Origin of the sequence: Nonomuraea rubra (genome assembly GCF_014207985.1) — a bacterium.
GTDB lineage: Bacteria > Actinomycetota > Actinomycetes > Streptosporangiales > Streptosporangiaceae > Nonomuraea > Nonomuraea rubra.
Genome location: NZ_JACHMI010000001.1, coordinates 6038417 through 6259714, shown reverse-complemented (window position 1 = coordinate 6259714; position 221298 = coordinate 6038417). Strand labels below are relative to the sequence as shown.

Here is a 221298-nt window from a genome sequence, read left to right as displayed (position 1 = left end):
CCAGCTCCGCCCGCTCCTCCTGCGAGAACGCCGTGCCCTTGTTCAGCAGAGGCTCGCGCAGCACCGCCTCCCCGCGCAGAGACGTCACATAGCTTCCGTCCGGCTGCTCGGCGAACATGAAGCTCACGAGATCCGGCTTCTTCTTCCCCGGCGACATCGTCGTCATCCCCTCCATCACATCACCGGTCACCCGGCCCTTCGCTGCTGCTGCCCCCGCCACGACCAACCGATACTGGGCCCGACCTCACGACTACCCCAAACCTTGCCTGTGCCAGGAGGGGCGGGTCCCACGCTGTGTTCGGTCATGGCAGGGGCAGAGCCAGGGGCCTGTAGACCGCGCCGACCGCCGTCCAGCACCAGCACCCCGCCGTCGAGCCCGCCCACAACGCCGCGCATCGCCACGTACGCCGGCGCACGCCCCCCGGCCAGATTCGGGGCGACGGTGCCACCCGGCCAGCGATCGGCGCTCCTCATCGGCACCAAGCGCATGAGGCCATCCTGGCGAGGGGGGCCGACGGATCAAGGCGCACGCCGCATGAGTGTGCTGTCCCCGTACGCCGCAGTGGCCTTGCGCATTGCCTGCTATGAAATCTACATTGTAAAGGCGGGCGGTTGATTCAACAATCTCTTTCGTCCCAGACAAAGGAACGGGCTACGCCCGTACCCCTCATCAACCCCATAGACAACGACGGCTCTCCGCGTCTGATCCCGGCATGTGCCTTCTCACAATCTGCGGCCAGCACGGTCAACGCGCTGGTGGCGATGTCGACCGCGTCGCGCAGTTGCCCGGCGTCGGGCGACCCGGGAGGGGTCGGCGCGGCGGTGGCGGTCGTAGGCTGTCATGGGCAGCCGCAGGCCCGGTCTTGTGTCACCGTTGGCAGTGGACCTTCTTCGTGTACTTGCTCAGATCGGTCAACGGCGCACCCGATAGCGCAGGTGAAGCACCCGGTTGCCCTGAATCACCACGTCAGGGTCCTCCAGCAGGTGCTGCGCGTGGACCGACCCGAAGTAGCGCTTGCCGGACCCCATCACGACGGGTACGACGTCCATGCGCACCTCGTCGACCAGGCCCGCGGCAAGCGCCTGGCCGCCGACGTCGCCGGCGGCGACCTCGACCAGGCGGTCGCCCGCAAGCTCCTGCGCCTTGGCCACGGCTGTCTCGATGCCGTCGACGAAGTGGAACGGCGCCTCGGGGTCCCAGCCCTCGGGTGCCGGCCGGTGGGTCACGACGATCACGTGGTCGACCCCGCTCGGGGGCTTGCCGTCCCAGCCGTCGGTCAGGTCGAAGACGTGGCGGCCGGCGATCGTGACTCCGACCTGGTCCCAGTACGGCCGGGTGTAGTCGTAGGACGTCTGCGACACCTTCACCTCGCCGCTCTCGTCCAGCGGGACGTCACCGCCGGTCAACCAGTCGAACAGCGGTCCGGGCTGGTCATTCTCGTCCGCGATGAAGCCGTCCACCGACACCGAGCTGTACATGACCACCTTGCCCACGGGGCTCTCCTCTGCTTTGGGGTGGCCCCCAAATTAGCGTGTCGTGAGCTGCCGCTCTTGTAAGAAATCAATCGGCCGGTAGTGGCCAGCCGTCCAGCACGTGGCCGGGATGTTCGCGCAGGAACCGCCGCCGGACCTCGATGTACCGGGTCGGTGTGAGCCCGGTGAAGGCTCGGAACTCGTGGCCGAAGTGGGCCTGGTCGAAGTAGCCGGCGCCGCCGGCGAGGTCGCCCCAGTCGATCGGTTCGGCGGGGTTGATCGGGAACACGGTGGCGGTGAAGCGGTGGGTGCGGGCCAGCCGCTTCGGCGTGACGCCGATGAGCTCCTTGAACCGTTGTGCCAGATGCGTGCTGCTGACGCCGGCTGCCTCGCTCAGGTCGCCGATCGCCACCGCTCCGCTGGTCGCCGCGATGACGTTGCTCGTATGGCGGACCAGTGCCAGGCCGGGGGTCTCGCACAGCCGTCGCATGAGCTCCTCTTCGAGCAGCGTCAGCATCTCGTGCGGCCCGGCCGCCGTGGCCAGCCGGTCTCGCAGCTCGGCAATGGCGGGCCGGCCCCAGACCTGCTCTATCGTGACCGGCCGGTCACACAGCTCGGTCGCGGGCGTCGGCAGGAACGGTGCCAGCCCCCAGGGCTTGAAGTGTCCGCCGACTGACCGGGTCCCCGGCGGATAGCCGAACTCGTAGGCGCGGGTGGGCATGGTGACCACGCAGCCGTCGGCGTACTCGGCCGTCTCGATGTCGGTGCCGGCGCGGATGCGGAACGGCGCCTCGAGGTTGACGATGAGCAGCGCCGACGGCGACGGCGGCAGCGTCAGCCGGGCGTACGGCGGCTCGCCCTCCAGGTAGTAGAGGTCGTCGATCAGTCCGTCCAGCGGCGGTCGCGGCACTCTGGACACGTACTCCACGCCCACAGTATCGCCGACGCCCATGCCTGCGCGGCGCGGGACAACGCGCCGTTCTCCACCTGGTGGTCGGAATCGGTAAGTTAGCATTCCTGGAGCCCGGAGTACTTGCGAGACGACGGTGCAGCTCGACGGCGTCGTCCAGGGTCTCGGCCGCCCGGACGAGGACACTCGTGCCGGCCTGATCGACCGTTACACGTTGCTGATTCACCCGCTGACCCTGGGGAGCGGCGCGCGGTTGTTCGAGGGGCCCGCCCCGCTGACCGAGTTCGAGCTCACCGGTAGCGTCACGACCGGCAGGGGTGTGATCATCGCGGACTACATCCGCCGGTGAGGAGGAGCCGTGCCGGCACCTGAGCGTTGACGGCGGCGTGCTCGGCACTGGTTGCCGAGGCCACCTGACGATTGTTCCGGCCGGCTCGGATGGCGGCGTGCGTCACTTCCGGTTCCGGTGGACGATCTCCTTGTTGCCCTTGCCCGGGTACGCCATGATCAGCAGCCGCTGCCCGCTCTGCGCCTCGCCCTTCCAGGGGAACCAGGCGTGGTGCACGCGGATGCGGTAGTGCCCCTTGCGCCCGTTGAGGGCGAGGTTGGGCAGCTCGGTGCCGCTGAGGCTGTCGTAGAGCACGATCTGGCCGCCTGGGCTGTAGTAGCCGACTTCGACCACCTGGTCCCAGCCTTTGGTCTCGACGGGCGGCCGGCGGGTGTAGGTCTCCAGGGTGACGCAGAGTACGGGATGCGGGACACGTACTGGCCGGCCAAGGGAGACGAGGGCATCCGCGGCCCGCACGCCCACACCTACGGTGTGCACCCCGCCCGTCCGCAGGGCGGCGAGGTGGATCTGACCGACCAGCTGCCGACCTACGCGTTCGGGGCCAGTGGCGGCCTGGTCTCCACTCCCGAGGACCTCAACAGGTTCTGGAGTAAGGCTCCGCTGAGCACGATGATGGCCAGGACGGTGAAGGTCGAGCAGGATGGCTAGCCCACCGGCGCCCGCTACGGCTACGGCGTGGCCCGGATGAAGACGAGCTGCGGCAATGCCTACTTCGCCGCGATGTGCGATCGCTGAGCCGGGGCGGCAGCCGCAGGCGGCCAGGCTACTGACCGTGACCTCGTACCTGCTTGGCCACCTGGAGATCAGCGCGTGATGGGGGTGAGGAGCGTCTCGCTCGCCCGGGACAACATCACCTCACCGGTGAAGGTGTGAGTCTCCTCCACCTGGAACTCGGCCAGGCTCAGGCGGATGTCTCTCGCTCCTTGCTCCGCGCGCCGGCACGCCTCTTCTGTCTCGAAGATCGTCACGGTGACGATCGTGTCGTCTCCTGTGGCGATCGCCTGGTAGCTGACAATGCCGGCGGGTACCTGCACCGAGGCTTCGGAGGTGCCGCCGCCTCCAGCTGAGAGTTGGTTCGCGAACTGCCGGTTGACCGTGCGCATCAGGTCGTCGATCGAACCGGTCCCCATGCGATAACGGCGGATGAACGCGTGCATGTTCGTTCCCTTCCCTGGGTTCCTGCTGATACTAGAATTTGTCTTTCATTAAAGACAAGTGTAAGTTTCAGATATGGAGAGCAGCGCCTATGTCGAGGAAGTGGCCACGACCGTGCGAGGCCATCTCGCTGCGACGGGGGCAGAGGCGAGCGAGTTGACCCTGGAGGACATCGCCGCCGTGATGGGAGTTTCACGCAGCACGCTCATCCGCCGCATCGGTCATCGCTCCCATCTTGATGAAGTTTTGGCCAGGCACGGCGCGAGGGTGGTCCGCCTGTCCGCGCGGGACCGGGCGGTCGAGGCCGCGGCCGGCCTCTACGGGGCGTTCGGGGTCGGCGAGGTGACGCTGGACATGATCGCCGCTGACGCGGGATGCACGGTGCAGGCGATCCAAGGGCAGCTGGGCGGCCGCGACGGCCTGCTCACGGCGGTCTTCGACCGCTACAGCCCGATGCCGCGCGTGGCCGAGGTGCTGGCCGATCCACCGGCGGATCTCGAGCCGGCCGCGCGGCTGCTTTACGAGCAGGTGCTCGGCGCGATGATGGGGGAGGCGCGGGTGATGGCCGCGATGTTCGCCGAGATCGCCTCCCGGCCCGGAGGCGCCCTGGCCGTTCACGTACGGGAGAACTACGCGCCCCGGTTCGTCGGCCTGATGATGGGCTGGCTGACGGCGCACGTCGATGCTGGAGTGGTGCGTGAGCTGCCGGAGAAAACGCTGCTCAGCCTGTTCGCGGGGCCGGTGCTGGCCAGGAGCGTGACCGCGCTGGCCACGGGCGAGCACCTCACTCCGACGGCGCGCGCCGAACTGGCGGCCGATCTGGCGGCGGCGTTCTGCCGAGCCGTACGGGCCTGAGAGGACGCCGGGCTCGAACCGTCGGCGGTGGTGATGCAGGCGAAACGACCCTTGGCCTCAGCACCAGTGTCCGCACCCTTCTCTTCCGCTGGGTTCGACGCCAATGGCATAGTCCTGAGCGTGCCGCTGGACGAGTTACCGGACTGGTTGCCGGCTTGGTGTCTTGACCATCTGGGCGGCGAGCCCGCCGACGTGCTGTTCCGGTCCCAACAGGTCTCGATGGTGTTCGGGCTGCGGTTGGCCGATGGCAGGAACGTGGTGGTCAAGGCGCGTGCCGACGACGGCCGGGCGGCGTCGTGTGTTGCTGCGCAGGCCCGGCTGGCCGAGCGCGGGTTTCCGTGTGCCCGGCCGCTGACGCCGGTGGCCGGTGTCGGTGCGCTGGCCGTGCACGCTGAGGAATTCCGGCCAGGCGGCGAGGTGCTGCACGGGGACTCGCCGGACATGGCCGTGCGTTGCGCGGAGCTGTTCGCTCGGCTGATGGCCGAACTCGCCGGCGTGATCGTCGCGCCGCCGTTGCCGAATCCGCCCTGGGTGCGCTGGGACGAGACCGGTGCCGGGACGTGGCCGGCGATCGACTTCCTCGATGCCCTGGACCAGAGCGTCGTGTCCGGGCACATTGTCGAGGCGGCCGAGCGGGCCCGGGCGCGGCTGCTGGCCGGCGGTCTGCCGTGCGTGCTCGGCCATGCCGATTTCGAGGCGCAGAACCTGCGGTGGCAGGGGCGGCAGGTGCGGACGGTCCACGACTGGGACAGTCTGGCGTGGCAGCCGGAGGCGGCGCTGGTGGGAGCGGCGAGCGGGTCGTTCGCCAGTGCCGGGCCGCCGACGCTGGCGCCGATCGAAAGCTCCGAAGCGTTCCTGGCGGCTTATCAGGACTTTCGGGGGCGCTTGTTCACGCCCGCGGAGCTGGAGGTCGCGTGGGCGGCCGGCGTGTGGATGGCTGCGTACAATGCCCGGGAAATGGCACTGTGTGCTGGCCCTCCGGCGGGCGGCGATGCGCTGCGGGCACAGGCAGCCGAACGCCTGCGCCGGGCGAATGCCTAGCCCCGCAGGCGAGCCCGGAGAGCGTCCATCCCAGACCCGCACCGCTCGGGCGTTCGTCGTTCAGGGGTCAGCGGGTCGCGTCGGGCATGCGGACCGTCACGTAGGGATGCGCCTGATCCAGCCACTCGCCGGTCAGCCGCGCCCCGGTGGTGCGGTCGATGACCGCGAGGCAGGCCGCCCTCCAGTCATGGTCGGCGCGGCCATCGAGGTCGTCCTCGTCCTCGTTGTCGTTGTCGTCGGAGTCCTCGGGCGCGGGCGCGGCGAAGAAGTCCGTCGTCGCCTGCAGCTCGGGCCATCGGGCCAGGCCGGCATGGTGTTCCTGCCGCCCGGGGAGTCGCGTTCGGGTGGCCCGACGGCGTCGAGCGTCGCCGGCTCGTGCAGCTGATGGGGCGTGTTCCCGGCGAGCCGGGCGGCGACCTGATCCAACGTGAGCGCCCGCCCATCGCCGGGCACCACCGCCGTCCAGCACATGCCTACGCCGAGCCACCGCGTGCTGTTCATCAGTCGCCGGTAGTGCGCGCGCAGGTCGGCGGTCGCCGGTTGTACGGTGTTCAAGCAGGGCCCCTTTGCTCGGCGGGAACGGATCGTCGAGATCATCCCAGAGGCGCGGCGGAACCTGCCAGACCATCCGCGCCCAGAGGACTCTGCGACCGCCGCCGGTATGGCCGAGCTGGTGGCGGCCGGGAAGGTCCGCTGCCTCGGGCTGTCCGAGGCCGGCGCACCGACCATCCGGCGGGCGCACGCCGTGCACCCGATCGGCGCGCTGCAGAGCGAGTGGGTCGCTATGGACCCGCGACCTGGAGGCGGAGATCATGCCGGTCTGCCGCGAGCTCGCCACCGGCCTGGTCCCGTTCGCCCCACCGGCTGGCAGCGGCCAAGGACGTCACCGCCCGCCGGCCCGCCCTGGCCTGGGTGCAGCACCAGGGCAAGGACGTGGTGCCGATCCCCGGCACCCTGCGGCAGCGCTACCTGCGGGAACGATCAGCTAGGCGGGCGGTGCCAGGGTGCGCAGGACGCAGAACTCGTTGCCCTCGGGGTCGGCCATGACCACCCAGCGCCGGTCCGGCCCTTGGCCCACGTCCCTCCTGGTGGCGCCGAGGCCGAGCAGCCTGGTCACCTCGTCGTCGGTGCTGCCGTCGATCGGGCTGACGTCGAGGTGCAGCCGGTTCTTCACGGTCTTGCCCTCGGGCACCTGGACGAACAGCAGGGTGGGCGGCATCTGCCGGGCCAGGACCTCCTCGACGGTCGGCTCCCAGGAGCCGATCTCGACCGTGCGCTCGTTCCGGTCGATCACCTTGAAGTCCAGGACCTCGCACCAGAAGGCCGCGAGTCTCTCCGGATCGTGGCAGTCGACGGCCAGCTCGGTGAATCTACTTGTCATGTCTTCCTCCCGGACGTCTCACGGCGTTCCGAACCATGCGGAGAGTGCCTCGCGCAGCGGGGGCGTGGCGCTGTCCGCGGGTTCGTCGAGGGCGGCGGCCCAGGCGACGTGGCCGTCCGGGCGGATCAGCAGCGCGTCGGCCGGCCGATCGTCGGTCTTGGCGGTGTGGACGTCGACGAGAGGCCGCCAGTCCGAGGCGGTCTGGCGGAGCTCTGGACGGCCGGCCAGGTCGAGCAGGACGGGCCGGGCGGGGTGCATGAGCTCGGCGACGCTGGTGATGCCCCGGTCGGTGTGCAGGGTGAGGTCGGGGGCGAAGGTGCCGGCCAGCGGGTGGAGGCGGGTGCCGGGCATCGGGTAGCGGATGTCGGTGCCGGCGACGAGGGCTCCCATGCGGCGCAGCGGCTGCTCGTCGGCGAGCAGTTCGGTGAAGACCTCCCGGAGCGCTTCGGCGGCCGCGTCGTGCCCGCGCCGCAGGGCCACCTGGGCGCGGGTGTGCAGCAGGGTGCGGGCGCCGGCCATATGGCGTTCGGCGTGGTAGGTGTCGAGCAGGCCGGCCGGGGCCGTGCCCCGGAGGTCGGCGGCCAGCTTCCAGGCCAGGTTGACCGCGTCCAGCATGCCGGCGTTGAGCGCCACGCCGGTGGCGGGGAACAGGTGCGCCGCGTCGCCGGCGATCAGGATCCGCCCTTCGCGGTAGCGTTCGGCCTGGCGGGCCTTGAAGGTGAACCGGGACAGCCGCGTCGATCCGGCCAGGGGAAGGTGCGCGCCGAGCACGCGGTGGACGCTGTCCTGCAGTTCGGCCAGGGTCATCGGGACGTCGTCGTCGTACTCGGTGGTCTCGTCCTCGATGGTGTAGAGGGAGACGGACCGGGCGCCGGGGGAGGAGCCGACGCCGAGTAGGCCGTGATCCGTGCGGGTGAAGCCGGCGCGGATCGCGCCGAAGCCGGGCACGTCCAGATCGCCGTTGCCCAGAACGGTGACCGTGTCGGGCAAGGTGACCTGGGCCAGCCGGTTGACCTCCGGATAGGTCGTGCCGGGGAACGGAATGCCGGCCCAGTCACGGATGCGGCTGCGCGCGCCGTCGCACCCCACGAGGTACCGGGTGCTCGTCCGGTACGGGCCGTCCGGGCCTCGCACGTCCACGGTCACCGCGTCGTCGTCCTGGCTCACCCCGGTCACCTCGTGTCCGCGGCGCAGGTCGACGCCGAGCTCGCCCGCGCGTTCGCCGAGCAGCCGCTCGAGCAGTTGCTGCGGCAGCGGCAGGGCGTGCATCGGAGGGTCCGGCAGCTGGGTGAAGTCCAGGTGCACGCCGCCGAACGGGAACCGGGGAGCCGGCACAGGGCCGGTGCAGGCCGCTTCGAAACGTTCCAGCAGGCCCCGGTAGCGCAGCAGCTGCAGGATCTGCCCGCCCAGGCCGCCGGCCTTGGGGGTGTCCCGGGGTTGCGGCTGCCGTTCCAGGACGAGCGGCCGCACCCCGGCCAGGCGCAGTTCGGCGGCCAGCATGAGACCGGTCGGGCCGGCCCCCACAATGATCACATCGGCGTCTCCTCCCGGGTTCTCTTCTGCGAGGCGGGTGGCGTTCATCATCGATGGCCTCTCGATCGTGTCGTTTGTCGCGATTGTGACGGGCGATGCGCAGGTCCGGCTGTCAGCCCCGGAGCCTGGCGGCCGAGGTCCTCCAGGGCGGGGCGCGCAGGCGGGGAGCACGGCCGGACACGCATGGGCAAATCACCCCTCGCCAGGACGGAATACGGGACGGGACGTCCCGTATTGCTGCTTAGCGTGAGGGATGCGCCTTCCTGATGTCAAACGGGTCGTCCCGTCCCGGTATGGTGAGGCCATGAACGCCCGCCGCCGCTCGGACGACCGCACCGAAACGATCATGCAGGCCGTACTCGATCTGGCCCTTGAGAGCGGCTACGCCAAGCTCAGCATGGAGGCGGTCGCCGCCCGCGCCGGGGTCGGCAAGGACACCATCTACCGCCGGTGGCCCTCGAAGGGGCCGCTGTTCCTCGACTCGCTGCTGTCGCTGAACCAGGACGTCCTCGACTATCCCGACACCGGCGACGTCCTGGCCGACCTGCGGCAGCAGATCCACGCCGCGGTGGACCTGCTCGCGAACCCGCCGTGGGGCCCGCTCTACCGGGCTCTGATCGGCGAGGCCCAGCACAATCCCGCGGTCGCCACCGGGCTGAACGACCGCTTCATCCGGCCGCAGGCGGGCAGGACCGTCGCCCGGATCAAGGCGGCCCAGGAGCAGGGGCAGGTCTCCCCCGACTTCGATCTCGACCTGGCCATGGCGATCCTGTCCGGGCCTCTGTACTTCCAGTTGCTGATCACTCATGAACCCCTGACCCACGAGTACGTCGACCGCGTCCTCGACGCCCTCTTCGCCGGCATGGGCCCTCGATCACGACCCTGAGCGCCCGAGCACGGGCGGCGGCGCCCCGGCCGGGAGATCACGCCGCGTTCACACGAGGGGATGAGCCGCGTCGAGCAGATGGCGCAGGCGCAGCGTGTCCGGGGCCAGGGCGGTGATCAGCACGGCGGGCCCGGCGAGCGGGGTCAGCACGGCCTGCCCGTGGGCCGGGTCGTCGCCGAGCAGCCGGACGCCGGGCGGCTGCTGGTCGTAGGCGGGGTCGACGATGAGGATCTGGCCGGTGGCGCGGTGGCCGGCCATGATGGCGGGTCCGTCCCAGGCGGGCGCGTCCGGGCCGTAGCTGGTCTGCTGGTCCAGGAGCAGGTGTCCGTCGTAGCGGAGGGTGAGGCGGGTGCTCAGCCGGCCGGGTGGTTCGCCGGTGCGGCCGAGGACCTGTTCTTCGCGCAGGACCAGGCGTGCGGTGGGGGCCAGGTCGATGGTGCAGCTCTGGCGGAGGTTGCTGCGCGCGGCGGAGATCAGCGGTTCGGGCAGCCAGTGCAGGCTGGCCTGCTCGGCCACGGTCAGGTGCACGTCGTAGGTGGCGTGGTCGGGGGTGGGGCCGCGCAGGGCGATGGTGGCGGTGGCGGTGGTGATGTGCAGGTGGGCGCCGCGTCCGGCGGTGGCCTCTATGCGCAGCCGGTCGCCGCCGAGGGGGGCGCTCATGGCGCCGATGATGCACACCCGTGCCTGGTTCCCGCACGGGTGGTTCCAGCGCACGTCGAAGGGGCCGTCGCCGGCCAGCACGGGAACGGCGGTGGCCTCTCCCACGCTGGTCGCCGTGATGCGGGCGGTGGCGTGTACGCCGGTGGGCCGGGCCGAAGTGGTCTGCGGCGGGAGCGTCATGCGGGGCCGGTGGCCCAGTCGGCCAGGCGCCGGCGGACCCAGTGCGCGACGGGTGTGACGCCGCCCTCGCTCTTCAGGGCGGTGAAGGCGACGGGCAGGTCGCCGCGCTGGGTTTTCGCGTCGCGGGCCATGCCCTCCAGGTCCACCCCGACGTACGGGGCGAGGTCGGTCTTGTTGATGACGAGCAGGTCGGAAGCGGTGACGCCGGGGCCGCCCTTGCGCGGGATGTCGTCGCCGCCGGCGACGTCGATGACGAAGATCTGCGCGTCGACCAGGCCCTTGGAGAAGGTCGCGGTGAGGTTGTCGCCGCCGGACTCGATGAGGATCAGATCCAGCGGGCCGAGCTGTTCCTCCAGGTCCTCGACGGCTTCGAGGTTGGCGGAGATGTCGTCGCGGATGGCGGTGTGCGGGCAGGCCCCGGTCTCGACCGCCCGGATGCGCTCGGCGGGCAGGACGGCCTCGCGCAGCAGGAACTCGGCGTCCTCGCGGGTGTAGATGTCGTTGGTGACGACGGCGATGGACAGTTCCTCGCGCAGCGTCCGGCACAGGGCGGCGACGGTGGCGGTCTTGCCGGTGCCGACCGGCCCGCCCAGCCCGATGCGCAGGGCGCGGCGGCGGCCGCCGGGACGCTGCGTGGCGGAGCCGGCGGGTCCGAGGGCGTGGCCCTCGGGGGAGGCATGGTCGTGGTGCAGGTGCAGGTGCATGGCTTGCTCCGCGGTTGAAGACAGGGTTGAACGACAGGTGCGACGGTCAGGAGGCGAACAGGCGCACCGGGCGAGCGGCGTGTTGTTCGGCGGTGATGTCGAGCAGCGGCGCCGAGGCGGCGGGCAACGCGCCGACGCCCTCGGCGGGCACGCGCCGCGCGGCTTGGTCGGCCCGCGTCGCGACGTGGTCGATGCCGGCAGCCAGGCGCGCCAGGACGGCGGTGGCGTCGAAGGGGTCGAGGCTCAGCAGGCGGACGGTGGCGGTGGCCGGGCCGCTGACGCTCTCATACGCGGCCGCGTACGCGGCGTCCAGCGGGCTCAGTCCTGCGGAGCGGGCGGCCAGGCCGAGCACGACGCTCTGGTGAGCGCCGTGCGGCCGGGCCGCCGCGAGCGCGTCGAGCTCGGCCGAAGGCCAGGCGGCACGCACGGCCCGCAGCAGCTGGCGGCCGAGCCGGCGCGCGACGTGGCGCAGGGCGGGTGCGGGGGTGCGGGCGTCGGCGGCCTCATCGAGCAGGAGCGGGTCATGGCCGGCGGCGGTCGCGGCGGCCAGGCCCGCCGCGACCAGGCCGCTGGTGTGCAGCCGGCCGCGGCAGAACTCCCGCAGGCTCGCCACGTCACGCACCCGCCCGGCGATGACAGCCGCTTCGGCGCCGCCGGAGTGGGCGTGCCCGCCGGCGGGGAAGCGGCCGTCGGCCAGGACGAGCAGGGCGGCGCGATTCATCGTGCGCGGTTCACCTTTCGTGTCCCTCCTTGCGGGTCGTGTGCCCTGCGGAACGGTGCGCGACGGCGTGGGGACGGTCAGAACAGGAAGTAGCGCTGCGCCATCGGCAGTTCGGTGGCGTACTCGCTGCTGCCGACAGGCCGGCCGTCGATCTTCACCTCGCAGGCGCGGCCGTCGACCTCGATGAGCGGGCAGGCGTTGTTCTCCCGCATGTCGGCCTTGAACACCTTGCGGGTGTCGCGGATGGCCGCGAACGGCTTGCTCACCTCGACCCGGCCGGCCAGGCCGGCGTTGATGGCCTCTGCTGTGACGAAGTTGACCGAGTTGGCGCCGGGTGCCCGGCCGGTCGCGCCCCACACGGGGCGGGGCAGCACCGGCTGCGGGGTGACGATGGAGGCGTTGGCGTCGCCGACCTGCGCGTAGGCGATCTGGCCCCCCTTGATCACCCGATACGGCTTGACTCCGAAGAACGCCGGCTCCCACAGCACCAGATCGGCGAGCCTGCCCACCGCGACCGAGCCGACCTCGTGCTCGATGCCGTGCGCGAGGGCCGGGTTGATGGTGTATTTCGCGATGTAACGGCGGGCGCGCCGGTTGTCGGCCCCGCCGGGCCCGCCGGTGTCGCCCTCCAGGGGACCGAACCGGTCCCTCATCACGTGCGCGGTCTGCCACGTCCGCATGATCATTTCACCGATGCGGCCCATCGCCAGGGAGTCCGACGACATGATCGAAATGGCGCCGAGGTCGTGCAGCAGGTCCTCGGCGGCCATCGTGGCGGGCCGGATCCGCGACTCGGCGAACGCCCGATCCTCCTCCACCAGCGGGTTCAGGTGATGGGCGACCATCACCATGTCCATGTGCTCGGGGACCGTGTTGACGGTGAAGGGCCGGGTGGGGTTGGTGGAGGCGGGCAGCACGTTCGGCAGGCCCGCCATGGTGAGCATGTCCGGAGCATGGCCGCCGCCGGCGCCCTCGACGTGGAAGACGTGGATCGGGTGGCCACCGATGGCTTTGATGGTGTCCTCGACCGTGCCCGCCTCGTTCAGGGTGTCGGCGTGCAGGGCCAGCTGCACCCCGGTCGTTTTGCACACCTCCAGACTGCGGCGCAGGACGGCGGGGGTGGCTCCCCAGTCCTCGTGGATCTTCAGGCCGAGCGCACCGGCCTTGACCTGGTTGTAGAGCGACTCGTACGACATGGTGTTGCCCTTGCCGAGCAGCCCGATGTTGACCGGGAAGCCGTCCAGCGCCTTGAACAGCCGGGCCAGGTGCCAGGAGCCGGGCGTGACGGTGGTGGCGGTGCTGCCCTCGGCGGGGCCGGTGCCGCCGCCGATCAGGGTGGTGACGCCGGAGACGAGTGCCTCGTGGATCTGCTCGGGGCAGATGAAGTGCACGTGGGTGTCGACGGCGCCGGCGGTGAGGATCTTGCCGTTGCCGGAGATGACCTCGGTCTCCGGGCCGATCACGAAGTCGGTGGCCGTCGGATGCCGGTCGTGCAGCCGGTTCATGGTCTCGTTGTTGTAGGCCTTGCCCAGGGCGACGATCCGGCCGTCGCGGATGGCGACGTCGGCCTTGACCACGCCCCAGTGGTCCAGGATGACCGCGCCGGTGATGACCGTGTCGGGCGGCTGCGGGGCGCCGAACCTCCTGGAGTCGCGCGGCGCGCAGGCCTGGCCCATCGACTCCCGGACGACCTTGCCGCCGCCGAAGACGACCTCGCTGCCGCTGTGGCCGGGGCCGCCGCACCAGTCCTCGGTGACCTCGATCCGCAGGTTGGTGTCGGCCAGCCGGATGCGGTCGCCGGCCGTGGGGCCGAACCGGTCGGCGTAGTCGAGGCGGGTCAGCGGCTGATGGCCCTTGTGCATCGGTGGACTGGACACTACAGCTTGCCTCCGACCTCGCCGCGCAGGCCCTCGACGACGCGATCGCCCTCGATGGGCACCAGCTCGACCTGCACCGGCATGTTGGGTTCGAACCGCACGGAGTTGCCGGCGGGAATGTTCAGGCGCTTGCCGTAGGCGTCGGCACGCTCGAACTTCAGGCCGGGGTTGGCCTCGAAGAAGTGGTAGTGGGAGCCGACCTGGATGGGGCGGTCGTCATCGTTGGTGACGGTCACGATCGTGACCGGGAGGCCCTTGTTGTGGACGATCCGTCCGGCGTCGGCGGGGTGTTCGATCTTTCCGGGATGAACCACGGACGATGTCGGCTGCGGGGTTTCCGGGGGCAGGGGGTGGCGGATGCTGACCATCTTGGTGCCGTCGGGGAAGGTGGCCTCGATCTGGATGCCGGAGAGCATCTCCGCCACACCCGGCATCAGGTCGTCGCGATCGAGCACCGACGGGTCCACGGGGTTCATGAGCTGGGCGACGGTCTTGTTGCCGTCCCGAGCCTCTTCAAGCACGTAGGCGGTGATCAGCGCGACCGCCTCCGGATGGTTGAGCTTCGTCCTGCGATCTTTGCGCTTGCGGGCCACCTCCGCGGCCACATAGATCATCAGACGTTCCTGTTCATGCGGAGTCAGGCGCACTCCACCACCTCGCCTTCGCTCTCTGCCCCGGCTTCTTCCCGGGCGTCGCCAACAGTGCGGGAGAGCGCGCCGGCCAGAAACCTTGACGTGGCCATCCGCTCCCTGCAGGTAGGGAATCGACGTCCCCCCATGCGCCCACGGGAGCGCCAGTTCAGCCTGGTGACCCGCAAGGCGGCCAAGGGCAGATCAAAACCCGCAGCGCACTGAAGGTAACGCCACGAGCACAAGCGGTGACATAGCGTAACGGTGAGGTGTCCATCACCGGCCACAGGACCGGCACGACCCGTGCCGGCGACGCCGGCACCCTGGGTCGATTGGCCGCCCTCACCGGTCGCCGCGCTGACCCTCGAGGACTACGCCGAGGTGAGGACCCGATGAAGTGGCGCGGCCGGAACGACCTGGAACCGGGACCTGTCCGCGCTGACCTCCTTCACCTGGGCCCAGCGCCAGGACCTGCTGGCCGTCGACCCCGCCGCCGACCGCTGCGGCGCGAGACCGTCCGGCACGATGACCGCGCCATCCCGGCCGTCCCGGCTGGAGACCTTTCACCGGCAACCGGCGAGCCTGCGCGAACGCCTGTTCTGGAGCATGATCTACGAGATCGCTCCTCGTGCCGGCGCACCGGGCGTGGCCTGGCCGCCGGCCTGCCCCGCGCCGGACCTGCCACCTCGCTCGTGTCCGCCACTCAGCCGAGGCAGAATTCGTTGCCCTCGACGTCCTGCATGACCAGGACCGACTCGTTCTCCTCATCGGCGGGCAGGAGCCGCACGCGTACCGCGCCGAGCGGGATCAGTCGCGCGCATTCGGCCTCAAGGGCCGCCAGGCGCTCTTCACCCACCAGCCCGGTACCGACCCGCACGTCGAGGTGCAGCCGATTCTTGACGGTCTTGCCTTCGGGAACGCGCTGGAAGTACAGCCGCGGCCCCACACCCGAGGGGTCACTGCATGCGAACCACGCATCGCGCCGTTCCGGCGGCAGCGACTGATTGAAGTCGTCCCAACTGGCGAACCCCTCCGGTGGCGGTGGTGCGACGTATCCCAGCACCTCACACCAGAAACGAGCGACGCGCTCAGGTGATGCGCAGTCGAAGGCGACTTGAACCTGTCTTACTGATGCCGTCATGGATCAATGCTCCCATGACTGGCCAAATCCCCCTGCAGCCACACGCTCACGACGTTGAACGGGCCATGCGGTCGTCGGGGGACGATCGCAGCGACCGATCGCCGCTCTCGCCGTGCGCACGGAGTGGGGGCCGCGGGCCCCCTTCCGCGGAAGGGCCACCGGCATCAGTGAGGGCCGCTGGCGCCGGCTGCAGGAGTTTGGTGAGGAGTGCGCTCAACTGGCCGCGTTCGGCGGGGGTGAGGGCCTGGAAGGTGTCCTCGAGGAAGGCCGGGATCAAGGCTTGGGCCTGGGCGTACCGCCGGCGGCCTGAGTCGGTGATGGTGACGGCGTAGGAGCGCCGGTCGCGGGGGTTGCGTTCCCTGCGGACGTGGCCCGCTCGTTCCAGGTCGTCGCAGATGCCGACCATCACGCTGCGGTCGATCCGCAGTTCCTCGCTGAGCGTCTGCTGGGAGCAGGGGCCGACGGCGTCGAGCATCTGGAGCACGAGGTGTTGCCCGACTCCGAGCCCTTCCCCGGCGGCATGCGCGTCGGCGGCGCGGGCAACGGCGGCCGACGCGCGGCACAGCGCGATGTCGAGCCGCTCGGCGGCGAGCCGGGGAAAGTACGCCGTCCCGCGGTCCGTCGTTCTGGTCGTGGTCGCCATCACTCTCCCTCGTGCGCTCAGCTCCAAGCCTACCGCAATCCGTCTCCAAGGAGACTGTTTGACAGTAGATGATTTGCAGGCATACGGTTCGAATCGTCTGTCCGTCAATTGTTTGTATACAGATGGAGAGTGATGGTGATCCGAGCCCATGGCCGCCGGCAGGTGCCCCTGGTGATCAAGGGGGTGGCGGCCGCGCTCACCGCCCCGGCGGCCCTGTCGCTCATCATTACCACCTTCGCCGAGGGGCCACAGCGCAACCGGGCGCTGGGGCCGCGGTCACCGACGGCGTGTTGCCGCTGGTGTTCGCGCTGACCGAGAAGAGCCGGCCGGCCGGTGTCGTGGCCGCCCTGCTGCTGGGCGCCTTCGTCGTCATCGAGCGCCGGCGACGCGCGCCGCTCGTCCCGCTGGAGGTGTTCAGGTCCGGCACCGTGGGCGCCGCCAACCTCGCCGCTCCGCACCCGTGCCCGCCCCCACCGCCTGAAGGAGACGTACCTCATGACGCTGGATCTCACCCCGGACGAACTGCTGAGCACGACCCGTGCCGTACGCAAGCGCCTTGACCTCACCCGCCCGGTGCCCGGCCGTCTCCCGCACGCCAGGACATGCTCGGTGAACCGAGCGAACTGCCAGCACGGCCGGGCCCCGGTGGCCGGCACGGCCGCGCCCGCACCGTGGTGGTTGCGGTGCGGGCCCGCTCGGCGGACCGGCCAGGCCGTGCCGGATCGGCGGTGCCGGCTCGAAGTGATTCACGCGTTCCACGGCTGGACGGGCTCCGGCCCATGACTCCGAGGGAGAAACGACCCCGTGTTCACCCCCTCCTCATGGCCAGGAGTTCGCGTCCGCGCTCCGGCGTGATCAGCCGGGCGGCCCGGGGATCGGCCAGCAGGGCGATCGGTGCGAGGTGGTCCTCATGCAGCGGCCGCCAGTGGACGAGGGCGTCACGCAGGCGCGGCCAGGCCTCGTCACCGGCGTCCAGGGCGGCGTGCGCGGCCTCGTCGAACTCCGGGTTGCCGAAGCAGAGCCGGAAACCCGGCTCGTTCTGCCGCGCCTGATAACGGCCGAGCAGGTGCTTGACCTGCTGCGGGCCGCGGTCCCACAAGAACTTGACGGTGGAGCCGGAGCCGAACCGGCGGGCGCGTTCGTGCGCGGCGAACAGCAGCGGCAGAACCTGTGCGGCGAACAGATCCTCGTCGAGGACCCACGACTGGGTGTCGCCGTGGGTGAGCAGCCGGTGGAAGGGGTCGTCGTCCTCCGCCTCCCTCAGCAAGGTCCGCATCTGGAAGCTCAGGAACGAGGCACGGTCACGGCCGAAACGCGCGGCCTGCGCCAGGACGGCCAGCGGGCGCTCCACCTCGCCGCGCAGGCTCGCCAGCCGGGCGTCCTCGACCTTGGCGTCCCACTCGCGCTGGGTGTCGCATCGGGGCCGGTCGAGGGCGTGGAATCCGGCGTAGAAGTCGTACATCTTCTCGTAGAAGGAGCCGTGCCGGTCAGGGCCCATGGCCGTCCAGGAGAACACGTCGTAAGCCGCCCACTCGCCGTGCTCATCGACGTCACCCGGATCGAGGTAGACCACGCCGGCGTCCGCCTCCAGGGAGATCAGCAACGATCGTGCCGCCGCGGGCTCCGTGTCCTCCTCGTCCCAGTCGGCGTAGGCGTCGGCCCACATCGGCTCCAGATCGGCCAGCCAGCCGATCTCCTCGGTGCCGCGCAGGCTCCGTACGAAATTGCCCGCGTGCCGCCAGCCGTTGGTGACCAGTAGGAACTCCCGGAACGACGGGGGCAGCACGCACCCCAGCCGCGACTCCAGGGCGCGTACCTCGTCCTCGGTGGCGGGCGTGCATCCGAGCCAGGGGTCGCCGTCCGGCTCCTCGTCGGGGTTGGCGAGGTGCCACTCCTCGCTCCAGCGCTGAAGGAACGGCTTCCATGCGTGACGGTCCACGGCGGGCTCCTGCGACGTCGCACGATTCGGTCCCGCGAATTCCATCAGGTGCCACCGACATCTTCAGCTCCCTGCTGTCACCCGGTGCGTTGTCCGCGACCCTGCTCACGGCCACGTGTTCATCACGACGGCGACCGCGTTCCACGACAAGGCCGCCATCAGCATCAGTTCGCTCACCTTGATCTTCCGCCGGATTCGGAGAAGACCGGCTGCTGCACGAAGCCAACGTCACGACCCGACCTCATCCACCGTTCCGTCGCAAAGCCTCTGACCTGCCACTCCGTCTGCCGCCTCAGTACTGTGACTTCACATGACCGGCACCGAGATTGAGATCACCGCAGACCTGGTCCGCGACCTGCTGCAGGAGCAACATCCAGACCTTGCGGGGCTGGCCATCCGCGAGGTGGCGGGCGGTTGGGGCAACCAGATGTGGCGCCTCGGGGACGAGCTGGCCGTGCGCATGCAGCGCATGGACCCCACCCCGGAGCTTCAGCTCAAGGAGCGGCGGTGGCTACCCGTACTGGCCCCGCGCCTGCCGCTCCCGGTGCCGATCCCGGTGCGGTTCGGCGAACCGTCCGAGCGCTTCCCCAAGCACTGGACCGTGATGACGTGGGTTCCCGGCGAGCCGCTGGACCACGGCTCGATCAGCCGCGGCGCCCACGCGGCCGACACGCTGGCGAGCTTCCTCCAGGCGCTCCATGCGGAGGCGCCCGCCGAGGCCCCGGCCAGTTCGGACCTCGGCGCTCACCCCAAGAGGTGCACGGGTGGCTTCGAGCAGTTCTTGCAGGCCATTGACCCCGATACCGTCGGCGATGTCCGCGCCGTCCGGTCTGTCTGGGACGACGCCGTCGCGGCCCCCGAGTGGGAGGGCCCGCCGGTGTGGGTGCACGGCGACCTCCATCCCGCGAATGTCGTCGTCTCGGGCGGAACGCTCTCGGGCGTGATCGATTTCGGCTCCTTGTTCGCCGGCGATCCCGCGTGGGACCTCGCCGCCGCGTGGTTGCTGCTCCCCGCGGGCACGGCCGCACGGTTCTTCGACGCGTACGCGCATGCGGACGAGGCGGCGATCCGGCGCGCCCGCGGGCTGGCCGCCATGAAGAGCCTCTTCCTGATGCTCATGGGGCAGAACGGAGATCGGGGCCTTCCCGGCGGCAAGCCTCACTGGGGACCTGCGGGCCGGGCGGCACTTGATCGTGTCCTGATTGGAGCCAGATCGGCTGGCGCCGGCATCACCGCGCCCGCGGATGTAGTCCGTCGGCCCGCATGATCTACGGTGTTTGGCGGGATAGATCTTCTGTGGTGGATTGGTGGGCGAACCTACTTCAGGGCGCGCTGAGTGCTGTCGTCGGTGGCGGGGTCGCCCCGGTCACGGGGCTGTCGTGATCAGCAGGTGATCATGCTGTGGAGGCGGACCGGAAGAATCAAGCGCCAGCAGTGGCTGATGGAATTGGACCACGCCACCACAGGGTTCTTTTCAGCTTCATGATGCATGAGGCGACGATCACAGCCGTCGATCCGGCCTTCGCCCAGCGGCTTGCGGAGATCCGGGAAGGACTCTCGCAGTGGCGGATGTCGGTGCGTGGCCCGTGGTCGTATACGCGGGAGGAACGCCGTGAGCATCGGCGGCTCATCAAGCAGGCACCCCTCGATACGCGATGATCGGGCAGAACGGCAGCGCCGCTACGACCAAGACCGCGACCGGCTCCGGACCCGGCGGTACTGCTGTGCGGTCAGCGGAGCATGCGGAAGAAGGTTCGTAGTTCCTCGGCGAACAGGCAGGGCTGCTCGAACGCGGCGAAGTGACCGCCCCTGTCCGGTTCATTCCAGTGCAGGATGGTGGTGAAGCGCTTCTCGGCCCACCGGCGGGATGGCCGCGGGTTCTCCTTGGGGAAGATCGAGCACCCTGCCGGGACGGTGACCATGTCCGTGGTCTCGGCGGTGAAGAGCCGCTGGACCTGTTTGAAGCTCTCCCAGTAGAGCCGGGCGGCGGAGGCGCCGGTTCCGGGCAGCCAGTAGAACATGAGGTTGTCGAGGAGTTCGTCGCGGGTGAGGGCGTTCTCGGGGCGGCCGTCGCAGTCGGTCCAGGACCGGAACTTCTCGATGATCCAGGCGCACAGCAGTGCCGGTGAGTCGACGAGCCCGTAGCCGATGGTCTGCGGGCGGGTGGACTGCTCCAGCGAGTAGCCGTCCTCGTCCTCCTGGCCTCGTTCCAGGTCGGCGAGAGCGGCCCGTTCGGCGGCGGTGAGGTCGCCGAACGTGGCCGGATCCGGGGCCGCCAGCGGCGGGACGAGGTGGATGCCCGCCACGTGGGCGGGATCCCGCAGGCCGATGAGCGTGGTGACGGTCGTGCCCCAGTCGGAGCCTGCCGCGCCGTAGCGGTCGTAGCCGAGGCGGGCCATCAGCGTGATCCAGGCGCCGGCGATCCGCTCGACGCCCCAGCCCCGGCGGTCCGGTTTGTCGCTGAAGCCGTATCCGGGCAGGGATGGGCAGACGACGTGGAAGGCGTCGCGGGCGTCGCCGCCGTAGGCGGCCGGGTCGGTGAGCGGTCCGATCACTTTGAGGAACTCCACGATCGAGCCCGGCCATCCGTGGGTCAGGACGAGCGGCAGCGCGTTCTCGTGGGGCGAGCGGACGTGCAGGAAGTGGATCCCGAGGCCGTCGATGGAGGTGCGGAACTGTGGCAGCGAGTTCAGGCGCCGTTCGGTGGCCCGCCAGTCGTACTCATCGGCCCAGTACCGGCACAACTCGCGCAGGTAGTCCAGCGGGACACCCTGCGACCAGTCCCCGGCCGTCTCCTTCTCGGGCCAGCGCGTGCGCCGCAGCCGTTCGCGCAGGTCGGCCAGTACGGGCTCGGGCACGTCAAGACGGAACGGGGTCACGCGGTCGGACATGTCGCCTTCCTCGTCGGGTCGTTCGATGATGAGCGGTCATTCCGCGGCCAGCAGGAGCGCCTGCTGCGGCGCGAGGCCGACATAGCCGGTCCTGGGCCGGTGGGGGGTGACGGTGGGATCGTCGGTGTCGAACACCGCTGGGGCGGGCAGGCGCAGGCCGGCGGCAGGGGTGTCCCGCAGGTTCGCCACCGCCCAGAGCGCTCCCCGGCGGTAGGCGGTCACCGGTGCGGCGAGCCTGACTCTGCTCACGTCGTCGATGGAGGCCAGCACGTGCGCCAGATGGCGTCTGGCGGTCAGGAGCCGGACGAGGGTGTGCAGGTGGGATGCGGGGTCGTCCTGCTGTGCCGCCACGGTCTCGCCGAGCTCCTCGCCCGGGTAGAGCCAGAAGGTTCCCGGCAGTAACGCCATCAGCACGTGCAGCGCGAGCGAGCGGCGCCGTCCCCGCGGCCCGCCGCCGAACCGGGTGACGGCGCGGGAACGATCGTGGTTGCCCTGCACCCAGGACAGCCGCGGCGAGGCCATCACGGCGGCCTCGATCATGGTGTCGATCCGGTCGGCGTCCCAGTCGGTCTCCACCAGCCCGAACCAGAACGACGAGTGCAGCCGTTCGCCCTGCACGAAGCGAGCCAGGGCCCGGGGGTCGAGCTCGTAGACCTCGCCGACCAGGAAGGCGTCGTGCCGGTCGGCGATCCGCCGCCACCGCTCGTGCACCTGGTGCACATCAGGCTGGTGGATGTCGTGGCGATGCTCCTGGCGGCGCCAGTCCATGGTCACTCCGCGTGCCGGCAGGATGCGGCCGGCGGGCAGCGGCGGGTTGTCCCGCAGGTCCGCGTCCTTGACGAGGTAGCCGGCGGTGTCGATGCGGAAGCCGTCCAGGCCGGCCCGCCGAAATGGGACAGCCAGGTGTTGGGCGGGCCGCCGTCCGGGGCCGGGTCGCGCCAGATGTAGTAGTCGCGGTACGGGTCGGTCCGCGAGGAGGAGGCGGCGACGAACCACGGGTGGAGGTCGCTGGTGTGGTTGACGACCAGGTCGCCGATCACCCGCATACCGCGCCGGTGCGCCTGCGCCAGCAGCCCGTCGAGGGCCGCCTGCCCGCCGAACGACGGATCCACGGCCCGGTGGTCGGCGACGTCGTAACCGTGGTCGCGCATCGGCGACCGGAAGAACGGGCTCAGCCACACCACCTCCACCCCGAGCCGCTCCAGATGATTCAGCCGCCCGCTCACCCCGGCCAGGTCGCCCCAGCCGTCACCGGTGCTGTCCGCGAACGACGGAAGGTACACCTGGTAGCCCACCGCGTCGCGCCACCACGGCCGCACCCGCGACCGCTCCAGCAACTGGGCCAGCCGGCCGAGGCCGGACAGGGACAGGTCGCCGTCCAGCCCCCGCAGCGCCACGGCCGGCATGCCCGCCGCCCGCCCCGCAGCCAGCCCCGGCTCGGAGTCCTCCACCACCAGGCAGGCGGACGGCGCGATGCGAAGGCGGCGTGCGGCCTCCAGGTAGCCCTCGGGATCGGGTTTGCCCGCCCGTACGTCGTCGATCGTCAGCAGGACGGGCGGGTCGATGCCCGCCGCGTGCAGGCGTGCCTTGGCCAGCCGTCCGTCGGCGCTGGTCACCACGGCCCACGGCAGGTCGAGCCGGTCCAGCGTGGCGAGCAGGAGGTGCGCGCCGGGTGCCGCGGTGACGTCCGCCAGGTCCTCGTACTGCAGGGCGTGCTGCCGCTGCGCCGCCGCCCTGACGGCCTCGTCGTCCAGGCCGGGGAACAGCCGCCGGACGGTACGCGCGGCCGGGCTCCCGTGCGCGATGGCGAGGACCGCGCCGGGGTCGACGCCGTACTCCTCGGCCCAGGTCGCCCAGGCACGCTCGACCGCGGCGTCGGAGTCCACGAGAGTGCCGTCCATGTCCAGCAGGACCGCTTCGACCGCCGCGAGATCCGTTCGTCGTGGCACGGCGTTCCTCCTTCGAATAAACTCGTGCATCGAGCATAAACGAAGGGCGACGACACATGGCAACCCCACGCAACCGGGCCGGGTCCGTGCGCGCCGCGGATCTCCGCTGGCGCAGCGCCCTGGCCGTGCTGGACGAGATGCGCCGCGAACCGGGCGTGACCAGGGCGGCCGTGGCGCGGCGGCTCGGTCTCAGCACCGGCTCGGCCACGGAGATCACCTCCCGGTTGCGCGACCTTGCCCTGCTCGCCGAGACCCCTGCCGCCGCGACCTCGCGGGGCCGTCCGACGAGTGTGCTCACCCCTCACCCGGACGGGCCCGTCGTGATCGCTGTGGACCTCCGCCAGGAGGACTGGCGATGCGCGGTCGCCCCGCTCGACGGAAAGCCCGACGTCGCGGAGGCGGGCACTCACCGCAGCCGTGACCCCGAGCAGGTGGTCGACACGGTCGCGCAGGCGGTGAGGCGCCTGCACCGCCGCTATGGCGACCGCGTCCGGGCGATCTGCGTGGCGATCGCCGCGACCGTGCAACACGGCAGGGTCGTCCAGTCCGCCGTGCTCGGCTGGGACGCGGTGGACCTGGCGGCACTGACGGCCGATCCGCGCGTGCCGCTGCTGATCGGCAACGACGCAACGCTCGCGGGCCTTGCCGAGGCCCGGCAGGGCGCCGCGGCGGGAGCGGCGACCGTCCTGCACCTCACTGTGGAAGTGGGCGTCGGCGGCACCCTGGTCGTCGACGGCCGGCCCATGCACGGAGCCACAGGCGCCGGCGGGGAGTTCGGGCACCTTCCGTTCGGCGATCCCCGCCTGCGCTGCCCCTGCGGCGCCCGGGGCTGCTGGGATCTGGCGGTCGACGGCCGCGCCATCGCCCGCCGGCTGGGTGAGCCCGCGCCCCGAGACCCCCGCACGTACGCCGAGCAGGCCCTTGCCCGCACCCCGGCGGACCCGGCCGTCCGCGCCGCCGTCGCCCACGCCGCCCGCGCACTGGCCCGCGGTCTCGCCGGGTTGATCAACGCCCTGGATCCCGCCGTCGTCACCCTGGGCAGCCTGGCGGAGTCACTGCGGGCCGCGGCCGAGCCCGAGTTCACCGCCGCCCTCGCCGACGGCCTCATGCGCTTCCGCCGCCCGAACCCGCCCCCTGTGCTCGCCGCCGCCCTCGGTCGCGACGGGGCACTCCACGGGGCGGTGGTGACCGCTCTCGACCACGTCCTCACCGAAGAAGGCCTTGCTGCCTGGGCGGCACAGTGCTCCTCCCACCCCCCGGCATAGCACATCCGCCGCCTCATGACGCCCGGTGAACTCGGCCGTCGACCGTGGCGGGCACGACGTACTCAGCGATGGCACTTCGGCACCATGCGGTCACTTCGGGGGCGTCACCCGCAGGCCGGGATCGAGCGGCCCGCCGGACGGCAGCGACGTGACCTGACGAAGGGCCCGCTGCTCAGTCGTCCTCATCGTGACGCCTCGAAGGCGTGCAACAGGAAGGCCAGCACATCAGCGAGCAGGGCATGCTCCTGCTCTCGGGTCGAGCCGGCGCCGTGACCGCCGTGCTCCTCAACACGCAGCAGCACCGGCCGGCCGGAGGCGCCGGCCGCCTGCAGGCGGGCGGCCAGCTTCGCCGGCTGCCACGGCGGCACCCGCGCGTCGCGCCGTCCGGTGGTCAGCAGCACCGCCGGGTACGGCACGCTGTCCTCGACCCGCAGGTAGGCATCGGCGATCAGCAGACCGCGCAGGCCATCCTCAGTGGTGACGCTGCCGAACTCCGGCACGTTGATCGGCCCGTTCTCGCTGAACTCGATCCGTGTGGCGTTGACCGTCGGCACCTGCATCGCCATGGCAGCCCACAGCTCCGGCCGGCGCACCAGCGCGCCGCCGGCGGGGATGCCGCCGGCGCTGACGCCCTCGCCCGCCAGCCGTCCCGGCCGGGTGTAGCCCAGGGCGATGAGGTGCTCGGCGCAGTCGATGAAGTCCGTGATGGTGGTCTCCTTGCGCAGGCCACGCCCGGCCTCGTGCCACTCCCGGCCATAGGCGCCGCCACCGCGCAGGTGCGCAACGGCGTAGACGCCGCCGCGCTCGTACCAGGCGAGCATCTCCGGACGGAACTCGGGCAGCTCGGACATGCCATGAGAGCCATAGCCGGTGAGCAGGACCGGGTTGTCGCCGTCCAGCACCAGGCCCTTGTGGTGGATGACGGTGAGCGGGATCCGCGTTCCGTCCCTCGCGGGCACATGCAGGATGCGGGCGTGCACGTCGCCGAAGTCGACCGGTGAGCGGGGCGCCAGCCCGGTGTCCTCCAGGGTTTCGCCGTCGTAGCGGTAGAGCCGCGGCGCGTCTGTCCAGCCGGCCGCCAGCAGCAGGGCCTCGGGCCGTTCCGGGTGGGTGGTCACCTCCCAGATGGCGCCCTCCACCGGCAGCGGGAGGTCGGCGGGCTCGCCGCCGGACAGGGGCGCATGCCGTACCCGATGGACGCCACCGTCGAGATCGCGCACCAGCAGCCGGTCGCCGACGACCCGCACCGCCTCCACCACGCGCTCACCCGCGGGCACGACCACCCGGGCTCGAGACAGATCCGGGACGGCAAACGGAACGGCCAGCACGCGGGAGCGGGGCGCGTCCCGATGGGAGACCAGATAGAGGGTGTCGTGGCTGGTGGCGAAGGCGGTAACACCGTCCGCCACGCCCGCCACCTTCCGCCACGGGCAGGTGGCCGGATCGGCGAGCGCGGCTCGTGGCGCCACGTACAGCGAGCAATCGCTCAACTGCTCGCTGGTCCAGGGGCCGAGTGCGCCGTGGGAGACGATCGCCAGCATCCACTCACCGCGCGGCGGCACCACGAGGAAGGGCCGATCCTGCGGGGTCAGCTCGACGTGGGGGTTGAGCCCGCGCGCCAGCACCACCTCATCCCGCGCCGGGTCGGTGCCCAGCCGGTGCAGGAAGGAACGGCTGTCCAGGCGGCGCTGCTCCGGCGGAGCGCCCGCCGGAGGAGCCACGAAGCGGTGGAAGACGAACGACCGGCCGTCCTCCAGCCAGCTCAGGAAGGCAAAGCGCGTCGTGGGCGGGATCGTCTCCAGGATGGCACCGGAGCCGACGTCAATGACCTGGATCGTGCTCTCCTCCGACCCGGACGGGAAGACGGCGCAGGCGATGTGGCGGCCGTCGGGGGAGGGCACGTACCAGGCGATGGCGTGGGGCGCCTCGCCGGGCACGGTGTCCGGGTCGAACAGGACCCTGCTCGCTCCGTCGGGCTCACGCACCATCAGCACGAGTACGCCGGCGCCCGGTTCGCGCGCCAGGTAGAAGATCCTGTCGCCCGCCGGCGTGAAGTCCGAGTACTGCGGGAGCGTGCCGCCCAGCTCGCGGATCCGGGTCAGCAGCTCCTCCCGGCGTGGCAGGGCGTCCAGCTGCTCGCGGGCATGGCCGGCCTGGCCGTCGAGCCAGCGGTGGAACTCCTCGCCGTCCGCCTCCATCCACCGGTAGGCGTCCTCGAGCGTGATGCCGTGGTGAACGTCGCGCACCACGTCCACTCGGGCGATCGGGGGGCTGCTGATGTCGCTCATCCGCATGATCATAGGCGGCGCTCGCGCCGAGCAGGGATTGCGCAACAGGTGCGCGATCTCGCGCCAGAGGGCTCGATCGCATGCCGTTCCGGTGGGACAGGTGTTTGCATACGTGGTTGAGCTGCGGGTATGCCACAGGATGTGCGTTGGGGAGCAGATGGGGCGACGGCGTTGCCTCGGTGCGGGAGGGTCCCTGCGACGGCTGTTGCTCTGACCATCACCGCGTAGCCGTCAAGAACGATCGCCCCCGGCTCGAGCTCGCAGCAGGGCGGCAGCTTCCGCCTGTGAACGAAGGCCACTGCATGTCGCACCCACAGCGGTGCGTACAGGCAGCCCATGGCGGCTGAGGGGTTGGCGGGAAAGAAGGCGCATGTCACCGAAGACCAATGGGCGGCGCTGGCCCTACCCCTGCTCCATCCGCGTGCGTTATGCCCTCGTCGTAGGGGCGCTGTTCCTGGTCATTCTCACGGTACTCGGCGCCGTGACCATCTCCGGCATCCGCCACAAGATCGCCACGGAGCTTGCGGAGGACATGCACTTGGCCGTCGTCGACTGGGTCAGCAGGATGCGGCCCGGTTACATCCCGCCGCCGAATCCAGTCGAGCCGGCCGCGCGTGCCAGGTATCTCCAACTCGTTGACTCCCGGGGGCGCGTGGTGGTGGCCAATGCCGATGCTGCCGGAAAGCCGCCGCTGAGCGCGCTCAGGCCTGCCCCCGGCGACGGCATGCAGGACTTCACCGCGTGCCCGTCCTGGAGTAAGGGCAGATGCCTGCTGGTCACGGCCCTGCGACTCGAGCCCCACATGCCCGATGCGCCCTTGAGGGATGGACCGCACTACATCTACGCCGGTACGGTGCAGCCTCCCGCCCTGTCCATGCACTACCTGGAGGCCGGCTTCGGGGCCGCGGTCCTGGTCGCGTCCGTGATGGCCGGCTGGGTCACCTGGGTGGTGGTGGGCCGGACCTTGCGCCCGGTTCGGGCGATCAGCGCGAAGATGGGCGAGGCCACGGCGAAGGACCTGACCATGCGGGTCCCGGCACCACCGGGCGACGACGAGATCGCCCAGCTCGCCCGTGCCTCCAACGCCTACCTCGATCGGTTGGAGGAGGCGGTGAACGCCTACCGCCGGTTCGCCTCCATGGCCTCTCACGAGCTGAGGTCCCCGGTGACCGCGTTGCGCACCCAGGTGGAGGAGGCGCTGATGTACCCCGGCGAGGTGGACGCCCACGCGGCCTTGCGGCGCACGCTGGACAGCACGGATCGGCTCGAAGCGATCATCGACGACCTGCTGGCCTACACCCGGGTCAAGGACGCCCCACCGGAGGCGTACCGGCCGCTCGACCTGGCCGCCCTGGTCAGGGATGAGCTGGCCGGCCTGCCCCCTGGCGGGGTCCGGATCCGGTTGCGGGCGACCGGTCAGCCGACGGTATGGGGTTCGCGGGTGCAATTGAGCCGCGTGCTGAACAACCTTCTGGTCAACGCGCGGCGGCACGCCCGGTCACGGGTCGACGTTTCGGTCGAGCAAGCCGGCGACCAGGCCGTGGTGATCGTGCAGGATGACGGCGCCGGCATCGCCCTCGAGGATCGCGAGCGCGTCTTCACCGCCTTCGTCCGGCTACCGGAGGGGCAGCGCCTCGATCCGGGAGGCAGCGGGCTCGGGCTGGCCATCAGCCGGGAGACCTGCCGGGCCCATGGCGGGTCCCTCACCGTGGAGGACTGCACGGGCGGAGCCCGGTTCGCCGTCCGCCTGCCGCTGTCAGAACCGGCCGCCGGGCGCCCGTCGGGCAACTGACAGCCTTGTACGACGTCAAGCCAGCGCGATCGTACGGGCTTACCTGCTGGACTTCCTGACGCCGATCGAGCGTGAGAACGGCCGGTCCCGGAAGTCCTCGAGCGCAACCGTGAGCTGCTCGCTGAGTTCCGGCGCCGCGGCTTGCCTGTTGTACTCGTCAACGTCGCCGGCGGTCCGGCTGGACGCAACGACCTCGGCGCTGCATTCCCCGCCCGTGACGCCCATGAGCAGGGCTTCCATGTCACGCTGCCGGTGGATGCCATGACCGACACCGACGGGGCGAGCCAGGATCACAGCATTGCTCGGATCTTCCCTCGCATCGCTGAGACCGGCACCACGCAGGACGTCCTGGCCGCTCTTCCCGCCTCGCCTTGAGGGGGCCGTACCGTGCCGTCCTCCTGATTGACGTGGCCGGCGCCGGGGTCGTCCCGGGGGCGGTCTCGACCGCGGACGCCGGCGGACGAGGTCCTGGCGCTGATCGACGGCGCGCAGAGGGTGCGCGGCCTTGACCGGCCGAGCAGGCATGCCGGAGTCGCCGACCGGTTCTCGACCCGCCGCAGCACACGTAGGTGCGGCACGAGGAGGTGGGAGCGTTCGCGGCGGGGGCGGAGGCGCGGATCACCGGACGGCTCTGCGTGTGCGCGGGCAGTTGCGGACCTGGCCATGTGCACCTGATCAGCGGACCTGGCCATGTGCACCTGATCAACGGCCTGTACGACGCGCACCGGAGCATGGCGCCCGTGCTGGCCGCGGCCGCCCACATCCCGAGTGCGGAGATCGGCACCTCCTGCTTCCAGGAAACCCATGTCAGGCCGAGATCGCTGAGCCGGCCCGGCTGGTCGACGAGGCCGACTCTGTCACGCTGTTCTGCGGGGGCGGCAGCGCCGGTGCCCACGACGAGGTGATGGCCTTCGCCGAGAGGGTCAAAGCACCGGTCGGGCACGCGCTGCGCGGCAAGGAGTGGATCCAGTACGACAACCCGTACGACGTGGGCATGTCCGGGCTGCTCGGCTATGGCGCCGCCTATGAGGCGATGCACGAGGCCGCCCTGCTCGTCCTGCTCGGCACCGACTTCCCCTACACCGCCTTCCTGCCCGAGCACGTACGCACCGTGCAGGTCGACAGCCCGAGTGCCTGGGCCGCCGCTCCAAGCTGGACCTGGCGGTGTGGGGCGACGCCGTCTTCACCGTCGACACCGGCATGTGCACCGTCTGGGCGGCCCGCTACCTGACACCCAACGGCTGGCGACGGGTCGAAGATCCCAGGGACGTGCGCGACGCGCTGCGCGCCATGCTGGAGCACGACGGCCCGGCCCTGCCGGACGTGGTCACCGACCCCAACGCGCTGGCCGTGCCGCCACACCTCACCGGCCGCCAACTGGCCGGCTTCGCCACGACGACGAGCAAGCTCGTGCTGAACGGCGGCGTGGGCCGCATGATCGGCTTCGCCCGGTCCAACCTGCGCAACATCCCGCGTCCGTGAGCCGTGAGCCGGCCGGGCCGGACACCGGTGGGAGGGCCGCGGCCCTCCCACCGGGTGCGTCACTTCAGACCGAACGCTCGCGTGATGGTCTGGGCGACGGTGTTGCCCCGGCTGTCGCGGGCGGCGGCCCTGAGCGTGACGAACGACGCTGCGGCGGGAGCGTCGAGACGGGTCCGCCAGCCGTCCCTGCCCCGGTCGAGGCGGGCCTTGCGCCAGGTGGCCCCGTCGTCGTAGGAGATCTCCAGGGTGACCGCTCGCAGGTCGCCGGCCCCGGCCACTCCGTCCAGGTGGGAGGGGGTGACGGTGAGGTCGGCGCGGCGGCGCGCCTTGCCGGCGACGTCAGTGTTCACCGCGTAGTCGAGCTGGATGAACGGCAGCCGCTCGATCGCGCCCGCGGCGCCTGCCTCGGAGGTGAAGCCCCATTCGGTGCGGGTGCTGGTGGAGTAGGGGTTTGCCCACGTGCCGCGGGAGTTTTCCGACACCACCCGGTACGGCAGTCGTTCCGGCCGCAGGCCGGTGACGAGCAGCTGGTCGTAGGGCGCCTCGCCCAGCAGGGTGTCTCCCTGGTACAGCTTCAGGGAGTTGGACACCATGCTGTTGAGGAAGGTGCCCCCGACGTGGCCGGCTCCCGAGTCGCCCCAACCGGGCAGGACCACCTGCAGCAGGTCGTCCTGGCGCAGCGGCGACGTCCCGGGTGCCGAGCGCGGCCGGTGAATGGGGCCGAACCAGTGCAGGTCCGTGCTCGTACCCGCCCGGTACGCGACGGGTCGGATGCTCTCCTGGCCGACCTCGCGGACGATTGTCGCCGCCTCGTGCCAGGACACCCCGGCCGTGACGTAGTCGGTGCGCTCGCCGATGGCCGGCGCCTCCGAGGCACCGATGGCCGTCGCGGTGCTGTATCCGAACCGCCAGTAGTCGTCGCGCGACTCGACCACCCTGGACTGCCGATAATTACGGAACGAGACGTTCACCCGGGCCAGATCCTTGCTGCCTGGCCGGTAGGCCGGGTCCGCGGGCACGGCGCCCTGGAAGCGGTGGACCAGGTCGTAGACGTACTCGGTGGCCGGATTCGACGTGACGTGGAGGAGGGTGCGCCGCCCGCGCTGGATCTGCGCGATCAGTTTCTCGCCCTCGTCGATGCCCAGCGAGGCCACCGTCAGCGGCGCCAGGTTCGGCGCTCCGTAGATCGGGTCGTTCCAGGGGACGATGCGTCCGGGGCCGTCGTTGACGACGAGCAGCAGTTTCGCGCCCGCCGCTGCTGCTGCGGCGGCCTGGTCCTCGCGGCTGACCGTGTCGTTGTTCCGGACGATCACGGCCTTGCCCTCGGCACCCTTGCCCCGGTAGCCGGCGGCGTCCCCGTCACCGGCGAAGACGGCCTCCAGCGTGTGGTGGCCCTTGGGCAGCGGAGCCGCGCCGCGGTGCACGATGGCGTCGTCGAAGTCGTGGCCGGAGGTGGAGATGGTTATGGCCGGCTGGTTCAGCCGCCAGTGCCCGCCGAGCTCGAACGCGCCCACGCCCACCTTGCCGCCCGTCGGCAACGTCCAGACGCTGTCGTAGGAGGCGTCCGGCCACCGGCTGGTGGCGGTGTAGTCGTCGTCGGCGACGCCCCGGTAGACGTCGATCCGGACGCCGTCGAGGGAGCTGGCCCTGGGGGTGACCGCGGTCAGGCGCCGCGCCTTGCGCGCGTCGATGACGACGGTCCGGTCCCGGTCGAGCACGATGTCGGTCACCGCGAGCTCGCCGTAGCCGCGGGAGCGGGGGCCGTTCGCGCCCTCGAGGTCGGCGTGCAGCCAGGCGGTGTAGGTGCCCTCGGGGATGCGTATGGTGCCGGTGCCGGAGGGGTCCAGGATGAGCGGGGCGAAGAACTTCTTGCCCGTCAGGATGAGGTCGCCGCCCAGCGGTTCGCCGGAGCGGTCCTTGGCGTTGATGGCGAGGACGTGTCGCGCCCCCTCCTGCGCGGCGCCGATGAGGGTGCGGGCGCGCGGGGCGCCCGAGGCGTCCGTGGCCTCGACCGTGCCGGTGACCGTGGTGTCGGCGGGAACCTCGTCGTAGTGCGCGACGACCTGCACGGTGGCCGTGCCGTGCGCCGGGACGGTGACCTGCGGCTGCGACAGCGTGAACGCGTCCTGCGGCGCGCCGTTCACGCGGGTGGCCAGGTCGAGGGTGACCGGAGCCTCCCCGAGGTTGGTGTAGGTCACGTCCTTGGTGCTCGTCGTGCCCGCTTCGACGGGGTACGACCGGTAGCCGGCGAACGCGCTCGCCGTGGCGAACACGGTGGCGGTGCTGGTGGCGGCGATGTCCAGACGCCCGCTGCCGGCCTCGGCGGGGGAGTGGTCCGGGGTGGGCTTGGCAGTGCTGACCAGGGCGTCCTTCAACTGGGCGCCGGTCCAGTCCGGATGTTGCGCGGCCAGCAGCGCCGCCGCGCCCGCGACGTGCGGCGTGGCCATCGAGGTGCCGCTCATCGTCTGGTAGAAGCCGTCGCCCTCGGCGGCGTACTGCGAGCGTGCCGCGAGGATGTCGACGCCGGGAGCCGTGATCTCCGGCTTGAGCCCGCGGTCACCCGCGCGCGGGCCCCTGCTGGAGAAGTCGGCCGGCTGGTCGGCGCCGTCCACCGCGCCGACGGCCAGGGCCGCGTCGGCCGCGGCCGGCGTGCCGACCGTGAAGGCGGTGGGGCCGGAGTTTCCCGCGGCGACCACGAACAGCGCGCCCGTCTCGGCGCTGAGCTGGTTGACGGCCGCGCTGAGCGGGTCCGTGCCGTCGGTGGCCTGCGCGCCGAGGCTCATGCTGATGATCTTGGCGCGTTCGGTGCGGGCGGCCCATTCCATGCCGGCCAGCACCCAGGACTCCTGGCCTTCGCCGGCGTTGTCCAGCACCTTGCCGACGTGCAGGCGGGCGCCGGGGGCGACGCCGCGCTCCTTGCCGCCGGAGGCGGCGCCGGTGCCGGCGATGGTGGAGGCGACGTGGGTGCCGTGCCCCTGGCCGTCCTCGACGGTCTGGTCGGGTACGAACGTCTCGGCCTGCGCCACGCGCCCGGCCAGGTCGGGGTGGGCGGTGTCGATGCCCGAGTCGAGGACGGCGACGTCCACGCCTTCGCCGGTGTTGCCGAACTCCCACACCTGGGGGGCGCCGATCTGGGCGGTGCTCTCGGCGAGGTCGGCCTTCACCTTTCCGTCGAGCCAGACCTTGGCGATGCCGCCCGAGAGGGCCGCCTCGCCGCTCGCGCGGCCGGAGGAGCCGGGGAGGCGGGCGTCCTTGGTGAGCGAGGCCCAGAACGCGGCCGACCGGTCGGCGTCCACGGCGGCGCCCTGGATGCTGGACAGGGCGCGCACCTGCCGGGCGCCCTGGGGCACGGCGGCGGTCCTGGAGCGGGCGGCGGCGTCGGTGTAGGAGACGATGAGCGGCAGGCGGTCACGCCGCGCGTCGTCGTATCCGCTGGCCAGCAGCCGGGTCACGTTGAACAGGTTCCGGTCCAACAGGCCGGCGGCCAGGTACTTCAGGGTGGACCGGGGGAAGACGTACCTCTCGCCGGCCTCCGTGTGCGTGACGGCGTCCACGGGCCGCTGCCCGTCCGGGCTCAGCAGCATGGACGTCACGCCGCCGTCGGGGCCGGTCGTGACCTTCACCTTGTCGCCGGTGATGAGGGTGATCGTGCGTGCGGACGCGGCGGATGACTCGGATAACGCCGGGACGGCGGCCGTGGCCGCGCCGGCGGGTGGAACGGCCGCCGACGCGGCCAGAACGATGCTCGATACCGCCAGCACGCGTACGTGCCGGAATGCGAGTGACAAAAGGGCCCCTATGGGACAGAAGTGATTGAATCGCAGGAATTGTAGAAAAAGGCAGCACTGTCGACCATGTGCGTACATCGCGATGCCATATCACATAGGCAACGAAAAGGATCTTGCTCGTGGCGGCAGGAGCACGTCATGGGTCCACAGGTTCACTCCGGCTCGTTGCCGGCCCGCCCTCCGACAGTGAACGGCGTGGTGTACCCCTCGTACATCAGGTGAGCCGTCAGCCCTTCGCCGGCATGGGGCAGGTTGTGGCAGTGGTCCATCCAGAGGCCGGGGTTGTCGGCGACGAAGGCGATCTCGTACGTCTCGCCGACGCCGACCTCCAGGGAGTCCACCCACCAGGGACTCCCGGTGGCGGGGACGCCGTCTCGGCTGAGCACCACCGCGTGATGGCCGTGCAGGTGCATGGGATGGGCCTCGCCGCTGTCGTTGGAGATCCTCATCCGCACCACCTCGCCCTCCGTTACGTGGAACATCGGCACGCCGGGGTAGAGCCCGCCGTTGACGGTCCACCACAGCCCGGGCACTCCATCGAGGAACCCGGGACGGCGCCCGATGGCATAGTCGAACCGCCGGTCCGGCTTGCCGGGGTCGAAGGTGAGTGGCGCCCGCGCGCCATAGGTGAGCAGGTCGAGTGTCGCCGCCGGCCGGGGTACCGGTGGTGCGTGATACGAGGTGGAGCCGAGCACGATGCCGCTCGGGCCGCCGAGGTGGACCCGGATCGGCGAGCCGTCCTCGGGCATGGTGACCTCGAGGTCGGCGCGCCCTCCGGCCGCCACCGCCACCGCCTCGTCCCGGACCTGTGCGGGGCCGTTGACGTCGGTGCCGTCGACGGCGATCAGCCGGTACGGGGCACCGCTCACCCAGGCGGGCATGAGTCCGTACTCGGTGTTGATCACCCGTACCCGGGCCCGCGATCCGGGTGGAGCCGCGATGCGGAGGTCACCCTCGTGCCCGTTGACGGTGCGCACCCCCTGGTACAGGTGCACCAGCGCCTCGACGTCCACAATGGGGCCCGCGCCGGCGTCCTCGCGTCGCGCCGGTGCGACGACCAGCGCCCCGAGCAGCCCCCCGCGGACCTGTTCGTGCGACATCTGGTGGGAGTGATACCAGAAGGTGCCGGCCTGGTCGGCGACGAACCGGTAGGTGAACTCGCCGCCGACGCCGACCGCGTCCTGGGTGACGCCGGCGACCCCGTCCGCGGCATTGGGCACGTCGACGCCGTGCCAGTGCAGGGTGACGCCTCCCGGCACCGACTCGTTGATCAGCCGAACCTGGACCAGTTGTCCTTTCACAGCCCTGATGGCGGGGCCGGGGGAGGTGCCGTTGAGCGTGTAGCCGTCGAAGGCCCGGCCGGAGGGCAGGCGGAACCGCTGCCGGCGGGCGACGATGGTCATGGCGACGTCGGCCGGGCGATCCGGATCGGCGATCAGCCGGCTGACGTCCCGCCCGCTCTCCGCCTGCGGCACGTGCTCGTGGTGGGCGACCGTCTCCGCTCCCGGCGCCGTCGGCGACGAGGAGGCGTGCGGTCCGCCGCCGTAGTCCGCGTACCCCATGGTCATGACCGAGTACGAGTCCGGCAGCAGGCTGCCTTGCCAGAGCCAGATGAGCGGTCCCAGGATCGCTGCGGTCGCGGCATACGCGACGGCGAGCCGGGGGCGGCGCCCGCGTGGGCGCTTGCTGCGCATGGCGCGCCGTCAGCCGCGAGCGACCGGGTGGGGCTCCGGTGCGGCCACTGCGGCCGCGGGTCGTCGTGCCGCATGCAGCGCCACGACGAACAGCAGCAGCGCGTTGACTCCATGTACGGCGCCGACCAGCGGAAGCGAACCGCTGAACGTGCCGAAGCCGATCTGCAGCACGACGAGCAGGAGCACCAGCGCGGCCGCCCGCACGGCTCCATCGACCTTCGCCCAGAAGGAGGACATCAGCAGAAGCAGGGCCACGATCGGAATGACGATCTTCCCGTTCAAGCCGTGCACGACGAGGCCGAGGACCTCGGGGAAGGGCGCCTCACCGCTCTCGGAGACCGACTTGTCGAGTACGCCGCCCTCGGCGATCCACTTGTTGAGCCCGGAGTCGCCCCAGACGGCCATCGCCGACTGCACTGCCACCAGGATCGCCACCAGATAGGCCAGGACCTTGTAAACGTTTCTCATTACGCCTCCATATATAGAACGGCTCTCTGGAGCCGTGATCGCTGCACGGCACAATAACGCGGCCGGGTGATATTCCGGGTCAAGGGAAGTCGTCATGGGTGCCCCGACCATCAGGAGCAGGAAAAGTATCCGGGAGCGACTCCAGGAAGCGGTCGCCGCTTCGGAAGAATCGCAGACGAGTGATCCGCGTAGCCGGTTCGCGCTGCTTCGACTTTCCTTTCCGGCTCTTCCGAAATGCTCGATGAGTGGCCAGGTAGTCGAATACCGAAAGATAGTGTTGAGCAGCTCGCCGCATTCGGGACTCCGTCCGGAGCGGCCACGCTCACTATTCTTGTCCAGCCTTAGGGAATTCCTCAATGCGTACTCCCGCACCGGCCACGTCCGTCTGGTGACCAGCACGCTGAACGTGTTGTGGCAGCGGCCGGTCCGTCTTGCGGGCCTCACCCCGGCGGCGCTCGCCCGAGTTGGCCGACGCGCCGACGGCCGGCTGCGGGTGGCGTTGCCCACCGCAGACCTGCGCGCCGTGTGGAGTGTGGTGACACAGGCGGCCGAGCGGGCCGGCCGCGACTCGTCGGAACTGCGGCTGGTCGTGCGCGTCAACCCGGCCCTCGTGGATCTGCCGGCACCGGCCGCACAGGTGACTCACGTCGGCACGGTCAGCCAGGTCGTGGAGTTCCTGCACGAGGTCGCAGGCGCCGGCGCCGGCGAGGCGTTCGCCGATGTGCAGGCGTCGGCCCGGTCGCATGGGGAGTTCCTGGAGATCGCCGAAGCTCTCGTCACTTGCCTGGACCGCTGACGGAGACGCACAAAGCGAGCGGACGGAAGGCCGGCGCCCGGACGGCGGCGCCTGCCCTCTGCGTGCCCGCGGGCGCGAGCCGAAGGGGCGAGGGACGGGCATGACGACGACTTCAAGCTCATTTCCATGGTCGTGCTCTCTCCCCCTGTTCGGTGCAATCGGGCGGTCTGGTCGATACACGCTGGCCACGGTCTTCGGGCCGGTCCGACACGGGTCGTCGTGTCACCGCGTGCGGACGTCCGGAAGCGTCCGGTGGCTCGTGGGGGTATCGGGCGGCTCGACATGGCCCACGACCATAGCCGCCGCCATGACGCCGAACGTTGACGACGCGTATACGCCGTGACTGGCAGGCCGTACACGAAGCCCGTCAAGCGCCGCGTCCGGGTGGCCTTCTTGACCCTCCCCGCAGACAGCGCGGACCAGGGGTGGTGCGGAGACCACAGACAGGGAGGAGATCGTGCAGGCGTCGGCGGCGGGCACCGGGCGGCGGGTCTCCAGCCATCTCCTCCTCAGAGCCCTGGCAACGGTGGAAGGGACAGCGCGCAGGTGAGAGGGCAACGAATCGCACGGCACCACCGGCTGGAGCGCCTGATCCGCACCGCGGGTCGCTACCGGCTGCTGCCGGGCGGGATCGCCTCCTCCGCGCTGACCGGCCCAGTCATCGGCTCTGTCATCGGCTCTGTCATCGGCTCTGTCATCGCCCCAGCCATCGGCCCGGACGCGGTCGCGGCAGTGCGTCGTGCCCTGGGCGCCAGCCGGGTTCGGCGTCGCCGTGGGGCTGTGCCCGGTGCCGGCCTGCCTGCTGCTCGGCCCGCCGACGTGCTCCGCGCCGCGTTCCTCGCCCCTGGGGCCGACGCTGCTGATCGCGCTCGACATTCCCACCCTGGCCTGGGGGACGGACGCCTGGCCGGCGCCGTAAGTGCGCTGTCCGTTCCAGGTGAAGCGTTCAAGGCCCTCGTGTTGTGATCTGCGGGTGGCAACGTAGGGCGGGTGACCGAGATCAGCAGAGCCGAACGAGCGTCGAGCGTCATCAGGGCAGCTCGATTCATCATGATCCTCCAAGCCGCGTTACTCATCGTGAACCTGGCCTACGTGGTCGCCTACACGCGCTCGTTCGCGAACCCGGTGGCCTGGCTGTTTCTCGCGTACAGCGTGGTCCTCCCGGCTCTTGTGGCCTGGTCGCTGTGGCGCTGGTCTACTCGCGGAAAAAGGGTGCGTTGGGCGACGGTCGCCCTTCAGGGGGTCATGCTGGCCTTCAGCAGCAGTTACAGCTGGGTCTGGCTGTGGCTCCCGCTGGTCGTCATCGTTGCGTTGCTGCTGCCGGCAGCGAGCCGCTGGTTCGACCGCTGACTTGAGGTAGGCGTCGATCGTCGGCTCCCGCGGCGTGACTGCCGGGCGACGTTGATTGGTAGGCGCCTTCTCCCACAGGCGAGGCGACCGGCGGCCGTACGACGGCTGCCCTGTCCGTCACCGGCGCAGACCGGCCCGCCCAACAGCCCGGCCTGCAGCCCACCCGGCACTACCCGCTGCGACCCGGCCCGACCTCACCCGACGCATAACCGGCAATAAACCACAAGCTTCGCTCTTCAGGCGCCCTCTCGGAACTGCCTAGCACAACATGCCGGTTTTCGAGAGGACCGTTGCGTTTCTCCATGGTGGCTGTGAAATCGCTGTTCGATTGTTGGAAGGCGGCGACGGAGAGTCCGGGGTGACAATGCTTCTCTGTATCCCATGGAAGTGACTTTACATATTTATTCTATCACTCATAGTCACTCTAAGAGCCTGCTGACAAAGGGGTTTGGTGTCGGGGCTCGGGTCTGAAGAGTGCCGGGGTGTGGTCATGATTGGGCTGTTGACCGGTGAACAGGAGCGGGCTCCCAGTAGCTGAGATGGTGTCTAAGCAGCGCCGGAGCGCCCTGGCGAAGATCGTTTCCTGGCCGGATGTTCAGGGGTGCAGCTTGTTTCGTTGGGCATGCGTTCGTCATGTACGAATGTGGCTGCTTCAGCTACCGGCCGGCCTTGCCCCCCGTGGTCTGGTCCATGACCGAGCATGACGGCTTGCCGGGCGTAACCTCATTACATCGAGTCGGCGCGCCTGATGTGACTGCGGCTGCACATCAGCGACCGTCGCCACTGCCGCCGATCACTCCTCGTCGCTGCCGGTCGGCGAGCTTAGCAATATTGAGTTGGGCAACTTCCTCAAGCGCGATATCAAAATGATCGGCTATCACGGCGATGTACCACAGCGAGTCGCCGAGTTCCTTCTTGAGGTCTTCTAAATCCCACTGCGAGAAATCACTATCGTGATCACGAACGATTTTCTTGGCTTTTTCGGCGATCTCGCCCGTCTCGCCAACGAGCCCCAGGAGCAGGTGAAAGAGCTCGTTGTGCTTGTTCTTGGGAGCGGCCGTTCGGAGCGCCGCCTGCTGATATTCATTGAAGTTCAGGTGCTCGCCTATCCGGTCATGCTGTGCGGTTCGGCCGCGTCCGCAGAGGGGCAGCGATGGTTTGACGCCGTAATTCGGTAAGGGCGTTACGGGGCCGTGGGTTCGCATTCCCGGTGATCCCGCTCAGAGGTGAGGGCTGAGGCGCTTGGCAATCTCGTCGGTTGCGTCGAGGTCGAGAGGAGGAATCTCGCCCGACTGCGTGCCGCCGTCGGGCAGGGTGCCGGCGACATGGAAGTGGACATGGGGGACGGTCTGGTGCGCGGGCGTCCCGTTGTTCTGCCAGATGGCGATGCCTCCGGGGTCGTAGGCGGCGGCGATGGCCCGCGCGGCCCGCCGCACGGCGTTCATCAAGTGCCGCTCTTCCGCGGAGGCCACGTCCATGATCGTCGGACGGTGAGCGACCGGGATCACCAGCACGTGCCCTTGCCCCCGCTGCCAGCGGGTGACCAGGATGGCGACGTGTTCCCCCTGTTCCAGGATGGAGGCGGGGCTCAGCCCGGCAAGGTAGTCACAGAAGGGACACCGGTCCGCGGAGGGCATGGATATCGGCATGTTCCCGATCTTCCCGCACTCGGCAGGTGTCACGAGCATCCGGCGGTCTGCAGTCGCGAAGGTGGAGCTGTGCTCGGCTGTAAGGGGCCTGTTACAGATGTGTCTCTTCACGATCTACAGTTACGGGTTGCAGGCCCTGTGTGACTCTGTGTAGTCGTACAATCTCTGCGGGTTACGCACGGCGCCAGGTACGCGGAGGTCGGGCATAACGTTGGGCGAAGCATCGCTACTTGAACAGCTGGCTGCGGACGAGGAGTCCGTCCGCGGGCAACTTGAGTCGCTGCGTGAGCAGGTGGCGGCCCTGGAAGAGCGACTGAGGGGCCTGGCGACCGCCCGGAGGATCGTCGCCCCGATGCTGGCCGGGCATTCCCTGACCGGGCAAGCGCCTTCTGGCGGCACGCCTTACGCCCCGACGCGCCCCTCGTCTGAGGAAGCCGCACCGGCGCCGAAACCGGTCGCCGGGCTCGACAAGCAGTGAACCGATCCGGGTTTCTTGGAGGCCCTGGTATGCCCCGAGTTGGGTGGAGTCGCGTTTTTGGAGGTCATGTCCCGCGGAGTGGTGTAGTTCGGTTCTCGCGTGAGGCTCTGCTGGTTCGACTATGCCGTCATGAGTTCGGTGTGCGCCACCTCCTGTGGATTGGTGGTGGGTGGGGTGAGCAGGGCCATGGAGCTTTCGGACAAGTAGCGACGGTCGGCGACTTGCCATTCGTCGTGGGCTTCGACCAGCACCGCACCGGCCAGGCGGAGCAGCGCTTCTGGGTTGGGGAAGACGCCGACGACGTCGGTGCGGCGTTTGATCTCTTTATTCAGCCGTTCGAGAGGGTTGGTCGACCAGATCTTCTTCCAGTGCCCGGGCGGGAACGCGGCGAAGGCCAGAATGTCGTCGGCGGCCTCGTGCAGCATCGCCTGCACCTTGGGGAACTGGCGGCCGAGCATGCCCGCGATCACGCCGAGTTGGTCGCGCACCATGTCCGGGGTGGGCTGGGCGAAGATGGTGCGGATGGCGGCGGCGACCATCTCGGCCGACCCCTTCGGGACGGTCGCCAGGACATTTCGCAGGAAGTGGAGCCGTCAAGAAATAAGGCGTTGCTTTTCGATCTTGAACTCGTTGGCCTGGTATGGGCATACCGGACGAAGTCCGCGATCAGCTTTCCTTGCGGTTCAGGGTGCTGTTTCCGCATTTGAACGAGCGGCAGCGGCGTCTGGTGATGGGCCAGGAGGCTCGGCTGCTCGGACATGGTGGGGTGCGGGCGGTGGCGGCAGTGGCCAGAGTGTCCGAAACGACGGTCCGTGCCGGCGTGTTCGAGCTGGAGGCCGGTGAGGATCCGCTGCCGGATGGCCGTGTCCGTCGTCGTGGTGGCGGTCGCAAGACGGCTGAAGCTCAGGACCCGGATCTGGTGCTGGCACTGCTGGCGCTGGTGGAGCCGGATGAGCGCGGGGATCCGGCCTCGCCGCTGCGCTGGACTACCAGGTCGCTGCGTGATCTGGCCCAGGAACTGACCCGGCAGGGCCGTCCGGTCTCGGCTCCGACGGTGGGCCGGCTGTTGAAGGACCAAGGCTTCAGTTTGCAGGCCAATGCCAAGACGCTGGAAGGCAAGCAGCATCCGGACCGGGACGCGCAATTTCGTTACATCAACGAGCAGGTCAAGGCTCATCAGGCGGACGGTGAGCCGGTGATCAGCGTGGACACGAAGAAGAAGGAGTATCTGGGCGATCTGCCGAACCCCGGCCGACAATGGAGGCCCAAGGGCGACCCGGTCCGGGTTGAGGACCACAGCTTCTTCTTCACCGGTCCGCACGTGCCGCACGCGATCCCGTACGGAATCTACGACATGGCCCGCAACACGGGCTGGGTGAACGTCGGGATCGACCACGACACCTCGGCGTTCGCGGTGGAATCGATCCGGCGCTGGTGGCGCGGCCGCGGCAGCCTGGACTACCCGAACGCGAACCGGCTGCTCATCACGGCGGACTGCGGAGGCTCCAACAGCTATCGCTTCCGGTTATGGAAGGCCGAGCTGGCTGGCTTCGCCGCCGAGACCGGGCTGACGGTGACCGTCTGCCACTTCCCGCCGAGCACCAGCAAGTGGAACAAGATAGAGCACCGGCTGTTCTCGCACATCACCATGAACTGGCGCGGCAGGCCGCTGACCAGCCACGAGGTCGTGGTCAACAGCATCGCCGCGACCCGCACCCACACCGGGCTGACCGTCACGGCCGAACTGGACACCAACGCCTACCCGCTGGGCGTGTCGGTGTCGGCCGAGCGGATGAGCATGCTGCCCATCGTCCCGCATACCGAGCGCGGCGCCTGGAACTACACAATCAGCCCGGCAGACGGCCACCCGCCCCTGTCCCCATGCGATGACCAGGCGCGCATCCGGTCCGAAAGCCTGCATGCTCTGGCCGATCCCCGGCTGACTGGGATGAGCCGCCAGGAGCTGAACGAGCTGGCCGCATGCCTGGCTCCGGGTCAGGCGGCCCTGGCCGAGCAGCGCAACTTCGAAATCCGTGGTGGCCCACGCCGGCAGGCCAAGGCTAACCACGGACGCCCCCTGCTCACCGACGCCGACAAGACCCTGATCGCCATTGTCTATCTCCGCCAGATCTGCTCCCAGCGCGTCCTGTCGGAGATGCTCGAGATCAGCCAGCCGCCGATCGGTCAGGCGATCACCGAGACCGGCAAGCTCCTGGCCGCCCGCAAACTCACGATCAAGCCCACCGTGCTGCGCTTCACCAGCGCCGGTGCGCTGCGCGACTTCCTGGACAGCAACACCGTCCCGGCACGGCCGAACCGGCTGGCGCTGCTCGCCGATCCGGCACTGACCGGGATGAGCCGCCCGGAACTGGCCGCGCTGACCGAGCGCCTGTCGCTGCGGCAGGCCGCCGAGGCCGAGCAGCGCAAGCATCGCCAGCGCGGCGGTGACCGGCAGGCCAGCGCTCGTGGAGGCATCTTCCAGGAGAAGATCACCGACGCCGAGCGCGTCCTGGCGGTCATCCTTGGCATGCGCAAGGTCTGCACCTGGCAAGTCGTGGCCGAGCTGTTTCAGGTGAGCCGGCGAACCATCGGAAACGCGCAGATCTGGGTCCGCCCGCTGCTGGAGGAGACCGACTACACCGTCACCCGAGCCGCAACCCGCTACTCCAGCGCCGACGCGCTCCTGAACGCCCTCACACCACACGACGACAACCCAGCAGTCACAGAATCGACACCTTGATTTTTTACGGCTCCAGTGCACGCGACACCTCTGCCAGGCCGCGCCGAGCAGCACTGCGCCGATGGAGGCGACCAGGCCGGCGTGCGCGTCGGAGATGACCAGCTGCACTCCGGCCAGGCCGCGCGCCTTGAGCGAGCGCAGGAACGCGGTCCAGAAGGCGCCGTCTTCGCTGTCACCCACGGCGAAGCCGATGACTTCGCGGCGGCCGTCGGCGCTGACGCCGGTGGCCACGATGACGGCCTGGGAGACCACCCGCCGGTTCACTCGCGCCTTGCAGTAGGTGGCGTCCAGGAACAGGTAGGGGAACCTCTGCTTGGCGAGCGAGCGGTCGCGGAAGGCGGATACTTCCTCGTCCAGGTCGGCGCAGATCCGTGAGACCTCGCTCTTGGAGATGCCGGTGTCGGCGCCGAGGGCTTTGACCAGGTCGTCGACCTTGCGGGTGGACACGCCGTGCAGGTAGGCCTCCATCACCACGGCGAACAAGGCCTGGTCCACGCGGCGGCGGCGTTCCAGCAGCGAGGGGAAGAACGAGCCGGTGCGCAGCTTGGGAACCTGCAGCTCCAGATCACCCGCGGTGGTGGTCAGCGTGCGGGGGCGGTGCCCGTTGCGCTGCGCCACCCGGGTCGGGGTGCGCTCGTTCGGGGCGGCGCCGATCACCGCGGTCAGCTCGGCCTCGATGAGGGCTTGGTAGATGGTCTCGGCGGCGTGCCGGATACGTTCGCTCGCCTCGGAGTTCTTCAGTACCGAAAGGACTTCTAACAGGGCAGACTGGTCCAGGGCCATCGTGTGCTTCTCCTCTGCGTGTCACTTGGCGGTTTCACACAGAGACTCACGCGATGGCCCTCTGTCGTTAAAGGCGACGCGCCGATGAGGGCCGGTTCTACACCACTCGACGGGACGTGACCCAGGACCGGACCCCCTGACGCACCACAGGTAACTCCATCGCAATATCACAATCGCACGCCGCTCCACAGCACACATGCACCTCACGCACTTGCCCGTCCAGTCCCAGGAAGGGGAAGACCTTGAGAGAGCACGTCAGAAGCGTGCTGAGGATCGTTTTCACCGCAGAGGATCTTGCGCTCACCCGCCTTGCGACCCGGACCGACCTGCTTTGGGAGATGGTCGGCAGCTTGCACCGCCTGCAATCCCGTGACAGCGACCGTGCGCTTGCCGCCTGGCGGCGACAAGCGCACCTCCGGCTGACCGAACGCGGCCTGCTGCCGTCTTCCCGCGCTGTGCTGCTTCCCCTCGCTCCTCGCGGGCCCTATTTTCCTGATTTCCTTACGCCGATCCAAGCGCAACTGGGAGACGAGGCTGCCTTCCAGGCATTGGTGGACACTCCGCGAAAACGCGTCCGAAGCGAGATGGAGGTCCTGCGCCGCAGCAGCGGCTTACCCTCGGCCGACCTGGAGGAGCTCGCGCGCGGCGATCAGGGGTCCATGCGACGGCTCGGACGTGTCGTGGCCGGCTACTGCCGAGCCGTGCTCACCCCCCACTGGTCTGAGATCGATCGCGCGCTGGCCACAGAGCGCGCCATCATGCAACGTCACCTCTTCACTGGCGGCGCCGAGCAGATGCTGGCCAACCTGACGTCGGCAATACGCTGGCGTCCTCCGGTGTTGGAGGTCGACTATCCGGCGGGAGCCGGCCGGGAGATCCAGCTCCGCGGACGCGGTCTGACCCTGATCCCCTCCTACCTCGGCCGAGGGAACCCTGTCGCGCTGGTGGACCCGGCCCTGCCTCCTGTGCTGACCTATCCGATTCCCCGCCGGACCACTTCGAACGCCCAAGCGGGCAATGCCCTGGAGGCCCTGCTGGGCCGCACCCGAGCGGAAATCCTCAACCGCATATCACATACCCCAGGCTGCAGCACCAGCGAACTGGCCCGCGACGCCGGCATCTCAGTCTCCACGGCGAGTGAGCACGCCCACGTCCTCCGTCAGGCCAATCTCATCGCCAGTGTCCGCCAGGCCAATCTGATGCTCCACCACCCGACCGAACTCGGCACAGCCCTCCTCACTAGATCGCCTCATGTACGCTAACGACCCTCGCGGGCTCTCCTTCGGCACCCATTCTGGCCTGCGGGAAGGCGCGGCTCAGCTCTCCTGGAGTGGCGGCCCCGGAGGGGGCGAAGAGCTACGCCGTGACGGTCTTCGACCCGGACGCGCCGACCGGCTCAGGGTTCTGGCACTGGGCCGTCGTCGGCATCCCCGCCACCGTCACGGAGCTGCCCGAGGGAGCGGGTTACAAGGCCGGCTCGGGTCTGCCCGAGGGCGCCTACTGGCTGCGCAACGACACCGGCGCGGCGCGTTTCATGGGCTCGGCCTCGATGGCGGGCAGCGGCCCGGACTGCCACGTGGAGCCCGCCACCAGCAGGGCGGCCGTGGCCAGCGTACACAGGATGCGTTTCCGGCTTGCCATGGCAGCCTGTGCCGCACGTGATTGAACCGGCCCTGGAACAACCAGGTCCTGCCGGCGAATCACCCGCTTCCAGCGGGCTGATGCTCCGTCCGGATTTGCGCGGGGGTTGCGCCGTGCGCGCGGGCGATGTCGAGCACGTCCTCATCTGGTGAGGAGCTTTCCTCGTCTTGTATGCCGGGGTTTTCCTGCGGCTGCGGCGGTTGCGGACCTCGTCGGGGACCGTCCATCGCTCGGCGATGATGGCCCTGGCCTGTTCGGGGGGTGATGGGCCGGTCGTCGACGTCGCGCAGCTGGTAGGGGTGCCGCGGCGCATCACGGTGGGCTGGCCTGGACGCTGGGGCAAGGGCCACGCGTGCTGGCCATTCCGGCCACCGGGAATCCGGGCCACCTCGCCGCAAACGTGTCCGCCGGAACACTGAGGCTCCGACGAGGAGATGGATCGCCTGCAGTCCCTCGGCTGATTCCCTAGAGGAGTTGATGTGTCAAGACCGTCGTGGAAGAGGTCGTGGTTGTGGTTTCGGCCTCGCGACGGTCTTGACGCGTGGCCTGGTCGAGGCAGCTGTACAGGGCGCTGCTGGACGTCGTCGTCGCGCTCGGGAACCCCTACCCCGGAGGCATCGGCCGGCTGAAGCCACGCCACCGACCCCCAAGGGCTGCACGCACCTGGGTGAGGGCTGCGCGCTGGACGCGTGGGTGAAGGCGGGCAACGCCGGCCCGGCGCGTCTGGAGTCGCTGCGCCGTCTGCCGGCCAGCCGCGAGGGCACCCCGGACAACCGCGAAACCATCACGGACGACCCGTCGGCGCCCCGCCGCGAGCCGGTCACGAACGACGCCCCCTGAGCCGTCACCGCAAGGCTGGTCACGGACAACGCCCGATGACCGTCACGGTCACCTGACGACGCCCTTGCGCCGTCACCGCGCCTCGCCGTGACTCGCCGTGACTCGCGCGGGACGCCCCGGACGCCTCACTCCGCGACGATCATCTCCTGGTCGTGGGAGCTGTCCTTCAGCGCCAGCCAGGCCAGCTCCCACGCGTTCATCGGGCGCATGTCCCGCAGCATCGCGAGCAGGTCGTCCTTTGTCGCCAGTTCGCCTGTCACCTCCGTGAGCGCGTTCTCCCGTACGGTGACCAGCGTTGAGCCCAGGTCCACGTGGTCGCCCCAGATCCCCGGGGCCACTTCCTTGCACGCGCCCCGCACCCCGGAGCCGCAAGCCTGCTCGGCCGTCAGCCCATATTGTGCCTGGACGGTGACGGCCACCTCCAGACCGTCGCGTCGGCGCTCGTAGTGGAGGAAGAGGATCCCTTCCTCCTCGTCGACGGAGTCGAGACGGTATTCCGGCTGGTCGGTGGCGATGACGGGCACGTGTTCGCGCGCCATCGTCTGTGCGGCGACCAGCGCCGTGAGGGGTCTTTCTCCCAGGACGGCGGCGATGCCGAGGGTGAGGACCGTCCCGATGGTGGTCAGGCGCGTCGGCATGCGCAGCGGCAGCGCCGTGGCCCCGGCGAGCAGGTAGCCGACCGCTCCTATCCCCATGAAGGCCAGAAGGCTGCCCCACCCGCCCATCTCCGCGATCTCGGCGGGCGGGAGCGGAGCCGCGATGAAGCCCATGACGACGAAGACCGGTCCCAGGATCGAGATCAGCCACCACAAGGGCAGCCTGCCCCAGAGGGTCAGCAGCGTGCCCGCGGGCACGGGCATGGCCAGCATCGCCAGGAACACGAGGATGTTGTCATCCACTTGTTGCGCCAGGGCGGCTTCCGCGATCCCGATCACGGCCCCCACCAGGGCCGCCCGGATTAAGGCGTTCATGCCTGATCATGGACCATGATCGGGCCAGGACGTCAAGCCCTGGGCTTCAGCGTCCACGTCACGGTCAGCGCCGCGACCACGGCACCATCCGCGTTCGTGAGGTCCACGGCCACGTCGAACACCGGACGGCGGTCGTGACCATCACCCCGGCGTCCCTGCGCATGAGCCGCGACAATCAACACGCCATCGTGCAGTCGATCGCCACTGCGCTGGGCTGGCCCTGCCGCCGAGGCCGCGGCGTGACGCGATGGGTTGGACGCAGGCCGAGCTCGACGTCGCGGACGTGATGATCTGGCTGCGCAGCAACCACGGGAGCGAGGTCGGCTACGCCGACATCGCCGCCGGCGTCGGCCTCCCCAACGGTCACCGGCTGCGGCGGGCCATCCCGGTCGTCCGCCAGATCGCGGCCAACCGGGGCGACCGCCTGGAAAGGTTCATGCCCTCGACCGACCCGGCCCGGCGCCGGGTCTTCGTCACCCGCTACATGCGCCACGGAAACGGCGATGAGCTCAGCGCCCCGCGACGCGATGGCCGCCGCACGAGCGGCGATGGCATCGGTCAAGGACATGCACCGCGCCACCGGTTTCGAGGCCGGCAACCTCCACTCGATCGCGCGCACGGAGTTCGAATCGATGTGGCTCAAGCCGCCGACGAGTGCATCACCAAGGTCGCCGGCCTCGACAAGGTCGGCCCACAGGTGGTCCGGCAGGAGAACACCAGCCTGCTGGCCCAGGTGATCGCCCTCCTGCAGGCCCTCTCCAGGCAGGATCGGCAAGCGCCCTCGCCGAGCTGATCAACCAGTTTGCACACCAGGAAACCGACCCCGATCGGCAGCTGACGGCCTGGGAAACGCCGGAAACCCTGGGTCTCCTGGCCTGAGGCATCACTCGATCCGGACGACGCAGGACATACGCACCTGAGAGGCAGCCCCGAGGAGCATCGAGCATGATGATCGAATGCCGGACTGCCCCTTTTGTCTTCCGAAGATCGAGCCGGAAATCGTAGTCGCCAATGATCATTGCCATCTAGTCCCTCGCTACGAGGGAGAGCCGCTGGCGGGACGCGGTCTTCGGTTCTGGATCAAAGCCCCTTCGAATCGCCCGCCCCATCACTTGCGGCCCCACAGGCCCGGCCTGCTTGACCGAGGCATCTGCCGATCAAGATGGCGGCGCGCCCGGCGGCTTCCCGCCGGGCGGAGTGGCCAGGCCGTGACGGACCATCTGCTCCAGCACTCGCTGCGCGTCTTCGACGCTCACTCCAGCGAGGGCCGCCAGGTCCTCAGCCGGGTATGGCCCGCCGCCATGACGCTCGATCACCGCACGAATGGCCCCGAAGATCACGAGATCGTGAGTGGCGGCAGCTAGTGGTTTCGTCTCGTGAAGCATCCGATCCAGCCAGGCCGTGTTCTCCCCGGCCGCCCGGAGCCGGTCCCGTTCACGCTGCAGGTTGGTAACCAGGCCCGCGGTCCTGGCAGCCAGCTCGGCAAGGAGCTGCCGCTCGGCCTCGTCCACATTTCCAGGCGATGAGAGGGCGCAAGCGTCCTGCGAGCAACCGCGCGGTCCCATCAGGGATTGAGAGCCCGGAGTCTATACCTTGCTCGCGAACACCATGTAGTTCTCGGCCTCAAGATCGAACGTGCTCACTTCCGTCCGGAGTCCGACCCGGTGCAGCTCGACTTCGAGTTCCTCGTACCGGTAGGGCCAGCAGGACAGCAGTTCCGAGCGGACAAGAACCAGCCCAGTGGCATCAACTTGGGCGATCGCAATCTCGATGTGGTGCTCATCCTCCCAACGCGGTGCAATCTCCCAGCGGTAGACCACGACGGCATCGCGACCGTTTCGTCGGACAAGTCGGTCCCTGATGTCCAGCCGGGAACCTCTGGCCCTCACGAGTTCCCAAGTGCGGGATGTGAGCACCAAGCGCCCGCCAGGGCGCAGAAGCCGTGACATCGACTCCAGAGCAGCAGCCCTGCCTGTCGCGCCCGCGGCATGGTGAAGCGAGTTGCCAACGCAGAACACCATGTCGAACGTGTCGTCCTCGAAATGATCGGGCAACTCTTCCCAGTTCGCCCGCACGGCCCGGACGGAGGCCCCGAACTCCTCAGACAGCTCTGCAGTCCGGCGAACCATCGCTTCGCTGGCGTCAGTTGCGACAACCTGCATGCCACGACCGGCCAGGCCAACCGCCAACTGTCCGGTTCCGCACGAACAGTCGAGAACGTGAGCGTTCGACGGCAGGAGACTGAGGACGTCATCGAACGACGCGGCGAACTCGGCGGGAGGCAACTTTGCATCCGAGATGAGCCATTCGTACACCTCGGCAAGCACGTCATATTCCGTCACAACCACTACCTCCGTCACAGCAGACTCACGGCGGGACGTCAGTCCATCAGAGGAGCAAGCCGGGCACCAATGGTTTTCGCAAGGACAGCCCGTCCGCTCATGCCGCGGATAGCGCGAGCTGATCCGCTCGGTCATTCGCCGTGTTCGGCGCTTCGGAACTATCAATACGTCCGAACTCGATACGCAGCGTGTCCAGTACGCGGATGAGGATGTCCGTCCTGCCGGTGTTGTTGAAGACCTCCTGCGCCAGCCACTCAGCCCCTGTCCAGGGGCCAGCCGCCAGCCGCTGAGCGGGAACAGCCAGCCTGCTTGCCTTACATGGCTGACAAGATCATATAGCTATGGCCTGTGGGAAGAGGCTAACTACCCCAGATGACCATCGACGTGCTGACCAGCGTTCGTGGCTTCTACCTCGATATCGCCCAGTGGGCCGTCGAAGACCCTGACCGTTGGGGGCAGTGGGCCGCCCCCTGCCCAATAACTGCAGCTGAGCTCTCCATCAAGAAGCGGGGACGCGAGCCGCAGGGCACGTATGGACCAGCGGACTCGCGAACGACTGCCGACCATCGCGGCCCTGGCGCAAATCGCTCGCCACCGGCACGTGGATGCGCAGACGCGCTTAGCCGCATTACGCAAGGCGGCACCTGGCGAAGCTTTCACTGTCCTAGGCGAGGCATATGTCAAGGTTGTCCAAAACCCTGGCCTGGCGGATGGCAGCAACTGGGCCTACGACTCCACTGGGACACGTCGACAGTTCTTGATGGCCGAACATCGGTCTTTCTGGGCCTGGGTGGCCGTCGAACTCGCTGATGTGCTCGCTACGATAGTCTCTCGGGTTTGCGGAGACACGGGTGCAGTCCCGCTGGTTGCCGCATACAACGTCCATGAGAAAATCTGGAACGACCCGATGCCTCGCCTATTTCAATATCGAGCGGGAGGGCGCAATCACGCGATTACGCACAAACGATTCGATCTGTCCTGAACGCTGCTGGTGTTCGCCAACTTCAAAGACGCCTCAGGGTAGCCATTAAAATTCTCGCCTCACGACTTCCGGCGGATATTTACGACCGAGGCAATCTTGAGCGGGATGCCGCCCCACATCGTCCAGGTGCTCTTGGGGCAGCGGAGACGAATCATTTCTCGCGACCGTGGCTACCGTCCCACGCTCAGCATCAGGTGGCCCAATCCCCGGCGCGGTCGTTCACGCCGGGGAGAGCAGGGTTGTGTCCCGCGCAGTGGTGAAGCGTGGTTCTCCTGCAGGCGCTGCTCATCGTGCAGGCCCATACCTTCCACCGCGTGACCATCCCCGGCCTGGACGAGATCAGCCCCGAGCAGATCGGCGATTTCATCCAGCTCGCGCGGCTCCTGGACGGTGAGAAAGTCCGCACCACCTGGTCGGAGATCACCATGACGCCACCGATCCTCACGAGCTCGCCTCAGCTCAGCCGGGCGACTCCATCCGTCTCGTGCCCGGATCCTCCGCCGAGGCGACGATCGCCGTGGTGCCCATCAGCGCTCAGCCCGGATGATCGCCGCCCGAGATGGGGCCATCAGCTTCCCGGCTGGGTGCCGCCCTCATCGGCCAAGGCCCGGGTAGACGCTGGACATCGGTCGTAGTGGTCGGTCCAGAAGTAGGGCACCGGCGTGTACGGCAGGCCTTCGCCGAGGATGTTCGCCGCGATGATCTGGGCCTGGTCGACGGCGTTGGTCCGGTTCTCCAGCCGCAGGCGGCGGCCGAGCCACTCGTCGTACCAGGAGGCGAGGTCGCCGGCGGCGTAGACGCCGGGAGCGGCGCGGCACTGCGCGTCGCAGTGCACGCCGTCGCCGAGAGGCAGGCCGCCGCCGGTCCTGACCTGCAGGAAACGTGCGGTCGCCGGAGAAGGCCCGGCAGCCCACGGGGTGGATGCCGGGGCGACGGCCTGGAGGAAGTGCCGCGCGTAGGGGTCGTCGAACAGCCGGTTCGGTCGGCTGCTCTCTCGGGCGCGCAGGAGAGCCACGCCAGGGCGGTCGCGCCGATTCCGGCCAGGCTTTTGGGGGCGGTCGGTTCTTGTGTCACGGGGTTGTCCAGTTCCTCTTCTTCACATGCGGTGTCACGGGCGGACGCCCAGGGCACGGAAGTAGTCGCTCACGGGTGCGAAGTCGACGCTGTCGCCGCGGTACCCGACGTACTTGTCCGGGCGGATCAGGTACAGGCTGGGGCGGCGCACGCCGTAGCGGTTGTGCGCCTCGCTGCGCAGGTCGGCGAAGACTCCGTCCAGGGGGTCGTGCGGCAGGTGGCCGCGGGTGATGACATGGACCTCGCCGTGCCCGGCCATTGCCTTGCGCGCGGAGGACTGCCAGGCGGCCAGCGTGGCGGAGTCCGTCGTGTCCGCCGCGAACAGGACGAGGTGGTGGCCCGGCGTCCGGAGGAGGTGCCGGAGTGCCACCGGCCCCTCACGGTTCTCGACGTAGACGTCCCGAACCAGCTCGCCGGCTTCCGGTCCGGTACAGGCGACGTCGCTCCACGCCCTGGCCTGTGACTCGTGCCAGCGTTCAAAGACGAGGTCACTGTCGCGGTAGTGGACGAGGTGTTCGCCGAAGGCGTTCGACAGCCGCTGCTGCACGGGATTGAGCCTGCCGAGCAGGCGCAGCGCGTGCCGCCTGGCCCTGCGGGCGACCAGGGTGGTGCCGGTGGCGACCTTCGTGGTGGTCGAGGTCGCGTCGACCACGGCCTTGACCACGGGCCAGCGTTCGGCCTCGTAGCTGTTCAGGAGGGACTCCTCGGCCTGCCCGGTGACGACGAGCGCGAGTTTCCAGCCCAGGTTGTAGGCGTCCTGCATGCCCGTGTTCATGCCCTGACCGCCCACCGGGCTGTGGCTGTGCGCGGCATCGCCGGCCAGGAGGACCCGGCCCTGGCGAAGCCGGTCGGCCAGGCTCTCACGGGCCACGAAGGACGAACTCCACTGCAGATCGCGTACGCGAGAGTCCAGAGGCGTGCGTTCGGCGACGTAGGCGGCGAAGTCGTCCAGCCCCGGGTTCTGCGGCGGCCGATCGTCCGGCGTGCTGGCCAGGATGCGCCAGTAGCCCCCGGTCATGGGGAAGACGGCCACCAGGCCAGAGGTGTCGAAGTAGACGTGGAAGCGGTCCCGCGTGAGCGGCCAGTCCACCGCGACGTCGCCCAGGATGAAGCCCCGCTTCAGGTCTGATCTCTCCCGGGTGATTCCCGCCGTTTCACGCACGGTGCTGTGTGCACCGTCGGCGCCGATCAGCCACGCGGTTTCGCACCGCTCGCCGGGGCCGTCCCCATGCCGGAGTTCCACGCTGACGCCGTGCTCGCCGGCCTGATGCCCGACCAGGCGGGTGTCCCACTCGATGACGACTCCGAGCTCCTCGGCGCGCTCGCGCAGCAGCGCGACCGTCTGCCACTGCGGGATGCACAGGTCAAGCGGGAACGGGGAGTCCACGGCTGTCACGTCCATCTCGGCCAGCGTCGTCGTGCCCTGGTAGAAGTTCAGCGTGTGCAGCGGGACGCCTCGTTCGATGGCGGCTTGGGCCAGCCCGAGATCGTCCAGCATCTCCAGCGATCTGGCCACGATCGACACCGCCCGGCTCTCCCGGTGGTCCGCGCGCCCGGCGTCGATGATCCGGGGGATCACTCCCCGCCGTGCCAGGTCGATGGCCAGCACCAGGCCGGTCGGCCCCGCGCCGACGATGAGAACGTTCGCTTTCGTAGTCACAAACCCGCCCTCTTAGAACGAATGATCGTTCTTTTAGAAGAGCACGGTTGAGCCGCGACAGTCAAGAGCGAATGTTCGTTCTCTATCGGGTGACCTGCGCAGGCGCCGACATCAGGGCTCGCATGCCGTTCCTGAAGGCCGCCGAATCCGCGTGGCCGTATACCGCGCGGCGCACCAAGAACCCGTCGACCAGAGCCATCAGGACATCGGCCACGTGCTCGGCAGGGACGTCGGCGGGAAGCAGCCCGCGCTGCTGATGCCGCGCCACGAGGCTGCCGACCACGCCGCGGGCCTCCGCCATGACCTCCTTCAGTTTTGTCCTCAGCGACGACGATCGCAGCGCCTCCGACCAGACCTGGACCAGCAACTGGGCGGACTCCTGCGATCCGGACAGCGGCGGGCGCTCGACCCCCAGTACGAGGTCGACGATGTTGTCCAGATCCGGCGGCCGCGCGCCGTCGTCCGCCTCGAACGCCGACGCGACCTCGGCGAGAGCCTCGGCGGCGGTCGCCGCGATGATGTCGTCCTTGCTCTTGAAGTAGCGGTAGACGGCCCCGGCCGACAACTCGGCCTCGGTCAGCACGTCCTGCATGGACGTGGCATGGAAGCCGTTGCGGATGAAGCAGTGCCGGGCGGCGTCCAGGATCTGGCGGCGGCGGGCTTCGAGGTGCTCCTTGGGCATGCGTGCCATGGGATCACAACGTAGAACGAACATTCGTACTTGACAAGTTTGCCACCTCTCTCTAAAAAAAGGAATGTTCGTTCTCTCTTCTGTGGAAGGTCGTCCCATGGCGTATGTCGCCAACGCACTGAGCGCTCTGGTCGCTCTCGTCTTCCTGCTCGCCGGTGCCCAGAAGGTCCTGCTACGGGATCCCGTGACGGCCAACCTGCTCAGGCTCGGCGTCGGCTCGACGATGACCCGATCGATCGGCACCCTGGAGATCGCCGGCGCGCTCGGGCTCGCGGCCGGCCTCTGGCTCAAGCCGCTCGCTGTCGCGGCCGCGGCCGGCCTCACGCTGCTGTTGATCGGTGCAGTCGGATTCCACCTCCGCGCCCGCGACTTCGCGCACCGGCGCCACCGCTCCCACGCCGTGGCGCCCGTGGTGCTGGCCGTGGTCACCGGAACAACCATGGCCTTGTTGCTCGCGACTTCCTGAGCGAAGAGCGCGGTGACAGCACCGCTTGATCGCTTGGGCCGCATGGAACTACCCGCCGCCGAATCCGCCGACGGCGGGCCCGAGGAGCGACCAGATAGAACTCGCCGCCCTCGCCCTCGCCCCTGCACCGCCACCGCCCCGGCCGCCCACCGCCGTGGGCGGCAAGCTCGTCGCTGACGACCGGCCCGCGCTGCTGAACGCGCTGACCTACATCCGCGACGGCGACCTGCTCACCGTCCAGGAGGTCGACCGCCTCGGCCGCAACCTCCTGGAAGGACTGATCGTCCTCAACGACCTGTTCCAGCGCGGCGTCGAATCCATCCGCACTATCGCCACCGGCGTCAAGGTCTCCATCGGCGTCGTCCACAAGACCCTCACCGACGCCAAGGCTGAGGACACGTAAGCCACCCCGGCGAACACCAGCCCTCAGCCGACCCCGCCCGGCGCGACGCTGCCCGGCGCCGGGTCTGGCCCACCCGCTCCATGCGTTCCGGTCACGGCGACGAGTTCAGCTTCCGCGATGCCGTGTCGGCCGCGCGAGCGGCGATGACCTCGGTCAAGGACATGCACCGCGCCACCACCTTCGAGGCGTCAACCGCCACTCCATCGCCCGCACGGAGTTCGCCGCCATGGCCCAGGCCGCCGACGGGTGCATCGCCAAGGTCGCCGACCTCGACACGGTCGGCCATCGCCATCAGTTCTCGGCGCCTGTGAGAGCCCGGCGGCACCGTTTCAGCTCGCTCAGCGCCTGCTTCAGCGCCGGCCGGTACTCCTGCGCGCCGCGATCCACGTGAGCGCGGAGGATGTCGATCGCTTCCTCGACGTAGGGCAGGGCGTGCCCGAACCAGCCCAGCGCGGTGAGCTGTGCGCCCAGCTCGGATACCAGCGCGAGGCGATCGGGCATCAGGGAGCCCATGGCCGCCTCGTACGGCACGCGTTCGTGGATGACCATCGCCTCCTCCAGCGCGCCCACCCCCTCCAGCGGACGGCCGAGCAGGCCCAACGCTCTGGCTTGATCGAACATGGCCCTGACCAGGAGCGGTTCGGCGATCTCCGGGGCGGACAGGGAGAGATGCCGCAGGATGCCGGCGGCCTCCGCGCAGCGTGCCGCGCCCTCCTCGTGCCGTCCGACGTTGATCAGGCACCAGCCGAGATGGCGCAGCCCCCACGCGACCTCGCGCGAATACGTGGCTGGGTCGTGCTCGGCGAGCCGTCGGTACAGCTCGACGGCCTCCTCCATCGCCGCGAGGGCGTCGTCGAGACGCCCCAGCGACACGGCGAGCACATTGGTGATCTTGTACAGGGCCTGCACCAGCGCGACGCTCGTGGCAGGGTCGGCGGGCGTAAGCAGGTCCCGGCGTATCCGCACGGCCTCCTCGCACGCAGCCAGCGCCTCCTGCTCCTGTCGGAGAGCCTCCAAGCAGTCGGACAGCATCTCCAGGATCTCCGCCAGCGTGGCGGCCTCCACGGGGTGGAGCTCGCGGAAGGCCTCGGCCGCGGCACGCAATGGCGCGACGGCCCGCTCCGGCTGTCCCGACCGTGACAGCGTCTGGCCCAGCGAACGCCAGGCCCACGCCACGTCGACGGGGTACCCGCCGCGATCGCGGAGCAGCTGGACCGCCTCCTCACGTGCGCTCACGGCCTCGGGCCATGCCTCCAGGTCGGTGAGCACGTCGCCCAGACAGCCGAGCGAGGCCGCGAGGGCCGCGGTCCTGGTCGTGGTGGAGCGCCACCACTCCACCGCCTCCCGCGCGGCGGCCCGCGCACCCGTGAGGTCACCGAACACTCTCAGGGACTGAGCTTCCACCTCCAGAGCCGCCGCGAGCGACGGGACGACGAACTGCTCCATGTCGTCCGTCGACGGGCCGCCGAGCAGTTCCCTGCAAAGGGTGACGCAGGATCGCGCAGTGGGCAGCGCCTCCTCGTGGCGTCCCTGGAAGGTGAGCAGCCGGGCCGACTCAGACCAGGCCAGGGCGAGCATGGGGGAGCAGGCCGCCGCATCGGATCGCAGGCCTTCCCGCGCGAGCGCGACGGCCTCGCGCAGCGCGTTCTCCGCCTCGGCGAAGCGCCCGGCGAGGTGCAGCCGGTTGGCCAGCGCGGCCAGCGCGGTGATCAGCTTGGCTACCGACTCTTCGCCCTCCCTCCTCAGCGCCAGGCACTCCTGTGCCGCTGTCAGGGCCTCCTCCACCCGGCCCGCCGTCGCCAGCCGGTTGCCGAGGTTGTGCAGCGCGGCGGCCAGATCGGCGCGATGGGCGTCCGGATCTTCGGCGGCGAGCCGCCGGTACGCGCCGACGGCTTCCACCGTCGAGATCAAGGCGTCCGCCCGGGAGCCGGCGACCGCCTGGCTGTCCGCCAGCAGGGCCACCGCCCGCGCCCGCTGCCGCCGAGCCAGGTCGCCACGCTCGGAGATCAGGAGGGCGAAGCGCTCTGCTGCCTCGGCGAGCGGGGGCACGGCCTCGGCGTGCCGCTTCAGCATGGTCAGGCATCGGCCGTAGCGCAGTGACTCCTCCGCGATGGTCCACGGGTCGGCGCCGCCGCGGCTGAGCGCCAGGGACTCCTCGAAACAACCGACGGCCTCGCTGTGCCGGCCGCGCTCGGTGCGCACCGCTCCGAGGCCTGCCAGGGCGAACCGCAACCCCGGCCGGAACGCCTCGGCGTCGCGTCCGTCCTGGCCGGTGAGCGAGCGATACAGCGTCACGGCGTCGAGCATCGCCATCTCGGCCTCGTCGGATCGGCGCAGCGCCATCAGGTCCTCGGTCAGGTCGGTGAGGCGGGCGGCGTACTCGAGCTCGTAGGTGTGCGGGTCCGTGGCAGTCAGGCCAGCCAGCAGGACCACCGCCTCCTCCTGTCTGAGCACGGCCTCCTCGGGGCGCCCCCGGTCGAGCAGCGTCTGCCGCAGCTCGGCCAGGGCCTGGGAGAGCAGGTAAGGCGAGCCCCGCAGGCGTGCGTGTCGCACCTGCGCGCGCGCCCTCTCGACCGGATCGTCCGGGTCGCGCCGGACGGGGGCGACGCTTTCCTGCTCCTTTTCTTCCTGCTCCTCCTCGTCCGCGCCGAGTGCGGCGGCCTCCGCCTGTGCTCGCGCGGCCGCTTCCGGCTCTCCTGCCGCCGCCAGACTGGTGCCGAGATCGGCGAGCACGCTCGCCAGCTTCTCGCTGTAGGCGTCAGGGTCCCGCGCGACCAGGACGCGGAGCCGCCGTTCCGCCTCCGTGGCGGTGCCCACCGCCTCCTCGTGGCGCCCGGCCTTGCCCAGGGACCAGGCCAGCGAGTGCAGAGCCCAGGCGAGCTCGGCGCCATCCGCGTCGGCCGCGCCGGCCGCGCCGCGCAGCAGGTTTACCGCCTGCCTGGCGGCATCGACCGCCTCATCGGGCCGCCCTGCCCACGTCAGCTCCTCCGACCAGCCGAGCAGTGAGTCGGCGAGCCGTTCCGGAGGCAGCGAGGCGTCCCCTCTGGTCAGCTCCACCAGTTCCATGGCCACCGGCAGCGCCTCCTCGTGCCGCCCCGCCTCGGACAGCCGGTCACGGTAGGCGCCGAGCCGCCACGCGAGTTTCGGGCCGTACCCATCGAGGTCCTCCCGCGCCAGGATCCGTGACAGTTCGACGGACTCCGCCATCGCTTCCAGGGCCTGGGGCAACGCGTCCAACTCCGCGTGCACGTCGGCGAGCACGCTCAGGCCGTGCGCCAGTTCCGGCCGGTGCTCGTCAGGACGCGCCGTCGCGACCTCCCTGAGCAGGGCCGTCGCCTCCAGCGCGGCCGTGCGGGCATCCGCGGGCTCGCCCGCGTCCAGCAGGACCATCGCGAGCTCGGCGAGCGCCCCGCCGAGCATGTCCGCGCCATCGACGTCCCGCCAGATCACCACGCTCTCCCGCAGCAGGGGCACGCCATCGTTGGCACGCCCCGCGTCCAGCGCGGCGACACCCGCGTCCTGCAGGAGTCCGGCGAGGTAAGGCAGGTGTGCCGCGGGATCGGTCTCGGCCAGGGGCCGCTGCGACGCGACGGCCTCCTGGTAACGGCCGGCGGCCTCCTCCCACCGCCGGCCCTCGGTCAACAGGCGGGCGAGCTGGGCCGTCTCGTCCACGTACGCGGGCCGCCACCGGGCAGGGTCGTCCGCGGCCAGGTCACCGTAGAGATCGGCACATTCCACCCCGACCTGGATCGCCTCGAAGAGCCGTCCAGCACCGTGCAGGCAGCGGCTCAGCGTCCGCAAACCGTCCGCGAGCTTCTCCCTGTGGCGAGTGGGCTCCAGGGCGGCCAGCCGGCGGTAGGCCGCCACCGCCTCCTCGCAGGCCACCGCCCCTTCCTCGAAGCGGCCGGCCCTCCGCAGGATGGTGGCGAGGTCGAAGAGCGCGCTCGCCAGCGCGGGCGCATGCACCTCCTGGTCGAGCGCGACGAGCTTCCGGTCGACCGAGACCGCCTCGCGGGCGTCGGCCACGGCCTCGTCGTGCTGCCCCAGCTCGGCCCGGGCGAAGGCGGCGGCCAGGAACGCGTGGGAGGCGTCGAGGTCGGACGGCGTCAGGCCGCCCGCGAGAAGGACGCGGGCCACCTCGGCGGCCTCCGCCGCCGCGTCGAGGCACTCCCGGGGTCTGCCTGATCTGCGCCAGAGCTCGCTCAGACCGCACAGGAGCCGGGCGAGCAACGGCCCGTGGCTGAGCAACTCGGCGCCGGCCTGCCTGCGAGCGGCCTCCACCGCCTCCGCCAGGCAGCCGATCGCCTCCTCCACCCGCTGTAAGGCGACGAGAACGGTCGCGAGATCGGACAGGGACTCGGCCAGACCGTGGTCGAAGCGGCGGGGCAGGGCTGCCGCGAGCGTCCGGAACAGCCCGACGGCCTCCTGACCCGCCGCCAGCGCCTCGTCCATCCTGCCGACGCTCGACAGGTGCATGGTGTGGTTCGCCATTGCGAGCGCCAGATCGGAGCGCGGGACCCGCCCGGCGTCCACCAGTCGGCGGTGGAGCTCGACCGACTGGCTGCTGAGCTCCAGAGCCTCCTCGTGCCGGCGCAGCCCGGAAAGGCCTCCAGAGACGTTGTTGAGGGACATCGCCAAGTGGATGAGCTGCTCGTCGTTCTCCGGATCGACATGCCCGCGACGGATGGCCAGCGATTCTTCGGCGAGCGCGAGCGCCTCGGCGCTGCGGCCCATGTTGCCCAGCACCATGGCCAGAGTGTGCAGGGCGTCCCCCAGGCTCCTTTCGTAGGCCGCGGGGTCGACCTTGGCCAGGCGGCGCAGGATGCCCACGGACTGCTGGGCCGCCGCCAGCGCGTCGCCCGCCTGCCCGGAGCCGAGCGGATCCGTGGCCGCGCCGAGACGGCGCAGGGTTTCGGCCAGAGCCGGCTCGTGGGTGTCCGGGTCGGCGGCGACCAGGTCGCGCAGCAGCTCGGCGGCCTGACGGAGGGCCGAGCGGGCGTCCGCGAACAGCCCCGCCTGCTCGAAGCGGGTGCCTTGCACGAAGTAGAGGTCGGCCCGCTCCATGGCGTCCTGCGTACGGGCGAGGTGATATCCCGCCAGGCGCTGGGTGACGGCGGCGATCCCGGCGGCGAGAACCACGTCTTCCTCGGGGAAGCCGTCAGCGACCGCCTCCAGCACGGCGATGTCGACGTCCAGCTCGGCCAGGCGGGCCAGCATGGCTCCACCGGCCGAGAGGGCCAGCCGCGGCCGAGCCAGGAGCAGCGGCGCGAGCACGCCGGTCGCGACGTGCGGCCAGCGTCTGGACGTCTCGATGAGCACGGATACGACGACGCCCACGTACCCGGGATCCTTCTCGTCCTCCGTGATCAGGAGCCGCTCTACGGCGCCGGCCGCCCACGGGTCGCTGGGATACCCGGCGTCGTGACCGGGCGTGGACAGCGCGACGAAGTCCTCGCCGAGCCGGTCCGGGTAGAGCGGCTCCAGGACCGAGTCCGGACGGCCGCAGGGATAGCACAGCGCGTGGTCGCCCAGGACCTGCCCCGCCGACTCGGCGGAGCTGGCGACACCGGCCCTGATCAGGGCATCCCTACCCGTCCCGTAGCCAACCGGCCCAACGAGCGTGGCGGTGTACACGGCCCGCGCCATGACGTCCTCCACCATCGTGAGCCGGCCGCCCTCGCGCAGGGCCCGCCAGTGCGCCCGCTCCCTGGCCAGGAGGTAGACGGCCAGGCCCGTTGGATCCCTCGGCGCCTCCTCGCCGGTCCTCAGCGTGTCCACCTCCGCCAGCGCGGCCATCTGGACGGCGAGAGCCTGCCGGAACCCCTCCCCGCCGAGATACCCCGGCGGGGCGATCGAACCGGCGTCAGGCACCTCGAGAATCCGAGCGAAGCAGTCGCGCGCCGTCACGAAGATCGCCGCAGCCTCCGCCGCGTCCGCGGCCAGCGGGGGGAGCGCGGTAGCACTGGTGTCCTGCGTACCCGCCCCGACGAGGTGGTATTCGAGCGAGTGCCACCAGTGCCCGGCAGGCCGGGCGAGCAGCAGCAGGCGGGCGGGCCCGCCAGAGCGCAGCCAGCCGTCCTCGAACAGCGCGTGGAGCTCGGTCACCGGCCATCGCTCGGCGTAGTCCACGATCAGCAGGCGCCCCTGGGCGTCGGCCGCAGACGCCCCAGGCTCAGGTGGCGGCCAGGGACCTCGCGCGCGAGACGCATGGAGGTCCGCCTGAGCCACTGTCCAGCCCCGAGCCGCGCTGGCGGCCGCGAACTCCGCTGCCAGCCGGGTCTTGCCCTGGCCGCCGGGCCCGTGCAGCAGGCGCACCGCCAGGCCGTGGTCAGGCGCGTCGCGCCAGGCGGCGAGCGCGTCGAGTTCCTGCTTCCTGCCCACGAAGGTGACGGCGCGGCTGGCGGCGGCCAGCAGCCAGCTCGGCTGCCGCCGGGCCCTGCCGGGCATGGCTGCGGGCGCAGGCGTCCAGGGGCGGAGGGTGTAGGCGGGCGCCCCTTGATGGACGTGAAGGTCGCCGTGCTGGGCAACGTTGACCACGCCACCCGGCTGCGCCTGGTTGATCTGCTGGTAGGACGAGGTCACGGCGCCCACGTCAGGCCGGTTCGCGGGGCGGATACCGGTGAACGTGCTGGGAGCCGTACTGCACGGCGTTCACCGTCCCGTGATCGGAGGCGGTGTTGCGCTGGATCCAGACCTGTCCCGCGGCCGCCGGGACGAGCTCCTCGATGCGGGCCACCAGGTCGCGCAGTTCCGCCTCGGCCTCCGGCCTCTCCTCCAGCAGGTCCGCCAAGCGCACCTGCCAGGCGGTGAGCGCCTGGGCCCGCACCTCCGCCCGGGTCTCCGGGCCGGCGCTCTCCACGCGCACCGCGAGCTCGTCCAGCCGGGACTCGGCCAGCCTCGTGCGGTCCTCGTCGCCGTTGCCGAACAAGCGGGCGTACCCGTCACGTGCCATCTTCCAGGCGTCCGTGGCCGCCGCCTCCACCAGAGCGGTACCGCCCGCGGCGGCCAGAGCCGCTAGCCATTCAAGGCTCATCGCGATCCTCACGAAAGGTGACCGGTCATGGAGATGGTCGCAAAATTTCCGGCCGCGGCACAGATGCTCACCTCATTGTCCGCCCCGCTAGGGCTCCAGGAAGCTCGTGGCCCAGGCGACCGAATGACGCTGATGGCGATGACCAAGCCTCTGATCACGGCGGATGAGGCGCCGAAGCCGCCGGCAGCCGAGCCGACCGGTGATGAGCATCCGCCATCCTGGCGGTCGCGGTGGTCGGCGGGGGGCCACCGGCCACGGCGGGGACGCAAGCCACAACTGACCGACGCCGAACTGCTCACCCTGGCCGTGGCCCAGGTGCTGCTCGGCATCCACTCTGAGACCCGCTGGCTGCGCTACGTCCCCGAACACCTGCCCGGCGCCTTCGCCTACCTGCCCGGCCAATCCGGATACAACAAGCGCCTGGACAAGACTTTGCCGCTGTTCAAACGGGTGATCTGGGCGCTGGCGCAAGACACCGACCTGTGGACCGGCCCGGTCTGGAGCGCCGACAGCACCCCGGTCGAGTGCGGCCGCTCCCGGCCCCACCAGCCAGCGCTCGAACCTGGCCGGCTGGGCCGGCTACGGCTACTGCCGCTCCCACTCATGCTGGTTCTGGGGCCTGCGCCTGCATCTGATCTGCACCCCCGGCCGACCTGCCGATCACCTGGGCCTGGCGACCCCGAACATCGACGAACGCCAAGTCCTGATGGCCCTGTGCGAGAACGACCTGCACCTGCTCGCCGACCGGCCCGTGCGCTCCCACGCCATCGTCTGGTGCGCGCGGGCCACCATCTTGATGGCTTGGGCGGGTTCCATGCCGCTCCTTGAACCGGCTGGCCTGCAACGGGTTGATCGCACACACCTGATAGCCCCCGACTGCTGAACAAACGCGATCAGCTGATCCAACCGGCAGCATCGTCCTACGCGTCAACCCGCTGATCATTTCCGGTCCCAGCATGTGGCGCCTCCGTGCGCGCGCGTCGGTTGATCTCGGCACGCCGGAAAGAGGCAAGCACAGATCAGGGAATGAGCAGCAGCTTTCCGGTGGTCGTGCGTGACTCAAGGTCCGCATGGGCTCGCGCCGCCTCTCTCAAGGGATAACGACCTCCAATGACTGGTGTGAGCTGTCCCGCGAGGATCAAGTCGAAGATTTCGCCAGTCCGTCGGACCAGGGCCTCACGCGTGGGCACGTGATCATGCAGCACCGGGTACGACAGGAGGATGCTGTGCGGCAGGTCGGTCGGCCTGAAGGACGGCACGCCCATGATGGGGCCGTAGTATGCGTGCACCCCGTGCGGGCGCAGGGCGAGTTGGGACGATCGGAACGTTGGAGTGCCGCCGCCGTCGTAGACGACGTGGGCACCCTCGCCGCGGGTCAACTCCCTGATCCGCCCCTCGAAGCCGCCGCCGGACCACACGAGGACGTGGTCAGCACCGGCATTCCGCGCTATCGCGACCTTCTCATGGCGAGATACGAGACCGATCACCGTGGCACCACGGGTCTTGATCATCTGTGTCAGCAGGAGGCCTACACCACCTGCCGCAGCATGCACCACGGCCGTATCGCCGGGCTTGACCTGGTACGTCTCGGTGATGAAGTGGTGGGCCGTGATCCCCTGCAGCATGACCGCCGCGGCGGTTTCGTCCTCGATGCCCTCAGGGACTTTGACGAGCGAGTCGGCGGGAATGGCGAGCAGTTCGGCATAGCTGCCGGGGTGGTAATACCAGGCCACCCGGTCGCCGACGGCCACTCCATCGACATCCTCACCGAGCGCGACGACCCGGCCCACTCCTTCTGCGCCAAGGACCAGCGGTGCGGTCCAGCCGGGGGCGCCTTGCCGGCGTATGCCCGTGTCCATGTAGTTCACCCCTGCGGCGCCAAGCTGCACGAGCGCTTCGCCGGGTCCTGGGACCGGTTCCGGCAGTTCCCTCCACATCATGACCTCGGGGCCACCGTGCCTGTCGATCTGGATCGCGTGCATGGGAAACTCCTTCGAGCAGATATTTGGATGGCGGCTTACGCTCGCGAAGGCTATGCACCACAAATTGGACTCACAAGTCCAAAATTTGTGCCGGGACACCTCGCCCTCCGTGCCGGGTGCGCCGAACTGACCGAGATCACGGAACGCGCCAGGAGATAGGGCGCGGAGCGTGGCCGTGCCCCTACCTCTGCTGATCACGGGACCATGGCAAGCTCATCAATCGAGATGGGCAGCCCCTTCCAGGCGACCCAAGCCGGTGAGCATCGGGCCAGCCATCGGCCACCACGTGGCTAGTCACGACCGATGATTCCTCCAACTTCTACTCTGGCTGCGGGACTGTCGCCGAGTCGGTTCGGCGGTGGCGCGATGATCGGGTCAATCGATGCGGGTGCTCTCGGTGGCGGGGAGGCGCAGGACGAAGCGGGTGCCGCAGGTGGAGTCCTCGATTCCCAGGGTGCCGCCGTGGGCCTCGGCGGTCTGCCGGGCGATCGGCAGGCCCAGCCCGGTGCCTCCGGCGCCCCGGTCGCGGGCGGTGTCCAGGCGGGCGAATCGCTGGAAGACCAGCTCGCGCTTGCCCGGGTCGATGCCCTTTCCGTCGTCGATCACCTCCAGCATCGCGATGCCGTTCGGGAAGCGGTGGGCGTCACGCTTGGAGCCGGCCACGTGACTGACGCGGAGGGTGATGGTGGAGGCGGCGTACCGTTCGGCGTTGTCGATCAGGTTGGAGAGCAGGCGTGACAGCCGGGCCCGGTCGCCGATCACCACCACGCCGGGCTCCAGCGCGTAGTCGAAGCGCTTGGCCGGGTGGGGCCTCCTGCCGCTTTCCGTGGTGACGAGCTCGGACAGGTCGATGGGCTCGCGTTCGACCTGCCGGTCGTGGTCCTGCCGGGCGATGGTCAGCAGGTCGCCGACGATGGCCTCCAGCCTGTCCACACTCCTCAGGACGGTGTTGCCCACCGTGGGCACGCTGGTCTCCTCGGGGGCGAGCAGCGCGTCCTCGACCTCGGCGCGGATCGCGGCGATGGGGCTGCGCAGTTCGTGGGAGGCATCCGAGGTGAAGGCCCGTTGCTGCTCCATCGCGGCCTGCAGGCGGGCCAGGGTGTGGTTGACGCTGTCGGCCAGGTCGTGGATCTCGTCCTTGGCCTGCGGATAGGGCACGTGCCGGCGATCTCGAGGAGGCGGGCGAGCTCGCGTTCCTTCATCTTGTCCGCGGTCAGCTCGCCGGCGAAGATCCGGGCGATCTCGTACTGGTACCTCCTGCGCACCGCGCCACCGGCCTGCTTGGCCGCCAGCGCGTCTCCTACGGCCGCCGACGGTTTCGACGTCAGATGGCGTACCGCTTCGTCCAGCGCGTCGATGCCCGCGATCACCTGGTCGAGCAGCGGGGTGAAGCAGGTCTGCCGGGGTAACCGGTAAAGGTGGGTCGCCCTGACGAAGTCGCGCAGCGCGTCGAGCACGTCGTCGATGGCGCTCGAGAGCCGGAGCAGGTCCTCCCGGTGGATCGGGGTGATCAGGACGGACTCCAGTTCCACCACCAGCCGGGCCCGCTGGGTGTCGCCGAGGTGCTCGATCGTCCGCATCCGTTCGTGCGCGCCTGCGTTGTCGATCTCGCCCGCCACCATGGCCATGGCGAGCCGGGCGCCGTCCTTGGTCGCCCGTAGCTGTCCTGTCAGAGCCTCGGTCAGCGTGGTGTCCATGCGCCCGGCCAGCAGATCGCGAACCCCTGCTCATCCGCCTCATACGGCCTTCCCTCATGCGAGCGCGGTCAGCCCCGCCAACAGGGCGCTCGTCGGCAACGTCAGCAACCCTGCTCGGCCAATGCGCCTGCGGTGACGGCTTGCTCACGCCGCTGCTGTTCGGCGGTGAGCGCCCGGCGCAGCCGGTCGGCCTCCGCGGCGTGCGCCCCGGCCATGCCGCGAGCCTGGTCGCGTTCCTGCTCGGCTGTGCGGGTCCGGGTTTCCCTGGCGCGACTGGCTGCACGTCCTTGACCAGGCCGGACACACCACAGGGCGGCTGCTGCGCCGCATCAACCGGCACGGCACCATCGGCCCTTCACTCGGCGCCGACGCCGTCAACACCATCGTCCGTGACCTCGCCACCCGTGCTCGCGTGCCCAGCGCCGAGACCTTCACCGCGCACAGCCTGCGCGCCGGCGGGGCCACCGTGGCCTACGCCGCCGGCGTCCGGTCGCGGTCATCGCCAAGCACGGCCGCTGGGCCCCGGCCTCACCCGTCGTGCTGCGGTACATCAGGGCCGTTGATCGATGGCGTGACAACGCCATGCGCAACGTAGGCCTCTGACCAGTCAAAACAAGCGCGGCAGCGGCACATCCCGGAGGGCGCCTGCCACCTTAGACAACTTGTGCTACATCAGAGCCGCCGACCACCGGAGAGACAAATGCCATGCGCACAGGGAGGGCTCCAACAGCCCGGACCCACAGAAGCAGCCAGGCAGTAAGACATGAGCCGTCGCAGGCTCAGCACGGAACCGCGACGCATTTCCAGGGGTTCCTATCGTGGCCGCCCTGGTACGCAAGCCCGATCATGCGTGAGGCGGCAGCGACCAAAGCCCTGTTCACGAACCAGACTCACTGCAACGGAGCTGACCAAACCGCTGCAATCGCCTGACGTATCCGCTGGTGGGGCCATCATTGGTCACGAGGCTTGCAGTGCTGATACGTCACACTGCTGCGACCCATCGTCCGCAAGAGGATGGGAAATTGTCCGACTTCGTCGGTTCGTATCCCTTGCAGTGGGGGCCGGACGCGCGGCCTTCGCTGAACGACGCAGATCCCACCCGGCGAGTGGGCCACTGTCGTGGGCGGCCAACTGTCAAGCCGCCATCGCCACTCAGGCCGCGCAGGAGAGGAAGCAACCACTTCGAGAGGATTTGTCCTTCTCTGAGTGCTGCAATGAGGTGAGCAACCCACTGTAAGGGTGTGGCGAACGCCCATGAAATTTTAGTGGTTGGTCCCACAACCCCCTCCTCCCGCCGACCTGTGCCGCCCTACCCCCGCTTCGAGGGTTACTTGCGGGAATTCTGCCTTCTCGCAAGTTGCTCGCGTCCCAGCAGGCGCAACGGATCTGATTTATCGATTTTCATTTTCTAGAAAATCAAAAATGCTACACTATCGTCGTGACAGCAGAGACCACCCTGGTGACGCCTTGTAAGCACTGCGGTGCGCAGATCGAGCAGCGGCGGGGAAGGGGGCGGCCCAAGGCGTACTGTCCTGAGAAGGACTGCCAGGCTGCTGCCAAGCGGGAGCGGGAGTTGCGGCGGGCCACCCCCGGGCTGGAAGGGGCGTTGGCCAGGGCGGAGCAGCTGTACGACCGGATGGAGAGCGGGCTGGCCGCGGCGATCGAGCCGCTGGCGCGGGCGCTGGCCGAGGAGCTGAGTCCTGCCGGTGTCGAGGCCAAGCTGAGTGCGGTGCAGGCTGAGGCGCACACGCGGGTGGCGATCGCGCGTACAGAGCGGGAGCAGGCCTTCGAGCAGGTACGGATCGCGCGCGAGGCCACCGAGCACGCCCGCAGGCAGACGGCCGAGATGCGGGTGCGGCTCGATGAGGCCGAGCAGGAGCGCGAGACCGCGCTGGGTGACGCCGAGCGGGCGCGCGAGCAGGCGCTGGCCGCGTTGCGGGAGGCCGCGAGCACCGAACGGCAGGCGTTGCAGGCGGCCGAGGAGGCCAAGCGGCGCGCTGAGCTGGCCGAGCGCCGAGCCGAGGAGGCCAAGCGGCGGGTCGAGCTGACCGAGCAGGCCAGGGATCAGGCCGTGCAGGAGCTGGCCGAGCGGGTCGAGCTGGCCGGCAGGCAGGTGGAGGAGGCGCGGGCCGGGGCCGTACAGGCTCGGGAGGAAGCGGCGCTGGCGCGCGAGGAGCTTGAGCGCGCCCGGGAGGAGACGGCGGCGGCCGTGCGGGCGCGTGAGCAGGCCGAACGTGACGTGATCGGGGCCCGGGCGCGTGGGGAGGCGGCGGCGCAGGAGCGGGAGCGGGCCGTGGAACGGGCCGTCAAGGCCGAGCGGGCCGCGGCTGAAGCCGAGCGGGAGCGCGCGGTGGCGCTCAAGGAGGCTGAGCGGGACCGCGAGGTGGCGCGCAAGGAGGCCGCGCAGGCGGCGGAGGAAGCGGGACGGCTGGCCGAGAGGGTGGCGGCGCTGGAAGAGGAGAGGGCCGCGGCCGTGGCTCGGGAGCGCAAGGCGGTCTCACGGGAGAAGTCGCGGGCCGATGCCGCGGTCAAGGAGCGTGATCGGGTTCAGGGGGAGTTGCGGCTGGAGCGGATCCGGCTGGAGGATCTGCGGGCGGAGCTGGAGTCCGTACGGGCGGAGGCGGCGCAACTTCGGGAACGTGCGGTGGCGGCTGAGATGCGTTCGTCGTGAGGGGTACATCCCGCTACGTCCGGCGCCGCTCCTGACCCTCGCAGGTCGCCACCGCGATCGTGGGCGCGACCCTTACCGCCCTGGACGTGGAGCCATGGGGCGAGGGGTGACCACCGTCGCCTCCGACTCCACGCATGTGCGCGCCTACGATCTGAACATCATCACCGAATGGCACTCCAGGTACGGCGGCCGCGGCATCCTCATCTACTGGCACGTCGAGCGCCGGTCGAGAGTAGTGCGCTCCCGGACCCTGCGCGCCTCGGCCTCAGAGTGCACGCGATGAAGGCCGGACGTTCTCGCCCGTCCGGCGTGGGCCAAGCTGCTCAAGCCCGCCGACCGGCGCGGGCTCACACCCCTGTTCTGGCGGCGCGTCCAGCCCTGCGGCGAAGCACGGCTCGACGTCGCCATGCGTCTGCCGCTGGGTGGGTGGCGGGTAGGGCGACATCACGGTGATCGCGATCGCGCCGTCCCAGCGTGACTTGCACGAAGGTGGCGAGAGCGGCGACGGACACACCACCGCGTTGATCGCGGCCGGCACGAGACCTGGATGTAGCAACGGGAATTTCAACGGATTTGCCTGACCTGCACACACTGCGGGGGTGAAGCTTCTTGAGCAATGCTGGTGCAGCTCGCCAGGACGTGCATCCCAGTCCCACCTGACCCAAGCGGCGCCCGTTCTCACACCGCTTCGAGCACCTGTTGATCAAGTGAAAGTTTCTGGGGATCACACCTCACTGACCTGTCTGCATGATCGGCTGGACCGGAATCTCCGCCACCGATCACCTTCGTAGCCTCCCGCGGTCGCGCCCGTGCCCTGGAGCAGCGCCTTCTGGCTTGACAGTCAGGCCACAAGGCCGGCAGGCGGAAGCCGAAACGCCGGCTGGCGGGGGCCGGATGCCGCGGCACTGAGGCCTCCCGTGCACGCATGGCGACTCTCACACTCCTTGACGGCCGCGGTGTTCGCGCTAACAATCACTCACAACTCTTCAACGCCCGCTTCGGCGCACCACGCCCGTCAAGAAATGTTAGCGCTAACAATCAGGAGGCGACCCGTGATCCGACCAGCCATCCCTGCCTTACGCCGCCCCGGCCTCCACCTCGTGTCCGCTGCCCTGGCGGCCCTGTCCGCGCTGCTCCTGCTGTGCTCCTCGCTCGTGTCCGCCGCTCCCGCCGCCGCCGCGACGATCGACGTCAACGCCTGGTACGTGCTGGTCAACCGGCACAGCGGCAAGGTCGCCGACGTCTACGAGCGGGCCACCGGCGACGGCGCCGCCATCGTCCAGTGGGCGCGCAACGACGGCGCCTGGCAGCAGTGGCAGTTCGTCGACTCCGGAGGCGGCTACTACCGGCTGCGCTCCCGCCACAGCGGCAAGGTCCTCGACGTCTACAACCACTCCACCGCCGACGGCGCGAACATCGTCCAGTGGAGCGACCTCAACGGCGCCAACCAGCAGTTCCGCGTCGCCGACACCGACAACGGCCACGTCAAGCTGATCAACCGCAACAGCGGCAAGGCCCTGGAGGCGTGGGAATGGTCCACCGCCGACGGCGCGCGGCTGTCCCAGTACACCGACCTGAACGGCGCCAACCAGCAGTGGCGGCTCGTGAAGCTCGGTGACACCACCACGCCGCCGCCCACCTACCCCAACCCGGGCCTGGTCACCGGTGACATCAACGTGCACGACCCCGAGGTGACCAAGACCCCCAGCGGCGGCTATCTGCTGGCCCACACCGGCAATGGCGTCTCGCTCAAGACCTCCTCCGACCGCACCGCCTGGCGGAACGCGGGAGCCGCCTTCCCCGGCGGCGTGCCGTGGGCGCACCCGTACACAGACGGCGGCAACCACGTCTGGGCGCCGGATATCACGCACGTCAACGGCCGGTACTACATGTACTACTCGGCCTCCACCTTCGGCTCGAACCGGTCAGCGATCTTCCTGGCCACCAGCACGTCCGGTGCGTCCGGGTCGTGGACCAACGAGGGCCTGGTCATCGAGTCGCGGACCTCCGACAACTTCAACGCCATCGACCCCAACCTGGTCATCGACGACGAGGGCCGCTGGTGGCTGGCCTTCGGGTCGTTCTGGTCGGGCATCAAGATGGTCCAGCTCAACCCCTCATCCGGCAAGCGGCTGGACAGCACGATCCGCAGCATCGCCGGGCGCAACGGCGGCGCGATCGAGGCGCCGACCATCTACAAGCGCGGCAGCTACTACTACCAGCTGGTCTCCTTCGACACCTGCTGCCAGGGCGCGGCCAGCACCTACCGCATCATGGTCGGCCGGTCCACCTCCGTCACCGGCCCGTACGTGGACCGCAACGGAGTGGCGCTGACCTCCGGAGGTGGCACGCAACTGCTGGCCGGCCACGGTGACATCCACGGCCCCGGCCACCAGGCCGTCCTCGCCGACACCGACGGCGACATCCTCTTCTACCACTGGTACGCCGGCGACAACTCCTCCCGCCTCGGCATCAACAAGATCGGTTATGACACGGCCGGCTGGCCCTACGTCTACTGAGCCGCCTGTGCATCCGCCCCCCCACCAGGAGTATCCGTGTCCTCACTCTCCTTGGCCGACACAGCAAGGCGGCTGCTGACGCTCGCCGTCACCGCCGTCGTCGCGCTCGCCATGTGCGTGGTCACCTCCGGCCGCGCCGAGGCGGCGCCCGGACCGTCCTTCACCAACCCCGTCGTCCCGGTGCCGAACAGCGCCGACCCGACGCTGGTCTTCCACAACGGCTTCTACTACTACGTCGCCACCACCTGGACCTCTGACGTGGTGATGCGCCGCTCGGCGACGATCGCCGGCCTGCGCTCCGCTCCGGAGCAGCTCGTCCTGCGCACCGGCGGCAACACGATGTGGGCCCCGCACCTGGAGCAGATCAACAACCGCTGGTACCTGTACTACTCGGTGGAGCAGGCCGGCGCGCCCCGCCGTACCCACGTCGCGGAAAGTGCGGGCTCCGACCCGCTGGGCCCCTACACCTACCGCGGCGTGCTCAACCTGATGCCGAACAACGGCTGGGCCATCGACGCCGCCGTGGTGCGGCTCAACGGCGCCCTCTACATGACGTTCTCGGCGTTCGCGCCCGAGGACAACCTGCAGTCGCTCTACCTCGCGCCGCTGTCCAACCCGTGGACCGCGAGCGCGTTCGGCCGCCGCATCTCCGCGCCCACCTTGGCGTGGGAGCGTCAGGACGGCGCGGTCAACGAGGGCGGCTTCCTGCTGCAACGAGGCGGCCGCACCTTCATGACCTACTCGGCCAGCCACTGCAACGGCCCCAACTACAAGCTCGGCATGCTCGAGTACCGCGGCGGCGACCCGCTGGCCGCCTCGTCCTGGACCAAGTTCCCCAACCCGATCTTCCAGCGCAACGACGCCGCCGGCGTCTACGGCCCCGGGCACCACTCGTTCTTCACCTCGCCCGACGGCACCGAGACGTGGATCGCGTACCACGCCAACTCCTCGCCGAGCCAGGGCTGCGGCACCACCCGCACCACCCGGGTGCAGAAGATCTCCTGGAACGCCGACGGCACCCCGAACCTCGGCACCCCGGTCTCGACCTCGACCGTTCTCCAGGGCCCTTCGGGCGAGGTCGTGCCCGCGTACTCCAGGATCCGCAACCGGCACAGCGGCCTGTGCCTGGACGACTACAACTGGGGCACCACGCCCGGCGCGGAGGTGCGCCAGTGGACCTGCAACGGCGCCGCCGTCCAGGACTGGCAGGTGGTGCCCGCGGCCGACGGCTATTCCACCCTGGTCAACCGGCACAGCGGCCTGTGCCTCGACAACCGCGACTGGGCCACCGCACCCGGCTCGCCCGTCCAGCAGTGGACCTGCAACGGCCTGGCCGTCCAGCAGTGGCGGATCACCTCCGCCGGGGACGGCTACTCCACGCTGACCAACCGGCACAGCGGTCTTTGCCTGGACAACTACAACTGGGGCACCCAGCCGGGCGCCGAAGTACGCCAGTGGACCTGCAACAACACCGCGGCCCAGCACTGGAACGTCGCCTGACGTGACACCACCGGCCCGGCGTGTCCACGCCGGGCCGCACCCCCTCGCTGACGGCACGACGAGTCCGCGGCGCGCAGCCGCCCGCCGAGAACGGGCCGCCACACCGGGATTGTGGGCGTCCGACGCTGTCTTCGGTGGCCAGATCGGCCAGGGACATCCCGCGGCCGGTGCGGTTGTGACGAGTGCTGCCGGAGAAGCCGTGATCGATGTAGATCCGGTCTTCGGGGATGCCAAAGGCCAGGAACTGCTCGGTCTGGATGGTGACGACTGTGGCGATCAGAGCGCCCACCGTCACGCGCGGAGGGTCCCGGCTTGCGCTTCAGCTATTCCGTGTTGCTAAGTACTGGTAGTCAGTGCTACTTTCTACCAGTAGTCGGCACCGCTAAGTAGCTGGAAGGGGTGTTTCCTGGGCAAACCTGGCTGACCTCTTCGAGCAGGCGGCCGCAAGGATGGGAAACGCCCCGGTCCGGGAGCGCAAGCGCCTGATCAACGACATCGCGCGCCGCCGACGAAGCCGCCGCAGCCGACGGCAAGGCTCTCTGGCAACGACACAGCACATCGCGCCATGCCGAGACGGGGCTCGCAAGATTGACCACTGTGAATCGACCACTGTAGGTGAGGACACTCGTGATGGAACAAGGCAACGTGATGGGGACGATGCGCCGTGACGGTGGCGCGCCGAGGCGCCGGCACACCGTCTTCCGGCCGGTGGCGGTCACAGCGCTGGCGGCCGGGCTGGCGGCCGGGCTGCTGGCCGGGACGATGGCACCCGCTGTGGCCACGGCGCGCGCGGACAGCAGCGCGGTCGTGTCGAAGGATGCTGCCGGGCAGGACCGCCCGGAGTTGCAGAAGGCCGTCCAGGCGTTCGTCGATGCCGGTTTCCTCGGTGTGCAGGTGCGCGTGAACGATGAGCGGGGGGAGTGGGCCGGCAGCGCCGGACGGCGCAAGCTAGGCGCGAGCGCGAAGCCGCCGGCGAACGGGCATTTCTGGGTGGGCAGCGTTACCAAGGCCTTCGTCGCGACCGTGGTGCTGCAACTGGTGGCCGAGGGCGAGATCAGGCTGGACGCCCCGGCGGCCGGTTACCTGCCCGAGTTCGGGCTGGACCGCCGGATCACGGTGCGAATGCTGCTGCAGCACACCAGCGGCTTGTTCAACTACACCGGCGACCTCGACCCCGACGGGACATGGGTGCCCGGTCTTCCCTCGACGGGCAAGGAGTGGCTGGACAACCGGTTCCACTCCTACCGGCCGCAGGAGCTGGTGCGGTTCGCGCTGTCCAAGCCGGTGAAGTTCGCGCCGGGGAAGGACTGGAGCTACTCCAACACCAACTACACGCTGGCCAGGCTGCTGATCGAGAAGGTCACCGGCCATTCGTTCGACGCGGAGCTGAAGCGGCGGATCGTGAGGCCGCTCGGGCTGAAGGGCACCGTGGTGCCGGGCAACCGGGCACAGCTGCCCAACCCGTACGCCCACGGCTACTTCCGCTACCAGGACGCCGGTGAGTGGAAGGTGGCCGACGTCTCCCGCCAGAACCCCTCCCTGCTGGCAGGTGCCGGTGACATGATTTCGACCACCAAGGATCTCCAGACGTTCTTCGCCGCGCTGAACGGCGGCAAGCTCCTGCCGGCCAAGCTGCTGGCCGAGATGCGCGAGCCGCACCCGACGAGCGACCCCCTCTACGGCCGCTACGGCCTGGGAATGTTCGTGAAGGATCTGGGTCCGGCCTGCGGCACCGTTCTCAACCACAACGGCAGCCCTCCGGCGGGCTACGCGGCGCTGATGTACAGCTCGCCCGACGGCGGCAAGACCCTGACCGCCTCGGTGACCGCCGGCGACGCCGCGTTCGACCTCGCCGCTTATCCGAACCTGCTGGACGGGCTCGTCAAGGCGGCGTTCTGCGGCGAGCAGCCCGCAAGCTGACCAGGCCATGCCGGCGGCAGCGGCCGTCGGCATGATGCCGGTGACAGTTCCGACGCGCGCATGGCCACCGGCGGGTGGCAGAGTCCCGGCTCCCGAATCTGTCTCGAACCCCCACGGCAACTGTGGTCCAGATCACAGTTGAGGTTGACCTTGGGTCAGGGTGGAAGCTCAGCGCAGCCGGCGCGAAGCCGGCCCGGACAGAACAACTTCGAAGGGCCGACCACCATGACGATCACCCTCTCCGACCAGGACAAGAACACCCTGCGGATTGCCGCGTACGGCGCCGTAGCGCTGATGGCCGCCGCCGGTGCCGCCGGCCGGCCTGGCAAGATCGCCGCCAACGGCAGCATCGCGCTGGGCTCGGCCACCGGCCCGATCGGGCATGTGCTCGCCGACCACCCCCAGGGCAAGGACCTGACCGGCAAGTCCGTGGCCGAGATCGCCGACCGCGTGCTGCCGGCCCTGACCGCGGCCATGAACCTGCTGCAGCAGCAGGATCCGGCCGAGGCCGACAACTTCCGCGGCACCGTCCTCGCCGCTGTCGAGACCGCCCAGCTGCACCAGGGCCAGCCGAGCCCCGCAGCGGCCGAGATGGCCCGCAAGATCACCGAAGCGATCGATGCCGCCAGGATGGCCGTCGTGGACGGGCAGGATCGCCCGGAGCTGCAGAAGGCGATCGAGGAGATCGTCGAGTCCGGTTTCGTGGCGGTGTCGCTGCGCGTGCGCGATGAGCGGGGCGAGTGGGCCGGCAGCGCAGGGGTGGCCGAGCTGGGCGGGACCGCGAAGCCGCCGGTCAACGGGCATGCCCGGATCGGCAGCAACAGCAAGACCTTCACCGCGACCCTGGTGCTGCAGCTGGTGGCCGAGGGCACGATCGAGCTGGACACCCCGGCGGCCGCATACCTGCCCGAGTTCGGGCTGGACCGGCGGATCACGGTGCGGATGCTGTTGCAGCACACCAGCGGGCTGTTCAACTACACCGGCGAGGTCTACGACGACGGGTCCATCGTGTACGGGATCCCCGTGCCCTTCGGCGCCACGGGCAAGGAGTGGGTGGACAACCGGTTCCACACCTACAGGCCCGAGGAGCTGGTACGGCTGGCGCTGTCCAAGCCGGCCCGGTTCGAGCCGGGGACGGGCTGGAGCTATTCCAACACCAACTACGTGCTGGCCCGGCTGCTGATCGAGAAGGTCACCGGCCGCCCGCTGGCCGAGGAGATGCAGCGGCGGATCCTGGGGCCGCTCGGGCTGTCGGGCACGGTGGTGCCCGACGCCTCGCCGGAGATGCCGGAGCCGCACGCCCACGTCTACTACCGCTACGAGGAAGACGGCCGGCAGCGGACGATCGACATCACCCGCCTCAACCCCTCCTGGGGCTCCATCGGCAGTGACATGATCTCGACCAGCCAGGACCTGGCCACGTTCATCTCCGCGCTGCTGGGTGGCAAGCTCCTGCCGGCCCCACTGCTGGCCGAGATGTGCACCGCGCGCGCCACGGGCATCCCGAACATGGACTACGGGCTGGGAGTGTTCGTCCAGAAGACGGACTGCGGCGGCACCGTCATCACCCACAACGGCGGCCTGGTCGGCTCCGCATCGCTGATGTTCAGCACGCCCGACGGCGGCAAGACCATGACCGCCGTGTTGAACTGGGTGGACGACGCCGACATGTCCCTCACGACAGCGTTCCGGGACGCCCAGCAAAGGCTCGTCAACGAGGTGTTCTGCGGCGAGCAGGCCGATCCGGCTCAGCCGGCGGGCTGAACACCTGTGACCCGTACGCTCACATGCTCTGTGGTATGCCTGGTCCCCGAGCTCGAACACAAGGCAGGATATCGCCGATGAACGGAGTCACGATCGGGCAGGCGGCGGCGTTCGTCGGCGTCACGGTGAAGACGGTGCGGCACTACCACAAGCTCGGCCTGGTGAAGGAGCCGGAACGCGACAGTTCCGGCTACCGCAGGTACGGATCGGCCGAGCTGTTGCGGCTGGTGCAGGTCCGGACACTGGCCGCCGCCGGAGTGCCGCTGGCCGACATCGGGCCCCTGCTCGACGCCGACACCGCGCTGTTCGCCGCCGCGCTCACCGACGTCGAGCGGCAGCTCACCGAACGGATCGAGGAACTGACCGCGCGCCGTGACATGCTGCACCGGCTCGCCGACGGAGACCGGGCCCTGCTGCCCGACCGCGCCGTGGCGCTGCTGGAGCGGATGTCCGGCCTCGGCCTCCCCGCGGACCAGGTTGCCGCCACCAGGGAGGGCTGGGTGCTGGCCAGGGCCCTGGTCCCCGAGGGCTTCGACGACTACCTCGCTCATGTCGAGCACGCCCTCGACGATCCCGGCTTCGTCGCGTTGACCAAGCAGGCAACCGAGGCCACGACGTGGGAGCCGGACGACCCGCGCCTGGCCGAACTCGCCACCGCCGTTGCCGACCACTTCCTCGCCAACCCCGCACACCTGAAGATCGTGACCGGCCTGCAGGCCCGCACCGACGCCGCGGCCCGATACCACCTGATCGCCCACTACGGCGAAGAGCAGGAATCGGCCGCGGCCCGGGGGGTCGCGCTCGTCGAGGCCAAGCTCCGCGCCGCGGGCATCCGTATCCCCAGGCCAGACACCCACTGACCGCGCCGGGGCGGCTCGTCCCGCGCTGGGTGCGTCTCCTCACGAGCAACGTCCTTGGGGTCTTGACCTGAGGGAATCCGCCTACGAAGCGCATCCGTCCGGCTGCGCTGGCGCGCGCTTCAACGCGGCTGACTGGTGGGGTGTGCCGGCTGGGTGGCTGCCAGGCTGGCCAGGAGCTTGAGCCGCTCTTCCGAGGTGCTGCCCGGTTCGGCGGTGTAGATGGTGAGGCCGTACACCGTCCGGTTGGAGATGGGCAGGTCGAGCGACTGGTAGGTCAGCTCCAGGTCGCCGACCTGCGGGTGCCACAGCCGCTTGGTGCCGTCGTGGCGGATGCGCACGTCGTGGACGGCCCACTGGCTGCGGAACTCGGTGCTGAGCGTGGACAGCTCACCGACGAGGTCGCGCAGGGCCCGGTCGTGGGGTTCGCGTCCGGCCTCGGCGCGCAGCAGGGCGGCGCTGATGACGGCGGCCTCGTCCCAGTCGACGTAGAACTGCTGGGAGCCGGGGTCGAGGAAGACGTAGCGGGCGATGTTGGCGTGGCCGTGCCGTGGGGTGGCAGGGCTGTCGAAGACCGGCGCGAGCAGGGCCCGGGCCAGCGCGTTGTAGGTGACGAGGTCCTGGCGGCCGTTGCGTACGAACGCCGCCGACATCGTCATGGAGTCCAGCAGCCACTGGACCCGCGGCGGGACCTGGACGTCCTTGCGGCGCGAGGGCGTGCGGCGGGCGGGCCGGGCGGCGTGGGCCAGGTCGAACAGGTAGGTGCGTTCGTCCTGGGTCAGGCGCAGGGCCTGGGAGACCGCGTCGAGCACCTCTTCGGACACGCCGCTGATGTGGCCCTTCTCCAGCCGGGTGTACCACTCGGTGCTCACGCCCGCCAGCACGGCGACCTCTTCGCGGCGCAGCCCGGGAACCCGGCGCCGGCCGCTGGTGGGCAGCCCGACCTGCTCAGGGGTGAGCCTGGCGCGCCGGGTGGCGAGGAAGTCCCGGATCTGGGCGCGGTGGTCGGGCCGGTGCTGGTCCATGCCCTCCACGGTAGTCGCAGGGTTCGCGCAGGTGGCGGCGGCAGGGGGGTTGAGCTTGTCCCCCCCAAAAAAAAGAGGCGTTCCGTCTCGGGGCTGGACACGGCCCGGGGTCGTCAGGGACGCAGGAGGGTCTTGATGGCGCGGCGTTCGTCCATCGCCCGGTAGCCCTCGGCGGCCTCCTCCAGCGGGAGTTCGAGGTCGAAGACCTTGCCCGGGTCGATCGTGCGATCCCAGATCAGGCCGATGAGCTCGGGCAGGAAGCGGCGTACGGGAGCCGGCCCGCCGTGCAGGTGCACGCCGGAGAAGAACAGTTCCTCCCCCGGCAGCGCGACGCCGTGGGCGACCCCGACATACCCGACGTGCCCGCCGGGACGGGTGGAGCGGATGGCCTGCATCATCGACTGCTGGGTGCCGACGGCCTCGATGACCGAGTGCGCGCCCAGCCCGCCGGTGAGCTCCTTGAGCTGGGTGACGCCCTGGTCGCCGCGTTCGGTGAGGATGTCGGTGGCGCCGAACTCGGTGGCGAGTTCCTGCCGGTCGGCGTGGCGGCTGAAGACGACGATGCGTTCGGCGCCGAGCTGCCTGGCGGCCAGGACGCCGAGCAGCCCGACCGCGCCGTCGCCCACCACGGCCACGGTCTTGCCTGGGCCGGCTTCGGCGGCGACCGCGCCGAACCAGCCGGTGCCCAGCACGTCGGAGGCGGTCAGCAGGCTCGGGACGAGGCCGGCGTCCGGCGGGCCGGGGGTGGCGACCAGGGTGCCGTCGGCCAGCGGGATGCGCGCGTACTGGGCCTGGGTGCCGATCGCGCCGATCAGTTCGGCGTGCACGCAGCGGGACTGGTAGCCGGCCTGGCAGATCTCGCAGGTGTTGTCGGAGGCGAAGAACGATCCGACGACGAAGTCCCCGGCCTTGATCGTTTTGACCTGGTCGCCGACCTGCTCGACCACGCCGACGTACTCGTGGCCCATCGGGGCAGGTTCGTCGGACTTGTCCACGCCGCGGTACGGCCACAGGTCCGAGCCGCAGACGCAGGCCGCGGTGACGCGGATGATCGCGTCGGTGGGCTGGACGATCCGCGGGTCGGCGCGGTCCTCGACGCGTACGTCGCCCGGGCCGTGCAGAACTACTCCACGCATGACAGGTGTCTCCTTCACAGGTGTCAGGTGATGGCGGCGGAGCAGCGGGCGCCGTTGAGCGTCCTAGGCCTGCCGTGGAAGGTACGTCACCGCCGGTGGCCAGGTGCCCGGCACAACCGGTCCCCTACCCACCGGGGTGCCTTCCCCTGGTGGGCGAGGCCTGAACAGGCGAGACGCTCTCTTTTTCGCCGGGATGCCCCTGACACGCACGACCGCGCCTTGCGGCCTGCTCGTGGCGGGTGCGATCACGATGGCGGGCATCGCTCCCGCCGAGACCGGCTGGCGGTTCGCCACCATCGGCACCGGTGTGCTCCTCGCCGGCCTGGTCGTGCACGGTGGCACGTTCTTCTTCGTCTCGCTCGACCTCACCCCGGAGTTCCGGTGGGTGCGCGCGGGCCTGGGTGTCATCGTCGGCCTTGTGGTGTGGGCCGGCCTGCGCAAGAAGGAACCAACGTGAACGACGGCGGTTTGGACGAAGCCTTCCGGTCCACCACCCGCACGTGGGCAAGACCCCGCGCACCTGGCTGGCGCTTACCCCCGAAGGGCGAGCGTCGCTCGATGGACATCTGGCGGCGTTGCAGGCAATTGTGCGAACCGCGGCACAGCACGGCCGCGCACAGCGGTCGTAACGATCGCCCGCCGGCGGCGGGCGCGAATTCGTCGAAGGTGCCCGCGACCAGCTCCGGCCACAGCCGCCCCAGCGCGTCCGCCAGGTCCCTGAAGCCGCCCGGGTCGAGAAGGAACCTGGTCTCGATCCGGATCTGTGGATCCGCGGGTGCTCGCCGCGGGTGGCGTCACGCCTGCGGCCGGGTGAGCTTGGCGGCCACGGCGTCGAGGACCCAGTCCAGGCCGGTCGCGAACGACACCTCAGCACTCACCTCCCTGCTGTTGTGCACCATGTTGGCCAGCGCAGGGAAGCGGCCCGTGGCCAGCATGCTCATCACGTACGGGCCGGAGGCGCGCTGCCAGTCGCGGTCGGACAGGCCCGTGGCGCGCTCGGCCCGCAGGCTCGCGATCTCGCGCCTGATCGCGCCGATGGTGTAGGCGGCGACGGTCTCCACGGCGCGCATGGCGGTGTCGAGGTCGGCGAGGCCGTCGAGGGCGGCCAGCTTGGACTCGTTCACGGCGAGGGCGTTCGGGCCCAGGGCCGGACGGCCGCCGAGCAGGTCGGCCAGCCATTCGTGCCGGAGGGTGGCCTGCCTGGTGCGGTGGGCGTGGGCGCGCAGCGTCTCCCGCCAGTCGCCGGGCTGCTCCTCGGGGAGGATCTCGGCGTGGACCTCGTCCACCATGAGGTCGAACAGCTCCTCCTTGGTGGAGATGTAGCCGTACAGCCGCATCGGGCCGACGTCCAGCCGGGCGGCGACCTTGCGCAGCGACACCGCCTCCAGCCCGCCCTCGTCGGCCAGTGCGATGGCGGCGGCGACGATGCGCTCCCGGTCGAGGGGGGCGGGGCGAGTCGGCGGCTCCGGCCTGTCCCACACAGTCATGGATACATCGTACTGTTGCGATACGCCGTATCGGACCAATACAGTGTATTGACATGAGACAGCGTATTGCCGTGGTCGGAGGCGGCCCCGCCGGGCTGACCTTCGCCCGCGTCCTGCACCACCACGATCACCCCGTCACCGTCCTGGAACGCGATCCCGCCCCCGACGCCCGCCCTCCGGGCGGCACGCTGGACCTGCACGAAGGAATGGGCCAGCTCGCGCTGGCCAAGGCCGGCCTGCTGGCGGAGTTCCAGGCGCTGTCCCGTCCGGAGGGGCAGGCCATGCGCATCCTGGACGTGGACGGCACCGTGCTGCGCGACTGGCCGGCCCGCCCGGATGACAGGGCCCATCCCGAGATCGACCGCGGGCAGCTTCGTGACCTGCTGCTCGGCCCGCTGGACGTTCAGTGGGGGAGGGGCGTGGCGGAGGTGGTGCCGGGGACCGGGGACGGCGTGCTCGTCCGGTTCGCGGACGGGCGGGAGGAGACGTTCGACCTGGTGGTCGGCGCGGACGGGGCGTGGTCCCGGGTCCGCCGGGCGGTCTCGCCCGCGACGCCGCACTACACCGGCATCACCCTGGTCGAGACCTCCCTGGACGACGTCGACACCCGCCACCCCGGGCTCGCCCGGCTGGTCGGCGACGGGTCCGTGGCCGTGTACGGCGTGAACCGCGCGTTCGTCGCCCAGCGCAACAGCGGCGGCCACGTCAAGGTGTACGCCCAGTTCCGCGCGCCGCTGGACTGGCACGCGGGCCTGGACTGGGCCGACGCGGAGGCCGTGCGATCAAGCCTGCTGACTCTGTACGACGGCTGGACCGCCCCCGTCCTGGACTTCCTCCACCACGGCACCGCCTTCGTCCACCGACCCCTCTACGTCCTGCCCGTCGCCCACACCTGGGCCCACGTCCCCGGGGTGACGCTGCTGGGCGACGCCGCCCACCTGATGCCCCCGCTGGGGGTGGGCGCGAACCTCGCGATGCTGGGAGGCGCCGAACTCGCCGAGGCCATCGCCGCCGCCCCCGGCGAGCTGGACGAGACCGTCCGTGCCTTCGAGGAACGCCTGTGGGCACGGGCCGCCAGGTGGGGGCAGATGGCGACGGCCGGTCTGGAACGCCTCGTCAGCCCGGACCCTGGCGAGGCCCTCGCCCTCTTCGACGAGGTTCAGCCGTCCTGATCAGCAGCCAAGGCCCTCGAAGACCTTGCAGAGGGTGATCGGGTTGGCGTACTCGTCGGTGTGCACCATGCGGCCGTTCTTCCATGCGTGAGCACGCTGTCGACGTAGCCGAGGATCTGCTCCTTGCCCGCGAAATGGCCGGCGGGCTCGGAGGCGCCGGAGAAGGACAGCGGGATCGTGAACGTGGCGTTTTCGTCGATGCTCGCGCTGATCGCCTTCACGTCCCGGCGTTCGAACGCGGCGAGGAGCGCGCGGGTCCGGTCCTCGGTCCGCCGCTCCGGTCCCGCCTCGGCGGAGGCCGGAGCGAGGCCGAGGCCGAGGGGCAGCGCCAGGGCGCTCGTAACGGTGACAAGGAGAGTGCGCATAAGCCTGGCCTTTCGTTGCTGATGCCGTCGCCGCTCAACCCAGGCCGCCGTCCACCCGCAGCACCGCGCCGGTCACGTAGGAGGCGCGGTCGCTGAGCAGCCAGGCGGCGGCCTCGGCCACCTCCTCCGGCGCGGCCGCGCGGCGCAGCGAGGCGCGCGCGGTGAGCTGCTCGACGATGCCGGGCGAGACGGCCTCCCAGGCGTCGACCATCGCGGTCAGCGTGGTGCCGGGGGCGATGCCGTTGACCCGGATGCCCTCCGGTCCGTACGTGGCGGCGGCCGACTCGGTGAGGCTGTTGAGCGCTCGCTTCATGGCGCCGTAGGCGGGCAGCAACGGGTTCGGCCCCCAGCTGCCGACGGTGGAGGTGTTGACGATCGCCCCGGTCCCGGCGGTGGCCCGGATCGCGGCCACCTCCGCGGCGATGGCGACCCACTGGCCCTTGAAGTTCACGGTGTACATCAGGTCGAAGTCGGCCTCCGGCATCTGGTCCATCGGGGCCGGGGGCACCGCCGTCGCGCCGTTGTTGAAGGCGACGTCGAGCCGGCCGTACAGGTCCACGGCCCGCTCCACGGCGGCGCGGACGCCGGCCGGGTCGGCCAGGTCGCACACGACGTGGTCGGCGGTGCCGCCCGCCGCGCGGATCTCCTCGGTCACGGCCTTGAGCCGGCTCTCGGTCCGGGCGGCGAGCAGCACCGTGGCGCCCTCTCGGGCGAACAGCCGCGCCGCGGCGGCGCCGATGCCGCTCCCGGCACCGGTGACGAAGGCGACCTTGCCGGCCAGCAGGCCCGTGTTCGTGTCATCAGTCATGGCATCAGGCTGGTCCGTGGCGGCGAGGCTCAGCCAGGCATCGGCTGTACCTGGCTGAGCACCGCGCCTGGCACGCATAGTGGAGGCGTGGACAGACAGGAACTGGCCGCCTTCCTGCGCAGCAGGCGTGAGCGGATCTCCAGCGCCGACGTGGGCCTGCCGGCCGGACGGCGGCGCCGCACTCCCGGGCTGCGCCGCGAGGAGGTGGCCCAGCTGGCGTACATCTCGACGGAGTACTACACGCGCCTGGAACAGGGCCGTGCCCCGCGCCCGTCGCGCGAGGTGCTGGCCGCCCTGACCAGGGCGCTGCGCCTGTCGGACGCCGAACGCGTCCACCTGCACCACCTGGCCGGCGCGCCGCCGGGCCCGCCGCCCGGCCCGTGCCGCGAGGTGCACCGCAACGTTCTCGACCTGCTGGACCGGCTGGCGCAGGCCGCCGTGACCGTGCTGTCGGCGACCTACGAGGTGATCGCCTGGAACGACCTGGCGGCCGCCCTGATGACCGACTTCTCCGCGCTGGCCCCGCGCGACCGCAACCTGGTCCGGTACGCCTTCCTGGACGGGCCCCGGCCTCCCGTCCTGGCCGAGGCGGACCGGGCCGCGTTCGCCCACGAGGCGGCCCGGCGGCTGCGCGCCACCGCCGCCCGTTACCCGGACTCCCCGGAGGTGGCGGAACTGGTGTCCGAGCTCCAGGAGGGAAGCGCGGAGTTCGCCCGCCTGTGGGCCTCGCACGACGTGTCGTCAGGGCCGAGCCTGCGCAAGACCCTGCACCACCGGCTCGTCGGCCCCATCACGCTGAACTGCACCGTGCTGGACATCTCCGACCGCGACCAGCAAGTGGTGATCTACACGGCCGACCCCGGCTCTCCCGCCGAGGAGGCGTTGCGGCTGGTTTCCGTGATCGGCACCCAGCGCATGAACGTACCGGGCTGAGCCGGCCCGCGCTGAGGATCCGGCCCGCTCGCGCACGTGGGCGAGCTGCGCCCGTGCCTGCCGCCAGGTACGGTGATCATCGGCGCACCGCCGTGGCGAGGCAGATCCCACGCGTCACCTGACGGGTCCACGATGGAGAGGCAGCGACATGTCCAACGCCCAGTTGTACGACACCATCGGAGCCACCTACACCGTGACGCGGCGCACCGAGCCGCGGATCGCCGCGCAGATCTGGGCCGCGCTCGGCGACGCGCGGACGGTGCTGAACGTAGGAGCCGGCACCGGCTCCTACGAGCCCCCCGACCGCGACGTCACCGCCGTGGAACCGTCGGCGCTCATGCGGGCGCAGCGGCCCGCCGGCGCGGCGCCGTGCGTGGCCGCCACAGCGGAGCGCCTCCCCTTCAAGGACCGGTCGTTCGACGCCGCGATGGCGGTCAGCACCGTCCACCACTGGCGGGACCCGATCGCCGGGCTGCGCGAGATGCGGCGCGTGGCCCGCCGGGTGGTGGTGTTCACCTTCGACGGCGACGACCCCGACTGGTCCCAGCGGTTCTGGCTCACCCGCGACTACCTGCCCAAGGTCGCCGCGGCCCTGACCGGCTGGCCGCCGCTGGACGACCTGACCGGCGCGATCGGAGCCCGCGCCGAGCCGGTGCCCATCCCGTGGGACTGCGCCGACGGCTTCTTCGAGGCCCACTGGCGCCGGCCCGAGGCGTATCTGGACGAGCGGGTGCGCCGCGGGGTGTCGGTGTGGGCCAAGGTCGGGGCGGAGGTCGAGCGGCGGGTGGTGCGCGACCTGCGTGACGACCTCGACTCGGGCCGGTGGGCAGAACGCAACCGCGAACTCCTCACCCTCGACGCGGCGGAGCTGGGCCTGCGCCTGCTCGTCGCCTGACAGGGCGCCGGTCAGGCTCGTGGAGTACGAACCCAGTCATGGTTCTCGCGGACGACGGTGAAGCCGGCGGATCGATAGAGCGCCACCGCGGCCTCGTTCGTGGCCGGTGTCACGACGGCGACCGCGCTCGCACCCCGCTCGGCGAGGGCCGCGCACGCGCCCAGCACCGCATCGCGGCCGTGGCCGTGCCCGCGATGGCCGGGATGGGTGCCCACCGGTTCGAGCAGCCCGCACCTGCCCACGCCGGCGAACCAGCCGGTCGCGGCGGCCGCGGGCTCCCCGGAGGGCGTGCGGACGAGCGTCTCGACGGCCAGCCCGCCCGCCGGCGACGCCTTCATCGCGCGCCAGCGCTCGACGGTGAACGTGGATCCGGCGAAGGCGGACCGCTGCACCAGCACCCGGTCGGCCGCGTCGGCTTCACCGACCGGTCCTGCGCGGCTCGACACCGGACGCGGGGTCCACGACAGGACGAGCCAGGGCTCCTCCCGATCGAGCTCCCACCCGGGCACGGGCAGGCCGTCGGTCCGGTCGTTGCCGGCATCGAGCAGGTCCTCGGCGTCGGCAGCGACCGCCCCGAGGTCGGCGCCGGGCGCGGCGGTCACGCGCAGCACGGGACCGTCGAGGAAGCCGGCCGCCACCGGTGCCCCGTCGTCGGTCCAGACGAAGACGGCCGCGTCGTCGAAGCGCAGCAGCCATCCCACGTCCCCGGGGTGGAGGCCGCCGCCCGGGGCGTCGGCCGGCGTCCACTCGGACAGCGCGCGCAGGGCCGGGCCGGTCTCGGCGGGGGTCAGCCGGTGCCTCGCGAGGGAGATCATGGTCGGCACCCTAGCCAGCGCACCACGGACGTCTCAAAGCGTTTTCCCCGGCTGGTCAGCTCGTGGCGCCCCAGGTGAGCGAGAGGCCGGTGGCCGCGCGTTCGGTACGGATCTCCATCATGCTGCCGAGGATGGTGGCATGGTCGGACACCACGGGCGTGGCGTCGAGCGTGTAGGTGATGCGAGTGCTGATGAGCACCGGGCTGCCCTGCGGCTCGCCGAGGTGGCGGGCGGCGGCGGCGTCGAGCAGGCCGGGCCTGACCACCTCAGACGCCCTCGCTACCGTCACCCCCGCGTCGGCCAGGGCGGTGTAGAGGGAGACGCCGGTGAAGTCCCGGTCACGGATCCGGTCGGCCACCGGCCGGCGTACCCAGGACACCTGGTGCACGGCGGGACGCCCGTCGAACTCGCGCACCCGTTCCAGCCGCAGGGCGCTGTCGCCGGGACGCAGCCGCAGCTCCGCGGCGACCTGGGCGGGGGCCCGGCGCACCGCCCGCCCGGCCACCGCGGTACGCACGTCGTGGCCCTGCTTGCGCAGGTCGTCGACCAGGCTGCGGAGCGAGTCGAGCTGGTACGCCAGGTGCGGCGGGGCGACGAACGTGCCCCGGCCGGGCTGCTGCACGATCAGCCGCTCGTCGCTGAGCTCCCGCAACGCCTGGCGCAGCGTCATGAGCGTCACCCCGTATGCGGCGCTCAGCTCCCGCTGCGGCGGCAGGGCCTCGCCGGGGGCGTAGTGCCCTGACCGGATCTTCGCGGCGAGGTCGGCGGCGATGGCGCGGTATCTCGCCTCGTGCCCGGCGTCGGGGCTCATCGTGGTCGGTCACTCCTGGTCTAGGGCCTGCCTCAGGGTCGTGAGGAAGACCCGCAGGTCGTCCGGCCCGGCCCCGTCGAGCACCCGGCGCATGACCGCGGCGCCGACCACCACGCCGTCGGCGTGCCGGCGGGCCTCGCGGGCCTGCTCCGGGGTGGAAATGCCAAATCCTAGCAAGATCGGCCGGTCGGTGACGCGCCTGATCCGCTCGGTGAGCTGCGCCGCCGACGCGGCGAGGGCGGCCCGCTCGCCGGTGGTGCCCATCAGCGACACCGCGTAGACGAAGCCGCGGCTGCGGTCCGAGATCTCCGCCAGCCTCGGCTGCGGCGTCGCCGGGGACGCCAGCAGGGCCGGCTCGATCCCGGCGGCCGCGGCCACGTCCGTCAGCTCGTCCGCCTCGTGCACCGGCAGGTCGGGCACGATCAGGCCGTCGACGCCGGCCCGGCGCAGCGCGGCGCAGAACGCCGCGGGGCCGTCGTGCAGCACCAGGTTGTAGTAGGTGCTGGCGACCAGCGGCACGCCCAGGTCCGGCAGCCCGGACAGGTCGGCCAGGATGCCGCGGGTGCTCGCGCCCCTGGCCAGGGCCGCCTGGCTGGCCTGCTGGATGGTGACGCCGTCCAGCGTGGGGTCGGAGAACGGCAGGCCGACCTCGATCGCGTCCGCCCCGGCGGCGGCGAACGCCCGCAGGTAGTCCGTCCAGCCGGGCGTGATCCCCCCGGTGATGTACGGCATGAGCAGGCCGCGGCCGGTGTCCCGGCGGGCGCGCAGGTGGCGTTCGACCGCGCCGGCGGCCAGGGTGGGGTTCGTCACAGCAGCTCCTTGAAGGTCGATACGTCCTTGTCGCCCCGGCCGGACAGCGTCATCAGCACCGTCGAGCCCGCGGGCAGGTCGCCGTCGCCCGCCGCGCGGATCACCCAGGCGAGGGCGTGCGCCGACTCGAGCGCCGGGACGATGCCCTCGGTGCGGGCCAGCCGTACCGCGGCGGCGAGCGCCTCCTCGTCGGTCACCGTGACGTAGCGGGCCCGGCCCAGGTCGCGCAGGTGGGCGTGCTCCGGGCCGACCCCCGGGTAGTCGAGCCCGGCGGCGACGGAGTGCGCCTCGGTGATCTGCCCGTCGCCGTCCTGCAGGAACAGCGAGCGGCAGCCGTGCAGGACGCCGAGCCGGCCGCGGGCCGCCCCGGCGCCGCCCTCCGCCTCGACGCCGACCAGGCGCGCCTGCGTGTCGGCGAACCCGGCGAACGTGCCGGCCGCGTTGGAGCCGCCACCGACGCACGCGACCACGTGGTCCGGCACCCCGGCCCGCAGCTCGGCGGCGCACTGCGCGCGGGCCTCCTCGCCGATGACCCGCTGGAACTCCCTGACCATCCACGGGTACGGATCGGGCCCGACGACCGAGCCGATGCAGTAGTGGGAGTCGCCGGTCGCGCCCACCCAGTGCCGCATGGCCTCGCTGGTGGCGTCCTTGAGCGTACGGCTGCCCGACGTCACCGGGACGACCTCGGCGCCCAGCATCCGCATCCGGAAGACGTTCAGGGCCTGCCGCTCGATGTCGCGCTCGCCCATGAACACGGTGGCCTCCAGGCCGAGCAGCGCGGCGGCGGTCGCGGTGGCCACCCCGTGCTGGCCCGCTCCCGTCTCGGCGATCAGCCTGCGCCGTCCCATCCGGGTGGCGAGCAGGGCCTGGCCCAGCACGTTGTTGATCTTGTGGGAGCCGGTGTGGGTGAGATCCTCGCGCTTGAGGTACAGCCGCACGCCCAGCGCCTGCGACAGCCGGAGTGCCGGGGTGAGCGGGGTGGGCCGCCCGGCGTGCACGGCGAGCAGCCGCGCCAGCGCGCCGCGGAACCCCGGATCCGCCCACGCCTCCCGGAACGCCTCGTCCACCTCGCGGCACGCCTCCACCAGGGACTCCGGCGCGTAGCGTCCGCCGTACTCGCCGAACCGGCCCCTCGCCAGGGGCTCGCCCATGGTCCCGTCCAGCTGGACCGGCTCCCGCCAGGGCAGCACGTTGCGCATGCCATGCTCCAATCGTTCTATAACTCTTAAGAGAGTTCTATAACAGTGAGTGTGGCACGGGCGCGCTGGAAGTGCCACCGGGACATTTGGTCTGCATTGCAAACCTTGTGCCGGGACCCTAGACTCCAAGAAAGGTCTGCACTGCAAACTGGAAGGATCCGATGGTCAGCTCGTACGAACTCGATCGCCTCGATCGCATCCGCAGGTCCACCGCCGAGCACGCCCGCCGCCGGGGGCTCTACCTGGCCGCCTTCGGCCTCTTCCTCGGCTCCCTCGCGTTCGGCGGCCTCCGGGAGAACCCTGTCGTCCCCGTCCTGCTCCTCGCCGTCCTGCTCACCGCCGTGGCCGGCTACTACCGAGCGGCCTTCGGCACGGTCGTTCCGCGGCGCGACCGATTTCAGGCCTGGCTCGTCCCCGTGCTGCTGGTGGGCGTGCTCGTGGTGGTCACCGCCGCCAACGTCACCGGGACGGCCGGGCACCTCACCGGCGGGCTGCTCTTCGCCGTCCTGCTCGTGCTGATGGGCGGGCCGCCCTGGCCCGGACGCGTGCACTACCCGATCTCAGCCGCGGCGCTCATGGCCCTCACCCTGGCCCCGCTCGGCGTGCTCACCCCATCAGGAGAGCACCCCTTCGCCTCCGCCGGGCCGCTCTGGCAGCTCCTGGTCGTCGGCGCGCTGCTCGTCGTCAACGGACTGCTCGACCACCGCACGCTGGTGCGCTCGCTCCCACGACCGGCAGGCGGGGAGGGATGAGGTGGGCACCCCCTTCGAGGGCATGACGGAGATCGACCGGCTGGTGCACGACCCCTCCCGGCTGGCGATCACCAGCGCGCTGTCGGCCTGCGAGAGCGCCGACTTCCTCTTCCTCCAGCGGGTCACCGGCCTGTCCAAGGGCAACCTGTCCAGCCATCTGGCCAAGCTGGAGAAGGGCGGCATCGTCAAGATCGACAAGACCGCCGAGCGCCGTCCCCGCACCGTCGTCAGCCTCACCGAGCCCGGCCGCGCCACCGTCGCCGAGCACTGGGACCGGCTGATCCGCCTGCACGAGGCCGCCCGCACCTGGGTCCCGACCGAGCCCTGACGGCGCGGCTCATCCCCGGCGCCGCAGGGAGAGGGCCTGGCGCCAGTGCGCGGCCGCCTGGCCCATGTCGTGGCCGAGGAGCTCGAAGAACTGGCTGGTGATGCGGAGGCGGTCGCCGGTGGGCGTGTCGGTGCCGAAGAGCTCGGCGCCGCGCCGGGTGGTGTCGGCCCAGTTCGCCATCGACCTCGCGCTGGCCGTCCAGGTGTGGTACCAGACGTCGGCGTCGACGTAGTACCGCATCCGGCGCGCCTCGCGCTCCCCGGCGACCATGCGCCTGCCCGCCAGCCACCTGATCGCGTTGGAGATCGTCGCCGGGCTGACCTGGAGCCGCTGGGCCAGCTCCGCGGCGGTCAGGCTGCCGCTCTCGCTGATGATCAGCGCGGCGAACACCCTGGCCGTCATGGGCGACATCCCGGTCTCGACCATCATGGCGGCGAACTGCTCCTCGAACTCCCCGGCCGTGCGGGCGTCGCGGCTCCCGGCGGGGTGCGGGACGGCCGGGGGCGGGGTGCGCCTGCGGCGGCGGGCGCGCCAGTTCGTCGCGTGCTGGGCACGCGCCGGCCGGTAGCCGTGCGGGCCGCCGTTCCTGGCGATCTCGCGGGTCACCGTGGACCGGGAACGGCCCAGCCGTCGGGCGATCTCCGCGTACGTCAGGCCCGCGGCCAGCCCCTCGGCGATCCGGCGGCGGTCCTCGGCGGTCAGCCGGCTTCCCGGCATGGGGTCCTCCTCAGGTGAACCCGGCGAGCACTGTTGCACTCAGCTACAAGCTCATTGCACCAATCTAGGGGCTTCTACCTGCGTATACGAGTTCTGCGAGTTGTCTCGTCGCGGAAGACGACCCTAGCGTCGGCCCTGACCGAAGAGGAGATCATCATGCAGAAGGTCGTTCTCGTCACGGGTGCCTCCGCCGGCATCGGCAAGGCCACCGCACTCGAGCTCATCCGCGCCGGCCACATCGTCTACGGCGCCGCCCGCCGCGTGCCCAGGATGGCCGGCCTCCGCGACGCGGGCGGCCACGTCCTGGAGCTGGACGCGCGCCGCCCGGAAGACCTGGAACGGGTCATCGCCACCGTGGTCGGGGAGCAGGGCCGCCTCGACGTCCTGGTCAACAACGCCGGCACCGTCCTGCACGGCGCGGCCGAGGACATCCCGCTCGACCTGGCACGCGACCAGTTCGAGGTCAACGTCTTCGCGCCCGCCCGGCTGATCCAGCTCGCCCTGCCGCACATGCGCGAGCGGGGATCCGGCACGATCGTCAACGTCTCCTCCGTCGGTGGCGAGATCGCGCTGCCGCTCGGCTGCTGGTACTACGCCGGCAAGCACGCCCTGGAGGCCTACTCCGACTCGCTGCGCATGGAGGTCGAGCCGTTCGGCATCGACGTCGTGATCATCCAGCCGGGCATCATCAGGACCGAGTTCGAGGACCGTACGGCACAGGAGCTGCGGGAGATCTCCGGCGGCACCGCGTACGGGGCGATGGCAGAAGCCATGGCCGTGCGGGCCGAGGCGCAGCTCGGCGAGGACACCCAGGGCAGCGCCCCGGGCGTCGTCGCCGCCACCATCCGCGAGGCCGTCGAGGCCGACAGGCCCGAGACGCGTTACGCGGTCGGCTGGCTGGCCGACAAGCTGCTGGAGCTCAACAGGACGCTGCCGGACCGCGAGTTCGACAAGCTCGCCACGAGCGCCATGCAGTAGGTCCGGCCGCCGTGAGATGGGGGAGGCTCACCTGGCGGCTGGGGACACGTCCGGAAGCGGAGGGACGGGCGGAGTCCGCGACCTGGTGGCGGTCTGGGCGAGGAGCGCGCCGGACAGCACGATCATCCCGCCCGCGATCTGGAACCCGCCGAGCGTCTCCCCGACCAGCCCCCACGCCACCACGGCCCCGCCGATGACCCCCAGCGACGCCACGGTGACGCCGACGGCGGCCGACAGCCGCCGCACGGCGCTGACCCCGAGGATGTACGCGACCACGGTCGCGACCACCACCATCCACAGGTACGCCACCGCCACGGGCAGCTCCAGGCCGTCCGCGGAAGGCGTGACGGACACCGTGAACGCCTCCCACGGCAGGTCCCAGGGCCGCGCGAACGGCGTCAGCACCACGACGGCCCCCGCCATGCCCCAGGCGATGAGCCCGAGGGGGTCCAGATCGTCGTCGAAGCTATCGTTCATCAGGAAATATCCGGCGGAGCAGGCCGCGGCCAGCAACCCCAGTGCCAGGCCCAGCACGTCCAGCCGGATCTCCTGCCACACCTCGGCGACCATCCCGAGCCCGGCGACCGCGACGACCGCGTACAGCCCGACGAACGGCACCCTGGAGCGGCGGATCCGCAACGCCCCCGGCCTGACCACCGCCAGCACCGCCACCAGCAGCAGCCCGGCGCCCGCCATCCGCGCCCACACCGCCTCGATCGGCGTCAGCCCGGCGGCGTCGAGGTACTTGGCCATCGGCCCGGAGAACGCGAAGCACGACGAGGCCCCGAACGCGAGCGCGAGCCCCGCGTACCTCATCCCCACCCTCCTGCCTGCGCTGTCACGACCGGTCAGCAGGACAGTCACACGCCCGGCCTCCCGCGCGCAACGGAATTGTCGCGCGGGGGCTCAACCGGCCGCGGCCTCGGCGTAGCGGCGGGCCAGCCGGGCGAAGGCGTCCCTGAGCTCGGGCGGCCCGACCACCTCGATGCCGGCGTCGAACCGGCCGATGGTGGCGGCCAGCCCCGTCCACGACCACGAGCCCAGGACGAGCCGGCAGCGGCCGGGCCCCAGCTCCTCCACGACCCCGTCGCGGACGTAGGGCGACACCTCCGAGGCGGGCAGCGCGAGGATCACCTCGCCACGGCAGGGCCAGCCGCCGGAGTCGCCCGAACTGTCGGAGCCGAGGAAGCGGCCGGCCACGAAGGCGGCCACCGTGCCTCCCGGCAGCTCGCGCGGGTCGAAGCGGGGCCCGGCCGGGGTGCGTGGCGCGATGCGGTCGGCGCGGAAGGTACGCCAGTCCTCACGTTCGAGGTCCCAGGCCACGAGGTACCAGCGCCCGCCCCAGGTGACGAGGTGATGGGGCTCGACCCGGCGCGGCGGGCCCTCCTGCGAGCCGTAGCCGAAGCGCAGCACCTCGCGGGCGTGCACGGCGGCGCTGAGCGCCACGAGCACGTCGCCGCCCACCTGCGGTTCCGGCTGGGGCGCGGGCCGCTCGACGGCGGTGACCCGCAGGGTGTCGATGCGGTGGCGCAGCCGGGCGGGCATGACCTGGCGGACGGTGCTCAGCGCGCGGGCCGCGGCCTCCTCGATGCCGGCGCCGCTGGTGGCGGCCACCTGCAGCGCGATGGCCAGGGCGACGGCCTGCTCGTCGTCGAACAGCAACGGCGGCAGCTCCGAGCCGGCGTCCAGCCGGTATCCGCCCTCCGGCCCCTTGAAGGCCACGATGGGGTAGCCGAGCTCGCGCAGCCGGTCGACGTCGCGGCGCACGGTGCGCGGGCTGACGTCCAGCCGGTCGGCCAGCAGGGCTCCCGGCCAGTCGCGGCGCGTCTGGAGCAACGAGAGCAGCGCCAGCAGCCGGGCTGAGGTCTTCGGCATGTTTCCATTGTGCCCGGGAGTAGAGGCCACATCCTGTCCGCTACCCCTGCGACTGTGGTGCTCGAAACGACATGACAGGAGCCACAGATGTCCGTTAAGTCCACTACTCATCTGAACTTCAGGGGCGACGCCCGCGCCGCGCTGGAGTTCTACCAGTCCGTGTTCGGCGGGCACGTCGCCGCCGTCACCTACAAGGACGCGGGGAACGTGCAGGACCCCGCCGACGCCGACCAGGTGATGTGGGGCCAGGTGCTCGCCGAGAACGGCTTCCACGTGATGGCCTACGACGTGCCCTCGGGAACGCCGTGGGACCGGGGCGAGAACGCGTTCTTCCTGTCGGTCCGCGGCGAGACCCCGGAGGAGATCGCCGCGTACTGGGAGAAGCTCTCCGACGGAGCCACCATCGCCCAGCCCCTGGGCCCCGCGCAGTGGGCCCCGCTCTACGGCATGCTCACCGACCGCTTCGGGGTCATCTGGGTCCTGGACGTCGTGAGCGACCACAGCGCGTGAGCCCCGGGCGTGGTGCGGGCGGGCCCCGCACCACGCTCCTCCTGCCGAAGGGAACGACCAGACATGAGAACGCGCCCCCTGGGCCGGACCGGGATCCAGGTGAGCCCCTACTGCCTGGGCACGATGATGTTCGGCCGGGTCGGCAACCCCGACCACGACGACTGCGTCCGGATCATCCACCGGGCCCTCGACGCCGGCATCAACGTCATCGACACCGCCGACGTCTACTCCTCCAGCGAGACCGAGGAGATCGTCGGCAAGGCGCTCAAGGGCCGCCGCGACGACGTGGTCCTCGCGACCAAGGTCAACGGCCCGATGGGGGAGGACCCCAACCGCGCCGGCAACTCCAGGCGCTGGATCGTCACCGAGGTCGAGCACTCGCTGCGCCGCCTCGGGACCGACCACCTCGACCTCTACCAGATCCACCACCCCGACCCGCGGACCGACATCGAGGAGACGCTCTCCGCGCTGACCGACCTGATGGCCGCCGGCAAGGTGCGCGCCATCGGCACCTCCAACTTCCCCGCCTCGGACCTCGTCGAGGCCCAGTGGGTGGCCGAACGCCGCGGCCTGGCGCGCTTCCGCACCGAGCAGCCGCCGTACTCGCTGCTCAACCGCGGCATCGAGCGCGAGGTCCTGCCCGTCTGCGAGCGTTTCGGGCTGGGCACGCTCGTGTGGGGCCCGCTCGGCATGGGCCTGCTCGGCGGCCGCTACCGCAAGGGAGCCACGGCCGAGGCCCCCGAGCGGCGGATGGCCTGGGTGCCCAGGCACATGACGGACCAGCGCACGCTCGACACCGTCGAACGGCTCGCCCTGCTGGCCGGGGAGGCCGGAATCCCGCTGGCGCACCTGGCGATGGCGTTCACGGTGGCCCACCCGGGTGTCAGCGCGGCGATCATCGGGCCGCGTACGATGGCGCAGCTGGAGGACCTGCTGGCCGGTGCCGGCACCGTGCTCGGCGACGACCTGCTCGACGCGATCGACGAGATCGTGCCCCCGGGATGCGACATCGGGCCGCTCGACGTCTCCTACGACCCGCCGGCCGTCACCCGGGCGGCGCTGCGCAGGCGGCCGTCCGGCGAGCGCGCGGCGGCGTGAGACAGCGTGAGACAGCGTGAGACAGCGTGAGACGATGACCGTTCTCAGCACCCGGGCGCTGAACCGCGCGACGCTCGCCCGGCAACTGCTGCTCGACCGCGCGGACCTGCCGGTGGCCGGCGCGGTGGCGCACCTGTGCGGCCTGCAGGCGCAGGAGCCGCAGGAGCCGTTCGCCGGGCTCTGGTCGCGGCTGCGCGCGTTCCAGCCGGCGGCGCTGTCGGAGCTGCTGGCCCGGCGGGGGGTGGTGCGCACGCACCTGATGCGGCGCACCGTGCACCTGCTCACCGCCGCCGACACGCTCGCCTGGCGGGCCCGCCACGACGCCATGCTGCGCCGGCGCGTGCTCGGCACGTACCGGCGCGAGCTGGCCGGGGTGGACCTCGACGAGCTCGCGGCGACGGGCCGGGCGGTGATGGCCGACGGCGAGCCGCGCTCGATGAGCGAGCTCGCGCGGGCGGTGGCCGCGCGCTGGCCGGAGCCGGGGCCGCGGGCGCTGGGCGAGATGCTGGTCGCCGCGCTCGTCCCGATGGCGCAGCTGCCGCCGCGCGGGCTGTGGCGGGTCAGGGCGGGGGTGCGCAACCTCCCGCTCGCCTCCTGGCTGGGGCGGGAGATCGACCCGCCGGCCACGGACGGCTCCGACCCGGTGGGGCAGGAGCTGGTACGGCGCTACCTGGCCGCGTTCGGCCCGGCCGCCACGGCCGACCTGCGTGCCTGGTGCGGCCTGGCCGGGCTGCCCGCCGCGGTGTCCGCAGTCCGCGAGGAGCTGGTCGAGTTCCGGGACGAGCGCGGCCGGGTGCTGCTCGACCTTCCCGGCGCGCCGCGCCCCGACCCCGGCGTCCCCGCCCCGGTACGGTTCCTGCCGGCGTTCGACAACGCGGTGCTCGGCTACCACGACCGGAGCCGGATCATCGACGACGCCCACCGCGGCCTGTCGGTCACCGGCGCCCGCGTGGTCCTGGTGGACGGCCGGGTCGGCGCGACCTGGACGGTCGAGGACGGTGCCGTGACCGTCGCCCCGCTGCGTCCTCTGTCCCGCGCCGACCGGGAGGCGGTGGCCGAGGAGGGGCGGGCGCTGGCGTCGTTCCTGTCCGACGGCGACAGCGACCGCGTGCGGCTTGACCCTCACGTGGCGGGAGGCGGCACAGTGAGGGCATGACCTCGCTAGAGCACACCGTCGGTGCCATCGCCGAGCTGACCGGGATCTCGGTGCGCACCCTCCACCACTACGACGAGATCGGCCTCCTGGAGCCCGGCGAGCGCAGCCCCGCCGGCTACCGGCTCTACTCCGGCGACGACCTGCGCCGGTTGCAGCGCATCCTGTTCTACCGGGAGCTCGACTTCGATCTCGACACCATCGGCGCGATCCTGGCCGATCCCGCCCGGACCGACGCCGACCGGCTCCGTGAGCAGCGCGAGCTGCTCACGGCGCGGATCGACCGGCAGCAGGCCATGGTCGCCTCGATCGACAAGGAGCTCGACGCGCGCAGGCTCGGCCTCACCCTCACCCCGCAGGAGCGGCTGGAGATCTTCGGCAGCACCCGCCTGGAGGACAACGCGGCCCGCGCGGAGGCCCAGTGGGGCGGCTCGGAGCTGTGGGACCAGCGCCGGCGGCGGGTGGCCGCATACTCCGCGCAGGACTGGGCGCGCATCCGCGACGAGCAGGCCGACATCCACCGGCGGCTGCTCGACGCCATGGCCGCCGGCGTGCCCGCCGACGACCCCGCGGTCATGGACCTGGCCGAGGAGCACCGGCTGCACATGCACCGGCGCTTCCACGACTGCGACCACGAGGTCCACCGCACCCTCGCCAAAGCCTTCCTCGCCAACCAGCGGATCGGGCGCAACTACGACGACATGGCGCCCGGCCTGTCCCGCTACGTCCACGACGCCATCATGGCCAACGCCGACCGCGGCGACGGGGCACGGAGCCAGAGCCGAGGTTAAACGCCGAGGTCAGCCGGGTAGGGCTGGGCATGTTCGCGGCGTTTACGGGGGCGCCGGGCGCGGGGGGCCGTCGGGGGGCACGATGCGAGCGTTCGTGATGAAGGAGATCGGCCGGGTCGGGTTCATGGACAAACCCGTCCCGCGGCCGGGCCCGCTCGACGCCGTCGTCAGGACCACCGCCGCGCTCATCTGCACCTCCGACTCCCACACCGTCAAGGGCGGCATCGGGCCGCGGGAGAACCTCACGCTCGGCCACGAGGGTGTCGGCGTGGTGCACGAGGTGGGCGAGCAGGTGCGGGACTTCCGCCCGGGCGACCGGGTCGTGGTGGGCGCCATCACGCCCGACTGGGGCGACCTCGCCTCGCAGAACGGTCACCCGTCGCAGTCCGGCGGCCCGCTCGGCGGGTTCAAGTTCGCCAACTCCAAGGACGGGGTGTTCGCCGAGTACTTCCACGTGAACGAGGCCGACGCGAACCTGGCGAAGATCCCCGACGGCGTCCCCGACGAGATGGCCGTCTACTGCGCCGACATGCTCTCGACCGGCTTCATGGGCGCGGAGAACGGCAACATCCCGATCGGCGGCACCGTGGCCGTGCTCGCCCAGGGCCCGGTGGGACTCATGGCGACCGCGGGCGCCAAGCTGCGCGGCGCCGGCCTGGTCATCGGCGTCGAATCGGTGCCCAGCAGGCAGCGGCTCGCCCGCGAGTACGGCGCCGACGAGATCGTCGACTTCACCACCGAGGACGTCGTGGAGCGCGTTCACGAGCTGACCGGGCAGCAGGGCGTGGACACCGCCATCGAAGCCCTCGGCGCCGACGCCACCTTCCAGACCGCCATCAAGATCACCAGGCCGGGTGGCACGGTGTCCAACACCGGCTACTACGGGGAAGGCGAGTTCGTACGCATCCCCCGGATCGAGTGGGGCGTCGGCATGGCCGACAAGACGATCACGACGGGCCTGTGCCCCGGCGGCCGGCTGCGCATGGAGCGGCTGCTGCGCGTCCTTCAGGGCGAGCGGCTGGATCCCACGCCCATGACCACCCACACGTTCCCCTTCGAGGAGATGGAGCGCGCCTTCGAGGTCTCGGACAAGAAGATCGAGGACATGGTGAAGGTGCTGGTCACCTTCCCGTGACAGTGACGGAGAACGCCAGGCATGCTCGATCTCGATCCGCCCTTCCGCCCGGTCCGCCGGCAGGCGGGCTACCTGCCGCTGGAGGACCTGGGTCTCATCGGCGACGGCACGACGGCGGCGCTGGTCGGCCTCGACGGCTCGATCCCGTGGCTGTGCCTGCCCCGCTTCGACAGCGATCCGTTGCTGTGCGGCCTGCTGGACCATGAGCGCGGCGGCCACTTCACGCTGACCGTGGACGACCTGCGCGAGGCCAGGCAGTACTACGAGCCGGACACCGCGGTGCTGGTCACCGAGCTGCGCGGCCCGACCGGCGTGGTCCGGATCACCGACGCGCTGGCCCTGCGCCCCGGCGCCGTCCTCAGCGACGACGCGGGCGGTGGCCGCCGCGAGCTGGTCCGGTCCGCGGCCGTCCTGGCCGGGACCGTGCGCCTGCGGGCCGAGCTGGAGCCGCGCGGCGGCGGGCAGGCCCGCGTCCTGTCCAGCGGCCTGGAGGTGGGCGCCTCCCGGCGGCCCGACCTGCGGCTGCACCTGCGTGCCAACCGCCCGCTGGGCGGCCTGCGCAGCGAGCACGAGCTCCGGGAGGGCGAGCGGCTCGACCTGGTGCTGTCCTGGGGGCGCGTGCACCGCCACCACCGGTTCGACCCCGAGGCGATGTTGCGGCAGACCGCCGAGGCCTGGCGGCGCTGGATGCGCCAGTGCAGCTACAGCGGTCCGGAGGAAGCGCTGGTCCGGCGCTCGGTGATCACGCTGAAACTCTGCGACGACTGGGGCAACGGCTCGCTGGTCGCGGCGCCCACGTCCTCGCTGCCGGCGCCGATCGGCGGGGTGCGCAACTGGGACTACCGCTACACCTGGATCCGCGACGCCGCCTACGCGGTGTTCGCGCTGCGCCGGGTCGGCTTCGAGGAGGAGGCCGACGCGTTCCTCGGCTGGGTCCTCGACGCCTTCGAGCAGAGCCGCCATCCGCGCATCATGTACACGCTGGACGGCAGCCTCGTGCCGGAGGAGGTCCAGGACCCAGACCTGGAGGGCTACCGGGGCTCGGCTCCGGTGCGATGGGGCAACGGCGCCGCCGACCAGCGCCAGCACGACGTCTACGGCGAGGTGCTGGACTGCGCCGACCAGTGGCTGCTGCCCGGCCGCGAGCTCCAGCCACCCCTGTGGTCCGGCCTGTCGGAGCTGGCCGAGTCCGCCGTGTACGCCTGGCAGCAGCCCGACCAGGGCATCTGGGAGGTACGCAGCGAAGGCCGGGTGTTCACCTACTCGGCCGGGATGTGCCAGGTGGCCCTGGACCGGGCGGCGGCGATCGGCGAGCGGCTGCACCTGTCCGGGCCGGTCGCCACGTGGCGGGCCGCCGCGGAGAAGCTGCGCCGGCTCATCCTGGACCAGTCCTGGGACGAGGGCGCGGGCTGCCTGAGCGAGCACCTCGACGGCGGCGGGTCCCTGGACGCCAGCCTGCTCGCCCTGCCGCTGCGCAAGGTGGTCCCGGCCGATCATCCGCGCATGGCGGCCACCATCGCCGCCATCGCCGAGCGCCTGTCGGCCGGTGACGGCCTGCTCTACCGCTACCTGCACGACCACTCACCCGACGGGCTGCCCGGCGACGAGGGCGCGTTCGTGCTGTGCAGCTTCTGGCTGGTCGACAACCTGATCCTGCTGGGACACCTGGATCGGGCCGAGGACCTGTACACGTCGCTGTGCGCCCGGGCCAGCCCGCTCGGCCTGCTGCCCGAACAGATCGACCCCGCCACGGGCGCCTTCATGGGCAACTTCCCGCAGGCCTTCAGCCACATCGGGATCATCGCCAGCGGCGTCAACCTGGCACGAGCGAGAGCGGGGAGCACACCATGACCTACCCGGCACGATCGGGAGCGGGGGCCACCGCATGATCGACCGGCTCGTCGTCCTCGGCGCCACCGGCGACCTCAACGCCCGCTACCTGCTGCCGGCCCTGGCCGCCCTGCGCGCGGCCGGTCACCTCGGCGACGGCTTCGAGCTGACCTGCGCCGACCGGCAGGACTGGACCGAGGAGGAGTTCCGCCACTGGGCCTGCGCCCAGCTCGACCGGCACGCCCCCGAGGAGTGGCACGAGGTCAAGAAGGCGATCGCCGGCGCCGCCCGGTACCGGCAGGCGGACGCCACCAGCGCCGCCGACCTCGCCCCGCTCGTCGCGGGCGACGGGCCTGTCGCCGTCTACCTCGCCCTGCCGCCGGCGATCTTCCCCGGCACCATCGCGGCCCTGGGCGCCGCGAGCCTGCCGCCGGGCAGCCGGATCGTGCTGGAGAAGCCGTTCGGGGAGGACCTGAACAGCGCGGTGGAGCTGAACCGGCTGCTGGCGGAGGTCGTGCCCGAGCAGGCGGTGTTCCGCGTGGATCACTTCCTGGCCATGACGACCGTCCAGAACGTGCTGGGCAGCCGGCTGGCCAACCGGGTCCTGGAGCCGCTCTGGAACAGCGCGCACATCGCCGAGGTGGAGATCGTCTGGAACGAGACCCTCACCCTGGAGGGCAGGGCGGGCTACTACGACGGTGCCGGGGCGCTCAAGGACATGGTGCAGAACCACCTGCTCCAGGTGCTCTGCCTGGTCGCCATGGAGCCGCCGCTCAGCCTCGGCGAGCGCGACCTGCGCGACCGGAAGATCGACGTGCTGCGCTCGGTGCGGCCGCTCACCGACGACGACGTCGTACGCCGTACCCGCCGCGCCCGCTACCTGGCGGGCCGCATCGGCGACCGTGACGTGCCCGCCTACGCCGAGGAGGAAGGCGTGGACCCGGGACGCCGCACCGAGACGTACGCCGAGGTGGAGCTGGAGCTGGAGAGCTGGCGCTGGTCCGGCACGACCTTCCGGCTCTCCAGCGGCAAGGCGCTCGGCGACGACCGCAAGGAGGTCGCGGTGCGCTTCCGTCCCGTGCCCCACCTGCCCTTCGGGCACAGCGGCCGGGCCGAGCCGAACGTGCTGCGGTTCGGGCTCGAACCGGAGACCATGACGCTGGCCCTGACCGGCATCGGCTCGGGCACGCGTACCCTGGCTCCGCTCACGCTGAGCGCCCGCATGGACGAGTCCGGCCTGCCCGCCTACGGCCGGCTGCTGCTCGACATCCTGGAGGGGAACGCCGCCCTGTCGATCAGGGGCGACGAGGCCGAGGAGGCGTGGCGGGTGCTCGAACCTGTCATGTCGGCCTGGTCCAGGGATCTCGTGCCGCTCGACGAGTACCCGGCCGGTTCGCACGCCCGCGCCTGACACCCCGCACCCGGGCCCGACTATGCTCTACAGGTAGTAGTACTACTAGCTGTAGGGGACTGGTATGCGCGTGCTCATCGTGGGAGCCGGCATCGCGGGGGTGGCGGCGGCCAGGGGGTTCCTCGCCGCCGGGCACGAGGTGACCGTGCTGGAGCGGTCGCCGGCCTTACGCGAGACCGGATGTGCGATCTTGATCTGGCACAACGGCACGACCGTGCTGGACGATCTCGGCGTCCGGATGGACGGGGCCGGGCAGCGCCTGGAGGCCATCGAGGTCCGCAGCTCCCGGGGCCGCCGGGTGATGGTCATGGACCTCGAACGGCTGGCGGCCCACTTCGGCGCCCCGGCCGTCTCGCTGCCCCGCCGGGTGTTGCTCGACCGGCTCGCCGAAGGGCTGCCGGAGGACATCTTCCGCTTCGGCGCCCGCTTCGCGAAGGCGCACGACGACGGCCGGTCGGTACGCGTCGAGACCGAGGACGGCACCCAGTACACCGGTGACCTGCTCATCGGGGCCGACGGCGTGAACTCCCAGGTCCGTACGGCCCTGTTCGGCCCCCAGCCCGCGCGCCCGACCGGCACGGCCACCTGGCAGGGCCTGATCAAGGCCCCCTTCGACCCCGGCACCCGCGCCCAGATCTTCCTCGGCCCCCACGGCGACTTCGGGCTGAACCCCTCCGGCGACGGCACGGTGCAGTGGCTCATCGACTTCCGCCTGCGCCCCGGCGACGTCCACGAGCCCAGGCACGTCGCGCTCGCCGCACTCAGGCAGCGGTATGGCTCGTGGGGCTCGCCCGTCCCCGAACTGCTGGAGGCGCTGACGGAGGAGGACCTCGGACTCTTCCCGCACCGCCGGCACCGTGCCCCGCTCCGGTGGGGGCGCGGGCGGAGCGTGCTGATCGGTGACGCGGTGCACGCCATGCCGCCCATGCTGGCGCAGGGGGCCGGGCAGGGGCTCGAGGACGTCTCGGCGCTGCTGCGCGCCCTGGCCGCCGCGGGCCGCCGGGATCCGGCCGCTGCCTTGACCGCTGCCTTGGCCGCGTACGAGCGGAGCCGCCGCCGGTCGGCGACGCTGGCCTCGGCGCTGGCCACCCAGGCGGTCGCGACCGGCGGGCCGCGCGCGTTCCTCACCCAGAACGAGTGGGCGCTGCGCGGCGCCGTCGCCATGCCCGGCGGCCTGGGCACCTGGATGCTGCGCCGGCTCATCCGCGGGGTGAGCGCCCGGCTGTGAACGCCCAGGTGGCGAGCGCGCCGAGCGCGAGCGCGGCGCCGAGCGCGGTGGGACCGGCCCAGCCGGCGGCCTCGAACAGGGCCGTGGTCGCGGCCGCTCCCAGGGCGGACCCCAGGGAGTAGAAGACCATGTACGCGCCGATGACGGTGCTGGTGCGGCCGGGGTAGGCGCTGGTGAGCGCGTGCTGGTTGCTCACGTGCACGGCCTGCACGGCGAAGTCGAGCAGGACCACGCCGAGGACCAGCGGCGTCAGCGACCACGGGAGCTGCCCGATCGCGGCCCAGGAGCCGAGCAGCAGCGCGAGCGCGATGCCGGTGACCCGGCGCGCGTGCCCGGCGTCACCCCAGCGCCCCGACCTCGCGGCGCCGAGCGCTCCGGCGAGCCCGGCGACGCCGAAGAGCCCGATCTGCGCCTCGCTGAGGTGCCACGGCGCACCACCCAGCGGCAGCGCCAGCCCGCTCCACAGGGTGCCGAACGAGGCGAACAGGAAGAACGCGATCAGCCCGCGGCCGAGGAACAGCGGCCGGCCGAACAGGCTGCCGAAGGACCGGAGCGCCTGACCGTACCGTGCCGCGTCGCGGCGGACGTCCGCGGGCAGCAGGGCCAGGGCGAGCAGCGCGAGCCCGGCGGCCAGGACCGCCAGGGCCAGGTAGACGCTCCGCCATCCCCACAGGCCGGCGAGGACTCCCGCGACGACGCGCGAGCCGAGAATGCCGATCACCACCCCCGACGTCACGATGCCGAGGTTGCGCCCGCGCTCGGCGGCCGGCGAGATCGACGCCGTGAACGCGACGGCGCTCTGCACCACCACCGCGAACCCGCCCGCCACGGCCAGCCCGCAGAACGCCGCCCAGGCGGCCGGGGCCGCCGCGGTGACCGCCGCCCCCACGGCCACCAGGACGAGGTGCGCCGCGATCAGGCGCCTGCGGTCCAGCACGTCGCCCAGCGGCACCAGCAGCGCCAGCCCCGCCAGGTAACCGAGCTGGCCGGCGGCCACGAACCCGCCGAGCGAGCCGGCCGGAACGCCCAGGTCGCGGCCCATCGCAGCGAGCACCGGCTGCCCGGCGTAGACGCTCGCCACCGCCACCCCGCACACCACCGCCAGCAGCAGCCTCGTCCTCCAGCTCACCGGCACACCTCCCAATTGGTTTCATTTTGCAACTGATCGGAGGCTAGGCCAGAATGGTTTCATTACGCAACTCATTGGAGGAGTGATGGCACGCGACGACGCCGGGGCGCAGACTTCAACGTGGACGGACCCGGGCTGCCCGGTCGCCCGCACGGCCGACCTGGTCGGCGACCGGTGGAGCCTGCTCGTCATCCGCGACGCGATGGACGGCGCCCGCTCGTTCACCGACTTCCAGCAGCGCACCGGCATCGCCCGCAACATCCTCGCCGACCGGCTCCGCAAGCTCACCGCCCACGGCCTGCTCACCCAGGTCGACGCCCCCACGGGCAGGCGCAGGCTGTACGCGCTCACCGAGGCGGGCAAGGACCTCTTCCCGGTGATCGTCACGCTGCGGCAGTGGGGCGAACGCCACGCCTTCGAGGCCGGCGAGCCGCACTCGGTCCTCGTGGACGGCGACGGCGTCCGCGTGCCCGACCTGCTGCCGGTGGCGGCGAACGGCTCGCCGCTGACCAGCGACACCACCTCGGTCCGGCGGGACGCCTGAGGGGCGCGTTCACCGGATGGCGGCGGCGACCTCGCCGGGATGGGTGAGCTGCGGATAGTGCCCGGCCCCCGCGATCGTGGTCACCGGCCGGTCCACCGCCACGCTCAGCGGATCGGCCGACCCCGTGACGATCTCCACGGGCACGCTCACCCGGGCCAGCAGCCGCCGTGCCTCGTCTCGGGCGGCGTGCGCGGCCCGCAGCGCCGCCACCACCCGGCGGGCCTGACCCGGGCGCGCCAGGTCGGCCGCGGCGGCGGTGACGGCCGGCCCTTCCGGCACGCCGAGCGTGCCGGCCAGGCGGGAGGCGGACATCCGCCGCAGCAGCAGCGCCGCCGGTGGCGTACGCGTGAGCCACGGTGACGGAGGCTGCAGGAACGCCGGGGCGACCAGCACCAGCCGCGAGACGCGATCCGGGTGCGCCGCCGCGTAACGCAGCGCCGGGACGCAGGCCAGCGAGTGCGCCACCAGCACGGGCCGCGTCCCGGCCAGGAGCTCGGCGAGCCAGTCCGCGACCGGCCCCCGGGCCGGGCCAGACCTGCCCAGCCCGGGAAGATCGGCCGCCAGCACGGGCCCGTCGAGCCGGTCGGCGACCTCCTCCCACGAGCGGGAGTCCAGCGGCAGCCCGTGCAGCAGCACGTGGCCCGGCCGTTCGCGCTCGCCGCTGATCCAGGTCGCGGTGCCCGCCACCTGCTGGTAGCCGTACGGGCCGCGCGGCGTCCCGGTGGCGCCGAAGCGGGCCGCCACCAGATCGTCGGCCCAGGCCCTGAGCGCCGCCCCGGTCGGCGGCATGCGCAGCCCCGCCCGCCCGGCGAAGGCCTCGGCGGACGCGGTGTCGTACCGGTCGACGGACAGGAACGACAACGTCTCGGGATCGGCCCCGGTCAGGGCGCGGGGGAGGAGCCGCAGCAACCCGACCGGGATCGTCCGCCGGGGCGCCCGCACCCCCATGTGCCCGGCGAGCAGCCCGATGAGCTCCGGCAGGACCGGCGTGCGGTCATCCAGCACCCAGTACGCGCCCTCCTCGTGCTCGGGCAGCCTGGCCAGGAAGGCCGCGAGATACCCGGCGTCCACCACGGGCACGAACACCTCCCGCCCTCCCGGCACGGCCGGCAGCCGCCCGTGCCACAGGTCGGACACCAGGGACGCCAGCCCGACGAACTGGCCGGAGCCGAGCACGGTGGCGGGGTTGGCGATGCTCAGCGGGACACCCCGCTCGCGGGCGCGCACCCGCACGGCCGCGTCCGCCTCCACCTTGGACGCCTCGTACGAGCCCAGCCGCCGGTAGTCGGGCGGCCCCTCCACGCCGCTCACCCGGTAACCGCTGACGTGCACCACGCGGCGGAGCTCGGACCGGGTGGCGGCCCAGTCGAGCACGTGCAGCGCTCCGGTGACGTTCGTGGCGCGCGCCTCCTCCGCCGTGAGGCCGAACGCGTACCGGCCTGCGCAGTTGTAGACGTCGCGGACCGCCGCCAGCTCGTCCGGGGGCAGGCCGAGGCCGGGGCGGGTGATGTCGGCCCGGACGATGGCCAGCCCGTCCACGGGCACGTTCCGGCCGGTCAGCCAGGCGGTGAGAGCGTCGCCACCGCCCCGGGCCGCCGCGGCGACGGTGTGACCGCGGCTCAGGAGCTCCGCGACCAGGAAGCGCCCGATGAGGCCGGACGCGCCGAAGACGAGTGAGTCGGGTTGCATGAGTCTCCTCTATAGACCGATCTACATATTTTTCAGGCATGCGGAGACCGCGCCCCCGCCCGGCCTGCTCAGCCGCCGAGCAGGACCGCGACGCTCCTGGCCGCCCGATCGAGCGGATCCCGGCTCCGCCGCGCCCTCGCCAGCAGCAGCGCTCCTTCGACCAGGGCCAGCACGGACGTGGCGACCTCGTCGGCGTCGGGGTGGCCGTCGGCGACCAGCCGCTCCCGCAGCGTGCCCTCCCAGGCGTCGTACACCTCGGCGCAGACCTGCTGCAGCGCGTCGTTGCCCGCCGCCATCTCCAGGGCGACGGTCGCCACCGGGCAGCCCTTGCGCCACGCCGAGCCCTCCAGCCGGTCGCCGAGCAGCTTGATCACCCCTGCCACCAGGGCGGGCGCGTCCGGCGCCGCGTCGGACAGGTCGCGCATCGCCTGGCCGAGCTGCCGGCCTGCCCTGCGCAGCGCCTCGGCGACGAGTTCGTCCTTGCCGCCGGGGAAATGGAAGTACAGGGAGCCCCTGGGCATCCCGCTGGCCGCGATCACCTGGTTGAGCCCGGCGCCGAAGTACCCTCCGGCCTCGATCAGGTCCTGCGTGGCGTCGAGCAGGCGCCCGCGCGTCTCGTCCCCCTTGCGTCCCATGCATGGAAAAATAGACCGATCTACCTATTTCTGCAACGCGGCGTTCACACCGCCGGGCAGCGGGCAGGAGATCGACCGGTCGAAGGAGAGGATCACCATGCCGGAAGGAATCCCCCCGATCAGCTTCACCACCCCGTCGCCGCGCGGGTACCTCTACGCCTGCGCGAGCGTCGATCCGCCCCGCCGCGCCCCCTTCGTACGCAGGAGCGCGCGCCGCGAGCAGGCGCTCGCCCAGTGGCGCGCCCTGGCACAGAACCTGACCGAGCTGAACGAGGTGGCCGCCGCCACCGTCTACGAGGCCGTGCTCATCCCGCCCATCGAGGGCGGCCCGCGCCACGACGTGCTCATGCTCGTCCAGACCACCTCCCCGGAGGAGCTCGCCGCCGTACCCGTCGAGAAGCTGCAGGCCGACCTGGTCATGCCGGCCCGCAACATCAGGCGCATCGGCGACACCGACGCGACCACCCGGGGCACGTTCCTGTTCAACCACTTCACCGCGCCTGACCCGGAGGCCGCGGTGCCGGTCTGGGACGAGCTGGCGGGCTGGTACACCGCCAGGACCGGCGTGGACAACTCCACGCTGCTGCGGCCCGTCGAGGAGGGCGCCCCGTACGCGTTCGTCAACTACGTACGGCTGCCGGGCAGCGCCCCCGCCTTCCTGCTCAACCAGGTGCTCAGGCCCAGCTTCCACCGCTTCGTGCGGTCCACTCTGAAGGCGAACGGCATGGTCGCCATGCCGATCCTCTGCCGCCCGGCCTGACGGTCATCGTGGTTTCGCCGGTGACAGCCACTGGCGGGTGAGGTCGCGTACGGCCTCCACCCAGCTCTGCCGCTGATCGCCGGCGGCGATCGCGTCCGCGGCCGCGTGCAGCACCGTGAACAGGATCGTGGCCGCCATGTGCGGGTCGAGGCGGCGGAACGCGCCGTCGTCCATGCCGCGTCGCAGCGCCTCGGCGATGGCGTCGACGACGTCGAGCCGCCCCCCGCCCGTGGGCTCTGGCGCGGAGTGGAAGACGGCGGCGTGCAGCCCGCCAGGCCGGGAGATGTCCTCGATGGCCGCGGCGCACTCGGCGTCGAGGGTGGCCCACCAGTCGATCGGCTCGGTGGACTCGGCGAGCCGGTGGAAGCGGTCCACGTAGTCGCGCTGCACGTGGTCGCGCACGGCGGCGAGCATGTCCTCCCAGGAGGAGAAGTAGACGTAGAAGGTGCCCTTGGCGGCGTCGGCCTCGGTGGTGACGGCCTGGACCCAGTTCGTCACCTCCTGGCCGGAGCGCAGGAGCCGGATGGCGGCGTCGATGAGTTCGCCGCGCCTGGCCTCGGGTGAGAGGCGACGGCGGCTCCTGGAGGTGACCACCGCACCAGGCTAGCGACCGCGGGGGCCGTGCCCAACCAGCAGCTCGCTGACGCCGCGGAGGTTGATGTGCTCCCGGTACGGCGGCGGGTCGGCGACAAGCCGGGGCTCCTGGACGCGCCCGGCGAACGCGGCCAGCGCCACCCGCCCTTCGAGCCTGGCCAGCGGCGCGCCGAGGCAGAAGTGAGCGCCGGCGCTGAAGCCCAGATGCCGCACCTGGGCGCGGCCCGGGTCGAACCGGTCCGGGTCCGGGTTCGCCTCCGGGTCCCGGTGCGCCGCGGCCAGCAGGAGGATGACCAGACCGCCCGCGGGCACCTTCGCGGCCCCGACGTGCACGTCCTCGCGGGCGACCCGGGCGGTGAGCTGGACGGGCGGGTCGTAGCGCAGGATCTCCTCGACGACCGCGGGAGCCAGGCCCGGGTCGGCTCGCAGGGCGGCCAGGTGGCCGGGGTGGCGCAGCAGGGCGAGCACGCCGTTGGCGATCAGGTTGACCGTCGTCTCGTGCCCCGCCACCAGCAGCAGCACGATCGTGGAGACCAGCTCGTCGTGGCTGAGCACGTCGCCGCCGTCCTCCGCGGCGAGCAGCTCGGAGATCAGGTCGTCGCGGCGCGGGCTCCCGCGCCGGTCGGCGACGAGCTCGTTGACGTACCGGTGCAGCTCCACCATGCCACCGGCCCACTGTTCCGCTTCTTTCGGCGTCTCGTCGGCCGGGTTGGAGAAGCCGTCGAGCTGCCGGGTGAGCTGGGCCGACCAGCCGTGGAACAGCCGCTCGTCCGCGGCGGGGACGCCGAGCAGGTGGCAGATGACCGTCACGGGCAGCGAGTAGGCGAGCCCGGACACGACGTCGAACGTGTCCCGCTCGCACGCCCGGTCGAGCAGGTCGCCGACCAGCCGCGTCACGTAGGGCTCCAGGCGGGCGACCGTCCGGGCGGTGAACGCGCGGCTGACCAGGCGCCGCAGCCGGGTGTGGTCCGGCGGGTCCATGGACAGGAACCACGGCTGCCGCACCGAGGACGGCGCGCCGGCGGGATACGGGTCGGACTCCCGGGCCTCGTCGAAGTGCCGCCAGCGCTCGGCGCTGAGCCGCGGGTCGCGCAGCAGCGTCTCGCAGTCGCGGTAACCCGTCACCACCAGCGCGGAGATCTCGTCGATCCAGACCGGGCCGAGGGCCCGGAATCCGGCGTAAACCGGGTACGGATCGGCCCTCGACGCGGGATCGAGGAGCTTGCCTACCAGGTCGAGACCGGACGTCTCGCTGTGCGTCGCCATGGACATCTGCCACTCCCAGAACGTTGTTGACCTGAGGTCAGTATTAATGACCTCAGGTCAGTACGTCAACGCGCCAGAGGCTGGTAGTCTTACGGGCATCGCAGAGCCTTCTCGGCCGGATCCTCATCCGCCCCGGGGAGGCTTTTTTCATGCCCGGATGACCGTGGCACCTTTTCATCCCCGCGTGAGGAACGATCATGATTAACACCGCGGCTTCTGCCGGCACCTGGAAGCTCGGCGACCTGACCGTCAACCGGATCGGGTTCGGCGCCCTGAGGCTGACGGGACGCGCCGCCTTCACCTCCGGAGCCGGCGCCGACCGCGAACGCTCGATCAGCGTGCTGCGCCGCGCGGTGGAGCTGGGGGTCGACCACATCGACACCGCCGCGTACTACTTCTCGCCACGCCTGTCGGCCAACGAGCTGATCAACCGGGCCCTGGCGCCGTACCCCGACGACCTCGTCATCGCCACGAAGGTCTGGCCGGCCAGGAACCCGTCGGGGGAGTGGTGGTGGGCCACCCCGTCCCAGCTCCGCGGCCAGGTGGAGGAGAACCTGCGCCAGCTCGGCCGTGACCATCTCGACGTCGTGAACCTCCGCGTCCCGCCCAGCGCGAAGGCCGGCTCGATCGCCGACCACTTCGGCGCGCTGGCCGAACTGCGGGACGCCGGGCTCATCCGCCACCTGGGGGTCTCCAACGTCACGCCCGCCCAGCTCGCCGAGGCCCAGGCCATCGCGCCGGTGGTGTGCGTGCAGAACCCGTTCGGCGTCGGCTCGGCGTCCGGCCAGCGCGAGCTGCTGCGCAGCTGCGGCGAGCAGGGCATCGCCTTCGTGCCGTTCTTCGCCATCGCCGGGGCGGGGCGCGAGGCCGGTGCGGGTGGCGGCGAGCACGAGACCGTCCTCGCCGTCGCCCGCGCCCACGGGGCCACGCCCGCCCAGGTCCGGCTGGCCTGGACGTTGCGGCAGGGGCCGCACGTGCTGGCCATCCCGGGCACCGGCGACCCCGGCCATCTCGCGGAGAACGTGGCCGCCGGCACGCTGACGCTGTCCGACGCCGACCTGGACCGCCTCCGGTCCATCGGCTGACGGCTCCGGAACGTCCCCGCCCCCGCAGCGTCCCGGCACCGCGGCGCCGCGCCGGGGTGCCGGCCACGCCGCCGTGGCATTCGGCAGCGTGGCCGGCCGTATGACGACCCGCGGGCCTACTCCTGGGAGGTGTCGCCGAGCGACTCGAGCAGGCCGCGCAGCAGCCCCGCGAGCTGGTCACGCTCGCGCGGGCCCAGCTCGGCCAGCAGCCGCGCCTCGTTCTCCACGTGCGGCCCCACCAGCTCATCGATCTTGGCCAGCCCCGGCCCGGTCAGCCGGACCCGGATCGAGCGCCGGTCCTCCTCGTCCGGGAACCGTTCGACCAGCCCCTTGGCCGCCAGCCTGTCGATCCGGTTGGTGATCGCCCCGGAGGTCACCATGGCGGCCCGGTTGAGGCTCCCGGCCGTCAGCTCGTACGGCGAGCCGGACCGCCGCAAGGTGGCCAGCACGTCGAACTCCCACCGCTCCAGCCCGTGCGCCGCGAAGAAGTCCCGCAGCTCGCGATCCAGCACCCGCGACAGCCTGCTGACCCGCCCGATGATCCCCATGGGCCAGACGTCGACGTCGGGCCGCTCCCGCTGCCACTGGCTCAGGATCAGATCCACCGCATCGCCCAACGAGGGCCTCCCTCCGCCTGCTCGGCGACCGGTCATGCCGCCCACCAGGCCTCTCTCAACGCTAACTATCTCAACGTTCATTTATTTGACGTTGAGCTTCTATCCGTGGTGTTATCTCAACATTGAGATTATCAATGCGGAGAGGAAACCGTGGCCACACATCATGGACACCCCCACTCGCCCCTGCGGGCCTGGCTCGGTGTCGCCGCCATCACAGCCAGTTTGTTCGTCTTCCTCACGACCGAGCTCATGCCGGTCGGCCTGCTCACCCCCGTCAGCTCCAGCCTGGACATCACGGTGGGCGTCGCCGGGCTGATGGTCACCCTGTACGGCGTCTCAGCCGGGCTCGGCGTGCCGTTCATCGTGGCCTGGACCAGACGCGTCAACCGGCGCGTGCTGCTGTCCACGCTCCTGGTCATCCTGACCGTGGGAAATTGCGTCACCGCCGTCGCGCCCGGCTACCCGCTGGTCCTGACGACCCGGCTGGTCATGGGGTTCGCCAGCGGCGTGTTCTGGGCCATCGGCGTGAGCATGGCGATGCGCCTGGTGCCCGAACGGCAGGCCAGCAGGGCGGCCGCGGTCGTGATGTCGGGCATCTCGATCGCCGCCGTCGTGGGCATCCCGCTGGGGACCGTACTGGAGAGCCTCACCGACTGGCGGACCACGTTCCTCATGTGGAGCGGTCTCAGCGCGCTGGTGCTCCTCGCCGTGGCGACCGTCGTGCCGTCGTTGCCCTCGGCGAACGCCGTCCCGGTCAGGGAGGTCTTCGCGCTGCCGTTCAGGAACCTGCCGCTGCGCCTGGTGCTGGGCACGGTCGTGCTCTTCGTGCTCGGCCACTTCGGGGCGTACACCTTCGTACGGCCCTTCCTGGAGGGCGGCACCTCAGCCGCCCCCGCCTTCATCACCGTCGTGCTGATGATCTACGGCGTGGGCGGCGCCATCGGGAACTTCGTCGCCGGCTACACGGTGAACAGGAGCCTGAGGGGCAGCTTCATCGTCGGCTGCGCCGGGCTCGTGGTGTCGATGCTGCTGCTGCTCACGATCGGTCACGGGCAGGCCGGCTCGATCGTCGCGCTGGTGCTCTGGGGAGTTTCGTTCGGCGTCGTGCAGCTGTGCCAGGTCAACATGACCCAGGCCGCCGCGCCCGACACCTTCGAAGCCGCCATGTCGCTCAACACGATGGCCTACAACACCTCCATCGCGCTCGGGGCGCTGTTCGGCGGGCTGTTCGCCGATCACCTGGGCGTCACGAGCGTCGTCTGGTTCGGGGTGGCGCTGACGGCGGCCTCGCTGCTGCTCACGCTCGCCACCGGCCGCCGGGCCGCGCGCGCCACCTCGGACGAGGAGCTGGTCGCCAGCCGGTGAGCCGGTCCCGGCGCCGCCACCGCCACGCGACGAACGGCGCGCGACGGTGGCGGGATCCCCGACGGCTGGCGGATGATCCGGGGATCGGCGGCCGGGAGGATGGCCGGCATGGATTCCCAGCTCAAGGCCCGACCCGTTTCCCCGCTGGAGCCGGACCCCATGGCCGGGCTGCTGCGCCCGTACGGCTGGGGCTTCGCCGCCGTCGTCCTCCTCCAGGTGATCGGCGGCATCGCGGGCCTGGCCCCGCTGCTGGCGGTGGTCGAGCTGGGGCGCGCGCTCCTGGCGCCCGGGCCGGTCGACCACCGCCACGTCTGGACGGTCGTGATCGCGGGTGCGGCAGGCCTGTTCGTCCGGCTGCTGTTCACCGGCGCGTCCTCCGGGGCCGGGCACCTGCTCGACGGCCACGTGCAGCTGTCGTTCCGCCGGCGGCTCGCCGCGCGGCTGGGCCGCGTACCGATCGGCTGGCTCTCGCGGCGCCGCACCGGCGAGCTGGCGAACGTGGTGGGGCAGGACGTCAGCGCCGTGCACCCGCTCATCGCCCACTTCCCGAGCCGGCTCGTCACCGCGTTCGTGGTGCCGCTGGTGTCGCTGATCTATCTGTTCACCGTCGACTGGCGGCTCACGCTGATCACGGTGATCCCGGTGGCGCTGGCGGTGGCGTTCGTCCCCCTGATGATGACCCCGCGCCGCCTGCGCGAGCAGCAGACCCTCGACGAGGGGATGGGCCGGATCTCGAGCGCGGCCGTGGAGTTCGTGCAGGGGATCGCGGTGGTCAAGGCGTTCGGCGGGGGCGAGCGCGCTCACCGCGCGTTCCTCGCGGCGGCCGACGGCTTCGCCGGCGACCTCGCCCGCTGGGCGCGCGGCCTGTCCGGGACCGCCGCGGCGATGCAGCTCGCGCTGTCACCGCCGTTCGTGCTGCTGGCCGTCCTGATCGGCGGGGCGCTCCTGATCACGAACGGCGCCATGGCCGCGGCCGACCTGCTGCCGTTCCTGCTGCTGGGGCTGGGCCTGACCGCCCCCGTGGCGGCGCTCGGCCACGGCTTCGACGACCTGCAGGCCGCCCGGCGCGCGCTCGGCCGGATCCGGGACGTGCTCGCGGTGCGGCCACTCCCCGAGCCCGAGCACCCCGCCGCCGCACCGCGGGGACACCGGATCGAGCTGCGTGACGTGCGCTTCGCCTACGACGACGGCCCCGAGGCGCTGCGCGGCATCGACCTCGTGCTCGAACCGGGCACGGTCACCGCGATCGTGGGCCCCTCGGGAAGCGGCAAGTCCACACTCGTCCAGCTGCTGCCCCGGTTCTTCGACCCCACCCACGGCTCGATCACCCTGGGCGGCGTCGACCTCCGCCACCTCGCCGGCGGGCAGCTGCACCGGACGGTCTCCTTCGTCTTCCAGGACGTCCGCCTGCTGCGCGCCTCGATCGCCGACAACCTCGCGCTGGCGGTCCCGCACGCCGGCCTCGACGACGTGATCCGCGTCGCGCGGCTGGTGCACCTGCACGACCGCATCATCGAGCTGCCGCGCGGCTACGAGACGGTGATCGGCGAAGAGGTCAAGCTGTCGGGCGGCGAGGCCCAGCGCATCTCGATCGCCCGCGCGCTGCTCGCCGACGCGCCCGTCCTGGTGCTCGACGAGGCGACCGCGTTCGCGGACCCGCGGACCGAGCAGGCGCTGCGCGCCGCCCTGGCCAGGCAGGCAGGCGATCGCACCACCCTGATCATCGCCCACCGCCTGGAGACCGTCGCCGGCGCCGACACCGTCGTGGTGCTGGAGAACGGGCTCATCACCGAACGCGGCAGCCCCGCCGAGCTGCTGGCCCAAGACGGAAAGTTCGCCAAGTTCTGGCACTCCCACCAGGAAGGGGACCAACCCCGGTGATCCGCACCCTTCTGAACCTGCTGGGACCCGATCACGCCCCTCCGGTACGCCGCACCATCGCCCTGATGACGGCGACCGCGGTGGCCGAGGGCCTGTCCTACGCGCTGCTGGTCCCGGTGCTGCGGGCGCTCTTCGGGAACACGCCTGCCGACGCCCGGCCGTGGCTGGTCGCGTTCGGGGCCGCGGTCACCGCCTACGCCGCGCTGCGCTACACCAGCGATCTGTCCGGATTCCGGGTCGGCACCACGTTGCTGCGTGGCGTCTACCACCGCTTCGGCGACCACCTGGCCCGGCTGCCGCTCGGCTGGTTCACCGCCCGCCGCGTCGGGGAGGTGTCGGTCCTGGCCGGCCAGGGCGTGCTGCAGGCGATGAGCGTGCTGGCACATCTGCTGGCCCCGTTCATCTCCGCCGCGGTGACCCCGTTGACGATCGTCGTCGTGATGCTCGCCTACAACCGGCCGCTGGGGCTGGCCGCGCTGGTCGCCGTACCCGTCGTGGCGGCGGTGCAGGTCTGGACGGGACGCGCGACCGCCGCCGGCGACGCCGAACGCGCCGAACGCGGAGACGAGGCCACCGCGAGGGTCGTCGAATACCTCCAGGCCCAGCCGGTGCTGCGGTCCGGCGGCCGGACCGGCGAACGCTTCCAGGCGCTCGACGAGGCGCTGACCGGGCTCCAGCACGCGGCCCGCCGTTCGATCCTGTCGGCGCTGCCCGGCGTCCTGGGCCTGTCGCTCATGGTGCAGGCGATCTTCACCGCGCTGCTGACCCTGGGCGCGTACCTGGCGCTCGGCGGGCAGGCCGGCGCGGCCGAGCTGATCGCGATCCTGGTGCTCGCGGCCCGCTGCGCCGACCCGGTGCTGTCGCTGGCGGACAGCGGCGGCGAGCTGCGCGCCGCCCGCTTCGAGCTGGCGAGACTGGACGCGGTCCTGCGCACCGAGCCGCTGCCCGAGGCCCCCGAGCCGGTCCAGCCGGCCCGCCACGACGTGGAGTTCGCCTTCGTGACGTTCCGGCGGAACGGCCGCACGGTGCTCGACGAGGTGTCGCTGTCCGTGCCGGAGGGCCGGCGGCTCGCCGTCGTCGGCCCGTCGGGCGCGGGCAAGAGCACCCTGCTGCAGCTGCTCGCCCGCTTCCACGACGTGGACGCGGGCGCGGTGCGGGTGGGCGGCGTGGACGTGCGCGCGATCGCCACCGACGACCTGATGGCCAGGATCGCCGTCGTCTTCCAGGACGTCTACCTCTTCGACGGCACCATCGAGGAGAACGTCCGGCTGGGGCGCCCCGGCGCCTCCGACTCCGAGGTCCGCGCGGCGGCGGCCGCCGCGCGGCTGGACGAGGTGGTCGAGCGGCTGCCCGGCGGGTGGTCGGCAAACGTCGGCGAGGGCGGCGCGCTGCTGTCCGGCGGCGAACGCCAGCGGGTCTCGATCGCCCGGGCGCTGCTGAAGAACGCGCCCATCGTGCTGCTGGACGAGGTCACCTCCGCCCTGGACCCGATCAACGAGGCGGCCGTGCACGAGGGCATCGACCGGCTCATGGCGGGCCGGACCGTGGTGATGGTCGCCCACCGGCTGCGCACCGTCCAGCGCGCCGACCGCATCGCCTTCCTCGACGGCGGCCGGATCGCGGAGTCAGGCACCCACGAGGAACTGCTGCGCCGCAACGCCCGCTACGCCGGCTTCTGGACCGCCTCCCTGCCTCTTCCTCTGCCCCCGGCAACGGAGCGCCTGCGCGCGGCAACAGACCACCTCGGCCCGGCAACAGACCACCTTCGCCCGGCAACAGACCATCGCAGGAAGGACGCCCCGGCATGACCGTCACCCCGTTCGATCTCTTCGCCTCCCCTCTCCACCTCCATCAAGGCGGCATCACCCGCAGCGGGGACCGTCCGCCGGACGGCTGGCAGCTCACGGCCTTCCACGCGAAGACCGACGCCGACGTCCACGCCGACCAGTGGGAGGTCCACCCGGAGGCGGACGAGATCGTCTCCTGCCTCATCGGCAAGTTCCGCCTCTACCTCCGGCCCGAGCGGCCGGGACAGCAGGAGGAAGAGATCAGGCTGACGGCCGGGACCGCCGCCATCGTGCCGCGCGGCCGGTGGCACCGCATCGAGCTGGACATCCCCAGCAACATCATGGCCGTCACCCTGCCCCGCGACAGCCGCCTGGAAAGGCGTACCGAACGAGAGACGGGACAAGCGAGCAATCGCCGACGCCCGCAGAACTGAAGAAGCAGCAACAAGCCAGGCGATCGTGCCGCCATCCGCCGCCCTGAGCCAGGTCAGGGCCCACCGCTCGGGTTCGTGCGATGAGCCCCGAAGTAGTGCTGTGTAACCGTCGCCACTCTTCGTGTTCTCAGAAATGATGCGACATGAGCGAGTTCGCAGATCCGGCAGCGAGCAGCTCGTCGTGCGTGCCCTCCTCGGTGATCCGGCCGCCGGACAGGGCGAACCCGAGCCGGGTCGCGCCGCTCTTGTTCGCCAGCAGATCGATCTCGGCCTCATCGAGCGTCCCGCACTCAATGAGGTCTTCCAGCTCCCACTCTCTTCGCACCGGCCGGGCTCCTTGTCTCCCCCGATCGCAGTGAAGGTCCGAGAGCCCACGCTGATCCGCTTCCGTGCCGCTACGGCCCAGTACCGCCTACCTGTGACTACCACGTGCAGATTCCGAGACATCACAGATGGCTACCTTGGGGGCTCATCGCACAAACCCGAGCGGTGGGCCTACCATGCCATGCTGGAGGTCGGCCGGGCGGCATCGCCACCAACCGGCGCGAGGAGCTGGAGATGAGCGTCTTGTGCCCGCGCATCCTGCAGGCCGCGCTCGTGTACATCAACACCCTGATGCTCCAGGACATCCTCGCCGACCTCACATGGGCCCAGTTGCTCAAGCCCGCCGACCGGCGCGGGCTGACCCCGCTGTTCTGGCAGCACGTCCAGCCCTACGGCGAGGTACGGCTGGACGTCGCCAAGCGGCTGCCCCTCGGCGGAGAACCGGCGTCGGGCCAGTCCGAAGATCAGGGCCGTGCTTGAGATGCGCGATGGGCCTGAACGCGGCAGGTGGTGTTGACGCAAGGGGCGGACTCGGTCTCGATGGCCAGCACGTCGAGGGGCCTCTTAGCGAGGTTTCGGGAGGTGTGCCGTGGCCAGCCAGCCCCGGCCGGCGTCGGCGCGGGTGGGATCGAACGCGGGGGGATGCCCTCGGCCAGCCAGGCGGCCGGCAGCCCCGGGTTGAAGCCGGACTCCGCCAGCGCGCGCGGCCAGTCCTGGCGCAGGTCGGTGGCGACCTCGACGCGGTGGCACGCGGCGGTCGCGCCGCTGCCGTCGAGCACGGCTGCCTTGAATGCGAGCACGTCGGCGAAGTCCAGCTCGAAGACCTTGGTGCCGGGCGGCCAGGCGAGCCTGAACGCGCGGAGCATCCATGCCGCACGCCAGCAGGACCACCTGCTCGCACCCTCGTTCGTTCCGAGCGGTGGGCCTGCCGCTGATTGACGTCTTCTCCCAACACCACCACCTTTGCGGGTGAGGGGCGGGTTCGACGAGATCGGCACTGAACGCTTCCGCCCGCTACGCCCGGCTGCACCTCACCCAGCGCGGCTTCGCCCATGGCCACTCGCTGTGGGAGTTTGACGTCTACGGCCAGGCCCCTGATCTTGCCGGTAGGCTGCGGGGAATGCGCTTACCACGCAGCGGCGGCTTCCTCGCGCTGGCCGGCTGGCCGCACCTGGCGGCCCTGACCCTGCTCGAACTGTTCCTCCTGGTGGAGCCCACCGCGGTGGCCCTGGTGACGGGAGAGCTGGTGGGCCGCCTGGCACAGGGCGCGGCAGGCCAGGGTCCAGCCGGGATGGGGACGATGCTGGCGCTGCTTGGTGCGCTGCTGGTCATCGGCAACGTGCTTCGTGCGACGAGCCGGCCGCTCGCCGAGCGGGCGGGGCGGCGGATCGACGCGGCGGTCCGTGAGGAGCTGACCGCCCGCGTGCTCGCCTTGCCGACCCTGGACCGGGTGGAGGACGCGGTGCTCCAGGACGAGCTGACCACCATGCGGTCGCCGCTGCTGACCTGGACCGACGAGGGCATCGGCGCCGCTGCGGTGGGCCGGTTCAGGGCCGGGCTGACCATGGCGGGGCTGGTGACGGCGATGCTGGTGCTCTCCTCCGTGGTGTGGTGGTGGGGTCCGGCCACGGCCGCGGTGGCGCTGCTGCTCGGCCGCTTGCGGGCACGCAGGTGGCGGGAGTTCTTCGCCGTGGTGTCGGGCACCATGCCGGCCGCCCTGCGCGGGCGCGCATGGTCGGACATGCTGTCCGACAGCCGGGATGCCAAAGAGGTCCGGATCTTCGGGCTGACCGGCTGGCTGGAGCGGCACGCGGAGGAGAACATCGCCGACGCCGTCCGCCAGGTCACCGGCGCGCGGCTCGCCCTGCTCCGCCGGGAGCTGTCGGTCTTCCTCGGCTGGGCGGTCACCGCGTCTGTGGTGTACGTGGCGGTGGCCTCTTCCGGCGAGGTGTCGGTCGGCCGGATCGCCGCCGTGATCGGCGCGGTCTCCGCCATGTTCGTCATCTCCATGTCGAGCCAGGACCAGGACATGGCCGAGGCCGCGGCGCCCGCCATAGACGCCGTCACCCGCATCCGCGCCCTCGCCCCCGGCCTGGAGCCGCCGCCCGCACCGGACGGCACGGGCGAGGTCGCCCTCAGGGACGTGCGGTTCGGGTACGGGCAGGCGCCCGTGCTGGAGGGCGTCACGCTGACCCTCCGACGGGGCGAGGTGATCGCGGTCGTGGGCGTGAACGGCGCGGGCAAGACCACGCTGGCAAAGCTGCTCACCGGCCAGTACCGCCCGGACGGCGGCACCGTCGTCATCGAGCCGTCGGCGTACGCCGTCTACCAGGACTTCAACCGGTACGAGCTGAGCGCGTACGACAACGTCAGGATCGCCGCGCCGGAGGCGACGCGGGAGCAGGTCGAGGCGGCGGCCCTCGCGGTGGGCGCGACGGAGCTGATCGAGCGGCTGCCCAGGGGCTGGGAGACGGTGCTCTCGCCCAAGTACGACGGCGGCGGCGACCTGTCCGGCGGCCAGTGGCAGAAGATCGCGCTGGCCCGGGCGGCGCTGGCGGCCGCGTGCGGCGCGCGGCTGCTCGTCCTGGACGAGCCCACCGCCAACCTTGACATCGAGGCCGAGCTGGACGCCTTCGACCGCATCCGTCAGGTGCGCGGGCGGGCGGCCGTCGTGCTGATCTCCCACCGGTTCTCCACCGTGCGCCGGGCGGACCGGATCGTGGTGCTGTCCGGCGGCCGGATCACCGAGGAGGGCACGCACGACGAGCTGCTCGCTGCTAGCGGGGAGTACGCCCGGATGTTCGACCTCCAGGCCCGGCAGTTCAAGGAGAGCACATGAGGTTCACCGAGCTCCGCACCCTGCTGGGCGAGTGCCTGCGCCACCAGCCCGGCCGCACGTGGCTGCTGCTCGTCCTGACCCCGCTGGGCGCGGTCACGCCCGGGCTGACCGCGCTTGGCCTGCAGTGGATCGTGGACGGCGTGCTCACAGGGGACCGGCCGACCATCGTGGGCGGGGCGATCTGTGCCGCAACGGCCGGCGCGTTCGCCCTGGCAGGCAGCCGCGTCGTCCAGGTGCAGACCGGCCTGGTGGCCAACGAGGTCGGCACGGTGCTGGGGCGGCGGACCATGCGATGGTGCGCGACCCTGCCGACCACCGCGCACCTGGAGGACACCGAGTCATTGCGCCGCATCGAGCAGATCCGCGGCCTCGGCCCGCGCACCGTCTCCTTCGGGCTGAACTGCCTGAGCGTGGCCCAGAGCGGGCTCTGGCTGGTCATCACCACGGTCCTGCTGGCCAGGGTGCATCCCGTGCTGCTCGCGCTGCCGCTGTTCGCGGTGCCGTCGATCCTGCTCACACGGACGACCTCGCGCAGGATGGAGGCCGCCAGTGCCGCGACCACCGAGCGCAACCGGGCCGAGCAGCACCTGTTCACGCTGATCACCGAGGCGAACTCGGCCAAGGAGCTGCGGCTCGGCGCCTCCGGCGGGTACGCCGCCGGCATCGCGCGCCGCCTGCGCGACGAACGCGCCGCCATCCTCGGGCGCGCCACGCTCGCCGTCGGCGCCCTCACCCTGATCGGCTCTCTCGTCTTCGTGGCCGCCTTCCTCGGCGCGCTGCTGCTCACCGCCCGCCTGGCGCTGTCCGGCACGGTCACCCCCGGCGCGCTGCTGCTGGTGGCCACGCTCGGCGGCCAGATCAGGGGCCAGCTCGACCTGCTCAGCCAGGCGCTCACCCGCACCGCCCGCGGCCTGACGATGACCGGCGACTACCTGTGGCTGCGCGACCTGCACGCCGCGAGCAGCGGCGGCACGCTGGCCCCGCCGGACCGGTTGAGCGACGGCATCACCCTGACCGGCGTGGACTTCTCCTACGGCGGGCCGCCCGTCCTGCGCGCCATCGACCTGCACCTGCCGGCCGGCGCCACGGTGGCGCTCGTCGGCGACCACGGGAGCGGGAAGACGACGCTGGTCAAGCTGCTGTGCGGGTTCCACCGGCCGGTCGCCGGCACCCTCACCGTGGACGGGACACCTCTCGGCGAGCTCGACTCCGAGGCCTGGCGGGAACGCGTGACCTCGGCGTTCCAGGACTTCAGCCGGTTCCCGTTCCTGGCCCGCGAGGCCGTCGGCGTGGGCGACCTGCCCAGGATCGACCAGATCGGGGAGGCCGCGGAGAAAGGCGGCGCCGCCCAGGTCTTCGCCCGCCTGCCCGAGGGCGGCGAGACCCGCCTGGGCAAGGCGCTCGGCGACGGCGTCGAGCTGTCAGGCGGGCAGTGGCAGAAGATCGCGCTGTCGCGGGCGTTCATGCGCGGCACGCCGCTGCTGGCCGTGCTCGACGAGCCAACCGCCGCGCTGGACGCCGCCGCCGAGTACGAGGTCTACCAGCGGTACGCGCAGGCGGCCCGGCAGTGGCAGGAGGCGACCGGCGGGATCACGCTGCTGGTCTCGCACCGGTTCGCCACCATCAGGATGGCCGACCTGATCGTCGTCCTCGACGGCGGGCGGATCATCGAGTGCGGCACGCACGCCGAACTCGTCGCCCTCGGCGGCCGTTACGCCCACCTGTACGACCTCCAGGCGTCGGCCTACCGGTGAGGGCTCAGAGTCGGTTCCTGATCGTCTCCGGGGTGTCCGGGACAGGCTGGGCGAGGTAGGCCGCGACCTCGGCGGCGGTCAGGAGGCGGGCCTCGCGGAGCACGCCGAGCGACTCCCGCCGCCAGGTCCTTGTCGGCCGGCCCGGCCGGGCCGCCGATCGCCGCCCCGTCAACGTGCTCCAGCACCCAGCGCGCCCCCGGGCCCAGTACCCAGACGATCCCCGCTACCAGCGCCACGCCGACCGGGGTCACCACTACAGAGACAGGTTTCACGGTCTCCACCGTGACCCGAATCGCCGTCTGCAGCTAGACCTCATCGCACCAGGCCGATCGGGAGGCCATCAACACAAGTCAGAAGCTGCTTCGTTGGATTTCCGCCATTGTTACCGGGAATCCATGGGGCGGCCTTCCACGAGCGCCCGCGTCTCCGAGAGCGCCTTGCCGGGATCCACCGCCGCACGCATGATCGCCTGGAACTCCTCGAATCCTCGGGGTCGAACCCCAGAAGGCTTGCGCACCCAGTACGACATCTCCGCGTCGATCCGCGGCATCAGCTCGTCTCGGCTGAGCGTGCGGGCTTCCTCGATCGTGAGGCGCTTGAAAACGGCATGCGGGCATCTCATCGGCCGGCCGCAGTGCGCGGCCCCCCGTTTCCGCCAAAGCGACACCCCACCTGCGACAACGCTCCACTTTGGGGTCCATCGCAGCTACCCGAGCGTCGGGCCGTCAGGGCTCGAAGGACCGAAGGAACCGCTGCAGGGCGGCAGCGTCGCCGAGGACGACGGCCTCTCCCGCCCGCATGGCGTCGCTGAGATCACGCCTGGCGAACACCAGGCCTTGCAGGATGCCCACATCACAGGTGATGGTGGCCACCGCGTCGTGGATCTCGCCTCGCTCGATGCGCAACCGCCCATCGCGGACCTCGGCGTGAAAGGCGTCCTGCCCCAGGCGTAGCTGGTAGCGATGCCGTCCGCTCGGGCCGCCGGCGGGCGGCGCGAGGAGGCGCTGAGGCTGTTCATGCGGCTGGCGGGCGCTTCGGAGCAGGACATCGCCGCAGCGGAGGGCTCGCCGATGTGGCCGCCGCTGCTGGAACTCGCGCACACGTTGGCGTACGACGCCGCATGCCTGGGCGACGGGCCTCCACCCGCCACCCGGTTCGCGGCGATCAGCCAGCCGACGCTGGTGCTCACGGGAGCGGGCATCGACCCGCACATGGCGGGGCTGCAGAGCGACTTCTTCAGCCAGGCCGCCGATGCGATCGTCGCGTGTGTCACCCGCGCCGAACGCCGCATCGTCGACGTACGCGAGCACACGGTCAACGCCAAGGCCCTCGCCCCCGTGCTCACTGGCTTCTTCCGGCCTTAGTCCGCCCTTGGCCGGCGCGAACGGGGCCTCAGTGGGGTAAGAGGTGGCGGACTCGTACGGTGTTGAGTTTGGCGGGCCCGCCGTCCTGGTCGTCCTCGTACTCGCCGGTCTTGACGAAGCCGTGCTTGTCGTAGATCTGGTCCAGCTCGGCGCTTCCGGCCCAGTGGTCCAGGGCCAGGGCCGGTGCTCCTTGTGCGCCGGCTCGGCGGGCGGCTTCCTCCAGGAGGGCGTGGCCTACTCCATGCCCGGCGGGGCCGCGGGCGGACATGATGGTGTGGATGAACACCGCTCCGCCGGGGATCAGCCCCGGTGGGATGTACGGCGGGGGTGCGGGAGCCAGGGCCAGGAGGCCCACGCAGGTGCCGCCTCGTTCGGCCGTGGTGATGGCGCCCTGGGACGTCCAGCCCGTGAAAAGCTCGGGGAAGCCGGGGAGGCGGGAGAACGGCACCGTGCCCCACTGCTCCGTGCGGCCTCGGGCGACGAGCCAGGTGAGGATGGCGTCCATGAGTGCGAGCAGGGCGGGGACGTCCCGTGTCGTGGCCGGGCGCAGGGTGAGGTGCTGGTCGTCCGACATGCTCGTCTCCCGGGGAGTAGGATGCTGGCGGCAGAAACTTTAGTTTTCTAAGGATTAGATTGTCAAAGCAAAGCTTGATCGATGCCGTGACCAAGGCCGTGCAGGATCTGCAGGACGCCACCGATGTGCTGGATGAGCGGGCCGCGCGGCGCCTGGCCATCAACCGGACGGATCTGCGCTGTCTGAGCCGGTTGAGCACGCATGGGCCGCTGACGGCGAGTGAGCTGGCGACCGCGGCCGGGCTCACCGGGGGCGCGATGACCACGGTGATCGATCGGCTGGAGCGGGCGGGGCTGGCCGAGCGGCGCCGCGATGCCGCGGACCGCCGGCGTGTCCTCGTCCGGCTGACCGAGCGTGCGGAGCGGATGAGCGCGGAGATCTGGGGGCCCGTGCTGGCGGATGCGCAGGTCGAGCTGGGGAGGTTCAGCCTGGCCGAGCTGGCCGTGATCGAGAGGTTTCTGTCGCTGGCGCTGAAGAATCAGCAGGAGCACGCGGAGCGCTTGCGAGGGGCCGTCCCAGGCGCCGGGTAAGGAGGCCCAGCCGAAGGGCTGGCCCGCGTGCCGGGCAGGGGTTCGGTCGGAGGGCTGGCCCGCGTGCCCGATCAACGGCATGCCGCCCCCGGCATCCCTGCCGGAGGCGGCGGGGCCGCATCACGCCACGGCGGTGCCTTCCAGCTCCACCATCAGGTCGGGGATTGCCAGCCGCGTCACCCCGAGCATCGTGGTGGACGGCGCCACCCCGGCGGCCCCCAACCGCGCCGCCAGCACCCCGTAGTGCTCGAAGAGCCGATCCACGTCGGTGGCGTAGACGTTGAGCCGGACGAGGTTCGCCAGTGACATGCCGGCCTCGCCGAGCACGGCCTCCAGGTTGTCCAGGCTCAGCGCCAGCTGCGCGGCCATGTCGCCGGCGTGCTGGGGCTTGCCGTCGGCGCTCATCGCGGTCTGCCCGGAGCAGTACAGGGTCCGGGTGTGCCCGGAGACGACCTCACCCTGGTTGTACCCGAGCTCCACCGACCACGCCCACGGGTTGACCGCCGTTCGCTCCATTGCCATATCAGCTCATTTCCGTTCGTCGACAGACAGACTCATCGGCGGCGGGTGGCCGCCGCCGATCGTGACGTCGAAGAGCCTCCCAGCCAATCACGACATCCTGTGTCGTGTATTTCGGTACAGTCCTTCGCGTGCGTGCCGACCGGCTGGTCTCCCTGGTGTTGCTGCTGCGGCAGCACGGCAGGCTGTCCGCGACGGCGCTGGCCCGCGAGCTGGAGGTGTCCACCCGCACGGTGCTGCGCGACATCGAGGCGCTGTCCGCCGCGGGCGTCCCGGTCTACGCCGAACGCGGCCGGCACGGCGGTTTCGCGTTGTTGCCGGGTTTCCGGACCGAGCTCACCGGGCTGAATCATGACGAGGCGCTGGCCCTGCTGGTCGCCGGATCGAGGAGGGGCGCGCAGGCGTTCGGGCTGGGCTCGGCGCTCGCTTCGGCGATGCTCAAGGTGGTCGACGCGCTGCCCGAGAGTTACCGGCACACCGCGGCGGGCGCGGCCGAGCGGCTGCTCATCGACCCGGAGACCGACCTCCTCTCGCGGCGGCTGATCGACGAGGAGGTGCCGGACGACGTCGTGGCCGAGGTCCTGCGCGCGGTGTTCGCCGGGCACAAGCTGCGCATCCACTACGCGGCCGCGGGCCAGAGCCCGCAGTGGCGCACGGTCGACCCGATCGGCCTGGTCACCGTACGCGACCGGGGCTACCTGCTGGCCACCAGGTCCGGCGCGGACCGTACGTACCGGCTGTCGCGGATCCTGGCCGCCGAGGAACTGCCCGAACCCGCACAGCGACCCGACCGGGTCGATCTGGACCGGGCGTGGCAGGAACGCAGCACGCGGTTCCGGACGGGCGGCGACCAGGTCGCCGCGCTGGTACGGCTGAACCCGGTGCGGCGGGAGGACCTGGTGGGCACCGCGCTGGCCGTCCTCGCCGAGGAGACCGACCCGGACGGCTGGCTGCGGCTGGAGGTGACCTTCCAGGATTCGCGACACGCCGAGTGGGCGCTGTGGCAGCTCGGCACGAGCGCGGAAGCCCTGGCCCCGCAGTGGTTGCGCGACTCCCTGCGTGACCGCGCCACCGCCATCGCGACCCGCTACGGAGCGCCGTCCCGCCCCTCGCCCTGACCGGCGCAACCCCCGACAACAAGATCTTGCTGTAGCGTGCCCGGATGGAAGATCTGGGACCTGTGGCCTGGCCGCCCGAGCCGATCAGGACCGAGAGGCTCGTGCTCCGTGAGCCCGAGCCCCGGGACCGTGCGACGTTCGTCGAGCTGCTCGCCTCGCCAGAGGTGCACACCTACCTCGGCGGTCCCCGGTCCCGGGACGAGCTCGAGCGGGATCTGCCCGTGGTGCCCGGGCAGTGGCCCGGGAGCTTCGTCGTCGAGCTCGACGGATCGATGATCGGCAACATCCTGCTCCGGAGGGCGACGGTGCACCGTCGCCCGGCCGCCGTGGGGAAGGCCGATCTCGGCTACCTGTTCCTGCCCCGGGCGTGGGGATTCGGATACGCCACCGAGGCGTGCGCGGCGGCACTCGGGTGGCTCGCCGGCGTGCTGCCCGGCGAGCCGGTGGTGCTCACCACCCAATCCGCCAACGTCGGCTCGATGCGTCTGGCGGCGAAGCTGGGGTTCACCGAGGTCGAGCGGTTCGAGGCCTGGGGCGCCGAGCAGTGGCTCGGCATGAGGTCCCCGGCCGCCACCGCCTCGTAGGGTCAGTTCAGCAGCGGTACGAGCTGCTCCTCCTCGTAGTCCAGATGGGCCTCCAGCTCGCGGGTGAGCCGCTCCACCTCGGCGAGCAGCTCGTCCGGCGCCACGTCCTCGGCCCTCAGCAGCGCCTGCAGCTCCCCGAGGAGCCGCGCGACCACCGCGTGCTCGTCCCGCAGCCGCGCCATCACCGGCGCCAGCTCGGGGTACCGCCCCTCCAGCGCGGGGAACATGTACTCGTCCTCGCGCGAGTGGTGCACATGCAGCCCCTGGCACATGGTCAGGCAGTTGACCCGCAGCTGGGCGGCCAGGCGCGGGCCCGAGGCGGCCACCTCGCGGCGGATGAGGGCCAGTTCGCGGCGGAAGTTGTCGTGCATGGTGATCAGGGCGTCGCCCATGCGGCCGGCAGGTGGACCGTAGTCGGCGGCCACCAGCGCCACCACGGGCAGGGTCCGCCCGGACCTCTCCTCGTACGCGCCCCACCCCGGGTCCACCTCGACGGCCCGGGCGAACATGCGGTCGCGTTCCTCGCCGTCGAGCACCACCGCCTTGGCCGTGTACGTGAACAGGCCGGTCTCCACCGTGACCTGCGGATCGGCCCGCAGGTTGTGGTACCAGGCCGGGTGCCTGGGCGAGCCGCCGGCGGAGGCGATGACGAGGAGGCGTTCGCCGTCGGGCAGGTAGCCGAGCGGCGTGGTGTGCGGGGCGCCGGATCGGGCGCCGGTGGTGGTCAGCAGGAGCAGTCTTGCTCCTTCGAAGGGGCCGCCGACCTGGCCCTTGTTCGCGCGGAATTCGTCGATGATCTGCTGGTTGAAGTCCATGGGCATGCTGTTTTTCTGCTCCTGGCGGGTGGGATGTCGAAAAGGACGGAAACCCGCGCGGGCATGCCGGTACGCAGCGGGCTTCTACAACACCGCCGAGGGCATGGGATGACGCGCGGGCGCAGTGCGCTCAGGCACGACCGACAGTGTGAGTGGTCACGGCGTCATCCCCTTTGATTCGGCGCCTCCATGCCACGGCCGTCCTCCCGGCCGGCGACACGCGACGCGACGGATATTACGCACATATCCCGGCTGAGCTGTCAAGAGCACCCTTGGAGACGCAGGCGAGAGTCGAACTCGCACGGATCGGCTTTGCAGGCCGACCTCCGCACCGGCGAACTGCGCCAAGACGAAGCACGTGCGCGAGGACGGAGTCGAACCGCCACAGCCGGAGCGTCCGGTTTACAGCCGGGTGGGCTCACCACGTGCCCAGCTCGCGCATCAGTGACCCCAGCAGGATTCGAACCTGCGACGGACCCGGCTTCGTAGGCCGGCGCTCTGTCCATTGAGCTATGGGGCCGTACCCCGTACCGGATTCGAACCGGCGATCTCCCGGGTGAAAGCCGGGTGTCCTGACCACTGGACGAACGGGGCGTGGTACGTCCGGCGGGATTCGAACCCGCACCGTCCGGCTCCTTAGGCCGGTGCCTCTCCCATTGGGCTACGGACGCGTGGAGAGCCGCAGCGGGGACTCGAACCCCGTCCTGCTGGGTGGAAGCCAGCTGCCTTACCAGTTCGGCCTCTGCGGCAAAGTGGACCGACGGGATCTCGAAACCCGAACTCCTGCTTGCAAGGCAGGTGTGATGCCTTTTCACCATCAGCCCATGGTGCTCCGCTGTGAAGTTGTCAAGAGGCAAAAGAAAAGGCCGCCTGGTGGTCACCTGGCGGCCTCCGGAATACTCCTCTTCGGGGTTTATCCAGAAGCCGTCCCGAGCAGGGCGCAGCCGAGCGCCGCCGGTCGGCGGTAGTAACACCGTTCCTGCCCGAGTACGGCGGCTGCGCGGAGCATGACTGGCCTTTCCTTTTGCTGAAGTGATCGGCGGAGGGGGCGGATCGGCGCCGCCCCGTGTTCCGTTGTCCCTGACATTAATGGCCGGCCCGGCGGGCGTGCCACCTATTTATCCGGGCGCCAGCCGGCTGAGCCGTTCCCAGGCGCGATATTGTTCGGTGCGCGCTTGTTCCAGCTGCAGCACGATGTCGTAGGAGGTGCTGCCGACGATCAGCCGCACCGGCGGCTCGGGCAGGCCGACCAGCTCCATGATGACGGGCGCGGCGGTGCTCGGGTCGGGGCCGGCGTCGTCGCCCCACATCTCGGCCAGCTTGGCGCGCAGGTCCGCGTAGGCGGGGTCGGGCTCGGTCGCGGTGGTGCCCACCGTGAACAGGCCGGTGTCGTAGCCGCCCATCTGCAGGATGGTGACCTTGACGCCGAACTGCGCGAGCTCCATGGCCAGTGCCTCGCTCACGGAGTCGAGCGCGGACTTGCCCGCCGCGTACATGCCGGTCGAGGCGAAGCCGCCGCCCGCGCCCATCGAGGTCACCTGGAGGAGGTGGCCGGAGCCCTGGGCGCGCAGGTGCGGCACGACGGCCTGGGCGACCCAGACGGCGCCGAAGAAGTTGACGTCGAAATGGGCTCTGAGCTGCTCCTCCGTCGCCTCCTCCACCATGCCGAGCAGCAGGCCGCCGGCGTTGTTGAGCACGACGTCGAGCCGGCCGAACGCGGCCACGGCCCGCTCCACGCCCTCGAACACGGCCGCGCGGTCGGACACGTCGAGCGGCAGCCGTACGAGGGTGTCAGGGTGCTGCCGGGCCAGCTCGGCCAGCGGCTCGACGTTCCGCGCCGCCGCGACGACCCGGTCCCCGGCGGCCAGTGCCGCTTCGGTGAACGCGCGTCCGAGGCCCCGCGAGGCACCGGTGATGAACCACACTCGGGTCAAGATTCGCTCCTTGATCGACAGCTTGCGAGACGAGACGAGCCGTCTCGCTGAATGCCTCCACTGTGAGGGGTGCGCGCGCTCGTGTCAAGACGGATCGTCTCGTCTCGTTGGGATGCTAGGCTGCTTCGCATGCCGAAGCACCCCGACCCGTCCCGCCGCAGCGAGCGCTCTCGCCAGGCCATCCTCGGCGCCGCCCGCGAGCTGGTCTCCGAGGTGGGGTATGCCAAGGTCTCCATCGAGGCCATCGCCGCCAGGGCCGGCGTGGGCAAGCAGACGATCTACCGCTGGTGGCGGTCCAAGGGCGCGGTGGTCTTCGACGCGTTCCTCGCGCTCAGCGAGGTGGAGGAGGGCGGCGGCATGGCGCTGCCCGACACCGGCGACCTCGAGGCCGACCTGAAGCTCGTGATGCGGGCCACGGTGGCGGAGTTCGCCGATCCGGAGTTCGAGGGGCCGATCAGGGCGCTCAACACCGAGATCATCAACGACCCCGACCTCGCCGCGCAGTACCGCGAGCGGCTGGCCGCGCCGGTGGACGAGGCCAAGAAGGCCCGGCTGCGCAGCGCGCAGCGGGCCGGTCAGATCGCCGCCGACGCCGACCTCGACCTGGCCCTGGAGCTGCTGTACGCGCCCCTGTTCCAGCGCTGGCTGCACCGCTCGGGCCCGCTGACCCCCGAGTACGCCGACGCCCTCGTTGACCTCTTCCTCAGGGCCCTGCGCCCGATTTGACGTTGACGCCACGTCAACGTCTTAACTGGGAGCATGCGCATCGGAGAGCTGGCCGCGTTGCTCGGGGTGTCCACCCGGACAGTGCGCTACTACCACCACAAGGGCGTACTGCCGGAGCCGCCGCGCCTGACCAACGGCTACCGCGAGTACGGCATGCGCGACGCCGTCGCCCTGGCCCGCGTCCGCCGCCTGGCCGAGCTGGGCCTGACCCTCGACGAGGCACGCGACGTCATCGCCGAGGACCGTTCCAGGGAACTGCCCGAGATCCTCGCCGAGATCGACGCCGACCTCGCGGCGCAGGAGCGGGAGATCCACCGGCGGCGGGCCCGCCTGGCGGAGGTGCTGGCGCGCGCCGAGGACGGCACGCTCGGCCCCGACGACACCGCCTCGCCGGACCTGCTGGCGTTCCTGCGCGTGGTGGACATGCCCGCGTCGAAGAGCGCGGCCTGGGACCGCGACCTGCTCGTGCTGGTGGACAGCGTCTCGGCGGCGCCCGACAGGCAGCGCGCGTTCACGATGCTGGACACGCTGGCCGCCGACCCCTCGACGACGGAGCAGGGGCAGGAGTTCTATCGCAGGATGGACGAGCTCGCCGACGCCGAGCCCGGCGACCCCCGCGTGGCGCCGCTGGCCGCGACCCTGGCCGACTACAGCGTGGAACACGTGCTGCACGACCTGAAGCCGGGCCCCGGCTGGGACCCTGAGCAGCTCGAGCCGTTCCTCGAAGGGCTGGCCCCCGCGCAGGCGGAGGTCGTCCGGCAGGCGACCTGGCTCATCGCGGCCCAGCTGACCGGATAAAAATGGAGGCCACTTAAATTTTGCAGTACGCTTCAGTTTTGTGACCGAAGGACTGCGCGAGCGCAAGAAGCGGCAGACCCGGCAGCGCATCTCCGAGGTGGCCATCGGCCTGTTCGTCGAGCGCGGCTTCGACCACGTCACCATCGCCGAGGTCGCGGCCGCCGCCGAGGTGTCGGTGAACACCGTCTACAACTACTTCCCGGCCAAGGAGGACCTGGTGCTGCCGCCCGAGGAGGCCTCCCCGCAGCGGCTGGCCGACATCGTGCGCGAGCGCGCCCCCGGCGAGTCGGCCGCGGCCGCGGTGCTGGCCAGGCTGCGCCGGGAGGTACGCGGGCGCGAGCGCCAGGTGGGCCTGACGCCCGGGTTCGGGCGGGTGCTGGAGATGATGCGGGCCGCGCCCACGCTCACCGCCCGGCTGGAGGCGCTCGGCCACCAGATGACCGACGCGCTGGCCAGGCTGCTGGCCGAGGAGAGCGGCGCCGCCGAGGACGATCCGCTGCCGCGCGTCATCGCCTGGCACCTCGGCTGCCTGCACGCGCTGGTGCTGTCGGAGATCGGCAGGCGCACGGCGGCGGGGGAGCGGCCCGACACGATCGCGCGGGCCGTGCTGGAGCTGCTGGACGCGGCCGAGAGCGTGCTGGGCGAGCGGGTCCTGGCCTACGCCGTACGAGGGGAGTGACCGTGTTCAGGGTGACGATCAGGGGCAAGTTCAAGGGGCTCGACGACGCGGGCAGGGCCGCCGTGCTGGCGGCGGCGGGCGCCGGGTACACCGAGGCCGGCACGTTCACGCACGACGCGACCGTGTCGGTGTTCACCTTCCGCTGCCAGGTGCCGGCCGAGACGCCGGACGACGGTGAGGACGACGCGGCGCTGGGAGCGATGGCGGCACTGGAGGCGTACGGCCTGCCGCACGAGATCCTGAAGATCGCGGTGACCGACATGCGGGACATCAAAATTCGCCGGAAATCGGGGTGAAACTATCCGGTGGGTCCGGACAGGTATGAGATGTCGGACCTACCGGATGAGAGAAGGCAGCGTTGTCCCACGATGACCGCAAACAGCGCTTCGAGGTGATCTACGTTGCCGCCTATGCCGACATCCTCGCCTACATCCGGCGGCGTACCGACTCCCACGAGGACGCCGCCGACGCGCTCGCCGAGACGTTCGCCACGGCCTGGCGCCGCCTGGACGACATCCCGGACGGGCGGGACGCGCGCCTGTGGCTGTACGGCGTGGCCCGCCGCGTGCTGGCCAACGGCCGCCGCGCGGAGTCGCGCCGCAGCGAGCTGGTGGAGCGGCTCGGCCGCGAGCTCGCCGTGTGGGCGGAGCGTCTGGAAGCCGGCGAGAGCCTGTCGGGCGTGCGGGACGCGTTCGCGCGGCTGAGCGCCGACGACCGGGAGATCCTCGCGCTGGCGGGCTGGGAGGGGCTGGGCTCCGACGAGATCGCCACCGTCCTGGGCTGCTCGCGGGCCAACGCCAGGCTGCGGCTGCACCGGGCACGCAAACGGCTGGCCACGCACCTGGACGCGGTCGGCATCGACCTGGCCCGCATCGGCCTGCGCGCCGTCGCGATGACGAAGGGGGCCATGTGATGCACGAGATCGACCGCCTGGTGGCCGGCATCGCGCCCGACCCCGGCCCCGGTGCCACGCCGATCGCCAGGGAGCTGCTGGAGGAGATCACCTCCGTCCCCGTCCCCGAGCCCCGCCGCCGCGGCCGGCCGCGCAGGTGGGCGGCCGTGCCGGTGCTGGCCACGCTGGCCGCCCTGCTGTCCTTCGGCGTCGCCCAGGCACCCGCCTCCGCCGCGCTGGACATCGAGATAGTGGACGACCACTACGTGATCACGGTCAAGGACCTGATGGCCGAGCCCGAGGTGTACCAGCGCGAGCTGCGCGCCAGGGGCCTGGACATCACGCTCGACCTGGTGCCGACCTCCGCGAGCCTGACGGGCCAGATGATCGTGATCCACGACCTGGACCGGCTCAGATCCGGCAGGCCGGTGCCCGTCGAGGGCCCGATCACCACGATCGACTCCCCGGGCCCGTGCGAGCGGTTCCTGGGCTGCCCCATCGGGGTGAAGGTGCCGGTCGACTTCGGCAAGAAGGCCGAGATCACGCTCGGCAGGCGCGCCCTGCCCGGCGAGCGGTACAAGATGCCGCCCGGCATCGCCATCCCCGGCGAGCCCCTGCACTGCGTGGACTACGTGAACCAGACCGTCGCCGAGGTCTCGGCCCTGCTGCGCGAGCGGGGCGTCACGCCGTCCTACATCTCCTACGGCCGGCCCGCCGGCCCCTCGGCGCCCGACGGCTGGTACGTGCACGACGGCGTCATGAGCGCCGACGGCCAGGCGCTCCTGCTGGTCGGCGCCGAGCCCAGCACCCAGCGCAGCCCGGTGCCAGAGTCCCGCTGCTGATCCCGGCTCACCCCTGAGCCTCCTCCTGGGCGCGCGCCCGCCTCACCGCCGTGCGCCGTCCTCGGCATGCCCTCACGATCGATCGGATTCCGCGTGCTCACCGACACCCGGGTGGCGCTGCCCGCGCAGCGCCGCCTCGCCGTACTCGCCGACCACCGCGTCTTCGCCGCGCTGCTGGCCCTGGCCGCCGTGCTGCGGGTGGTGACGATGCTCGGCTACCGCCCCGTCACGCTCTACTGGTACGACTCCTTCACCTACCTCGACACCGCCGTGCACCCTGCCCCGTCGGCGACCTTCCACCCGATCGGCTACCCGCTGCTGCTGCGGGCGCTGCTGCCGTTCCACAGCGTGGAGCTGGTCGCGGCCGTCCAGCACGCCCTCGGCCTGGGCACCGGCCTGTTGCTCTACGCGGTGCTGCGGCGCAGGTCGGCGCCCGGCTGGGTGGCGGCGTCGGCGGCGGCGCCGCTGCTCTTCGACGCCTCCTTCCTGCGGCTGGAGCACGGCGTGCTGTCCGATACGCAGTTCATCTTCCTGGTCGTGGCCGGGCTGGCCGTGCTGATGTGGTCGCCGGCGTTGTCCGTGCGGGCCGCCGCCGGGGCGGGCCTGCTGTTCGCGGCTGCGGCGCTGACCAGGACGATCGCGCTGCCGCTGCTCCTGCTCGTGGTGCTCGCGCTGGCCGTGCGGCGGGTGGGGTGGCGGCGCCTGGCCGCGCTGGTGCTGGCCGGCACGCTGCCCCTGGCCGGCTACGCCGCCTGGTACGCCCAGCACCACGGCCGGTTCGCCATCAGCGGCGCCGACGGCGTCGCCCTGTGGGCGCGCACGATGACGTTCGCCGACTGCGCCCGCATCCAGCCCCCGCCCGACCTGGCCCGCCTGTGCCCCAACGGGACGAAGGTGGACGCGGCCTCGGAGTACGTGTGGGCCCCCGGAGCCTCGCTCAACCTGCTGCCAGGCGACCGCTTCACCCACAACGACCTGGCCCGCTCGTTCGCGATCGACGCGATCCTCGCCCAGCCCCTGGACTACCTGGGCCACGTCGTACGCGACACGGCCATCGCCTTCTCCTGGACCCCGATCCCGCACCCCGACCGCACCACCCCGGCGTTCGGCTTCAGGAGCGGGCACTGGGAGCTGCCCGATCAGCCCCTGATCGACAAGGTCAAGCGCGAGTACGACCCGGACATCCGCGGCCTGTCGTCGGTCTCCCCGTACGCGGACTTCCTCATCGCCTACCAGTACGCCGCCTACCTGCGCGGCCCGTTCCTGGGAGTGATCCTCCTGCTGGGCGCGGTCGCCACGGTACGGCGGCCCCGCGTGGCGCTGCTGCCGTGGGCGGTGGCGATGGGCCTGCTGATCGGCCCGGTCGCGGTCCTGGACTTCGACCACCGGTACGTCTTGCCCGTCATCCCGGTCGCGTGCCTGGCCGCCGGCCTCGCCCATCCCAGATGTGGGATACGATCCCAAATGTGAGAAACCTGGAGGCCGTGGACGCCCGGCTCGCCGACCGCCTGGCCGAGCTGCGGGTCGAGCGGGGCTGGCCGCTGGAGGAGCTGGCGCACCGGTCCGGCATCAGCCGATCGACGCTGTCGAGGCTGGAGCGCGGCGAGATCAGCCCCACGGCGGCCCTGCTCGGCAAGCTGTGCGAGGTGTACGGGCGGACGATGTCCCGGCTGCTGGCCGAGGTGGAGGACGAGCCGCCGCAGGTCCTGACGGCCGCGGCGCAGCCGGTGTGGCGGGACGAGGAGTCGGGGTTCGTGCGCCGCTCGGTCTCCCCGCCCCATCCGGGGCTGCGCGGCGAGGTCGTGGAGTCGACGCTGCGGCCGGGGGCCGACATCGCCTACGACGCGCCGCCCGTACCGGGGCTGGAGCAGCACATTTGGGTCCTGGAGGGGGCGGTGGAGATCACCGCCAACGGCCGCACGCATCTCGTGGAGGCGGGCGACTGCCTGCGCTTCCGCCTGTGGGGCGGCTCCCGCTTCCGCTGCCAGGGCCCCGGCCCGTCCCGTTACGCGATCTTCGTCGTCCTGCCCTGATCATGAGAAGGGGTCACATGCGCACCATCGCACGCCTGTCCGCCGGGGAGTTCGAGCACTGCGTCAAGGAGCTGGCCGAGCTGCTGGCCGACGCCGTGGACGACGGCGCCTCGCTGGGGTTCGTCGAGCCGTTCGGCCATGAGGCGGCGGCCGCGTGGTGGCGGGCGCAGGCCCCGGCGGTGGCCGCGGGCAGCCAGCTCGTGTGGGTCTGCCGCCTGGGCGGCGTCCTGGCCGGCACCGTCAGCCTGATCCCGGCCGCCAAGGCCAACGCCCGCCACCGCGCCGAGATCGTCAAGCTCATGGTCCACCGCGACGCCCGCGGCCAGGGCCTGTCACGCGCCCTGCTGGCCACGGCCGAGCAGGCCGCCCTGGACTCCGGAGCCACCCTGCTCCTGCTCGACACCGAGACCGGCAGCACCGCCGAGCACGTCTACCTGTCCGGCGGCTGGACCCGCTACGGCATCGTCCCCGACTACGCCGCCTCCCCTGACGGCACCCTGCGCGACTGCAGCTTCTTCTACAAGCGCCTGACACCGTCCGGCTAGCCGCCGATCAGGACGCCGCAGATCAGGACAGGGACCGGGTCAGCGCGTCGAGGTCGGCCAGCCGCCGGGCCGGCGCGAGCCGCGCGGCCGTGGCGACGAGCAGCAGCTCGGTGACCGCGATCTCGTGCGCGAGCGGCGCGATCGGCCCGCTCGCCTCGCGCGGCAGGCTGATCAGCACCTCCGCGTGCGCGGCGAGCGGCGACCCCCAGGCGTCGGTGAGCAGCACCAGGCGCGCCCCCCGCTCGTGCGCGGCGCGCACGAAGCGGGCGGTGTCGGGGGAGTAGCGGCGGAAGTCGTAGGCCACGACCACGTCGGACGGCCCCAGGTCCAGCACCGTACGTGCCCGCGCCGGCACCGGGCCGGGCACCCGGTACGCGCCCTGGCGCAGGCTGGCGAGCTGGCGGATCAGGTACTCGGCCGCCAGCTCGCTCAGCGGGCCGCCCAGCGCCCACACGCTGCGCGCCTCGGCCAGCAGCCCGGCCACCTGGTGGCAGAGCTGTTCGGGCACGGCACTCAGGGTGCCGTCGAGCCCGGCCCGCAGCTCCTCCGCGGCCTGCCCCAGCCCCGCGGGCCCCGAGACGTGCTCCAGGAGCTGGGAGCGATCCCGCGCCCCGTCGCGCACGGCCGCCTGGAACGCGGCGAACCCCTCGAACCCCAGCCGGTCGAACAGCCGCGAGGCCGTCGGCGGGCTCACCCCCGCCCGCTCGGCCAGGCCGCGCAGCGAGCCCAGCGCCGCGAACGGATAATCGTCGAGCAGCACGCGCACGACGGCCCGCTCCCCGGGCGGCAGCTCGGGATAGACGGTGCCGAGCCGGGCCGCGATCGGATCGTTCTCCACAATGACAAATGTTACACCATCCTCCATTTGACGAAATGTACGAAACGAGTGTTACGGTGCGGCCATGACTACCTGGCACGGCCTGATCGACAGCCCCTATCGGCGCTGGCTGCCGGTCACCGCCGACACCCCGTCCATCTCGCTCAACGAGGGCAACACCCCGCTGCTGCGCTCGGAGCACCTGTCCGGGCTCACCGGCTGCGACGTCTGGCTCAAGGTCGAGGGCGCGAACCCGACCGGCTCGTTCAAGGACCGTGGCATGACGGTGGCGATCAGCCGGGCCGCCGAAGCCGGCGCCGAGGTCGTCATCTGCGCCTCCACCGGCAACACCAGCGCCTCGGCCGCCGCCTACGCCGCCCGCGCCGGGCTGACCGCGGCCGTGCTGGTGCCCAGGAGCGGCGTCGCGCTGGGCAAGCTGAGCCAGGCCGTACGCTACGGCGCCGAGATCGTCGAGATCGACGGCACCTTCGACGACTGCCTGCGCGTGGCCCGCGAGCTGGCCGCCCACCACCCGATCGCGCTGGTCAACTCGGTGGGCAACGAGCTGCGCCTGGCCGGGCAGCGCACCGTGGCGTACGAGATCGCCGACGCCCTCGGCGACGCGCCCGACGTGCACTGCCTGCCGGTGGGCAACGGCGGCAACATCACCGCCACCTGGGGCGGCTACCGCAACTACCGCGAGGCCGGGCTGACGTCCGGGCTGCCGCGCCTGTGGGGGTTCCAGGCGGCCGGCGCGGCCCCGCTCGTACGCGGCGAGCCCGTCGCCGAGCCGCGCACGGCGGCCACCGCGATCAACATCGGCCACCCGGCCACCTGGGACGGCGCCCTGGCGGCCCGCGACGAGTCAGGCGGGCTGATCGCCGCGGTGACCGACGAGCAGATCTTCGAGGCGTACCGGCTGGTGGCCCGCCGTGACGGCGTCTTCGCCGAGCCGGCCTCGGCGGCCGGGGTGGCGGGCCTGCTCGACCTGCACGCCAGGGGCGAGCTGGAGCCGGGCCTGCGCATCGTGATCACCCTCAGCGGCAACGGGCTGAAGGACCTCGACGCCTCCCTGCGTGACGGCTACACCTCGACCGAAACCTCGGCCGCCACCGCGGACGTGGCCCGCGCCCTGCGCCTGGCCGCCTGAAACAACCAACAGTAACCACAAGGTAACGTTATGTGACTCAGGTCACGGGCACGAATGTCGCGACAAAGCCGACGAGGCGGCCGATAAGGCCATTTGCCCGCCCCTCCATCGGCCTACTGCGCCTGGCCGGCGAACTCCCCTTCCGCGAGAGGAACGCCACCGTGCCCGCACTTCTCCCTGCCCTGCGCCGCGCGAGCGCCGCCGCCCTGCTGCTCACCGCCGGGGCGGCGGCCCCCGCGTACGCGCCCGACAGCGCTCCCTGCGAGCGCCACCTGAAGCCGGCCCACACCTACCACGCCCACCGCCAGACCTTCACCACCGACGACGCCGGACGCCCCGCCGAGGCCCTGGCCAGGAAGCTCGTCGACAGGTCCGCCCCGCGCACCGCGTGCCAGAGCACGGTGGGCGAGTGGGGCGGGCGCGGCGACTGGAACGGCGGCCACCTCATCGCCGCCTCCTTCGACGGCGTCGGCCTGCGCTACAACCTCGTCCCCATGCGGGGCAGGCAGATCAACCAGGGCCTGATGAAACGCGTCGAGGACGGCGCCCGCGCCTGCCTGGAGGGCGACGGCGCCGTCACCGACTACCGGGTCCGCCTGCGTTACCCCGGCCGCACGGCCCTCGTGCCCGACCAGATCCGGATCTCCCTGTCGGCCTCCAGGACGCTGGAGTTCGCCCTGCCGAACCGCGAGCTCACCGCCAAGGAGCTGCGAACCCGGCAGGAGGAGATCGCCAAGGCGTTCCAGGAGTTCTGTGGGAACGGTATCGGTCGCCAGCAGATGATCCGCCGCAATGTTGTGGGATCCCTCCATGCCCGTCCGTGACCGTCGTGGTGTGGGATCGACTGCATGAAGAGACAGCGCGGGTTCGCGATGCAGACCCTGGCGAGGGTGGCCGTGTTCGCGGCACTCATCGCCGTACTCGGCGTGCCCGGCACGCTGAACGTCTTCGGTGCGGCCGTTCCCATCACGCTGCAGACGATGGGCGTGATGCTGGCGGGGGTGATCCTGGGCTCGTGGCGGGCCGCGCTGGCCGTCCTGGTGCTGCTCGTGCTGATCGCCGCCGGGCTGCCGCTGGCGGCCGGCGGGCGGGGCGGGCTCGGGTTGTTCACCGGGCCGTCGGCAGGGTTCCTGATCGGCTGGCTTCCGGGGGCCGCGGTGACCGGGTGGCTGGTGGAGCGGGCGGGCCGCAGCCCGAGCACCCTGCGGTTGTTCCTGGCCTGCTTGGTAGGTTGCGTCGGCGTGATCTATCTGTTCGGGATTCCCGTCTGGGCGCTCGTCAGCGGGATGACGCTCGGCGCGGCGGCGTGGAGCACCCTCCTCTTCCTGCCCGGCGACCTGATCAAGGCCGGGCTGACCGCGGTCGTGGCCAGGGGCACGCAGCGCGCCTACCCCGACGCGGTGCCCGCCGTGCACCGCGAACGCGTGCGCTCGGACGGGGGGCGTTGACCCTTCGATGCCCGTAGCCCGTGACGTCCTGTCGCACGCCGCCGGGCGCCCGTCTCGGCTCGCCGTGTGCGGCCCCGAGGGCGAGCTCACCTACGCCCAGCTCGCCGGCAAGATCGACGGCGCCGCCCGTCACCTGCGCGGCCGGGGCATCGGCCCCGGCGCCCTGGTCGGCGTCGCCCTGGCCGACCCCGTGGAGCTGATCACCGCCGTGCTGGCGGCCGACCTGGCCGGGGCCACTCCGCTGGTGGGCGACCACGCCTGGGACCGCGAGCGGTGGGACCAGGTCACCGGCGAGCACCTCGCCGCCCGCCTCGACACGCCGCTCCCGTACGTGCCGGGCCCGCCCGTACGCACCGAGGCCGGCCCGGACGACCTGGCCTGGGCGTGCTTCAGCTCCGGCAGCACCGGCCGCCCCCGCGCCATCGTGCGCACCCGCGCCTCGTGGACCGGCTCCTACCCGCATCTCGGCGATCTGACCGGGATCGGCCCCGACGACGTCGTGCTGGTGCCGGGCCCGCTCGTCTCCTCCCTGTACGCCTTCGCCGCCCTGCACGCCCTGGCCACCGGCGCGACGGCCGTCCTGCCCGGCAGGTGGCCGGGCCGCTCCCTGGCCGGCCACCTGGCGCGGGCGAGCGTCGTGCACGTGGTGCCGCACCGGCTGCCCGACGTGCTCCGGCAGCCCGGCTCGCTCCGCATGGCCGTGGTCGGCGGCGCGGCGCTCGCCCCTGGCTCGCGGGCGGACGCCGCCGCGGCCGGCGTGCGCGTCGTGTCGTACTACGGGGCCACCGAGCTGTCGTTCGTGGCCGTGGACACCGACGGGGGCGGGCTGCGGCCCTTTCCCGGCGTGCGGATCGAGGTGCGCACCGGCGCCCACGGGCCGCTCGGCGAGGTGTGGGCCCGCTCGCCCTGGCTGGCGGAGGGCTACCTGGCCGGCGCGGCCGGGCCGCTGCGCCGCGACGATGACGGCTGGGTGACCGTCGGCGACCTCGCCGAGCCGTACCGGGAAGGGCAGCCGCTGCGGCTGCGCGGGCGCGGCGACGGCGCGATCCAGACCGGCGGCGCCACCGTCGTGCCCGAGGACGTCGAGGAGGTGCTCAGGAACGTGCCGGGCGTGCACGACATCGTGGTGGTCGGCCTGCCGCACCCGTCCCTGGGCTCGGTGGTGACGGCCGTCGTCGAGGCCGGGCGGGCGGCCACGCCGCAGCGCGCCCTGCTGGAGGCCACGGCCAGGGGCGGGCTGGACGCGGCGCAGCGGCCCCGCCGCTGGTTCGTGGTGCCGAGCCTGCCGCGCAACCCGACGGGCAAGCCCGCCCGGGCGCTGGTCGCGGCCCGGCTGGCCGGCGGCGACCCCGAGATCCGGCGGCTGGCCTGACATGGACGACACCCCTGTGGTGGTGGCGGCCCGGCGCACGCCCATCGGCACCGCCGGCCACGCCTACAAGGAGCTGACCGTCGACCGGCTGGCCGCCCCCGTGATCGCCGCCGTCGCCGCCGACGTGCCCGGGCGGCGGGCCGGCGACGTGGTGCTGGGCAACTGCATGGGCCCCGGCGGGAACGTGGCCAGGGTGTCGGCGCTGGCCGCCGGGCTGGGGCACGAGGTGCCCGGGCTGACGGTGGACCGGCAGTGCGGCAGCGGGCTGGCCGCGATCCTGGTGGCCGGGCAGGCGGTCCGCGCGGGGGAGGCGGACCTGGTGATCGCCGGCGGGGCGGAGAGCGCCTCGACGGCGCCGCTGCGCACGTTCAGGGGGGCGGCGGAGCCGTACGAGCGGGCGCCGTTCACCCCGGACGGCCATCCCGACCCCGACATGGGTCCGGCCGCGGAGGCGCTCGCGGCGGCGTACGGCATCGGCCGCGACCGCCAGGACGCCTACGCCTGCCGCAGCCACGCCCGCGCCCTGGCGGCCAGGCAGGCGGGGCGCTTCGAGCAGGAGATCGTCCCCGTCGGCGGCCGCCACGACGACCAGCGCCCGCGCCCGCTGCGGGAGGCGTCCCTGGCCCGCCTGCCTGCGGCGTTCGTCGCGGGAGGTACAGTGACGGCCGGTAATTCCTCCCCGGTCAGCGACGGCGCGGCGGCCGTGGCCATCGTGCCGGAGCAGCTGCGCGCGGGCCTGCCGGGGATGAGGCTGGTGGCCGGGGCCGTCGTCGGATGCGATCCCGGGCTGCCCGGATGGGGGCCGGTGCCGGCGATCCGCCGGGTGCTGGCGCGTACGGGGGTGGACATGGAGCGGGTCGCGGCGGTGGAGATCGTGGAGGCGTTCGCGGCGCAGGTGCTGGCCGTGACCGACGCGCTCGGGCTCGACCCGCTGGGCGGCGACGACGGCCGCGTCTGCCCCGACGGCGGGGCACTAGCGCTGGGCCATCCGTGGGGCGCCACCGGGGCCGTGGTGGTGACGAGGCTGTTCAGCAGGCTCGTGCGGGCCGCCGCGCCGCCGGGGACGCTGGGCCTGGCGGCCGCCGCGGTCGGCGGCGGGCTCGGCGTGGCCGCGCTGTTCGAGGTGGTGTGATGGCGATCGAGTTCGCCGACGTGCAGGTGCGGCTCGGGCAGCGCGACGTGCTGCGCGGCGTCACCGCCTGCCTGGCGGAGCGGCGCGTCGGCGTGGTCGGCGCCAACGGCTCCGGCAAGAGCACCCTGGCCCGCCTGGTCAACGGCCTGGCGCTGCCCACCTCGGGCAGCGTCACCGTGCTCGGCCTGGACACCCGCCGCCACGCCGCCAGGATCAGGCGCGGCGTCGGCTTCCTGTTCACCGACCCCGACGCGCAGATCGTGATGCCCACGGTGGCCGAGGACGTGGCGTTCTCGCTGCGCCGCAAGGGCCTGGCGCGCGAGGAGGTCGATCGGCGCGTGGCCGAGGTCCTTTCCCGCTACGGCCTGGCCGATCACGCCGACCATCCCGCCCACCACCTGTCCGGCGGCCAGAAGCAGCTCCTGGCACTGTGCTCGATCATGGTGCTGGAGCCGGAGATCCTGGTCATGGACGAGCCGACCACGCTGCTGGACCTGCGCCACTCCCGCCAGGTCGCCGGCCTGGTGCGCGACCTGCCCCAGCAGGTGCTGGTGATCACTCACGACCTGCCGCTGCTGGACGGCTTCGACCGGGTGCTGGTGCTCGACGAGGGCCGCGTCGTCGCCGACGGCACCCCGCAGGAGGCCATCGGCCACTACAGGAAGCTCATGGCGTGAACGGCCTGACGGGCGCCTACGTCCCCGGCTCGTCCGTCCTGCACCGCCTGCCCGCCGGCGCCAAGCTGGCCGTTCTCGCCGCCGCCTGCACCGCTCTGGTGCTGCTGCGCTCGCCGGCGGCCCTGGCCGTGGCGGGAGTGCTGGTCGCGGCCCTGTACGCGCTGTCGCGGGTGGGTGTGGCGGCGGCGTGGGCGCAGGTGCGGCCGGTGCGCTGGTTCGCGGTGGCGCTGTTCGGGATGCAGCTCGTCTTCGCCGACCTGGACGGGGCGGTCTCGACGACGCTGCGGGTGGTGCTGGCGGTGGCGCTGGCCGGGCTGGTCACGCTCACCACCCGCACCGCGGCCATGATGCGCACGCTGGAGCGGTGCCTGTCGCCGGCCAGGTTCGTGGGGCTGGACCCGTTCCGGCTGTCGTTGCTGCTGTCGCTGACCGTGCGCAGCGTGCCGGTGGTGGCCTCGCTGGCCGGCCGGGTGCGGGAGGCGCAGCGGGCCAGGGGCGTCGAGCGCAGCCTGCGGGCGTTCGCGGTGCCGCTGGTGGTCAGCTCGCTGCGGCACGCCGACGCGCTGGGCGAGGCGCTGAGCGCGCGCGGCCTCGACGACTAACCCCTTAATGCCAGCCTTGACTTATATAAGCTTGAGCTGAAACACTTCAGGTCGTGCACGCATTCGACGTCCTCGGCGATCCGGTCCGCCGCCGGATCCTGGAGCTGCTCGCAGGCGGTGAGCGCAGCTCCGGAGAGGTCACCGCCGTCATCCAGCAAGAGTTCGGCATCTCCCAGCCGGCGGTCTCCCAGCACCTGCGGGTGCTGCGGGACAACGGGTTCGCCAGCGTACGGGCCGAAGGCACCCGGCGGTTGTACGCCGTCGAGCCCGGGCCGCTGCAGGAGGTCGACCTCTGGCTGGAACGCTTCCGGGGTTTCTGGGATCAGCGCCTGGACGCGCTGGCCACGGAGCTGGCCCGGGGCAAGCGCGAACGCCGTCTGAACACCGAGAAAGAGGACACCCCATGAAGATGATCGACCACCTCACGCGGACCCATCGCGAGCTGACCGACGGCACCCGCAAGACCGTGGTGCTGCGCCGTCACTACGACGCCGAGGTGGAGGACGTCTGGCAGGCCTGCACCGACGCCGACCGGCTCAGCCGCTGGTTCCTGCCCATCAGCGGAGACCTCCGGCTGGGCGGCAAGTACCAGCTCGAGGGCAACGCGGGCGGGGAGATCCTGCGCTGCGAGCCGCCGAGCCTGCTCAAGGTCTCCTGGCTGTTCGGCCCCGACCCCGGCTTCTCCGAGGTCGAGGTGCGCCTGGCCGCCAAGGACGGCGGCACGCTGTTCGAGCTGACCCACACGGCCGAGCCGCCGGAGGAGTTCTGGGCGCAGTACGGCCCCGGCGCCGTCGGCGTGGGCTGGGACCTGGCCCTGCTCGGCCTGGGCCTGCACCTGTCGGGCGGCGAGAAGGTCGAGGAGGCCACCTTCCACCTCACCGACGAGGGCCGTGCCTACATCACCGGCAGCGCCGCGTCGTGGGGCGAGGCCTACCGGGCGGCGGGCGCCCCTGACGACGTGGCCGCCGCCATGGTCGCCGCGCTCACCGCGTTCTACGCCCCCGAGGAGGGCTCCTGATGAAGGTCACCACGTTCCTGATGTTCCAGAACCGCGACGCCGAGGAGGCGATGAACTTCTACGTGTCGCTGTTCGACGACGGCAAGGTGCTCGCGGTCGAGCGCTACGGCCCCGGCGAGCCCGGCCCCGAGGGCACCGTCAAGCACGCCCTCTTCACGCTGGCGGGCCGCGAGTACATGTGCATCGACAGCGTGCCCAAGCACGACTTCACCTTCACGCCGTCGATGTCGCTGTTCGTCGAGTGCGACAGCGAGGAGCAGATCCAGCGCCTGTACGACGCGCTGGGCGAGGGCAGGCAGGCGCTGATGCCGCTGGACTCGTACGGGTTCGGCACGAAGTTCGGCTGGGTCAACGACCGCTTCGGCGTCTCCTGGCAGCTCAACCTGCCCTGAAGCCCGTCCTGGCAGCTCGGCCTGCCCTGAAGCCCCCCGTCAGGCCAGGGCCTGGCCGCCGTCCACCGTGACCACCGTCCCGGTCATGATGTTGTTGGCCATGAGGAACAGCGCCGCCGAGGCCGCCTCCTCCGCCGTGGCGAAACGTCCCAGCGGCGTGCCCTGCCCGGCCGCGGCCACGGCCGTGTCGTCGGCCAGGCCCAGCGCGCCACGGGCCAGGGGGGTGTCCACGACCCCGAACCTGATGGCGTTGACCCGCAGCCTGCGCGGCGCCAGCTCCACCGCCAGCGCGCGGGTGAGCCCCTCGATGGCGCCGATGCTCGCGATGGCCGCGGAGGCGCCGGGGATCGGGCGGGTCAGGTAGTGGCCGGAGCTGAAGGTGATCGAGCCGCCGGCGGGCAGGCGGCGGGCGGCGGCCCTGGCGGTGGCGTACGCGCCCCAGATCCGGCCTTCCACGGCCTCGCGCACCTGGTCGCGCGGGGTGTCCAGCAGCGCTCCCGTGCTGAGCGCGCCCGCCGTCACCAGGACGTGGTCGACCGGGGCCGCCTGGTCGAGCGCCTGCTCCAGGACGTCCTCCGCCGTACCGTCGCCGGCGACGCCCGTCACGGAGGCACCGGGCGTCGTACGGAGCCGGTCCACCGCGGCCGCCAGGCGGGCGGGGTCGCGGGCCAGGAGGGCTACGCGGGCGCCCACGGAGGTCAGCAGGGCGCCGGCGGCCAGGCCGATGCCGGAGCTGCCGCCGACGATCAGCACCGTGCGGCCCTCCAGGGCGGAGGGCAGCGGGGAGGTGACGGGCATCGGGGCAAGGGTGGTCGTGGACATGAAGGCAACTCCTCGATCAAGGAAATAAACCATCTGGTTGGTTTAAGTGGTGGGACCACCATGGCGCATGGTCGGCGAATAAGTCAACTGGATGGTTTAATCTGTGGCATGACGTACGACTCGGAGGCCACCCGGCAGCGGATCTTCCAGGCCGCGACGGCGGAGTTCGCCGAGCACGGGCTGGCCGGCGGCAGGATCGACCGCATCGCCGCCGCCGCCCGCGCCAACAAGCAGGCCATCTACCTGTACTTCGGCGGCAAGGAGAAGCTGTTCGGGGCGGTGGTGCGGGCCAAACTGGACGAGATCTGCCACACGGTGACCCTCGACCCGCGCATCCTGCCCGAGGCGGTGGGGCAGCTCTACGACTGGTACCACGAGCATCCCGAGCTGATCCGTCTGCTGCTGTGGGAGTCGCTGGAGGCCGGCGGCCAGGTCGAGGGCGAGGAGGAGCGCAAGGAGTCCTACCGCGGCCACGTGGACGGCCTGCTGGACGCCGGCCTGCCGGACAGGGCGACGGCACAGGACTGGCTGTTCACCGTCCTGGGCCTGGTGGCGTGGAACTTCGCGGTGCCCCAGGTGCGCGGCCTCATCCTGGACGAGTCCGACCCCGGACGGGCCGTCGCGCGCCGCCGCGAGGTCGTCGTGGAACTGGCCGGGGTACTGGCCGAGCGCATGGCCGAGGCGAGGTCCAGCACCTGAGCCCGGCCGGACACCCGGCGCCCTCTGCGGCTATCGTGGTGAGTGAATGCTTACCAACCACGACCGAGGGGCGAACCCGCATGAAGATCACCGTCTTCGGAGCCACCGGCGGCACCGGTCTGGAGCTCCTGCGTCAGGGCCTGGAGCAGGGCCACGACCTGACGGCCGTCGTCCGCGACGCCGGCCGCCTCCCGGCCGGCCTGCGCGAGCGGCTCGACGTCGCCGAGGCCGACATCATGAACCCTGCCGCCATCGCCCCCGCGATCAAGGGCCGCGACGCCGTGCTGAGCGCGATGGGCTCGCGCGAGCGCGGCCCCACCACCGTCCAGGCCGGCAGCATCACCGCCATCACCGCCGCCATGCGCCAGGAGGGCGCCCGCCGCCTGCTCATGGTCAGCGCCGCCGGACTGGAGGCCGACGCCGGCGACGGCCCGTTCACCCGGTACGTGCTCAAGCCGCTCGTCATCCAGCGGCTGTTCCGCCACTCCTACGCCGACCTGGCCAACGCCGAACGCCTGCTGCGGGCCACCACCGACCTGGACTGGACGATCGTCCGCCCCGCCCGCCTGACCGACGACGGCCGCACGAACGCCTATCGCACGGCCTACGACCTCAGCATCCGGGGCGGCTTCAAGACCACCCGCGCCGACGTGGCGGACTGCATGCTGCGGCTGGTCGGCGACCGCGCCTCGATCGGCCACGTCATCTCGGTGGCCTCCTGACGGTCGCGGGCGTCGTGGCGACCGGCCGCGCAGGCCGCGCTGCCATGCGAGGAGCACGGACGGGCCGCGCTGTCAGCCGAGGAGCACGGACGGGTCGCGTTCCGGCGGGCCCGCGGGCCACCACTCGTCCTCCCGCCGGGTGAACGGGTACCAGCGCCCGTCACGGCCGTAGCGCAGCTGCACCGGGCCGATGGTCCAGCGGTTGCGCCACGCCTCCACCTGGGGCGGGCGCTCGCCCTCCCAGCCCGACTCCAGCAGCGCCTGCGCCCTGGCCAGCTCCCGCCGGGGCGGCGTCCACGTGCCGTCCAGGACGTCCAGGCCGTCGGCGCCGCCGTACCGCCACGCCTGGACGGCCGCGCCGAGCCCGAGGTCGAGGTCGTGCTGGGCGGCCAGCCGGACCCGGTCCTGGTACTCGCTCAGCTCCGGCAGCCGCCCGCGCCGCAGCAGCTCGCGGGCCCGCCCGGCGGCCGAGGCCGCCAGCACCCGCAGCGCCGCCACGTCCACGCCCGGGGCCGGTTCCAGGGCGGGCGGGGTGTAGGCCACGTCGTACGGCGGCGGCTCCGGCAGCGGCGGCACCCCCGCCCCGTACGCCCGCGCGGCCGGCACCCCGGACGGCTCCTGGACGGGCGCCTCGCGCTCCTGCAACGCCCCGATGAGGTCACGCTCGCCGCGCCCACGCATCAGCAGCAGCACGAACGGATCGGCGTCCAGCAGCCAGGACACCTGGTAGCACAGGGCGGCGGCGTGCTTGCAGGGGTGCCCCCAGTCGGGGCAGGAACACTCGGGCTCCAGGTCGCCGACGGCCGGCAGCAGCGGCACGGCGGCGTCCTCGGCGGCCTCGACCAGGTCGTGCGGCATGTCGCGGTCGAGCAGCGCCGCGATGTGCCCCGACTTGGCGGCGACCTGGTCGAGGAAGCGTTCCCAGGCGGCGTCGGTGAGCTGCTCGACGCGGACGACGACGTCGTACTCGCTCTCGGCGACGGCGGCGATCCTGCCGGGGCTGACGGTGATGGGGCCGAGCCGGCCGTGCTTGGCGTACGCGCGGCCCTTGCGCAGCAGGCCGTGGTCCAGGGAGGTGTCCTCCATGGCCTGGATCCAGGCGCGGCCCCACCAGGAGGTGGCGAAGCGGGCGCCGGCGCGTTGCGGGGGGAAGGCGGCGAATCCGCGGGCGGTGGTCATCTCAGCTCCACGAGGGCGGCGAGTTCGGTGGCGGTCATCTCAGCTCCACCAGGGCGGCGAGTTCGGCGTCGGTCAGCTCGGTGAAGGCGGCCTCGCCGGCGGCCAGGACGGCGTCGGCGAGCGAGCGCTTGGCGGTGAGCATCTGGGCGATGCGGTCCTCGATCGTGCCTTCGGCGATGAGGCGGTGCACCTGGACGGGCCTGGTCTGGCCGATGCGGTAGGCGCGGTCGGTGGCCTGGTCCTCGACGGCGGGGTTCCACCAGCGGTCGTAGTGGATGACGTGGTCGGCACGGGTGAGGTTCAGGCCGGTGCCGGCGGCCTTGAGCGACAGCAGGAACACCGGGGCGCTGCCGTCCTGGAAGCGCTGGACCATCTCCTCGCGGCGGGCGACGGGGGTGCCGCCGTGCAGGAGCTGGGTGGGCACGCCGCGGCCGGACAGGTGGCGTTCCAGCAGGCGGGCCATGGCGACGTACTGGGTGAAGACGAGCACGGCGCCGTCCTCGGCGACGATGGTGTCGACGAGCTCGTCGAGCAGCTCCAGCTTGCCGGAGCGGCCGGGCAGGCGCGGGCTCGCCTCGTGCAGGTACTGCGCGGGGTGGTTGCAGATCTGCTTGAGGCCGGTGAGCAGCTTGACGATGAGGCCGCGCCTGGCCATGCCCTGGGCGTCGGCGATCTGGGTCATGATCTCGCGGACGACGGCCTCGTACAGGCCGGCCTGCTCGACCGTGAGCGCGACGGGACGGTCGGTCTCGGTCTTGGGCGGCAGCTCGGGCGCGATGCCGGGGTCGCTCTTGCGGCGGCGCAGCAGGAATGCCCCGACGAGCCTGGACAGCCGCTCGGCCGCCTCCGTGTCGCCGGACTCGACGGGCTTGGCCCAGCGCGCCCTGAACCGGCCGAGCGGGCCGAGCAGCCCGGGCGTGGTCCAGTCGAGGATGGCCCACAGCTCCGACAGGTTGTTCTCGACGGGGGTGCCGGTGAGCGCGACGCGGGCGGCGGCGGGGATCTCGCGCAGGGCCTTGGCGGTGCCGGAGGCGGGGTTCTTGACGTGCTGGGCCTCGTCGGCGACGAGCAGGCCCCAGCGGTGGGCCGCCAGCCGGGCCGCGTCCAGGCGCATGGTGGCGTACGTGGTCAGCACGAATCCCTCCTCGGCGAGGGCGCGGTTGCTGCCGTGGAAGCGGCGTACGGGCACGCCCGGCGCGAACCTGGAGATCTCGCGCTCCCAGTTGCCCAGCAGCGAGGCGGGGCAGACCACGAGCGTGGGGCCCGCGCCCTCGGCGGCGCGGTGCAGGTGCAGCGCGATGAGCGTGATCGTCTTGCCCAGGCCCATGTCGTCGGCCAGGCAGGCGCCGAGGCCGAGCGAGGTCATCCTGGCCAGCCAGCGCAGCCCGGCGAGCTGGTAGTCGCGCAGGGTCGCGGCCAGGCCCTGGGGCGGGTCGACGGCGGCGGGCTCGGCCAGGCGCTCGCGCAGCTCGTTCAGCCAGGCGGTGGGCTCGACGGGCACCTGCTCGCCCTCGACCTCGACCGTCCCGGTCAGGGCGGCACCGAGCGCCTCGATGCCGGTCAGCGGCTTGAGGTCGCGCTGGCGGGCCTTGCGGGCCAGGTCGGGGTCGATGAGCACCCACTGGTCGCGCAGCCGCACGACGGGGCGGTGGGCCTCGGCGAGCCGGTCCATCTCGGCGGCGGTCAGGCGTTCGCCGCCGAGGGCGAGCTGCCAGTCGAAGCTGGTCAGGTGCTGGCCGCCGAGGAAGGAGGGCAGGTCGGAGGGGGCGGCGTCACGATCGCCGAGCACGGCGCGGGCGCTGAGGCCGCGCACGAGCGACCTGGGCCAGTGCACGTCCACGCCGGCGGCGGCCAGCCGGTCGGCGGCTCCGGCCAGGAGGTCCTCGACGTCGCCGTCGGTGAGGATGAGCTCGTCCGGGACGGCGCTGTCCAGCAGGCGTTCCAGGCGGGGCCAGGCGCGGGCGGCGCGGCGTACGGCGAGGGTGGCCTCGATCCTGGCGCGGGCGCCGAAGCCGGGGTCGCGGCCCTGCCACAGGTCGGCGGCGTCCACGACGAGCGACGGGTCGGCCAGGCTGTGGAGCTGGACGACGGCGCGGAACTCGGCCTCGGCCGGGTCGTCGGCCTCGACGCGCAGCGACAGCCGTACGCCCGCGTCCAGGCCCGCCGAGACCTCCTCGGACCAGCGGCGCAGGTGGGGGACCTTGACGGGCCTGGCGGCGGCGAAGGCGGTGGTGCCGGTGGCGCGTACGGCGCCGGGCGAGCGCGGCATGGCGTCGGCGACCGCGTCGAGAAAGGCCCGCACGAGAGGTTCGGCGTCCGGCAGCAGCGGCCCCTCCGTCGGGACCTCCGGCCGGCTCTCTGGCGGGTCCTCCGCGTGCGGCAGGGCGTCAGCCCGGGCGGCGGCGGTCGGCGGGGTGTCGAGGGGGATGGCGCGGGCGGCGGCGGGCATGGCGGCGGCCAGCTCGCGGACGCGCCGCAGGTCGTCGGCGTCCAGCGGCCCCGCTCGCCAGGAGTCGTGCTCGCCGGCCGTCACGCCGGGCAGGATGCGGCCCCGGGTGACGAGCTGCAGCGCGACGAGCGCGGCGGCGCCCCAGAAGCGGGCGGCCGGGTGAGCGCCGGGGTCCATTCGGGCCCTGGCCAGCGTGGCCACCGCCTCCCCGACGGGCACGAGGGTGGCCGCGGCGGACCTGGTCGTGACCTGGCCGTCGTGCTCCTCGGCGACGGTGACCCGGCTGTCCCCGGCGGGGTCGAGGAAGGCGACCTGTCCTGTCCTGGGTGGGTCGCCGGGTTGGAAGACTGCCGGGTGCCGGGCCAGATCCGTCGAAGTGCTCACGGCCGTACAGTGTACGGTACGACAGGGGTGGGGTTTACCTCAGCTAGGATCGGGCATGCTCTTCATTCCGCGTTTTTCCAGATCTTCCATAGCCTTGATCTCATGACTGACTGGCTGATCGGATTGATGGAGAGCCTTGGTGCCGTGGGGGCGGGGCTGGCCATCGCACTGGAAAACCTGTTCCCGCCCCTGCCCAGCGAGGTGATCCTGCCGCTCGCCGGTTTCACCGCGAGCAAGGGGAACATGGACCTGGTCGACGTCCTGGTGTGCACGACGCTCGGCTCGGTGGTGGGCGCCCTGGCCTTGTACGCGGTGGGGGCGTTGCTGGGCCGCGAGCGCACGCTGGCCATCGCGGCCAAGCTGCCCCTCGTCAAGATCACCGACATCGAGAAGACCGAGGCGTTCTTCCAGCGCCACGGCCGCAAGGCGGTGTTCTTCGGCAGGATGATCCCCATCTTCCGCAGCCTCATCTCCGTCCCGGCCGGCGTGGAGCGCATGCCGCTGCCGATGTTCACGCTGCTCACTACGCTGGGCAGCCTCATCTGGAACACCGTCTTCGTGATGGCCGGCTACCTGCTGGGCGACAACTGGCACCTGGTGGAGACCTACGCCGGCATCGGCAGCAAGATCGTGCTCGGCCTGGTCGCCCTCGCGGTCGTGGTCTTCGTCGTGGTCCGGCTGACCGAACGGGCGAAGGGGAGGCATGCGAGCCGCCGTTGAGGGGCTACGCCTGGGCGCCGCCGTCGTGCTGGGCACCGTCACCGCGCTCGCCGAGCTGCTGTTCCTGCTGTTCACGCTGCCGTTCCTGGGCAACCCCAACGTGTGGGCCACGGCCCGGCGGCTGGCCCGGCTGGAGGCCCGCCGCCTGCGCCTGGACCTGAGCGAGCTCGACGCGCTGACGGAGGGCCGGGGCAAGCGGGCCGGCGGGTACCTGGCCACGCGGGTGCCGGTCGGGATCCTGGGTGGCCTGGTGCTCTGGCTGCTGTGGTTCGGGCTGTCAACGGGGGTGCGCCTGGCAGCCGCCTGGGGGCGGGGCGAGCCGTTCGACGGGATGGTGCCCTCGGTGCCCCTGGTGACCTACCTCGGCGTGGCCGGGTTCCTGGGGCTGTTCCTGGTGCTGTCGGGGGTGGCCGGCGTGCACGCGCTGGAGCGCCGGCTGGCCAGGCGGATGCTCGGCCCCGACCCCACGCAGGCGCTGCAGCGCCGGATCGCCGAGCTGGCCGAGAGCCGGGCCGGCATCGTGGCGGCGGTCGACTCCGAGCGGCGCAGGATCGAGCGCGACCTGCACGACGGGCTGCAGCAGCGGCTGGTGGCGCTGTCGATGCTGATCGGCCGCTCCCTGCGGGGCCGGACGGAGCTGATGCACCAGGCGCACCAGGAGGCCCAGCAGGCGCTCGCCGAGCTGCGCGAGGTGGCCTGGCGGGTCTACCCGAGCGGGCTGGACTCGCTCGGGCTGGGCGAGGCGCTGGCAGGGGTGGCGGAACGCTCCAGCGTCCCGGTCAAGGTAGATTGCCGGCTGGAAGAGCGGCCGCCGATGGCGGTGGAGACGGCGGCGTACTTCGTGGTCTGCGAGGCGGTGACGAACGCGGCCAAGCACGCCGGTGCCACGCTCATCACGGTCGAGGTGCACGAGGAGGGGCCGGCGGTGGTCGTACGGGTGCGTGACGACGGCTCGGGCGGCGCGCAGGCGTCGGGAGGCGGCCTGTCGGGGCTGGCCAGGCGGGTGGCGGCGCTCGACGGCCGGTTCGAGGTGACCAGCCCGGCGGGCGGCCCCACGACGATCACGGCGGTGCTGCCGTGCGGGTGATCCTCGCCGAGGACTCCACGCTGCTGCGCGAGGGTCTGGTGCGCCTGCTCCTGGAGGAGGGCCACGAGGTGCCCGCGGCCGTCAGCGACGGCCAGGCGCTCGTGGCGGCCGTGGACGAGCACCGCCCCGACATCGTCGTGGTGGACGTCCGCATGCCGCCCACCCACACCGACGAGGGCCTGCGGGCGGCGCTGGAGATCCGCCGCCGCCGGCCGGAGGTCAAGGTGCTGGTCCTGTCGCAGTACGTGGAGAAGCGCTACGCCACCGAGCTGATGAGCTCCGACGTCGAAGGCGTGGGCTACCTGCTGAAGGACCGCGTCGGGCAGGTCGGCGACTTCCTCGACGCGCTGGAGCGGGTCGCCGCGGGCGGCGCGGCGTTCGACCCCGAGGTGGTGCGGCAGCTCCTGGCCCGCACCACGCAGGTGGACCCGCTGGCCAAGCTGACGGCGCGCGAGCGCGAGGTGCTGGAGCGGATGGCGCAGGGGCTGACCAACGCCTCGATCGCCCAGGAGCTGCACGTGTCGCAGAGCGCCGTGGAGAAGCACGTCAATTCACTGTTCGACAAGCTGAACCTGTCGCACACCACCGGCTACAGCCGCCGCGTGCTGGCGGTGCTGCACTTCCTGGAGTCCTGAGCCGGGCCTCAGTGGCGGCACAGGACGAGGCTCGCCTCGCCGTCGCCGACCGCTAGCTCGGCCAGGCCGCCGATCGGGATCGTCGCCAACGGGTGGGTGTGGCCGACGTCCAGGTTGGCCAGCACCGGCACCCCCTCCAGCCGCGGCTGGGTGGCGATGATCTGCTCCAGCAGCGGGCGCGTCATCCGGGCCGCCTTCTGGAAGCGCCCGATGGCCAGCCCGCGCACCCCGGCGGCGTCGGGCAGCTGCAGCAGCGACGTCAGGTTCCGGGCGAAGATCGCCGGGTGCGACTCGAAGTCGTCCTCCAGGAGCAGGATCGCGCCGTCGAGTGACGGCATGTACGGGGTGCCCTGGAGCAGGCTCAGCGTGGCGAGGTTGCCGCCGACGACGCGCCCCTCGGCGGAGCCCGGCCGCAGCCGCCACCAGCCCTCGTTGGGGACGAGCTCGCGCTTGTCCTGGTCGAGGAACCACAGGTCGTCGCTCCAGCTGTCGGCGGGCGCCAGGCTGACCGGGGCCGAGCCGAACAGGACCTCGGTGAACCAGCGCAGCGTCTGCTCGAGGTGATCGCGCATCCCGAACGTCGACCAGTGCGGCCCGGAGTAGGTCACCAGCCCGGTGCGGGCGAGGATCGCGTTCTGCAGGGCGCTGATGTCGGAGTAGCCGCAGAAGACCTTGGGGTTGGCGCGGATCAGCTCCCAGTCGAGGTACGGCAGCAGCTCGTTGCTGTTGTACCCCCCGATGACCGTGATGATCGCCGCGACCGAGGGGTCGGCGAAGGCGTCGTGCAGGTCGGCGACCCGGGAGGCGACGGCGGAGGAGTCGAAGGCGTCGCGCTCGTCGACGTGGCGGCCGTAGGTGAGGGTGAGGCCGAGCTCGGCGAAGCGGGCGTCGATGAGCGGGGTGTGGTCGTGCTCGGTCACCATGGCGCGGGAGGCGGACGGGGCCACCACGCGTACCACATCGCCCCTGGTCAGCTTGCGGGGAAAGGTCATGTCCACGGACCTTATCGAGCTTGCGCCCGGCTCGCACCGACAATCTTGCCTGCCTTGACAATTCTATTTGTCGGTGGAAGGCTGGAGCCACTTCGGAGAGACCAAGGAGCCGCAAGTCATGAGAAAGATCGTCGCGGGGCTGTTCATGTCGCTCGACGGCGTCGTCGAGGCGCCCGAGACCTGGCACTTCCCCTACCTCAACGACGAGATGGGCCAGGCCGTCGCCGCCCAGATGCAGGCCGCCGACGCCCTGCTGCTCGGCCGGCACACCTACGACGTCTTCGCCGCCCACTGGCCGCACCAGGACGCCGCCGACCCCATGGCCGCCACCCTGAACGCGGTGCCCAAGTACGTCGTCTCCACCACCCTGACCACCCCCACCTGGGCGAACACCACCATCATCGCCGGCGACCCGCGCAAGGAGCTGCTCCGGCTCAAGGAGGCCCCCGGCAAGGACATCGGCATGAGCGGCAGCCCTACCCTGGTGGCGTGGCTGCTGCGCGAGGGCCTGCTCGACCAGCTCAACCTGATGGTGCACCCCATCGTGCTGGGCCGCGGCCGCCGCCTGTTCGACGAGGGCATCGGCCAGATCCCCCTGACGCTCACCCGATCCGACACCTTCAGCACCGGCGTGCTGAACCTGACGTACACGAGGGCCTGACCATGCCTGCCAAGACCATCGCCGAGAAACTGCTGATCAAGGCCGGCACCGCCGTGTGGATCTCCGAGGACGTCCACCGCCCGCTGGTCGAGCCGCTGCCCGAGGACGCCCGCTACGCCGGGGACCTGAAGGAGGCTGACGTGGCGGTGTTCTTCGCCGCCGACGCCGCGGCCGCCCGCCGGCTGCTCGACGAGCAGCGCGCCCTGCTCACCGAGCCCGCCATCGTCTGGGTCGCCTACCCCAAGGGCAACAAGTCGGACATCAACCGCGACACGCTCTGGCCGATCGTGGGGGAGTACGGCCTGCGCCCCAACGGCCAGGTGGCGGTGGACGAGACCTGGTCGGCGCTGCGCTTCCGGCCGCTGAAGGAGGGCGAGCCCCCGTTCACCGGCGGCCGCGGCTGAGCCGTCACCGGGATGCCTGGCCTTCCTGCCCCGGCGTCTTGCCCCGCTCGCCCAGACCTGCGACACTCCGGCCAGGTCCGGCCATGGGAGCACGCCAGCGAGGAGGGCCGATGAGCGCGGCCACTGGGCACAGCCACGACCCGGTCACCCCGTACGCCTTCGACAACGACGCGCCCCACGCCGACGAGCTGCTCGGCTCGCTGGGGGAGATGTGCGACGAGTACACCACGGCCAGGCTCGACCGCCTCGGCGTCGCCGAGGGCGCCCGCTGCCTGGAGGTGGGCGCGGGCGCGGGCACGATCGCCGCCTGGCTCGCCGACCGCGTCGGCCCGCAGGGCGAGGTGATCGCCACCGACGTCAAACCCCAGCACGTACGCCCGCACCCCCGGCTCACGGTCATGCGTCACAACGTGGCCGTCGACCCGATGCCGGCGGGCAGCTTCGACCTCATCCACGCGCGGGCCGTGCTGCAGCACCTGCCGCAGCGCCGCGAGGTGCTGGCCCGGCTGGCGGGCTCGCTCGCCCCCGGCGGGGTGCTGCTGGTGGAGGAACTGGAGGCCCGCTGGGCCGGGGCCGTGCTCGACACTCCCGACCCGCGTGCCCACGAGGTGTTCGCCGCCTACGAGGACGGGATCCGCGCCGTTCTGCGCGCCAACGGCAACGACCCCTACTGGGGCCGCCAGGTGCACGCCGCCATGGCCGCGTCCGGCCTGACGCGGGTCGAGACCGAGGCGTGGCAGCGTTCCTGGCACGGCGGCACCGGGGTCGGCCTGCTGGCGCACTTCGGCAGCAGGGAGCTGGCTCCCCAGCTCGTCCAGGCCGGAATGGCCGCCGAGGAGCTGCGGCTCCTGGCCGGGATCTCCCTCGATCCGCGCGTGGTGATGCTGGGCATCCCGCTGCTGTCCACCTCCGGCGTACGGGCGGAATGAGCGGGGCCTGGCCGGACGCCGCCGTGACCCCCGAGCAGGAGGTCATCGCCGCGGCGCGGGAGCGCGCCGCCGCCCTGGCGGCGCGGGACCCCGAACGGCTGCGCCGGTCGCTGCATCCGGGCTTCCACTGGACGTCGCACACCGGCGAGCGCTTCGACCGGGACGGCTACGTGACCGCGAACACGGCCGCGGCCATCGCGTGGCAGGGCCAGACCCTGACCGAGGTCGAGGTGGTGGTGTGCGGGCAGGCCGCGGTGCTGCGGTGCGTGGTGGCCGACGACGTGATCACCGGGGAGGGCGATCGCGTGACGTTCCGGATGCCGGTGACGCAGACCTGGGTCAAGCAGGAGGGGCGCTGGCAGTGCCTGGCCGGGCACGCCGGCCCCCGGGTATGACCTGGGTGGCCGCCCCCAGGGCGAAGACGGCATATCCGCACGTCACTGCCAGACCCGCCCATGGCGGGAGCGGGTAGTAGCCGCCGAGCAGCGACGGGACGACGTCCACGTGCGCGAACGCAGGAACGCTCTGCGTGATCGCGAACCCGGCGGCAGGGGTGACCATCAGCAGCCATGGCGCCAGGCCCGCGCCGGTCAGCAGGTGGGGTACGACGACCAGCGCGATGGCCAGCCCGCCGGCGACGACGGCCCGCTTGAGCAGCGCGGCCAGGCCGAGCGCCAGTACGGCAGCGGCGGCGCTGAGTGCCGCGTAGCCCGCGATCACCCGCAGCCCGGTGCCCAGGGTGATCGGCTGGATCGGGTTGTGGTTGGCACGCAACAGCGCCAGACCGACCGGAACCACCACCCCCGCGGCCACCAGCCCCACCACGAACGCCACCGCACCGGCCACCACGGCCTTGGCCACCAGCAGCCGCGCAACCTCCGCCCTGCCCGCCGGCTCGGCCCCGATCGGGCGTGCCGACAACCCGTCACCGGCCGCCCCTGCTCCGGACAGCCCTGCCCCAGACAGCCCGCGCCGGTTGCCCGCCGTGACGAACGTGACCGACGCCATCAGCACCGGGATCAGCCCCACCGCCCCGCCGATCAGCATGAGGTCGGCGCGCAGCCCGCCCTCCGCCGTGGCGGGCCCGATGTCACCGCCTCCGGTCACGATGAGCTTGTCACCGGACGCGACGGCCCGGCCCGGATGATGCGGGGTCGTACCGTCCGACTCCATGGACACGCCGACGTCGTCGTACCGCCACGACCCGTTCGCACCCTCCAGCCCGATCCGATCGAAGGTGGCGGTGACCTGGGAGAACGCGGCGGCCGTGTCCCACAGCACGCCGGGGGAGGTGGCGAACAGCCCGATCTCGACCGTCTCCGGCAGATCGCCGAGCCTGACCGCCCCGATTTGCGTCCACCGCGCGCCGTCGTCCGACTCGTAGCCGGTGACGAGATCGCCCGACCTGGTCAGCCGCAGCCACTGCGGGCCGTTGTGCGGCCCGCCGGGCACGTCGTGGACGTAGTTGTACTGCATCCGCACGCCGTGTTCCCCGGTGAGCATGACGGCGGCGTACGGCGTGCCCTGCCTGAGGCTCTGCCTGACCAGGAGCCCCGCCTTGGCCCACGGCACCACCCCCTGCTTGACGTTGCGCACCCCGGGTACGGCGTCCGGCATCCGCAGCTGCCCGATCAGGTCCGACACCCGGGCGGTGATGCTGCCGTTCCCGGTGAGCGGCTGGTGCACGAAGTAGTACTTGTCCCTGACCGCCGTGCCGTCGGGCCCCACCAGCGGCGCGGGGCAGGGGCCCTCGCCTTTCCCTGTCACGCAGCTGGTGCGGGCACCCCCGGCGATCAGCAGCCCGATCGACACGGTGACGAGCACCGAGGCAGCCAGGGCGAGCATCCGGCCCCTCGAGGAGCGGAACGCGGCCCACTGCGCGCGCAGCAACCGGAGGAATCCGTCCTGCCGGCCGGATCGGCGCGGCGTTGATGAAGTCATGCCGACCGTTGTAGGCGGCATCCGGTTCCGGCCCGGTCGCGGCGGCTGCGACCTGGCTGCGACCGGGGATCTGGCATCGTGGGACGCATGGCATCCCGACCCGGCGGCCCCGCCCGCACGAGCACCGGTGGCAGGCGGCGGTGAGGGTTCTCGTCGTCGAGGACTTCGAGGTCCTCGCCCGCTCCATCGGGACCGGGCTGCGCCGCGAGGGCATGGCCGTGGACGTCGTCCTGGACGGTACGGCGGCCGTCGAACGGCTGGCCGCCACCCGCTACGACGTGGTGATCCTCGACCGCGACCTGCCCGGCGTGCACGGCGACGAGATCTGCCGGCGGCTGGCCCACGGCCGCTGCGAGACCCGCGTGCTGATGCTCACCGCCTCCGGCACGATCGAGGATCGCGTGGACGGGCTCGGCCTCGGCGCCGACGACTACCTGCCCAAGCCGTTCGCGTTCGCCGAGCTGGTCGCCCGCGTGCGCGCCCTGGCCCGGCGCGCCGCCCCGCCGCTGCCGCCCACCCTGGCGTGCGGCGACCTCACCCTCGATCCGGCCCGCCGGGTCGTGCTGCGGGCCGGGCGGCGGCTCGACCTGAGCCCCAGGGAGTTCGCCCTGCTGGAATGCCTGCTGGCCGTGCCCGGCGTGGTCGTCTCCGCCGAGGAGCTGCTCGAACGGGTCTGGGACGAGGCCGCCGACCCGTTCAGCAGCGCCGTCAAGCACACCGTGCACCGGTTGCGGGCCAAGCTCGGCGACCCGCCCGTGATCGAGACCGTCCGCGAGGGCGGCTACCGCATCGGACCGGCATGACCTCGCGGCGGCCGGTCAGGAGGTCCCTGCGGACGCGGCTCGCGCTCGCCTACGCGGCGGGCATCTACGCCGCCGGCGTCCTGGTGGTCGTCATGGTCGACGTCCCGCTCGCCAGCATCGACGCGAGCGTCCCCAGGGGCCTCGCCGCACCGGGCGCGGTCACCGGCGCAGGGCCCGGCATCAGCCTGCCCCAGCTCCTCATCGGGTCCGCCGTCGCCCTGACCGTCCTGGTCCCCGTCTCCCTGGCCCTCGGCTGGTACGTCGCCGGACGGTTCCTGCGACCGCTGCGCGCCATCACCGCCACCGCCAAGGTCATCTCCGCCGGGAACCTCCACCGGCGCCTGGACCTCGGCGGCCCCGCCGACGAGCTGACCGAGCTCGGCCACACCCTCGACGACCTGTTCGCCCGGCTGCAGGCCTCCTTCGACGCCCAGCGCCACTTCGTCGCCAACGCCTCCCACGAGCTGCGCACCCCCCTGGCCGGCCTGCGTACCCTGCTCGAAGTCGCCCTCGCCGACCCCGACGCCGACACCGGCACTCTGCGCGCGGCCTGCGAGGAGGCCCTGGCACTGGGCGGGCATCAGGAGCGGCTGGTGCAGGCCCTGCTCACCCTGGCCACCAGCGAGCGCGGCGTCACCCGCTGGGACCCCCTCGACCTCGCCCACCTCGCGGGGAACGTCCTCGCCACCCGCCGCGACCAGGCGAAGCAGGCCGGCCTGGACCTCGCGGAACAGCTCGCGCCCGCGGTGACGTCCGGCGACCCGAGACTGATCGAGAGCCTGATCGCCAACCTCATCGACAACGCCGTCCGCCACAACCACGCGAACGGGCACATCGAGATCACCACGCGCGTCCACGGCACACAGGCGGCCCTCACGGTCACCAACAGCGGGCCCGTCATCCCCGGCGACCAGATCCAGCGCCTCCTGCAACCGTTCCAGAAGCTGTCGCCCGACCGGCACGGAGGCGACGGTTACGGGCTCGGCCTCGCGATCGTCCATGCCGTTACGCGCGCTCACCGCGCCATCCTCACCGCCGACGCACGCCCGGAAGGGGGGCTGTCGATCACCGTGCTGTTCGCGCAGGGACCCTGACCTGGACTCTCCCCCTGTGGGAGACCCCATCATGGCACTGCCGGAAACAGGGAGGACAGGCGTATGACCATCGTGCAGGGCATCGAGGCCCGCGGCATGCAGCACTGCGAGACGACGGCGCTGGACGTGCTGCTGCGGCACGAGGGTCTCGAACTGTCCGAGCCCATGCTGTTCGGGCTCGGCTCCGGCCTGTCCTTCGTCTACTGGGACAGCAAGGGCATGCCGTTCCCCTTCCTGGGCGGCCGCGTCAAGCCGTTCGAGCTCACCAGGAACCTGGCCGCCAGGCTGGGGCTGACGTTGACGGTCGCCGAGACCACCTCACCGCGCAGGGCGTGGGAGAACGTGGCCGCGACCATCGACGCGGGCCGGCCGGTCGGCCTGCAGCTCGACTCCTACCACCTGGACTACTTCCGGTCCAAGGTGCACTTCGGCGGTCACGTCGTGGCCATGTACGGCTACGACGAGCATGACGCCTTCCTGGTGGACACCGATCAGCAGGGCGGTGCCGTGCGTACCAGCCTGACCGGCCTGGCGAGGGCGCGGGCCGAGCGCGGCCCGATGACCGCCAGGCACCGGTCCTTCACCCTCACCCTGCCGCCGCGCCTGCCCGCCTGGCAGGGCCGGCTCGTCCCGGCCATCAGGGCGTGCGCCGAGTCCTTCCTGGCCGCCCCCATCGCGAACCTGGGCCACCGCGGTATCGCCAAGGCCGGCAAGCAGGTGCCCGGCTGGCTGGCCCGCACCGCCGAGCCGGAGCGGGACCTGCCGCAGGCGGCCATGCTCATGGAGCGGGCCGGCACCGGCGGCGCCCTGTTCCGGGCCTTCTACCGCGACTTCCTCGGCGAGTGCGCCCGGCTGATCGACTCCGACCACCTGCGCACCGGCCACCGGCTGTACGCCGAGGCCGTCCCCCTGTGGACGGAGGTGTCCACGCTGATCGCCAAGGCAGGGGAGAGCGGTGACGCGACCTGCCTGGAGCAGGCCGGCGCCGTTCTGCACGAGCTGTCGCGCATCGAGCACGACGCCATGCAGGCTCTGCGCGCGCTGTAGCCGGTGAGGCGCCGTCATCGGCTCGACAGCTCGGTGCCAGGAACTGGACAATCGGCAAGCATGATGGGCATCTCCGGCTTCGAGCCGACCTCTCTCGTCGGACTCGAAGCCGTCCGCGAGGCACACGGACCGAGCCTGGCCGCACTTGGCGGCCGGCGCCTGACGGGGTTCGCGCTCGTACGGTTCGTCGAGGACGGGGACTGGTATGCCGAGTGCCCCGTCGTCCTGAACTTCGAGGGTGTCCAGGTGGAGCTGAGCCACTGGAAGTTCGATGAGCTGTCGATCGGCTGGAACACCATCGACACGACGGCGGCGATCAGCGGCTGGGAGGAGGATGACGAGCTCACCCCGGCGTGGTCCAGCGCCGACGAACGGCTCGAGCCGTTCGTCGGCCAGGAGCTCCGCGAGGTCGCTCTGCTGGAGTGGCATCCCTCGCAGCCTCATGACATCGCGGGCGGCACCATCGCTGTGGAGTTCGTCTTCGACACGGGTCGCTTCCACGTCGCCAACGCTCTCGATGAGAACAGCATCGAGCTCGGCGAGCCCCCTGTGGAGTTCGTGCGGCATCCCCTGGGCTGTGGCGCGGCTTGACGCCGCGTCCCTGTCGAGCCCGTCTAGGTCATGAACCGGACGGGCAGAACTCGGCCTCCAGCACGGTCTTGGACAGGTCGAGCGAGTTGTGCCGGCCATATCGGTCGATGGTCACGTTGGTGGCGATCATACGCTCGGCGTCCCGGCTGCCCATGGCGAAGGAGAACCCGCCGGTGATGGCGCCGCCGATGCCCCAGACCTTCACACCGCACGACAGCTCCCACGAGAAGACGCCGGTTCCGTACATGGTGTCGGAGATCCACGTGTCCCTCCAGGTGCCGTCCGGCGTCCTGATCCCGGTCTTGACCAGGGTGAACATCTCCCGCTGCTGGGCGGGAGGGAGGAGCTTGCCGCGCAGCAGCGCGCCGGTGAACCGGTGGAGGTCGCCGAGCGTGGAGACCATGCCGCCGGCCGCCCAGCCGGTGGTGGCGCTCTGGTCGGTCACGTCGTAGACCTTGGCGTCGGCTTCGGTGGCGAACAACGTCGAGTAGTGCCGGGGATGGGGGCCGCGGATCTTGGTTTCCCTGCCCGGCAGGTACGTCCCGGTCAGGCCCAGGGGGCGGACGATCCGCCGCTGGATCTCGCCGGCGAGCGTCCTGCCGGTGATCTTCTCGACGATCATCCCGGCCAGGATGTAGCCGGTGTTGGAGTACACGAAGCCGTCACCCGGCGCCTCGAAGGAGCGTGGATTGCGCAGGCCGATCTTCACGAGTTGCTCGGGCGTGTAGGTGTCGTAGCGGTGCTCGAGCCACGCGGGGCCGGAGAGCTTGGCGAACTCCTCCTTGTCGTTGCCGTAGTTGAAGATCCCGCTGGTGTGGTTGAGCAGGTGCCTGATGGTGATCGTGCCGCCGTCGTTGCCGTTGCCCTTGACCAGGCCGGGCAGCCACTTCTGCACGGTGTCGTCGAGGCTCAGCCGTCCTTCGGCCGCCAGTTGCAGGACCACCGTGGCCGTGAACGGCTTGGCGGCGCTGCCGATCCGGAACCGCTCATGCGGTTGACGCTTGCGGCCGGTCCGGGTGTCGGCCACCCCTGCCGAGCCGAACCACCGCCCACGACGGTCGCGGACCTCGGCGACCATGCCGGGCGCACCGCCGTCGGCCACGGCCCGGTCGAGCGCCTTCTGGACCTGGGTGTGGGCTGAGGCGTCCGCCGCGGAGACCGAAGCCAGGGCCTGCGTCAACGCGACGGCGGTGATGAGTAACCCTGTCATCGAGGGGAGAGCTCTGGTCATGTCGATTCCTTCCAGGCGATGGACACCAGCGCGACACCGATCGCCTCACTCGCGATAGTACTCATTCAGTACGGACAAAAAGCTATATTGCATTCACAGAATCCGCAACATAGAACTCACGAATCAGGCACTTATTCAGGCGGTTTGGCCATTTGATTTGCAATGAGAATGTGAGCGAATGCAAAATAAGGGAAGCTAATTGCAATGAGGTGTCGGCGAACGCAATCCCGGGGGCAGAGGCACGCGGGCGAGGTGCCCAAGGCTGGCCGGGCCTGGAGACGTTGCCGGAGGAGATGCGGAAGCTGCGGCGGGCCAAGGCGCTCGGGCTTGCGGCGGATCTGTTCGGCGGCCTGGTGTCGAAGATCAACACTCGGGCGGAGCGGAAGGTCGAGCGGGCTTCCAACGAGCTGTGCGTGATCGTGTCGTTGCAGGACGCGCGGCGCCGCCGCGACATCTTCGTCGCCGGCGCCCGCCGCCGGCGCAACCCCGAAGAGGACCTGCCGACCGGCTTACGAGGACAACCGGGACGTCCGCTACGAGAACCTGCGGCAGCCGCTGCATGCCACCGTGTTCATCGAGACGCTGAAGGAGGCGATGCGCTCCTCGATGGCGGCGTGCGGGGAGGCGATCAGCAGGGACAGATCCGGCGGCGCGAGGTGAAGACGCACGGTCCCCGCGCGGTAAATACGTTGCGGGGTCCGAAACGGGCGGGGCATGCTGGGTCGATCGAGCGGCGGAGAGCGCTGCCTGGACTAAGGAGGGCTGACGGATGGCCATCACTGCGCTGCGGCATGTCCGCATCAGTCCCACCTCTTTGTTCAGGAGCACACCCGTTGTCTTCCGAGTACGAACCCTCTGACACCTACCCCGACCTCCGCTCCCCCCGGCCCGGATTCACCCGTGACGAGTTCCAGCCGGACCCGGCCGCAGCCTTCGTCTTCGAGTTCCATGCGGTCGACGAGGAGCTGGGCCCCGATCAGCGGTGGTCCACCTGGCTGGACGTCGAGCGCGGTTCTCGCGGCCCGGAACCCCGCCCCTCGTGGGTGGTGACGGAACAGGCTGCGATCGACACCGAGCTCGGCATCCTCAAAACCGGCAAGGAAGCCGACGTCTTCCTGCTCGAACGGGCCGTCGAAGCCATCGGCGACAACCCGGCGAAGTCCTCGCTGCTGGCGGCGAAACGGTACTGCACCGAGGAGCACCGGTCCTTCCACCGCAGCACGTCGTACGTCGAAGGCCGCCGTACCCGCAACAGCCGCGACGGCCGGGCGATGGCGAAGAAGACCTCGCACGGCCGCAGCGTCGCGGCCGGTCAGTGGGCCTACGCCGAATGGGACGCCCTCAACCGATTGTGGAAGGCCGGCGTCCCGGTGCCGTATCCCGTGCAGGTGGACGGCACCGAGTTGCTGATGGAGTTCATCGACGACGGCGAGGGCGGTGCCGCGCCCCGGCTCGCCCAGGTCCGGCCGTCGAAGGAGCTGCTCGGCGTGTATTTCGAGCAGCTCCGCGACGGCATGCGTGAACTGGCCCGCGCGGGGCTGGCGCACGGCGACCTTTCGCCGTACAACGTCCTCGCGCAGGACGAGAGGATCGTGATGATCGACCTGCCCCAGGTCGTCGACATCGTCGGCAACCCGAAGGGCATGGACTTCCTGATGCGCGACTGCCACAACATGGCCACCTGGTTCACGAACCGCGGGCTCGAGATCGACGAACAGGAGCTGTTCGCCGACCTGCTCACGATGGTGTTCTGATCGCCTTACGCAGTGTTCCGACCTCGTCACGCTGCGATCACGACACAGCGAAGCCTTTACTACACGGCCTTCGCGAAAACCCGTTGGCGGACCATGGCGACCACTGCTAGCTTTCTGGAGGCCGTGCCAGAGAACGAGGAGGTGGTACCCGTGAACGCAGTATCGACATGGGTGCTCCCCTCTGGGGCCACGGTCGGGCGATAGGTCGTCCGGGAGCGCCGTTCAAGCGCACTCCCGAAAGGCACGACCTTGCGATTCACTTCTGAACAGCGCCTCGACGACGGCGTCGTCGAACGCGAATTCACCCTCGGTGAGATCCCCGGCATCCTGTGGACGCCCTCATTCGCGTCCGCACCGGTCCCGCTGATCCTGCTCGGCCACCCCCCGCTCGGGCTGCGCAAGATGTACCCCCGGCTGGTGGCGCGGGCCCGGCAGGCCGCGGCGCATGGCTTCGCCGCCGCGACCATCGAGCTCCCCGGGAGCGGTGACCGGCCCCGTCTGGCCGGCGCCGAGCAGGCCGGCGCCGACCTGCGCCGGGCTTTGGAGGCCGGCGAGCCGGTCAGCGACGAGATCATCGACGCCCTCGTCCTCCCGCTGGTCGACAAGGCGGTCCCGGAATGGCAGGCCGCCTTGGACGTCCTCCTGTCGCTGCCCGAGATCGGCGGCCCGGTCGGGTACTCGGGGGGAGTGATCTCCATCGGCATCCGGCTTGCGGTGGTCGAGCCGCGCATCGTGGCCGCCGGCCTCTTCGCCGGGAGTTTCGTGCCTCGCACCATGTTCGAGGAAGCCCGGCAGGTCACCATTCCGCTGCATGTCCTGCTGCAGTGGGATGACGAAGGGAACGACAGGCAGGCGGCCCTGGACCTGTTCGACGCCTTCGGCTCCAAGGAGAAAACGCTGCACGCCAACATGGGCGGGCACACCGGTGTCCCGCAGTTCGCAGGGGAGGATGCGGCCGGGTTCTTCGCCCGGCATCTGCGCTAGCCGCAGGCCAGGGCCCGCCGCCAGGCCAGCAGCAGGGGGTAGGCGGCGCCGGCCAGCACGCCGCTCATCGAGGACAAGCCCCGGACCTCCTCGATAGCGGTGGCCAGCAGATGCACAACCGCCCCGACCGGCCGGTACCGGCCGGTCGGGGCGGGCTCCTTGCTCATCAGAGAGGAAATCCACAGGCACGAGCAAGAACGCTAGGGCGCTCGACCAGTGCAAACAGCCGTCATGGTGGGCGCTCACGGCGGTCTCCTCGGGGTACGGCTCGTGGCCAGGCCGGCAAAACGGCAGCGGGCAGTCGGGGGTGCTCACGAGTCAGTCTGAACTGCTTGGCCGTGGCTCCTGTCGGCTGTGCGGATGCAAGGCGCCGGTTCAGCGGGGTCTGGCGAGTGACCCAAGGGATACCGCCATGAGCAGAGCGGCCAGCCCGCCGCAGATCATGACGGTGGAGACCGAGAAGGCGTCGACGATGCGGCCGCCGAGGAACGCGCCGAGCGCGAAGGTCGCCTGGAAGGAGGAGGTGAAGACGACCGTCGCGGCCTCGGGGGCGTGCGGGGCGGCGGCGAGGAACGACGCCTGCGAACAGACGGGCACACCTCCGTAGGCCAGCCCCCAGACCACGAGCAACACCACGGCTCCGGCGGTCGTGCCGCCTGCCGAGGGCAGCAGCAGGGTGGTGGCCGCGATCAGGCAGCCGCAGGTCGCGAAAGCGGCTCGCAGGCGGGTGGCGGTGGCCTTGCCCGCCAGGAAGTTCCCGGCGATTCCGGCGACGCCGTACGCCAGCAGGACGGCGCTGACGGCCGCGGGAGGCAGGCCGGTGACGTCCTGGAGGAAGGGGGTGACGTAGGTGTAGGTGCCGAAGTGGGCCAGGACGATGAGAAAGGTGGCCGCCAGGGCGATGGCGGCTCCCCGAGTGCGCAGCAGGCCGAGCAGGACGCGAGGGCTGGTGACCTGGCGGGCGGGCAGCGGCGGCAGCAGCACCAGCAGGGCGGCCAGGACCAGGACGGCCAGCACGGCCAGGGCCAGGAAGGCGGTCCGCCACCCGGCGAGGTCGCCGATGAGGGTGCCTGCCGGCACGCCGAGCACGGAGCCCAGCGGCACGGCGGAGAAGATCACGGCGGTGGCGGTGCCGACGGCGTGCGGCGGCACCAGGCGGCCGGCCAGCCCGGCCCCGATGGACCAGAAACCGCCGATGGTGAGCCCGACGAGCACCCTGGAGATCAGCATGACCCAGTAGGAGGTCGCCACCGCGGCCAGCACGTCGGCCACGGCGAGCACCGCCATCAGGACGCACAACATCGCGCGGCGGTCCAGGCGGGCGGTGGTCAGGGTGACGGCAGGCGCGGCGACCGCGGCGACGACGCCGGGCAGGGTCATGGTCAGCCCCGTGATGCCGTCGGAGATGCCGAAGTCGCCGCCGATGGCGGTCAGCAGGCCGATGGGCAGGATCTCGCTGGTGACGATGGCGAAGATACCCAGCATGAGCGCGGTGACCGCGAGCCGGCTGACGAAGGGCGAGCGGGGCCGGGCGAGGGTGGTGGTGGACATGATTCCCGTTCAGGCAGGTGGCGTGCAGGCACCCAGCCAAGCAGTGATGAAGTAGCAGGCACTGGCACGTTTCGGACGCAACCGTCGCCCTGACTCGGGCATCGTCAGCGCTCGTAGCACGCCTGCTCCAACTCCGGCTATGGCGGCCTTGCCGCCGCGGTAGTTGAACCGGCCCTGTCTGGTCCAGCGGTGTTGTAGTGCTTCAGCCAGAGGTCGAGGGCGTCGTGCCGCCGCGGGCCGTTCTGCTTGTCGGTGCCGACCGCACCAGGCCGACGAGTGCCTTAGGACGCCGGGCAGGGGCGGCAGGAACATCTGGTTCATCTGCCCGTGGCCGCGCGACCGGGCTGGACGGTTCGAAAGCGTCGATTCCTTCTTGTGGTGGCCGGGGTCTACATGGTGGGAGGCGCGGCGACGGGCCGATCTCTCATGTACACCGAGCAGGAAAGGCTGATCGCCCATGTCCATTCCCGCGACCATGCGCGCGCTGCAGCAGACGTCCCTCAATGGACCGCACGACATGCGCCTGATCATCGACGCGCCGGTGCCGAGCCCCGGCCAGGGCGAAGTCCTGATCCGCGTCACCGCCGCCGGGGTCAACTTCGCCGACGTCTCCAAGGCCCGCGGCACGTTCCTGGACGGCCCGCGGCCACCGTACCTGGCGGGTTTCGAGGCCGCCGGTGAGGTCGTCGCGGTGGGCGAGGCGGTGACCAGCCCGCAACCGGGGGCCCGCGTCGTCGGCGTCGGAACCGGCGCCTTCGCCGAGTACATGGTCATGCCAGCGGCTGCGGCGATGCCGGTGCCCGCGGGCTGGACGGAGCAGCAGGCGCTGGGTCTGGTGGTGAACTGGCCCACCGCGCTGGCCGCACTCAAGCCTCTGGGCGGCATCACCGCCGGGCAGGTCGTGCTGATTCACGCCGCGGCGGGCGGGACCGGCCAGGCTGCGGTGAGGATGGCCAAGCACTACGGTGCTACGGTGATCGCCACCGCCTCGCCGGGCAAGCACGAGACAGTGCTGGCTCTGGGAGCCGATCATGTCCTGGACTCTCTCGGCGGCGACCTCGCCGCCGAGGTGACGGAGCTGACCGGCGGGTCCGGCGTCGATGTGGTTCTGGAGTCGGCCGGCGGCGCCACCTTCGCCGCCAGCCTGGCCGCGGCCAAGCGGGTCACCGGCCGGGTCATCGTCTACGGCGTGGCAGGCGGAGAGGCCCCGATCACCAACTGGGAGCTGGTGTACAAGCACCAGGTTCACGTCATCGGCCTCAATATCGGCGTGCTGATCCAGGCCGCGCCGCAGATGTTCGGCGAGCTGATGGGAGAGCTGTCCGCGCTGATCGCGGCCGGCGTGCTCGCCCCCACTCTGCCGACCGCATACGAACTGGCCGACGGCCCGAAGGCGCTGACGGAACTCGAAGCCAGGGCCACCGTCGGCAAACTCGCCCTGCTGCCCTGAGAACCCCCCTGGTACCGAGCCGGTGACGGCGCGCACCGGAGCTTCCATGACAGGAGTTGAACAGATGACCGCGACCGTGGACCCGGCCGCTACACAGATGGCCCGCTACGCCACGTTCCGCGACATGATCCTGCAGCTCGATGAGATCTGATCATCGAGACCGGTTCACCGCCGAGACCGAGCGGTTCCGCCGGGAGCTGCTGGCGCACTGCTACCGCATGGTCGGCTCAGCGCACGACGCCGAGGACCTGGTACAGGAGAGCTATCTGCGGGCGTGGCGGTCCTACTCGGGATTCGAGGGCCGGGCGTCGATGCGGTCCTGGCTCTACAAGATCGCCACCAACGTCTGCCTGACGGCGTTGAAGCCGCGCCCGATCCGGGTCCTGCCCTCAGGTCTGGCAGGCCCGTGCGACCACCCCGATGGCCCGCCGAGTCCCGTTGCGCCGGGCGAGGTCTCGTGGCTGGAGCCGCTGCCGGACGCGTGGATCGCCCCGCCCGCCGACGATCCGGCTGCGGTGGTGGTCGAACGCGAGTCGCTGCGGCTGGCGCTCATCGCCGGCCTGCAGCACCTGCCCGCCCGCCAGCGTGCGATCCTCATCCTGCGCGAGGTGCTGGAGTTCTCGACGGCCGAGACCGCGGAGATCCTGGACACCACCACGGCAGCGGTCAAGAGCGGTCTGCAGCGCGCCCGAGCCCGGCTGGACGAATTGGAGCCGAAGCCAGAGAACCTGCTCGAACCGACCGACCAACGGGCACGCGCGCTGCTCGACGGCTACATCGCAGCGTTCGAGCGCTCTGATGCCGGCCTGCTGGAACGAGTACTGCGCGCGGACGCCACGCTGGAGGCGACGCCGTTCCGCGAATGGCAGGCGGGCAGGGCGAGGTGCATCCACATGCTCGACGCGTACGTGCTGGGCACGCCGGGCGATTGGCGGATGATCGCCACCACAGCCAACGGCCAGCCCGCCGCCGTCGTGTACCACCGGGATGCGGACGGCGCGCTCCGAGCCGACGGCGCCGTGGTGCTGGCCCCCACCGCCACCGGCGTCTCCCGCGTGATCAAGTTTCACGATCCCGCGCTGGTCGCGACGTTCGGCTTCCCGGACGTGCACGCGCACTGATCCGCCGGCAGGGGCAGCCGGAGCGCCGGCCCGCTCGAACTCATGAAGCCGGCGGGCACACCGGCACGATCTTGCTGGAGGGATGGGCGGGGGCTTAGCCGATCTTGGCATGCCCGGAGGTGGCGCGTGGCCCTGCGCAAGGTTAGAGCTGGTCGAGATCCAGCCGGGCCAGCTCCGTCCGGGAGGAGACGCCCAGCTTGGGGAAGGCCTTGTAGAGGTGCTGCCCGACGGTGCGCGGGCTGAGGATCAGGTGGGCGGCGATGTCGCGGTTGGTGGCTCCGGTCGCGGCCAGCCGCAGAACCTGTAGTTCCTGGGCGGTCAGCCGGGCGCCGGGGCGGCGCGGCGGCGGGTGAGCGCCGCCTCGCCGGCGGCGCTCAGCTCGGCGGCCGCCCGATCTGCCCAGGGCCTGCCGCCCAGGCGTTCGAAGGCCTCCTGGGCGTGGCGCAGGTGCGGGCGCGCTTCGGCCTTGCGGCGACGGCGGCGTAGCCACTCGCCGTAGGCCAGGTGCGTTCTGGCCTGCTCGTACGGCTGCTCCGCCAGCTTGTGCAGGTCCAGTGCCCGGGTGAAGCGCTCTTCGGAGTCGTGGATCAGCGCGTGGCAGCGTGCGGCCAGGGCGCCCGCCCAGGCCGCGCCCGACAGCTCCGTCCACCGCTGGAAGAGCGCCAGCGGCTCCAGCACCCGTTCCGGCAGGCCGAGCCGTACCGCGGCCTCGTGACTACCTCCGGCAGGCGTCGCCGTCCAGCATCGAGGAACAGCTGACCACCGCCCACCCCGTCTTCGTCGCCGGGCGCCTCGACCAGGCCCTTGACCTGTCCACCTCCCTGGCCGCCCGATGCCGCGCCGTGGCCGAGGACGGCGTCAGGTTCGCGCTCACGCACAGCGGCCGGGCCGTGGGCCTGCTCGCGACGTGGGCGCTGGCCATGCTGGACCTGACCCAGGGACGTGATCAGGCCGCGCTCGACCGCCTCCAGGCGCGCCGCCGCGGCTCGTCCCACTTCTCCACCAGGATCGTCGCCGACGAGGTACCCGGTCTCGATCTCGCCAGCCGCTGGTGAGCGGGCACCGCCAATTGATGTAGCCTGCAGCTTAATGATCAGCTATGAGCTCGGCGTCGAGGACCTCGCCGACACCCGGTTCGCGATCTCACCCCTGTCCGAGACGGTCTTCAGCCTGCGGATCCTGCGTGAGCCGGGGCTGCACGCGGCACACCTGCCGTGGCGCAGGGAGGTGCTCGCGAAACTTGGCGCGGCCGAGGCGGAGCTGCTGGTGTCCCTGGTGGGCGAGAAGCTCGCCCTGCCGGACTTCCTGACCCCCAGGCCGGCGACGTTCGCGCCGGCGTTCGACGAAGAGCTGTCCCTCGTCCGGCAGGCGGCCCCGCAGCTGGTCCGCCGCGACCTGCCGGCCGCGCTCGTCTCCGGGCCGATCCCCGCCGACGACGAGGCCGCCGCCGCGTTCCGCGACGCGGCCTGCGAGCTGCTGCGCCGCTACTGGAAGCTGGCCGTCGAGCCGGTCTGGCCCCAGATGCGGCGGGTGCTGGAAGCCGACATGACCTACCGGGCGCGCCGGCTGGCCCTGGGCGGCGCCCGCCTGCTGTTCGCCGACATGCACCCGAACCTGCGCTGGCAGGACGGGGTGCTGTACATCTCCAAGATGATCGGCCACCACCACGTGGCCGCGGCCGGGCAGGGGCTGCTGCTGATGCCGTCGGTGTTCGCCCACAAGCCCGCCCCGCCGGTCAGCGCGGAGGAACCGCCGAGCCTCGTCTACCCCAGCCGCGCCGTGGCCACGCTGTGGACGCCGCCGCCGGCCCCGGACGCGACCGCGCTGACCGCCCTGCTCGGCGCGCCCCGCGCCCGGCTGCTCCACCTGCTGGCGGAGCCGCTGCCGACGGTCGAGCTCGCCCGCCGCCTGCGCGTCACTCCCAGCGCCGTCTCCCAGCACCTGCGGGTCCTGTACGGCACGGGCCTGGTCACCCGGGCCCGGGACGGCCGGCAGGTGCTGTACCGCCGCACCGAACTCGGCGACCGCCTCTCCGGCCCACCATGAAGCCCCGCGCTAAATCGTTTGGCCGTCCGCGCCCCAGGTTGTGAGCTGGAGACCTCACGATCACCGGACGAGGAGCGGGATGAAGACCAAGCGGCTCGGGCACAGCACGGTGGAGGTCACGGAACTGGGCTTCGGCGGCGGCCCGCTGGGCGGGCTGTTCACGCCGCTGCCCGACGAGGTGGCGGCCGAGGCGCTGGCCGCGGCCTGGGAGGGCGGGATCCGCTACTTCGACACCTCGCCGCACTACGGGATCGGGCACTCCGAGCGCCTGATCGGCGAGTTCCTGCGCCGGGTGCCGCGCGAGCAGTACGTGCTGTCCACCAAGGTCGGCAGGCTGCTGGTCGAACAGGAGGCGGCGGGCCGGACGGACGAGTTCTTCCAGGTGCCGGCGACCCACCGCCGGGTGTGGGACTTCTCCCGCGACGGCATCCGGCGCAGCGTCGAGGACTCCCTCACCCGCATGGGCGTCGACCGCTTCGACGTGCTCTTCCTGCACGACGCCGAGGAACACTTCGAGGCCGCCCTGCGCGACGGTTACCCCGCGCTCGCGGAACTGCGGGCCGAGGGCGTGGTCGGCGCCATCGGGGCGGGCATGTACGACACCGGCCTGCTCACCCGGCTCGTGCGGGAGAGCGACGTCGACGCCGTCATGTTGTCCGGCTACTACACCCTGCTGCAGCACTCGGCCCTCGACGACCTGCTGCCCGCCTGTGCCGAACGGGGCGTCTCGGTGCTGGCGGCCTCCGTCTTCAACTCCGGCGTCCTGGCCGCGCCGCGCCCCGCCCCGGACGCGCGCTTCGAGTACCGGCCCGCCTCCGGGGAGGTGCTGGAACGCGTGCACCGCATCGCCGACGTCTGCGAGGCCCACGGCGTGACGCTGCCCGAGGCCGCGATGGCCTTCCCCCTGCGGCATCCGGCGGTCGCGGGGGTCGTGGTCGGCATGCGTTCGGCCGAGGAGGTACGGCGCAACCTGGCCGCGTTCGCCAGGCACGTGCCGGAGGGGCTGTGGGGCGACCTGGCGGCAGCGGGGCTCCTCGACGAGCGGGCATCGCAACCGACCCCCTGAGCCCCCGCCGCTGTCCCGTCACCCGTGGAGCCCGTTGACCTCCGTCAGGCGGCGGGTCAGGTAGCGGCGCTCCGGCTCGGACGGGGTCAGGCCGAGCGCCTGCCGGTAGGCCTCGGCCGCCTCCTGCCGGCGCCCGAGCCGGCGCAGCAGGTCGGCGCGGGTGGCGGGCAGCAGGTGGTAGTCGCGTAGCGCCTGGTGCCCGGCCAGCCGCTCCACCAGGTGCAGCCCGGCCTGCGGGCCGTGGGCCATGGCGACGGCCACCGCCCGGTTCAGCTGCACCACGGGGGTGGGCAGCAGGCGGGCCAGGCGGTCGTACAGGGCGGCGATCTGCGGCCAGTCGGTGGCGGCCGCGTCGGGGGCGGTCGCGTGGCAGGCGGCGATGGCGGCCTGCACCTGGTACGGCCCTGCGGCCTTGCGTGACAGCGCCCGTTCGAGCACCCGTACGCCCTCGTCGATCGCGGCGCGGTCCCAGCGCGCCCGATCCTGCTCCTCCAGCGGGACGAGCGTGCCGTCGGGGCCGGTCCTGGCGGCGTGGCGGGCCTCGTGCAGCAGCATGAGCGCCAGCAGCCCGCCGGTCTCCGGCTCGCCCGGCAGCATGGCCGCCAGCAGCCGGGCCAGGCGGATCGCCTCGGCCCGCAGCCCGTCGCCGCCGTCGTACCCCTGGTTGAACAGCAGGTACAGCACGGCCAGCACGGCACGCAGGCGTCCGGGCAGCTCGTGCGGCGGCGGCACGGCGAACGGGATGCGCTCCTGGCGGATGCGGCGCTTGGCACGGACGAGACGCTGCGACATGGTCTGCTCCGGCACCAGGAAGGCCCGGCCGATCTCGGCGGTGCTCAGCCCGGCCAGCGTACGCAGCGTGAGGGCGACCCGTGCCTGCGGCGCCAGCGCCGGATGGCAGCAGGCGAACATCAGCCGCAGCCGGTCGTCGGGAAAGCCGTCCACCGGCTCCGGCTCCCCGGCGGGCAGCCGGGCCAGCTCGCGCAGCTTGGCCTCACCGGTGGCGGCGCGGCGCATTCGCGGCGGAAGACGGGCTCGAGGTCGATCATGGTTCCAGGACGGGCCGGACCTCGATCGATCCGTACCGTGCCACGGGGTGGGCGGCGGCGATCGCGACGGCCTCGTCGAGGTCGGCGGCCTCGATCAGGCTGAACCCGCCGATCTGGTCCTTATTTCCTCGCCCCAGCCGCCGCACCCGTGGCGGGCGATCTCGTCGGGCACGTCGGATTCGTCCAGCCCGATCATGAGCAGGTACTTCATGGGAGCCGAGGATAGCCAGCGGGTCCGACCGTTCCCGGGCGAAAATGTCGGTGAGGGACCTGACGAGGGGAGCTTCCTGGTGAAACCCGTGTACGCGGCCGCCGCCGTGCACGTGCCCGCGCCGCCCGAGCAGGTGTTCGCGGTGATGACCGACTGGCCCAGGCATCAGGAGTGGATGCTCCTGACCCACGCCCGGCGGGTGGGCGAGGACGGGCTGGAGGCGTACACGGGGGTGTGGCCGTTCGGCATCCTCGACACGATGACGATCACCCACTGGGAGCCGCCGGTGCTGGTGCGCGTCACGCACACCGGCCGCTTCGTGCGCGGGCGCGGGGCGTTCAGCGTCCGGCCGCAGCGGGGCGGCAGCCGGGTGATCTGGGCCGAGGAGCTGGACCTGCCGTTCGGCGCGCTGGGCAGGGCCGCGTGGCCGCTGGCCCAGCCGTTCGCGGCCGCGCTGGTCCGCCTCTGCCTGCGCCGGCTCGCCAGACTCGTCGCGCCCGCCTGAATCCCCGAACCTGGAGGGCTTCCTGCCCCGACCGTGAACCTGAACGGCCCGCCGTCCGACTGTGCAGGGTGACGGGAGGACGAGATGACCGATGAGGTGCTGGTGGTCCGCGCCCAGCTGGGCGAGCGGGCGGCACTGGCCGAGCTGGTGGCCCGCTGGCGGGTGCCGGTGTGGACGTACGTGCGGCGCATGCTGGACGCCGAGCGGGCCGACGACGTGAGCCAGGAGATCTGGCTGGCGGTGGTGCGCGGCCTGCCGCGGCTGCGGGAGCCGGGACGGTTCGCGCCCTGGCTGTTCACCATCGCGCGCCGCTCGGTCACCGACCGGCTGCGCGGCCAGTACGCCCGCGAGCCCGAGACGCTCACGGCCGGCGAGGCCACCGCCGAGGACCCGGTGGAGGCCATGGTGGATCGCGCCGGGCTGATCAGCGCCCTGGCGCGGCTGCCGCTCCTGGAGCGGGAGGTGCTCGTCCTGCACTACCTGGAGGACCTTTCGGTGGAGGACTGCGCGCAGGTCTGCCAGGTCCCGGCCGGGACGGTCAAGTCGCGGCTCAGCCGGGCCCGCCGGCTGCTGCGGGCGCATCTGGAGGAGGGAGACCGGTCATGAACGAACGCGAGGAGCCGCGCCTGTCCGCGCGGGAGATGGTCGAGCGGCTGGAGCCGTCGCTGGGGATCGGCCGGCGGGTGCGGGCGGTGGCGGCGCTGGTGGCCGGGGTGGCGGGGGCGTTGTTCGTGGTGGCGCTGTGGTGGAGCGAGCCGGGTCCGCTGCCCGGCCGTACGCAGGTGGCCTTCGGGATGTTCACCGCGTTCTGCCTGGTCTGGGCCTGTTACGGGGGCTGGCTGGTGCGGCGGCGGGTGCCGCTGTTCGCCACGGACCGGGTGATCGCCGCCTGGATCGGCCTGGCCGCCTCCGCCGCCACCACCGTCCTGGCGGTCGTGGCCGCCGTCCAGCGCGGCGCCGCCGTTCCCTGGCCGGTTCTGGCGGTCGGCGGGTTGTTCGTCGCGGCGGCGCTGGCGCTGGTCGTCCGCGCCCACGGCCGGCGGGCGGCGCTGCTGCGGCGGCTGCGCGAGCTGGGCGGCGAGCGGGAACGGTGACGGCGAGAGGGCCGGCACACAAGGGTCAGCCCACGGGCGCGGGCAGGTCGCGGCCCGTGTGGCGGCGGGCGACGGCCGAGGCGAACGCCGAGATCACCGGATGCGGCCGCCGCCCGTCCCCGGCCAACTCGGGCTGGAACAACGTGCCCAGGAAGAACGGATGCCCGGGCAGCTCGGCCACCCGCGCCGTCCCGTCGTCGGCGTGCCCGGAGAACACCATCCCGTGCCCGGCCAGCGTCTGCTTGTAGTCCTCGTTGAACCCGTAGGAGCAGACGTAGGACTCCATCGTCGACGGCGCCCCGACGATCTGCTCGATCCGCGTGCCGGCCACCAGCCGCACCCGCCCCTCGTGCCCGGCCAGCGAGCACGCCAGCGGCGTCAGCAGGAGACCGTCCGCGCCGGGCTCGTTCTCGGCGTGCGCGACGGGCAGCCCGCACACGTTCCTGGCGAACTCCAGCAGCATGTGCTGGAACCCCGCGCACGTGCCCAGGAACGGGATCTCCCGCTCCCGCGCCACCCGCACGGCCTCCACCGCGCCGGCCTCGTCCCGGTACGGGCTGCCGGGCACCAGCCAGATCCCGTCGAACCCGGCCACCCCGCTCACGTCGTCGGTGGGCATCCAGTACGCGTCCAGCACGATCCCGTCCCGCTCGCGCAGCGCCTCCATCAGCAGCGGGATCCGGGCGTGGGAACGGACACCGGGGGAGCGATCCCCCACAAGAGCGATTCTCATGGCACCATCGTGACCGGCGCCCCCCGTTAAGCGCCAACGATGATTCCTGCTCACCAGATAAGCAACGCTGATGGACCCGCACCTGCTGACCACGTTCGTGACCGTCGCCCGGCACGGCTCGTTCTCCGCCGCGGCCGCCGAGCTCGGCTACACCCAGTCGGCGATCTCCCAGCAGATCGCCGCCCTCGAGGCCGACCTGGGGCTGCCGCTGCTGCGCCGCCGCCCGGTCGAGCCCACCGCGGCGGGGCGGCGGCTGCTGGAGCACGCCGAGCCGCTGCTGCTGCGCCTGCGCGCCGCCCGCGCCGACGTGCTGCGCACCGCTGCCGAGCCCCGCCACCTGCTGCGCCTGGCCGCCACCCCGCTGGCCGTCAACCCGGCCGTGGCCGCCCGCCTGGCCGGGGCCGGCGCCCGCCTGCCGCGCCTGGAGGTGGCCCTGCGCACCTGCCGGCCCGACCGGCTGGCGGCCCTGGTCGCCGAGGGCCACGCCGACCTGGGCCTGGCCGGCGGGATCGCCGCCCCGAGCGACCCGCTGCGGCTGCCCGACGCCGGCCCCATGACGACGGCGGGCGTGACGGAGGAGAGCCTGGTCGTGGTGCTGCCGCCCGGCCATCCCCTGGCGGGGCGGGCGTCGCTGCGGCTGGCGGACCTGGTCGACGCCCGCTGGCTGCAGACCCCGCTGTGCCCGCTGGCCCGGCTGCGGGACCTGGTGGGCGACGGGTTCGCGGCGGGCCTGGAGTACGAGGGGGACGACGTGCACACCGTCCTCACCCTGGCGGCGGCCGGCCACGGCCTGACCCTCCTGCCCGCCTCGGCCGTGCCCGCCGGCGGCGGGGTGCACGCGGTGCCGGTGGCGGCGCCCCGGCTGGTGCACCGGGTGGAGCTGCTGCACGCCGCCCTGCCCCCGGGCGCGGCCGCCGACCTGGCCGCCGCCCTCACCGGCTGACCGCAGGAAAAGCCTGGAGCGTTACATAAAAGACTGATCTATGTAGATATCTTTCATTCGCGCCGTCGCGTTGGTTGACTACTTTCACCTCTGCTTCCCCTCAACCCCCCGGAGGGAACAGCTCGTGAAAATCATCACTCGCTTATCGGCCACCGTCGTGGCGGCCTGCCTGGCCCTGCTCGGGCCCGTCACCCCCGCGGCGGCCGCGACCATCACGGTCGACAACGCCACCGCCGGGCAGTTCATCGCCAGTGCCGGCTGGGGCACCTCGGCCTGGTCCGCGCAACGGTACGGCGCCGACTACCGGTTCGCGACCCCCGACACCACCGCCAGCGACGTCGCCTGGTTCAAGGCGTCGATCCCCGCGGCCGGCCCCCACCTCGTCGAGATCTGGTATCCGGCCGACCCCGGCTACAACAGCGCCGCCCCGTTCATGGTCGCCACCGCCGACGGGACCCGCAGCGTCCTCGTCGACCAGCGCGCCAACGGCGGCCGCTGGGTCAGCCTCGGCACGTTCACCCTGGCCGCGGGCGACTACAACGTCGTCGGCGTCAGCCGCTGGACCAGCCAGCCCGGCTACGTCGTCGCCGACGCCGTCCGGATCACCACCTCCACCGGAACCCCGTCCTTCTCCCTGCCCCTGCCGCGCACCGCACTGCCGCGCAGCGAGTACGACGACCCCCACCACGACTACCCCGCGATCGACCTCCCGGTCGGCACCGGCACCCCCGCGTACGCGGTGCGCGCCGGCACGGTGACGGTCATCGACGACAGCCTGTGCGGCCGCGGCATCAACCTGACCGGGACCGACGGCGCCATCTACACCTACTGCCACTTCTCCTCGTGGTCGGTCTCCAACGGCGCGTCGGTCGGCGCCGGGCAGCAGATCGGGCTGACCGGCAACACCGGCAACTCGACCGGCCCGCACCTGCACTTCGGCATCCGCACCGGCAGCACCCGCCGCTGCCCGCAGAACTTCCTGCTGGCCCTCTACGACGGCGTCACGCCGCCGGCGGCGAGCAGCCTGCCCACCACGGGCTGCTCCTACGCCACCCGCTCGGCGGAGCCTGTCATCCCGCTCGGCTGAGACCCGGCGGCCCGGCCGGGCAGGGCTTTCAGGCGTGCCAGTCGCCTGCCCCGCCCGGCACGGGCGCGTCCGGGTCGTAGGGCGTGCGGGTGAAGATGAAGGTGTTGAGGTCGAGATGGTCGGCCGCCACGCGCAGCGTCTCCCCGGCGTAGTAGCCGTCCAGCCCCAGCCACGTCCCGTCGTCCTGCGGCACGAACCGCGAGGCCCGCCCGGCCCCGCCGACCGGCTCCAGCGACAGCCCCCGCTCGGGCAGCAGCCGCAGCGTGTACGCCTTGGGCCCCCAGTGCCACAGCCCGGTCAGCGCGAGCAGGGCCGGGTCGGCGGCGGCGGGCCGCCACTCGTCGGGCAGGCGCGGCTCGTACCGGTCGAGCAGGTCGAGCAGATCGGGCAGCAGGGTGCCGCTCATGCCGCTGGTGGTGTTGGCCAGGAACAGCGCCCCGACGCCGTCGGCGGCGTCGGTCCACACGGTGGCCAGGAAGCCGGGCATCGAGCCGGTGTGCCCGGCCAGGCGGCGCCCGCCGATCCTGGCCAGTTGCAGCCCCAGGCCGAAGCCGCCGGTCCAGGCGTCGCCGTCGTCGACGCCGATCGGCTCGCGCATCTCGGCGAGAGTGCCGGGGCAGAGCACGCCGCGGGTCTCGCCGCCCAGGAACGCCGCCCAGCGGGCCAGGTCGTGGGCGGTGGACCACAGCTGCCCGGCCGGGCTCATGGCGTCGGCGTCGTGCTCGGGCTCGGCCTGCACCACGTCGGCCCACGGGTGCACGGCGTAGCCGGTGGCGTGCGGGGCGCGGGGGCGGGGGGTGGTGGCGTTCATGCCGAGCGGGTCGAGCACCTCGGCGCGCAGCGCCTTGAGCCAGGTGGTGCCGCGCAGGCGGGCCACCAGCTCGCCGAGGACGGCGAAGCCGACGTTGGAGTAGTGGAAGCGCCGCCCTGGCCGGTGCTTGAGCTCGCCGGGCCCGAGGCGTTCCAGCAGGTCGGCGGCGGGGATGCCGGGGGTGCGTTCCCACCAGGCGGTGGGCGGTTCTGCGGTCAGGCCGGCGGTGTGCGACAGCAGCTGGGCGATGGTCAGGTGGCCCAGCCGGGTGTCCGGCAGGTGCCGTTCGAGCGGGTCGGTCAGGTCGAGGGCGCCCTCGTCGCGCAGCCGCATCACCACCACCGCGACCATGCTCTTGGTGATCGAGCCGATGCGGTACTGCGTGGCGGCCGTCGGCGCGGCGCCGTCCACGCTGCCGCGCCCGGCGAACCACGCCAGCCGCCCGTCGCGGACGATCGCCGCCGCCAGCGACGGGATCCTGCATTCGGCCTGCTCGACGGCGAGCCTGCGCAGCAGTGCGCGCGCCGCCTCATGTCCCACCTGCGTCATGGGCGACAAGAATAACGTTCAGATCGGGATCAGCCGCGGCCCGATGAGCTCGCCCTGGTGGGGCTGGGGGTGGGCCTGGTCGTGGAAGTAGTGGCCGGCGTACCAGACGACGACGTTGGCGCCGTTGATGTTCTCGCCGTCGAGGAAGCGGTTGATCGCGGCGCGGTTGCGCGGGCCGGGGTTGCCGTCGTCCAGCTCGCGCGGGTGGTGGCGCAGGAACCACAGGTCGGACACGCCGTAGGCGTCGGCGGTGCCGTCGAACGGGCCGGGATGGATCTGCAGGCCGCGGCCGGAGGCCTTGTCGCGCACCTGCCAGTAGCGGGCGGGCGGGCGGCGGCGCCGGGAGGTCTCGCGGATGATCGCGACCGGTTCGGGGATGAGGGAGCCGGTGTCGTCGATCTGCTCGACGACGTCGTTGCCGGCGCCCTCGATGTCGAAGTCGAGCCGCCAGTAACAGTGGTGGCGGTGCACCAGGCACGTCATCGGGTTGCGGGTGGCGGCGAACCCGAAGCGCGGCAGGATCTCGCCGTCGTCGGCCAGCCGCCAGTCGCTGGCGTAGCGGTACCAGCCGGCTTCCAGCTCGCTGACGATGCGCAGCCGCTCGCCGTCGTGGTGGAAGGCGACGCCCTGGAAGTTGCCGGCGTCGGTGGACGGGCGTTCCAGGATCGTGCGGGGCGGGCGGGTGCACAGCCGCCAGCCCCAGCCGACGGGGTCGCTGCCGGTGGCGCTGAAGCGGGTCTCGAGGTTGACGTCGTCGCGGAAGGTGGTGCCCTCGTCGTACTCGACGTTGAGGATGGGCACGTGCGCCTGCCGCAGCACGAGCCGGCCGCGGTAGCGGACCTGGCGCAGCTCCACGCCGCCGCCCAGGCCGGGGCTGCGGGGGGCCGAGGCGCGCGGGCGGGCCACCAGCAGGTTCCACAGCTCGGTGCCGCCGCGGTGGACGCGTACCCGGACCTGGTCGGGGCCGCCGCGGTCGGCCAGCGCGTCCACGCCGACCGGGACGCCGTCCTCGCAGTCGTGGTGCATGCGCACGTTGATGCCGGCGGGCGTCCAGTCGACCGAGCGGGCGGCCAGGTCGACGGCCACGATGCGGTGCCGCAGCCCGGTGGGCTCGCCCGGCGTGTACAGGCCGAGGGTGGGGCGGCGCACGGTGGTGCCGTCGGGGTTCTCTGCGTCGGCCAGGGGCGGCATGGGCCGGTAGACGACGACGTCGTCCCCGGCGGGGAAGCGGGGGTCGGCGCGCAGGATCGCCGCGGCGGCGACGAGCTCCTCGCGGCTGGGCGGCGGGCGGAAGGCGCTGGGCCGCAGCTCGGCGCGTTCGGGGCGGTCGAGGGTGCCGCGCAGCTCGACGGCGCGGTTGCCGACCGGGTCGAACACGGTGGCCTGGAACGGGGCGTTCTCTCCCGGGTCGTGGCCCAGCCCGGGGGCGAAGGCGACGGTGAGCCGCCCGGGGTCGGCGACCTCCAGCGCGGCCAGCGCCTCGGGGTGCTCGGCCACGGCCTGGCGCAGCCGCTGCTCGCTCAGCCCGGTGCGGGGGACGGCTTCGAGGGTGACGCGTACGTCGTCGGTCATGCCGGACTCCTTGTGCAGGGGGTCAGCGGGAGGGGGCGCGGTCGAAGGCGTCGAGGATGAGCCGGGTGGCGTCCAGCTCGCGGGCGGTGGTACCGAGCCGGGGCACTTCGATGGGGCCGGGCCAGGTGTGCCCGCCTCCGTCGATCGTGTACAGGCGCAGTGTGGTGCCGTCCGGGCAGGATTTCCAGTCACGCACCCGGATCCGCGCCGACAGGGGGGTGGTGGTGCGGCCGGTGCAGCCGAGCAGGTTCGCCCAGCCGGCCGCCGCCTGCTCGACGGGGTCGAGTACGACCAGGTCGGCGAGCGTGCGCAGCTCGCCGGTGGCGTCCTGGAAGGGGTGGCCGCCGCGGTAGGGGACGATGCGGTCGGCGGTGCCGTGGAAGGCCACGATGGTGGTCGGGGGCGGGCGCCGCTCGCAGGGGCGCACGATGTTGAGCCCGGCGACGGCGGCCACGCCGCTCAGGCGGCCGTCCAGCGCGCAGACGAGCGCGGTGGCCATCGCGGCGCCGTAGGACAGGCCGGCGGCGAACTCGCGCCGCTCGTCGACGCACAGGCCCTGCTCCAGGTGGCCGAGCAGGGCGGTCAGGAACGCGGTGTCGTCGGGTCCTGTGGTGTGCGGCAGCGTCCAGCCCATGCGGCCCTCGGCTGCCTGCGGGGTGGCCACGATGTAGCCGCGGCGCGAGCCCTCCTCGGGCAGGCGGCCGTAGGCGGACTGCTGGGCGGCGTTGGAGCCGAGGCCGTGCAGGTCGAGCAGGACGGGGTGGGGGCCGTCGCCGTCGGGCAGCGACAGCAGGAAGCGGCGTTCGAGCCCGCCGGAGCGCAGCCGGTGGGTGCCGGGCTCCAGGGGGCGCGCGGTGGCGCGGCAGCCGCTGGAGCCTGCCTGCGTGGCGGCGTCCTGCGGGATCGGCGGCGGGGGTGGCGCGCCGCCGCAGCGGACGGCCAGCAGCAGGGTGGCGAGCAGGAGGGTCGTACGTGTGGGCATCGCCGTCGTGCCTCCCGCCGCCGCCCGTGCCCGCCAGGAACGCCCGCGGGCAGTGCCTACTGGCAGTGTGCTGGACGGCGGGGCCGTGCGCGAGTCCCCGTGCCGCAAGAGCGGGGCGCGGGCCGATGCGGCCCGCGCCCCGCTCTTGCGGCGGCCCTCAGCGGCGGGCGCGGGTCTTGCGCCAGGTGAAGCCGCCGGGAAGGTTCACCGACACCGTACGGCGGCCGTCGGCGCCGCGCGTCACCCGGAACAGCCGGTTGCCCCAGCTGTGGCCGACGCCGCGGTTGGACAGGTTCAGCCGGAACGGACCGATCTTGATCGACTTCCGGTAGCTCAAGCCCATATCGCTTCCTCCGTTGAATGTCGCGGAAAGCTCCCGACTACCCGAACATGGCGCGATATATCGGGTTGATTAAAGCCGCCGTAACGGCCGTGCCGCCGTGCGGTGACGACGTCAGCAGACGTCGATGTACCAGACCGGGTCCCAGGGACGCGACGCCTCCATCACCGAACACCGTCAGGACGGAAGCGCCCCTCAGCTCCCCGCCGGCGGCGGCCCTTCCTGCGGAGGTTCCCAGTACACCTCGACCCGATAGCCGTCCGGATCGAGACACTTGAAGCTGGCCAGCCCCGGCTCGTCCCACTCCTCCACGATCTCGACCCCGTCGCCCCGCACCCGCTCCAGCAGCTCCCCGACCTCGCCCCGGCTGTCGCGGGCGAACCCGAAGTGCAGGAACTCCGGCACCTGCCCGTGCTCCGGATCGGGGTGGAGTGCCAGGTCGAACCCGTCGGCGCTCCGGATGATCAGCGTCCCGTCCGGGTACTCCGTGGCCACCCCTTCGGCGAAGCCGAAGTACTTCTCGTAGAAGGCGCGCGACAGCTCCCGATCCCGTACCGGAAGCCCCAGATGCCTGAACCTCATGCCTTCACGCTAGCGAACCGGCGGGGCCCGCTCTGCCCGGTGATCGACAGCCGCGGGTGGTTCCTGCTCTAATCTGGCCCGTGACGGAGGGGAGGCTCGGGGTGGCGCAGGTTCAGGACGGTCCGGCAGCCGCGATCTTGGACGCCGTACTCGAACGTGTCACCTACGCCAATGAGGAGACGGGCTACACGATCGCCCGCGTCGCCACCGAACGCTCCGGCGCCGACCTGCTGACCGTCGTCGGCCCCCTGCTCGGCGCGCAGGTCGGCGAGTCGCTGCGGCTGCGCGGCCGCTGGACGTCGCATCCGCGTTACGGCCGCCAGTTCGAGGTGTGGTCCTACAGCACCGTGCTGCCGGCCACCGTGCAGGGCATCCGCCGCTATCTCGGCTCGGGCCTGATCAAGGGCATCGGCCCCAAGATGGCCGAGCGCATCGTCGACCACTTCGGCACCGGCACCCTGGACGTCATCGAGCAGCAGCCCGAGCGCCTGGTCGAGGTGCCCGGGCTGGGCCCCAAGCGGACGAAGATGATCGCCGCCGCCTGGGAGGAACAGAAGATCATCAAAGAGGTGATGATCTTCCTGCAGGGGGTCGGCGTGTCCACCTCCATCGCGGTGCGCATCTTCAAGCAGTACGGCGACACCTCCATCTCCGTCGTCAAGAGCCAGCCGTACAAGCTGGCCGACGACGTGTGGGGCATCGGCTTCAAGACCGCCGACACCATCGCCCAGGCCGTCGGCATCCCGCACGACAGCCCGGAACGCGTCAAAGCCGGCCTGCGCTACACGCTGTCGCAGGCCGCCGACGACGGCCACTGCTACCTGCCCGCTCCCAACCTGGTCGCCGACGCCGTCAAGATCCTCGACGTGCCCGCCCCGCTCGTCACCGGCTGCCTGGAGGAGCTCGTCGCCGAGGAGGGCGTCGTGCGGGAGACGATCCCGGCCGGCGAGAACGACGTCCCGGCCGTCTACCTGCCGCCCTTCCACCGTGCCGAGACCGCCCTGGCCGGCGGGCTGCTCACGCTGCTGCGGGGCGGCCACGACCGGCTCAAGGCCTTCGCCGACGTCGACTGGGAACGCGCCGAGACCTGGCTGCACGGCCAGACCGGCGCCGAGCTGGCCACCGAGCAGCGCCAGGCCGTCCGCCTGGCCCTCACCGAGAAGGTCTCCGTCCTGACCGGCGGGCCGGGCTGCGGCAAGAGCTTCACCGTGCGCTCCATCGTGCTGCTGGCCCGCGCCAAGCGCGCCCGGGTCATCCTGGCCGCGCCCACCGGGCGCGCGGCCAAGCGCCTGGCCGAGCTGACCGGCCACGAGGCGACCACGGTGCACCGGCTGCTGCAGCTGCGTCCCGGCGGCGAGGCCACCTTCGACCGCGACAACCCGCTGGACGCCGACCTGGTCGTCGTGGACGAGGCGTCCATGCTGGACCTGTTGCTGGCCAACAAGCTGGTCAAGGCGGTGGCCCCGGGCGCGCACCTGTTGTTCGTGGGGGATGTGGACCAGCTGCCGTCCGTGGGCGCCGGCGAGGTGCTCAAGGATCTCCTGGCCGCCGAGGACATTCCGCGGGTGCGGCTGACGCAGATCTTCCGCCAGGCGCAGGAGTCGGGCGTCGTCGTCAACGCCCACCGCGTCAACACCGGCCGTCATCCCGTCCTGGAGGGCATGAAGGACTTCTTCCTGTTCCCCTGCGAGGAGCCCGAGGAGATCGCCGAGCTGACCGTGGACGTCGTCGCCCGCCGCATCCCGCGCCGTTTCCGGCTCGACCCGCGCCGCGACGTCCAGGTGCTGGCGCCCATGCACCGCGGCGCCGCCGGCGCCGGCGCGCTCAACATCGCCCTTCAGGAGGCGCTGACCCCGGCCCGCGAGGGCATGCCGGAGCGGCGGTACGGCGGGCGCGTCTTCCGCGTCGGCGACAAGGTCACCCAGCTGCGCAACAACTACGACAAGGGCGCGGCCGGGGTGTTCAACGGCACCGTCGGCATCGTCACCGACATCCGTCCCGACGAGCACAAGCTCACGGTCCTGACCGACGAGGACGAGGCGGTCGAGTACGCCTTCGACGAGCTGGACGAGCTCGCCCACGCCTACGCCGTGTCCATCCACCGCTCGCAGGGCAGCGAGTACCCGGCCGTGGTCATCCCGCTGGCCACCAGCGCCTGGATGATGCTGCAGCGCAACCTGCTCTACACCGCCATCACGCGGGCCAAGAAGCTCGTGGTGATCGTGGGCTCGCGCCGCGCGCTGGCGCAGGCCGTCCGCACCAAGGGGGCGGGCCGCCGCCACACCGGCCTGACGCACCGCCTGACCACCCGCTGACCAGGCCAGTCGCCGGCCGCCACCCACTTCGCTCAGAAGTGATTGAAATGTGATCGAACTCTCCCAAAGGATTCCGCGTCTTACATGCGGGAGCATTAAAGTTTTTGGGGTGCCATTGTGGTGCCGTGGGGAGAGGACGAAGTTGAACGTTGCGCCCGTTCGGAGGAGATCCGCCACCGCGTTCGCGCTGCTCGCGGCGGCGGCGCTGACGGCCTCATGCTCCAGCGCCCCGGCCGCGCAGCCACCGGACGCCTCCCAGCCGAGCACCAGTGCCACCCCCCAGGCCCCCACCGTCAAGATCACCCCTGACGAGGGCGCGAGCAAGGTCAGCCCCGAGAAGAAGGTCGTCGTGGCCGCCGCCGGCGCCCCGCTCGACAACGTCACCGTCGAAGCCGACGGCGAGCAGCTCGAAGGCAAGTTCAACGCCGACAAGACCCGCTGGATCTCCAGGACCGCGCTGAAGCCGTCCACCAGCTACAACGTCTCGGCCACCGCCGGCGTCACCACCGCCACCAGCACGTTCACCACCGCCAAGCCCGAACGCGCGCTGCAGGTCGCCGACGTCACCCCCAACGCCAAGGGCGAGACCCTCGGCGTCGGCGCCCCCATCATCGTCACCTTCAACCAGCCCGTCACCAGCAAGGCGACCATCGAGCGCGCCCTGGAGATCGAGGCGGAAAAGCCCGTCGAGGGCGCCTGGCGCTGGATCAACGACACCGTCGTCATCTACCGCACCGCCAAGTACTGGCCGGCCCACCAGAAGGTCACCTTCAACGCCAACATCACCGGCATCAAGGGCGGCAAGGGCCTGTACGGGGTCAAGGACTACACCGCCAACCTCAAGATCGGCGCCAAGCAGATCAGCAAGATCGACACGCGCAAGAAGATGATGTACGTCTACAAGGACGGCAAGCGCGTCCAGACCATGCGCATCAGCGCCGGCATGGCCACCACCCGCGAATACACCACCACCTCGGGCGTCCACCTCACCATGGAACGTGGCAGCCCGGTCCGCATGATCTCCCCGGGCCGCAAGAAGGGCGACCCCGGCTACTACGACGTCATGATCGACCACGCCGTGCGCATCTCCAACTCCGGCGAGTACGTCCACGCCAAGAACAACGTCTGGGCGCAGGGCGTGCGCAACGTCAGCCACGGCTGCATCAACGCCCGCCCCGACCAGGCCAAGTGGTTCTACGACAACGTGCAGCGCGGCGACGTCGTCGACATCACCGGCACCGACCGGGAGCTGGAGTGGAACAACGGCTGGGGATACTGGCAGATGTCGTTCTCCCAGTGGAAGAAGGGCAGCGCCCTGAACAAGAGCAGCAAGTCGTGACCCGCGGCCCCGCCACCCCTGCCCGGCCCGTCACCATCCGGCCGGCCCGGGAGGAGGACGTGCCCGCCGTCCTGGCCATGTTCGACTCGGCCGTCACCTGGCTCACCGCCCAGGGCCGTACCGGCCAGTGGGGCACCCGGCCCTTCACCGGCGACGCCAAGCGCACCGAGCAGGTCACCTCCTGGCTGGCCGGCGGCGGCATGCGCATCGCCGAGCACGACGGCGAGCCCGCCGGCTGCATCTGCGTCGGCCCCGCCCACGACTACGTCACCCCGGCGGCCGAACCGGAGCTCTACGTGCAGGCCCTGGTCACCGGCCGCCGCCACGCCGGCCACGGCATCGGCCGCGCCCTGCTCGGCTGGGCCGCCGACGAAGCCGCCCGCCGCGGCGTGCGCCTGCTGCGCGTCGACTGCTACGCCGGCCACGACGGCCGCCTGGTGGCCTACTACGAAAGCTGCGGCTTCACCCGCGTCGCCCCCTTCACCGTGGGGGAGTGGCCAGGCATGCTCCTGCAACGCCGCCTGTGAGCGGGTGTCGCCGGACCAGACGATCAGCACGATGAGATGGAAGGGGGTCGTTGCCCGCATGGTTTCGGTAGTGCAGAACGTGGCGATCGACTGTGCGAACGCCTACGAGCTCGCCCGGTTCTGGAGCGAGGTCACCGGTTGCCCCATGCATCCCGAGGACAGGCCCGGGGATGACGAGACGCAGGTCCTGCTTCCGCAGGGACCGCTGCTGCACTTCAACCAGGTGCCGGAGCCCAAGACGGTCAAGAACCGGTTCCACCTGTGCCTGCGTCCGGAGACCTCGCGGGATGAGGAGGTCGGCCGCCTGCTGGGGCTGGGCGCCACCTTCGTCGCCGACCGCCGCAACACCGATGGCGCGGGCTGGGCCGTTCTCGCCGACCCCGAGGGTAACGAGTTCTGTGTCCTGCGCAGTGAGGCCGAGCGGGCCGCGACGACCCCCTGAGGCTGCGACCTGATCCTTTACGCATGTCATGGGCCTGCTGGCCGGCGCGGGCGGTGGCCGCCTCGACGGGGCCGTCCGGCGGGCTCGACCTCGCCGCCCACCGCGTCGTACAGGAAGCCCTCACCAACACGATCAAGCACGCGCCCGGGGCCGCCGCGACCGTGACGATCGGCCAGGACGGCGAGGGGCTCGACGAGCAACGGAACGAAAAGTCTCGGTTCCCGGCCAGCTCGAGCCGATTCAGGCTCCGCACGGCCACTGATCACATGGGTGGAGTCGCTGCGTTGCTTTACCTCCGCCCGCCCGTTGAGAGCCTTGGCTGCGCTTTCACCACTGACCCCATGTCCGGGAGGCGTACCGTCACGGCGAGGCCGCCGCCGACGCGGGGGACGGCGTCGATCGTGCCTCCGTGGACGCGTGTGATGGCGGCCACGATCGACAGGCCGAGGCCCGCGCCGGACACCGACTCGGTACGGTCGCCGGTGAGGCGCCGGAACGGCTCGAACAGCGATGACACCACCTCGTGGGCGATCTCCTGCCCGGTGTTCTCCACGGTGAGGACCGCGCCTTCATTGCCCGTTCCGGTCCGGACGGCGATGAACCTACGCTGGTCGTTGTACTTCTCGGCGTTCTCCACGAGATTCGCGATCAACCGCTCGACCAGAACGGGATCGCCGGAGGTGAGGGCCGGTGACAGGTCCACCGTCGCGCCGGGGTGCCCGTAGATGACACGCCGGGCCAGGTCGGCCAGATCGACGGGCTCTACGCTGGTCAGCGTGTGTTCTGCCGCAGCCAGCATCAGGAGTCCGTCGATGAGCCGATGTTGGCGGCTGTTGGAGGCGAGGAGTTCATCCCGGGCCTCCAACAGTTCCTCGGGGAGTTCGCCGAACGCCACCTGCAGCAGCGCCCGGTCCAGCGCCAAGGGTGTCTTGAGCTCATGGGAGGCGTTGGCGGCGAATCGCCGCTGAGCATCGGTCGAGCGCTCCAGCCGGTCGAGCATGTCATCGAAGGTGTCGGCGAGCTCCTTGAGCTCATCGTCGGGGCCCTGCATCGCGATCCGTTCATGGAGGTTGGACAGGGACAGTCGGCGGGCCGTGGAGGTGACGCCGCGAATCGGGCGCAGGACGCGCCCGGCTAGCCACCAGCCCAGGATCACCGAGACCACCGTCAGGACAGCGATAATGATCGCGGTGGCGGCCCATTGATATCTCAGGACCTCATACTGCAGCTGAAGGTCGCCTTCGAACACCGCTTCCTCGTCGACTTCGCCCCGGGTCGGCGCCCCGGCGGCCGTGGGCTGAGGTGCTCGCCCCGAGACGGAGACGCTCACCCCAAGCGCGCTGCTGAGCAGCAGGTTCACCGCGAGAAGCATGACCACGGCCATGATGAGGAACGGGCTGGCATAGAGCGCGGTCAGCCGGACCCTGACGGTGCTCCGTGGCCAGGGTCGACGAGACGGTAGCCCGCTCCGATCACGGTGTGAATCACCGGTGGCGGTCCCAGCTTCTTGCGCAGCGTCGCCACCGTTACCCGCACGGAGTTGGTGAAGTAGTCGACGTTCTCGTCCCATGCCTTCTCCAGGAGATCCTCGACACTGACCACACTTCCCCCCGACCGCATGAAGACCTCCAGCACCGTGAACTCCTTGGGGCTCAGAGCCACATAACGCCCGTTACGATGCACCTCGTGGTAGGCCGGGTCCAGGGTGATGCCCGCCATCTCCAGAACCGGCTGGAGCCGGGTCGGCACCCGCCGGGCCAGGGCCCGGATCCGGGCGACGAGCTCGGGAAAGTCGAAGGGCTTGGCCAGGTAATCATCAGATCCCAGGCCCAGCCCCTCCACCTTCGACCACAGGTCACCCGCGGCGGTGAGCATGATGATCCGTGCCGGGACCTGCGCCTCCATCAGCCTCCGGCAGACGTCGTCACCGTGGATCTCGGGTAAGTCCCGATCGAGCACGATCACGTCGTATTCATGGGTCATCGCCCGTTCCAGAGCCGCGTCCCCGTCATAGACGACGTCCACCGCCATCCGGGCCTTGCGCAGCCCGGTGCCGATGATGTCGGCCAAGCCTTTCTCATCCTCGGCAACCAGCACGCGCATGTTCGCTGCTCCCAGCTGTCGGTCATCATGGTACGTCTCAGGCGGACAGGGCCAGCGTCGGCGACATCCGAGCGGCCCGCATCGCCGGGTAGAGCCCGGCGATGGTGCCGACGACGAGCGTGGCGCCGAGCCCGCCGCCGATCACCCACGCCGGCACGACCGGCGGCAACCCTTGCGTCAGCGCGAACCCGATGGTGGCGACCACTCCTAGCACCGAGCCGGTGAGCCCGCCCACACCGGCCAGAATCAGGGATTCGGCGAGAAACTGGACGCGAACCTGGCCGGTGGTGGCCCCGAGCGCGCGACGCAGGCCGATCTCACGCCGCCGCTCCAGCACCGAGATGATCATCGTGTTGGCGATGCCGACCCCGCCCACCAGCAGGGCCACGCCACCGACACCGAGCAACAGGCTGGTGAACGCCCCCGCCACCGCGGCCTTCGCCGCCAGGGCGTCGGAGGGGCGGCTGACCGTGACCTCCTCCGGATGCTCGGGGTTCGCCGCGTGATTCAGCAGCGCCCTGACCTCTGTGACCTTCTCCTCAGCGATCTTCGTATAGACCAAGGTCGGGTGTCCATCGAAACCGAGGAAGGTATCCGCCGCGGCGAAACCGACCAGCGCGGCCACGTCGACGTCCTCTGCCAGTGGCGATTCGGCCAGGACCCCGATCACCGTCCACCACTGGCCGTTGATCCAGACCGCGTCTCCGGCGGTGGCGGCCAGCCGTGTGGCGGCCGTGGATCCCAGCACCACGGTGCGTTGCGCCGCGGTGGCCACATCGTGCCACCTTCCGCTGCGGACCGGGGTCTGCAGGACCTCCAGCAGATCCAGGGAGGTGGCGCGGACCTGAAGGCCGCCGGTGCGTGTGGAAGGGATGCGATCGTTGCGGTAGATGGCTTTTCCGGTGTCACCGGTCTGGCCGGCCATGGCGACATGCTCCACGCCCCGGATCATCCGGCCCGCGTTCTTCGGCAGCCTGGCCTTCTGCGCGGAGAACTGCTTGCCGGGGGCGACGGTCAACATGTTCGTCCCCAACGCGTCCAGGGTCTCCATCACGCGAGCCTGGCTGGAGGAGGAGATGCCCAGCACCGCCACCATGGTCGCGATGCCGATGGCGATCCCCAACGCGGACAGCACGGCCCGCGTGGGCCGGGCCCGCAGCCCCGCCACACCCACTCGCGCCACATCCTCCAGGTTCATCCGGGCAGGGGTCAGCCGTGCTTTGCCGATCCGATCCGTCATCGGAGAGCTCCCATCTCGCCGACCTCGGAGACCTCATCCGCGACGACCAGGCCATCACGGATGTGGATCCTGCGGGGCGCGGCGGCCGCGACCTCCAGGTCGTGCGTGATGATCACCACGGTGGCGCCGGCCGCGTTCAGATTCCGCAACGTCGCGAGAACCTCTGCCCCCGAAGCGGTGTCAAGGTTGCCGGTCGGCTCATCGGCCAACACCAGCGACGGCTCACCGACCACGGCGCGCGCCACGGCGACCCGCTGCCGCTCCCCGCCCGACATCTGATTCGACCGGTGCTCCAGCCGATCCGCCAGACCGACACGCTCCAATGCCTCACCCGCCCGCCGCCGACGTTCACGCCGCCCCACTCCGGCATACAGCAAACCGTCAGCGACGTTGTCGAGAGCGGAAACTCCCTCCGCGAGATGGAACTGCTGGAAGACGAATCCGATGTGCTGGGCGCGCAGCGCCGACAGCTCGCGATCGTTCAGCTGCGCCACGTCGTAGCCCGCGATGCGCACCTGACCTCGCGTTGGCCGGTCCAAAGTTCCGATCATGTTGAGCAGGGTCGATTTGCCCGACCCGGAAGGGCCGACCATGGCGACCAGCTCTCCGCTATCCACGCGCAGATCCACTCCTCGCAGCGCCTGAACGCCACCGGGAAACTCCTTGGTCACCCTGCTCAGCTCGACGACGACGGTCATAGCGCGGGCACCTCGACTCTCACGCCCTCCGACAAGCCAGCACCGGAGATCTCCACGCGGCTTCCCATGAACAGGCCCGTCTCGACCGGCACCACCCGGCGTGCCCCGCCTTGCACCACCCGCACGCCGTACTGGCCGCCTGCCCGCGCGATCAGTGCCTCGACCGGCACCGACAGCACGTCCTTGCGGCGCCCGGTTCGTAGCTCGACCGTGACCGGCGCCTGATCAAGTCTGCCCAGTTCGCCGCCGACCTTGACCCTGACCTCGATCGTCGCCGGACTGTCCGCATCCTTCCCGGGCCGTGCGACGGTTCCGACAGAGGAGATCGTTCCAGCGACCTTCTTGCCGTCGGGCAGCTGTACCTTCACCCTGGCGCCCTTACGGGCGAATTGCTGGTGGGAGGTCTCCAATTTGATGGTGATAGCTCGTTCCGTCCCGGTCGTTGTCACCACCGAACCTTCAGCGGCATCCCCAGCCTGCTTGGAGTTCTCCGCGATCCGAAGCGAACCCCCCGAGAAGATCACTTGGCTTACCTCCGCCCTGCCCGTCGCCACCAGCCCTTCATCGCGCTGCCAGGCCCACACCGCCCGGGCGGTCACCGCGGTAAAGGTCTTGTCGACCGTGCCGGGCTTGTATCCCAGCTTGACCAGGTTCAGCTCCAGCTGACGGACATCCGGACCCGTGGTGCCGACACCAAGGCGGCGATACATCGGGACGGCGCCATACATCAGGAACACCGGCTTGCCCGCCACCTTGTACAGCCAGCCGCCACGGCGCACCACCGTTCCCTCGGCGCGGGTGGCCGTGACCACCCCGCCGGCCCGGTTCGGCTGGCTGCGGCGGCCCGCATATCCGAGGGTGCCGCTGACCTGCTTGGTGTCCACCATGTCGGAACGGGTGATCGGCACAGACGACGCCTGTGCACCGTTGGGGCTCGCTGCCGGCGCTGCCGTACGACCGGGGAGGTTCATGAACCCCACCACAGCCCCGCTTCCGATCACCGCTACGCCGCTCAGCAGCACCGCCGTGCGCCTCACTCGGAGTTCCCAGGAGAGAGCTCCTGGCACGCCTTCTGCGCCTGCTGAACCACCGGCGTGTCCTCGGTCATCCCGTCCGGCAGCTTCAGAGCGACACCGCCGTCGGGATCCTGCTTCGGGTCCGGCATGTCGACTCCCGCCTTGCGCATGCACTCGACGTACTTGAGCGCGGTGTCCATCGCCTTCTTCTTGTCCTCGGGCGACACCTCCTCACCGGCCGGGGCGTACTGCTTACAGGCCGCCTTGGCCGCGTTGCTCTTCTCCGGGGAGTCCGCCTTGATGTCCAGCCCGTCGCTCCGCTCCGTGACGGTGAGACCCTGATCCCGTAGGCACGCCGCGTACTTCGCCTGATCACCGGAATCTCCCTGCCCCCCGGAGCCGCCGCCACAAGAGGCGAGGACGACTGAGGTAGCGAGGAAGGCTGCGATCTTCAGGGCACTCTTCATGTTCGCCATGACCTGCAGCATGCAGGTCAGGGGCTTAAAAGAAGCTAACCAGATTTGCTTAACCCACCTTTAACTCAGGCCGCAATCCGAGCTCGACTTCGGCCATCTTCGCGATCTTGAAAAGTCGGTTGTGTGGGCGAGCGTTGCGGGTCTGCCGTGATCGGATAGACCAGTCTCGGGTTCAGCCCTCAGAAACCTTGGAAACCGAGACTTTCGTTCCGTTGCTCGTCGAGCCCCGGCGAGTGGCTGGAGATCGAGGTGACCGACACCGGCGGCACACGCGGCGCCGGGTGCGCTCCGGCGACGCCCTGCTCGCGCCGACCATCACCCGCCGCCCGGTCGAGCGCGTCGCCCGCCGCGACGACCTGAAGCCCGCCCTGCATCGCGGCCTGCCGGGCCGGACGCCTCGCGAGCTGGACGTGCTGCGCCTGCCGGCCCACCGGCCTGAGCAACGCCGAACTCGCCGGGCAGTTGTCGCTCAGCGTGGCCACGGTGAAGACCCACGTCGCCGGCATCCCGTCCAAGCTCGGCCTGCGCGACCGTGTCCAGGCGGTGGTGCTCGCCTACGAGACCGGCCTGGTCTCTCCCGGCGGCACCGGATGACCTGAGTCCACGTTTACGTCCGGACGGTCGGGGCCGGCGGCGGGGACCCGAGATGGCGGGCGATGTCCACCTCCCACGACCGCAGGAAGTCCCGATAGCTCCCGGCGAACTCGCGCAGAGGTCCCTGGCTCTGCGGCGTGAGTGCGGTCAGTTCGTAGGTGACCCGTACGGTGCTGCCGCCCTGCCCGTCCGCGTCCACCTCGACCGTGACGGTCCCGGCCCGGGAACCGGGCGTCACCCTGGCGTACGAGACGCGCCGTCCAGGCTCGCGCGCGGCCACCACCCAGATGGTCAGCTCGTCGTCCGTGCCGGTCTCGAAGACGGTGCCGGGGGCGGAGTCATCGCTGGTCCCCATCGGGAAACGGGGCCGCCATCCGGCCACCCAGAGCTCCTCGCCGCGCGGCGTGAACAGCGTGAACGCCGCCTCGGGCGGCAGCGCGACCGCCAGCCTTCCGGTGAGGGTGTACTGCGCGCCGCTCATCGCTCGGTCAGCCGGTGCGCGTCGGCGGAGGTCAGCGTCAGGCCGTACACGGCCTTGAGCTGCTCGATCTTGACCAGGGTTTCGGGCGTGAACGGCGCCTTGCCGTCGAAGGAGTGCAGCGCGATGCCCTCCACCAGGTCACCGAGCGAGATGTCCAGGTACTCGGCCAGTCCCTTGAGCACCTTGAGCACGTTCTTCTCGAGCCGGAGGCCCGTCTGAGTACGCTCCACTGTTACCATGGTAACAATGTACCGCATGTCGGCCGGCGTTCCGCCTGCACGGCTACCGGGCGGCCCCCCATCATGTCGGCGCAAGCGCTCATGGATGAGGCCGGGGCCGGCGCGTGGACACAGCTGAGTGAGACGGACGGGCCGGTGGGTCCTGCTGGAGCTGCCGGGCGGAAACGCCGGCGGTGACGAGCCGGTAGAGGCCCGGCGCCCGGGTTGATGCCACCAGAGGAAAAGTAACCCCCTCAGTAACCGACTTCAGCGGCGCAGGGCAGAGTTCGGGCCATCGTCGTCATGCGCGGGGGTGGCGCCGGTATCGGCCAGCGCGCGATAGACGCTGGCCACGGAGGGGTTGCTGCCGTTGTTCTTGCCGGTGGGGATGATCAGCTCGGCTGCGATCTCAGGCACCGCCACACCGCGATCCGCAGGGCCCTCGCGCAGGCGGTCATGTCGTAGAACCTGCCGGCGGCGTACACCACCGTGGGGACCGCTACGGGCGCCCGAGCTGGGCGAGGCCCGCCGGGGGATGGAGGCGGCGGCACCCCGCTCAGTGCGGATGAAGGTCTTGCGGTTCACATCCCCCGCCTTCATGACCGCGGGCGCGGCAACTGTCCTGCTGGTGCGCCGGACGCCGGGATCCGCGTCGGTTCACGCCGGCGTCTGCGCAGCGTCAGCAGGGTGCGCACGCCGGTGGCGTAGATGAGCACGCTCAGCCCGATCAGCAGGATCGCGACCGGAACGGGCAGCGGCTCGGGCAGCCGCGTCGCGAAGGTCCACAGCGTCTGCGAGGTACCGCCTTGGGAGATCAGGATCAACGAGATCACGCCGGAGGCCATCGGAACCCACCCGCCGCCGAGACACAGGCTGGCGGTGAGGCGCATACCGGTCCCGCCTGGCGGCTCGACCAGGACGACCTTGGGCTCCCCGGGCCGCGGGCGGAGGTTCGGGTTCCCGCCACGCAGCTTCTCCAGCAGTTCGGGTCCGTTCGTCTCGAGCCTGCGGTAGGCCAGCCGCCCGAACAACCACATGCACAGTCCGCCGATGGCCAGGCCGAGGGGGAGACCGGACCACCGCAGCAGCGGGTCGTCGCGTAACGTGCCCACGAGCACGAGCGCGGCGACGGGCAGCGCGGCCGCGACCGAGGCGCCGATCATCGTCCAGACCAGCCCGGTGAGGTTGCCGCTGTCGGTGGCGGGGTTCGCGCTGCGGCGGTGGGCGTCGGGCATCCGGATGGGTACCATGACCGACAGCAGCGCCAGCAGGCCGGCTCCGGTCCCGATCGAGCTGGCGAGGATGCCGAGTGTCCACGGCCAGAGCCGGCTCTGCCCGTTGATCAGGACTCCGATCACGGTGAGCGCCACGGCCACCGGCACGGTGACCAGCAGCCACGCCGTCTGGCGGCCCCGCACGTCCGCCCGCTCGACGCCCGGGGTCATCAGCGTCAGCCACAGCGCGCTGCCGTCGGCGCTGTAGAGGTTCGCCGAGCACGCCGCGGCGATGACCACCAGCGCGATGCCTGCCCAGGGCAGGTAGGCCGTGACGCCCGCGAGCAGCGGCAGCGCGGTGTAGGCGATGCTGAACCACAGGGCGAAGAACCAGAAGTAGGTCCGCAGCATGTCCCTCGGCCACGTCCGCAGCTCCTTGCCGATGACGGCGCCGAGCCTGGTCGAGGGCAACCGTCCGAGCAGGGATCGGGTGGACGCCTTCGGCCGGACGGCCGGCGCGCCAAGCGCACCCGTGATGCGGCGGTGCAGCAGCCTCGACCACAACGCCAGCAGGCCGCCGACCAGCGCGATGAGCGCGACCAGGGCGCCGCCCGCCACCAGCCAGTCGGATCGGCTCGACGCCTCGACGGCCGCGATGCCCCAGCCGGAGGGCAGCACCCGCAGGGTGATCGGCAGCCAGGCCGGCCAGCCGCCACGCAGCAGCTGGGACTGGCCGAGCACGACGAGCAGGATGCCGATGTTCGAGGCGCACGCCACGATCACCGCCCACGGCATGGCGATCATCGCCGCGCCGAGCCGGGAGCGCATCGTCTCGCCGACCAGCGCGACCGTGATCCGTGAGCAGAGCACCAGCGTCGCGAGCATGGCCGGCACCGTAACCACCGCGACCAGCGCCGGCCCGGGACCGAGCCGGGCGCCGAACACGACGAGGGCGAGCAGCGCGAGCAGCGTGACCGCGGCCCCGATGCTGAACAACGACACGCCGAACAGGCCGCTCGCCATCGTCCTGGACGTCATCGGAACGCGGGTGAGGTGTTCGGGCCGCAGGTCGTTCTTCTCGCCGCCGGCGAACAGCGGGCCGAGGACCCAGCCGAGCGCCCACCCGGCGAACACGGCCGCGAGCACATCGGCGGAGATGGCCGCGTCGTTCACCGCCACCATGATCGTGCCCGACGCGGTCAGCAGGCCGAGCACGGCGCCCAGGGTCATCTCTGCCGCGTGTCCTGCGGTCATCGAGTTCCGGAGCATCGCGAGCTTCATCCGGATCAGAACGCCAACCACGAGAGTCCTTGCTCACCCGGGCTCGACGCGCCGACCAGTCGCACGAAGGTGTCCTCCAGGCTGGCGCCGTCGCGCACCTCGTCAAGGGTGCCCTCGGCGACCGTTCTGCCCGCGGCGATCACCGCTACCTGGTCGCAGAGCAGCTCGACCAACGCCATGGAGTGACTGGAGACCACCACGGAGCCGCCTCGGCGGACGAACTGCTGGAGGATCGCCTTGATCGTCATCGACGAGACCGGGTCCACCGCCTCGAACGGCTCGTCCAGGACCAGCAGCCGAGGACCGTGCAGCAGTGCGGTGGCCAGGCCGATCTTCTTGCGCATGCCGGCGGAGTAGTTGCCGACCAGCGTCCGCTCGGCGCCGTCCAGCTCCATCACCGTCAACAGCTCCTCGGCGCGCGCGGCGACCACGGTGGCCTCCAGACCGTGCAACAGCCCCAGATACGTGAGCATCTCCCGGCCGGTCAGCCGTTCGGGCATCGCCAGGCCGTCCGGCAGCACGCCGAGCATCGTCTTGGCCCGCACGGGCTCGGCCCAGACATCCACGCCGAACACCCGTGCCGCCCCGGCGTCGGGGCGCAGGAGCCCGACCGCCATGGACAAAGAGGTGGTCTTGCCCGCCCCGTTCGGCCCGACCAGCCCGAAGAACGAACCACTCGGCACCGTCAGGTCCACCCGCTCCACGGCGACCACGTCACCGAACGCCTTTCTCAGGCCCCGAACCTCCAACGCGGGTAACCGCTCATCGCCCGCTGGCGGTTGGGCATTCTCACTACGCTCTTCAGTCATATGGCCACCGATGGGGTTGTGGCAGTCAATTGACGAACATCCGATGCCAGAGCCGGCTGGCGCCATGATCGGAGTGCCTCCACTGTAGCGAGCACCGCCGCGGCGAGGATGGCGGCCGGCACGCTGCTCCACCGGGGTAGGCCTCTGCCGGGCATCAGAAACCCCCTCTCCCTTGGAGAACTTCCGCTTCACAGTCCCTGGACCGCGCAGCAGTCACAGTCACCTCCTGCGGAAGACTTCGCCGGCCTTCGCCGGCGGCCGCGGCATCGCCGTCGCCTTGCCGTTGCTCGGCGCCGCCTAGATTCAGGTCCAGTTCCAGCCTGCCGTACAGGTTCAGGTGGGGTCCAAACAGTTACGGAAAGGCCGCGCAGAACGATCGGGGTCAGTCTCTTGCGCCACTTCGCATCGCGCACGACGGTCTGGATCCTGACGCAGCGCCTCGTCCGCGAGGTACTCGCAGATGAATACCGTACGGACCACGCGGCCCAGCTCTTCGATGGCCTGGTAGGTGGGATGCTCGGGGCAGCCGCGGGTGAAGCGGCGCAGCATCTGGCGGGCCTCGGCGGTCTTGAGCCGCAACGCGGTCGCGCACTTGATCATCTGATCGTAGTGGCGGCCGATCACATCCCAGCTGACCGACGCCGATGCCGCCTTCGCGGGCCTGACGGCCGGCGGATACCTGAAACCGGCCGTTTGACCACTCGCGTTCGCGGCAGCCGGGACACGCGCACGGTGAGCTGCTTGTTCGGCTTGCGGCGGCAGGTGCCGCGGATCGGGCCGGTTCATCGTTCCGCCGGATCGCCGGTGTCCGCTTCCTGCTGGTGGAGGACGTTCAGCCGCTGCAGGCCGCGTAGCTGCGCGGGATTGTAGAACTCCACCACCGCGTGGGCCATCACGTTCCTGGCCCGCTCCGCCCCAGCGGCGAATCCGCCACCGGGTCGTTCCACCAGGGATGCTCCTCCCGCGTCCGGCGGACCACGGGCACCATCCGCCACGAGTGGGCCGGCCGACGGCACGATGCCGGCGCGTGACGTCACCTGCCGGGCGTCCTGAGCGGGCGTTTAGCCCTGCCTGGTTCAGCGAAGAGTACCTGTGCGGCCACCGATCACCGCCCCCATGCGCCGGAGAAGGGATCGTCATGCTGCTGGAGAACAAGACCGCCATCGTCTACGGCGGCGCCGGAGCGATCGGCTCCGCGGTCGCCCGCGTCTTCGCCGGCGAAGGCGCCACCGTCCACCTGACCGGACGCACCCGCGAACCTCTGGAGGACCTGGCCCACGCCATCTCCCAGACCGGGGGACGCGCCGAGGCCGCCCCGCTCGATGCGACCGACCGGGCCGCGGTCGAGCAGCACGCCGACACCGTCGCCCAGCGCTGCGCGGGCATCGACATCGCCTTCAACGCCACGTCCAACGACGACCTGCACGGCACCCCGCTCATCGGCATGGCCGCCGACGACGTGCTGCGCACCGTCACCAAGGCCGTCACCACCCACCTGACCGTGGCCACCGCCGTCGCTCGCCACATGATCGGCCGCCGCACCGGCGTGATCCTGGCCATGGGCGGGGGCCGGGAAGCCATCCCGCTCCTCGGTGGCTCGCACGTCGCCTGGTCCGCCCTCGCCGGCCTGTGCCGCCAGCTTGCCGCCGAGCTCGGCCCGCACGGCATCCGGGTCTGCTGGCTGCTGTCTCCCGGCTCACCCGACCCGTCCAAGCCGCCCGGCGACGACCCGGAGGCGAACCTCACCCTGCTCCACCGCCGGCCGCGACTGGAAGACGTCGCCAACGCCGCGGCCTTCGTCGCCTCCGGCCGTGCCGCGACGATGACCGCCACCGAGGTCAACCTCACCGGCGGCGCCGTCGTCGACTGAACGCACGCACCACTCTGAGCATGGCCGGGAAAGTCGCTCGCCGGGCGGCCCCGGCCCATGCTGTGATCGGCGTTGCCAGACCAACGACCTGGACGCGATCGTCACCCTGATGTCCAGCGGCCGGGCGACGGGCGGCAGGTGACCGGTGGCCGCGCGGGCGTCCCCCATCGGGCCGCCGCGCGGCCACCGCCCGCTGAGTGCCGATTCATCCGCCCGTTCATCCGCCCGTTCATCCGCCCGGCGCGCCCTTCGGCGCGGCACGGACGTGCGCGCGCTCGCCCTGCTTGCCGATGAGACTCAGGAACTCCACCGGACCGGCGCCGGCGGCCCCGAACCAGTGTGGCGTACGCGTGTCGAACTCCGCCGCCTGCCCGGGCTCGAGCAGCAGGTCGTGCTCCCCGAGCACGAGACGGAGGGTCCCGTTGAGCACGTACACCCAGTCGTAGCCCTCATGGGTGCGCAGGTCCGGCTCGGCGTCGTCCCCGCCGGCCGGCAGGACGAACTTGTAGGCCTGGATCCCGCCCGGCCTGCGCGTCAGCGGCAGGACGACCGTGCCGTCACCGCAGGCGATGGGACGCAGGTTGATGCGGGGATCGCCGGTCGGCGGCGCGTCGACGAGCTCGTCCAGCGTGACCCCGTAGGCGCGCGCCAGCGGCAGCAGCTGCTCCAGCGTGGGACGCCGCAGGCCCGCCTCCAGCCGGGACAGCGTGCTGGTGGAGATCCCGGTCTGCGTCGCGAGGTCGGCCAGCGTCACGTCCCGCTGCAGCCGCAGGCGCTTCAGCCTCGGCCCGACGGCGTCGAGGGTGCGGTCAATGGTTTCGTCCACCCCGCCATTTTGCCATTCGGCAACAAGGTTTGCGCATCCGCCGGGTCGTTCACCACCATGAGGAACGACCCCGACCCCATCACCGCGAACGAGGAACACCAGCGATGACGCACGCCTTCGACAAGGACTACTGGGAGCAGCACTGGCACGGGGGAGAGGCCTCCATGGGCGGCCACCCGCCGAACCCGTACCTCGCCCCGGAAACCGTGGGCCTGGCACCCGGCACGGCCCTGGACGCCGGGTGCGGCAGCGGCGCCGAGGCGATCTGGCTCGCCGAGCGCGGCTGGCACGTCACCGCGGCCGACATCTCCTCCCACGCCCTGGCCGCGGCCGCCAGGCGCCCGGCGTCCGGCGACGCCGCCGGACGCCTGCACTGGGTGCGGGCCGACCTCACCACCTGGCGCCCGGACGCACCGTTCGACCTGGTCATGACCCACTACGCCCACCCCGCGATGCCGCAGCTGGACTTCTACGACCGCATCGCCGGCTGGGTCGCCCCCGGCGGCACCCTGCTCATCGTCGGCCACCTGCACACCCACGACACCCTCGGCCATACCCACGACGCCCCCGGCGCCGGCGGCCCCACCGCCGGCCACGCCCACACTCCGGGCGCCGCCACCGGCCACGCTCACAGCGGCGCGGCCCACAGCGGCGCCGCCGCCGGTCACGGCCACCACCCGCCCGCCGAGGCGTCGGCCACCCCCGCCGCCATCACGGCCCGCCTGCCCCGCACCCAGTGGGACATCGTCACCGCGCAAGAGCACGTGCGCACCCTCCCAGGCCGCCCGGTCCCCCTGCACGACGTGGTCGTCCGCGCCACCCGCCACCGGTAGCCCCGACCCCCCCCGTCCACCAGCGCCAGGGCCCCGCCGCTCCGGCGCCGACCCCTCCTGCCCTCCCGCGAAAGGAACCCCGTGACCACCTCGCCCGTGGCGGCCCGCGATGCGACCATCCACGACCCGCGCCACCGCCGCACCATCCTGATCACCGTCTGCCTCGCCCTCATGGCGGTCATCGCCTCGGTGTCCGGCCTGAACGTCGCCCAGCCGCAGCTCACCGCCGCCTTCGGCGCCTCCCAGAGCGAAGTCCTGTGGATCATCAACGTCTACACCCTCACGCTGGCCGCGCTGCTCCTGCCGCTCGGCGCGCTGGGCGACCGGTGGGGCCGCAGGCCGATGCTCATCGCGGGCCTGCTCGTCTTCGGCGTGGCCGGCGCGGCGGCCGGCCTCGCCCCCTCCTCGCAGGTCATGCTCGCCGCGCGGCTCCTCAGCGGCGCCGGCGCGGCGATGATCATGCCGGTCACGCTCGCCGTCATCACCTCCACCTTCCCCGATGAGGAACGTTCCAAGGCGATCGGCGTGTGGACCGGCGTCGCCGGCGGCGGGGGCATCCTCGGCATGTACCTGTCGGCCGTCCTGGTGGATCTGGCGAGCTGGCGGTGGCTGTTCGTGCTGCCGGTCGTGCTCGTGGCCGCCGCCCTGACCATGGCGCTGCGTTCCGTCCCGGACTCGCGCGAGCCGTCGCGGGGCCGCTTCGACGCCGTCGGCGCGCTCACGTCCATGATCGCGGTGGTGGGGCTCGTCCTGTTCCTCCACGAGGGCCCCGGGCAGGGGTGGAGCGCTCCCGCGACGCTCCTGAGCCTGCTCACCGGCCTGGCCGCCGCCGGCGCGTTCGTGGCGTGGGAGCTGCGCCGGCCGGCTCCGCTGCTGGACGTGCGGCTGTTCCGGCGGCGGGGCCTGGCCTCGGGGTCGGTGTCGCTGCTGACGGTGTTCGGCGTGCAGGCGGGCATCTTCGTGGTGCTCTTCCCGTACTTCCAGGCGGTGCTCGGCTGGTCCGGCCTGCTCGCCACCCTGGCGTTCATGCCGATGGCGCTGCTGATGATGGCCGCCTCCGGCCTGGCCCCGCGCCTGGCGGCACGCATCGGCAGCCGCCAGGTCATGGCCTGGGGGATCCTGCTGGGCGGCGCGGGCCTGGTCCTCATGGCCGCCCTGGTCTCCGTCGACGGCGGTTACCCCTCGATCCTGCCCGGCATGCTCGCCATGGGGGCCGGCATGGGGCTGACGATGACGCCGTCCACCGAGGCCATCACCACCGCGTTGCCCCGCGAACGCCAAGGCGTCGCCTCGGCCCTCAACGACATCACCCGCGAGCTCGGCAGCGCGCTCGGGGTCGCGCTGCTCGGCGCGGTCCTGACCGCCGGCTACCGCACCGCCCTCGACACCCGCCTCAGCGCAACGCCGGGCACGCTGCCGGGCACGCTGCCGGGCGCATTGCCGCCTGCGGACGCCGCCCGCGAGGGCATCTCCAACGCCCTGGCCGCCGCCCGCGAGGCGGGTCCGGACGCGCGGGCGCTGGCCCGGGCCGCGCAGGAGGCCTTCGTGGACGGCTGGCAGCAGGCGATGTGGGCCGGCGCGGCCGTCATGGCGATCCTGTTCGTCTACGTCCTGGCGCGCGGCCCGCGGCAAAAGGCCGGGAACGACTCCTGAGCACCGTGACACTACGGTGAGCGGATGAGTGAGGAATCAGCGCCGCAGCTGTTCACGAACCACTGGGCAGACGCCGCCGGTCCCGCCGGCCCGTCCCGTGAACACTGCACGTGCATCGCGTACACCAGCACCACGCCGCAGCGCGCGACCCGCTTCCACCCCGAACGCCAGGACACCACGGCACCCGGATGGATCCGCCTGCTGGAGCTGGTCGAACAGGCGGCAGCCGACCGGCGGGAGGTCTTCAAGCCACTGGCCGAACTCACCCCCGAACAGCGGCGCCAGATCGTCACGCTCCCGCCGACCATCGCCGGACTCACCTCGGTGAAACACCTCCTGCTGTACGGCAGCAGCCTGGTACGCATCCCGCCCGAGATCGGCGCCATGCGAAGCCTGGAGGAGTTCACCCCGTACACCTCCTACCGCCTGCACTGGTTCCCGTACGAGATCACCCGGTGCCGCAACCTGCGGCGCAGCACCGTGAGCACCCGCGCCCTCTACGGCAACTACAAACGGCGCCCGCCCTTCCCGGCGTTGAGGCCCGCGACCGCCGGCAACCCGGCCCTCGGCGACCTGGACCCCTGCGTCTGGGGCGCCACCGAGATCCGCATGTGCAGCGTCTGCGATCAGCACCTCGACGCCGGCAACCTCCGCCAGGTCTGGATCTCACGGTGGACCTCGGGCGCCGATGTCCTGCCCTTGCTGGTCAACGCCTGCTCGGCGGCCTGTGTCGAGGCGCTTCCCGCGCCCGCCGAAGGTTACGTCGCGGCGCCGCACACGGGCGGGCCGGGCGTCGAGCAGCCCCCGCCCCGCTGACCAGGTACAGCACCCGCTCACCACGGCGGCGAGGCGGCGCGGCCGGGTCGCCGCCGTGGGTGGCGGCGGGAGCCGCGCGGGCGTCTTCCCGAGACATTTCGGGCGTCCTGTCCAGATGGAGACGGAACGCCGGTTATGAGACTGGCCGAGGTGCACCGGTCCGGACAGGATGCCTGCTGAGAGACAACCTGTCTGTTGGGAAGGGATGCTCATGAAAGCCCTCGTCGTTCCCGGATACGGCCCGCCCGGCACGTTCACCGTCGAAGACCTCCCGATCCCCGAGCCCGGCCCGGGACAGCTGCAGGTCCGGGTGGCCGCCGCCTCGCTCAACCCGGCCGACCTGCTGATGACCGCGGGCACGGTACGCGAGATGGTCCCGCTGGACTTCCCGTTCGTCCCCGGCACCGACGCCGCCGGCACCGTGACCAAGATCGGCCCCGGCACGCGCGGGTTCGAGGTGGGGGAGGAGGTGTTCGGGTTCGGCGCGCCGCCGTCGTTCGCCGCCGGCGTCGGCATCCCCGCCGTCACCTCCGGCGCGCTGGCCGAGTACGCGACCTTCCAGGCCGGCCCGTTCCTGGCGAAACGGCCGCCGAAGCTGAGCGTGGTCACCGCGGCCGCGCTGCCCAGCACCGGCATGACCGGCCTGGCCGTGCTCGAGCGCGGACGGTTCCAGCCGGGCGAGACGGTCCTGGTGATCGGCGCGCCCGGCGGCATCGGCAGCGTCGTCGTGCCGCTGCTGGCCGCGCAGTGCGTCGTCCTCGCCACCGGCACCGGGCCCGACCGCGACTACGTGCGCGGCCTGGGCGCCACCGAGGTGATCGACCACCGCGGCACCGACCTGATCGGGGAGGTACGGCGCCGCCACCCCGGCGGCATCGACGCCGTGGTGAACCTCGCGCTGACAGGCGAGGCCGTCATCGCCGCCACCCGGACGCTGCGCCCCGGCGGACGACTGCTCAGCACCACCCCCGGCACCCCCGCCCACCCGGCCGTCACCACGGTGATGGGCACCACCGACCTGCGTCCCGGCACCATGGACACCCTGGCCGCCCACGTCCTGGACGGCATCCTGCCCGAACCCGCCACCACCACCCACCCCCTCAGCGACGCCCCGCGCGCCTTGGCGGACCTGGCCCAGCAGCACACCCGCGGCAAACTCGTCGTCATCGTGGACCCGGCGGCCACCCGATGACCCCTCCCGCGGGCTGAACCCGATGCCAGGCCGCCGCCTCCCCGTACGGACCGGCCTGGACCACGCCGCGCAGGTGACCGCCCCCGGCCCCGGCGTCACCCGCGAGCGCGGGGGGTGTGCGGTGCTCGGGGGAAGCCGTCAGACGGTGAAGACGCGCTCGGCCACGTCCCGCCGGGTGTGCAGGTCCCAGTAGACAGGGGCGATCTCCTCGGCCTCCGCCGCCGGGGCTCCGGGAGGGCCGCCCCCGCCGATCCACACGTCGATGGCGACGTGCGCGGCCTGGACACCGGTGCCGGCCAGCTCCTTGTGCAGGTTGAGCACCCAGTTGCGCAGCGCCGCCTGGGCGGCGTTGACGTTGCCGAGCATCGGGTGGGGGTCGACCGAACCGCCCCCGTTGGTGTAGAGCAGGGTGCCCGCACCGGCCTCGCGCATCGCCGGCAGGACGGCCTGGGTGGCGGTGATGGCGCTGTAGAGCAGCAGGTCCATCAGCCCCTGCACATCGGACGGGCTGGTCTGGGACGGGGTGGCGAGGGACAAGGAGCCGATGCTCGGGGCCGGGGAGTGCTCCAGGACGTCGATGCCGCCGAAGTGGGTGGCGGCGTCCTTGAGTGCCTGGGTCAGCGCGTCGTGGTCGAGCACGTCCGCCGGGAACGCGGCGGCGGTGACGCCGTCCGCGGCGAGCCGGCCGGCGAGGTCGTCGAGCTTGGCCCGGTTGCGGGCGATGAGGGCGACATCGTAGCCCTGGGAGCCGAAGGTGCGGGCGATGGCCAGGCCCATGCCGGGGCCGGCGCCGACGATGGCGAGAGTTGGCATGATCAGTTCACTTTCCCTTGAGTATGGGGGTCAGGAGGTTGCGGACGGGACGGCGCAGCCGCCGGGGCCGCAGGCCGGGGTGTGGCCGCCGGGGGCCAGGGTGACCGGGTGGGTCTCGTCCCAGGCTGTGCGCAGGAGCCGCAGCAGGCTGTCGCTGTCCTGCGCGCCGGCGACGCCGTAGCGGCCGTCGACGACGATGAACGGGGCGCCGCTCGCGCCCAGGCGCCGCGCCTGGCGGGCGTCGCCGAGGACCTGCTGCCGCCAGCTCCGCTCCGTGAGGGCCCGGCGGGTCCGCTCGCGGTCCAGGCCGAGCTCGCCGGCGAGCTTCAGCAGGTCCTCCAGCGAGAAGACCGGCTCGGCCCGGCCGAAGTAGGCGCGGAAGATCGCCTTCCACGCCGCCCGGTTCCTCCCCTCGGCGGAGGCGTGCGCGAGGAACTCGTGTGCCAGGTCGGTGTTGCCGGCCGTGTTGTCCAGCACCCGGTACGGGCTCAGGCCCTCGCTCTCGGCCAGCGCCTCGATCCGCCGGGCCGAGACCTCGGCCTGATCGCCGCCCATGCCGTGCCGGCTGCGCAGAATGTCACGGACAGTGAAGACGGAGCCCTCGGGGAGGTCGCTGCCGAGCGGGAAGGACCGGTGGACCACCTCCACGTGCTCGCCGTGCCCGAACCGCTCGACGGCTCGCTCCACGCGATGGCTGCCCAGCCCGCACCAGGGGCAGGCCACCTCGGACCAGATCTCGACCTTCACAGCATCCCCTCCTATTCCTACTATTTGTGCGTAACGTCAAGATAGGACAGTATGGGGAGGCTTACAAAAGGCACATCACTGTGCGTCACGGAGAGGAATGTGCGTCATGGAGCACGCAGGGGAATCGGCGGCCGCCGCGAGCCGGGGGCCCTGCGCGGCGATCCCGGCCGACCAGATGGCCTTCATCCGCCAGATCCTGGACCGGGTCGGCGACAAGTGGAGCATGCTCATCATCGCGATCCTGGAGGACGGCGCCCTGCGCTACACCGACCTGCAGCGCGAGGTCCCCGGCATCTCCCAGCGCATGCTCAGCCACACCCTGCGCCAGCTCCAGCAGGACGGGCTGATCACCCGCACCGCCTACGCGGAGGTCCCGCCGCGCGTGGAGTACACCCTCACCCCCCTCAGCCGCGGCCTGCTCGACATCGTCAAACAGCTGATCGGCTGGGCCTCCGACCACCACGACGAGATCCGCGCCCACCGCGACCGCGCCACAGCCGGGTCCTGACGGCCGCGCATGGCCGTCCAGGGTCAACTGCGAACGGGCGAAGGGCCGACCGAGTACACCGTGCCGGGTACACCGTGCCGAGTCCGGAACGCGAGGACCACCCGCGAACGCAGATCGCGCACCGATCAGGATCCCGCGCCGCGCCCGTCTGTACGTCTGGAACCGACTCACGGAAGGCTGGCACGATGCGGAAACTGACCTTCGGCATGAACCTGAGCCTGGACGGCTACATCGCCGCGCCCGGCGACGACCTCGGCTGGAGCGTACCGAGCGACGAGCTGTTCCAATGGTGGTCCGACCGGGTGGCAGCGACCGGCCTGGCGCTGTACGGGCGCAAACTGTGGGAGACGATGAGCTCCCACTGGCCGACCGCCGACCAGCAGCCCGGCGCCACCCCGGCGGAGATCGAGTACGCCCGCCGCTGGCGGGACATGCCGAAGGCGGTGTTCTCCTCGACCATCGACAAGGTCGAGGAGAACACCCGCCTGGTCACCGGCGACGCGGTCACCGAGATCACCCGGCTCAAGGCCGAGGACGGCGGCCCGATGGACATCAGCAGCGCCACACTCGCCGGGGCGGCCATGCGGGCCGGGCTGATCGACGAGTACCTGCTGGTCACCCACCCGGTCCTGGTGGGCGGCGGCACACCGTTCTTCACCACGCTGGACAGCTGGGTGAACCTGAACCTGGCGGAGACGCGGACGTTCCCCGGCGGCATAGTGCTGACCCGATACCAGACGAGACGATGAGCCCGGCCCAGACACCCGGCTCGTGCGGCCAGATCGCCATCCTTCCTCGCGAGCCCACCGCGACCCTCGGCCACGGCCGATCGTGACGACGATCTCCGGGCATGCAGACGCCCCGCCGGCAACGCCGGCGGGGCGGTGGTGTCCGCGTCGCCGCGCCGGCGTTCAGCCGGTCACGGTGCTCATGGCGCGGTGACGTCGGTGACGGCGGCCCGCGCGCTGGACTCGTCCGACAGTGTCGGGGGCAGGCCCAGCCATGGCTTGCCGGTCGCGTCGAACCCGGTGAGCTCGGCGATCCTCCCGTCGACGATGTGCAGGACCGCCATGGTGAACAGCCGGTACTCCGGGTCGCCGGGGGTGCGCAGGTACAGCGCGGCGGCAGGCATGCGGTTGACCGTCGTGGCGACACAGCGCCAGTCGTCGTGGCCGGGCTGGAAGAGCCCACCGGAGATCCAGCCGTCCACCGCGTCCCTGGCCGTCATGACCGAGGTGCCCTGCTCGGGCAGCATCACGAAGCGCAGGTCGTCGCGCAGCAGGGACATCAGCCCGTCCAGGTCGTTGCGCTCATGGGCGTCCATGTACGACTTCACCACGCCGCGCTCGTCCTCCGACAGCTCGTGGGTGGCGGGGCTCCGCCAGTCGAGGCGGCGGCCGGGCAGCTGCTCGCGCATCGTCACACGGGCCCGCTGCAGCGCGCTGGTCACCGACGCGACGGTCACCTCCAGGGCGTCGGCGGCCGTCGACGCCGGCCAGCCGAGGACGTCGCGCAGGATGAACACCGCCCGCTGCCGCGGCGGCAGGTGCTGGACGGCGACGATGAACGCCAGCTCGATCGTCTCCCGCGCCACCACCGACTCCTGCGGGTCCTCGGGCAGCATCCGGTCCGGGTACGGCTGCAGGTACAGCACCTCGGAGCCGGGGTCCGGCAGCTCCGACGGCACGGGTGTGCGGCCGTTGCGCTTGTCCAGGAAGTCGAGGCAGGCGTTCGTCGCGATCCGGTACAGCCAGGTCCGCAGCGCAGCGTGACCCTTGAACGACTCCCGCTTGTTCCACGCGCGCAGGAACGTCTCCTGCGTCAGGTCCTGGGCGTCCTCGTAGTTCGCGAGCATCCGGTAGCAGTGCACCTGCAGCTCACGCCGGTGGCGCTCGGTGAAAAGCGCGAACCGCGCCGGGTCGCCTGAGCGGACCGCCGCGATGAACGTGGCCTCGTCGGCGCCCAGCGGTCTAGCGTCGGCCATGGTCATCCATCCTTGTCATCCATCCTTCCACCGGTGCGAAAGAGCTGACAGAACGGACGACGCGGCGGACGATTTCTGATCGGTGAAGCCGGCTGACACCAGGCCATGTCAGGTGGAGTACTGGCCATCCCACGGCTCGCCGAAGCCGAGCCGGTCCGGATACAGCTCAGCCCAGTCGTCCTCCTGATCGCCGTGCCCGCGCTGCCTTCGCCCGGGCCAGAACCATGCGATCGGGACGACTGCAGGCACACCCACGACACCACCCCCGCAACCCGTCAAGGCCGGCCGCGCAGCAGCGGATGCGACCGCATCGCCACCTCCAGCTCACCCGGCAGCTCATCGCGATACCGCCCCAGCGTCGACAGATCACTGTGCCCCAGCACCCGCCGCACCGCATCCATGTCCACCGCATCGGCCAGCAGATGCGTCGCCGTCGTATGCCGCAACCCGTGCGGCGTCACCGACCGCCGCTGATCCGGATCCACCCGCCGCTGCACCCGGTCGATCACCGCCTGCACATCACCCCGCGCCAGCCGCCGCCCCCGCCACGACAGCAGCAACGCCTTCTCGCCCCCCGCCCCGGCCATCTCCGGCCGCCCCCGCACCAGATACGCCTGCAGCACCCGCCCCACGTCATCAGGCAACGGCACATCCCGCGTCCGCCCGCCCTTACCGAAGATCCGCCAATACCGCACCCCGTCGTTGGTGAAGAAATCCTCCACATTCGCCCGCACCAGCTCCGACACCCGCGGCCCCACCGTCGCCAGCAGCAACACGATCACCGCATCCCGCAGCCCCGTACGCTGATCACGCCGCTTGCCCGCCTCCGCCGGCGCCTCCTCCAGCCCCCGAGCCGCCCCGATCAGCCCCTGCGCCTGCTCCCGCGTCAACGCCCGCCGCTCCGCCCGCAACCCGCCCCGCTGCCTGGACGTCACCGTCGACACCGTCATCGGATTGACCTGCACCCACCCCGCCAGCGCCGCATGCTTGAACAACGCCGAGATCGACCGCCGGAACCGCGCCTGCGACGACGGCGACTGCCCCGCCCACTCACCCTGACGCGCCGAACCGGGGGAGGAGCGCCCATCCGGCCTGCGCGCGAACGCCAGCAGGATCGCATCCACATCCGCGCCCGTCAGATCGTCCAGCACCACCCGCTCGCCGGCCAGCTCCACCAGCGTCGCCACATCCCGCGCGTACACCTCCGCCGTCGCCGGCGACAACGCCCCCGTCAGCGTCCTGGCCCGCACCAGCTCCACATACCGGTCCGCCGCCTCCGCCACCGACACCCGATCCAGCTCCGCAGGCCGCACCGCCGCCCCTCTCTCCCACACCGCGAACGAGCAGAAAGATCCAGCAACGACGGTAGCGGCCCGCACCGACAGAAACTCAGATGTCGCGGAAGGTCTCGATCCGCGCCCCCAGCGCGTTCAGCCGCTCCGCCAGATCCTCATACCCCCGGTTGATCACATACACGTTCCGCAGCACCGACGTGCCCTCCGCCGCCATCATCGCCAGCAGCACCACCACCGCCGGCCGCAACGCCGGCGGGCACATCATCTCCGCACTACGCCACCGCGTCGGACCCTCCACCAGCACCCGATGCGGATCCAGCAGCTTCACCGACGCCCCCAGCCGCGTCAGCTCCGTCAGATAGATCGCCCGGTTGTCGTACACCCAGTCGTGAATCAGCGTCGACCCCTGCGCCGACGCCGCGATCGCCGCGAAGAACGGCACATTGTCGATGTTCAGCCCCGGGAACGGCATCGGATGGATCTTGTCGATGGGGGAGACCAGCTTCGACGGCCGCACCGTCAGATCCACCAGCCGCGTACGCCCGTTCGCCGCCGGATACTCCCGCCCCCGATCGTGATCCAGCCCCATCTCCTCCAGCACCGCCAGCTCGATCTCCAGGAACTCCACCGGCACCCTGCAGATCGTCAGCTCCGACGACGTCACCACCGCCGCCGCCAGCAGGCTCATCGCCTCCACCGGATCCTCCGAGGGGGAGTAGTCGACATCCCGCTCGATCTCCGGCAGCCCGTGCACGGTCAGCGTCGTCGACCCGATGCCCTCCACCCGCACCCCGAGCTGCTCCAGGAAGAAGCACAGATCCTGCACCATGTAGTTCGACGACGCGTTACGGATCACCGTCACCCCGTCATGCCGCGCCGCCGCCAGCAACGCGTTCTCCGTGACCGTGTCACCCCGCTCCGTCAGCACGATCGGCCGCGACGGCGCCACCGACCGATCCACCCGCGCGTGATAGAACCCGCCCGTCGCCGTGATGTCCAGCCCGAAATGCCGCAACGCCGACATGTGCGGCTGCACCGTACGCGTCCCCAGATCACACCCGCCCGCGTACGGAATCTGGAACTGCTCCGTCCGATGCATCAGCGGCCCCAGGAACATGATCACACTCCTGGTACGGCGCGCCGCCTCCGTGTCCATCGCCTCCAGCTCCAGCCGGGACGGCGGCACGATCTCCAGATCACTGCCCTCGTTGATCCACCGCGCCCGGACCCCGATCGAGGCCAGCACCTCCAGGATCCGGTACACCTCCTCGATCCGCGCCACCTTCCGCAAGATCGTCCGCCCCGAGTTCAGCAGCGACGCGCACAACAGCGCCACACACGCGTTCTTCGACGTCTTGACATCGATGCTGCCCGAAAGCCGCCGGCCACCCACCACCCGCAGATGCATCGGCCCCGCATACCCGAGCGAGACGATCTCACTGTCGAGCGCCTCACCGATCCGGGCGATCATCTCAAGACTGATGTTCTGGTTACCGCGCTCAATGCGGTTCACCGCGCTCTGACTCGTCGCCAGCGCGTCGGCCAGCTGCAGCTGGGTCCATCCGCGATGCTGGCGCGCATCCCGGATCAGCCGGCCGATCCGCACAAGATAATCATCTGCCACAACAGGCAACCATATCTCACATATGAGATGCCCCAGCGCCCCCCGCAGGCGACGCGCCGGACAACCCACGATGACCCGCCAGCCGCTCCGGCGTCGCCGAAGCCTTCACCTTCAGCACGAACTCCCGCCGCGCCAGCCGGAAACCGCCACGATCATCGAACATGTCCCGGCTCATCTCCGCCAGCTCCTCGGCCCGGTACGCATCCAACGGCTTACGCCGCTCATCGACCTCACGCACCTGCCGCCTGCCCGCCAGCAACCGATCGTAACCCGCATCCGCCGCCAGCCGCTCCGCATACTCCAGCACCCGCCGCTCGAAATCCAGCCGCGACCCCGGCAACGCCTTGTCCGCCAGCCCGCACTCCACCGCCTCCACCGCCCCGATCGGCAACGCCTCCTGCGTCAACCGCAACGCATGCTCCGCCCCCACCCGCCGCGGCAGCACATACGTCCAGTACTCGCTCCCGAACAACCCCATCGTCCGGTAATGCGGATTCAGCACCACCGAATCCCGCACGATCACCCGATCCGCACCCAGCCCCATCATCACCCCGCCCGCACCCGCATTCCCCCCGATCGAGGTCACCACCAGCTGACTCGTACACCCCACGATCTCCCGGCACACCGCATTGATCGCGTTGATGTTCATCCACGCCTCAAGCTCCGGATGCCGCGCCGCCTCGATCACGTTCAGATGGATGCCGTTGGAGAACACCTCACCGCCCCGCACCACCAGCACCCGCGTATCCTGCGCCACCGCATACCGCAACGCCGACGCCAGCCGCCGGCACTGCTCCGTCGACATCGCCCCGTTGTAGAAGTCGAAACTCACCACCCCCACGCCCTCACTGCGGTCATAGGTGATCTCGCTGTACCCCGCCCGCTCCGGCACCCCCGACACGGCCTCACCCAGTGCCATCGCCGCCGGCAACTTGATCGCCCCCTCCTGCTCCAGCCGCAGATGACCCACCCACACCGTCCCATCACCGGTGTGCACCAGCACCGCACCCTCACGCCGCCCAGCTACCTGCCCTGGCACCTGCCCCGCCACACCCGCCAGCTCCGGCCCCCGATACACGTCGAACACCCGCACCGGCAGACCGCACAACTCCGCCCGCCCGCCCGGCGCACCATCGGCCGCCCGCACCCGCCGCACGATGTCCTCCGTCGGCTCCGACCACGAGAACTCCCGATCGGCATGCCGCATCGCCCGCCGCAACCGCCCCCGCACCCCCGCAGAACGGTAATCCAGCGGCACCGGCACGAACGACGCGTCACCCGCCTTCGCCGCCACCTCCACCACCAGCTCCGCCGCCGCCTCCGCGACCGGCCCGTTGTACAGCGCCGACTTACGCGGCGCCTCCGCAGGCATCGCGAACGTACGGAACCCCCAGATCGGCCCCGCGTCCATCTCCTCCACCGCCTGCAGAGCCGTCACCCCCCACTCCGCCTCACCCTCGGCGATCGCCCAGTCCAGCGACGACGGACCCCGATCCCCGGGCGGCCCCGGATGCACGATCACCGTCCGGTGAGCCCGCCACAACGCCGACGGCACCCGCTCCTTCAGGAACGGGCAGATGATCAGATCCGGCTTGGCCAGCTCGGCCGCCTCCACCATCACCTCCGGCGACAGGGCCAGCTCGACCGAAACGTCATGACCGGCACGGCGCAACTCCAGCCAGGCACGCTGGGTCAGGCCGTTGAAGGAGGAGCAGAGCAGCAGGATACGCAACGCGACACTTCTTTCCAGGCAGGGGAGAGGACGGCACCAGGGCGGGGGACTACCGGCCGGACCACGGGCGGAAACACGCGTCACCGGCATTTACGGCAGACCCATATGACCCATACATCCCACGATGCTGACACGAAACTTCCACTACTGGTGACCATTCACCGCAAAAAGCCACCCTGACCAGCCCCAATTGACCCGCTTTGCCCAGAAAATCCCTCCACGCGCGCCCACACCACAGACCAGGGGAGGGGGCCCGGGCGAGGGAGGCAACCCGGACCCCCAGGCGATGACCCGCCCCCCAAGCCCGCAGACCCGGAGACCACGCCACCACGCACCACCTGCGCCGACACCCTCCAGCATCACCCCGCACCCCACCCGCCCAGGTCACGCCCAGGACAGGAGCCCCCGACAACCCCTTGACCCAACCCCGCCCAACGGCGATCCAAACCCGCCACTGATCACCGATTGACCGCCACGGGGCCGGGGGAGCGACACCCGGCCATCGCCGAAGGAGCACACCCCCAGTACGCTCACCAGGCGACCTCCCACCCGACGAGCCCCGCACGCCCGGCGGCCCGCACCTTCACGACCGTCGCCCAGCAGCCACATCCGACTACGCGCGGCTGCCCTCCTCCGCCCCGGAGTCCACACGGCCACCGTCGCCCGTGACCGTGAGCTTCCGTACGGCGCGAACCAGCACGAACGGCAGGTGGGCCGCCACGGAGCCGAGGCAGGAGATCCACAGGAGCTGGTGAACGGTGACGACCTCGCCCAGCAGCCCGCCGACGACACCGCCGAGCGGCAGCGAACCCCACATGAGGAAGCGGAGGCTCGCGTTCATCCTGCCGCGCAGGGCTTCCGGGCAGATCGCCTGGCGGTAACTGCCCTGAGCGACATCCAGCATGACCGCGACCAGGAAGATGAACCCCATGCCGATCGGGTACAGGCCGAGCCGCCAGCCGGGCCCCGTGAACGCGACCAGCACGAAGAGCGGCAGCATGAGAACGGCCGCGCCGCACATCGTGAGGCCGTGACCGAACCGGGCGATCACCCGTGGCGCCAGAAGCGCGCCGAGCAGACCGCCCACCCCCGCGCCCGAGATCATCAGACCGTAGCCCGCCGCGCCCACGCCCAGCTCGCCAACCAGGTACAACGGCCGGACGATGACCCAGATGCCACTGACGAACATGTTCACGGCGCCGGCCAGGCCGATCAGGCGCAGGATGGGATGGCCGAACACGTAACGCAGGCCCTCCATCAGGCTCACGCGCCCCCCGGAAGGGGTCTCCTCGGCCTTGACGGTCGCCAGCAGGATCGCGGAGATCAGGTAGCTCACCGCGTCGGCCACGATGGCGATGGGCGCCGTGAGCACCTGCACCAGCCAGCCGCCGAACCCCGGACCGAACAGCACGGCGAGGCTGCGCACGGACTCCAGCGTCCCCATGCCCTTGGGCAGCTGCTCCTTGGTCACGATGGAGGGCAGGAAGCTCAGGTGAGCGACGTCGAAGAAGGCCGTACCGATGCTGACGATCACGGCGACCGCGTAGAGCTGCGCCAGCGTGAGCGCGTCGAACAGCGCAGCGATCGGGACGGACACCAGCGACACCGCACGCAGCACGTCGGCCGTCACCAGAATGGGCTTCCTGCGCAACCGGTCCACCCACACACCGGCAGGCAGCCCGAACAGGAGGAAACCAACCATCTCGGCCGCGCCGAGCAGGCCGAGCTCCAACGGGCCCGCGTCCAGCACCAGCAGCGCGACGAGAGGGAGGGCCACGCGCGTGACGTGAGTGCCGAACTGGCTGAAACCGTCGGCGGTGACGTAACGACGGAAAGCGGAGGTCATCTGATCTGCCCCAGGGGTGTGTTGGCGCTCTGCGAAAGACGCGCCGGAAGCCGTCCGGCTGTACCTGACCGATTGACCTGCGGCATCACGAAGCCCGGCACGTTCGACGGAGCGCCACCGGCACCGGCCGGGCAGGCCGTCACCGGCGCACCATGACCCAGTGCTGGTCACTGCCGGAACGGCCGCACGTCACCGCGGAGATCTCCCACGGACGCCGCACATTGTGGTGCAGGCACAGGTTGCGCAGATGCTTCCATCTGATCCGGACGACCGTGTCCCACACACCCTCCTCGACCACCGGGAAGGTGAACTGCTGGCGCTTGTCCCCGCTGCACCGCCCCACCTGCACGGCGGTGCCCTGGGGCGCGCCCAGGCAGTACGTGCGCCCGCGGTAGGTGACGGCGAGCTGGGAGCGCGCCGTGCGCTTCCACAGATAACCGCCGAACGTCGTGGACGGGCAGTAGTTCGCCTGGGCACGGAAGCCCAGTCTGGCCGGGGTGCGGTCCACCGCGTAGGTCAGGCAGCGGTCGTCGTTCTTGATCAGGTACGTCTTCGGGGCCGCCAGGGCGGGGGAGGGGACGAGCGCGGCGGGGATGGCCAGAGCCAGGACGGCCGTGACCGTTAATCGTCTGCTCATGGCATGGCATGCTACGACGATCTTCCGGGCGCGGGGCGCCGCTCGCCCGCCGTCACGGCGGCTGCAACCTCGCGGGGTCCCACACCCTGCGAAAACGGACCATAAGGATTAAAAGTGGCAGTATTGGTCAAACCAGACAGAATCCAGCTTCTGTCTGGTAACGCATACGTCCGCCCACCGGCCGGTCACGTGAGGGAGTAGCGGACCGGCAGCCGCTTCAGCCCGCCCACGAACGTCGTCGCCGTCCATGCCGGCTCACCGTCCAGCTCGATGCTCGCCAGCCGCGGCAGCAGCTCACCGAACAACGCCACGGCCTCCATCCGCGCCAGCGCCGCGCCCAGGCAGTAGTGCACCCCGAACCCGAACGCCAGATGCCGGTTCGGCTCCCGCCCGGCGTCGAAGCGGAACGGCTCGCCGAAGACGTCCTCGTCCCGGTTGGCCGAGGGGTAGGACAGCAGCACCGACTCGCCCTTGCCGATGGGGACGCCGCGCACCTGGGTGTCGGCGGCGGCGGTGCGCATGAACGCCTTGACGGGGCTGACCCAGCGGATCATCTCCTCGACGGCCGACGGCAGCAGGGCGGGGTCGTCGCGCAGGCGCCGCAGCTGCTCGGGGTGGCGGATGAGGGCTTCCAGGCCGCCGGCGATGGTGGAGGTGGTGGTGTCGTGGCCGGCGGTGGCGATGAGGATGTAGTAGGAGGCGGCGGTGTTGTCGTCGAGAAGGTGGCCGTCGATGCGGGCGTTGGCGATCTGGGAGGCGAGGTCGGTGGTGGGGTGGGCGCGGCGGGTGGCGGTGAGGTGGTGGAAGTAGGCGAAGAGGTCTTCCAGGACGCCGGTGTGGTCGCGGGGGGTGCCGGTGCCGCGTCCGGTCTCGTCGTCGTTGTGGCCGAAGAGCTGCTGGGTGAGGTGGAGCATGCGGGGGAAGTCGGATTCGGGCAGGCCGAGGAGGGTGAGGATGACGTAGAGGGGGTAGTGGGCGGCGATCTGGCGGGCGAAGTCGCAGGTGGTGCCGTGCTGGGCCATGAGGTCGACGTGGCGGCGGGCCAGGTCGCGGATGCGGGTGTGCAGGGTGCGCATGGCGTGGGGGCGGAACCAGTCGGCGGCGATGGCGCGCAGGGGTCGGTGGTGGGGTTCGTCGAGGTGGACGATGCTGGTGAGGGCTTTGCCTTGGCTGCGGCGGGTGTGCAGGGCCTGGTCGAGTGCGGTGGTGCGCAGGACGGGGCGGGGGGCGTTGAGCCAGAGGGTGTGGTCGCGTTCGATGGCCAGGATGTCGGCGTGGCGGGTGATGGCCCAGAAGGGGGTGTAGCCGGGGGCGGTGACGTGGTGGACGGGGGCTTGGTGGCGCAGGAGGGTGAGGGCGGTGTGCAGGCGGGTTTCGTCGGTGTAGGTGTGGGGGTCGGCGAGGGCTTGGCCTGCTTGGCCGGGGGTTGCGGGGATGGGGGCGGGCGTGGCGGGCATGGTGGTCTCCCTGGGTGGTGTGGGCCAGGGGTGTGCATTCCCGGGGCGGGGGGTGGTGAAGCGTTGATAAGTGGGGGGTTATAGGCGGTTGACGAAGCGGGCGGCGGCGCGCTGGCTCATGCCGGTTTCGCCGCGGACGAGGAAGACGGCTTCCTGGATCTGGCCGAGGGCTTTGAGTTCGCGCGCCTGGTCGACGAGGTCGATGCTGATGCCGGGGCGGTTGCGGGGGTTTCTGGTGAGTCTGGCGGCGAGGATGATGAGCCAGATGGCGGCGGCGGTGATGACCGCGGTGAGGGCGATGATGCTGGGTGAGGCGATGTCCATCGGGGGCATGGTGGGGCGTCTTCCCGGGTGCGGGTGGTTTATGCCGGGCCCCGTTCGTGGTTGCTCGATAATGAACATTATGTCAAGTAAGGGTGGTGGGGGCTCCCCTTCGCGGCTGGGGCGGGCGGGTCTGGTGGGAAGTTTTTTCTGACGCCTGCGGCGCGTCACGGCGGGGGTTGTGAGGGGTGCGGAGGGCGGCTGAGCGGGGGTTACGCGGTGTCATCGGCTCTGGTGGGGTGCGGTGTTCGGGCGCTGACGTCCTGCTTGACTCTGCGTTGATTCGCTGTCCTTGGCGCCGGGTGTGGCCGTAGGGTGGAGCTCCTGCTATTCGCGCCGCGAGAGGAGCAGCACGTGGGGAACGAGTCGGTGTTATGCCCGGTGTGCCGGCGGGTTCTGCCCGCCACCGGTAAGGAGTCGTACACGCCGCTGCGGGGGCGGCTGATCGTGACGAACGGGTACTGCGCGGGCGGGTGTGCCGAGGCCGCCGGGCAGGCACAGCAGCAGCAGGCACAGCAGCAGACGCAGCAGATGGTGCGGCCGCAGGCGGCCCCCTCCCCTGTTCCGATGCCGGATGCCGGGCAGGGCCAGGCGCCGCTGCCGCAGCGTGCGCCGCTGCGGGTGGTGCGCTGACTCCCGGCGCCCCCTCTCATAGGTGGCCGTCGGCGGTGTGCCAGTAGTCGCGGGTCCGTACGGCGAGGCCGTCGGTGTCGAACTGGACGAAGACGCAGCCCGCAAGCGTGATGGGGCGGCCGTTGTCGTAGGCGTGGACGCGGAACTCGATGGCGGCCTGGCCGGCGTCGACGACGGGCGCGGAGAAGGTCACCTGGGGGTCGTTCTCGCCGGTGAAGGACCAGGTGATGTAGTCGGCGATGGCCTGTTTGCCGCGGTGCGGGGGGCGGAACGGCATGCTGGTGTGGACGGCGTCGTCGTGGTAGAGGGCGGTGATGGCGGCGACGTCGTGGTGGGTCCAGCCGTGTTGCCAGGTGTCGGCGAAGCGCTGGGCGGCCTGGCGGGTGTCCAGGCTGGTCATGGTGTGCTCTCCCCCGGTGCCGCGGGGTTGTAGGGGCGGGTGGCGGTGACCGCGGTGACGGGCAGCGGCCCGTACAGGTGCGGGTAGCCGTTCTCGAGGCGGACGTCGAGTCCTTCGGGGTCGATGTCGAGGACGAGCAGCGGCTCGGTCAGGTGGCTGTAGTAGGCGGTGTGGACGCCGTGCAGCTGGGTGAGGTCGCGGCTGCAGTGGATGAAGCCTTCTTCTTCGAGGGTGCGGCCGAGGGTGGAGATGCGGTACTCCCCCGTGGTGCGGGCGTGGTCCCAGTCGGTGCGCAGCGCGAGGTGGTGGATGGGGCCGGTCATCGTGTCCTTCGTGTCGTGCGTGCTGATGGCGGTGTCGTGCGTGCTGATGGCGTGGGTGAGGGCGAGCGAGAGCAGCGCGCGGGCTTGGTCCGGGGGGCGTTGTTCGACGATGTGCTCGAGCCAGAGGGTGGAGACGGTGGTGTAGAGGAGGCGGACGCGGGGGTCGGTGGCGGGCAGGCGGAGGGTTTCGGCGATGAGGTGGACGCAGCCGTCGGTCCAGCGGCGGGCGATGTGCTGCAGGACGGGGTCGCGGCCGGCGTGGACGTACAGCTCCCACAGGCCGAGCTGGCGGGTGCGGTCGGCGGCGGCGATCTGGTCGGGCAGGGCGGCCAGGCCGTGCTGGGTGATCCAGTCGCGGGTGGTGGCGAGTTCGGTCTCCACGAGCTGGGCGAAGGCTTCGGCCAGGAGCTGGTCGCGGGAGGCGAAGTAGTAGGTGGTGGCGGCCAGGGGCAGGCGGGCGCGGTGGGCGACGGCGCGGTGGGTGACGGCGTTGAAGCCGCCTTCGGTGAGCAGGGCGACGGCGGCGCCGAGCAGGGCGGTGCGCCGGCGGCGGCTGCGTTCCTGGGCGGGTTCCTGGGCGGGTTCCTGCGCGGGATGCTGGGCCGGTTCCTGGGTGGGGTGCTGGTCCAGGTTCAATGGCCACCTGCGAGGTTGAGGAGGACGACGCCGCCGATGATGAGCAGGATACCGCCGATCTTGAGCGGGGTGAGGGTCTCGCCCATGAAGGCGGCGCCGATGAGGGCGATGGCGGCGGTGCCGGCGCCGGACCAGACGGCGTAGGCGGTGCCCATGTCGAGCTGGAGTTTCAGGACTTGGGAGAGCAGGGCGAAGGAGGTGATGTAGCCGGCGGCGACGGCGATGGTCCAGCCGAGGTGGGTGAAGCCGTTGCTGAGTTTGAGTGCGGTGGTGGCGAGGACTTCGGTGGTGATGGCGAGGGCGAGCAGGAGCCAGGCCATGGGTGGTTCTTCTCCGGGGGCTCTAGGAAAGTGGTACGGGTGTCCTGATTTTAGTGGTGGTCCTCCCCCGGCGCGGGTTGCGGGGAACCGCTTGAAAACGCAGTCGAATACGTGTTCCACTGGAGGGTGTGGCTTGGGACGCGCTTTCGCTGGTCGACGCCGCCGACGATCGTCCGCTGATCGAGCGGCGCGCGGTGGTGCGTGACGGCTTCTACGAGCTGCAGGCCCGCACGGTGATCGAACGGGTGCCGCAGGCCGCGGGCATCGCCCAGCAGTGGGCCGTCTCCCCCTACCGTGGCTGCGCCCATGCCTGCCGCGGCTGCGGCGCCCGTGCCGCGCATCGGCGGCTGGGCCTGGACGGGGGCGGTGACTTCGACACGCGGATCGTGGTGCGGCCGAACGTGGCCGAGCGGCTGCGGGCGGAGCTGGCGCGCTGGGACGGCGGCGAGCTGGCGGTGGGCCTGGGCGGTGACTGCTATCAGGCGGCCGAGGAGACCTACCGGCTGATGCCGCGTGTGATCGGCGCGCTGGCGGGTTCGGGGACGCCGTTCACGGTGTACACCAAGGGGCCGCTGGTGTTGCGGGATGCGGAGCTGCTGGCGCGGGCGGGTGCGCGGGTGGCGGTGTCGATCGCGTTCGTGGACGAGCGGATCCGGCGGGTGGTGGAGCCGGGGGCGCCGCCGGCGCAGGCGCGGCTGGAGCTGGTTTCGGCGCTGGTGGAGGCGGGGGTGGACTGCCGGGTGGTGATGGCGCCGGTGCTGCCGCTGCTCAGCGACGCGGCCGACCAGCTGGGGGCGACGGTGCGGCGGATCGCGGCGGCGGGGGTGCGGCGGGTGGAGCCGGTGGTGCTGCGGCTGCCGCCGGTCACGCGTGGCTGGTACCTGGAGTGGCTGGGGCAGGCGCATCCGCAGCTGGTGGCGCGCTATGAGGAGCTGTACGACCGGTCGGGGCTGCCGTCCGAGGCGTACGAGGGGCGGATCACGGGGCAGATCGCGCAGTTGTGCCGGGTGTACGGGATGGAGTGCGGCGCGCCGGAGGTGGCGCGGTCGCAGCCGCGGGCCTCGCAGCTCGCGCTCGTGTGAGGATGGTTCAGCGCTGGTGCTGCTCGGGCAGGTGGCTGCCGGCGTGTGCCCAGGCGAGCACGTTGGGGACGTCCTCCCGCTGGAAGAAGGCGAGCACGTCGCGGTCGGTGTGGCGCAGGCTGAAGTGGGTCAGCACGAACAGGGTCCGCGGGTGTGCCAGCACGTACGGTTTGAGGTCGCTCCATACGGTGTGTCCCACGCGGCGGGCCCGTCCGGCGTGCTCGTCGTCGAGGTAGGTGCACTCGGTGATGATGACGGGGTAGTCGGCCAGGGCGGGGTTGCGGGTGAGCGCGCCGGCGTGGGTGTCGCCGAGGTAGGCGAACAGCGGCCGCTGGACGGGCTGGTCGATGGGGATGCCGCGGCTGCGCCGGTCGGCGGCGATACGGCCGAACTTGGCGGGGCCGAGCCTGGCCTTGAGTTCTTCGGCTTCCGGCAGGAGGGCCCGCCGGTTCTCGGAGATGCCGTATCCGGCGCTGGGCACCTTGTGCTCGGTGTGCAGGACGCGCACGGTGTGGGAGGCGTGCCTGCCGATGGTGAACTCCTGGCCTGGCCGTACGCCGTGCACGCGGGCTCCGGCGGCCGGCTCGGTTGCGTGGGTGGCGTTGTGGTTGAGCTCGGTGGTGGCGGCCAGGTAGCGGCGTACGTACGGCAGTGCCTGCTCGGGGACGTGGATGTCGACGCCGGTCGGGCGGGTGGCCAGGAAGTCGAGGTCCTTGGCGTGGTCGAGGTGGGTGTGGGTGAGCAGCACCGTGTCGGCCTGGCGGCCTTCGGCGAGCCCGGCGTCCAGGGCGAGTTTCAGCTCGGGGATGTGGAAGAACGTCTTGTCGGCGGCGCGTGAGTAGCCGGTGAGGGTCAGCCGGGTGCCCGGCAGGCGCCAGGTCTTCCACTGCCGGAACGGGTGCCCGCGCTCCAGGAGCTCTGGGTGCGTGATCATGGGCAGGAGGATAGCCCTCCCCGGGGGGAGGTTTCCTCGCGTTTTTCCTACGGGGTGGGGGCGGGGGCGGAGCGTACGGCGAGGCGGTCGAGGGAGATGCCGAGCACGTCGGCCAGCGCGGCGATGGTGAAGAACGCCGGGGTGGCGATGCGGCCGGTCTCGATCTTGCGGAGGGTTTCGGCGGACATGCCGGCCGCGGCGGCGACCTCGA

General features: G+C 71.4%; 228 protein-coding genes, 7 tRNA genes and 5 pseudogenes (2 of these 240 only partly in view). 119 read left to right on the top strand and 121 right to left on the bottom strand.

All coding sequences use genetic code 11. The features are described 5' to 3' along the window. The 3 genes from HD593_RS28525 to HD593_RS64525 form a co-directional block, all read right to left on the bottom strand. Positions 1-166, bottom strand: the 5' end (the start) of a protein-coding gene (locus HD593_RS28525; protein ID WP_281402476.1) for an NAD-dependent malic enzyme. The gene continues 1580 nt to the left of window position 1, outside the view; 166 of the gene's 1746 nt are visible here — the first part of the coding sequence; it begins with the start codon at positions 164-166; its stop codon lies off the left edge, out of view. A 746-nt stretch (positions 167-912) separates the two neighbouring features. Then, a complete protein-coding gene (locus HD593_RS28520) occupies positions 913-1494 on the bottom strand; it encodes a dihydrofolate reductase family protein (RefSeq protein ID WP_185105108.1) in 582 nt (193 codons plus the stop codon). Positions 1495-1561: 67 nt separating this feature from the next. Beyond that, positions 1562-2401: a helix-turn-helix domain-containing protein gene (locus tag HD593_RS64525; RefSeq protein ID WP_221525013.1), complete on the bottom strand. Its 840-nt coding sequence runs from the start codon at positions 2399-2401 to the stop codon at positions 1562-1564. Between the two features lie 118 nt (positions 2402-2519). Here HD593_RS64525 and HD593_RS61895 point away from each other — a divergent pair, with 118 nt between their 5' ends. Beyond that, a complete protein-coding gene (locus tag HD593_RS61895) occupies positions 2520-2732 on the top strand; it encodes a dihydrofolate reductase family protein (protein ID WP_221525012.1) in 213 nt (70 codons plus the stop codon). A gap of 102 nt (positions 2733-2834) precedes the next feature. Here the strand turns inward: HD593_RS61895 and HD593_RS28505 are convergent, their stop codons facing one another. After that, positions 2835-3065 carry a hypothetical protein gene (locus HD593_RS28505; RefSeq protein ID WP_185105106.1) on the bottom strand — a complete coding sequence of 77 codons (231 nt, stop codon included), beginning with the start codon at positions 3063-3065 and terminating at the stop codon, positions 2835-2837. A gap of 69 nt (positions 3066-3134) precedes the next feature. Between HD593_RS28505 and HD593_RS28500 the strand changes: the two genes are divergently transcribed. After that, positions 3135-3380, top strand: a complete 246-nt coding sequence (locus HD593_RS28500) for a hypothetical protein (RefSeq protein WP_185105105.1) — start codon at positions 3135-3137, stop codon at positions 3378-3380. 155 nt (positions 3381-3535) lie between these two features. Here HD593_RS28500 and HD593_RS28495 read toward each other — a convergent pair whose 3' ends face one another. Continuing rightward, complete coding sequence (locus tag HD593_RS28495) at positions 3536-3889, bottom strand: hypothetical protein (RefSeq protein ID WP_185105104.1); 354 nt, start codon at positions 3887-3889, stop codon at positions 3536-3538. A 73-nt stretch (positions 3890-3962) separates the two neighbouring features. On the opposite strand from HD593_RS28495, the gene HD593_RS28490 reads away from it, so the two are divergent. Both HD593_RS28490 and HD593_RS28485 read left to right on the top strand, forming a co-directional pair. Further along, positions 3963-4742, top strand: coding sequence for a TetR/AcrR family transcriptional regulator (locus HD593_RS28490; protein ID WP_185105103.1), 780 nt, complete (start codon positions 3963-3965; stop codon positions 4740-4742). A 120-nt stretch (positions 4743-4862) separates the two neighbouring features. Beyond that, on the top strand, positions 4863-5783 hold the full coding sequence (locus HD593_RS28485; protein WP_185105102.1) for an aminoglycoside phosphotransferase/kinase family protein: 921 nt from the start codon (positions 4863-4865) through the stop codon (positions 5781-5783). Between the two features lie 67 nt (positions 5784-5850). Here the strand turns inward: HD593_RS28485 and HD593_RS28480 are convergent, their stop codons facing one another. From HD593_RS28480 to HD593_RS28470, 3 genes are all read right to left on the bottom strand, one after another. Then, on the bottom strand, positions 5851-6411 hold the full coding sequence (locus tag HD593_RS28480) for a hypothetical protein (protein ID WP_185105101.1): 561 nt from the start codon (positions 6409-6411) through the stop codon (positions 5851-5853). 357 nt (positions 6412-6768) lie between these two features. Further along, entirely contained in the window at positions 6769-7164 is a 396-nt protein-coding gene (locus HD593_RS28475; protein ID WP_185105100.1) for a VOC family protein, read from the bottom strand. Between the two features lie 18 nt (positions 7165-7182). Further along, complete coding sequence (locus HD593_RS28470; protein ID WP_312903773.1) at positions 7183-8697, bottom strand: FAD-dependent monooxygenase; 1515 nt, start codon at positions 8695-8697, stop codon at positions 7183-7185. Positions 8698-9001: 304 nt separating this feature from the next. Here HD593_RS28470 and HD593_RS28465 point away from each other — a divergent pair, with 304 nt between their 5' ends. Beyond that, the gene (locus HD593_RS28465) at positions 9002-9583 is read left to right on the top strand and encodes a TetR/AcrR family transcriptional regulator (protein WP_246546766.1); all 582 of its coding nucleotides are present in this window, start codon (positions 9002-9004) and stop codon (positions 9581-9583) included. Positions 9584-9631: 48 nt separating this feature from the next. Here the strand turns inward: HD593_RS28465 and HD593_RS28460 are convergent, their stop codons facing one another. The 7 genes from HD593_RS28460 to HD593_RS28430 all read right to left on the bottom strand — a co-directional run bounded on the left by HD593_RS28460 (position 9632) and on the right by HD593_RS28430 (position 16138). Continuing rightward, positions 9632-10423, bottom strand: a complete 792-nt coding sequence (locus HD593_RS28460; RefSeq protein ID WP_185105099.1) for an urease accessory protein UreD — start codon at positions 10421-10423, stop codon at positions 9632-9634. Further along, positions 10420-11127 (bottom strand): urease accessory protein UreG, encoded by a 708-nt coding sequence (gene ureG, locus HD593_RS28455; protein WP_221525011.1) that lies wholly within the window; start codon positions 11125-11127, stop codon positions 10420-10422. Before ureG ends, HD593_RS28460 begins: the two co-directional genes overlap by 4 nt. A 46-nt stretch (positions 11128-11173) precedes the next feature. Then, on the bottom strand, positions 11174-11848 hold the full coding sequence (locus HD593_RS28450; protein WP_185105098.1) for an urease accessory protein UreF: 675 nt from the start codon (positions 11846-11848) through the stop codon (positions 11174-11176). 77 nt (positions 11849-11925) lie between these two features. Further along, entirely contained in the window at positions 11926-13710 is a 1785-nt protein-coding gene (locus HD593_RS28445) for an urease subunit alpha (protein ID WP_185105097.1), read from the bottom strand. A 14-nt stretch (positions 13711-13724) separates the two neighbouring features. Then, positions 13725-14372: an urease subunit gamma gene (locus HD593_RS28440; RefSeq protein ID WP_185105096.1), complete on the bottom strand. Its 648-nt coding sequence runs from the start codon at positions 14370-14372 to the stop codon at positions 13725-13727. 685 nt (positions 14373-15057) lie between these two features. Then, the gene (locus HD593_RS28435) at positions 15058-15495 is read right to left on the bottom strand and encodes a VOC family protein (protein ID WP_185105095.1); all 438 of its coding nucleotides are present in this window, start codon (positions 15493-15495) and stop codon (positions 15058-15060) included. Positions 15496-15541: 46 nt separating this feature from the next. Continuing rightward, on the bottom strand, positions 15542-16138 hold the full coding sequence (locus tag HD593_RS28430) for a MarR family winged helix-turn-helix transcriptional regulator (protein WP_185105094.1): 597 nt from the start codon (positions 16136-16138) through the stop codon (positions 15542-15544). 495 nt (positions 16139-16633) lie between these two features. On the opposite strand from HD593_RS28430, the gene HD593_RS61885 reads away from it, so the two are divergent. Continuing rightward, entirely contained in the window at positions 16634-16921 is a 288-nt protein-coding gene (locus HD593_RS61885) for a hypothetical protein (protein WP_246546765.1), read from the top strand. A 25-nt stretch (positions 16922-16946) separates the two neighbouring features. On the opposite strand, the gene HD593_RS28420 is transcribed toward HD593_RS61885, so the two are convergent. Next, positions 16947-18077, bottom strand: coding sequence for an SMI1/KNR4 family protein (locus HD593_RS28420; protein ID WP_185105093.1), 1131 nt, complete (start codon positions 18075-18077; stop codon positions 16947-16949). A gap of 310 nt (positions 18078-18387) precedes the next feature. Here HD593_RS28420 and HD593_RS28415 point away from each other — a divergent pair, with 310 nt between their 5' ends. Continuing rightward, entirely contained in the window at positions 18388-19344 is a 957-nt protein-coding gene (locus HD593_RS28415) for an aminoglycoside phosphotransferase family protein (protein ID WP_246546763.1), read from the top strand. Positions 19345-19807: 463 nt separating this feature from the next. Here the strand turns inward: HD593_RS28415 and HD593_RS28410 are convergent, their stop codons facing one another. After that, complete coding sequence (locus HD593_RS28410; RefSeq protein ID WP_185105092.1) at positions 19808-20968, bottom strand: epoxide hydrolase family protein; 1161 nt, start codon at positions 20966-20968, stop codon at positions 19808-19810. Positions 20969-21004: 36 nt separating this feature from the next. Next, positions 21005-22947, bottom strand: a pseudogene (locus HD593_RS61880) (HAD-IA family hydrolase). Positions 22948-22973: 26 nt separating this feature from the next. Between HD593_RS61880 and HD593_RS28395 the strand changes: the two are divergent. Then, a complete protein-coding gene (locus HD593_RS28395) occupies positions 22974-24182 on the top strand; it encodes an ROK family transcriptional regulator (RefSeq protein WP_185105091.1) in 1209 nt (402 codons plus the stop codon). Positions 24183-24364: 182 nt separating this feature from the next. Here the strand turns inward: HD593_RS28395 and HD593_RS28390 are convergent, their stop codons facing one another. Further along, entirely contained in the window at positions 24365-26470 is a 2106-nt protein-coding gene (locus HD593_RS28390; RefSeq protein WP_185105090.1) for a prolyl oligopeptidase family serine peptidase, read from the bottom strand. Between the two features lie 370 nt (positions 26471-26840). Between HD593_RS28390 and HD593_RS28385 the strand changes: the two genes are divergently transcribed. Beyond that, positions 26841-28262, top strand: coding sequence for a sensor histidine kinase (locus HD593_RS28385; RefSeq protein ID WP_185105089.1), 1422 nt, complete (start codon positions 26841-26843; stop codon positions 28260-28262). Between the two features lie 39 nt (positions 28263-28301). On the opposite strand, the gene HD593_RS60435 is transcribed toward HD593_RS28385, so the two are convergent. Beyond that, positions 28302-28502: a hypothetical protein gene (locus tag HD593_RS60435; protein ID WP_221526839.1), complete on the bottom strand. Its 201-nt coding sequence runs from the start codon at positions 28500-28502 to the stop codon at positions 28302-28304. Between the two features lie 21 nt (positions 28503-28523). On the opposite strand from HD593_RS60435, the gene HD593_RS65200 reads away from it, so the two are divergent. From HD593_RS65200 to HD593_RS65575, 4 genes are all read left to right on the top strand, one after another. Then, the gene (locus HD593_RS65200; protein WP_350669236.1) at positions 28524-28637 is read left to right on the top strand and encodes a hypothetical protein; all 114 of its coding nucleotides are present in this window, start codon (positions 28524-28526) and stop codon (positions 28635-28637) included. 194 nt (positions 28638-28831) lie between these two features. Continuing rightward, positions 28832-29167 carry a thiamine pyrophosphate-binding protein gene (locus HD593_RS65585; RefSeq protein ID WP_379493277.1) on the top strand — a complete coding sequence of 112 codons (336 nt, stop codon included), beginning with the start codon at positions 28832-28834 and terminating at the stop codon, positions 29165-29167. Further along, on the top strand, positions 29050-29493 hold the full coding sequence (locus HD593_RS65580) for a hypothetical protein (protein ID WP_434094624.1): 444 nt from the start codon (positions 29050-29052) through the stop codon (positions 29491-29493). The genes HD593_RS65585 and HD593_RS65580 overlap by 118 nt, the downstream gene beginning before the upstream one ends. Further along, the gene (locus HD593_RS65575; protein ID WP_379493278.1) at positions 29463-29744 is read left to right on the top strand and encodes a hypothetical protein; all 282 of its coding nucleotides are present in this window, start codon (positions 29463-29465) and stop codon (positions 29742-29744) included. Before HD593_RS65580 ends, HD593_RS65575 begins: the two co-directional genes overlap by 31 nt. Positions 29745-29803: 59 nt before the next feature. Here HD593_RS65575 and HD593_RS28370 read toward each other — a convergent pair whose 3' ends face one another. From HD593_RS28370 to HD593_RS28360, 3 genes are all read right to left on the bottom strand, one after another. Further along, a complete protein-coding gene (locus HD593_RS28370; RefSeq protein WP_221525007.1) occupies positions 29804-33532 on the bottom strand; it encodes a S8 family serine peptidase in 3729 nt (1242 codons plus the stop codon). Positions 33533-33684: 152 nt separating this feature from the next. After that, a complete protein-coding gene (locus HD593_RS28365; RefSeq protein ID WP_185105087.1) occupies positions 33685-35226 on the bottom strand; it encodes a multicopper oxidase family protein in 1542 nt (513 codons plus the stop codon). 9 nt (positions 35227-35235) lie between these two features. Continuing rightward, positions 35236-35694: a hypothetical protein gene (locus HD593_RS28360; protein ID WP_185105086.1), complete on the bottom strand. Its 459-nt coding sequence runs from the start codon at positions 35692-35694 to the stop codon at positions 35236-35238. A gap of 388 nt (positions 35695-36082) precedes the next feature. Here HD593_RS28360 and HD593_RS28355 point away from each other — a divergent pair, with 388 nt between their 5' ends. From HD593_RS28355 to HD593_RS28345, 3 genes are all read left to right on the top strand, one after another. Beyond that, on the top strand, positions 36083-36490 hold the full coding sequence (locus HD593_RS28355; protein ID WP_185105085.1) for an LLM class oxidoreductase: 408 nt from the start codon (positions 36083-36085) through the stop codon (positions 36488-36490). A gap of 739 nt (positions 36491-37229) precedes the next feature. After that, entirely contained in the window at positions 37230-37409 is a 180-nt protein-coding gene (locus tag HD593_RS28350) for a hypothetical protein (protein WP_185105084.1), read from the top strand. A gap of 71 nt (positions 37410-37480) precedes the next feature. Beyond that, entirely contained in the window at positions 37481-37840 is a 360-nt protein-coding gene (locus HD593_RS28345) for a hypothetical protein (RefSeq protein WP_185105083.1), read from the top strand. A gap of 767 nt (positions 37841-38607) precedes the next feature. Here HD593_RS28345 and HD593_RS28340 read toward each other — a convergent pair. The 3 genes and pseudogenes from HD593_RS28340 to HD593_RS28330 form a co-directional block, all read right to left on the bottom strand. Beyond that, on the bottom strand, positions 38608-39045 hold the full coding sequence (locus HD593_RS28340; protein ID WP_221525006.1) for a nucleoside triphosphate pyrophosphohydrolase family protein: 438 nt from the start codon (positions 39043-39045) through the stop codon (positions 38608-38610). A 15-nt stretch (positions 39046-39060) separates the two neighbouring features. After that, on the bottom strand, positions 39061-39477 hold the full coding sequence (locus HD593_RS28335) for an HIT family protein (protein WP_221525005.1): 417 nt from the start codon (positions 39475-39477) through the stop codon (positions 39061-39063). Positions 39478-40086: 609 nt separating this feature from the next. Then, positions 40087-40560: pseudogene (locus tag HD593_RS28330) on the bottom strand (transposase); the annotation flags it as partial. 47 nt (positions 40561-40607) lie between these two features. Here HD593_RS28330 and HD593_RS28325 point away from each other — a divergent pair. Beyond that, positions 40608-42707 carry an ISAzo13 family transposase gene (locus HD593_RS28325; RefSeq protein ID WP_185101737.1) on the top strand — a complete coding sequence of 700 codons (2100 nt, stop codon included), beginning with the start codon at positions 40608-40610 and terminating at the stop codon, positions 42705-42707. A 6-nt stretch (positions 42708-42713) separates the two neighbouring features. Here HD593_RS28325 and HD593_RS28320 read toward each other — a convergent pair. Beyond that, a pseudogene (locus HD593_RS28320) lies at positions 42714-43490 on the bottom strand (IS256 family transposase); the annotation flags it as partial. A 242-nt stretch (positions 43491-43732) separates the two neighbouring features. Here HD593_RS28320 and HD593_RS28315 point away from each other — a divergent pair. From HD593_RS28315 to HD593_RS61870, 3 genes and pseudogenes are all read left to right on the top strand, one after another. Beyond that, positions 43733-44752: a winged helix-turn-helix domain-containing protein gene (locus HD593_RS28315; RefSeq protein ID WP_246546762.1), complete on the top strand. Its 1020-nt coding sequence runs from the start codon at positions 43733-43735 to the stop codon at positions 44750-44752. 55 nt (positions 44753-44807) lie between these two features. Then, positions 44808-45057 (top strand): annotated as a pseudogene (locus HD593_RS61875) (YbhB/YbcL family Raf kinase inhibitor-like protein); the annotation flags it as partial. A gap of 767 nt (positions 45058-45824) precedes the next feature. Beyond that, positions 45825-45971 carry a hypothetical protein gene (locus HD593_RS61870; protein WP_281402475.1) on the top strand — a complete coding sequence of 49 codons (147 nt, stop codon included), beginning with the start codon at positions 45825-45827 and terminating at the stop codon, positions 45969-45971. A gap of 125 nt (positions 45972-46096) precedes the next feature. Here the strand turns inward: HD593_RS61870 and HD593_RS28300 are convergent, their stop codons facing one another. Continuing rightward, positions 46097-46942, bottom strand: a complete 846-nt coding sequence (locus HD593_RS28300; RefSeq protein ID WP_185105081.1) for a hypothetical protein — start codon at positions 46940-46942, stop codon at positions 46097-46099. 247 nt (positions 46943-47189) lie between these two features. Here HD593_RS28300 and HD593_RS28295 point away from each other — a divergent pair, with 247 nt between their 5' ends. Beyond that, a complete protein-coding gene (locus HD593_RS28295) occupies positions 47190-47735 on the top strand; it encodes a hypothetical protein (protein WP_185105080.1) in 546 nt (181 codons plus the stop codon). Positions 47736-48099: 364 nt separating this feature from the next. Here the strand turns inward: HD593_RS28295 and HD593_RS60430 are convergent, their stop codons facing one another. The 5 genes from HD593_RS60430 to HD593_RS28270 form a co-directional block, all read right to left on the bottom strand. Further along, a complete protein-coding gene (locus tag HD593_RS60430) occupies positions 48100-48453 on the bottom strand; it encodes a hypothetical protein (protein ID WP_221525004.1) in 354 nt (117 codons plus the stop codon). 75 nt (positions 48454-48528) lie between these two features. Beyond that, positions 48529-49302 (bottom strand): class I SAM-dependent methyltransferase, encoded by a 774-nt coding sequence (locus HD593_RS28285; protein ID WP_221525003.1) that lies wholly within the window; start codon positions 49300-49302, stop codon positions 48529-48531. 1532 nt (positions 49303-50834) lie between these two features. Next, the gene (locus HD593_RS28280; protein ID WP_185105079.1) at positions 50835-51281 is read right to left on the bottom strand and encodes a hypothetical protein; all 447 of its coding nucleotides are present in this window, start codon (positions 51279-51281) and stop codon (positions 50835-50837) included. A gap of 93 nt (positions 51282-51374) precedes the next feature. Then, positions 51375-53000 carry an FAD-dependent monooxygenase gene (locus HD593_RS28275; protein ID WP_185105078.1) on the bottom strand — a complete coding sequence of 542 codons (1626 nt, stop codon included), beginning with the start codon at positions 52998-53000 and terminating at the stop codon, positions 51375-51377. A gap of 82 nt (positions 53001-53082) precedes the next feature. Beyond that, positions 53083-53691 (bottom strand): TetR/AcrR family transcriptional regulator, encoded by a 609-nt coding sequence (locus HD593_RS28270; RefSeq protein ID WP_185105077.1) that lies wholly within the window; start codon positions 53689-53691, stop codon positions 53083-53085. A 97-nt stretch (positions 53692-53788) separates the two neighbouring features. Here HD593_RS28270 and HD593_RS28265 point away from each other — a divergent pair, with 97 nt between their 5' ends. Continuing rightward, complete coding sequence (locus HD593_RS28265) at positions 53789-54157, top strand: DoxX family protein (protein WP_185105076.1); 369 nt, start codon at positions 53789-53791, stop codon at positions 54155-54157. Positions 54158-54182: 25 nt separating this feature from the next. Then, positions 54183-54560, top strand: coding sequence for a recombinase family protein (locus tag HD593_RS61865; RefSeq protein ID WP_246546760.1), 378 nt, complete (start codon positions 54183-54185; stop codon positions 54558-54560). A gap of 91 nt (positions 54561-54651) precedes the next feature. Here the strand turns inward: HD593_RS61865 and HD593_RS28255 are convergent, their stop codons facing one another. From HD593_RS28255 to HD593_RS28245, 3 genes are read right to left on the bottom strand one after another with little or no spacing between them, the layout of a single operon-like run. Further along, the gene (locus HD593_RS28255; protein ID WP_185105075.1) at positions 54652-54852 is read right to left on the bottom strand and encodes a hypothetical protein; all 201 of its coding nucleotides are present in this window, start codon (positions 54850-54852) and stop codon (positions 54652-54654) included. Continuing rightward, entirely contained in the window at positions 54852-61142 is a 6291-nt protein-coding gene (locus tag HD593_RS28250) for a tetratricopeptide repeat protein (RefSeq protein WP_185105074.1), read from the bottom strand. Before HD593_RS28250 ends, HD593_RS28255 begins: the two co-directional genes overlap by 1 nt. A gap of 10 nt (positions 61143-61152) precedes the next feature. Continuing rightward, positions 61153-61593 (bottom strand): hypothetical protein, encoded by a 441-nt coding sequence (locus HD593_RS28245; RefSeq protein WP_185105073.1) that lies wholly within the window; start codon positions 61591-61593, stop codon positions 61153-61155. 252 nt (positions 61594-61845) lie between these two features. Here HD593_RS28245 and HD593_RS65195 point away from each other — a divergent pair. After that, positions 61846-62344, top strand: a pseudogene (locus HD593_RS65195) (transposase family protein); the annotation flags it as partial. Between the two features lie 268 nt (positions 62345-62612). Here the strand turns inward: HD593_RS65195 and HD593_RS28235 are convergent. From HD593_RS28235 to HD593_RS28225, 3 genes are all read right to left on the bottom strand, one after another. After that, a complete protein-coding gene (locus HD593_RS28235; protein WP_185105071.1) occupies positions 62613-63575 on the bottom strand; it encodes a quinone oxidoreductase family protein in 963 nt (320 codons plus the stop codon). A gap of 375 nt (positions 63576-63950) precedes the next feature. Beyond that, a complete protein-coding gene (locus HD593_RS28230) occupies positions 63951-64589 on the bottom strand; it encodes a sensor histidine kinase (RefSeq protein WP_312904454.1) in 639 nt (212 codons plus the stop codon). Beyond that, entirely contained in the window at positions 64514-65272 is a 759-nt protein-coding gene (locus tag HD593_RS28225) for a DUF47 family protein (RefSeq protein ID WP_246546759.1), read from the bottom strand. The genes HD593_RS28230 and HD593_RS28225 overlap by 76 nt, the downstream gene beginning before the upstream one ends. Before the next feature lie 1438 nt (positions 65273-66710). Here HD593_RS28225 and HD593_RS63605 point away from each other — a divergent pair. The 7 genes from HD593_RS63605 (at position 66711) to HD593_RS28190 (ending at position 76506) form a co-directional block, all read left to right on the top strand. Beyond that, positions 66711-67943, top strand: coding sequence for a coiled-coil domain-containing protein (locus HD593_RS63605; protein WP_185105070.1), 1233 nt, complete (start codon positions 66711-66713; stop codon positions 67941-67943). A gap of 106 nt (positions 67944-68049) precedes the next feature. Next, the gene (locus tag HD593_RS28215) at positions 68050-68226 is read left to right on the top strand and encodes a Tn3 family transposase (protein ID WP_185105069.1); all 177 of its coding nucleotides are present in this window, start codon (positions 68050-68052) and stop codon (positions 68224-68226) included. A gap of 769 nt (positions 68227-68995) precedes the next feature. Then, positions 68996-70462 (top strand): family 43 glycosylhydrolase, encoded by a 1467-nt coding sequence (locus HD593_RS28210; protein WP_379478730.1) that lies wholly within the window; start codon positions 68996-68998, stop codon positions 70460-70462. Between the two features lie 51 nt (positions 70463-70513). Continuing rightward, a complete protein-coding gene (locus HD593_RS28205) occupies positions 70514-71962 on the top strand; it encodes a family 43 glycosylhydrolase (protein WP_221525002.1) in 1449 nt (482 codons plus the stop codon). 630 nt (positions 71963-72592) lie between these two features. Further along, positions 72593-73882: a serine hydrolase domain-containing protein gene (locus HD593_RS28200; RefSeq protein ID WP_246546757.1), complete on the top strand. Its 1290-nt coding sequence runs from the start codon at positions 72593-72595 to the stop codon at positions 73880-73882. A gap of 225 nt (positions 73883-74107) precedes the next feature. After that, positions 74108-75646, top strand: coding sequence for a serine hydrolase domain-containing protein (locus tag HD593_RS28195; RefSeq protein WP_246546756.1), 1539 nt, complete (start codon positions 74108-74110; stop codon positions 75644-75646). Between the two features lie 77 nt (positions 75647-75723). Next, complete coding sequence (locus HD593_RS28190; RefSeq protein ID WP_185105067.1) at positions 75724-76506, top strand: MerR family transcriptional regulator; 783 nt, start codon at positions 75724-75726, stop codon at positions 76504-76506. Between the two features lie 119 nt (positions 76507-76625). Here HD593_RS28190 and HD593_RS28185 read toward each other — a convergent pair whose 3' ends face one another. Then, positions 76626-77528: a helix-turn-helix domain-containing protein gene (locus HD593_RS28185; RefSeq protein WP_185105066.1), complete on the bottom strand. Its 903-nt coding sequence runs from the start codon at positions 77526-77528 to the stop codon at positions 76626-76628. Positions 77529-77641: 113 nt separating this feature from the next. Further along, on the bottom strand, positions 77642-78664 hold the full coding sequence (locus HD593_RS28180) for a zinc-dependent alcohol dehydrogenase family protein (RefSeq protein ID WP_185105065.1): 1023 nt from the start codon (positions 78662-78664) through the stop codon (positions 77642-77644). Positions 78665-78857: 193 nt separating this feature from the next. Here HD593_RS28180 and HD593_RS28175 point away from each other — a divergent pair, with 193 nt between their 5' ends. After that, the gene (locus HD593_RS28175; protein ID WP_185105064.1) at positions 78858-79121 is read left to right on the top strand and encodes a hypothetical protein; all 264 of its coding nucleotides are present in this window, start codon (positions 78858-78860) and stop codon (positions 79119-79121) included. A 337-nt stretch (positions 79122-79458) separates the two neighbouring features. On the opposite strand, the gene HD593_RS28170 is transcribed toward HD593_RS28175, so the two are convergent. Continuing rightward, positions 79459-80151, bottom strand: coding sequence for a TetR/AcrR family transcriptional regulator (locus tag HD593_RS28170; RefSeq protein ID WP_185105063.1), 693 nt, complete (start codon positions 80149-80151; stop codon positions 79459-79461). Positions 80152-80204: 53 nt separating this feature from the next. Between HD593_RS28170 and HD593_RS28165 the strand changes: the two genes are divergently transcribed. Further along, entirely contained in the window at positions 80205-81323 is a 1119-nt protein-coding gene (locus tag HD593_RS28165) for an FAD-dependent oxidoreductase (RefSeq protein WP_185105062.1), read from the top strand. On the opposite strand, the gene HD593_RS28160 is transcribed toward HD593_RS28165, so the two are convergent. Then, a complete protein-coding gene (locus tag HD593_RS28160; protein ID WP_185105061.1) occupies positions 81311-81688 on the bottom strand; it encodes a nuclear transport factor 2-like protein in 378 nt (125 codons plus the stop codon). The genes HD593_RS28165 and HD593_RS28160 overlap by 13 nt on opposite strands. Positions 81689-81722: 34 nt before the next feature. Beyond that, complete coding sequence (locus tag HD593_RS28155) at positions 81723-82496, bottom strand: SDR family NAD(P)-dependent oxidoreductase (RefSeq protein WP_185105060.1); 774 nt, start codon at positions 82494-82496, stop codon at positions 81723-81725. Positions 82497-82583: 87 nt separating this feature from the next. On the opposite strand from HD593_RS28155, the gene HD593_RS28150 reads away from it, so the two are divergent. Together HD593_RS28150 and HD593_RS28145 are read left to right on the top strand one after the other, a co-directional pair. Next, on the top strand, positions 82584-83429 hold the full coding sequence (locus tag HD593_RS28150) for a helix-turn-helix transcriptional regulator (protein ID WP_185105059.1): 846 nt from the start codon (positions 82584-82586) through the stop codon (positions 83427-83429). Between the two features lie 148 nt (positions 83430-83577). Next, on the top strand, positions 83578-84324 hold the full coding sequence (locus HD593_RS28145) for a class I SAM-dependent methyltransferase (protein ID WP_221525001.1): 747 nt from the start codon (positions 83578-83580) through the stop codon (positions 84322-84324). An 11-nt stretch (positions 84325-84335) separates the two neighbouring features. Here the strand turns inward: HD593_RS28145 and HD593_RS28140 are convergent, their stop codons facing one another. The 4 genes from HD593_RS28140 to trpB are packed head-to-tail and all read right to left on the bottom strand — an operon-like array spanning position 84336 to position 87962. Further along, positions 84336-85139 carry a GNAT family N-acetyltransferase gene (locus HD593_RS28140; RefSeq protein ID WP_185105058.1) on the bottom strand — a complete coding sequence of 268 codons (804 nt, stop codon included), beginning with the start codon at positions 85137-85139 and terminating at the stop codon, positions 84336-84338. Between the two features lie 55 nt (positions 85140-85194). After that, positions 85195-85950, bottom strand: coding sequence for a GntR family transcriptional regulator (locus tag HD593_RS28135; RefSeq protein ID WP_185105057.1), 756 nt, complete (start codon positions 85948-85950; stop codon positions 85195-85197). 9 nt (positions 85951-85959) lie between these two features. Further along, on the bottom strand, positions 85960-86760 hold the full coding sequence (trpA, locus tag HD593_RS28130) for a tryptophan synthase subunit alpha (RefSeq protein ID WP_312903770.1): 801 nt from the start codon (positions 86758-86760) through the stop codon (positions 85960-85962). Beyond that, entirely contained in the window at positions 86757-87962 is a 1206-nt protein-coding gene (gene trpB / locus HD593_RS28125; protein ID WP_221525000.1) for a tryptophan synthase subunit beta, read from the bottom strand. The genes trpA and trpB overlap by 4 nt, the downstream gene beginning before the upstream one ends. Before the next feature lie 161 nt (positions 87963-88123). On the opposite strand from trpB, the gene HD593_RS28120 reads away from it, so the two are divergent. Together HD593_RS28120 and HD593_RS28115 are read left to right on the top strand one after the other, a co-directional pair. Next, positions 88124-88714: a hypothetical protein gene (locus tag HD593_RS28120; RefSeq protein ID WP_185105056.1), complete on the top strand. Its 591-nt coding sequence runs from the start codon at positions 88124-88126 to the stop codon at positions 88712-88714. A gap of 1 nt (position 88715) precedes the next feature. Beyond that, entirely contained in the window at positions 88716-89042 is a 327-nt protein-coding gene (locus HD593_RS28115) for a transcriptional regulator (protein ID WP_185105055.1), read from the top strand. A 9-nt stretch (positions 89043-89051) separates the two neighbouring features. Here the strand turns inward: HD593_RS28115 and HD593_RS28110 are convergent, their stop codons facing one another. Next, entirely contained in the window at positions 89052-89759 is a 708-nt protein-coding gene (locus HD593_RS28110) for a GbsR/MarR family transcriptional regulator (protein ID WP_185105054.1), read from the bottom strand. Between the two features lie 156 nt (positions 89760-89915). Here HD593_RS28110 and HD593_RS28105 point away from each other — a divergent pair, with 156 nt between their 5' ends. After that, positions 89916-90737, top strand: coding sequence for an oxidoreductase (locus HD593_RS28105; protein ID WP_185105053.1), 822 nt, complete (start codon positions 89916-89918; stop codon positions 90735-90737). A gap of 27 nt (positions 90738-90764) precedes the next feature. Here the strand turns inward: HD593_RS28105 and HD593_RS28100 are convergent, their stop codons facing one another. Next, positions 90765-91553 (bottom strand): EamA family transporter, encoded by a 789-nt coding sequence (locus HD593_RS28100; RefSeq protein WP_185105052.1) that lies wholly within the window; start codon positions 91551-91553, stop codon positions 90765-90767. A gap of 90 nt (positions 91554-91643) precedes the next feature. Further along, positions 91644-92612 (bottom strand): helix-turn-helix transcriptional regulator, encoded by a 969-nt coding sequence (locus HD593_RS28095; protein ID WP_185105051.1) that lies wholly within the window; start codon positions 92610-92612, stop codon positions 91644-91646. Positions 92613-92699: 87 nt separating this feature from the next. Between HD593_RS28095 and HD593_RS28090 the strand changes: the two genes are divergently transcribed. From HD593_RS28090 to HD593_RS28055, 8 genes are all read left to right on the top strand, one after another. Beyond that, complete coding sequence (locus HD593_RS28090; RefSeq protein ID WP_185105050.1) at positions 92700-93122, top strand: VOC family protein; 423 nt, start codon at positions 92700-92702, stop codon at positions 93120-93122. 63 nt (positions 93123-93185) lie between these two features. Further along, the gene (locus tag HD593_RS28085) at positions 93186-94220 is read left to right on the top strand and encodes an aldo/keto reductase (protein WP_185105049.1); all 1035 of its coding nucleotides are present in this window, start codon (positions 93186-93188) and stop codon (positions 94218-94220) included. A 34-nt stretch (positions 94221-94254) separates the two neighbouring features. Further along, a complete protein-coding gene (locus tag HD593_RS28080) occupies positions 94255-95376 on the top strand; it encodes a winged helix DNA-binding domain-containing protein (RefSeq protein WP_185105048.1) in 1122 nt (373 codons plus the stop codon). After that, on the top strand, positions 95373-96164 hold the full coding sequence (locus tag HD593_RS28075; protein WP_185105047.1) for a MerR family transcriptional regulator: 792 nt from the start codon (positions 95373-95375) through the stop codon (positions 96162-96164). The genes HD593_RS28080 and HD593_RS28075 overlap by 4 nt, the downstream gene beginning before the upstream one ends. Positions 96165-96246: 82 nt before the next feature. Continuing rightward, entirely contained in the window at positions 96247-97299 is a 1053-nt protein-coding gene (locus HD593_RS28070) for an NAD(P)-dependent alcohol dehydrogenase (RefSeq protein WP_185105046.1), read from the top strand. Between the two features lie 21 nt (positions 97300-97320). Continuing rightward, positions 97321-99150 (top strand): glycoside hydrolase family 15 protein, encoded by a 1830-nt coding sequence (locus HD593_RS28065; RefSeq protein WP_185105045.1) that lies wholly within the window; start codon positions 97321-97323, stop codon positions 99148-99150. A gap of 34 nt (positions 99151-99184) precedes the next feature. Then, complete coding sequence (locus HD593_RS28060) at positions 99185-100540, top strand: glucose-6-phosphate dehydrogenase (protein ID WP_185105044.1); 1356 nt, start codon at positions 99185-99187, stop codon at positions 100538-100540. Positions 100541-100604: 64 nt separating this feature from the next. Continuing rightward, positions 100605-101768, top strand: coding sequence for an FAD-dependent monooxygenase (locus tag HD593_RS28055; protein ID WP_185105043.1), 1164 nt, complete (start codon positions 100605-100607; stop codon positions 101766-101768). On the opposite strand, the gene HD593_RS28050 is transcribed toward HD593_RS28055, so the two are convergent. Next, positions 101740-102897 carry an MFS transporter gene (locus HD593_RS28050; RefSeq protein ID WP_185105042.1) on the bottom strand — a complete coding sequence of 386 codons (1158 nt, stop codon included), beginning with the start codon at positions 102895-102897 and terminating at the stop codon, positions 101740-101742. The genes HD593_RS28055 and HD593_RS28050 overlap by 29 nt on opposite strands. Positions 102898-102982: 85 nt before the next feature. On the opposite strand from HD593_RS28050, the gene HD593_RS28045 reads away from it, so the two are divergent. Beyond that, positions 102983-103441 (top strand): winged helix-turn-helix transcriptional regulator, encoded by a 459-nt coding sequence (locus tag HD593_RS28045; RefSeq protein ID WP_185105041.1) that lies wholly within the window; start codon positions 102983-102985, stop codon positions 103439-103441. Between the two features lie 9 nt (positions 103442-103450). Here HD593_RS28045 and HD593_RS28040 read toward each other — a convergent pair whose 3' ends face one another. Then, positions 103451-105130, bottom strand: coding sequence for an alpha/beta fold hydrolase (locus tag HD593_RS28040; RefSeq protein ID WP_185105040.1), 1680 nt, complete (start codon positions 105128-105130; stop codon positions 103451-103453). Between the two features lie 68 nt (positions 105131-105198). Next, positions 105199-105765, bottom strand: coding sequence for a TetR/AcrR family transcriptional regulator (locus tag HD593_RS28035; RefSeq protein ID WP_185105039.1), 567 nt, complete (start codon positions 105763-105765; stop codon positions 105199-105201). Positions 105766-105862: 97 nt separating this feature from the next. Here HD593_RS28035 and HD593_RS28030 point away from each other — a divergent pair, with 97 nt between their 5' ends. After that, the gene (locus HD593_RS28030; RefSeq protein WP_185105038.1) at positions 105863-106525 is read left to right on the top strand and encodes a hypothetical protein; all 663 of its coding nucleotides are present in this window, start codon (positions 105863-105865) and stop codon (positions 106523-106525) included. A 3-nt stretch (positions 106526-106528) separates the two neighbouring features. On the opposite strand, the gene HD593_RS28025 is transcribed toward HD593_RS28030, so the two are convergent. Continuing rightward, positions 106529-107119, bottom strand: coding sequence for a TetR/AcrR family transcriptional regulator (locus HD593_RS28025; protein WP_185105037.1), 591 nt, complete (start codon positions 107117-107119; stop codon positions 106529-106531). Positions 107120-107128: 9 nt separating this feature from the next. Continuing rightward, on the bottom strand, positions 107129-108391 hold the full coding sequence (locus HD593_RS28020) for a cytochrome P450 (RefSeq protein WP_246546755.1): 1263 nt from the start codon (positions 108389-108391) through the stop codon (positions 107129-107131). Positions 108392-108582: 191 nt separating this feature from the next. Here HD593_RS28020 and HD593_RS28015 point away from each other — a divergent pair, with 191 nt between their 5' ends. Next, complete coding sequence (locus HD593_RS28015) at positions 108583-109470, top strand: aldo/keto reductase (RefSeq protein WP_185105036.1); 888 nt, start codon at positions 108583-108585, stop codon at positions 109468-109470. 116 nt (positions 109471-109586) lie between these two features. Here HD593_RS28015 and HD593_RS28010 read toward each other — a convergent pair whose 3' ends face one another. Beyond that, a complete protein-coding gene (locus HD593_RS28010; protein WP_185105035.1) occupies positions 109587-110087 on the bottom strand; it encodes a MarR family winged helix-turn-helix transcriptional regulator in 501 nt (166 codons plus the stop codon). 222 nt (positions 110088-110309) lie between these two features. On the opposite strand from HD593_RS28010, the gene HD593_RS28005 reads away from it, so the two are divergent. The 4 genes from HD593_RS28005 (at position 110310) to HD593_RS27990 (ending at position 115554) form a co-directional block, all read left to right on the top strand. Further along, positions 110310-111452 carry an MFS transporter gene (locus HD593_RS28005; RefSeq protein WP_246546754.1) on the top strand — a complete coding sequence of 381 codons (1143 nt, stop codon included), beginning with the start codon at positions 110310-110312 and terminating at the stop codon, positions 111450-111452. A 108-nt stretch (positions 111453-111560) separates the two neighbouring features. Continuing rightward, positions 111561-113333: an ABC transporter ATP-binding protein gene (locus tag HD593_RS28000; protein WP_246546753.1), complete on the top strand. Its 1773-nt coding sequence runs from the start codon at positions 111561-111563 to the stop codon at positions 113331-113333. Further along, positions 113330-115141 (top strand): ABC transporter ATP-binding protein, encoded by a 1812-nt coding sequence (locus HD593_RS27995; protein ID WP_312903768.1) that lies wholly within the window; start codon positions 113330-113332, stop codon positions 115139-115141. Before HD593_RS28000 ends, HD593_RS27995 begins: the two co-directional genes overlap by 4 nt. Next, positions 115138-115554, top strand: a complete 417-nt coding sequence (locus HD593_RS27990) for a cupin domain-containing protein (protein WP_185105033.1) — start codon at positions 115138-115140, stop codon at positions 115552-115554. The genes HD593_RS27995 and HD593_RS27990 overlap by 4 nt, the downstream gene beginning before the upstream one ends. 127 nt (positions 115555-115681) lie before the next feature. Here HD593_RS27990 and HD593_RS27985 read toward each other — a convergent pair whose 3' ends face one another. After that, positions 115682-115879 carry a hypothetical protein gene (locus tag HD593_RS27985; protein ID WP_185105032.1) on the bottom strand — a complete coding sequence of 66 codons (198 nt, stop codon included), beginning with the start codon at positions 115877-115879 and terminating at the stop codon, positions 115682-115684. A gap of 104 nt (positions 115880-115983) precedes the next feature. Here HD593_RS27985 and HD593_RS27980 point away from each other — a divergent pair, with 104 nt between their 5' ends. Continuing rightward, the gene (locus HD593_RS27980) at positions 115984-116358 is read left to right on the top strand and encodes a Tn3 family transposase (RefSeq protein ID WP_312903766.1); all 375 of its coding nucleotides are present in this window, start codon (positions 115984-115986) and stop codon (positions 116356-116358) included. On the opposite strand, the gene HD593_RS27975 is transcribed toward HD593_RS27980, so the two are convergent. Next, positions 116343-116744: a class I SAM-dependent methyltransferase gene (locus tag HD593_RS27975; RefSeq protein ID WP_221524997.1), complete on the bottom strand. Its 402-nt coding sequence runs from the start codon at positions 116742-116744 to the stop codon at positions 116343-116345. The genes HD593_RS27980 and HD593_RS27975 overlap by 16 nt on opposite strands. Positions 116745-116998: 254 nt before the next feature. Here HD593_RS27975 and HD593_RS27970 point away from each other — a divergent pair, with 254 nt between their 5' ends. Next, entirely contained in the window at positions 116999-118717 is a 1719-nt protein-coding gene (locus HD593_RS27970) for an ABC transporter ATP-binding protein (RefSeq protein WP_185105030.1), read from the top strand. After that, on the top strand, positions 118714-120471 hold the full coding sequence (locus tag HD593_RS27965) for an ABC transporter ATP-binding protein (protein ID WP_185105029.1): 1758 nt from the start codon (positions 118714-118716) through the stop codon (positions 120469-120471). Before HD593_RS27970 ends, HD593_RS27965 begins: the two co-directional genes overlap by 4 nt. Before the next feature lie 4 nt (positions 120472-120475). Here HD593_RS27965 and HD593_RS27960 read toward each other — a convergent pair whose 3' ends face one another. Beyond that, a complete protein-coding gene (locus HD593_RS27960; protein ID WP_185105028.1) occupies positions 120476-120643 on the bottom strand; it encodes a hypothetical protein in 168 nt (55 codons plus the stop codon). Between the two features lie 337 nt (positions 120644-120980). Here HD593_RS27960 and HD593_RS27955 point away from each other — a divergent pair, with 337 nt between their 5' ends. Then, positions 120981-121424: a hypothetical protein gene (locus tag HD593_RS27955; protein ID WP_185105027.1), complete on the top strand. Its 444-nt coding sequence runs from the start codon at positions 120981-120983 to the stop codon at positions 121422-121424. 9 nt (positions 121425-121433) lie between these two features. Next, positions 121434-121835, top strand: coding sequence for a hypothetical protein (locus HD593_RS27950; protein ID WP_185105026.1), 402 nt, complete (start codon positions 121434-121436; stop codon positions 121833-121835). Positions 121836-121863: 28 nt separating this feature from the next. On the opposite strand, the gene HD593_RS27945 is transcribed toward HD593_RS27950, so the two are convergent. Further along, the gene (locus HD593_RS27945) at positions 121864-122409 is read right to left on the bottom strand and encodes a GNAT family N-acetyltransferase (protein WP_185105025.1); all 546 of its coding nucleotides are present in this window, start codon (positions 122407-122409) and stop codon (positions 121864-121866) included. Positions 122410-122483: 74 nt separating this feature from the next. Here HD593_RS27945 and HD593_RS27940 point away from each other — a divergent pair, with 74 nt between their 5' ends. After that, a complete protein-coding gene (locus HD593_RS27940) occupies positions 122484-122939 on the top strand; it encodes a MarR family winged helix-turn-helix transcriptional regulator (protein WP_185105024.1) in 456 nt (151 codons plus the stop codon). A gap of 120 nt (positions 122940-123059) precedes the next feature. Here the strand turns inward: HD593_RS27940 and HD593_RS27935 are convergent, their stop codons facing one another. Further along, positions 123060-123455 (bottom strand): RidA family protein, encoded by a 396-nt coding sequence (locus HD593_RS27935; protein WP_185112168.1) that lies wholly within the window; start codon positions 123453-123455, stop codon positions 123060-123062. A gap of 134 nt (positions 123456-123589) precedes the next feature. Here HD593_RS27935 and HD593_RS27930 point away from each other — a divergent pair, with 134 nt between their 5' ends. After that, the gene (locus HD593_RS27930; protein ID WP_185105023.1) at positions 123590-124576 is read left to right on the top strand and encodes a helix-turn-helix transcriptional regulator; all 987 of its coding nucleotides are present in this window, start codon (positions 123590-123592) and stop codon (positions 124574-124576) included. A gap of 44 nt (positions 124577-124620) precedes the next feature. After that, positions 124621-125160: a GNAT family N-acetyltransferase gene (locus HD593_RS27925; protein WP_185105022.1), complete on the top strand. Its 540-nt coding sequence runs from the start codon at positions 124621-124623 to the stop codon at positions 125158-125160. Between the two features lie 2 nt (positions 125161-125162). Here HD593_RS27925 and HD593_RS27920 read toward each other — a convergent pair whose 3' ends face one another. The 9 genes from HD593_RS27920 to HD593_RS27880 all read right to left on the bottom strand — a co-directional run bounded on the left by HD593_RS27920 (position 125163) and on the right by HD593_RS27880 (position 127900). Further along, positions 125163-125981: a nitroreductase/quinone reductase family protein gene (locus tag HD593_RS27920; RefSeq protein ID WP_185105021.1), complete on the bottom strand. Its 819-nt coding sequence runs from the start codon at positions 125979-125981 to the stop codon at positions 125163-125165. Positions 125982-126248: 267 nt separating this feature from the next. Then, positions 126249-126321, bottom strand: a tRNA-Cys gene (locus tag HD593_RS27915). 13 nt (positions 126322-126334) lie between these two features. Next, positions 126335-126415 (bottom strand) — tRNA-Tyr (locus HD593_RS27910). 5 nt (positions 126416-126420) lie between these two features. Continuing rightward, positions 126421-126495, bottom strand: a tRNA-Arg gene (locus tag HD593_RS27905). A gap of 1 nt (position 126496) precedes the next feature. Further along, a tRNA-Glu gene (locus tag HD593_RS27900) sits at positions 126497-126569 on the bottom strand. 1 nt (position 126570) lies between these two features. After that, positions 126571-126646: transfer RNA gene (locus tag HD593_RS27895), tRNA-Leu, on the bottom strand. A 6-nt stretch (positions 126647-126652) separates the two neighbouring features. Next, positions 126653-126724 (bottom strand) — tRNA-Gly (locus HD593_RS27890). 4 nt (positions 126725-126728) lie between these two features. Next, positions 126729-126799, bottom strand: a tRNA-Ala gene (locus HD593_RS27885). 294 nt (positions 126800-127093) lie between these two features. After that, positions 127094-127900, bottom strand: coding sequence for an SDR family NAD(P)-dependent oxidoreductase (locus HD593_RS27880; RefSeq protein ID WP_312904452.1), 807 nt, complete (start codon positions 127898-127900; stop codon positions 127094-127096). A gap of 138 nt (positions 127901-128038) precedes the next feature. Between HD593_RS27880 and HD593_RS27875 the strand changes: the two genes are divergently transcribed. The 9 genes from HD593_RS27875 to HD593_RS27835 all read left to right on the top strand — a co-directional run bounded on the left by HD593_RS27875 (position 128039) and on the right by HD593_RS27835 (position 134424). Continuing rightward, positions 128039-128635: a TetR/AcrR family transcriptional regulator gene (locus tag HD593_RS27875; RefSeq protein WP_185105019.1), complete on the top strand. Its 597-nt coding sequence runs from the start codon at positions 128039-128041 to the stop codon at positions 128633-128635. A gap of 33 nt (positions 128636-128668) precedes the next feature. Continuing rightward, positions 128669-129433 (top strand): MerR family transcriptional regulator, encoded by a 765-nt coding sequence (locus HD593_RS27870; RefSeq protein ID WP_185105018.1) that lies wholly within the window; start codon positions 128669-128671, stop codon positions 129431-129433. Between the two features lie 40 nt (positions 129434-129473). Next, positions 129474-130112, top strand: a complete 639-nt coding sequence (locus tag HD593_RS27865) for a TetR/AcrR family transcriptional regulator (RefSeq protein WP_185105017.1) — start codon at positions 129474-129476, stop codon at positions 130110-130112. Between the two features lie 2 nt (positions 130113-130114). Then, positions 130115-130408 carry a DUF6204 family protein gene (locus HD593_RS27860; RefSeq protein ID WP_185105016.1) on the top strand — a complete coding sequence of 98 codons (294 nt, stop codon included), beginning with the start codon at positions 130115-130117 and terminating at the stop codon, positions 130406-130408. Between the two features lie 62 nt (positions 130409-130470). Further along, entirely contained in the window at positions 130471-131025 is a 555-nt protein-coding gene (locus tag HD593_RS27855) for an RNA polymerase sigma factor (RefSeq protein ID WP_185105015.1), read from the top strand. Next, entirely contained in the window at positions 131025-131846 is an 822-nt protein-coding gene (locus tag HD593_RS27850) for a hypothetical protein (RefSeq protein ID WP_185105014.1), read from the top strand. The genes HD593_RS27855 and HD593_RS27850 overlap by 1 nt, the downstream gene beginning before the upstream one ends. A 66-nt stretch (positions 131847-131912) precedes the next feature. Continuing rightward, a complete protein-coding gene (locus HD593_RS27845; RefSeq protein WP_246546751.1) occupies positions 131913-133316 on the top strand; it encodes a hypothetical protein in 1404 nt (467 codons plus the stop codon). Then, positions 133313-133879 (top strand): helix-turn-helix domain-containing protein, encoded by a 567-nt coding sequence (locus HD593_RS27840; protein ID WP_312903764.1) that lies wholly within the window; start codon positions 133313-133315, stop codon positions 133877-133879. Before HD593_RS27845 ends, HD593_RS27840 begins: the two co-directional genes overlap by 4 nt. A gap of 17 nt (positions 133880-133896) precedes the next feature. Next, positions 133897-134424, top strand: a complete 528-nt coding sequence (locus tag HD593_RS27835) for a GNAT family N-acetyltransferase (protein WP_185105012.1) — start codon at positions 133897-133899, stop codon at positions 134422-134424. 22 nt (positions 134425-134446) lie between these two features. Here HD593_RS27835 and HD593_RS27830 read toward each other — a convergent pair whose 3' ends face one another. Continuing rightward, the gene (locus tag HD593_RS27830; protein WP_185105011.1) at positions 134447-135262 is read right to left on the bottom strand and encodes a MurR/RpiR family transcriptional regulator; all 816 of its coding nucleotides are present in this window, start codon (positions 135260-135262) and stop codon (positions 134447-134449) included. 64 nt (positions 135263-135326) lie between these two features. Between HD593_RS27830 and thrC the strand changes: the two genes are divergently transcribed. From thrC to HD593_RS27780, 10 genes are all read left to right on the top strand, one after another. Beyond that, positions 135327-136391 (top strand): threonine synthase, encoded by a 1065-nt coding sequence (gene thrC, locus HD593_RS27825; RefSeq protein ID WP_185105010.1) that lies wholly within the window; start codon positions 135327-135329, stop codon positions 136389-136391. Positions 136392-136552: 161 nt separating this feature from the next. Continuing rightward, positions 136553-137215: a DNA/RNA non-specific endonuclease gene (locus HD593_RS27820; protein WP_185105009.1), complete on the top strand. Its 663-nt coding sequence runs from the start codon at positions 136553-136555 to the stop codon at positions 137213-137215. 24 nt (positions 137216-137239) lie between these two features. Beyond that, complete coding sequence (locus HD593_RS27815; protein WP_185105008.1) at positions 137240-137839, top strand: biotin transporter BioY; 600 nt, start codon at positions 137240-137242, stop codon at positions 137837-137839. 7 nt (positions 137840-137846) lie between these two features. Continuing rightward, the gene (locus HD593_RS27810) at positions 137847-139211 is read left to right on the top strand and encodes a class I adenylate-forming enzyme family protein (RefSeq protein ID WP_185105007.1); all 1365 of its coding nucleotides are present in this window, start codon (positions 137847-137849) and stop codon (positions 139209-139211) included. Between the two features lies 1 nt (position 139212). Then, on the top strand, positions 139213-140343 hold the full coding sequence (locus tag HD593_RS27805; protein ID WP_185105006.1) for a thiolase family protein: 1131 nt from the start codon (positions 139213-139215) through the stop codon (positions 140341-140343). Beyond that, positions 140343-141020 carry an energy-coupling factor ABC transporter ATP-binding protein gene (locus HD593_RS27800; RefSeq protein ID WP_185105005.1) on the top strand — a complete coding sequence of 226 codons (678 nt, stop codon included), beginning with the start codon at positions 140343-140345 and terminating at the stop codon, positions 141018-141020. The genes HD593_RS27805 and HD593_RS27800 overlap by 1 nt, the downstream gene beginning before the upstream one ends. Beyond that, positions 141017-141622 (top strand): energy-coupling factor transporter transmembrane component T family protein, encoded by a 606-nt coding sequence (locus tag HD593_RS27795; protein WP_185105004.1) that lies wholly within the window; start codon positions 141017-141019, stop codon positions 141620-141622. The genes HD593_RS27800 and HD593_RS27795 overlap by 4 nt, the downstream gene beginning before the upstream one ends. A 53-nt stretch (positions 141623-141675) precedes the next feature. Further along, the gene (locus HD593_RS27790; protein ID WP_185105003.1) at positions 141676-142029 is read left to right on the top strand and encodes an ArsR/SmtB family transcription factor; all 354 of its coding nucleotides are present in this window, start codon (positions 141676-141678) and stop codon (positions 142027-142029) included. Then, positions 142026-142640, top strand: a complete 615-nt coding sequence (locus HD593_RS27785; RefSeq protein ID WP_246546749.1) for an SRPBCC family protein — start codon at positions 142026-142028, stop codon at positions 142638-142640. Before HD593_RS27790 ends, HD593_RS27785 begins: the two co-directional genes overlap by 4 nt. Next, positions 142640-143032, top strand: coding sequence for a VOC family protein (locus tag HD593_RS27780; RefSeq protein WP_185105002.1), 393 nt, complete (start codon positions 142640-142642; stop codon positions 143030-143032). The genes HD593_RS27785 and HD593_RS27780 overlap by 1 nt, the downstream gene beginning before the upstream one ends. A 39-nt stretch (positions 143033-143071) precedes the next feature. On the opposite strand, the gene HD593_RS27775 is transcribed toward HD593_RS27780, so the two are convergent. Next, positions 143072-143854, bottom strand: coding sequence for an SDR family oxidoreductase (locus tag HD593_RS27775; RefSeq protein WP_185105001.1), 783 nt, complete (start codon positions 143852-143854; stop codon positions 143072-143074). A 108-nt stretch (positions 143855-143962) separates the two neighbouring features. On the opposite strand from HD593_RS27775, the gene HD593_RS27770 reads away from it, so the two are divergent. Together HD593_RS27770 and HD593_RS27765 are read left to right on the top strand one after the other, a co-directional pair. Continuing rightward, entirely contained in the window at positions 143963-144553 is a 591-nt protein-coding gene (locus tag HD593_RS27770; RefSeq protein ID WP_185105000.1) for a TetR/AcrR family transcriptional regulator, read from the top strand. Positions 144554-144633: 80 nt separating this feature from the next. Beyond that, the gene (locus HD593_RS27765; RefSeq protein ID WP_185104999.1) at positions 144634-145275 is read left to right on the top strand and encodes an NAD(P)-dependent oxidoreductase; all 642 of its coding nucleotides are present in this window, start codon (positions 144634-144636) and stop codon (positions 145273-145275) included. Between the two features lie 72 nt (positions 145276-145347). On the opposite strand, the gene HD593_RS27760 is transcribed toward HD593_RS27765, so the two are convergent. After that, positions 145348-146454, bottom strand: a complete 1107-nt coding sequence (locus HD593_RS27760; RefSeq protein ID WP_185104998.1) for an SWIM zinc finger family protein — start codon at positions 146452-146454, stop codon at positions 145348-145350. A gap of 34 nt (positions 146455-146488) precedes the next feature. Further along, positions 146489-149287 (bottom strand): DEAD/DEAH box helicase, encoded by a 2799-nt coding sequence (locus HD593_RS27755; RefSeq protein ID WP_312903762.1) that lies wholly within the window; start codon positions 149285-149287, stop codon positions 146489-146491. A 102-nt stretch (positions 149288-149389) separates the two neighbouring features. On the opposite strand from HD593_RS27755, the gene HD593_RS27750 reads away from it, so the two are divergent. The 3 genes from HD593_RS27750 to HD593_RS27740 are packed head-to-tail and all read left to right on the top strand — an operon-like array spanning position 149390 to position 151729. Continuing rightward, positions 149390-150007, top strand: coding sequence for a DedA family protein (locus HD593_RS27750; RefSeq protein ID WP_185104997.1), 618 nt, complete (start codon positions 149390-149392; stop codon positions 150005-150007). Further along, positions 149991-151094: a sensor histidine kinase gene (locus HD593_RS27745; RefSeq protein WP_185104996.1), complete on the top strand. Its 1104-nt coding sequence runs from the start codon at positions 149991-149993 to the stop codon at positions 151092-151094. Before HD593_RS27750 ends, HD593_RS27745 begins: the two co-directional genes overlap by 17 nt. Next, positions 151085-151729 carry a response regulator gene (locus HD593_RS27740; RefSeq protein WP_185104995.1) on the top strand — a complete coding sequence of 215 codons (645 nt, stop codon included), beginning with the start codon at positions 151085-151087 and terminating at the stop codon, positions 151727-151729. The genes HD593_RS27745 and HD593_RS27740 overlap by 10 nt, the downstream gene beginning before the upstream one ends. A gap of 8 nt (positions 151730-151737) precedes the next feature. Here HD593_RS27740 and HD593_RS27735 read toward each other — a convergent pair whose 3' ends face one another. Continuing rightward, complete coding sequence (locus HD593_RS27735) at positions 151738-152721, bottom strand: S66 family peptidase (protein WP_185104994.1); 984 nt, start codon at positions 152719-152721, stop codon at positions 151738-151740. A gap of 118 nt (positions 152722-152839) precedes the next feature. Here HD593_RS27735 and HD593_RS27730 point away from each other — a divergent pair, with 118 nt between their 5' ends. The 4 genes from HD593_RS27730 to HD593_RS27715 all read left to right on the top strand — a co-directional run bounded on the left by HD593_RS27730 (position 152840) and on the right by HD593_RS27715 (position 155110). Then, positions 152840-153382, top strand: coding sequence for a dihydrofolate reductase family protein (locus HD593_RS27730; RefSeq protein WP_185104993.1), 543 nt, complete (start codon positions 152840-152842; stop codon positions 153380-153382). 2 nt (positions 153383-153384) lie between these two features. Continuing rightward, positions 153385-153786, top strand: coding sequence for a hypothetical protein (locus tag HD593_RS27725; protein ID WP_185104992.1), 402 nt, complete (start codon positions 153385-153387; stop codon positions 153784-153786). A gap of 110 nt (positions 153787-153896) precedes the next feature. Further along, positions 153897-154715: a class I SAM-dependent methyltransferase gene (locus HD593_RS27720; RefSeq protein WP_185104991.1), complete on the top strand. Its 819-nt coding sequence runs from the start codon at positions 153897-153899 to the stop codon at positions 154713-154715. After that, entirely contained in the window at positions 154712-155110 is a 399-nt protein-coding gene (locus HD593_RS27715) for a nuclear transport factor 2 family protein (RefSeq protein ID WP_185104990.1), read from the top strand. The genes HD593_RS27720 and HD593_RS27715 overlap by 4 nt, the downstream gene beginning before the upstream one ends. Here the strand turns inward: HD593_RS27715 and HD593_RS27710 are convergent. Next, a complete protein-coding gene (locus HD593_RS27710) occupies positions 155055-156656 on the bottom strand; it encodes a DUF1349 domain-containing protein (RefSeq protein WP_185104989.1) in 1602 nt (533 codons plus the stop codon). The two genes, HD593_RS27715 and HD593_RS27710, sit on opposite strands and share 56 nt — an antisense overlap. 140 nt (positions 156657-156796) lie before the next feature. On the opposite strand from HD593_RS27710, the gene HD593_RS27705 reads away from it, so the two are divergent. From HD593_RS27705 to HD593_RS27690, 4 genes are all read left to right on the top strand, one after another. After that, positions 156797-157459, top strand: coding sequence for a response regulator transcription factor (locus HD593_RS27705; protein WP_185104988.1), 663 nt, complete (start codon positions 156797-156799; stop codon positions 157457-157459). Further along, on the top strand, positions 157456-158553 hold the full coding sequence (locus HD593_RS27700) for a sensor histidine kinase (protein ID WP_185104987.1): 1098 nt from the start codon (positions 157456-157458) through the stop codon (positions 158551-158553). Before HD593_RS27705 ends, HD593_RS27700 begins: the two co-directional genes overlap by 4 nt. Positions 158554-158616: 63 nt before the next feature. Further along, positions 158617-159600 (top strand): BtrH N-terminal domain-containing protein, encoded by a 984-nt coding sequence (locus tag HD593_RS27695; protein WP_185104986.1) that lies wholly within the window; start codon positions 158617-158619, stop codon positions 159598-159600. 60 nt (positions 159601-159660) lie between these two features. Next, positions 159661-160191, top strand: coding sequence for a hypothetical protein (locus HD593_RS27690; protein ID WP_221524996.1), 531 nt, complete (start codon positions 159661-159663; stop codon positions 160189-160191). A 28-nt stretch (positions 160192-160219) separates the two neighbouring features. On the opposite strand, the gene HD593_RS27685 is transcribed toward HD593_RS27690, so the two are convergent. Further along, the gene (locus tag HD593_RS27685) at positions 160220-161422 is read right to left on the bottom strand and encodes a serine hydrolase domain-containing protein (protein WP_185104985.1); all 1203 of its coding nucleotides are present in this window, start codon (positions 161420-161422) and stop codon (positions 160220-160222) included. Positions 161423-161715: 293 nt separating this feature from the next. On the opposite strand from HD593_RS27685, the gene HD593_RS27680 reads away from it, so the two are divergent. Continuing rightward, a complete protein-coding gene (locus HD593_RS27680) occupies positions 161716-163176 on the top strand; it encodes a serine protein kinase RIO (protein ID WP_246546747.1) in 1461 nt (486 codons plus the stop codon). 249 nt (positions 163177-163425) lie between these two features. Next, positions 163426-164160, top strand: coding sequence for an alpha/beta hydrolase (locus HD593_RS27675; RefSeq protein WP_185104984.1), 735 nt, complete (start codon positions 163426-163428; stop codon positions 164158-164160). Here HD593_RS27675 and HD593_RS27670 read toward each other — a convergent pair. Both HD593_RS27670 and HD593_RS27665 read right to left on the bottom strand, forming a co-directional pair. Then, a complete protein-coding gene (locus HD593_RS27670; protein WP_185104983.1) occupies positions 164157-164327 on the bottom strand; it encodes a hypothetical protein in 171 nt (56 codons plus the stop codon). The genes HD593_RS27675 and HD593_RS27670 overlap by 4 nt on opposite strands. A gap of 208 nt (positions 164328-164535) precedes the next feature. After that, positions 164536-165711 (bottom strand): MFS transporter, encoded by a 1176-nt coding sequence (locus HD593_RS27665; RefSeq protein WP_185104982.1) that lies wholly within the window; start codon positions 165709-165711, stop codon positions 164536-164538. 457 nt (positions 165712-166168) lie between these two features. Here HD593_RS27665 and HD593_RS27660 point away from each other — a divergent pair, with 457 nt between their 5' ends. Continuing rightward, the gene (locus HD593_RS27660) at positions 166169-167161 is read left to right on the top strand and encodes a zinc-binding dehydrogenase (protein ID WP_185104981.1); all 993 of its coding nucleotides are present in this window, start codon (positions 166169-166171) and stop codon (positions 167159-167161) included. 140 nt (positions 167162-167301) lie between these two features. After that, on the top strand, positions 167302-168282 hold the full coding sequence (locus HD593_RS27655) for an RNA polymerase subunit sigma-70 (RefSeq protein ID WP_185104980.1): 981 nt from the start codon (positions 167302-167304) through the stop codon (positions 168280-168282). Positions 168283-168424: 142 nt separating this feature from the next. Here the strand turns inward: HD593_RS27655 and HD593_RS61855 are convergent, their stop codons facing one another. Continuing rightward, a complete protein-coding gene (locus tag HD593_RS61855) occupies positions 168425-168574 on the bottom strand; it encodes a helix-turn-helix domain-containing protein (protein ID WP_246548702.1) in 150 nt (49 codons plus the stop codon). 26 nt (positions 168575-168600) lie between these two features. Further along, the gene (locus HD593_RS27650; protein ID WP_246549836.1) at positions 168601-168960 is read right to left on the bottom strand and encodes a hypothetical protein; all 360 of its coding nucleotides are present in this window, start codon (positions 168958-168960) and stop codon (positions 168601-168603) included. 164 nt (positions 168961-169124) lie between these two features. Between HD593_RS27650 and HD593_RS27645 the strand changes: the two genes are divergently transcribed. The 3 genes from HD593_RS27645 to HD593_RS27635 all read left to right on the top strand — a co-directional run bounded on the left by HD593_RS27645 (position 169125) and on the right by HD593_RS27635 (position 171394). Next, positions 169125-169337 (top strand): hypothetical protein, encoded by a 213-nt coding sequence (locus tag HD593_RS27645; protein ID WP_185104979.1) that lies wholly within the window; start codon positions 169125-169127, stop codon positions 169335-169337. 34 nt (positions 169338-169371) lie between these two features. After that, positions 169372-170328, top strand: a complete 957-nt coding sequence (locus tag HD593_RS27640) for an ArsR/SmtB family transcription factor (RefSeq protein ID WP_185104978.1) — start codon at positions 169372-169374, stop codon at positions 170326-170328. Between the two features lie 79 nt (positions 170329-170407). Then, positions 170408-171394, top strand: a complete 987-nt coding sequence (locus HD593_RS27635; RefSeq protein WP_185104977.1) for an aldo/keto reductase — start codon at positions 170408-170410, stop codon at positions 171392-171394. Between the two features lie 18 nt (positions 171395-171412). Here the strand turns inward: HD593_RS27635 and HD593_RS27630 are convergent, their stop codons facing one another. After that, positions 171413-172411, bottom strand: a complete 999-nt coding sequence (locus tag HD593_RS27630) for an RNA polymerase sigma factor (protein ID WP_185104976.1) — start codon at positions 172409-172411, stop codon at positions 171413-171415. A gap of 28 nt (positions 172412-172439) precedes the next feature. Then, positions 172440-172589, bottom strand: a complete 150-nt coding sequence (locus HD593_RS61850) for a YciI family protein (RefSeq protein WP_312903760.1) — start codon at positions 172587-172589, stop codon at positions 172440-172442. Between the two features lie 144 nt (positions 172590-172733). Between HD593_RS61850 and HD593_RS27620 the strand changes: the two genes are divergently transcribed. From HD593_RS27620 to HD593_RS27610, 3 genes are all read left to right on the top strand, one after another. Continuing rightward, positions 172734-173159, top strand: coding sequence for an SRPBCC family protein (locus HD593_RS27620; protein ID WP_221526838.1), 426 nt, complete (start codon positions 172734-172736; stop codon positions 173157-173159). A gap of 84 nt (positions 173160-173243) precedes the next feature. Then, complete coding sequence (locus HD593_RS27615) at positions 173244-173765, top strand: RNA polymerase sigma factor (protein WP_185104974.1); 522 nt, start codon at positions 173244-173246, stop codon at positions 173763-173765. After that, a complete protein-coding gene (locus HD593_RS27610; protein WP_185104973.1) occupies positions 173762-174253 on the top strand; it encodes a hypothetical protein in 492 nt (163 codons plus the stop codon). Before HD593_RS27615 ends, HD593_RS27610 begins: the two co-directional genes overlap by 4 nt. 25 nt (positions 174254-174278) lie before the next feature. Here the strand turns inward: HD593_RS27610 and HD593_RS27605 are convergent, their stop codons facing one another. After that, positions 174279-174986 (bottom strand): CTP synthase C-terminal region-related (seleno)protein, encoded by a 708-nt coding sequence (locus tag HD593_RS27605; protein WP_185104972.1) that lies wholly within the window; start codon positions 174984-174986, stop codon positions 174279-174281. Between the two features lie 70 nt (positions 174987-175056). On the opposite strand from HD593_RS27605, the gene HD593_RS27600 reads away from it, so the two are divergent. Beyond that, entirely contained in the window at positions 175057-175929 is an 873-nt protein-coding gene (locus HD593_RS27600) for a LysR family transcriptional regulator (protein WP_185104971.1), read from the top strand. 124 nt (positions 175930-176053) lie between these two features. Beyond that, entirely contained in the window at positions 176054-177016 is a 963-nt protein-coding gene (locus HD593_RS27595; protein ID WP_312903758.1) for a golvesin C-terminal-like domain-containing protein, read from the top strand. Positions 177017-177044: 28 nt separating this feature from the next. Here the strand turns inward: HD593_RS27595 and HD593_RS27590 are convergent, their stop codons facing one another. The 5 genes from HD593_RS27590 to HD593_RS27570 form a co-directional block, all read right to left on the bottom strand. Further along, positions 177045-178376 carry a serine hydrolase domain-containing protein gene (locus HD593_RS27590; RefSeq protein WP_185104970.1) on the bottom strand — a complete coding sequence of 444 codons (1332 nt, stop codon included), beginning with the start codon at positions 178374-178376 and terminating at the stop codon, positions 177045-177047. An 18-nt stretch (positions 178377-178394) separates the two neighbouring features. Next, complete coding sequence (locus HD593_RS27585) at positions 178395-179948, bottom strand: hypothetical protein (RefSeq protein ID WP_185104969.1); 1554 nt, start codon at positions 179946-179948, stop codon at positions 178395-178397. A 22-nt stretch (positions 179949-179970) separates the two neighbouring features. Next, positions 179971-180930, bottom strand: a complete 960-nt coding sequence (locus HD593_RS27580) for a CE1 family esterase (RefSeq protein WP_185104968.1) — start codon at positions 180928-180930, stop codon at positions 179971-179973. Between the two features lie 157 nt (positions 180931-181087). Then, on the bottom strand, positions 181088-181273 hold the full coding sequence (locus HD593_RS27575) for a DUF4236 domain-containing protein (RefSeq protein ID WP_185104967.1): 186 nt from the start codon (positions 181271-181273) through the stop codon (positions 181088-181090). A gap of 192 nt (positions 181274-181465) precedes the next feature. Further along, positions 181466-181852, bottom strand: coding sequence for a VOC family protein (locus HD593_RS27570; RefSeq protein WP_185104966.1), 387 nt, complete (start codon positions 181850-181852; stop codon positions 181466-181468). Between the two features lie 80 nt (positions 181853-181932). On the opposite strand from HD593_RS27570, the gene recD2 reads away from it, so the two are divergent. The 4 genes from recD2 (at position 181933) to HD593_RS27550 (ending at position 186475) form a co-directional block, all read left to right on the top strand. Further along, the gene (gene recD2 / locus HD593_RS27565) at positions 181933-184167 is read left to right on the top strand and encodes an SF1B family DNA helicase RecD2 (RefSeq protein WP_312903756.1); all 2235 of its coding nucleotides are present in this window, start codon (positions 181933-181935) and stop codon (positions 184165-184167) included. A gap of 142 nt (positions 184168-184309) precedes the next feature. Continuing rightward, on the top strand, positions 184310-185506 hold the full coding sequence (locus HD593_RS27560; protein ID WP_185104965.1) for a L,D-transpeptidase: 1197 nt from the start codon (positions 184310-184312) through the stop codon (positions 185504-185506). Further along, positions 185503-186033, top strand: coding sequence for a GNAT family N-acetyltransferase (locus HD593_RS27555; protein ID WP_312903754.1), 531 nt, complete (start codon positions 185503-185505; stop codon positions 186031-186033). Before HD593_RS27560 ends, HD593_RS27555 begins: the two co-directional genes overlap by 4 nt. Positions 186034-186091: 58 nt before the next feature. After that, the gene (locus HD593_RS27550) at positions 186092-186475 is read left to right on the top strand and encodes a VOC family protein (protein ID WP_185104964.1); all 384 of its coding nucleotides are present in this window, start codon (positions 186092-186094) and stop codon (positions 186473-186475) included. A gap of 289 nt (positions 186476-186764) precedes the next feature. On the opposite strand, the gene HD593_RS27545 is transcribed toward HD593_RS27550, so the two are convergent. The 7 genes from HD593_RS27545 to HD593_RS61845 all read right to left on the bottom strand — a co-directional run bounded on the left by HD593_RS27545 (position 186765) and on the right by HD593_RS61845 (position 192490). Next, positions 186765-187835 carry a sensor histidine kinase gene (locus tag HD593_RS27545; protein WP_185112773.1) on the bottom strand — a complete coding sequence of 357 codons (1071 nt, stop codon included), beginning with the start codon at positions 187833-187835 and terminating at the stop codon, positions 186765-186767. A 53-nt stretch (positions 187836-187888) separates the two neighbouring features. Beyond that, a complete protein-coding gene (locus tag HD593_RS27540; RefSeq protein WP_185104963.1) occupies positions 187889-188578 on the bottom strand; it encodes a response regulator transcription factor in 690 nt (229 codons plus the stop codon). Between the two features lie 37 nt (positions 188579-188615). Next, the gene (locus HD593_RS27535; RefSeq protein ID WP_185104962.1) at positions 188616-189818 is read right to left on the bottom strand and encodes an ABC transporter permease; all 1203 of its coding nucleotides are present in this window, start codon (positions 189816-189818) and stop codon (positions 188616-188618) included. After that, positions 189815-190516 carry an ABC transporter ATP-binding protein gene (locus HD593_RS27530; RefSeq protein WP_185104961.1) on the bottom strand — a complete coding sequence of 234 codons (702 nt, stop codon included), beginning with the start codon at positions 190514-190516 and terminating at the stop codon, positions 189815-189817. Before HD593_RS27530 ends, HD593_RS27535 begins: the two co-directional genes overlap by 4 nt. Then, positions 190513-191538 carry a peptidoglycan-binding protein gene (locus HD593_RS27525; protein WP_185104960.1) on the bottom strand — a complete coding sequence of 342 codons (1026 nt, stop codon included), beginning with the start codon at positions 191536-191538 and terminating at the stop codon, positions 190513-190515. The genes HD593_RS27530 and HD593_RS27525 overlap by 4 nt, the downstream gene beginning before the upstream one ends. 11 nt (positions 191539-191549) lie before the next feature. Further along, positions 191550-192020, bottom strand: coding sequence for a hypothetical protein (locus HD593_RS27520; protein WP_185104959.1), 471 nt, complete (start codon positions 192018-192020; stop codon positions 191550-191552). Between the two features lie 167 nt (positions 192021-192187). Then, positions 192188-192490, bottom strand: a complete 303-nt coding sequence (locus HD593_RS61845) for a hypothetical protein (RefSeq protein WP_246546745.1) — start codon at positions 192488-192490, stop codon at positions 192188-192190. A gap of 1 nt (position 192491) precedes the next feature. On the opposite strand from HD593_RS61845, the gene HD593_RS61840 reads away from it, so the two are divergent. Continuing rightward, on the top strand, positions 192492-192602 hold the full coding sequence (locus HD593_RS61840; RefSeq protein ID WP_312903751.1) for a hypothetical protein: 111 nt from the start codon (positions 192492-192494) through the stop codon (positions 192600-192602). A 13-nt stretch (positions 192603-192615) separates the two neighbouring features. Here the strand turns inward: HD593_RS61840 and HD593_RS27510 are convergent, their stop codons facing one another. The 7 genes from HD593_RS27510 to HD593_RS27480 form a co-directional block, all read right to left on the bottom strand. Then, entirely contained in the window at positions 192616-193083 is a 468-nt protein-coding gene (locus tag HD593_RS27510) for an SRPBCC family protein (RefSeq protein ID WP_185104958.1), read from the bottom strand. After that, entirely contained in the window at positions 193080-193313 is a 234-nt protein-coding gene (locus HD593_RS27505) for a hypothetical protein (RefSeq protein ID WP_221524995.1), read from the bottom strand. Before HD593_RS27505 ends, HD593_RS27510 begins: the two co-directional genes overlap by 4 nt. A 255-nt stretch (positions 193314-193568) precedes the next feature. Continuing rightward, entirely contained in the window at positions 193569-193718 is a 150-nt protein-coding gene (locus tag HD593_RS27500; RefSeq protein WP_221524994.1) for a hypothetical protein, read from the bottom strand. A gap of 179 nt (positions 193719-193897) precedes the next feature. Continuing rightward, positions 193898-195769, bottom strand: a complete 1872-nt coding sequence (locus HD593_RS27495; RefSeq protein ID WP_185104956.1) for a hypothetical protein — start codon at positions 195767-195769, stop codon at positions 193898-193900. Between the two features lie 32 nt (positions 195770-195801). Next, positions 195802-196605, bottom strand: a complete 804-nt coding sequence (locus HD593_RS27490) for an ABC transporter ATP-binding protein (RefSeq protein ID WP_185104955.1) — start codon at positions 196603-196605, stop codon at positions 195802-195804. 333 nt (positions 196606-196938) lie between these two features. Continuing rightward, positions 196939-197391: a Tn3 family transposase gene (locus HD593_RS27485; protein WP_185104954.1), complete on the bottom strand. Its 453-nt coding sequence runs from the start codon at positions 197389-197391 to the stop codon at positions 196939-196941. Next, positions 197388-197552, bottom strand: a complete 165-nt coding sequence (locus tag HD593_RS27480) for a hypothetical protein (protein ID WP_185104953.1) — start codon at positions 197550-197552, stop codon at positions 197388-197390. Before HD593_RS27480 ends, HD593_RS27485 begins: the two co-directional genes overlap by 4 nt. A 191-nt stretch (positions 197553-197743) precedes the next feature. On the opposite strand from HD593_RS27480, the gene HD593_RS27475 reads away from it, so the two are divergent. Next, on the top strand, positions 197744-198475 hold the full coding sequence (locus HD593_RS27475; protein WP_185104952.1) for an SDR family NAD(P)-dependent oxidoreductase: 732 nt from the start codon (positions 197744-197746) through the stop codon (positions 198473-198475). Positions 198476-198704: 229 nt separating this feature from the next. On the opposite strand, the gene HD593_RS27470 is transcribed toward HD593_RS27475, so the two are convergent. Further along, entirely contained in the window at positions 198705-199301 is a 597-nt protein-coding gene (locus HD593_RS27470) for a helix-turn-helix domain-containing protein (RefSeq protein WP_185104951.1), read from the bottom strand. 104 nt (positions 199302-199405) lie between these two features. Between HD593_RS27470 and HD593_RS27465 the strand changes: the two genes are divergently transcribed. The 4 genes from HD593_RS27465 to HD593_RS27450 all read left to right on the top strand — a co-directional run bounded on the left by HD593_RS27465 (position 199406) and on the right by HD593_RS27450 (position 203795). Further along, positions 199406-200134, top strand: a complete 729-nt coding sequence (locus HD593_RS27465; protein ID WP_185104950.1) for a class I SAM-dependent methyltransferase — start codon at positions 199406-199408, stop codon at positions 200132-200134. An 81-nt stretch (positions 200135-200215) separates the two neighbouring features. Continuing rightward, positions 200216-201787 (top strand): MFS transporter, encoded by a 1572-nt coding sequence (locus HD593_RS27460; RefSeq protein WP_221524992.1) that lies wholly within the window; start codon positions 200216-200218, stop codon positions 201785-201787. A gap of 24 nt (positions 201788-201811) precedes the next feature. Continuing rightward, positions 201812-202603, top strand: coding sequence for a hypothetical protein (locus tag HD593_RS27455; protein WP_221524991.1), 792 nt, complete (start codon positions 201812-201814; stop codon positions 202601-202603). A 211-nt stretch (positions 202604-202814) separates the two neighbouring features. Further along, positions 202815-203795 carry an NADP-dependent oxidoreductase gene (locus HD593_RS27450; RefSeq protein WP_221524990.1) on the top strand — a complete coding sequence of 327 codons (981 nt, stop codon included), beginning with the start codon at positions 202815-202817 and terminating at the stop codon, positions 203793-203795. Positions 203796-203933: 138 nt separating this feature from the next. Here the strand turns inward: HD593_RS27450 and HD593_RS27445 are convergent, their stop codons facing one another. Together HD593_RS27445 and HD593_RS27440 are read right to left on the bottom strand one after the other, a co-directional pair. Continuing rightward, positions 203934-204608 (bottom strand): SDR family NAD(P)-dependent oxidoreductase, encoded by a 675-nt coding sequence (locus HD593_RS27445; RefSeq protein WP_185104948.1) that lies wholly within the window; start codon positions 204606-204608, stop codon positions 203934-203936. Positions 204609-204638: 30 nt separating this feature from the next. Continuing rightward, positions 204639-205355: a DsbA family oxidoreductase gene (locus tag HD593_RS27440; protein ID WP_185104947.1), complete on the bottom strand. Its 717-nt coding sequence runs from the start codon at positions 205353-205355 to the stop codon at positions 204639-204641. 106 nt (positions 205356-205461) lie between these two features. Between HD593_RS27440 and HD593_RS27435 the strand changes: the two genes are divergently transcribed. Then, positions 205462-205863, top strand: coding sequence for a winged helix-turn-helix transcriptional regulator (locus tag HD593_RS27435; RefSeq protein ID WP_185104946.1), 402 nt, complete (start codon positions 205462-205464; stop codon positions 205861-205863). A 185-nt stretch (positions 205864-206048) separates the two neighbouring features. Next, entirely contained in the window at positions 206049-206612 is a 564-nt protein-coding gene (locus HD593_RS27430) for a dihydrofolate reductase family protein (RefSeq protein WP_185104945.1), read from the top strand. Between the two features lie 179 nt (positions 206613-206791). Here the strand turns inward: HD593_RS27430 and HD593_RS27425 are convergent, their stop codons facing one another. The 9 genes from HD593_RS27425 to HD593_RS27385 form a co-directional block, all read right to left on the bottom strand. Continuing rightward, a complete protein-coding gene (locus HD593_RS27425; protein WP_185104944.1) occupies positions 206792-207847 on the bottom strand; it encodes an RNA polymerase subunit sigma-70 in 1056 nt (351 codons plus the stop codon). A gap of 108 nt (positions 207848-207955) precedes the next feature. Then, positions 207956-208102 carry a hypothetical protein gene (locus tag HD593_RS27420; RefSeq protein WP_221524989.1) on the bottom strand — a complete coding sequence of 49 codons (147 nt, stop codon included), beginning with the start codon at positions 208100-208102 and terminating at the stop codon, positions 207956-207958. 20 nt (positions 208103-208122) lie between these two features. Beyond that, positions 208123-209136 carry a tyrosine-type recombinase/integrase gene (locus HD593_RS61835; protein ID WP_312903749.1) on the bottom strand — a complete coding sequence of 338 codons (1014 nt, stop codon included), beginning with the start codon at positions 209134-209136 and terminating at the stop codon, positions 208123-208125. A gap of 100 nt (positions 209137-209236) precedes the next feature. Then, positions 209237-210748, bottom strand: a complete 1512-nt coding sequence (locus tag HD593_RS27410) for a helix-turn-helix domain-containing protein (RefSeq protein WP_312903747.1) — start codon at positions 210746-210748, stop codon at positions 209237-209239. 34 nt (positions 210749-210782) lie between these two features. Further along, positions 210783-212498 carry an enoyl-CoA hydratase-related protein gene (locus tag HD593_RS27405; protein ID WP_185104942.1) on the bottom strand — a complete coding sequence of 572 codons (1716 nt, stop codon included), beginning with the start codon at positions 212496-212498 and terminating at the stop codon, positions 210783-210785. A gap of 613 nt (positions 212499-213111) precedes the next feature. Next, on the bottom strand, positions 213112-214344 hold the full coding sequence (locus HD593_RS27400) for an MFS transporter (RefSeq protein ID WP_185104941.1): 1233 nt from the start codon (positions 214342-214344) through the stop codon (positions 213112-213114). Between the two features lie 139 nt (positions 214345-214483). Further along, complete coding sequence (locus HD593_RS27395) at positions 214484-214981, bottom strand: RICIN domain-containing protein (RefSeq protein WP_185104940.1); 498 nt, start codon at positions 214979-214981, stop codon at positions 214484-214486. Positions 214982-215166: 185 nt separating this feature from the next. After that, positions 215167-216438 carry a cytochrome P450 gene (locus HD593_RS27390; protein ID WP_185104939.1) on the bottom strand — a complete coding sequence of 424 codons (1272 nt, stop codon included), beginning with the start codon at positions 216436-216438 and terminating at the stop codon, positions 215167-215169. Positions 216439-216516: 78 nt separating this feature from the next. Then, entirely contained in the window at positions 216517-216762 is a 246-nt protein-coding gene (locus HD593_RS27385; RefSeq protein ID WP_246546743.1) for a hypothetical protein, read from the bottom strand. A gap of 351 nt (positions 216763-217113) precedes the next feature. Between HD593_RS27385 and HD593_RS27380 the strand changes: the two genes are divergently transcribed. Beyond that, positions 217114-217392, top strand: a complete 279-nt coding sequence (locus HD593_RS27380; RefSeq protein WP_185104937.1) for a hypothetical protein — start codon at positions 217114-217116, stop codon at positions 217390-217392. Positions 217393-217408: 16 nt separating this feature from the next. Here HD593_RS27380 and HD593_RS27375 read toward each other — a convergent pair whose 3' ends face one another. The 3 genes from HD593_RS27375 to HD593_RS27365 are packed head-to-tail and all read right to left on the bottom strand — an operon-like array spanning position 217409 to position 219071. Then, the gene (locus HD593_RS27375) at positions 217409-217792 is read right to left on the bottom strand and encodes a nuclear transport factor 2 family protein (RefSeq protein ID WP_246546742.1); all 384 of its coding nucleotides are present in this window, start codon (positions 217790-217792) and stop codon (positions 217409-217411) included. Next, on the bottom strand, positions 217789-218751 hold the full coding sequence (locus HD593_RS27370; protein ID WP_185104936.1) for a DUF952 domain-containing protein: 963 nt from the start codon (positions 218749-218751) through the stop codon (positions 217789-217791). Before HD593_RS27370 ends, HD593_RS27375 begins: the two co-directional genes overlap by 4 nt. After that, positions 218748-219071 carry a DMT family transporter gene (locus HD593_RS27365; protein WP_185104935.1) on the bottom strand — a complete coding sequence of 108 codons (324 nt, stop codon included), beginning with the start codon at positions 219069-219071 and terminating at the stop codon, positions 218748-218750. The genes HD593_RS27370 and HD593_RS27365 overlap by 4 nt, the downstream gene beginning before the upstream one ends. A 128-nt stretch (positions 219072-219199) precedes the next feature. Between HD593_RS27365 and HD593_RS27360 the strand changes: the two genes are divergently transcribed. Then, positions 219200-220153, top strand: a complete 954-nt coding sequence (locus HD593_RS27360) for a radical SAM protein (RefSeq protein ID WP_312903745.1) — start codon at positions 219200-219202, stop codon at positions 220151-220153. Between the two features lie 7 nt (positions 220154-220160). Here the strand turns inward: HD593_RS27360 and HD593_RS27355 are convergent, their stop codons facing one another. Together HD593_RS27355 and HD593_RS27350 are read right to left on the bottom strand one after the other, a co-directional pair. Further along, positions 220161-221087 (bottom strand): MBL fold metallo-hydrolase, encoded by a 927-nt coding sequence (locus HD593_RS27355; protein WP_185104934.1) that lies wholly within the window; start codon positions 221085-221087, stop codon positions 220161-220163. A gap of 47 nt (positions 221088-221134) precedes the next feature. Further along, a protein-coding gene (locus HD593_RS27350) for a helix-turn-helix domain-containing protein (RefSeq protein WP_185104933.1) crosses the window boundary here: on the bottom strand, positions 221135-221298 show its 3' portion. The gene runs 91 nt beyond the window's last position; the window shows 164 of its 255 coding nt (coding positions 92-255); the start codon falls outside the window, past its right edge — the gene reads right to left on this strand; it ends in the stop codon at positions 221135-221137.

What these genes read in the sequence shown, in the direction of transcription:
- HD593_RS28465 (WP_246546766.1), top strand. Translation starts at nt 9,002, where the DNA reads ATGAACGCCCGCCGCCGCTCGGACGACCGCACCGAAACGATCATGCAG.
- HD593_RS27710 (WP_185104989.1), bottom strand. Translation starts at nt 156,656, where the DNA reads ATGACTTCATCAACGCCGCGCCGATCCGGCCGGCAGGACGGATTCCTC.
- HD593_RS27685 (WP_185104985.1), bottom strand. Translation starts at nt 161,422, where the DNA reads ATGACCAGAGCTCTCCCCTCGATGACAGGGTTACTCATCACCGCCGTC.
- HD593_RS27725 (WP_185104992.1), top strand. Translation starts at nt 153,385, where the DNA reads ATGCCTGCCAAGACCATCGCCGAGAAACTGCTGATCAAGGCCGGCACC.
- HD593_RS28195 (WP_246546756.1), top strand. Translation starts at nt 74,108, where the DNA reads ATGACGATCACCCTCTCCGACCAGGACAAGAACACCCTGCGGATTGCC.
- HD593_RS27770 (WP_185105000.1), top strand. Translation starts at nt 143,963, where the DNA reads ATGACGTACGACTCGGAGGCCACCCGGCAGCGGATCTTCCAGGCCGCG.
- HD593_RS27575 (WP_185104967.1), bottom strand. Translation starts at nt 181,273, where the DNA reads ATGGGCTTGAGCTACCGGAAGTCGATCAAGATCGGTCCGTTCCGGCTG.
- HD593_RS27810 (WP_185105007.1), top strand. Translation starts at nt 137,847, where the DNA reads ATGCCCGTAGCCCGTGACGTCCTGTCGCACGCCGCCGGGCGCCCGTCT.
- HD593_RS28080 (WP_185105048.1), top strand. Translation starts at nt 94,255, where the DNA reads ATGACCGTTCTCAGCACCCGGGCGCTGAACCGCGCGACGCTCGCCCGG.
- HD593_RS28265 (WP_185105076.1), top strand. Translation starts at nt 53,789, where the DNA reads ATGGCGTATGTCGCCAACGCACTGAGCGCTCTGGTCGCTCTCGTCTTC.
- HD593_RS27635 (WP_185104977.1), top strand. Translation starts at nt 170,408, where the DNA reads ATGAAGACCAAGCGGCTCGGGCACAGCACGGTGGAGGTCACGGAACTG.
- HD593_RS27800 (WP_185105005.1), top strand. Translation starts at nt 140,343, where the DNA reads ATGGCGATCGAGTTCGCCGACGTGCAGGTGCGGCTCGGGCAGCGCGAC.
- HD593_RS28145 (WP_221525001.1), top strand. Translation starts at nt 83,578, where the DNA reads ATGTCCAACGCCCAGTTGTACGACACCATCGGAGCCACCTACACCGTG.
- HD593_RS27935 (WP_185112168.1), bottom strand. Translation starts at nt 123,455, where the DNA reads ATGGAGCGAACGGCGGTCAACCCGTGGGCGTGGTCGGTGGAGCTCGGG.
- HD593_RS27435 (WP_185104946.1), top strand. Translation starts at nt 205,462, where the DNA reads ATGGAGCACGCAGGGGAATCGGCGGCCGCCGCGAGCCGGGGGCCCTGC.
- HD593_RS27670 (WP_185104983.1), bottom strand. Translation starts at nt 164,327, where the DNA reads ATGAGCAAGGAGCCCGCCCCGACCGGCCGGTACCGGCCGGTCGGGGCG.
- HD593_RS27630 (WP_185104976.1), bottom strand. Translation starts at nt 172,411, where the DNA reads ATGCGCCGCGCCGCCACCGGTGAGGCCAAGCTGCGCGAGCTGGCCCGG.
- HD593_RS28190 (WP_185105067.1), top strand. Translation starts at nt 75,724, where the DNA reads ATGAACGGAGTCACGATCGGGCAGGCGGCGGCGTTCGTCGGCGTCACG.
- HD593_RS28170 (WP_185105063.1), bottom strand. Translation starts at nt 80,151, where the DNA reads ATGACTGTGTGGGACAGGCCGGAGCCGCCGACTCGCCCCGCCCCCCTC.
- HD593_RS28045 (WP_185105041.1), top strand. Translation starts at nt 102,983, where the DNA reads ATGGCACGCGACGACGCCGGGGCGCAGACTTCAACGTGGACGGACCCG.
- HD593_RS28030 (WP_185105038.1), top strand. Translation starts at nt 105,863, where the DNA reads ATGCCGGAAGGAATCCCCCCGATCAGCTTCACCACCCCGTCGCCGCGC.
- HD593_RS28360 (WP_185105086.1), bottom strand. Translation starts at nt 35,694, where the DNA reads ATGAGAAACGTTTACAAGGTCCTGGCCTATCTGGTGGCGATCCTGGTG.
- HD593_RS28155 (WP_185105060.1), bottom strand. Translation starts at nt 82,496, where the DNA reads ATGACTGATGACACGAACACGGGCCTGCTGGCCGGCAAGGTCGCCTTC.
- HD593_RS27395 (WP_185104940.1), bottom strand. Translation starts at nt 214,981, where the DNA reads ATGAGCAGACGATTAACGGTCACGGCCGTCCTGGCTCTGGCCATCCCC.
- HD593_RS27775 (WP_185105001.1), bottom strand. Translation starts at nt 143,854, where the DNA reads ATGTCCACGACCACCCTTGCCCCGATGCCCGTCACCTCCCCGCTGCCC.
- HD593_RS27765 (WP_185104999.1), top strand. Translation starts at nt 144,634, where the DNA reads ATGAAGATCACCGTCTTCGGAGCCACCGGCGGCACCGGTCTGGAGCTC.
- HD593_RS27540 (WP_185104963.1), bottom strand. Translation starts at nt 188,578, where the DNA reads ATGCGCGTGCTGGTTGCCGAGGATGAGAAAGGCTTGGCCGACATCATC.
- HD593_RS28225 (WP_246546759.1), bottom strand. Translation starts at nt 65,272, where the DNA reads ATGGACACCACGCTGACCGAGGCTCTGACAGGACAGCTACGGGCGACC.
- HD593_RS28095 (WP_185105051.1), bottom strand. Translation starts at nt 92,612, where the DNA reads ATGCCGAAGACCTCAGCCCGGCTGCTGGCGCTGCTCTCGTTGCTCCAG.
- HD593_RS28135 (WP_185105057.1), bottom strand. Translation starts at nt 85,950, where the DNA reads ATGAGCCCCGACGCCGGGCACGAGGCGAGATACCGCGCCATCGCCGCC.
- HD593_RS28120 (WP_185105056.1), top strand. Translation starts at nt 88,124, where the DNA reads ATGGTCAGCTCGTACGAACTCGATCGCCTCGATCGCATCCGCAGGTCC.
- HD593_RS27605 (WP_185104972.1), bottom strand. Translation starts at nt 174,986, where the DNA reads ATGAGAATCGCTCTTGTGGGGGATCGCTCCCCCGGTGTCCGTTCCCAC.
- HD593_RS27585 (WP_185104969.1), bottom strand. Translation starts at nt 179,948, where the DNA reads ATGACCGACGACGTACGCGTCACCCTCGAAGCCGTCCCCCGCACCGGG.
- HD593_RS27690 (WP_221524996.1), top strand. Translation starts at nt 159,661, where the DNA reads ATGATGGGCATCTCCGGCTTCGAGCCGACCTCTCTCGTCGGACTCGAA.
- HD593_RS28325 (WP_185101737.1), top strand. Translation starts at nt 40,608, where the DNA reads ATGGGCATACCGGACGAAGTCCGCGATCAGCTTTCCTTGCGGTTCAGG.
- HD593_RS27490 (WP_185104955.1), bottom strand. Translation starts at nt 196,605, where the DNA reads ATGACTGAAGAGCGTAGTGAGAATGCCCAACCGCCAGCGGGCGATGAG.
- HD593_RS27530 (WP_185104961.1), bottom strand. Translation starts at nt 190,516, where the DNA reads ATGACCGTCGTCGTCGAGCTGAGCAGGGTGACCAAGGAGTTTCCCGGT.
- HD593_RS27975 (WP_221524997.1), bottom strand. Translation starts at nt 116,744, where the DNA reads ATGCTCCGCGCGTTCAGGCTCGCCTGGCCGCCCGGCACCAAGGTCTTC.
- HD593_RS27780 (WP_185105002.1), top strand. Translation starts at nt 142,640, where the DNA reads ATGAAGGTCACCACGTTCCTGATGTTCCAGAACCGCGACGCCGAGGAG.
- HD593_RS27400 (WP_185104941.1), bottom strand. Translation starts at nt 214,344, where the DNA reads ATGACCTCCGCTTTCCGTCGTTACGTCACCGCCGACGGTTTCAGCCAG.
- HD593_RS27720 (WP_185104991.1), top strand. Translation starts at nt 153,897, where the DNA reads ATGAGCGCGGCCACTGGGCACAGCCACGACCCGGTCACCCCGTACGCC.
- HD593_RS27365 (WP_185104935.1), bottom strand. Translation starts at nt 219,071, where the DNA reads ATGGCCTGGCTCCTGCTCGCCCTCGCCATCACCACCGAAGTCCTCGCC.
- HD593_RS27760 (WP_185104998.1), bottom strand. Translation starts at nt 146,454, where the DNA reads ATGACCACCGCCCGCGGATTCGCCGCCTTCCCCCCGCAACGCGCCGGC.
- HD593_RS28490 (WP_185105103.1), top strand. Translation starts at nt 3,963, where the DNA reads ATGGAGAGCAGCGCCTATGTCGAGGAAGTGGCCACGACCGTGCGAGGC.
- HD593_RS27730 (WP_185104993.1), top strand. Translation starts at nt 152,840, where the DNA reads ATGAGAAAGATCGTCGCGGGGCTGTTCATGTCGCTCGACGGCGTCGTC.
- HD593_RS28445 (WP_185105097.1), bottom strand. Translation starts at nt 13,710, where the DNA reads ATGCACAAGGGCCATCAGCCGCTGACCCGCCTCGACTACGCCGACCGG.
- HD593_RS28165 (WP_185105062.1), top strand. Translation starts at nt 80,205, where the DNA reads ATGAGACAGCGTATTGCCGTGGTCGGAGGCGGCCCCGCCGGGCTGACC.
- HD593_RS27465 (WP_185104950.1), top strand. Translation starts at nt 199,406, where the DNA reads ATGACGCACGCCTTCGACAAGGACTACTGGGAGCAGCACTGGCACGGG.
- HD593_RS27580 (WP_185104968.1), bottom strand. Translation starts at nt 180,930, where the DNA reads ATGCCCACACGTACGACCCTCCTGCTCGCCACCCTGCTGCTGGCCGTC.
- HD593_RS27875 (WP_185105019.1), top strand. Translation starts at nt 128,039, where the DNA reads ATGCCGAAGCACCCCGACCCGTCCCGCCGCAGCGAGCGCTCTCGCCAG.
- HD593_RS65200 (WP_350669236.1), top strand. Translation starts at nt 28,524, where the DNA reads ATGACCGACACCGACGGGGCGAGCCAGGATCACAGCATTGCTCGGATC.
- HD593_RS27445 (WP_185104948.1), bottom strand. Translation starts at nt 204,608, where the DNA reads ATGCCAACTCTCGCCATCGTCGGCGCCGGCCCCGGCATGGGCCTGGCC.
- HD593_RS28020 (WP_246546755.1), bottom strand. Translation starts at nt 108,391, where the DNA reads ATGTCCATGGCGACGCACAGCGAGACGTCCGGTCTCGACCTGGTAGGC.
- HD593_RS27615 (WP_185104974.1), top strand. Translation starts at nt 173,244, where the DNA reads ATGACCGATGAGGTGCTGGTGGTCCGCGCCCAGCTGGGCGAGCGGGCG.
- HD593_RS27385 (WP_246546743.1), bottom strand. Translation starts at nt 216,762, where the DNA reads ATGGACATCGCCTCACCCAGCATCATCGCCCTCACCGCGGTCATCACC.
- HD593_RS28430 (WP_185105094.1), bottom strand. Translation starts at nt 16,138, where the DNA reads ATGGCGACCACGACCAGAACGACGGACCGCGGGACGGCGTACTTTCCC.
- HD593_RS61885 (WP_246546765.1), top strand. Translation starts at nt 16,634, where the DNA reads ATGACGCTGGATCTCACCCCGGACGAACTGCTGAGCACGACCCGTGCC.
- HD593_RS27665 (WP_185104982.1), bottom strand. Translation starts at nt 165,711, where the DNA reads ATGTCCACCACCACCCTCGCCCGGCCCCGCTCGCCCTTCGTCAGCCGG.
- HD593_RS28460 (WP_185105099.1), bottom strand. Translation starts at nt 10,423, where the DNA reads ATGACGCTCCCGCCGCAGACCACTTCGGCCCGGCCCACCGGCGTACAC.
- thrC (WP_185105010.1), top strand. Translation starts at nt 135,327, where the DNA reads ATGACTACCTGGCACGGCCTGATCGACAGCCCCTATCGGCGCTGGCTG.
- HD593_RS27430 (WP_185104945.1), top strand. Translation starts at nt 206,049, where the DNA reads ATGCGGAAACTGACCTTCGGCATGAACCTGAGCCTGGACGGCTACATC.
- HD593_RS28060 (WP_185105044.1), top strand. Translation starts at nt 99,185, where the DNA reads ATGATCGACCGGCTCGTCGTCCTCGGCGCCACCGGCGACCTCAACGCC.
- HD593_RS27450 (WP_221524990.1), top strand. Translation starts at nt 202,815, where the DNA reads ATGAAAGCCCTCGTCGTTCCCGGATACGGCCCGCCCGGCACGTTCACC.
- HD593_RS27785 (WP_246546749.1), top strand. Translation starts at nt 142,026, where the DNA reads ATGAAGATGATCGACCACCTCACGCGGACCCATCGCGAGCTGACCGAC.
- HD593_RS27700 (WP_185104987.1), top strand. Translation starts at nt 157,456, where the DNA reads ATGACCTCGCGGCGGCCGGTCAGGAGGTCCCTGCGGACGCGGCTCGCG.
- HD593_RS27990 (WP_185105033.1), top strand. Translation starts at nt 115,138, where the DNA reads ATGACCGTCACCCCGTTCGATCTCTTCGCCTCCCCTCTCCACCTCCAT.
- HD593_RS27715 (WP_185104990.1), top strand. Translation starts at nt 154,712, where the DNA reads ATGAGCGGGGCCTGGCCGGACGCCGCCGTGACCCCCGAGCAGGAGGTC.
- HD593_RS27520 (WP_185104959.1), bottom strand. Translation starts at nt 192,020, where the DNA reads ATGCTGCAGGTCATGGCGAACATGAAGAGTGCCCTGAAGATCGCAGCC.
- HD593_RS28475 (WP_185105100.1), bottom strand. Translation starts at nt 7,164, where the DNA reads ATGACAAGTAGATTCACCGAGCTGGCCGTCGACTGCCACGATCCGGAG.
- HD593_RS28110 (WP_185105054.1), bottom strand. Translation starts at nt 89,759, where the DNA reads ATGCCGGGAAGCCGGCTGACCGCCGAGGACCGCCGCCGGATCGCCGAG.
- HD593_RS65575 (WP_379493278.1), top strand. Translation starts at nt 29,463, where the DNA reads ATGTGCACCGTCTGGGCGGCCCGCTACCTGACACCCAACGGCTGGCGA.
- HD593_RS60435 (WP_221526839.1), bottom strand. Translation starts at nt 28,502, where the DNA reads ATGGAAGCCCTGCTCATGGGCGTCACGGGCGGGGAATGCAGCGCCGAG.
- HD593_RS28015 (WP_185105036.1), top strand. Translation starts at nt 108,583, where the DNA reads ATGATTAACACCGCGGCTTCTGCCGGCACCTGGAAGCTCGGCGACCTG.
- HD593_RS28055 (WP_185105043.1), top strand. Translation starts at nt 100,605, where the DNA reads ATGCGCGTGCTCATCGTGGGAGCCGGCATCGCGGGGGTGGCGGCGGCC.
- HD593_RS28410 (WP_185105092.1), bottom strand. Translation starts at nt 20,968, where the DNA reads ATGTCCGACCGCGTGACCCCGTTCCGTCTTGACGTGCCCGAGCCCGTA.
- HD593_RS27750 (WP_185104997.1), top strand. Translation starts at nt 149,390, where the DNA reads ATGACTGACTGGCTGATCGGATTGATGGAGAGCCTTGGTGCCGTGGGG.
- HD593_RS28075 (WP_185105047.1), top strand. Translation starts at nt 95,373, where the DNA reads ATGACCTCGCTAGAGCACACCGTCGGTGCCATCGCCGAGCTGACCGGG.
- HD593_RS27610 (WP_185104973.1), top strand. Translation starts at nt 173,762, where the DNA reads ATGAACGAACGCGAGGAGCCGCGCCTGTCCGCGCGGGAGATGGTCGAG.
- HD593_RS28160 (WP_185105061.1), bottom strand. Translation starts at nt 81,688, where the DNA reads ATGCGCACTCTCCTTGTCACCGTTACGAGCGCCCTGGCGCTGCCCCTC.
- HD593_RS27655 (WP_185104980.1), top strand. Translation starts at nt 167,302, where the DNA reads ATGAGATCTGATCATCGAGACCGGTTCACCGCCGAGACCGAGCGGTTC.
- HD593_RS28450 (WP_185105098.1), bottom strand. Translation starts at nt 11,848, where the DNA reads ATGAATCGCGCCGCCCTGCTCGTCCTGGCCGACGGCCGCTTCCCCGCC.
- HD593_RS28000 (WP_246546753.1), top strand. Translation starts at nt 111,561, where the DNA reads ATGGATTCCCAGCTCAAGGCCCGACCCGTTTCCCCGCTGGAGCCGGAC.
- HD593_RS27600 (WP_185104971.1), top strand. Translation starts at nt 175,057, where the DNA reads ATGGACCCGCACCTGCTGACCACGTTCGTGACCGTCGCCCGGCACGGC.
- HD593_RS28185 (WP_185105066.1), bottom strand. Translation starts at nt 77,528, where the DNA reads ATGGACCAGCACCGGCCCGACCACCGCGCCCAGATCCGGGACTTCCTC.
- HD593_RS28105 (WP_185105053.1), top strand. Translation starts at nt 89,916, where the DNA reads ATGCAGAAGGTCGTTCTCGTCACGGGTGCCTCCGCCGGCATCGGCAAG.
- HD593_RS27970 (WP_185105030.1), top strand. Translation starts at nt 116,999, where the DNA reads ATGCGCTTACCACGCAGCGGCGGCTTCCTCGCGCTGGCCGGCTGGCCG.
- HD593_RS28415 (WP_246546763.1), top strand. Translation starts at nt 18,388, where the DNA reads ATGACCGGCACCGAGATTGAGATCACCGCAGACCTGGTCCGCGACCTG.
- HD593_RS27815 (WP_185105008.1), top strand. Translation starts at nt 137,240, where the DNA reads ATGAAGAGACAGCGCGGGTTCGCGATGCAGACCCTGGCGAGGGTGGCC.
- HD593_RS27660 (WP_185104981.1), top strand. Translation starts at nt 166,169, where the DNA reads ATGTCCATTCCCGCGACCATGCGCGCGCTGCAGCAGACGTCCCTCAAT.
- HD593_RS28385 (WP_185105089.1), top strand. Translation starts at nt 26,841, where the DNA reads ATGTCACCGAAGACCAATGGGCGGCGCTGGCCCTACCCCTGCTCCATC.
- HD593_RS28335 (WP_221525005.1), bottom strand. Translation starts at nt 39,477, where the DNA reads ATGCCCTCCGCGGACCGGTGTCCCTTCTGTGACTACCTTGCCGGGCTG.
- trpB (WP_221525000.1), bottom strand. Translation starts at nt 87,962, where the DNA reads ATGCGCAACGTGCTGCCCTGGCGGGAGCCGGTCCAGCTGGACGGGACC.
- HD593_RS28340 (WP_221525006.1), bottom strand. Translation starts at nt 39,045, where the DNA reads ATGCGAACCCACGGCCCCGTAACGCCCTTACCGAATTACGGCGTCAAA.
- HD593_RS28140 (WP_185105058.1), bottom strand. Translation starts at nt 85,139, where the DNA reads ATGATCTCCCTCGCGAGGCACCGGCTGACCCCCGCCGAGACCGGCCCG.
- HD593_RS27590 (WP_185104970.1), bottom strand. Translation starts at nt 178,376, where the DNA reads ATGACGCAGGTGGGACATGAGGCGGCGCGCGCACTGCTGCGCAGGCTC.
- HD593_RS27535 (WP_185104962.1), bottom strand. Translation starts at nt 189,818, where the DNA reads ATGACGGATCGGATCGGCAAAGCACGGCTGACCCCTGCCCGGATGAAC.
- HD593_RS27850 (WP_185105014.1), top strand. Translation starts at nt 131,025, where the DNA reads ATGCACGAGATCGACCGCCTGGTGGCCGGCATCGCGCCCGACCCCGGC.
- HD593_RS28295 (WP_185105080.1), top strand. Translation starts at nt 47,190, where the DNA reads ATGGGTTGGACGCAGGCCGAGCTCGACGTCGCGGACGTGATGATCTGG.
- HD593_RS27965 (WP_185105029.1), top strand. Translation starts at nt 118,714, where the DNA reads ATGAGGTTCACCGAGCTCCGCACCCTGCTGGGCGAGTGCCTGCGCCAC.
- HD593_RS28495 (WP_185105104.1), bottom strand. Translation starts at nt 3,889, where the DNA reads ATGCACGCGTTCATCCGCCGTTATCGCATGGGGACCGGTTCGATCGAC.
- HD593_RS27390 (WP_185104939.1), bottom strand. Translation starts at nt 216,438, where the DNA reads ATGCCCGCCACGCCCGCCCCCATCCCCGCAACCCCCGGCCAAGCAGGC.
- HD593_RS27355 (WP_185104934.1), bottom strand. Translation starts at nt 221,087, where the DNA reads ATGATCACGCACCCAGAGCTCCTGGAGCGCGGGCACCCGTTCCGGCAG.
- HD593_RS27475 (WP_185104952.1), top strand. Translation starts at nt 197,744, where the DNA reads ATGCTGCTGGAGAACAAGACCGCCATCGTCTACGGCGGCGCCGGAGCG.
- HD593_RS28180 (WP_185105065.1), bottom strand. Translation starts at nt 78,664, where the DNA reads ATGCGTGGAGTAGTTCTGCACGGCCCGGGCGACGTACGCGTCGAGGAC.
- HD593_RS27950 (WP_185105026.1), top strand. Translation starts at nt 121,434, where the DNA reads ATGCCGTCCGCTCGGGCCGCCGGCGGGCGGCGCGAGGAGGCGCTGAGG.
- HD593_RS28090 (WP_185105050.1), top strand. Translation starts at nt 92,700, where the DNA reads ATGTCCGTTAAGTCCACTACTCATCTGAACTTCAGGGGCGACGCCCGC.
- HD593_RS28100 (WP_185105052.1), bottom strand. Translation starts at nt 91,553, where the DNA reads ATGAGGTACGCGGGGCTCGCGCTCGCGTTCGGGGCCTCGTCGTGCTTC.
- HD593_RS27485 (WP_185104954.1), bottom strand. Translation starts at nt 197,391, where the DNA reads ATGAACCGGCCCGATCCGCGGCACCTGCCGCCGCAAGCCGAACAAGCA.
- HD593_RS27695 (WP_185104986.1), top strand. Translation starts at nt 158,617, where the DNA reads ATGACCATCGTGCAGGGCATCGAGGCCCGCGGCATGCAGCACTGCGAG.
- HD593_RS27425 (WP_185104944.1), bottom strand. Translation starts at nt 207,847, where the DNA reads ATGGCCGACGCTAGACCGCTGGGCGCCGACGAGGCCACGTTCATCGCG.
- HD593_RS28500 (WP_185105105.1), top strand. Translation starts at nt 3,135, where the DNA reads ATGCGGGACACGTACTGGCCGGCCAAGGGAGACGAGGGCATCCGCGGC.
- HD593_RS28070 (WP_185105046.1), top strand. Translation starts at nt 96,247, where the DNA reads ATGCGAGCGTTCGTGATGAAGGAGATCGGCCGGGTCGGGTTCATGGAC.
- HD593_RS28175 (WP_185105064.1), top strand. Translation starts at nt 78,858, where the DNA reads ATGCCCCTGACACGCACGACCGCGCCTTGCGGCCTGCTCGTGGCGGGT.
- HD593_RS27375 (WP_246546742.1), bottom strand. Translation starts at nt 217,792, where the DNA reads ATGACCAGCCTGGACACCCGCCAGGCCGCCCAGCGCTTCGCCGACACC.
- HD593_RS28235 (WP_185105071.1), bottom strand. Translation starts at nt 63,575, where the DNA reads ATGCACGCGATCCAGATCGACAGGCACGGTGGCCCCGAGGTCATGATG.
- HD593_RS28435 (WP_185105095.1), bottom strand. Translation starts at nt 15,495, where the DNA reads ATGACGGCATCAGTAAGACAGGTTCAAGTCGCCTTCGACTGCGCATCA.
- HD593_RS28065 (WP_185105045.1), top strand. Translation starts at nt 97,321, where the DNA reads ATGCTCGATCTCGATCCGCCCTTCCGCCCGGTCCGCCGGCAGGCGGGC.
- HD593_RS28270 (WP_185105077.1), bottom strand. Translation starts at nt 53,691, where the DNA reads ATGGCACGCATGCCCAAGGAGCACCTCGAAGCCCGCCGCCGCCAGATC.
- HD593_RS27870 (WP_185105018.1), top strand. Translation starts at nt 128,669, where the DNA reads ATGCGCATCGGAGAGCTGGCCGCGTTGCTCGGGGTGTCCACCCGGACA.
- HD593_RS28300 (WP_185105081.1), bottom strand. Translation starts at nt 46,942, where the DNA reads ATGAACGCCTTAATCCGGGCGGCCCTGGTGGGGGCCGTGATCGGGATC.
- HD593_RS27745 (WP_185104996.1), top strand. Translation starts at nt 149,991, where the DNA reads ATGCGAGCCGCCGTTGAGGGGCTACGCCTGGGCGCCGCCGTCGTGCTG.
- HD593_RS28365 (WP_185105087.1), bottom strand. Translation starts at nt 35,226, where the DNA reads ATGCGCAGCAAGCGCCCACGCGGGCGCCGCCCCCGGCTCGCCGTCGCG.
- HD593_RS27920 (WP_185105021.1), bottom strand. Translation starts at nt 125,981, where the DNA reads ATGCCCATGGACTTCAACCAGCAGATCATCGACGAATTCCGCGCGAAC.
- HD593_RS27835 (WP_185105012.1), top strand. Translation starts at nt 133,897, where the DNA reads ATGCGCACCATCGCACGCCTGTCCGCCGGGGAGTTCGAGCACTGCGTC.
- HD593_RS27510 (WP_185104958.1), bottom strand. Translation starts at nt 193,083, where the DNA reads ATGAGCGGCGCGCAGTACACCCTCACCGGAAGGCTGGCGGTCGCGCTG.
- HD593_RS27845 (WP_246546751.1), top strand. Translation starts at nt 131,913, where the DNA reads ATGCCCTCACGATCGATCGGATTCCGCGTGCTCACCGACACCCGGGTG.
- HD593_RS28085 (WP_185105049.1), top strand. Translation starts at nt 93,186, where the DNA reads ATGAGAACGCGCCCCCTGGGCCGGACCGGGATCCAGGTGAGCCCCTAC.
- HD593_RS28245 (WP_185105073.1), bottom strand. Translation starts at nt 61,593, where the DNA reads ATGAGCCTTGAATGGCTAGCGGCTCTGGCCGCCGCGGGCGGTACCGCT.
- ureG (WP_221525011.1), bottom strand. Translation starts at nt 11,127, where the DNA reads ATGCACCTGCACCTGCACCACGACCATGCCTCCCCCGAGGGCCACGCC.
- HD593_RS27805 (WP_185105006.1), top strand. Translation starts at nt 139,213, where the DNA reads ATGGACGACACCCCTGTGGTGGTGGCGGCCCGGCGCACGCCCATCGGC.
- HD593_RS27925 (WP_185105022.1), top strand. Translation starts at nt 124,621, where the DNA reads ATGGAAGATCTGGGACCTGTGGCCTGGCCGCCCGAGCCGATCAGGACC.
- HD593_RS28040 (WP_185105040.1), bottom strand. Translation starts at nt 105,130, where the DNA reads ATGCAACCCGACTCACTCGTCTTCGGCGCGTCCGGCCTCATCGGGCGC.
- HD593_RS28035 (WP_185105039.1), bottom strand. Translation starts at nt 105,765, where the DNA reads ATGGGACGCAAGGGGGACGAGACGCGCGGGCGCCTGCTCGACGCCACG.
- HD593_RS27570 (WP_185104966.1), bottom strand. Translation starts at nt 181,852, where the DNA reads ATGAGGTTCAGGCATCTGGGGCTTCCGGTACGGGATCGGGAGCTGTCG.
- HD593_RS27495 (WP_185104956.1), bottom strand. Translation starts at nt 195,769, where the DNA reads ATGACCGCAGGACACGCGGCAGAGATGACCCTGGGCGCCGTGCTCGGC.
- HD593_RS28480 (WP_185105101.1), bottom strand. Translation starts at nt 6,411, where the DNA reads ATGGTCTGGCAGGTTCCGCCGCGCCTCTGGGATGATCTCGACGATCCG.
- HD593_RS28390 (WP_185105090.1), bottom strand. Translation starts at nt 26,470, where the DNA reads ATGAGCGACATCAGCAGCCCCCCGATCGCCCGAGTGGACGTGGTGCGC.
- HD593_RS27455 (WP_221524991.1), top strand. Translation starts at nt 201,812, where the DNA reads ATGAGTGAGGAATCAGCGCCGCAGCTGTTCACGAACCACTGGGCAGAC.
- HD593_RS27735 (WP_185104994.1), bottom strand. Translation starts at nt 152,721, where the DNA reads ATGACCTTTCCCCGCAAGCTGACCAGGGGCGATGTGGTACGCGTGGTG.
- HD593_RS27550 (WP_185104964.1), top strand. Translation starts at nt 186,092, where the DNA reads ATGGTTTCGGTAGTGCAGAACGTGGCGATCGACTGTGCGAACGCCTAC.
- HD593_RS28255 (WP_185105075.1), bottom strand. Translation starts at nt 54,852, where the DNA reads ATGGCGATGGCCGACCGTGTCGAGGTCGGCGACCTTGGCGATGCACCC.
- HD593_RS28395 (WP_185105091.1), top strand. Translation starts at nt 22,974, where the DNA reads ATGGCAACCCCACGCAACCGGGCCGGGTCCGTGCGCGCCGCGGATCTC.
- HD593_RS27680 (WP_246546747.1), top strand. Translation starts at nt 161,716, where the DNA reads ATGCGGAAGCTGCGGCGGGCCAAGGCGCTCGGGCTTGCGGCGGATCTG.
- HD593_RS27945 (WP_185105025.1), bottom strand. Translation starts at nt 122,409, where the DNA reads ATGTCGGACGACCAGCACCTCACCCTGCGCCCGGCCACGACACGGGAC.
- HD593_RS27640 (WP_185104978.1), top strand. Translation starts at nt 169,372, where the DNA reads ATGATCAGCTATGAGCTCGGCGTCGAGGACCTCGCCGACACCCGGTTC.
- HD593_RS28200 (WP_246546757.1), top strand. Translation starts at nt 72,593, where the DNA reads ATGGAACAAGGCAACGTGATGGGGACGATGCGCCGTGACGGTGGCGCG.